Origin of the sequence: Pseudomonas sp. 51_B (genome assembly GCF_017491595.1) — a bacterium.
GTDB classification, from domain to species: Bacteria; Pseudomonadota; Gammaproteobacteria; order Pseudomonadales; family Pseudomonadaceae; genus Aquipseudomonas; species Aquipseudomonas promysalinigenes.
This window is the reverse complement of the sequence record NZ_JAFGYW010000003.1, coordinates 1-224147: the sequence shown is the minus strand read 5'-3', so window position 1 is coordinate 224147 and position 224147 is coordinate 1. Positions and strand designations below refer to the sequence as shown.

The following is a 224147-nucleotide window of genomic DNA, read 5'->3' as shown; positions in this document are numbered from 1 at the left end:
ATCAGACGGCGCAAAGGGGAACGGGTCATGGGTGAGTGCCCTGGGCATGAAATTCTGAGAATAGACAGCCAGTTAGTCTGCCGTATCGGCGTAAGTTCAGCAAAATTCGGTAAATAGCACGACAGTCATGAAATTTTTTTGTGCCGTGTCATATACTCGGCCTGCTGCTTGCAAGAGATTTCGGCAAGCGGCGTCGACATAGGGAGGACACCCTGTGTCTACAAGGCGATCTTCACAATAAAAATCCGGAGTAGTTCAGATGTCGTCTCGTGAGACTGGGAATGTTAAGTGGTTCAACGATGCCAAAGGTTATGGCTTCATTCAGCGTGAAGGTGGTGCGGATGTTTTCGTCCACTATCGGGCGATCCGCGGTGAGGGGCATCGTACCCTGGTCGAAGGGCAGCGGGTGGAATACGCCTGCGTGCAGGGCCAGAAAGGCCTGCAAGCCGAAGACGTAGTCGGGCTCTGAGCCTCTGTTCAAGCCTTGATCGGTAAGCTTCAAGCTGCAGGTGACCGTGTACTTGCAGCCTGATGCATACGCTTCTGACGCCCGTTGCTCAGGAGGTGCGCCAGGTGATTTCTTCTTCACCGTCGGCGCTGATGCGGATCCAGCGATCGGCGTCTTCTTCCCCGTCTTCCTCGACCCAGCCACCCGGCGCACAACGCACTTCGACATTCAGTGCCGCGAATGCCGCGCGTGCGCAGGCCACATCATCGGCCCAGGGTGTCTGATCGCTTTCCAGGTACAGGCTGTTCCATTTCCCCACAGCTTTGGGTAACCAGGTGACTGGAATGTTACCGGCCTGGCATTTGAAGGTCTGGCCTTTTTGCTTCCATTGGCTGCATGGGCCGATGGCTTCGCTGAGCCACTGAGCGATCTGCTGGTGGTCGACGTCGGCGTCCTTCAGGTAGATCTCGATATCAGGTTGGCGCATAGGGGCTCCGGGTGTGCTCAGTGCTGGCGCACGAAATAGTCATAACGCATGGAAACCGTGACCGCGAAAGGCTCGGGCTGGTCGATCACTCGCGCGCGCTTTTCGGCGCTGGCGCGCCAGCCGTGTGGGGTCATCGCCAGCAGGTCGGCACGTGCCTTGGGCAGGGCCAGGCTCAGGCGAAATTCGAGGATTTCGCTATGGGCGTGGGCCATGCCCTCGGGCACCAGTGCCAGGTGCTTGTCGTCGGCATAGTGGCGCACTTCATCGTAGAGTACTTCACGCAACTCCATCAGGTGGCCGCTGGTCGGGCCGACCCGCATCAGGCCGCCCCCTGGGCTGAGCAGGCGCTTGGCCTCGCCCCAGTCCAGGGGGCTGAACACGCTGGCGATGAACTGGCAGCTTTCATCGGCCAATGGCACACGTGCCATGCTGGCGACCATCCAGGTGACGTTCGGAGCACGGCGACAAGCGCGTTTGACTGCCTCGCGGGAGATATCCAGGGCATATCCAGCGCTAGCAGGCAACGCATCGGCGATTTGGGCGGTGTAATAGCCCTCCCCACAACCGATATCCAGCCAGGCGCCCGGTTGGCGCTCGGCGGCAAGCTGCGCCAGGCGCCGGGCCACTGGGGCGTAGTGGCCGGCATCGAGGAAATCGCGGCGGGCCTGCACCATGGCCTGGTTGTCGCCAGGGTCACGGCTGTTTTTGTGCTGCACCGGCAGCAGGTTCAGGTAACCCTGGCGCGCCCGATCGAAACGGTGGCCGGCAGGGCAGACTACCCCATTGTCGAGCTGCGAGAGGGGCGCCTGGCAGAGTGGGCAGGCGAGCATCAGGCGAGCAACCGGACCAGGGTCTGGTAGTAGATTTCGGTCAGCAGGTCGAGATCGCTGGCCAGGATCCGCTCATCCACCTGGTGGATGGTGGCGTTGACCGGGCCGATTTCGACCACCTGGGTGCCCATGGTGGCAATGAAGCGACCATCGGAGGTGCCGCCGCTGGTCGAGGGTTGGGTGTCGCGGCCGGTGACGCCCTTGATGCTGGCCGACACCGCATCGAGCAGTTCGCCAGGTTCGGTGAGGAACGGCAGGCCCGACAGTGCCCAATCGATCGACCAATCAAGCTGGTGTTTGTCGAGAATCGCCGACACCCGCGATTGCAGGCCTTCGACGGTCGACTCGGTGGAGAAGCGGAAGTTGAACAGCGCGGTCAATTCGCCCGGGACCACGTTAGTGGCGCCGGTGCCTGCGTTGAGGTTGGAGATCTGGAAACTGGTCGGCGGGAAAAACGCGTTGCCTTCGTCCCAGTGTTCTGTGGCCAGTTCCGCCAGGGCCGGTGCAGCCAAATGGATTGGGTTGCGGGCCAGGTGCGGGTAGGCCACGTGGCCTTGTTTGCCACGTACGGTCAGCTTGGCGCCCAGCGAGCCACGGCGGCCGTTCTTGACCACGTCACCGAGCACGGTGGTGCTCGATGGTTCGCCAACGATGCACCAGTCCAGGCGCTCGTTGCGCGCTTTCAAGCGTTCGACCACCGCTTTGGTGCCATGGTGGGCTGGGCCTTCCTCGTCGCTGGTGATCAGGAAGGCGACCTTGCCACGGTGGTCAGGGTAGTCCTGCACGAAACGCTCGCTGGCGATCACCATCGACGCCAGGCTGCCTTTCATATCGGCCGCACCCCGGCCACAGAGCATGCCGTCAGCGTCGATCAGCGCTTCGAACGGCTCATGCTGCCATTGTTGTACCGGGCCGGTGGGCACCACATCGGTGTGGCCGGCAAAGCACAGTACCGGGCCATCCTGGCTGCCGTGGGTAGCCCAGAAGTTGTCGACGTCTTCGATGCGCATCGGCTCGAGCTGGAAGCCCACGGCGCCCAGGCGGCTCATCATCTGGGCCTGGCAATCGGCATCGACGGGTGTGACCGAGGGGCGACGGATCAGGTCGCAGGCCAGTTGAAGGGTAGGCGAGAGCTCGGCAGGGGCCGTCATGGGGAACTCCGGGGCAGGCAAGGCGGGAATATCTGAGGGGCGTTATCTTATATCAAACAGACGATCCGGTGGGGCCGCGTTGCGGCCCATTCGCGGCACAAGCGTGCTTCTAACAAGGCCACGCGACTGGCTGCAGACGTGGCCTTGTGCTGCGAAGGGCTGCCAAGCAGCCCTGGTAGCCTCAGGCCTGCTGCGGCTCAGCGGCTTTTTCTGCAGGCTTGGGGAGCGACGAGAGAAAGGCCATCACCAATGCCGCCACGTAGGGCAGCGACTGCACCAGCAGCATCGCCACCCAGAATCGCATGTCCGAACTCGGCAGCCCCTGCACCAGGTAGATCCCGGCCGCCGCGCCCCACAACAGCAGCATGATGAACAACTCCTCGCGCGCTTCGGAAATCGCCACCAACAAGCCATGGCTGTCGGCATTCTTCGGCGTCCGGAAGAACGGCATGCTACTGGTGAAGAACCCGTACAGCACCGCTTTGGCGATGGTGTGCGACAGCGCCAGCCCCGCCAATGCCGCAGCGAACGCATCCTTCATGTTCACCCCCACCGCACGGCGGTAGAGGAAGATGATCTTGCCGACCTTGAAGAAGAACAGCGCCAGCGGTGGAATGGCGAAGATCATCAGTGGCGGGTCGACCCGGTGTGGCACGATGATCATCGCAGCCGACCACAGCAGCGCACCGACCGTGAAGAAGATATTCATGCCATCGGCGATCCACGGCAGCCAGCCGGCCAGGAAGTGGTAACGCTGACCGCGGGTGAGCTCGCTGCCCTTGCCGCGCAGCAGGGCTGCGGCGTGATGCTTGATGATCTGGATGGCACCGTAGGCCCAGCGGAAGCGCTGCTTCTTGAAGTCGATGAAGGTATCGGGCATCAGGCCTTTGCCATAGCTGTTGTGCGCATAGGCCGCCGACAGGCCCTTCTCGAACACACGCAGGCCCAGCTCGGCGTCCTCGCAGATGCACCATTCGGCCCAGCCCAGCTCTTGCAACACGCTGCGCCGGGTCATGGTCATGGTGCCATGCTGGATGATCGCGTCGCGGTCATTGCGGGTGACCATACCGATGTGGAAGAAGCCTTTGTATTCGCTGTAGCAAAGCTTCTTGAAAGCGCTCTCGTGCTGGTCTCGGTAGTCCTGAGGCGACTGGACAACGGCGATTTTCGGGTCAGCGAAGTGCGGCACCATGTGCTTGAGCCAGTTGCGGTCCACGCAGTAGTCCGAATCGATCACCGCGATGACTTCGGCGTCCTTGGCGGTGTGCGGGAGCAGATAGTTCAACGCACCGCCCTTGAAACCGGCCAAAGGTGCTACGTGGAAGAACTTGAAACGCTCGCCAAGCTTTTCGCAGTGGGCCTTGAGCGGCTCCCATACGGCGGGGTCTTTGGTGTTGTTGTCGATCACCAGCACTTCATAGTCCGGATAATCCAGCGCAGCGAGGGCATCGAGGGTTTGCTTGACCATCTCCGGCGGCTCGTTGTAACAGGGCACGTGCACCGACACTTTCGGCCGGTAAGCACTGTCGCCCTGTACCGGCAGGAATTCGCGCCGGCGTTTGAGGGTCCAGACCGCCTCGGCCAGCTCGTGTGCTTCGGTCATCAGCACGATGAACACGCCCAGCGCGCCGAGTGCCAGCAGCACCCCGACGGTTAGGCTGAACCAAGTGCTGTATTGCTGGCTGTAGTCATAGGCGATCCACACCAGCACCGACCCACACAGGAAGGTGATGAACGTCAGGAAGGTGCGGCCGCGCTGGCGCAGTGCCGAGCCGTCGATCAGCAGCACAGCCAAGGCGATCATGGCCAGCACCACTGAAGCCACCGCCAGGGCTCGCCACTGTGGAATGGCGACTACCGGCCCCTCGAAATTGAATTTCTGCTGGCGCTCGGCGTTGAACACCCCCCAATAAGCGCCCACCGAGCCTTCGTCGTTGGCTTTCCAGGGTTGGTCGTAGGCTTCGATGACGAAATAGTTGTAGCCACGCCGGTTGAGGGTGTTGACCAGTGTGCGCAGGTAGATGGCCTGGTCGGCCTGGGAGGCATCGGCGCCTCCACGCATCCGGCCATTGCTGGGCCAGCCGACTTCCGACAGCAGCAATGGCTTGTGCGAGAACTGCTGGCGCAGCTCGCGGGCACGGTCCAGCACGAACTGCACCGAGTCTTTCATCGGCACGAACTCCCAGTACGGCAGGATGTGTGCGGCGATCAGGTCGACGTGCTTGGCGAGTTCCGGGTGTTCCTTCCAGATGTGCCACTGTTCGCTGGTGGTGACTGGCACCTTGACGGCGGCCCGCACCCGATCGAGGTACTTGATCAGCTGCTCGGCGGTGACCTCTTCGCGAAACAGCGCTTCGTTGCCGACCACTACTCGCACTACGCTGCGCGAGTGGTTGGCCAGTTCGATGCCTTTTTCGATTTCGCGCTCGTTGCGCTCCTGGTCATTGCTGATCCAGATGCCCAAGGTGACCCGCAGGCCCAACTCTTCGGCAAGCCGCGGGACTTCGGCCTGGGTGCCCTGGACGGTGTAGATACGGATGTTGTCAGTGAGCTTGTTCAGCTGCTCCAGGTCCTGACGCATCTCGTCCTCGCTTGGGTACTGGCCCTTTTGCGGGCTTTCGCCCAAGCGGAACGGCGAATACGAAAAGCCAGAGATCTGTTCTGGCCAGGCAGGGGCCGACACCGGACGATTGATCAGTGCCCAGAAGCCGGTGAACAGCGCGGCGATGGCCAGGACCACCACAAGGTTGAGGCCGAATTTGCGTGATGACATTGTGGTCCGTTTCTGTCTGAGTGGTAGGACATTAAAGCAGTAATGGTAGGGTTTTTTCTAACATTGGAGGTGAGTGCGGCCACTGCCCTATAATGCGCGCCGTTTTTTGCGTCAGAGCCCAGGGGTATCGACATGAGCACAGAAGATCCACGCTTCGCCGGCGTTGCCCGCCTGTACGGCGATGCAGGCCTGCAGCGGTTGAGCCGCGCCCATGTGGCAGTGGTCGGAATTGGCGGGGTTGGCTCGTGGGCGGCGGAAGCGTTGGCGCGCAGTGGTGTGGGTGAAATAACCCTGTTCGACCTGGACGATGTGTGCGTGAGCAACACCAACCGCCAGGCGCACGCTCTGGAGGGCCAGGTAGGGCGCCCCAAGGTCGAGGTCATGGCTGAGCGCCTGCGCGCGATCAACCCGGCGATCAACGTGCATGCTGTGGCTGATTTCGTGACTCGCGAAACCATGGCTGAGTACATCACCGAGCACATGGATGCGGTGATCGACTGCATCGACAGTGTGATGGCCAAGGCCGCGCTGATTGCCTGGTGTCGGCGGCGCAAGATCGCGATCGTCACCACTGGCGGCGCGGGTGGGCAGATCGACCCAACACAGGTCCAGGTGGGCGACCTTAACAAGACTTTCAACGACCCGCTGGCTTCGCGGGTGCGCTCGACCCTGCGACGGGACTACAACTTCTCGCGCAACACCAGCCGCAACTATGGTGTGCCATGCGTATTTTCCAGTGAGCAGCTGCGCTATCCGAAGGGCGATGGCAGTGTCTGCCTGCAGAAGAGCTTCGTGGGCGAGGGTATGCGGTTGGACTGTGCAGGCGGCTTTGGGGCGGTGATGATGGTGACCGCGACGTTCGGCATGGTGGCGGCGAGCAAGGCGATTGAGAAGCTGGTGGCAGGCGCGCGGCGGCCCTCGGAACGGATCAAGCCTGAATAGACTCGGCGCTTGATTCGTGGGTAAATCCGCTCTCACGACAGCCCAACCTTTTGGGCGTAGTGCACGAGCCTGTGGGAGCCGATTCACCCGCGATGGCCACAGCGCCGATCTAGAGGCCCGACGTCAACTCCGCCATCCGCTGCAACACTGCATGTAAACCATTGCTGCGCGAGGGCGACAGTTGGCGCTCCAGGCCCAACTGAGTGAACCACTGCCGCAAATCGAGGCGAGCCAACGCTTCGCTGGGCAAGCCTTGCACCCTCACCAACAACAAGGCCAGCAGCCCTCGCAGCAGGCGAGCATCGCTTGACGCTTTGAACTGCCACACCTGATCAACCTGCTTGGCCACCAGCCAGACCAGGCTCTGGCAGCCATGTACGCGATTGGCCTCGACTTTTTCCGCCTCGGTCAGCGGTTCCAGGCGATCGCCCCATTGCATCAGCAAGCGTGCCCGCTGCTCCCAACCACGGGCCTGGTCGAAACTGGCCAGTGCTTCCAGGGCCTGTAGCGGCAAGCTCATCGCAACAGCTCCAAGCCCTGATCCAGCGCTTCGAAGAAGCGCTGCAAATCGCCACTGTCGTTGTACAGGCCCAGCGATACCCGTATCGCGCCCTCCAGCCCCAGCCCCTTGAGCAGGGGCATGGCGCAGTGATGGCCGGCGCGCACGGCGATACCTTGCTCGGTGAGCATATGGGCGATATCGGCGTTATGTACGCCCTCGATGACAAAGCTGGCCAGGGCGGCCTCGGGGGCGCCCAACACGCGCACACCTTCCCGGTCGGCAAGACCACGCAGCAGGTGCCGGTGCAGGCTGGCTTCGTGTTCGGCGACTGCCTGGCTATCGAGGTTTGCCAGGTAATCCAAGGTCGCCCCCAGGCCGACCACCCCGGCGATCGGTGGCGTGCCAGCTTCGAAACCCAGTGGCGCAGGGCGGAAACTGGCGCTCTGGTAATCGGCCAGCTGGACCATTTCACCGCCAAACTGCCAGTGACGCAGCAGCTCCAGTGCCCGGCTACGGCCGTACAGCACACCGACACCATCGGGCCCATACAACTTGTGGCTGGAGAATACGTAGAAGTCGCAGCCCAGCGCTTGAACATCATGGCGGCCATGGACTACACCCTGAGCGCCATCGACGACGGTCAACGCGCCCTGTGCCTGGGCGTGGGCCAACAACGCGGGCAGGGGCTGCCAGGTGCCTAGCACGTTGGAGAGTTGGCTGACCGCGAGCAGGCGGGTGCGAGGCCCGATGAGCTGCAGTGCCTGTTCCAGGTCTATACGCCCCTGTGTGTCCAGCGGCAGCACTACCAAGCGCACGCCTCGCCGCCTGGCCAGTTGCTGCCAGGGCAACAGGTTGGCATGGTGCTCCAGTGCGCTGATGGCAATCTCGTCGCCGGCTTCGAAGCGGTATTCCAGGCTGTAGGCCAGCAGGTTCAGGGCCGACGTGGCGCCATGGGTGAAAATCACCTGCCGCGAATCTGCGGCATTGATCCAAGCTGCGACCTTGTCGCGGCTTGCCTCGAAAGCCTGGGTCGCCAGGGCGCCGGGCAAATGCTGGGCGCGGTGCACATTGGCGGCGCCGTGGCCATAGTAATGGCTCAGGGCATCGAGCAGCGCTTGGGGCTTCTGAGTAGTGGCGGCGCTGTCCAGGTAGGTCTGGTGCTGGCGCTGCAGGGCGGCAATGGCGGGGAAATCGGCGCGCCAGGGGGAGGGCTGGAACATGTTCGCGGGGCCTGCAATGAAAATCGGGTCTGGCGCATCGACGCCAGACCCGATCTTAACACTTAAGCCCTGTGAGGTCCGCAGTTGCGGGCAGCCCGCGCTTGCAGTGGGCGAGGGGCGTTAGTTGTGCGCGTGCAGCGCCTCGTTCAGCTCGATCGCCGACTTGTGGGTTTTGCATTCCACGGCGCCGTTGAGCGAGTTGCGGCGGAACAGCAGGTCGGTCTGGCCGGCCAGGTCGCGAGCCTTGACGACTTTTACCAGCTCGTTGTTCTCATCGAGCAGGTTCACCTTGGTGCCTGCGGTGATGTACAGGCCGGCCTCGACGGTGTTGCGGTCACCCAGGGGGATGCCGATACCGGCGTTGGCGCCGATCAGGCAACCTTCGCCGACCTTGATGACAATGTTGCCGCCGCCGGACAAAGTACCCATGGTCGAGCAGCCGCCGCCCAGGTCGGAGCCCTTGCCGACGAACACGCCTGCAGAAACCCGGCCCTCGATCATGCCCGGGCCTTCGGTGCCAGCGTTAAAGTTGACGAAGCCTTCGTGCATGATGGTGGTGCCTTCGCCGATGTAAGCGCCCAGGCGCACACGGGCGGTGTCGGCGATGCGCACGCCGGCCGGAACCACGTAGTCGGTCATTTTCGGGAACTTGTCGACCGAGAACACTTCCAGCAGCTCGCCCTTGAGGCGGGCTTCAAGTTGCAGTTCTGCCAGCTCGTTCAGGTCGACCGCACCTTGGTTGGTCCAGGCGACATTGGGCAGCAGTGGGAAGATACCGGCCAGGCTCAGGCCATGGGGTTTGACCAGGCGGTGCGACAGCAGGTGCAACTTGAGGTAGGCCTCTGGGGTCGAGGTCAGTGCGGCGTCTTCGGCCAGCAGCGTGGCGACCAGTGGCTTGTGGCTTTCGGCCAGACGGGTCAGCAGTGCCGCTTGAGCCGCGTCGACGCCCTTGAGCGCTTCGGCCAGTTGTGCCGCCTGGGCGTTGCTGAAGGCGATCGCCTGGTTGCCACCGGTGTAGCCAAGGATTGGCGCGACTGCGGCCACAAGCTCGGCGCTGGGGTTGAGCATGGGTTGTGCGTAGAACACTTCCAGCCAGGTGCCCTGGCGGTTCTGGGAGCCGACACCGAAGGCCAGGCTGAACAGGGTATTGGACATGTGATTACCTCGTGCGAAATAGGGTGGGGGCTCAGGCCAGAGCGGCGGCGTAGAGGTCAGGCTTGAAGCCGACCAGGGTGCGCTCGCCAAGGGCTAGCACCGGGCGCTTGATCATCGACGGCTGGGCCAGCATCAACTCGACGGCCTTGGCCTGGTCGAGGTCGGCCTTGCTGGCGTCGTCGAGCTTGCGGAAGGTTGTACCGGCACGGTTGAGGATGGCTTCCCAACCGTGTTCGTCACACCAACGGTTCAGGCTGTCGCGGTCGATGCCTTGGCTTTTGTAGTCGTGGAATTCGTAGGCGATGGCATTTTCGTCGAGCCAGGTCCGCGCTTTTTTCATGGTGTCACAGGCTTTGATGCCGTAGAGCGTGTAGGTCATTGTGTGCATTGAGGCCACAGTCTGCCCCAATTTCTCCATTTCCGAATGTCAGTCGCGGGATTATGCGGGAACGATCCAGTGAGCGCCACGGGGTGTGTAGGTCTTGAGTTTTTAGACTCATATGAATCATCGTGTTACATATCCAGTGGCTGCTTGCGACCATCGTGCAAGGGCTTGGACCGACCTGGCCCCGCTAACATGTGTTGCAGTGACGGTCATTGCCCCGCTGTCGTTTCTGGTTGAAAAGGAAGCTTTAAAGGATGCAGTCCGCTTATACCGTCCTCATCCTGCTGACGCTGGTCAGCGTGTCGAAACTGGTCGGGCGCTTGATCCCGCTACCGCTGCCATTGTTGCAGATTGCCGCCGGAGCGCTGCTGGCCTGGCCCACGCTCGGGTTACACGTGGCACTGGACCCTGAGTTGTTCCTTTTTCTGTTTCTGCCGCCGCTGTTGTTCGCCGACGGTTGGCGCATCCCTAAACGCGAGTTGTGGCGCATCCGCGGGCCGGTCGTTGCGCTGGCCGTTGGCTTGGTGCTGTTCACGGTGGTAGGTGCTGGTTACTTCATCCACTGGCTGCTGCCGAGCATCCCGCTACCGGCTGCATTTGCACTGGCAGCGGTGTTGTCGCCTACCGACGCCGTGGCGGTATCGGCCATCAGCCAGGACCGCCTGCCGACGCCGCTGATGCACATGCTTCAAGGTGAAGCGTTGCTCAACGATGCTTCGGGCCTGGTCACCTTCAAGTTCGCCTTGGCGGCGGCCATTACCGGGGCCTTTTCGCTGGCCGATGCCAGCTTCAGCTTCGTTGTGGTCGCCCTTGGCGGCCTGGCGGTGGGGGTCGCGCTGAGCTGGTTGCTCGGCCGGCTGCGTGCCTGGATGATCGCCCGCGGTTGGGATGACCCCGCCACCCACGTGGTATTCATGCTGCTGTTGCCCTTCGCCGCTTATGTTCTGGCCGAGCGGCTGGGTGTGTCGGGCATTCTCTCGGCAGTGGCTGCCGGCATGATGCAAAGCTGGCTCGACCTGTTGCCACGTCAGACCAGTACACGCCTGCTCAATCGCAGCGTCTGGTCGCTGCTGGAGTTCGCTTTCAACGGCCTGATCTTCCTTCTGCTGGGCTTGCAGCTGCCGGATATCATCAAGGCTGTGGTCAGCCACGAGTCTACGCTCTGGCCGGCGCTGGCCTGGCGCTGCTTGGAGGTGCTGGCGATTTTTGCCGCGCTGGTCCTGCTGCGGTTTGTCTGGGTCCAAAGCATCTGGCGGTCGATCGGCGTGTTGCGTCGTTGGCGGGGCAAGCCTGCGCTGGTGCTGGTGCCTACAGCGCGGTCCTGCTGGCTGTTGACCCTGGGAGGGGTGCGTGGGGCGGTGACCTTGGCCGGTGTGATGTCGATACCGCTACTGATGGGGGCGGGTCAGGCGTTTCCCGAGCGTGACCTGCTGATCTTCATTGCTGCCGGGGTGATTCTTCTTTCGCTTATCAGTGCTGTGATCGCTCTGCCGCTGCTGTTGCGCGGGGTGGCCAAGAGCCCCGACGAGCGCTTGCATCAGGAGGTTCAGGAAGCCTGGCGGTTGACCGCAGAGGCGGCGATCCATGCGCTGGAAGCCGAGGAGCTGATAGACGCCAGTGCGCCGCAGGACGCCGCGCAGGCAACCCTGGCCGCCGAACTCAAGGCGCGGCTGATGGCTGAATACCGGGATACGCTGGACAAGTACAACGATACCGCCGAAGCCCGGGCGCTGGCCGAGCAGATGGATTTGCTCGAACGGCGCTTGCGCCTTCGCGCGCTCAGGGCGCAACGCCTGGCGTTGTACAGCCTGCACCGCCAGCATCGGGTTGGCGATGAGGTTGTGCGGCAGGTGCTGGGCGAGCTGGACTTGAGTGAGGCCAACCTCGGGCAGGTCAGGTGAACCGTAGGGGGCGTCAAGCGCCCCCTGATCGTTTCAGCGGGCCTGAAGGAACGCGCGAATCCGCTCGGCAGCTTCGATGCACTCGGCCAATGGCGCAACCAGCGCCATGCGCACCCGTCCGGCACCTGGGTTGACACCGTCAACCTCACGGGACAGGTACGACCCTGGAACGACGGTCACATGCTCGGCTTCGAACAGGTCGCGGGTGAACTGCGCATCGCAACCTGGGACTTTCGCCCAAAGGTAGAAGCTGCCATCCGGGCGCTGCACGTCCAGCACCGGTTGCAGGATGTCGAGCACGGCATCGTACTTGGCGCGGTACTGATCACGGTTCTCGCGCACATGCGCTTCATCCTGCCAGGCAGCGATGCTGGCCAACTGGGTTTGCACCGGCATGGCGCAGCCGTGGTAGGTGCGGTACAGCAGGAACGGTTTGATGATCGACGCGTCACCGGCGACGAAGCCCGAGCGCAGGCCCGGCAGGTTGGAGCGCTTGGACAGGCTGTGGAACACCACGCAGCGGGCGAAGTCGCTACGGCCAAGCTCGGCACAGGCGCTCAGCAGGCCCGGTGGTGGAGCGTCTTCGTCGAAATACAGCTCGCTGTAGCACTCGTCGGCAGCAATCACGAAATCGTGCTCGTCAGCCAAGGCAATCAGCTTTTTCAGGGTCGCCATCGGCACCAACGCCCCAGTGGGGTTGCCTGGCGAGCACAGGAAGAGGATCTGGCAGCGCCGCCAGACGTCGGCTGGTACCGCGTCGAAGTCGGGGTTGAAGCCGTTGTCTTCCAGGCACGGCAGGTAGTGTGGGGTCGCGCCGGCCAGCAACGCTGCGCCTTCGTAGATCTGGTAGAACGGATTGGGGCTGACCACCAGGCCGTCATCGGCGCGGTTGACCACGGCTTGGGTGAAGGCGAACAGCGCCTCACGGGTGCCGTTGACCGGCAGGATGTGGCGCTCGGCATCCAGCCAGCCCGCTGGCACGCCGAAGCGGCGCTCACACCATTGGCCAATGGCCTGGCGCAGCCCCGGCAAGCCCAGCGTGCTCGGGTACACGGCCAGCTTGTCGAGGTTGTCGGCCATAGCCTTGGCGACGAATGCCGGCGATTCGTGTTTCGGCTCACCGATCGACAGGGCAATGGCGCGTTTGTCTGCCGCAGGCTTCACGGTGCCCAGCAGGGCGCGCAGTTTCTCGAACGGGTAGGGCTGGAGCTGGGTCAAGGCATGGTTCATCGGCGCAAGGTCTCGTCAATCATCTAATCGTTAAAAAGTCACACGGCTCGGGCTGGCTTCACTGGCTTGGCCGGCCTGCAGTTGCTGCACGATCGCTTCTTGCAGGCGGCTGCACAGCTGCGGGTCGGATAGCGGCTGATTGTCGGCATCGGTAATGAAGAACACGTCCTCCACCCGCTCGCCGAGGGTGGCGATCTTGGCATTCTGCAGCGACAGGTCGAACTCCAGGAAAATCCGCCCCAGCCGCGCCAGCAGGCCAGGGCGGTCGGGGGCGGTGATCTCGAGTATGGTCACCGGGCGCTGGGCATCGTTGAGAATGGTTACCTGCGGCGGGAAATTGAAATGCTTGAGCTGGCGTGGCACCCGGCGCTGGATGATGGTTGGGTAATCCTCGGGGTTGCGCAGCGCTTCGGTCAGGCCGTCGCGGATCTGCTTGACCCGCTGCGGATTGTCGCCGATCGAGCCACCATCGTTGTCGAGCACGATGTAGGTATCGAGGGTGAACTGGCTGCTGGAGGTGATGATCCGCGCATCGTGGATGTTCAGGTTCAGCTGTGACATGGCGGCCACGGTCACGGCAAAGAAGTCGTGCTGGTCGGGCGCGTAGATGAAGATCTGCGTGCCGCCTTCGAATTCGCGTTGCGTGGTTTCCTTGATGAGTACTAGCGGGCCACCGTCGGCCGGTTGCTGGAGGATGGCATCGCTGTGCCAGGCCACATCCGCGGCGGTGTGCTTGAGGAAATAGTCATCGCCCAATTGCGACCATAGTTGCTCGACGTCGTCCGGGTCAGTGCCCTCGCGCACCAGAATATCGAGCGCCGCCGACTGGGTCTGTCGGATCTGTTCCTCGCGGTCCAGCGGATTTTCCAGGCCGCGGCGCAGGGCACGCTTGGTTTCGGTGTAGAGCTGGCGCAGCAGGCTGGCGCGCCATGAGTTCCACAGGCTAGGGTTGGTGGCGTTGATATCGGCCACGGTCAGCACGTAGAGATAGTCAAGACGCGTCTCGTCACCGACGTGCAGGGCAAAGTCATTGATCACCTGCGGGTCGGAAAGGTCCTTGCGCTGAGCGGTGGTCGACATCACCAGGTGGTTCTGCACCAACCAGACGATCAGCCGGCTGTCCCAGGCCGGAAGCTGGTGGCGTTCGCAGAACTTCTGCGCATCCACCGCGCCGATTTCGGAATGGTCGCCCTGGCGGCCCTTGCCGATGTCGTGATAAAGGCCTGCCAGGTAGATCAGCTCGGGCTTGGGCAAACGCCCCATGAGTTTGCTGGCCAGCGGGAATTTCTCGGACACCGGCGTGTACTGCAACTTGCGCAGGTGCTTGATGAGGTTGAGGGTATGCGCATCGACCGTATAAATGTGGAACAGGTCGTGCTGCATCTGCCCAACGATCAGCCCGAATTCCGGCAGATAGCGGCCGAGGATGCCGTATCGGTTCATCCGCCTGAGGTTGCGGTGGATGCCGATTTCGCACTTGAACAGCTCGATGAACAGGCTGGTGTTGCGGATATCGTTGCGGAAGGTTTCGTCGATCAGGTGCCGGTGCTCGCGCAGCAGGCGCACGGTGTCGGCACGCACCCCTTTGATCTCCGGGTGCTGGGCCATCAGCACGAAGATCTCCAGCATGGCGAATGGAGTACGCTTGAACACGTTTGGCTTGGTCGCTTCGATATAGCCGTCGTGCAAGCGAAAGCGTGCGTTCAGTGGTTGGGTGGTGCCGCTGTCGTCATCGGCGAGGATGACTTCCTCGAAGTGCTGGATGATCAAGTCGCACAACTGGCTGATGCTCATCACCACCCGGTAGTACTGCTGCATGAACTGCTCGATGGCGCGCTTGGGGTTGTCGTCGCTGTAACCGAGCAGCGCGGCGATGCTGCGCTGGTGGTCGAACAACAGGCGGTCCTCGGCGCGCCCAGCAAGCATGTGCAGGGCGTAACGCACCCTCCACAGGAAGTCCTGAGACGAGGCCAGCAGTTCGTTCTCGCTTTCCAACAAAAAACCTTCGCCGGCGAGGGCGTGCAGGTTCAGCGTGCCGTACTGGCGGCGGGCGACCCAGAGCACTGTCTGGATATCGCGCAAGCCACCCGGTGAGCCTTTGACGTTCGGTTCGAGGTTGTACTCGGTGTCGTTGTACTTGTGGTGGCGAGCCTTGAGTTCGGCGCGCTTGGCCAGGAAGAACTCCTTGCTCGGCCACATGTAAGCGGTGCTGGTGACATCCAGCATGCGCTGGCGCAGGCCTTCGGGGCCGGCAATGGTGCGGCTTTCCATCAGGTTGGTGATCACCGTCAGGTCGGCACGGGCCTGCTCGGCGCATTCGTCGACGGTGCGCACGCTCTGGCCGACTTCAAGGCCGATGTCCCAGAGCAGCGTGAGGAAGCGTTCGATGGCCTCGCGGTACTGCTCATGTTCGGCGGCGCCAAGCAGGATCAGCAGGTCGATGTCCGAGTGCGGGTGCAGCTCGCCGCGACCATAGCCGCCAACCGCTACCAGGGCGATGCCGCTGGTGTCGCCCCAGTCGAACTGGTTCCAGGCTTGTTGCAGGATATTGTCGACCAGCCAGGCGCGAGCCTCGATCAGGGGGCGGATTTCGCACCCTGCGCGAAAACGCCGATCGAGCACCTCGCCGGCCTGGCGGATGGCTTTCTTGAAGGCGGCGATGGGGCTCGCCTTGAGTGCCAGTTCCGCCTGGAACTGGCCGCGGTCGAACAGTTCGGGATCCACCTGGGGCATTGCGTCGCGTTCCTGTCTAAAGGTTGCCTTGAGTGCAATCAGGCCGAGGTGCGGGGGATGGTGTCGTCCTTGCGCAAGGTGAAGATCTCGTAACCGGTCGCGGTCACCACCAGGGTGTGTTCCCACTGGGCCGAGAGCTTGCGATCCTTGGTAATGGCGGTCCAGCCGTCGCCCAACACTTTGGTGTCAGCCTTGCCCTGGTTGATCATCGGCTCGATGGTGAAGGTCATGCCTTCCTTGAGCTCCATACCGGTGCCGGCGCGGCCGTAGTGGAGGATCTGCGGCTCTTCATGGAACACCTTGCCGATGCCGTGGCCACAGAATTCACGAACGACCGAGAAGCCATTCTTCTCGGCATGCTTCTGGATCACTTCGCCGATATCGCCCAGGCGGCAACCGGGCTTGACCAGTTCGATGGCCTTGTACATGCATTCCTGGGTGACCTTGGACAGGCGCTCGGCCCAGACTGGCACGTTGCCGACATGGAACATCCGGCTGGTATCGCCGTGATAGCCATCCTTGATCACGGTGACGTCGATGTTGAGCGTGTCACCGTCCTTGAGTGGCTTGTCGTTGGGGATCCCGTGGCAGACCACGTGGTTGATCGAGGTGCAGATCGATTTCGGGTAGCCCTTGTAGTTGAGGGGCGCCGGAATGGCCTGTTGGACGTTGACGATGTAGTCGTGGCACAGGCGGTCGAGCTCTTCGGTGGTGACGCCGGGCTTGACGTGTTCTTCGATCATTTCCAGCACCTCGGCGGCCAGGCGGCCGGCGATGCGCATCTTCTCGATGTCTTCAGCAGTCTTGATGGTGACGGTCATTACAGGCTCTCTACGGCGCCGCAGGCGGCGCGAAAAAACGGGAAAGGCCGGATTCTAGCAGAGCAGGGCGGCATTCTGCCGGATAAACGCGGGAACGCTGCGGTCTACAGGAGGCATTCTGGCCTGTTTGCCAGGGTGCTGCAAAAACGGCTGACGGACGCAACCTGATCTGGGTTTCGTTCGCTGGCAGTCTGTGGTATAAAGTGCGCCGCTTTCGGGGCCGACCCCGTCAGCTCAAACCCACACACGTGTCGACACGATGGCCTGGGTGCCCCGGATTCAAGGATTCGTGGGTTGGTCATTGGGATACGTGGAGGCCCAACCCGACTTATCAAGGAACTATCATGTCCCAAGTCAACATGCGCGATATGCTGAAGGCCGGTGTGCACTTCGGTCACCAGACCCGTTACTGGAACCCGAAAATGGGCAAGTACATTTTCGGTGCGCGCAACAAGATCCACATCATCAACCTGGAAAAAACCCTGCCGATGTTCAACGACGCTCTGTCGTTCGTAGAGCGCCTGGCCCAGGGCAAGAACAAGATCCTGTTCGTCGGCACCAAGCGTTCCGCTGGCAAGATCGTCGCCGAGCAAGCAGCTCGCGCAGGTTCGCCATACGTTGACCACCGTTGGTTGGGCGGCATGCTGACCAACTACAAGACCATCCGTGCTTCGATCAAGCGTCTGCGCGACCTGGAAACCCAGGCCGAAGATGGCACCTTCGCCAAGCTGACCAAGAAAGAAGCTCTGATGCGTTCGCGCGACCTGGAAAAACTGGATCGCAGCCTGGGCGGTATCAAGGACATGGGCGGCCTGCCTGATGCCCTGTTCGTGATCGACGTTGACCACGAGCGCATTGCTATCACCGAAGCCAACAAGCTGGGCATCCCGGTCATCGGCGTTGTCGATACCAACAGCAGCCCAGAAGGTGTTGACTTCGTTATCCCAGGTAACGATGACGCCATTCGCGCTATCGAGCTGTACATGACTTCGATGGCTGACGCCGTCATCCGCGGCCGCAACAACGTTGCCGGTGGCACTGAAGTCTACGCTGAAGAAGCGGCTGCACCTGCTGCTGAGTAATAGGCGCTAGCGTCTACTTGGCACGCAAAAAGGGGGCTTTGCCCCCTTTTTGCCACCTTGAAATCCTGCTGTCAGCTTCGGCCCTGCATGATGGGCGAGCTGATATAAAGGCAGCGATTTGCAGAATTTAACGCCCGTGACGAGCGGGTGGAATGGTTGAAAAACTTTCCAAGAGGATTTTGAAATGGCAGCAATTACTGCGGCGCTGGTCAAAGAACTGCGCGAGCGTACCGGCGAAGGCATGATGGATTGCAAGAAGGCCCTGGAAAAGGCCGGCGGCGACATCGAGAAAGCCATTGACGACATGCGTGCTTCGGGCGCCATCAAGGCCGCCAAAAAGGCTGGCAACGTGGCTGCTGAAGGCGCCATCGCCGTCAAGACCGACGGCAAAGCCGCCGTTCTGCTGGAAGTGAACTCGCAGACCGACTTCCTGGCCCTGCAAGACGACTTCAAGAACTTCGTGGCCGAAAGCCTGGAAGAAGCCTTCGCTCAGAAACTGACCGACGCTGCCCCGCTGATCGCCTCGCGCGAAGCTGCTCGTGAAGCCCTGGTCGCCAAGTGCGGCGAAAACGTCAACATCCGCCGCCTGGTGCGTGTTGAAGGCGACGTTGTCGGTGCCTACCTGCACGGCAACAAGATCGGTGCTGCCGTTGTTCTGAAGGGCGGCGACATCGAGCTGGCCAAGAACATCGCCATGCACGTTGCAGCTTCGAACCCAGAGTTCCTGGATTCGTCGGAAATCTCCGCCGAGGCCATCGAGCGCGAGAAGAACGTCTTCCTGCAGCTGAACGCTGACAAGATCGCTGGCAAGCCAGAAAACATCGTTGAGAACATGATCAACGGTCGTATCACCAAGTTCAAAGCCGAAGCTTCGCTCAAAGAGCAGGCCTTCGTCATGAACCCAGAAGTCAAAGTCGGCGAGCTGGCCAAGAAAGCTGGCGCTGAAATCGTTTCCTTCACCTACTTCAAAGTTGGCGAAGGCATCGAGAAGCCGGTCGACGACTTCGCTGCTGAAGTTGCCGCTCAGGTAGCTGCTGCCAAGCAGTAAGACAGCCCCGTCTGTCGCCCCAAAGAGGCTGCCCGCTCACGCGCGCAGCCTCTTTGTCAAACGGAGAAGGGGTTTATCGAGCCTCGTCTTCGCTGGCGCCACATCGGTGCCACGCTACAGTTAGCAGGCTGCAAACAGCCCGCACGAATTTTCTAAAAGTACGCCGCAGGAGAGACTCGCAATGGCTCAGCAGGTGAGTGGTCGCCAACCTCGCTATAAACGCATTTTGCTCAAACTTAGCGGCGAGGCCCTGATGGGCTCGGAAGACTTCGGGATCGACCCGAAGGTGCTGGACCGCATGGCCCTGGAAGTTGGCCAGTTGGTAGGGATCGGCGTTCAGGTCGGCTTGGTGATCGGTGGTGGCAACCTGTTCCGCGGCGCAGCGCTCAGCGCAGCCGGCATGGACCGTGTCACGGGCGATCACATGGGCATGCTCGCCACCGTGATGAACGCATTGGCCATGCGCGATGCGCTGGAGCGTTCGAACATCCCGGCCCTGGTCATGTCGGCTATTTCCATGGTCGGTGTGACCGATCATTACGACCGTCGCAAAGCTATTCGCCACCTCAACTCCGGGGATGTGGTAATTTTCTCTGCTGGTACCGGCAACCCGTTCTTCACCACCGACTCTGCAGCCTGCCTGCGCGCCATCGAAATCGATGCCGACGTGGTGCTGAAGGCGACCAAGGTCGATGGCGTGTACACTGCCGATCCATTCAAGGATCCGCATGCCGAGAAGTTCGATCACCTGACCTACGACGAGGTCCTGGATCGCAAGCTTGGCGTGATGGACCTGACCGCAATCTGCCTGTGCCGTGACCACAAGATGCCATTGCGGGTATTCAACATGAACAAGCCTGGCGCCCTGCTGAACATCGTAGTTGGTGGCGCCGAAGGTACTCTGATCGAGGAAGGCCAAGCATGATCAACGACATCAAGAAAGACGCGCAGGAGCGCATGGGCAAGTCCATCGAAGCCCTGGCTCGTAACCTGGCGGCGATCCGCACCGGTCGCGCCCACCCAAGCATCCTGGATAGCGTCAGGGTCACTGCCTGGGGTAGCGAGATGCCGCTGAACCAGGTGGCCGCGATTACCGTCGAAGACGCCCGCACCCTGAAGATTGTCGCCCACGACAAGAACCTCAGCGCTGCCATCGAAAAGGCCATCCTGACTTCCGACCTGGGCCTGAATCCGTCCAGCGCCGGTACCACCATCCGTGTGCCGATGCCGGCTCTGACCGAAGAAACCCGCAAGGGCTACACCAAGCAGGCCAGTAGCGTTGCCGAAGATGCCAAAGTGGCTGTGCGCAACGTGCGCCGCGATGCCCTTGCCGACCTGAAAAAGCTGACCAAGGACAAGGCCATCAGCGAAGACGAAGAACGTCGCGCCGCAGATGAAATCCAGAAGCTGACCGACAAATTCGTCGCCGAAGTCGATGCTGCTTTCAAAGCCAAGGAAAAGGACCTGATGGCCGTCTAAGGCCGAGGTTTTTTAATGGAAAAGTCCAAGTTGGCGGCACCACTTTCGGTGCCGCGTCACGTCGCGATCATCATGGATGGCAACAACCGCTGGGCGAAGAAGCGCCTGTTGCCCGGCGTCGCCGGGCACAAGGCTGGCGTCGACGCGGTGCGCGCAGTCATCGAAGTGTGCGCCGAGTCTGGGGTCGAAGTGCTGACCCTGTTCGCATTCTCCAGTGAAAACTGGCAACGTCCGGCCGACGAGGTCGGTGCGTTGATGGAGCTGTTTTTCACGGCTTTGCGCCGGGAGGCACGGCGCCTCAACGAGAACAACATCAGCCTGCGCATCATCGGCGATCGCTCACGCTTTCACCCCGAGTTGCAGGCCGCCATGCGCGAAGCCGAAGCGCTGACTGCTGGCAACAACCGCTTCATCCTGCAGATCGCCGCAAACTACGGTGGCCAGTGGGATATCGCGCAAGCTGCCCAGCGCCTGGCGCGTGAGGTTCAGGCAGGCCATTTGCGGCCTGACGACATCACCCCGGGGTTGCTGCAGACTTGCCTGGCCACCGGCGAGCTGCCTTTGCCTGACCTGTGCATCCGTACCGGTGGTGAGCACCGCATCAGCAACTTCCTGCTATGGCAGCTGGCGTATGCCGAGCTGTATTTCTCCGACCTGTACTGGCCGGATTTCAAACACGAGGCCATGCGCAAAGCACTGGCCGAATTCGCATCGCGCCAGCGCCGCTTCGGTAAGACCAGCGAGCAGGTCGAGGCTGGAGCTCGTGCTTAATGCTTAAACAACGCATCATTACAGCGCTGATCCTGCTGCCGGTCGCGCTGGGCGGTTTCTTTCTGCTCAACGGCGGGGATTTCGCCCTGTTCATCGGCTTCGTGGTGACCCTGGGTGCCTGGGAATGGGCGCGTCTGGCCGGGCTTGTGGCTCAGCCTCTGCGTATCGCCTATGCCGCGGTGGTCGCTGGCGCGCTGATGCTGCTGCACCTGATGCCGGACCTGGCCCCGTGGGTGCTCGGGGCTTCGGTCATCTGGTGGGGGTTGGCCACCTGGCTGGTACTGACCTACCCACGCAGCAGCGAACTATGGGCCAGCGCCGCTTGCAAGCTGTTGATCGGCCTGTTGATCCTGCTGCCTGCCTGGCAAGGCCTGATGCTGCTCAAGCACTGGCAGCTAGGTAATTGGCTGATTTTGTCGGTGATGGTGCTGGTCTGGGCTGCCGACATCGGCGCCTATTTCTCCGGTCGTGCCTTTGGCAAACGCAAGCTCGCCCCACAGGTAAGCCCCGGCAAGAGCTGGGAAGGGGTATATGGTGGCCTGGCGGTCAGCCTGGCGATCACCCTTGTGGTCGGTATCAACCGTGGCTGGGGCTTCGGCCAATTGCTGCTGGGGTTGCTGGGCGCGGCCCTGGTGGTCATGTCTTCGGTGATCGGTGATTTGACCGAGAGCATGTTCAAGCGCCGCGCCGGTATCAAGGACAGCAGCAACCTGCTGCCTGGACACGGCGGTGTGCTCGATCGCATCGATAGCCTGACCGCAGCCATCCCGGTCTTTGCCGTGCTGCTGTGGGCCGCTGAATGGGGTGTTATGTGAGCACCGTGCAGCGGATTACCGTGCTGGGCGCTACAGGCTCGATTGGCCTGAGCACCCTGGATGTGATTGCGCGCCACCCTGAGCGCTACCAGGTCTATGCGTTGAGCGGCTACACCCGTATCGATGACCTGCTGGCTCTGTGCGTTCAGCATCGCCCGGCTTATGCCGTGGTACCCAACCCTGAGGCTGCGGTGCGCCTGCGCCTGGGGCTGGCCGATGCTGGCTGCGCTACCCAAGTGCTGGAAGGGGAGGCCGGGCTGTGCGAGGTTGCAGCCGCACCGCAGGTGGATGCAGTAATGGCGGCCATCGTCGGTGCCGCCGGCCTGCGCCCGACCTTGGCTGCGGTCGAGGCGGGCAAGAAGGTGCTGCTGGCCAACAAGGAGGCGCTGGTGATGTCCGGCGCTTTGTTCATGGAGGCGGTGCGCCGCAGTGGTGCGGTACTGTTGCCGATCGACAGTGAACACAACGCCATTTTCCAGTGCCTGCCGGGCGATTACGCCCGTGGCCTGAGCCAGGTAGGTGTGCGCCGCATCTTGCTGACCGCCTCGGGTGGTCCGTTTCGCGAAACACCGCTGCCGGCCTTGGTCGACGTCACCCCTGAGCAAGCTTGCGCCCACCCCAACTGGTCAATGGGCCGGAAGATTTCGGTGGACTCGGCCAGCATGATGAACAAAGGCCTGGAACTGATCGAAGCCTGCTGGCTATTCGATGCAGCGCCGGCCAAGGTCGAAGTGGTGGTGCATCCTCAAAGCGTGATCCACTCGCTGGTCGACTACGTCGATGGCTCGGTGCTGGCTCAGTTGGGCAACCCGGATATGCGCACGCCCATCGCCAACGCACTGGCTTGGCCTGAGCGTATCGAGTCGGGTGTTGCCCCGCTGGATTTATTCGCCATCGCCCGCCTGGACTTCCAGGCGCCTGACGAGCTGCGCTTCCCGTGCCTGCGCCTGGCGCGACAGGCAGCTGAAGCGGGTGACAGTGCACCTGCGGTGCTCAACGCGGCCAATGAGGTCGCGGTCGAGGCATTTCTCCAGCGGCGTATCCGCTTCCCGGAGATCGCGAGTATGATCGAGCAGGTGCTTGAGCAAGAACCTGTCGTGCCTTTGCTGTCGCTGGAGGCTGTATTTGCCGCCGACCAACGTGCGCGCGAATTGGCGCGCGAGTGGCTGAGGCGACATGGCCGTTGAGGCCGGTGGCGCTGCCAGGGTTCTGCTGAACGTCATTCGGAGATAGATATGACTGCGCTCTACATGATTGTCGGCACCCTGGTGGCCCTGGGTGTATTGGTCACATTCCACGAGTTTGGCCACTTCTGGGTAGCCCGGCGCTGCGGTGTCAAAGTACTGCGGTTCTCCGTGGGCTTCGGTACACCACTGCTGCGCTGGCATGATCGCCAGGGCACCGAGTTCGTGGTGGCCGCCATCCCGCTGGGTGGCTACGTGAAGATGCTCGATGAGCGCGAAGGCGATGTGCCGACGGCACTGGCCGACCAGGCGTTCAATCGCAAGTCGGTGCGCCAGCGCATTGCGATCGTGGCCGCAGGCCCGATTGCCAACTTCCTGTTGGCCATCGTGTTCTTCTGGCTGCTGGCCATGCTCGGCACGCAGCAGATCCGTCCGGTGATCGGTGGCGTCGAGCCGGGAAGCTTGGCCGCTTCTGCTGGCCTGGCCGCCGGTCAGGAAATTGTCTCGGTCGATGGCAAGGCGACCAGCGGTTGGTCAGCCATCAATCTGCAGCTGGTCAGGCGCCTGGGCGAGAGCGGCACTTTGCAGCTCGGTGTGCGTGACGAGGGCAGCAGTGCCGAGCGCCAACTGCCAATCAAACTGGATCATTGGCTCAAAGGTGCCGACGAGCCTGACCCTATCCAGTCCCTGGGCCTGCGCCCGTGGCGGCCTATGGTGTCTCCGGTGCTTGCCGAGATCGACCCGAAGGGCCCAGCGGCATCTGCTGGCCTGAAGGTCGGCGACAAACTGCTTGCCCTCGACGGGGCGGCGTTGAACGATTGGCAGCAAGTGGTGGACAGCGTCCGCGCCCGGCCGGATGCCGCTGTGGTGTTGCGCGTCGAGCGCGATGGCGCGGCCCTGGATGTGCCGGTCACCCTGGCTCACAAAGGGGAAGGCAAGGCTGTCGGTGGCTACCTGGGGGCAGGCGTGAAGGGCGGCGAATGGCCGGCAAACATGCTACGAGAAGTCAGCTATGGGCCGCTGGATGCCGTTGGCGAAGGCCTATCGCGTACCTGGAACATGAGCGTGCTGACCCTCGAGTCGCTCAAGAAAATGCTGTTCGGGGAGCTCTCGGTAAAAAACTTGAGTGGACCGATAACCATTGCTAAAGTGGCGGGCGCTTCAGCCCAGTCCGGCGTGGGGGATTTCCTGAATTTCCTGGCCTACCTGAGCATAAGCCTGGGGGTTCTTAACCTGCTGCCCATTCCAGTACTGGATGGGGGGCATTTGCTGTTTTACCTGGTCGAGTGGGCGCGCGGTCGTCCGCTGTCGGAACGGGTGCAAGGTTGGGGGATTCAGATCGGTATCAGTTTGGTCGTAGGGGTGATGTTGCTCGCCCTGATCAACGATCTGGGTCGACTATAAAAGCTTCGCACAATTGCGAGCCTGCCGTTTCCATACGGCGGTTGTTTATTGCCAGTTGGAATAAAAGGACTTCATGAAACGTCTGCTGCTAACTGCGGTCATGTCCGCACTGATGATCGCTGAAGTTCACGCCGAGTCCTTCACCATCTCCGATATTCGTGTCACCGGCCTGCAGCGGGTATCCGCTGGCAGCGTGTTCGGCGCTTTGCCGCTGAACGTTGGCGACCAGGCCGACGACAAGCGTCTGGTGGACTCCACCCGCTCGCTGTTCAAGACTGGCTTCTTCCAGGACATTCAGCTCAACCGCGACGGTAATGTACTGATCATCAACGTGGTCGAGCGCCCGTCGGTGTCGAGCATCGAGATCGAAGGCAACAAGGCGATCAGCACCGACGACCTGATGAAGGGCCTGAAGCAGTCGGGCCTGGCTGAGGGCGAGATCTTCCAGCGTGCTACCCTTGAAGGCGTGCGCAACGAGCTGCAGCGCCAGTACGTTGCCCAGGGCCGCTACTCGGCCGAGGTAGACGCTGAAGTGGTGCCCCAGCCGCGCAACCGCGTAGCCCTGAAGATCAAGATCAACGAAGGCACCGTCGCTGCCATCCAGCACATCAACATTGTTGGCAACACGGTGTTCAGCGACGAAGAGTTGCAGCAGCTGTTCGAGCTCAAGACCACCAACTGGTTGTCGTTCTTCAAGAACGACGACAAGTACGCCCGCGAAAAACTGTCCGGTGACCTGGAGCGCCTGCGTTCCTACTACCTAGACCGCGGCTACATCAACATGGACATCGCCTCTACCCAGGTGTCGATCACCCCGGACAAGAAGCACGTCTACATCACCGTCAACGTCAACGAAGGCGAAAAGTACACCGTTCGCGACGTGAAGCTGTCGGGTGACCTCAAGGTGCCGGAAGACCAGGTCAAGTCGTTGCTGCTGGTGCAGCCTGGCCAGGTGTTCTCGCGCAAGGTGATGACCACCACCTCCGAGCTGATCACCCGTCGCCTGGGCAACGAAGGCTATACCTTCGCCAACGTCAACGGCGTGCCGCAGCCCAACGATCAGGACCATACCGTCGACATCATGTTCGTGGTGGACCCTGGCAAGCGCGCGTACGTCAACCGTATCAACTACCGCGGCAACACCAAGACCGAAGACGAAGTGCTGCGCCGCGAGATGCGCCAGATGGAAGGTGGCTGGGCGTCGACCTACCTGATCGACCAGTCCAAGACTCGTCTGGAGCGCCTGGGCTTCTTCAAGGAAGTCAACGTCGAAACCCCGGCCGTGCCAGGCACCGACGACCAGGTCGACGTCAACTACAGTGTCGAAGAGCAAGCTTCCGGCTCGATCACCGCCAGTGTCGGTTTCGCCCAGAGCGCTGGCCTGATCCTGGGTGGCTCGATCAGCCAGACCAACTTCCTCGGCACCGGTAACAAGGTATCCATCGGCCTGACCCGTTCGGAATACCAGACCCGCTACAACTTCGGCTTCGTTGACCCCTACTTCACTGCCGACGGCGTGAGCCTGGGCTACAACGCCTTCTACCGCAGCACCGACTACAGCGACCTCGACGTCGACGTGGCCAGCTATGCCGTGGATAGCCTGGGTGCCGGTGTGAGCCTCGGCTACCCGATCAGCGAAACCTCGCGCCTGACCTATGGCCTGAGCGTTCAGCAGGACAAGATCAAGACTGGTAAGTACACCGTCGACGAGATCTTCGACTTCCTCGAGAAGGAAGGTAAAAGCTTCACCAACTTCAAGGCCTCGATCGGCTGGTCCGAGTCGACCCTGAACAAAGGTGTCCTGGCAACCCGCGGTCACTCCCAGAGCCTGACCCTGGAGAGCACCATTCCGGGTAGTGATCTGTCGTTCTACAAGCTCGACTACCGCGGCCAGTTGTTCAAGCCGATTACCAGCGACTACACCCTGCGCCTGCACACGGAACTGGGCTATGGTGATGGTTTCGGTGGCACCTCGGGCTTGCCGTTCTACGAGAACTACTATGCTGGTGGCTTCAACTCTGTGCGTGGCTTCAAAGACAGCACTCTTGGTCCGCGCAGTACGCCAAGTCAGGGTACAAACCCAGGTACGATCAAGGATCCGGACCAAGACCCACTGCCGTTCGGTGGCAACGTGCTGGTCCAGGGTGGTGTGGAGCTGCTGTTCCCGCTTCCGTTCGTCAAGGATCAGCGCTCGCTGCGGACCTCGGTGTTCTGGGACGTAGGTAACGTGTTCGACACCAACTGCGGCAGCAAGCCTGATTGCGAGAAGGTCGGTTTCTCGGGCATGGCCAGCTCCGTCGGTTTGGGTGTGACCTGGATCACTGCACTGGGCCCGTTGAGCTTCAGCCTGGCGATGCCGGTCAAGAAGCCGGACGATGCTGACACCCAGGTGTTCCAATTCTCTCTGGGCCAGACCTTCTAAGGTCGGCCCTTGCTTAACGACAACGGTTTTTCCAGGAGTGCATCGTGCGTAAATTGGCTCAACTGGCCGTAGTGGCCGCGGCGCTGGTCGCCACCCCGGCTTTCGCCGAAATGAAAGTCGCTGTGCTGAACTATCAGATGGCCCTGCTCGAATCCGATGCCGCCAAGAAGTACGCGGTCGACGCCGAGAAAAAGTTCGGCCCGCAGCTGACCAAACTGAAAAGCCTGGAAAGCAGCGCCAAGGGCATTCAGGACCGTCTGATCAAGGGCGGCGACAAGATGCAACAGCAAGAGCGCGAGCGCCTGGAGCTGGAATTCAAGCAAAAAGCCCGTGACTTCCAGTTCCAGTCCAAGGAGCTGAACGAGGCCAAGGCCGTTGCTGACCGCGACATGCTCAAGCAGCTCAAGCCCAAGCTGGACGGTGCTGTCGAGGAAGTGATCAAGAAGGGCGGCTACGACCTGGTTCTCGAGCGCGGTGCGGTCATCGATGTCAAACCTCAGTACGACATCACCCGCCAAGTTATCGAGCGTATGAACCAAGCGCGTTGATATGACCGTGACCATGACGCTCGGCCAGCTGGCCGAGGCCCTCGGGGCCACACTGAAAGGCCCTGAGGCGCTGCAGATCACTGGGCTGGCCACCTTGCAGGAGGCTGGCCCGGGTCAGTTGAGCTTTCTGGCCAACCCGCAGTACCGCAAGTACCTGGACGACTGCCAGGCTGCGGCCGTCCTGCTCAAGGCGGCCGATGCCGAAGGTTTTGCCGGCCATGCGCTGATCGTGGCCGACCCGTACCTGGCCTATGCGCGTATTTCTCATCTGTTCGACCCCAAACCCAAGGCTGTGGCGGGTATTCATCCCAGCGCCGTGGTGGCTGAGGACGCGCAGGTGGACGCCAGTGCAAGTGTCGGGCCGTTCGCGGTCATCGAAAGCGGTGCGCGCATCGGTGCTGGTGTCTGCATCGGCGCTCACTGCTTCATTGGCGCACGCTGTGTGATCGGTGAGGGTGGCTGGCTGGCACCGCGGGTCACGCTGTATCACGACGTGACCATTGGCAAGCGCGTAGTCATTCAGTCGGGTGCCGTTATCGGCGGCGAAGGCTTCGGGTTTGCCAACGAGAAGGGTATCTGGCGCAAGATTGCCCAGATAGGCGGCGTCACCATCGGTGACGACGTGGAAATTGGCGTCAACACCGCCGTTGACCGTGGTGCACTGTCGGATACCCGGATCGGCGATGGGGTCAAGCTCGACAACCAGATCCAGATCGCTCACAACGTGCAGATCGGTGATCACACGGCCATGGCTGCCTGCGTGGGTATCTCGGGCAGTGCGCGCATCGGCAAGCATTGCATGCTGGCAGGTGGTGTAGGGCTGGTGGGCCACATCGATATCTGCGACAACGTATTCATTTCCGGAATGACCATGGTGACCCGTTCGATCACTGAACCAGGTTCCTATTCATCCGGTACCGCCATGCAGCCATTGGCTGACTGGCGCAAGAGCGCGGCGCGTATTCGTCAGCTCGATGACATGGCCAAGCGCCTCCAGCAGGTGGAAAAACGTGTCGATACCGTGACCTCAGGTGGCCAGCCGGCATCAGAAGGCTGATACCATTTCCTGAGCAAGAGTGAACAGTCGCTAGCTGGCTCCTCTTTGGATTGCAAAAGGAGCGTGTGGTCAGCACCTGCGCTCCCTATTCTTATTACAGGCTTCCCCCCGAAATGATGGACATCAACGAGATTCGCGAATACCTGCCTCACCGCTACCCGTTCCTGCTGGTAGATCGCGTGACGGATCTGGACTTCGAGGCCCAGAGCATTCGTGCCTACAAGAATGTCAGCATCAACGAGCCGTTCTTCAACGGCCATTTCCCAGCGCACCCGATCATGCCGGGTGTTCTGATCATCGAAGCCATGGCCCAGGCGGCCGGCATCCTGGGCTTCAAGATGCTCGATGCCAAGCCCGCCGACGGCACCCTGTACTACTTCGTTGGTTCCGACAAGCTGCGTTTCCGCCAGCCTGTGCTGCCAGGCGACCAGCTGGTACTGGAAGCCAAGTTCCTCAGCCGCAAAAGCATGATCTGGAAGTTCGAGTGCCGTGCTCTGGTTGACGGCAAGGCAGTATGCTCGGCCGAGATCACCTGTGCGGAACGCTCCCTATGACTTCGATTGATCCAAGGGCGATCATCGACCCGTCGGCCAGGCTGGCCGACGGCGTCGAGGTTGGCCCGTGGTCTATCGTTGGCCCCGATGTCGAAATCGGTGAAGGCACGATCATCGGCCCGCACGTGGTGCTCAAAGGCCCGACCCGGATTGGCAAGCACAACCGCATCTACCAGTTTTCATCGATTGGCGAAGACACCCCTGACCTCAAGTACAAGGGTGAGCCGACGCGGCTGGTCATCGGCGACCACAACGTGATCCGCGAAGGTGTGACCATTCACCGTGGTACGGTCCAGGACCGTTCGGAAACCACCCTGGGTGATCACAACCTGATCATGGCCTATGCCCACATAGGCCATGACAGTGTCATTGGCAACCACTGCATCCTGGTCAACAACACCGCGTTGGCCGGGCATGTGCATGTTGGTGACTGGGCGATCCTCTCCGGCTTCACCCTGGTGCATCAGTACTGCCACATCGGCGCCCATGCGTTCTCTGGCATGGGCACGGCGATCGGCAAGGATGTGCCGGCTTTCGTCACGGTGTTCGGCAGCCCTGCCGAAGCCCGCAGCATGAACTTCGAAGGCATGCGCCGGCGTGGCTTCAGCGATGAGGTCATCCATGCCTTGCGCCGCTCCTATAAGATCGTCTACCGCCAAGGCCTGACTGTCGAAGAGGCGGTCAAGGAGCTGGAAGAGCTCGCGGCCAAGCACGATCAGGTCGAACTGTTCCGCCAGTCGATCGTGAACTCCGCCCGCGGCATCACCCGCTGAAATGGGGCAGCTTTGCGTAGCCCTGGTCGCAGGTGAGGCCAGCGGCGATATTCTCGGGTCCGGGCTGATGCGCGCCCTCAAGGCGCGCCATCCCGATATCCGTTTCATCGGCGTGGGCGGCCCGCTGATGGAGGCCGAAGGCCTGCAGTCGTACTTCCCGATGGAGCGCCTGGCAGTCATGGGCCTGGTCGAGGTACTGGGGCGTCTGCGCGAGCTGCTAAAGCGCCGCAAAGCGCTGGTCCAGACCCTGATCGGCGAACGGCCCGATGTGTTCATCGGTATCGACGCGCCAGACTTCACCCTTAACATCGAACTGAAACTGCGCCAGGCCGGAATCAAGACAGTGCACTATGTCAGCCCGTCAGTCTGGGCGTGGCGGCAGAAACGTGTGCTGAAGATCCGCGAAGGTTGCGACCTGATGCTCACGCTGTTGCCGTTCGAGGCGCGTTTCTACGAAGAACAGGGCGTACCGGTGCGCTTCGTGGGCCACCCCTTGGCCGATACCATCCCGTTGACGGCAGACCGGCACGCCGCTCGCAGCGCGCTGGGGCTGGCCGACGGGCCAGTGGTGGCGTTGATGCCGGGAAGCCGGGGCGGTGAGGTGGGGCGCCTGGGCACGCTGTTCCTCGATGCCGCTCAGCGCCTGCGTGAGCTGGTGCCTGGGGTGCAGTTCGTGCTGCCCTGCGCAAACCTTGCGCGGCGTGCTCAGGTGGAGCAGATGCTGGCAGGTCGCGACCTGCCGTTGACCTTACTCGATGGTCAGTCGCACCAGGCGTTGGCCGCCTGCGACGCGGTGCTGATTGCCTCTGGTACCGCCACACTCGAGGCGCTTTTGTACAAGCGCCCGATGGTCGTTGCCTATCGCCTGGCACCCTTGACTTACTGGATACTCAAGCGCCTGGTGAAAAGCCCTTACGTCTCGTTGCCCAACCTGCTGGCCCAGCGTGAGCTGGTGCCGGAGCTGTTGCAGGATGCCGCGACCAGTGAAGCCTTGGCGCAGACCTTGGCGCCGCTGATCGCCGGGGGTGCCCAGCAGACCGAACGCTTCGATGAGATTCACCGCACCCTGCGCCGCGACGCCTCCAACCAGGCGGCCGATGCAGTGCTGGCCTTGCTCAAGGACCGCTGATATGCAGATTGGATTGGACTTCAACTTGGTCGAAGACCTGGTGGCCGGCGTTGACGAGGTCGGGCGCGGCCCGCTGTGTGGTGCAGTGGTCACGGCGGCGGTCATTCTCGATCCGGCTCGGCCGATCCTGGGCTTGAACGATTCGAAGAAACTCACCGAAGCCAGGCGTGAGGCATTGTTCGACGAAATATGTGAAAAAGCGTTGAGCTTTTGCATCGCCCGCGCTGAAGTCGATGAAATCGACCGGCTCAACATCCTGCATGCCACCATGCTGGCCATGCAGCGTGCGGTTGAAGGGCTGCACATCACACCGAAGCTGGCCTTGATCGACGGTAATCGTTGCCCGCAACTGGCCGTTCCGGCTGCACCGGTGGTCAAGGGCGACAGCCAGGTGCCGGCCATTGCCGCCGCATCGATTCTGGCCAAGGTGACCCGGGATCGGGAGATGAGCGCATTCGAGCTGATCTACCCTGGCTACGGCATCGGCGGGCACAAAGGCTACCCTACTGCAGTGCACCTGGAGGCCTTGGCGCGGCTGGGCCCCACTCCCATCCATCGGCGCTCATTCGGCCCGGTGCGCGCCGCGTGGGAAGCCCGAGCAAGCTTCACTCACGCACTGATCTGATCCAATGGGGCCGCTATGCGGCCCCAAATGCTTCGAGCATTTACGCTACAATCGCGCCCTTGTCGTTCAGCACTGCTACAGGACTTTCCATGTCGGTTCCCTTCGTTCACCTGCGCGTCCATTCCGAATTCTCGCTGGTAGACGGCCTGGTGCGGATCAAGCCGCTGGCCAAGGCGCTGGCGGGGATGAACATGCCTGCGGTGGCGATCACCGACCAGAGCAACATGTGCTCGCTGGTGAAGTTCTACAAAACCGCCATGGGCGCCGGGATCAAACCGATCTGTGGCGCCGACCTTTGGCTGGCCGGCGCCGACCCGGAAGCACCGCTGTCGCGCATCTGCTTCCTGGCCATGAACCCCCAAGGCTACCGCAACCTCACCGAGCTGATTTCCCGTGGCTGGACCGACGGTCAACGCAACGGGCTGGTGATTGTCCAACGCGAGTGGATTGCCCCTGCCAGTGATGGGCTGATTGCCCTGTCTGCGGGCAAGGAAGGCGACATCGGCATGGCGCTGGCGAGCGGCCGTCAGGCTGAAGCCCAGGCCCTGCTGCGCGACTGGATGGGCATGTTCCCAGACCGCTTCTACGTCGAGGTGCAGCGCACCAACCGTGCGGGTGACGAAGACTACGTACACGCCGCCGTGGCCCTGGCCGACCAGCTCGGCGCGCCGTTGGTGGCCACCAACGACGTACGTTTCATCAAGCAATCGGACTTCGATGCTCACGAAACCCGGGTTTGCATCGGCGAAGGCTGGACCCTCGACGACCCGCGCCGGCCGCGCAACTACAGCGACCAGCAGTACCTGAAGTCGGCCGAAGAAATGGCCGAGCTGTTCAGCGACCTGCCCGATGCAATCGCCAACACTGTGGAAATCGCCAAACGCTGCAACATCCAGGTGCAGCTCGGCAAGTACTTCCTGCCCGACTTCCCGACGCCCAATGGCATGGGTATCGACGATTATCTGCGCCATGTCTCGCACGAAGGCCTGGAGGAGCGCCTGGCGGTGCTCTGGCCGAAAGAGACCACGCCCAACTACGAAGAAAAACGCCAGGTCTACCTGGACCGGCTGAAGTTCGAACTGGACATCATCATCCAGATGGGTTTCCCCGGTTACTTCCTCATCGTTATGGACTTCATCAAGTGGGCCAAGAACAACGATGTGCCGGTAGGCCCGGGCCGGGGTTCGGGTGCCGGTTCCCTGGTGGCCTACGTGCTGAAGATCACCGACCTCGATCCGCTGGCCTACGACCTGCTGTTCGAGCGCTTCCTCAACCCTGAACGTATTTCCATGCCCGACTTCGACGTCGACTTCTGCATGGATGGCCGCGACCGGGTGATCGATTACGTGGCCGAAGCTTATGGCCGTAATGCCGTGAGCCAGATCATCACCTTCGGCACCATGGCCGCCAAGGCGGTGGTGCGCGATGTGGCGCGGGTGCAGGGCAAGTCCTACGGCCTGGCCGACCGGCTGTCGAAGATGATCCCGTTCGAAGTGGGCATGACCCTGGAGAAGGCCTACGAGCAGGAAGAGATCCTGCGCGACTTCCTCAAGGGCGACGAAGATGCCCGCGAAATCTGGGACATGGCGCTCAAGCTCGAAGGGGTGACCCGAGGCACCGGCAAGCATGCCGGTGGCGTGGTCATCGCGCCAACCAAACTCACCGACTTTTCGCCGATTGCCTGTGACGAGGAGGGCGGCGGCCTGGTGACCCAGTTCGACAAGGATGACGTCGAGGCGGCGGGCCTGGTGAAGTTCGACTTCCTTGGCCTGCGCACCTTGACCATCATCAAGTGGGCGATGGAAATCATCAACCGCGAGCAGGCCAAGCAGAACCTGCCTGACGTCAACATCGATTTCATCCCCCTGGATGACCGCAAGACCTACGAGTTGCTGCAGAAAGCCGAAACCACGGCGGTGTTCCAGCTCGAATCCCGCGGCATGAAAGAGCTGATCAAGAAGCTCAAGCCCGACTGCCTGGAAGACCTGATCGCACTGGTGGCGTTGTTCCGCCCCGGCCCGCTGCAATCGGGCATGGTGGACGACTTCATCAACCGTAAGCACGGCCGTGCCGAACTGGCCTACCCGCACTCCGACTACCAGTACGAAGGCCTCAAGCCGGTGCTGGCGCCCACCTACGGCATCATTCTGTACCAGGAACAGGTGATGCAGATTGCCCAGGTGATGGCAGGCTACACCCTGGGCGGTGCAGACATGCTGCGCCGGGCAATGGGTAAGAAAAAGCCTGAAGAAATGGCCAAGCAGCGGGGCGGCTTCATCGAAGGTTGCGTTGCCAACAACATCGATGCTGATCTGGCCGGTAACATCTTCGACCTGGTGGAAAAGTTCGCAGGTTACGGCTTCAACAAATCCCACTCGGCCGCCTATGGGTTGGTTTCTTATCAGACTGCATGGCTGAAAACCCACTATCCTGCGCCTTTCATGGCAGCGGTACTCTCAGCGGACATGCACAACACCGACAAGGTGGTGGTGCTGGTCGAGGAAGTGCGCAGCATGAAGCTGCGCCTCGATGCGCCGGATGTGAACTTCTCCGACTTCAAGTTCACCGTCAACAACGATGGCCGCATCGTCTATGGCCTGGGTGCGATCAAAGGCGTCGGTGAGGGCCCGGTGGAGGCCATCGTCGAAGCGCGTGCCCAAGGCGGGCCGTTCAAGGACCTGTTCGACTTCTGCGAGCGCATCGACCTCAAGCGGGTCAACAAGCGCACCCTCGATGCCTTGATCCGCAGTGGTGCCCTGGACCGGTTGGGCCCACATTTCCATGACGAGATCAAGGCGTATCACGCCAGTATCGACATCAACCGCGCCACCTTGCTGGCGGCGCTGGGCGAGGCCATCAAGGCCGCCGAACAGGCTGCGCATACCGCCGACAGTGGCCATGTCGACCTGTTCGGCGGCATGTTCGACGCCGCAGACGTGGACGTCTATGCCAACCACCGCAAGGTGCGTGAGCTGACCCTCAAGGAGCGCCTTAAAGGCGAGAAGGACACCTTGGGCTTGTACCTCACCGGCCATCCGATCGACGAATACGAAACCGAGATCCGCCGTTTCGCCCGCCAGCGCATCATCGATCTCAAGCCCTCGCGCGAGACTCAGACCATCGCCGGGATGATCATTGCCATGCGGGTGATGAAGAACAAGAAAGGCGACAAGATGGGCTTCGTCACCCTCGATGACCGCTCCGGGCGCATCGAGGCTTCGCTGTTCGCCGACGCCTACGTGGCGGCCCAGTCTTTGCTGCAGACCGATGCCATGGTGGTGGTCGAAGGCGAGGTCAGCAACGACGACTTCTCAGGCGGCCTGCGCCTGCGGGTCAAGCAGGTGATGACCATGGAGGATGCACGCACCAAGCTGGCCGAGAGCCTGCGCTTGAAGGTGGCCCATGAGGCACTCAAGGGCGACCGCCTGAAATGGCTGGGCGAGTTGATCACCCGGCATCGCGGCGCCTGCCCGATCACCCTCGAGTACACCGGCAGCGATGCCAAGGCCATGCTGCAGTTCGGTGACCAGTGGTCGATAGACCCGGCCGACGGCCTGATTCAGGCACTGCGTGACCAGTTCGGACGTGAGAACGTCTTCCTGCAATATCGTTGAATCGACGAAATTTAATCTCGACCTATATGCGCCTGATCCCTTAAGGTATGGCGCCAAACGGATCAACCGGCCGGCCGCCTGGCCGTAGACCCAAGACGGATGACTATGAACCCGAATTTTCTCGATTTCGAACAGCCGATTGCCGACCTGCAAGCCAAGATCGAAGGCCTGCGCCTGGTAGGCAACGACAACTCGCTGAACATCAGCGATGAAATTGCCCGTCTGCAAGACAAGAGCAACACCCTGACCGAAAGCATCTTCGGCAACCTGACCAGCTGGCAGATCGCCCGCCTGGCGCGCCACCCACGTCGTCCTTACACCCTGGACTATCTGGAGCACATCTTCACCGAGTTCGAAGAGCTGCACGGCGACCGCCACTTTTCCGATGACGCCGCCATTGTTGGTGGTACCGCGCGTCTGGATGGCAAGCCGGTGATGGTCATCGGGCACCAGAAGGGCCGTGAAGTGCGTGAAAAGGTACGCCGCAACTTCGGCATGCCGCGCCCTGAGGGCTATCGCAAGGCCTGCCGCCTGATGGAAATGGCCGAGCGCTTCAAGATGCCGATCCTGACCTTCATCGACACCCCGGGCGCCTACCCTGGCATCGACGCCGAAGAGCGTAACCAGAGCGAGGCCATCGCCTGGAACCTGCGGGTCATGGCTCGTCTGAAAACCCCAATCATCGCTACCGTGATCGGTGAGGGTGGTTCTGGCGGTGCACTGGCCATCGGCGTGTGCGATCAGCTGAACATGCTGCAGTACTCCACCTACTCGGTCATCTCGCCCGAAGGCTGCGCCTCGATCCTGTGGAAGACCGCCGACAAGGCTGCCGACGCCGCCGAAGCCATGGGCATCACTGCCGAGCGCCTGAAAAGCCTGAACATCGTCGACAAGGTCATTGAGGAGCCGCTGGGCGGCGCCCACCGTGATCCGGCCAAGATGTCCGAGAGCATTCGTGCCGACTTGGTACAGCAGCTGGACATGCTCGGCAAGCTCGACCACGACACCCTGCTGGCCCGTCGTTACGACCGCTTGATGAGCTACGGCCTCTGATTCATCCCAGGGCCGCGCTGCGGCCCATATGGGCGCGGCTTCACCCGCGAAACAGGCGATGCGGTGCACGGCACTGGCTTCGCGTGGGTTCGCGGGCAAGCTCGCATGGATCCGGTTATCAAGCCAAGTGAGGCGCACATGATCAACCTCACCCCTTGGCGCAACGCCCCCACCTGGTACATCGCTTTCTCTGGCGGCCTCGACTCAACCGTGCTTCTGCACCTGTTGGCCGAATACGCCCGCCAAACTTCAGCTCCTGCGCTGCGTGCCTTGCACATCCATCACGGCCTGCAATCGGCCGCCGACGCCTGGCCGGCCCACTGCCAAGCCATCTGCGACAAGCTCGGCATCGAGCTCCAGGTCATCTACGTCCAGGTTTCCTCCAGCGCCAGCCTCGAACAGGCCGCCCGCGACGCGCGATATGCAGCCTTCGAGCAGATCCTCGCGCCCGGTGAAATCCTGTTCACCGCTCATCACCGCGACGACCAGGCCGAAACCTTGCTCCTGCGCTTGCTGCGCGGCGCCGGGTTGCGTGGCCTGGCGGCAATGCCTGCGCAGCGACGATTAGGGCAGGGCAGCCTGGTTCGGCCATTGCTGGGAACCTCGCGTCAGCAGTTGCATGACTACGCCCACGCCAATGAGTTGGTGTGGATCGAAGACCCGACGAACGTGGATACCACCTTCGACCGCAACTACCTGCGCGCAGAGATGTTTGCGCCATTGCAGCAGCGTTGGCCCCAAGCCCGCCAGAACATCGCCCGCTGTGCAGAACACCTGGGGGAGGCTCTGGGCTTGCTCGATGAATTGGCTGCAGGCGACCTGGCGCAAGCCGTGCAGGGCGCAGCACCTGCCTGGGCAACGTTGCCCTCGCTCGACTTGGCGACGCTTGTCCGATTGTCGCCTGCGCGCCAGCGCAATGCCTTGCAATACTGGCTCAGCAAGCGAACCCGGTTACCCGACACGCGGCATTGGGCGGGCTGGGCAAATCTGCGGGACGCGGCGGCGGATGCGCAGCCGGTCTGGCGGCTCGCTGACGGGTGCCTGCTGCGTAGCCAGGGGCGCATCTGGTGGTTGAGCGGGGACTGGCTGCAAACACCCAAAGGTGAGTACCCATGGGCAGACCCCGGCGCCAGCCTGGCGCTGCCTGGCAACGGCTACGTGCGTCTTGATGTCGCTGGGCCGCAGAGCGATCTGCACATCGCCTACCGCCAGGGCGGTGAGATGCTGGATGTCGCCGGGCGCGGGCGACGCGACCTCAAGCGCCTGCTCAACGAGTTGCAGGTCCCGCACTTTGTGCGCCCGCGCCTGCCCTTGCTGTTTTGCGGCGAACGCTTGCTGGCGGTGGCCAATCTGCCATCCTTGGCCCAAGCCGATTGCCAGCTTCATTGGGCGCTGCCGACGAACGCGCAAGGTTTGAGCTGAAGGGTACATTCCGGTAGACTACCCTCCCTTCTTGATACAACTTCTGTGGCTTCCCCGGAAACACAGCAGTTGCCGATTACCAAGCAGTTTTTTGCTGGGCTGATTCTGAAAATGACGAGCGAGCTCCATGCCGGGAATACTCCTGGTCTGTACAGACGCGGCAGTTTTTCGAGATGCACTGTGATTGACGCAGGTGATCGGGGGCTTCGGCCTTCCTTCGCTTTCTCCGGCGGCGCTGGCCGCCTTAACGCAGACTTCTAGGGTTTTTCATGACGCGCTACATATTCGTCACGGGCGGTGTTGTTTCTTCATTGGGGAAAGGCATTGCCTCGGCTTCCCTGGCGGCCATCCTGGAAGCGCGGGGCCTGAAGGTCACCATGCTCAAGCTGGATCCGTACATCAACGTCGATCCGGGCACCATGAGCCCGTTCCAGCATGGTGAGGTGTTCGTCACCCACGATGGCGCCGAGACCGACCTGGACCTGGGCCACTACGAGCGGTTCATCCGCACCACCATGACCCAGAACAACAACTTCACCACCGGCCGCATCTACGAGCACGTGCTGCGTAAAGAGCGCCGTGGTGACTACTTGGGCGCGACCATCCAGGTCATTCCGCACATCACTGACGAAATCAAGCGCCGCATCATCAAGGGTGCAGGCGATGCCGACGTGGCCCTGGTGGAGATCGGCGGTACGGTGGGCGACATCGAATCGCAACCGTTCCTCGAGGCGATCCGCCAGCTGCGGGTGGAAGTAGGCTCCAAGCGCGCCATGCTGATGCACCTGACATTGGTACCCTACATCGCCACTGCTGGCGAGACCAAGACCAAGCCGACTCAGCACTCGGTCAAGGAACTGCGTTCCATCGGCCTGCAGCCTGACGTATTGATCTGCCGTTCCGACCACCCGGTCGATGCCTCGTCGCGCCGCAAGATCGCGCTGTTCACCAACGTCGAAGAGCGTGCGGTGATTTCGCTGGAAGACGTCGACACCATTTACAAGATCCCAGGTGTGCTGCACGCCCAGGGCCTGGACGACTTCGTCGTCGAGCGTTTCGGCCTGCAGTGCAACAGCGCCGACCTGTCCGAGTGGGACAAGGTCGTCGATGCCAAGCTCAACCCTGAGCAGGAAGTGACCATCGCCATGGTCGGCAAGTACATGGAGCTGCTGGATGCGTACAAGTCGCTGATCGAAGCGATGAGCCACGCCGGCATCACCAACCGAACCAAGGTCAACCTGCGTTACATCGACTCCGAAGACATCGAGAACCAGGGCACCAGCCTGCTCGAAGGCGCCGATGCCATTCTGGTGCCAGGCGGTTTCGGCCTGCGTGGCGTGGAAGGCAAGATCACGGCCGTGCAGTACGCCCGTGAGAACAAGGTGCCGTACCTGGGCATCTGCCTGGGTATGCAGGTGGCCGTGATCGAGTTCGCCCGCAACGTAATGGGCTGGAAAGACGCCAACTCCACCGAGTTCGACCGCAACAGCGGCCATCCGGTGGTCGGCCTGATCACTGAGTGGGCCGATGCCACAGGTGCCGTCGAAACCCGTACCGAAGCGTCCGATCTGGGCGGTACCATGCGCCTGGGCGCGCAGGACTGCCAACTGGCTGCCGGCTCCAAGGTCCACGACTGCTATGGCAAGGACGTGATTACCGAGCGTCACCGTCACCGCTACGAAGTCAACAATAACCTGCTGCCTCAGCTGGTTGATGCTGGCCTGGTGGTATCTGGTCGTTCCGAGGACGGCGCGCTGGTCGAAGTGGTCGAATCCAAAGATCACCCATGGTTCGTGGCTTGCCAGTTCCACCCGGAGTTCACCTCCACCCCGCGTGACGGCCACCCGCTGTTCAGCGGCTTCGTCAAAGCGGCCCTGGCCCAGAAGAACAAAGCCTGATTTTTTCAGGTCTTTGATGAGTTTTCCGACGGTTAAAGCCGCGCAAGGCTCATTTCTCGGGTAAAGTACGCCGCGATCTTCCCCTGACCGTTCGGTCAGGGGTCGCTTCTGCCAGGCCTGCCTGCTGCGTCCCCGCCTGGTGCAAGGCAAGAATTTCCTAAAGTTGCGTTGTTTTCGTCAATTCTGGAGTGCTTACAACAATGGCAAAAATCGTCGACATCAAAGGTCGTGAAGTTCTCGATTCGCGTGGCAACCCCACTGTGGAAGCCGATGTACTGCTCGACAACGGCATCATCGGCAGCGCTTGCGCGCCGTCCGGTGCTTCCACCGGCTCGCGCGAAGCGCTGGAGCTGCGTGATGGCGACAAGAGCCGTTACCTGGGCAAGGGCGTGTTGAAGGCCGTCGCCAACATCAACGGCCCGATTCGTGACCTGCTGCTGGGCAAGGATCCTTCCGACCAGAAGGCCCTGGACCGCGCCATGATCGAGCTGGACGGTACCGAGAACAAGGCCAAGCTGGGCGCCAACGCCATCCTGGCCGTGTCCCTGGCTGCCGCCAAGGCCGCTGCACAGGACCAGGATCTGCCACTGTACGCGCACATCGCCAACCTCAATGGCACCCCAGGCCAGTACTCCATGCCGGTTCCGATGATGAACATCATCAACGGCGGCGAGCACGCCGACAACAACGTCGACATCCAGGAGTTCATGGTTCAGCCCGTTGGCGCCAAGACCTTCTCCGACGGCCTGCGCATGGGCACCGAAATCTTCCACCACCTCAAAGCCGTGCTCAAGGCCCGTGGCCTGAACACTGCCGTGGGTGACGAGGGTGGTTTCGCCCCGAACCTGGCTTCCAACGAAGACGCCCTGGGCGCCATCGCCGAAGCTGTGGAAAAGGCCGGCTACAAGCTGGGCACCGACGTGACTCTGGCATTGGACTGCGCGGCTTCGGAGTTCTACGAAGACGGCAAGTACAACCTGTCCGGTGAAGGCAAGTCGTTCGACGCCGAAGGGTTTGCCGAGTACCTCAAAGGCCTGACCGAGCGCTTCCCGATCATCTCGATCGAAGACGGCCTGGACGAGTCCGACTGGGCTGGCTGGAAAATCCTCACCGACAAGATCGGTACCAAAGTACAGCTGGTGGGTGACGATCTGTTCGTGACCAACACCAAGATCCTCAAGGAAGGCATCGAGAAGGGTATCGGTAACTCGATCCTGATCAAGTTCAACCAGATCGGCTCGCTGACCGAAACCCTGGAAGCCATCCAGATGGCCAAGGCTGCCGGCTATACCGCGGTGATCTCGCACCGCTCCGGTGAAACCGAAGACTCGACCATCGCCGACCTGGCTGTGGGTACCGCTGCTGGCCAGATCAAGACTGGTTCGCTGTGCCGTTCCGACCGTGTCTCGAAGTACAACCAACTGCTGCGCATCGAAGAGCAACTGGGCGCCAAAGCGGTTTACCGTGGTCGTGCCGAGTTTCGCGGCTAAGCAAGAGATGGTAAAAAGACAGCAACCGAGGCTGTCGGGGCTTGGGTACTGAATTTCGGTACCCAGCCATCCGGCGCTTCATGCGGGTTTCTGTCCACGAAGCCTGGCCTCGGCCAGGCTTCGTGCTATATGACGTCCGTGTGCGGCGGTCTTTAATCTGGATACCTTGATGCGCAGTCCCTATTGGTTGTTCCTTGTCCTGCTTGTGCTGCTCGGTGGCCTGCAATACCGCCTTTGGGTGGGTAACGGCAGCCTGGCGCAAGTGGCCGAGCTCAAGCAGCAGATCGAAGAACAGCATGCCGAGAATGAACGGCTGCTGGAGCGTAACCGTGTGCTCTATGCCGAGGTGCTGGAGCTCAAAAAAGGTATGGAGACCGTTGAAGAACGGGCTCGTCATGAACTTGGAATGGTCAAAGAGGGCGAAACCCTCTACCAGCTGCCGCAAAAATGATTGAACCCTTACCGGCTTTCTGGGCCGTGATCCCTGCAGCGGGCGTGGGTGCCCGCATGGCTGCCGATCGCCCCAAGCAATACCTGGAGCTGGCTGGGCAGACGCTGCTCGAGCATAGCCTCGATTGTTTCCTTGGCCACCCCTCGCTCAAAGGCGTGGTGGTCAGCATCGCCGAAGACGACCCTTACTGGCCTCGGCTTGGCTGCGCCAGTGATCCGAGTATTCAGCGTGCACCGGGCGGTCGTGAACGTGCCGATTCGGTGCTCAATGCCTTGTTGTTGTTGCATGCCCAAGGGGCATCGGAGCACGACTGGGTGCTAGTGCACGATGCGGCGCGGCCGAACCTGGCCCGTAGTGACCTGGACAAGCTGCTGTCGGAGTTGGCCGGTGACGCCGTCGGTGGGCTGCTGGCGGTGCCGGCTCGGGATACGCTCAAGCGTGCCGATGCCAGTGGGCGGGTCGCCGCGACGGTGGACCGCAGCACCATCTGGCAAGCGTATACGCCGCAGATGTTTCGCTTGGGCATGTTGCATCGGGCATTGGCCGAGAGTCTGGTTTCCGATGTGGTAGTGACCGATGAGGCTTCTGCCATCGAGTGGTCTGGGCAGGCGCCGCGCCTGGTCGAGGGGCGCAGTGACAACATCAAAGTCACCCGACCGGAAGACCTGGAGTGGTTGCGTCAGCGCTGGGCGGGCAGGCGCTGATCAACCGTTACTGCTCCGGTCTGGTTGCGTGCGAACCCGCCCGTAAGGGTGGCGCTAATCTGAAAACCTGCGCAGCCCCGGCAGGTTTATCCGCGAAAACGCCGGCCTGGGCAGATGCGTCAATCCTCCCGCACCCTAGACATGCCGATACTCCGGCAGGCCGCCTAGGCCCTCTTTCAGATAATCAACCAGCCGCCTGACCTTCGGCGACAGATGCCGCTGCTGCGGATACAACGCCCATACCGCCGTATTCGGCGGCTGGTGCCCCTCAAGCAACGACACCAGTGCGCCAGAGTTCAGGTGTTCGAGCACGTAGTAGTCAGGTAACTGGCACAACCCCATGCCCAACAACGCGGCATCCAGCACCGCCTGGCCACTGTTGCAACGCCAGTTGCCCTGTACCCGCTGACTGATCTCACGGCCATCGTATTGCAGTGCCCACAGATCGGAGCTGCCGATCAGGCAGTTGTGCCTGGCCAGTTCGGAAAGACTGTGCGGCCGCCCGTAGCGCTCCAGGTACGCCGGCGACGCGCACAAGTACATGCGCCGCGGTGCAAGGCGCGTGGCGATCAGCCGCGAGTCGGCCAGCCGGCCGAGGCGAATGGCCAGGTCCATGCCTTCGTGCAGCAGGTCCAGGGTGCGGTTGCTCAGCTCCACTTCGACCCGCAATTGCGGGTACAGCGCCATGAAGCGGGTCACCAATGGCACGATGAAGCGCTCGCCGTAGGCCACCGCACAGGTCATGCGCAGCAGGCCCTTGGGCTCGCTGGCAAGGTCACCCATGGCGCGCAAGGCTTCTTCACGGCCGTCCTGCAGGCGCTGGCAGTGTTGCAAGAAAGTCTGCCCAGCTTCGCTCAACGCTACCCGGCGGGTACTGCGGTAGAGCAAGCGGGTTTGCAGGCGCTCCTCCAAGCGAGCGATCTGCCGGCTGATATGGGACGACGATACGCCCAAGCGCTCGGCGGCCGCCGTGAACTGACCGGACTCGGCCACGGCGACAAATTCGTCAATGCCTTCCCAACGGCTGCTCATGAATTATCCCTGTATGGCAATAATGTTTTGGCTTGGCTCGGATTATTTATCAAAAGTGGCTGGATTACACTGCTGGATTGAATCGATCCTCTGTCTGGAGACCCTGTGATGATCAAGTCCCGTGCTGCCGTAGCCTTCGAGGCCAAGAAACCCCTGGAAATCGTCGAAGTCGACGTGGCCATGCCCAAGGCCGGCGAGGTGCTGCTGCGCGTGGTCGCCAGTGGTGTTTGCCACACCGACGCCTACACCTTGTCCGGTGCCGACCCTGAAGGCATCTTCCCGTCGATCCTCGGCCACGAAGGTGGGGCGATCGTCGAAGCCGTGGGCGAAGGCGTGACTTCGCTGGCGGTGGGCGATCACGTGATCCCGCTCTACACCCCCGAATGCGGCAAGTGCAAATTCTGCCTCTCCGGTAAGACCAACCTATGCCAAGCCATCCGCGCCACCCAAGGCAAAGGCTTGATGCCCGACGGCACCACGCGCTTCTCGTACAAGGGCCAGCAGTTGTTCCATTACATGGGCACCTCGACCTTCTCCGAGTACACCGTACTGCCCGAAATCTCCGTGGCCAAAATTCAGAAAGAAGCGCCGCTGGAGAAGGTCTGCCTGCTCGGTTGCGGGGTCACCACCGGCATCGGCGCGGTGCTCAATACCGCCAAAGTGAAAGCCGGTGACACCGTGGCCATCTTCGGCCTGGGCGGTATCGGGCTGTCGGCGGTAATCGGTGCGGTCAAGGCCAAGGCTTCGCGCATCATCGCCATCGACATCAACCCAGCCAAGTTCGAAATCGCCCGTCAACTGGGCGCCACCGACTGCATCAACCCCAAAGACTACGACCGCCCGATCCAGGAAGTGATCGTGGACCTCACCGACGGTGGCGTGGACTTTTCGTTCGAGTGCATCGGCAATGTGCAACTGATGCGCGCGGCGCTGGAATGCTGCCACAAAGGCTGGGGCGAGTCGGTGATCATTGGTGTCGCCGGGGCCGGCCAGGAAATCGCTACCCGCCCGTTCCAGCTGGTGACTGGCCGCGTCTGGCGTGGTTCGGCATTCGGCGGGGTGCGTGGCCGCAGCGAGCTGCCAAGCTATGTGGAAATGTCCGAGAAGGGTGAGATTCCGCTCGATACCTTCATCACCCATACCATGGGCCTGGAGGACATCAACAAAGCCTTCGACCTGATGCATGAAGGCAAGAGCATCCGTAGCGTGATCCACTTCTGAGGTCAGCCATGAGCCTGGATAACATCTCCTGCCAGAAAAGCTTCGGCGGCTGGCACAAGCGTTACCGGCATCACTCCAAGGTGCTGGGCTGTGACATGGTGTTCGCTGTATATCTGCCACCACAGGCCGAGCAGGGCGAGAAACTGCCGGTTCTGTACTGGCTCAGCGGCCTCACCTGCACCGATGAGAACTTCATGCAGAAGGCGGGTGCCCAGCGCCTTGCCGCAGAACTGGGGCTGATCATCGTCGCACCCGACACCAGCCCGCGGGGCGAGCAGGTGCCGGGCGACCCTGAGGGTGCTTGGGATTTTGGCCATGGCGCCGGGTTCTATCTCAACGCCACCCAGCAACCTTGGGCGCAGCACTACCGCATGCATGACTACGTGGTGCAGGAACTGCCAGCACTGATCGAGGCGCACTTCCCAGCGTCCGACCAGCGCAGCATCAGCGGCCATTCCATGGGTGGGCACGGCGCGCTGGTCTGCGCATTGCGCAATCCAGGGCGCTATCGCTCGGTGTCGGCATTTTCGCCGATCAGCAATCCGATCGATTGCCCGTGGGGTGAAAAAGCCTTCAGCCGCTACCTGGGTGAAGACCGTGCGCGCTGGCGCGAATGGGACGCCAGCGTGTTGCTGGCCGAAACCCCGGCAGGCCAGTGCCCGCCGGTGCTGGTGGATCAGGGCGACCGCGACGATTTCCTCGAGAAGCAACTCAAGCCCGAGGCATTGGAGCTGGCCGCACGCAAAGGCGGGCATGAGCTCGTTCTGCGCCTGCAGCCTGGCTACGATCACAGTTACTACTTCATCGCCAGCTTCATCGATGAGCACTTGCGCCATCACGCGGTGGCCCTTGGGCGCGTGTAGGCGTCTTGGCGGGCCGCCCAGATGGCAACCCAATAGCGGCTAAAGCAGGTAGAATCACGCCCTGACTCAATCAGGGCGTTCTTCTATGCGTATTGGCCACGGCTACGATGTGCACCGTTTCTGCGACGGTGATTTCATTACCCTGGGTGGGGTGCGTATCCCTCACAAATACGGCCTCCTGGCCCATTCCGACGGTGACGTGCTGCTGCACGCACTGAGCGACGCTTTGCTCGGTGCCGCGGCGCTGGGCGACATCGGCAAGCATTTCCCCGATACCGACCCGCAATTCAAAGGCGCCGACAGCCGTGTGCTGCTGCGTCACGTGGTCGCGATCGTCAACGCCAAGGGCTGGCAGGTCGGTAATGTCGACGCCACCATCGTTGCTCAGGCTCCGAAAATGGCCCCGCACATCGAAACCATGCGTCAGCTGATCGCCCAAGACCTGCAGGTTGAACTCGACCAGGTCAATGTCAAGGCCACCACCACCGAGAAGCTTGGCTTCACCGGGCGTGAGGAGGGTATTGCCGTGCATGCGGTCGCCCTGTTGCTGCCAGCATGACCGAACTGGACTTGCTGGGCCCGCGGGCCACGGGCCAATCGTTGGGCAGCGCCGTGCTCAAGGCCGTGGCTGAAGACTTCCAGGTCGACGAGGTACTGGACATCCCGCTGTCAGGTCAGGGCGAGCACCTGTGGTTGTGGGTCGAGAAGCGTGATCTCAATACCGAAGAGGCTGCCCGCCGGCTGGCCCGCGCTGCCGGTGTGCCAGTGCGCTCTATCAGCTATGCCGGGCTCAAGGACCGCCAGGCCTTGACCCGGCAGTGGTTCAGCCTGCACCTGCCGGGCAAGGCCGACCCGGATCTGGCACGGGCTCAAGACGATACCCTGCGCATCCTCAAGCAGGTGCGCCACCAGCGCAAACTGCAGCGAGGTGCCCATTCGGCCAATGGCTTCACCCTGCGCCTGACCGCGCTGGCGGCTGATCGTCAGGCCCTCGATGCTCGGTTGGAACAACTCAAGCGACAAGGGGTGCCCAACTACTTTGGTACCCAGCGATTCGGCCATGGCGGTGGCAATGTCCACGATGCTCAGGGCTGGGCCGCCCGCCGGGCTTTGCCGGAGCAACGCAACGTGCGCTCGCGCCTGCTGTCGGCAGCGCGCAGCTATGTGTTCAACCAGGTACTGGCGGCACGTGTAGCCGATGGCAGCTGGCAGCGCGCACAAGTTGGAGACCTGCTGGCGTTTACCGATAGCCGTAGCTTTTTCCAAGCAGGCGAGCAGGAATGTTGCGATCCTCGTTTGAGCATTCTTGATCTGCACCCCACCGGCCCCTTGTGGGGGCAGGGGCCGTCGCCTGCGGCTGAGGCGACTTGCGCGCTGGAGACAGCGATAGGCGAGCGTCACGCGGCGCTGTGCCAATGGCTCGCCGATGCGGGCATGGATCACGAACGGCGAATACTGCGGCTCCCTATTGGCGGCCTGACGTGGCATTATCCCGAGCCTGATATCCTGCAACTGGAATTCGTCCTTCCGGCCGGATGCTTCGCCACCGTGGTGGTGCGCGAGCTTGTTGATCTGGTGCCGGCAGGGCAGACGGACAGCCCATGCGTATTCTGATTTCGAACGACGACGGTGTTACCGCACCGGGCCTCGCCGCGCTACATGATGCGCTCGCGGATTATGCCCAGTGCGTGGTGATCGCCCCGGACCAAGACAAAAGCGGCGCCGGCAGCTCGCTGACACTGGACCGGCCGCTGCATCCTCAGACGTTGGCCAATGGTTTCATCAGCCTCAATGGCACGCCGACCGATTGCGTGCACCTGGGCCTCAATGGCTTGTTGCCTGAGCCGGTGGACCTGGTCGTCTCGGGCATCAACCTGGGGGCGAACCTGGGGGATGATGTGATTTACTCCGGTACGGTCGCTGCCGCGCTGGAGGGCCGCTTCCTGGGCGGCACTTCGCTGGCCTTCTCGTTGTTGTCGCGACAGCCTGACAATCTGCCGACCGCCGCCCACTTCGCCCGCCGCCTGGTGGAGGCGCTGCCGCGCCTGCAACTACCACCGCGCACTGTGCTCAACGTGAACATTCCCAACCTGCCGTTGGAGCACATCCGCGGCATTCAGCTGACCCGCCTTGGTCACAGGGCACGGGCGGCGGCGCCGACCAAAGTGGTCAACCCGCGTGGCAAGGAAGGTTACTGGATCGCCGTGGCGGGCGACGCCGAGGACGGCGGGCCGGGCACCGATTTCCATGCGGTCATGCAAGGCTACATTTCGATCACTCCATTACAGCTGGATCGAACGTTCAACGATGCCTTCGAACAGCTCGACGGCTGGCTGGAGGGCCTGCTCTGATGCGTGATCAGGACGATCTGCAGCGCCGTGGCGGTATTGGCATGACCTCGCAGCGTACTCGCGAGCGGCTGATCCAGCGCCTCTACGAGGAAGGGGTGTCCAACGCCAAGGTGCTGGAGGTGATTCGCCGCACCCCGCGCCACCTATTCGTCGACGAGGCCCTGGCGCACCGGGCTTACGAAGACACGGCGCTGCCGATCGGGCACAACCAGACCATCTCTCAGCCCTTCATGGTGGCGCACATGAGCGAGCTGCTGCTGGAGGCGGGGCCGCTGGACAAGGTACTGGAGATCGGCACGGGTTCGGGCTACCAGACGGCGATCCTGGCGCAGTTGGTCGAACGGGTGTTCTCTGTGGAGCGCATCAAGGTGCTGCAAGACCGGGCTAAGGAACGCTTGGTAGAGCTCAATCTGCGCAATGTGGTGTTCCGTTGGGGCGATGGCTGTGATGGCTGGCAGGCGCTGGCCCCCTACAATGGCATCATCGTCACTGCTGTGGCTGCTCAGGTGCCGCAGGCGCTTCTCGACCAACTGGCGCCCGGTGGACGCATGGTCATCCCAGTCGGCCCGGCTGGCGAGGTGCAACAGCTGATGCTGATCGTTCGCGAAGAGCATGGGTTCACCCGTCGCGTGCTTGGCCAGGTGCGGTTCGTACCGCTGCTCAACGGCCCATTGGCCTGATCCGGCACGAATATTTGCACCCGCAACGAATTCCTGCGCTGCGGGCCTGTCTATCAGGCGGGGCCTAAGCCCTGCCATTGCGGCTTGGCTCGGTTATAATTGCAACAATATTGCATTTCACATCGTCTTATCGGTTTATCGGTTTTTGGCACCATGAGGGGAGCGCGGGTGGGGCACACAGGCATCGGGCAGCGCAAGGATGGGTCGGTTTTCAAGCTTCTGGCGATTGCACTGGCCGTGGGCGCCCTGCTCACGGGTTGCTCCAGCACAGGCTCCAGCGGTGCCCGCGTGGTCGACCGCAACGCAGCTGCGGCCAAGCGCCCCGCTGTGACGACGGGGCAATACATCGTCAAGCCTGGCGACACGTTGTTCTCCATCGCATTTCGTTATGGGTGGGACTACAAGGAGCTCGCTGCACGCAACGGCATCGGCGCCCCGTATACCATTCGTCCCGGCCAGGCGATCCGTTTCAGCAGTGGGTCCTCCAGTAGCACCACGGTGGTTTCCAACCCCTCATCCTCCAGCAAGACTACGGTCATTCGTCGCCCTGCCGGCGGGCCTATCAACCCTCCCCAAAGCGGCGGAAAGTCGACGCCAACAACGCCTGTTGCGCCTACGCCGGTGGTTGCCACGGTGCCCGCCGCAGAGCGCGCGGTGGGTAAATGGGCATGGCCGGCCAATGGCGTGCTGATTGGAAAATTCGCTTCAAACGGTAGTTTGAATAAAGGCATTGATATCGCCGGTGATTTGGGACAGCCTGTTTTTGCTGCGTCTGATGGTGCGGTGGTCTACGCCGGGAGTGGTTTGAGGGGCTACGGCGAGCTGATCATCATCAAGCACAGCGATACCTACGTCAGTGCCTACGGTCACAACCGCAGGCTGTTGGTTCGGGAGGGGCAGCAGGTCAAGGCGGGGCAGTCGATTGCTGAAATGGGGTCAACGGGCACTGATAGGGTGAAGCTGCATTTCGAGATTCGCCGTCAGGGCAAACCCGTCGATCCGCTCCAGTTCCTGCCACGTCGTTGATCGTTGTACCTGGCCTGTTCCTCTGAAGTAGAGGGGACGGGCTCCTGCGTTGCCAGGGAGACAGGCGTCGCATGAGTCTGAGTTCGAACTCAGCAAAGGACTATAACAATGGCTCTGAGTAAAGAAGTGCCGGAGTTTGACATCGACGATGACGTCCTCCTGATGGAGACGGGCATCGTTTTGGAAACGGATGTGGTGTCAGACGAACCTGCTGTACCTTCGGTTCGGACCAGAGCCAAAACAGGCTCTTCGCTCAAGCAGCACAAGTACATCGACTACACCCGAGCGCTCGATGCCACTCAGCTGTATCTCAACGAGATCGGCTTCTCGCCGCTGCTCTCGCCGGAAGAGGAAGTGCACTTTGCGCGCTTGTCGCAAAAGGGTGACCCCGCCGGCCGTAAACGCATGATCGAAAGCAATCTGCGCTTGGTGGTGAAAATCGCCCGGCGTTATGTCAACCGTGGCTTGTCTCTGCTCGATTTGATCGAAGAGGGCAACCTGGGCTTGATTCGGGCAGTGGAGAAGTTCGACCCGGAACGCGGCTTCCGCTTCTCGACCTACGCGACTTGGTGGATTCGCCAGACCATCGAGCGGGCGATCATGAATCAGACCCGCACCATCCGCTTGCCTATCCACGTGGTCAAAGAGCTCAATGTCTACCTACGTGCCGCGCGGGAGCTGACGCAAAAGCTCGACCACGAACCATCGCCGGAAGAAATCGCCACACTGCTGGAAAAACCGGTTGCAGAGGTCAAGCGCATGCTTGGCCTCAACGAGCGGGTATCCTCGGTGGATGTTTCGCTCGGACCGGACTCGGACAAGACGCTGCTCGACACCCTGACTGACGATCGCCCGACCGACCCGTGCGACCTGCTGCAGGATGACGATCTGTCGCAGAGTATCGACCAGTGGCTGGGTGAGTTGACCGACAAACAACGCGAAGTGGTGGTGCGTCGCTTTGGCCTGCGGGGGCACGAAAGCAGCACATTGGAAGATGTGGGCTTGGAGATTGGCCTTACCCGTGAGCGCGTGCGACAGATCCAAGTGGAAGGGCTCAAGCGCCTACGCGAAATACTTGAGAAAAACGGCCTGTCCAGCGAGTCACTGTTCCAATAAGCCTGGCATCACCGTCCGCAAAACGCCTCGATGACCTCGGGGCGTTTTTGTTTGTGTTGCCTGGCGCTGCAGGCGACACATGCATGGAGGGCTAGCTCGGTTTTTGAGGTGCAAACATGTGAATGGCGCTACCACTGATTCATCGCGTGTAAGCTTTTGCTTACTCTTTATGTAAGCCATCAGTGCAACTGCCAGTAAATCAAAGGCGTTTTCAGCTAGAGATTTTTCGTATCTATTTGATTTTCAGCGATTTTTTAGCTGTGTGGAAGTGTGTCCCCAGTAATATTCAGAGAGAAGCTGCAGTTGCCTGCTTTGGGGAACTCGCTAGTATTCGAACTGTGCACACGGACATGCACAGGTTCTCAGGGAGAGAGCCAAGGACATCGCAAGAAGCGATTTCATCAGGACGATGTTTGGGACAAGCAGGGACTACGGAAAAAATGTGGGCGGGTCAAACCGCCCCTTTTTTTTGCCCGTAATAAACGAAAAAAGGCCCTTTGCGGGCCTTTTTTGCTCTGGGCGTTTAGCGCTCCAGGTCGGCGATCTTGCCAGGCTTGCCATCCCACTCTTCGGCGTCCGGCAAGGCCTCTTTACGCTCGGTGATGTTCGGCCAGACCTCAGCCAGTTCGGCATTGAGCTCGATGAAATTCTCCATGCCAGCGGGGATCTCGTCTTCCGAGAAGATCGCCTGGGCCGGGCACTCAGGCTCGCACAGTGCACAGTCGATGCACTCGTCCGGGTGAATCACCAGGAAGTTCGGGCCTTCGTAGAAGCAGTCCACCGGACAGACTTCCACGCAGTCGGTGTATTTGCATTTGATGCAGTTGTCGGTGACGACGAAGGTCATTTCTAGTTCTCTCCTCAGGCGACGGCGGCGGCCCTTCCTCTCGGGGCCGCGCGGTGTGCGGGCATGTGGCTGCAGGCCAGGCTAATAACCTGCAGCACCAGCAAACCGCGGCGGATTCTACCAGCTTGTAGTGGGCGCCGTTATAACAGGTTCTTTAGTTGATATAGCGTTTCGATAGCTTGACGCGGGGTCATGTCATCCAAGTCCAGCTTGCCCAGCTTCTCGATGGCCGGGTGTGGCAGGCTGGCGAACAGGTCGCTCTGGTGCGGAACGTGCGGCTCGTCCTTGGCCTTTTTCGTGACCGGTGTTTCATGGGGCAGGCTGGTGGTTTCCAGCCGGCCCAGGTGCTCACGTGCGCGCAGGATCACTGGCGCAGGCACTCCAGCCAGCTGCGCCACGGCCAGGCCGTAGCTCTGGCTGGCCGGGCCAGGCAGCACATGGTGCAGGAAAACGATACGCTCGTTGTGCTCGGTAGCGTTCAGGTGCACGTTGGCCACCAGCGGTTCACTCTCCGGCAGCACGGTCAGCTCGAAGTAGTGGGTGGCGAACAAGGTATAAGCACGCAGTTGGGCCAGGCGCTCGGCGGCGGCCCAGGCCAACGATAGGCCGTCGAAGGTGCTGGTGCCGCGGCCGACTTCGTCCATCAGTACCAGGCTACGGTCGGTGGCGTTATGCAGGATGTTGGCGGTTTCGCTCATCTCGACCATGAAGGTTGAGCGCCCTCCGGCCAGGTCGTCGCTGGAGCCGATGCGGGTGAAGATGCGATCGACCAGCGACAGCTCGCAGCTGGCTGCTGGCACGAAGCTGCCGATGTGCGCCATCAGTACGATCAGTGCGGTCTGGCGCATGTAAGTGGACTTACCGCCCATGTTGGGGCCGGTGATGATCAGCATGCGCGTGCTGTCGTCCAGCCCCAGGTCGTTGGCCACGAACGGTGTGGTCAGCACCTGCTCGACCACCGGGTGGCGGCCCTGCTCGATGCGCAGGCAGGGCTCGTCGGTGAAGCGTGGGCAGTTCAGGTCGAGGTTCAGCGCACGTTCGGCAAGGTTGCTCAGCACGTCGATCTCGGCCAGCGCAGCGGCGCTGTCCTGCAGCGGCGCCAGGTGACTGATGAGGGTTTCCAGCAGCGCGTCATAGAGCATCTTCTCGCGCGCCAGGGCGCGGCTCTTTGCCGACAGCGCTTTATCCTCGAAGGCCTTGAGCTCGGGCGTGATGAACCGCTCGGCGCCTTTGAGGGTCTGGCGGCGGATGTAGTCGCCAGGTGCCTGCTCGGCTTGCTTGGTCGGCAGCTCGATGAAGTAGCCATGCACGCGGTTGTAGCCGACCTTGAGGTTGGCAAGGCCGGTGCGGGCCTTTTCACGGGCCTCGAGGTCGATCAGGAACTGGCCGGCGTTCTCGCTGATTGCCAGCAGCTCGTCCAGCTCGCTGTCGTAGCCGGCTTTGAGTACACCGCCATCGCGAATCACCGCTGGCGGGTTGTCGATGATCGCCCGCTCCAGCAGGCTGGCCAGTTCCGGATAGGTCCCGGTGATCGCGGCCAGGCGCGCCAGGTGCGGTGCCTCCAGCTCGCTCATGGCATTCTGCAATTCGGGCAGCGCGCCAAGTGCATCGCGCAGGCGCGCCAGGTCGCGCGGGCGGGCATTGCGTAGGCCGATACGAGCGAGGATCCGCTCGATATCGCCGATTTCCTTAAGCTGAGGTTGCAGCTTTTCGAAGCGGTAACCGTCGAGCAGGCAACGGATCGAATCCTGGCGTGCCTGCAGCACCTTGAGGTCACGCAGTGGGCGGTTCAACCAGCGGGTCAGCAGGCGGCTGGCCATGGCCGTCTGGCAACGGTCGATCACCGACTGCAGGGTGTTGTCCCGTCCACCTGCCAGGTTCACATCCAGCTCCAGGTTGCGGCGGCTGGCACCGTCCAGAATGACCGTATCGTCCAGGCGCTCGTGGCGCAGGCTGCGCAGGTGCGGCAGGGCGGTACGCTGGGTTTCTTTGGCGTAGGTCAGCAAACAGCCGGCAGCGCCAATGGCCAGGGTCAGCTTGTCACAGCCAAAACCTTTCAGGTCTTTGGTTGCGAATTGCTGGCACAGGGCCTTGCGTGCCGAATCCCGATCAAAGTCCCACGGCGCGCGACGACGGGCCCCGGGGCGCTTTTCGGCGGGCAGGTCGCGTGGCCAGTCGTCCGGGATCAGCAACTCGACCGGGTTCAGGCGTTCGAGTTCGGCCAGCAGGTTTTCCCAGCCCTTGATCTCCTGCACGCTGAAGTTGCCACTGGTGATGTCCAGCACCGCCAGGCCGAACAGGCGTTCGTCACCGAGCAGGGCGGCGATCAGGTTGTCGCGGCGCTCGTCGAGCAAGGCCTCGTCACTGACCGTGCCGGGGGTGATGATGCGCACCACCTGGCGTTCCACCGGGCCCTTGCTGGTGGCTGGGTCGCCGATCTGCTCGCAGATCACCACCGACTCGCCAAGCTTGACCAGCTTGGCCAGGTAGCCTTCCAGCGAGTGGAACGGGATGCCGCACATGGGGATGGACTGGCCGGCCGACTGGCCGCGCGCGGTCAGGGTGATGTCCAGCAGTTTCGCGGCTTTCTTTGCATCTTCGTAGAAGATTTCGTAGAAGTCGCCCATGCGGTAGAACATCAGCTGGTCCGGGTGCTGATTTTTCAGCTTCCAGTACTGCTGCATCATTGGGGTGTGTGCGGAAAGATCAGACATTCAGGGCCTTACAGCGGGTGATCTGGTTGGCGATTTTCAAACCGGCAATGGTACAGGCTTTTTCAAGCAGATGCAGGCGGGCCAGGTGCATTGCATTTATGCGCGCGCGGCTGCATTATGCACGCTATGCAAATACGCAATGTAGCCACTGTACTCAGACAATTGCTCGACCGCCACGGCCTGTCCCCTACAGAGCTGTACCGGCGCACGGGCGTCCCGCAATCGACCCTGTCGCGTATCCTGGCTGGCAAAATAGTCGATCCTTCAGACAAGCACGTGTCGAAAATTGCCGACTACTTCGGCGTGACCACCGAACAACTGCGCGGTCGAGCCGAGCTGGGCGAAACCCGCGAGGCGACCTTGCCCGCCCACGGCCATGCGGACCTCAGCGATATCAGCCTGTGGGATGATGAAACCCCCGTCGAGGACGACGAGGTGTCTGTACCTTTCCTACGTGAGGTCGAATTGGCAGCTGGATCAGGAAGATTCGTCATCGAAGAAAGCGAGCGAGCGCGGCTGCGGTTCGGTAAACGCAGCTTGCGCCACAACGGCGTGCAATTTGACCATGCCAAATGCGTGACGGTGCGGGGTAATAGCATGCTGCCGGTGTTGCGCGATGGCGCGACAGTTGGAGTCAATACAGGCAAATGCTCTATCGGCGATATCATCGATGGCGATCTTTATGCCATCAACCATAACGGCCAACTGCGAGTGAAACAGGTCTATCGGTTACCTACCGGCATCCGCCTGCGTAGTTTCAACCGCGACGAACACCCCGACGAGGACTACAGCTTCCAGCAAATGCAGGATGAGCAGATCAGCCTGCTCGGCCATGTGTTCTGGTGGGGCATGTACGCCCGCTAACAGCCTTTCTCCATAAAAACCCGCTACGGCGGGTTTTTTTTCGTCCGCAGAAAAGCCCTACAAGGCAGGCGGCGCATAGCCTGCATGCACATGAGCAAAATCTAATGCATAAAAATAGTGAGAAATGCATTGACTGCATATGCACTAATGCATAGCCTGTGTCTCAAGCCGGACAGAAACCGGTTGTTACACAGGCAGCGATGGACAGGCCTCAACTGTCCAGAGGGTTGGCAACTGGCCCGGGTGTGCAGCGTAAAGCACCACGAACAGTTATCCGGCGGGCAGGCGGCCGCGGTCGGAGACACCAATTTGAAGCGCAACCGCATGGCGTCACCAGTCGTGGCCTGCGGTTGAACCAACGCATTACTCAAAGGCCTGGCGAGCCGGGCCTTTTGGAATGCCGAGTGTTTGAACAATACCCAACAAACCCGCCTGCTGGCCCTGCCAGCGGGCATCCATACAGGAGACAGGACAGTGACGAACGAGCAACAAGCGTTGCTGGAGATGCCGCTCTGGCTGGTGATCGTCCTGGCATTGCTGGGCGGCCTGAGCGGTGAAATGTGGCGGGCAGACAAGGCCGGCGCCACCGGTTGGTCGCTGCTGCGACGCCTGGCGCTGCGCTCCGGGGCCTGCATGGTCTGCGGCGTATCGACGGTAATGCTGCTGTATGCCGGCGGCTTGTCGATCTGGGCGGCCAGTGCATTTGGCTGCATGACTGCGGTCGGCGGCGCCGATGTCGCCATGCGGCTGTATGAACGCTGGGCGATCCGGCGCCTGGGCTTGCGCGACAGCACGCAAGCCGACGAGCGATAAGGAGAATATGCATGAGTGAACTGACCACTTTGCACGCGGCAGTGACAACAACTATTCGTGAGGCGATGCCGGAGCTTGCGTCGGTAGATGCCTATACCGCTGTAGGAAATGCCCCGGAGAGACCGGCGCTGCGCCACGGCATCGTGCAAATGACGGCAGATGCAGCGCCGCGCGATGGCCGCTCGGTGCTGATCGCCACCTTCGAGGCGGACATCACCGCCGACAGCGCCAACCCCGAGGCGCGGCTTCAGGGCAGCCTGCTGGCCGCACAGTTGATGGATCTGCTGCGCCAGCAGCATTGGGCACTGGATTTCGTCGAAGCCAGCCGCAATGTCCAGGCGCAGTTCGAGGGCAGCGCCTGGACCGTGCGCTGGGACCAGCCGGTGCTGCTGGGTGAGCCTCGCTGGAGTTGGCCGGACCAGCCTCCGGGCAGCCTCGTGTTGGGTTTTGCGCCTGAGATCGGCCTGGGTAATGAAGCGCGTTACATTGCACCCGAGGACCTTTCATGAGCTACGTCAGCGCCATGCACGACCGCATGCTGGCATGCCTGATCATTCCCTGCCGGGTAGTGGCGGTAGACCTTGCCGCTGCCCGGGTGCGTGTGTCGGACGGCAGTGGCTGGACCAGCGCTTGGTTGCGCTGGCATGCCCAGGCGGCCGGCCAGGCGCGGCACTGGCGGGCGCCCAGCCTGGGGGAGCAGGGCGTGCTGCTCAGCCCCAGTGGTGAGCCTGCCCAAGGCACCTTTCTACCCGGCCTGTATGGCAATGCCGGCAATGCGCCGGACAACCGCGAACAGGTCGAGGTCTGGCGGTTCGCCGATGGCGCATCCCTCAGCTACGACTGGCAGGCGAGCCACTATGACATTCAGCTGCCTGGCGGCAGCGTGAGTATCAAGGTTGGCTCCAATAGCGTGCTGGTCACCGACGCGTCGATCAGCCTACAGGCCCCAGCGATCAATCTCACAGGCAAGGTCACGATCGACGGCCCGCTGCAGGTCAGCGGCGACATCAACGGCGGTGGGCGGATCATCGATACCGCCGGCAACACAGCCAACCACAAACATTGAATAGAGCCCGCCCATGCGGGCTTTCTTTCATCTCAGGAGAATGCCATGCATAGCCATGAACAGGGCGGTGCACCGTGATCGGCATGGACCGTCGCACCGGCCAGCCACTGAGCGGCATCGATCATCTGCGCCAGTCCATTGAGGACATCCTCAGCACACCGCAAGGCAGCCGGCGTATGCGTCCGGAGTACGGCAGCCAGTTGCGGCGTTTCGTCGACCTGCCGGTCAACGAGGGCTGGAAAAGCGCCGTGCAAGCGGAAGTGGCCCGCGCCTTGGGCCGGTGGGAGCCGCGCTTGCAGTTGCAGCGGGTCAAGGTGGTGGCGGTGCTCGATGGTCAGGTGAGTCTGGCCTTGAGCGGCCGCTATCTGGGTGATGAAGCTTTGGTAGAGGTGAGCGTATGAGTCAGGTGGATCTGTCCAAGCTGCCAGCGCCGCAGCTGCTTGAAGACCTTGATTACGAGGCACTGTACCAGGCTGACCTCGAGACCTTTCGCGATTACCTGGGCGAGGCCTGGAACGCCAATCTGGAGAGTGATCCAGTCACCAAGCTGCTGGAGGTGGGCGCCTATCGCAAGCTGCTCAACCGGGCCCGTATCAACGATGCTGCAAAGTCGCTGTTGTTGGCTTACGCCCAGGGTGGCGACCTAGACCAGCTGGCTGCGAACGTCAGCCTGCAGCGCCTGGTTATCCAAGCGCAGGACCTGACCAGCGTCCCGCCCGTGGAGGCGGTACTTGAGGCCGACGATGCCCTGCGTGAGCGGATCCAATTGGTCTATGAAGGCCTGACCACCGCCGGGCCACGTAACAGTTACATCCTGCATGCCCGCAACGCATCGGGGCAGGTGGCTGACGCCACCGCCGAAAGCCCGTCGCCGGCCGTGGTGGAGGTAACCGTACTGAGCCTGGAGGGCAACGGCCAGGCCAGCGCCGAGTTGCTGGCACAGGTGGCGGCCTACCTCAACGACGACGACATCCGCCCGGTTGCCGACCGGGTCAACGTGCGCAGCGCTCAAGTGCTGCCCTATCGCATAGACGCCGTGCTCTACCTGGCGGACAACGGCCCGGAGTACGAGGCGATTCTGGCCGAGTGCCAGCGGCGCCTGGCCGCCTGGATCAACCCGCGCCGGCGGCTGGGCGTACAAGTGGCACGCTCAGGTATCGATGCACAGCTGCATATCGACGGGGTGAGCCGGGTCGAGCTCAATGGCTGGGCCGACATACTGCCCAGCAAGGCCCAGGCAGCCTGGTGCAGCGGCTTTACGTTGAAGCGAGGTGGCTGACATGCAGAGCCTATTGCCGCTCAACCGCACAGCGTTGGAGGGTGCCATTGAGAGAGCAGGCGATGAAGACCTCAAGGTCAGCCTGCGCCAGCTCTATAACCCAGACACCTGCCCATCGGCCTTGCTGTATCAGCTGGCGTGGGCGTGGTCGGTAGATCGCTGGGATGAAGGATGGACTGATGACGTCAAGCGGTCAGTTATCAAATCGTCGTTCTATATCCATAAGCACAAAGGAACGATTGGCGCTCTGCGGCGCGTGGTTGAGCCGTTCGGCTATCTGATCGAGGTGGTCGAGTGGTGGCGGACGTCGCCTCAAGGTGCCGCCGGAACCTTCGCGCTCAAGGTCGGCGTATCGGACTCCGGCATCAGCGACGCCACCTACCGCGAGCTGACGGCATTGCTCGACGACGCACGGCCGGTAAGCCGGCATATGGTCGGCCTGGAAATCAGCCTGGAAACCATCGCAAAGGTGTACCTGGGTATGAACATCAGCGACGGCGACATCTGCGAGGTGTATCCGCCCATGCAGCGAGACATCGAGGTCATTGGCGTGATTGGGCGCGGTGGCCGTGAGACAACAATCGACACACTGGAAATTGCACATGGTTGACCAGAACTCCCAGTTCTACGCGATCCTCACGAATGTGGGCGCGGCCAAGCAAGCCAATGCTGATGCCTTAGGCATTGCTTGGAAAATCACACACATGGGCGTGGGTGACGCCAACGGCGCCGACCCTACCCCTGATGCCACACAAACCCGATTGATCAACGAGTGGCGCCGGGCGCCGCTCAATCAGCTCAAGGTCGATGATAAAGACGCTTCGATCATCATTGCCGAGCAGGTAATTCCAGCCGATATCGGCGGTAAATGGATTCGCGAGATCGGTCTGTACGACGAAGCTGGCGACCTGGTGGCGGTGGCCAACTGCGCGCCGACCTACAAGCCCGTGCTCTCGCAGGGTTCAGGGCGCACTCAAGTGCTGCGCATGAGCCTGGTGGTCAGCAGCGCCGCTAATGTGCAGTTGAAGATTGATCCCAGCGTGGTGCTGGCTACCCGCGAATGGGTTACCGAGGAATTGGCGCGCCAGGACTTCAAGCACTCAGTATTGGCGGCCACTACGGCCAACATCGCCCTTAGCGGCCTACAGACCATCGACGGCGTGCCGTTGACGGCCGGTGCTCGAGTGCTGGTGAAAAATCAGACCACAGCCAGGGATAACGGCCTTTATACGGTAGTGCCGGGCGCTGCCTGGAGCCGTTGCGACGATGCCAACAGCAGTGCCAAGGTTACCCCCGGCCTGCTGGTTTTGGTGGAGAAGGGCACGGTCAACAGCGACAGTGCATGGCAGTTGGTCACCGACGCGCCGATTACCCTGGGGGTTACGGCGCTGTCGTTTGAAATGGCGTTCGGTCGTAGTGGCGTGGCGGCCGGCACTTACCGCAGCGTGCAGGTCGACAAGTACGGCCGCGTGGTGGCGGCGACCAACCCGACTACGGTCGCGGGATATGGCATCACGGATGTTTACACCAAGTCCGAAACCTTCTCTCGCGCTGAAACTACTTCGGCGATTGCGACGGCGGTGGCCAGTGCTGTGGCCGGTCTGGTGGATTCTTCGCCTGCGGCTTTGGACACGCTGAAAGAGCTGGCGATGGCTATCGGCAATGATCCGAACTTTGCCACTACTATGGTCAACGAGTTGGCGAAGAAGGCGCCGCTGGTCAGTCCAGTTTTAACCGGGGACCCTAGAGCTCCGACGCCGAGCGTTGGCGACAATGACACCAGTATCGCCACCACCGCATTTGTTCAGGCTGCCATGGCGGCGTTTGGAGTCGGTACTCAAAGCCCGGCCCTAATCACTGATTTGAATTTAGCCACCTCTGGCGGGTTTTGGAGGGCGGCAGGCGGTGCGGCTAATAGCGTGGGTACGGGGGCAGTCACCGGTTTCACTGTTCCTTATAACGGCACCGGCTGTCTGCAAATACTCAGCCAATTGACTGCTGCCGGGAGTCCATTGCACTGGCGGTCGCAAGTGGCTGGAGTGTGGTCCGATTGGACTCCGTTCGCCGGGCTTTTATCTCCGGTTTTAACTGGGGACCCGAAAGCGCCCACGCCGCCTGTGGGAGACAGCGACACTAGCATTGCAACTACCGCTTTTGTGCAAGAGGCAATGAAGGCTTTCGGGCTTGGTCAGAACAAACTAGCCACCTCGGTTGCCGATATTGACGACCCCACGCTGGCAACGGGTTGGTATCAGGTGGGTTCGGTCACTACAGGAAACAAGCCGGAGACTTTCGGTATCCTTCTTGTAAGCAGCCGCAATAGCGTGAATGCAACGACCGGACGAATTAACCAGATTTTCTATCGGACGGATGGGGCTGTCTGGGCCGCATGGGGGCGAGTCTGGAAGGCAGGTTTTGGAGGTTGGTCGGATTGGTCGACTCAGGCAACATTGGAATCGCCAGTTTTCACGGGTGATCCGAAGGCGCCTACGCCCTCTACTGGGGACAATGACACTAGCGTCGCCACAACGGCGTTTGTTCACAACACCCTATCTTCGTTCGGCATGGGCACTGGGACTGCGGCTGGGGTTGGCGCCGGCACAACGCCGGAACAGTTCGCCGCTCTCCCTGCAGGTAACTATTACTACCAGGCATCGGTTAGCCCCTATCCCGACTTTGCCTTTGTGATGCGCTGCAAATATCAGACTACGCGCGGCTTCGAATTGGCGAACATCCCCTACCAAGATCGATTCTTTGGCCGCGCGAGTAACGCTGACGGCACATGGCGAGCGCCGATTGAGTTGGCAAAAGTTGCTAGCCCTGTTTTAACAGGCGATGTGGGTGTGCCAACTCGCATAACGACGGATCGGTCGGCGAACGCAGCGAGTACGCAATATGTCGCCAACCTGTTGGCATCGTTGGGATGGGGTACGCCTGATCTTTTAGACCTGGCAACAGGAATTGACCTAAACACCTTGAACGTGGGCGGATCCTATCAAGTCAATGGTGCAGCGAATGGGCCAGCTTTCCAAAGCGGCATCCTATTTGTGGTTGGCACTAATGCGCAGTACTACACACACCAATTGTTCTTCCCGCAGAACGTGAACAAAATTTTTCATCGTTGCTCCTACGGTGCAACAAATGGTGTAGCCAATTGGACGGCGTGGGAAGAGGTGCCGACTCTCGACAGTGTTTTGTCGGCGATCAGCAACACGTCACGTAGTTTCAGGCCGCAGGCCGCCGTCGGATTGGCGACCAGTCAGTCGTTGAACACAACGACTCATATGGGTGCGTTATTTCAGTTCAATGCCAACGCTTTAACTGTGACGTTGCCTTCCTCGGTAAACGTAACTGCCGGCACAGTTGTGACGCTCCGCAATCCCCGCGCTTCGACGCAAACCTTGACGGTGGCGGCTGGCAAGATATCTGAAGAAGACGGGACCAGTGACAAGCTAACGCTGCAGGCCTACGAGTGGATTGAGCTGACGTCCTCCGGAAGCAATTGGTTTGTCTCGGCGCGAGGCAAAGTTAAGGAAGTGGCGACGCTCGATCAGCTCAACTCGGCAATCGCTAGTGCGACTCCGCCCGGCATGGTAGGACATTTCGCGCTGACTGCACCACCGCCTGGCTGGCTCAAGCGAAATGGTGCCGCTGTATCGCGCACCACCTACGCGGCGCTGTTTGCCGTCATCGGCACTCAATTTGGTGCCGGCGACGGCTCGAGTACTTTCAATCTGCCGGATGACCGCGAGCTTATTGACCGTGCATGGACAGATGGCCTCAACTCGGCTGACGCGGGGCGGGCGCTGTTCTCGGCTCAGGCCGGCCAGAACGCTTCGCATACACATACAGGTGTGGCCACTAGTGCAGGTGCGCATTCGCATACGGCGAGCTTCGCGCGAGAGCGAATTGCGGCTGAGTTTTTAACCGAGGGCGGAAACGCCGTTGTTGGCGATCAGATGAGCGACGGCATTCAAACCGTCACCACGTCAACCTCAGTGAATCACACTCATGGGCTGACCATTAATTCAAGCGGCGGCAACGAAACCCGCATGGCCAACCGGGCTTACTTAGCCTGCATCAAATATTGAGGTAACCATGACAAGAGTTCTTGAGCTGATCGAACCTTCAGCACCGCAGGAGCCATCAGTGGCACTGCCTTGGTGGCAGCAGCCGGGCACAGAGCCGCCAAAGGTATGTAATGTGCACAGGGGTACCGGCGAGTATCTCTGCGCATCAGAGGCCGATCCCAGCCCGCTTGAACCTGGCATCTGGCTAATCCCCGCCCACAGCTACCAAATCGACCCACCCGAGCTTAAAGCTGGCGTTGCCGCCTTGATCAACCGTGACAGCAACGGCTGGGAAATCGTCCCTGACCACCGCGGCGCCACGGTTTACACCACCGACACCGGCGAGCCCCGACAGTGGCTTGCGCTGGGCGACTTGCCAGAGGGCTACACCCTCCAAGCCCCGTCGACAGAATTCGACACCTGGGAAGGCGAACAGTGGGTGCCAGACGAGGCCGCCATTGCCGAGGCGGCGCGGGTTGTGGCGTACCGCAAACAGGCGCTGGCCACCCAGTACTCAACAGAATGCATCGGCACGCTGCAAGATGCCGTCGACCTCGAAATGGCCAGCGAAGCAGAGGTGGCAGCGCTCACGGCCTGGAAGGTCTACCGCGTTGAGCTCAGCCGTATGGACATTACCGCCAAGGTTCCAACCGCTGATGACTGGCCAATCAGCCCCAACGACGAAGCGCTGGCCGCCTGGCTCACTTCGCAACTTACCTGAGCGCCCCGCACCCGCGGGGCGTTTTCTTTTCCGCTGTAACACAAGGCCCCGCATGCGGGGCTTTCTCATATCTGGAGCATGAATCTATGAGTGTCTTTTTTCACGGCGTGACCGTAACCAACGTCGACACCGGCGCGCGCAACATCGCGCTGCCTTCTTCCTCGATCATCGGTCTGGTCGATACCTTTACCGAAGGTGCCGATGCCAAAGCCAAGGCCAACGAACTGCAGCTGATCACCAGCGAGCGTGAAGCCGTCGCCGCCTTCGGCGAAAACGCCGCCATCACCAAGGCCTGCCGGGCCATCTACAACCGCGCCAAGGCAGTCATCGTCGCCTGTGGCGTAGCCAAGTTGGACGATGCTGCCGAGCAGACCGCAGCGATCATCGGCAGCGTACAGGCCGATGGCAAGCGCACCGGCCTGCAAGCGCTGCTCGACGGCAAGAGCCGTTTCAATGCCCAGCCGCGTCTGCTTACCGCACCCCGCCATAGCGCCACCCAAGCAGTTGGCACCGCACTGGTCGCGCTGGCTGACAAACTGCGCGGCATCGCCATCATCGACGGCCCGAACACCACCGACGAAGCGGTCATCGACTATGCCGAGAACTTCGGTGCCAAGCGCGCCTTCATGGTAGACCCCGGGGTGCAGTACTGGGACAACGGCGCGCAAGCCACCGTTGATGCCCCAGGCTCGGCCTGGGTCGCCGGGCTGTTCGCCTGGACCGACAGCGAGTACGGCTTCTGGGCCTCGCCATCGAACAAAGAGTTCGTTGGCATCACCGGTACCACCCGCCCGGTGGAGTTCCTCGATGGCGACGACAGCTGCCGCGCCAACCTGCTGAACAACGCCAACATCGCCACCATCATTCGCGATGATGGCTTCCGTCTGTGGGGCAACCGCACCTTGTCCAGCGACCCGAAATGGGCCTTCGTCACCCGCGTGCGGACCATGGACATCGTCATGGACGCGATTCTCTACGGCCATAAATGGGCGGTCGACCGCGCCATCACCGCCACCTACGTCAAGGACGTGACCGAAGGCCTGCAGGCCTTCATGCGCGACCTGAAGAACCAGGGCGCGATCATCAACTTCGAGGTCTTCGCCGACCCGGAGCTGAACACTGCCAGCCAGCTCGAACAGGGCAAGGTGTACTGGAACATCCGCTTCACCGACGTGCCACCTGCCGAAAACCCCAATTTCCGCGTTGAAGTCACTAACCAGTGGCTGACCGAAGTTCTCGATTCCGCCGCTTAAGGAGCGCATTTACATGGCAATGATTCCCGAAACCCTGGCCAACCTGAACCTGTTCGTCGATGGCGTCAGCTTCCAGGGCGATGTACCCAGCCTGACCCTGCCCAAACTCACCCTGAAAATGGAAGAACATCGCCCCGGCGGTATGGACATGCCGGTCGAGATGGACCTGGGCATGGAGAAGCAGGAAGCTGCCTTCACCACCACCGGCGTGCGCCGTGAGGCCTTGAAGTTCTTCGGCCTGGCCGACGGCAGCGGCTTCAATGGCACCTTCCGCGGTGCTTTCAAAGGTCTCAAGGGCAAGATCAACCCAGTGGTGGTCACCCTGCGTGGCACCTTGAAGGAAATCGACATGGGCGACTGGAAGTCCGGCGACAAAGCCGAGATCAAGCACAGCGTCGGCCTGACCTACTACAAGCTCGAAGTCGATGGGCGCCTGGTCTACGAGATCGACGCCCTGGGCATGAAACGCGTCATCGATGGCGTCGACCAACTGGCTAGCCAGCGCGCTGCGCTGGGCCTGTAAGGAGGCGACCATGGCACAAGCGAAACCGCAGCCGAAGTGGCTGACCCTCAGCCCCGACCGTGTCACCGTGCGCCTTTCGCGACCCAGTGAGGCCAATGGGATTCAGGTCGATAGCCTGTCCCTGCGCGCGCCCACCGTACGCGATATCCGCAACGCCCAGGCCGGCGGTGGGGGCGATGATGAACAGCGTGAACTGAACCTGTTCGCATCCCTGGCCGAGGTCGGTATCAAAGACCTCGAAAGCCTTGCCTTGAAAGATTATGGCCGCCTGCAAAGCGGCTATTTTCGCCTGGTGCAGGACGACGAACTTTGATCCGGCCCGGCAGAAGGCCGCTGCCAAGCGGCTGGCCAAGGAGCTGAACTTTTCCGCCAGCGAGCTCATGACCATGTCGTACAGCGACATGGTCTGGTGGCTCGCGCCCTGAACAGGAGGACTTCATGGCGAGCACACAGCTGTTCACCCTTGGGTTCGGTGTGACTGTCAGCAAACCATTGGGCCAGGTCATCGACCTGCGGCAGCAGGAAGTTGGACGTCTGCGCAGGCAGGTCGATGGCATCCGCCTGGGACGGTTTGTCGGCGAGGTTATCCGGCTGGGGCTGGAGCTTGAAAAGCTGCGCGAAATCGAGCAGCAAACGGCCCAGGCCCCGCAACACGTAAAACAAGGCCGAGCATCGCATCTGCAGGATGAAACCGTGGCAATCGCCAGGTTGCGCCAGCATTACCAGATGCTTGGCAATGTCATCGCAGGGCTGTCCCGATTGCGCCCGGCTTCGGGCTCGATGACCGTCAATGTCTTTCAGCAATGGCACACGATGGTGCAACACCCTCAGCGCGCGGTCGTGCCGCGCAACGAGGCACCCATTGCTGAGTCGAGCACCCTGCCCGAATTGGGCTCAGCCCCCGTATCCAGCCCACAGCCGATGCCGCCCCCGGCGCAGGCATCGAGTCAGCCTTTCATTCGGCCGCAGCCGCCAAACATGGCGCCACCAGCCCCCGCGCAGCCACGCGAGCCAGCGGCCAGGTCTGAAGCGGCGACAGCTTCCGCCACACTGGGGCGGGCCACGCTGGCGGCTGCCGGCCTGGGGGCGGTGGCCTATGGAGGTTACCGAGGCGGGCGTTGGTTGATAGGCCGCCAATCACCTCGCAACCAGCGGCAGGCGCGCAAGGCAGTTGGCGAGCAGTGGCAAGACAGCCGCGTCGATGCAGTGGGCAAGATCACCAAAGCGCTGGTTACCGCCGACGATGGTCGCCAGGCTGCGCGGGGTGCTGGCGCGGCAGTGGGGGAAGCCGCAGGGCGCTTGCTCGGAACGCTTGTGCCACTGCTTGGCAAGACGGGTGGCAAGCGCAAAGCAAGTAAGGCGCAGCGTGAGCAGTTAAGCAAACTGGGTGGTTATCTGGGCGAAGCATTGGGGGATGCAGGGGGCGGTATTCTGCATGATTGGGTCAGGGCTGAACCTGCGCAAGTAATAGCCGCCGAGCCTAGCTCTGGCCCTTCGTTTTCTGCACAAACCGCTGAACCCAGCGTTGAGCAACAACCGCCTTCAGCCCCAGGGCTTGGTCATGCGTTAGCCGGCGGCCTATCGGCCGTCGTCGCCGGGCATGTTGTTCGCAACCGCGTGCGCAAACTGCCGCGTGCTACCCGACGAAGCGCTGCCAATGCATCGCGTCAGCAGTGGCAAGCGACCCGCATCGATCTGCTCGGTGAGGTAGGCAAGGCGCTGATCACCTCTGACGACAATGAACAGCGGGCACGCGGAGTAGGCAGCGCGCTGGGCGGAATGGCCGGTCGGATGCTCGGGGCTGCCTTGCCGCGACTGGGCAAAGGCCGCTGGGGTAGAAAGTACGGCAGCAAGCTTGGTGGGTATGTGGGTGAGGCCATTGGTGATCTGGCCGGGGCAAGTGCGGTCAGAGGGTTCACCAAGGACGATGCGCAAACCCCACGCAGTGATGCGACGCTGCCAGCGCCAGGGCAGGCGGCAGAGCTGCCTGGCATGCCGCAGCCCGCTCAGCCGTTAACCAATAGCGAGCCTAGCGGTGTCTCGCCCATGTTCGAAATGCTCATGCCGGCTGCCCTTACGCGGCTTGCCCCAGCGGGCCCGCTGCTCAAACGGATCCCGGCGTTGGCAGTTTTGAACGCTGCCGGGCAGATCGCGCAGACCGCCAGCGGCGAGGGCAGCACTGCCCAGAAAATGGAAGGCTATGGCCGTGCGGTCGGTGGGCTTGGTGGCAGCTTGGCAAGTGTTGCGGCTGGCGCGGCACTTGGTTCGGTCATCCCGGGTGTAGGCACCGTGATAGGTGGCCTGGTGGGGTGGGCGGGCGGTGCGTTGTTGGCAAACGGCGGTGAGGCTGCTGGCGGCTGGCTGGGCAAAACCCTTGCAACGGTACTAGGCGCTGGCGATTCCCCTAATAGCCAGCAGGCCGAGCAACGCCCGGCTCAACCTCCGGCTGCCCAGCCGCTCACTGGCCCCCAGCCTGTGGCCACGCCACCGGAGGTGACCCAGCATTTTACCTTCACCGCCAACATGCCCGTGACCTTCAACAACAGCTTTGAAGACCCTAACACCCTGCAGCAACTGGAAGCCATTGCCCGTCGCGTGCTCGACGACCTGATGCGCCAGGCGCGCGCGGTGCAAATGGCCGATCAACCACAGCCCTGAGGAGCACCCATGACCTACCTGGATGAGTTGCAAGGTGGCTTGCATGCACTGGTCAAGGCCAGCGAGCAGGGGCGGCGGCGTGCCGATGCCATGCTCGACCCCATGAACCAGGCGGTTGGCCATGCCAAGGAGGCAGCCAGTCAACTCCAAGCCTTGCCATGGATCGGCCCGCAAATCGGCAAGCGTTTGCAACGCACGATGCGCGCCATCGATGCCGCCAAGCAGCGCGTGGACAAGGTGGTGGCCAAGTATGACCAAAGCCTCGAAGTGGTGCGCAAGGTGCGCGACCGCGTCGATGCCTTTGAAGAACACCTGGGCAAGGCCGGCGCGGCTATTGGGCAAGTGGTGGGGGACGTACGTTCGGCGGCCAACGGGGTACTTTCGACCTTCGGCTTCGCGCCGCAGGCAACCCCAGCAGCCGAAGCGATCAAACCGTTCCCGCACCTTTTGGTCTTGCAGCCGCTGCAGCCTAACACCGCACCGTACTACTTCAACCTCGATACCACCGCCTTCGATCAGCTGCGGCGTCAGACGCAATTTCGTTGGGCCGCTCAGGAGCGCTTGAGCCGTCAGAGTGCTCAGCAGGCGGTCAGCCTGGGCGATGAAAGCATCAGCATTCGTGGCGCGATTTTCCCTGGCTTCAAGGGCGGCCTGGGCCAGTTGCAGGCACTGCGCAGCATCGGCCGCCAACTGCTGCCCCTGTCGCTTACCACAGGCTACGGCGAAGTGCTCGGCACCTGGTGCCTGACCCGCATCGAAGAGGAACAAGGCGCTTTGCTGGCCGGTGGTATCCCCCGAAAACAAGGATTTTCACTGGAGTTCATCAGCTATGGACAAGATATGCAAAACCTCTGAGGGCGACCTGCTCGATACCCTTTGTCAGCACTTCTACGGGCATCTGGACGGCAGCGTCGAGGCTGTTCTACAAGCCAATCAGGGGTTGGCTGAACAGGCCCAGCCGTTTCGCAGTGGGGTCATGATCCGCTTGCCGCCGTTGACACCAGCGCCGGCCAAAGTCGTTCAGCTGTGGGACTGATGCCATGCAACCGATATTTCGTATTCAGGCCGACGGCAAGGACATCACCGCGCTGATCAACGACCGCCTATTGTTGCTGCGTACCTCCGACAAACCGGGCATGGAATCGGACGACTTCGAGCTGCGCATCGACGCCCGCGAAGGTGTCGTGGCGTTGCCAGCGCGTGGTGCGCTGCTCGAAGTGCACCTGGGTTACGCCGGCCAACCGCTGACCCGGCTGGGGCGTTACACCGTCGATGAGGTTGAGTTGTCCGGCCCTCCCGATACCCTGGTGATTCGCGGCAAGGCCAGTGACCTGCGTGGCACGGGCAGGACCATCCGCAGTGGGAGCTGGGAGGCGGTGCCACTGCAGCGCATCGTTGCCGACATTGGCGCGCGCAACGGCTGGCAGACGGTGTGCCCGGTTCTGGTGAAGGTGCCCAGGGTCGATCAGTACAACGAGTCGGATTTCAATTTCATCACGCGCCTGGCCCGCCAGTATGACTGCACGGCCAAACTCGGCGATGGCCAACTGCTGGTGCTGCCGCGTCAGGCTGGGCTAAGCGCCTCTGGTAAGCCTCTGGGGGTGGTTGGCATTGCCCGCAGCGAGGTCAGTCAGTGGCATTTTCGCTTGGACGACAAAGCCGCCCGCAAAGCGGTGCGCACCCGTTACCAGAACACCAGCACTGGGGCATCGCAGACTATCGAAATGGTCAACGAGCAGGCTACCGAAGGCGGCCGGCCGGAGCACACCGACCGGCACCTCTACCCCAATCGCGCGGCTGCCGAACAGGCTGGGCGTGCTCGCCTGGCCAGTTTCAACCGCGAAACCGCTCAGGTTCGCCTGGACCTACCGGGCCGTACCGACCTGTTCGCCGAGCGCAGTGTCGAGCTGCAGGGTTTTGCCGATGGCCTTGATGGGCCTTATCAACTCGATGCTGTGGAGCAGGTGTTCAGCGCTTCGGGTTGGCGCACCACAGTGCAGGGCAATGGCGGTAAGGCGGGCAAGGTCAACACCAAAGGACCTGCGCCCCGCCGTCAGGCCGCGCTCAAGGCTTGAACGATGATACAAGGAGTGTCAGACATGCTCACCGAAACGCAATTGTTGCAGATTCTGCCGAACGCCCGCCCTGTTGCGGGCGTTTTTCTTGCGGCACTCAATATCACCCTGCCACGCTGGGAGATCGACAATCCTATGCGCGTGGCGGCTTTCCTCGCCCAGGTTGGCCATGAGTCCGGCCAGTTCCGCTATGTGAAGGAACTGGGCAACGACCGCTACCTTGCGCGCTATGACACCGGCAGCCTGGCCTTGCGCCTGGGCAACACACCGCAGGCCGATGGCGACGGCCAGTTGTATTGCGGGCGCGGCCTGATCCAAGTGACCGGGCGTAACAACTACCAGGCTTGCAGCCGTGCGCTGTTCGGCGACGAGCGCCTGCTGGTGCAACCGCAGTTGCTCGAGCAGCCGCGCTGGGCCTGCGAATCGGCGGCATGGTTCTGGCACTCCAGAGGGCTCAATACCCTGGCCGATCGCGGCGAGTTCAACCGCATCACGCGGCACATCAACGGTGGGCTCAATGGGTTGCAGGCCCGGCTGAAGCTCTGGGCGCGTGCACGTGAGGTGCTGTGTTGAGCCGTGTGCAGTTGGCGCTTGGCACGCTGCTGCTGGCGCTGGCTGCCGTGCTGGCCTGGCAGGTGCAAGGCTGGCGCTACGGGCGGCAATTGGCACAGTTGGAGCAAGCACAGGCCAGCGGCGAAATTGCCCGGCTGCTGGCTGAGCGCGAGCGGCGTCAGGCACTGGAGCAGCGTCTGGCGGAAAGTGAAACCCGTCATTTCAAGGAGCTTGCCGATGCACAACATGCTCAGGCTCGCCTGCGTGACCGCCTTGCTACTGCCGATCTGCGGCTGTCGGTCCTCGTCGAGCGCGACACCCTCTGCAGCCCAGTGCCCGCCGCCGCCAGCGCCGGCGGGGTGGATCATGCAACCGTACGCGTCGGACTTGAGCCGGCGCATGCTCGACGAATTATCGCCATCACCGACGAAGGCGACAGAGGACTGATCGCGCTGCGGGCCTGTCAGGCGTATGTTCGTGGCTTGCGGCCCTGAGCCCTTGCCTGGCGCTATCAGGGTGGTAGGGTAGTGCGCAGCCTTGAAGGAGCTCGCCATGGACCCGATCACCGCCTTATCCACCCGCCTGGGCGAACATCTGCGCCTTTTGAATGCCCAAGTGACCACAGCCGAATCTTGCACTGGCGGCGGCATTGCCGAGGCCATAACCCGGGTGCCCGGCAGCTCGGGCTGGTTCGAAGCCGGCTACGTGACCTATTCCAATGCCCAGAAAACACGGCAGTTGGGCGTGCCCGAGGCGCTGTTCGCCCAGGTTGGTGCGGTCAGCCAGGAGGTAGTGGAAGCCATGGTTCGAGGTGCCCAGGCTGCCAGTGGTGCGCGGTTTGCGGTGGCGGTCAGCGGCGTGGCCGGGCCCGATGGCGGTTCGCCCGCTAAACCGGTGGGCACTGTCTGGATTGCCTGGGCCGATGGCAGCCAGGTCAATAGTGAGCGCCGGCACTTCAACGGTGACCGTGACGCCGTGCGTCGACAGACGGTGATCGCCGCGTTAGACGGCTTGTTACAGCTTGGTGCCGAGTAAATCGACGACAGGGGTTTGCTCGCGCGCTTGCCTGTGGAATAATACTGGCTACTTATACAGGTATTCCGGCCGTCAGGGCCAAGTCGAACACGTGAGGATTTCAATGGACGACAACAAGAAGCGCGCCTTGGCTGCGGCCCTGGGTCAAATCGAACGCCAATTCGGTAAGGGCGCAGTCATGCGCATGGGCGATCACGAACGTCAGGCCATCCCGGCGATCTCTACCGGCTCCCTGGGCCTGGATATCGCGCTCGGTATTGGCGGTCTGCCAAAAGGGCGTATCGTCGAAATCTATGGTCCGGAGTCTTCGGGTAAAACCACGCTGACCCTCTCGGTCATTGCCGAAGCCCAGAAAAACGGCGCTACCTGCGCATTCGTCGACGCCGAACACGCACTCGACCCCGAATACGCTGGCAAGCTGGGCGTCAACGTCGATGACCTTCTGGTTTCCCAGCCGGATACCGGCGAGCAGGCGCTGGAGATCACCGACATGCTGGTGCGCTCCAACGCGGTTGACGTGATCATCGTCGACTCCGTGGCTGCACTGGTGCCCAAGGCCGAGATCGAAGGCGAAATGGGTGATATGCACGTGGGTCTGCAGGCGCGCCTGATGTCCCAGGCGCTGCGCAAAATCACCGGTAACATCAAGAACGCCAACTGCCTGGTCATCTTCATCAACCAGATTCGTATGAAGATCGGTGTGATGTTCGGTAGCCCGGAAACCACCACCGGTGGTAACGCCCTTAAGTTCTACGCCTCCGTACGCTTGGACATCCGTCGTACCGGCGCGGTCAAGGAAGGCGACGAAGTGGTCGGCAGCGAAACCCGTGTCAAAATCGTCAAGAACAAGGTTTCGCCTCCGTTCCGTCAGGCCGAGTTCCAGATTCTGTACGGCAAAGGTATCTACCGTAACGGTGAGATTATCGACCTGGGTGTAGCTCAAGGCCTGGTCGAGAAGTCTGGCGCCTGGTACAGCTACCAAGGCAACAAAATTGGCCAGGGCAAAGCTAACGCCGCCAAGTACTTGCACGAAAACCCGGCTATTGGCACTGAAATCGAGCGTCAGATTCGCGAGAAGCTGCTGAACGCGGGCGCTGTTGCTGCTGCGGGCAAGGCTGCTGCCGTCGAAGCCGATGCCGACGACATGGCTGACGCCGACGCTGGTTACTGATAGCTGCTGGTATGTCCGCCGTGCTAGACACCCCCGTCGCCGTCAGGCGGACAGCCATGGACCTGCTCGCTCGTCGCGAGCATGGTCGCGTCGAGTTGACGCGCAAGCTGCGTCAACGCGGAGCGTCGGACGAGCTGATCGAGCCTGCGCTCGATCGGCTTGCCGAAGAAGGGCTGCTTAGCGAAGCCCGGTATCTAGAAAGTTTCATCCGTTACCGCTCCGGTGCTGGCTATGGCCCTGCGCGCATTCGCGAGGAGTTGGGCCAGCGCGGCCTGAGTCGTAGCGATATCGAACAGGCACTGCGTGAGAGCGAAGTGGACTGGGCGAGGCTGTTGCGCGATACCTGGCAGCGAAAGTTTGCAGGGCAGCGTCCCCATGACCCTCGAAGTCGTGCCCAGCAAACTCGGTTTCTTGCCTACCGCGGGTTTCCCATGGACTTGATCGGCCGACTGCTCAGCGGTCGGGATTTGGACGACTATTAGGTCAGGCTTGTAACCCCATAGGCGCTTCGCGCCGCCACTAGCTGACCTTCAATGCCTCCCGCGCCCGCTGGGTGGTATGCATCGGTTCTGGCTTGGCCCAGTTTTCTGGCAAGTTGATGAAATCCACCAGTTCCCTAAGGCGCCCTTGATCACGGCCATTGAACGCGAATGTCAGGCGTGTGAGGTGGCTGAAGTTGCCTACCTCGTTTTCGGCTCCGCTGTCGGCCTGTTGATGATACCGACCGCTCAGGCGCAAGTCGGCAAATCCCTCCTCGATGTCATGCAATGCGGCTTCGTTTAGCCGGTGATGCATGCGAATCACGAACTGATTTTTCAGCCAGCGGCTGGAGTGGTAGTTACTGTAGAACTGGTTGATTTCTTCAACGGCCTCGTCAGCGCTATGCACCAGGCGCACCAGCTTCAAGTCAGTGGGCAGGATATAGCGGTTCTCTTCGAGTTGATGGCTAATGAAGTTCAGGCAGTCACGCCAGAATGAGCCACCTGGGGAGTCCAGCAACACCACTGGCACCAGCGGGCTTTTGCCGGTTTGGATCAGAGTCAGTACCTCGAGTGCTTCATCCAGTGTGCCGAAGCCGCCGGGGCAGAGTACCAACGCGTCTGCTTCCTTGACGAAGAACAGTTTGCGGATGAAGAAAAAGTGGAACGGCAGCAGCTTATCGGTGCCATCAACCGTTGGGTTGGCATGCTGTTCGAAAGGTAGGGTGATGTTGAAGCCAAGACTGTGGTCACTGCCGGCGCCTTCGTGGGCCGCAGCCATGATGCCACCCCCTGCTCCGGTAATCACCATGAGGTTGGACCGGGCGAGGGTTGCTCCAAGCTCCCGGGCCAGTGCATACATGGGGTGTTCCACAGGCGTACGAGCAGAGCCGAACACGGTGACCTTGCGACGCCCGCGGTAGCGCTGAAGCATTCGGAACGAGTGGTCCAGTTCGCGCAAAGCCTGCAGGGTGATCTTCGCGTTCCAGCGGTCAGCGTCGTCATGGGCCATGCGCAAGACCGTTAGCATCATGTCGCGGTAGAGGGGCAGGTTAGGGCTATTGGGGGCGACCAGTTGCAGTTGTTGGTCGATCGTACTCAAGTCGATGCCGTGTTCTCTGAAGTGATTGAACAGCAGCTCATTGGATTGGTAAGGCATTCAACGTCTCCTTCTGCAGCAAAACCTCTGACCGGGCCGATGATCTGGCTCGGCCGCGACACTACGTGTGTCGCTGGCTGCCGTGACTCGAGTGTGCATCTCGAGCATTGCAGTGGGCCTTCAAGGCCGTGATGCAGGCTGTTTTGATTTTTCAGGGGCTTCGCTATCAATCTAGACCGTTGCGCTTCATCGCGCCGGGCCGAATGACTTGGCCGCTCGTCGGCCCGCAACCATGGGCACGGAGGGTTTGGTTAACTGGAGAAGCGAAAGGTGCCGATGCGGGAGGTGGCGGTATGCATCGCTTGGTCATCGAAGTAGACCGGCAGCTCTACCAGCAGCTGGAAAATGCCGCTCAGGCACACCATGTAAGCCTGGAAGTTGAATGCCGCCGTAGGTTGGCAGCGCTGGAGTGCCAGTCACGTTATGTGCAGGCCGTGCTGGCAGAGATGCGCGCCGAGGAAGAGCCGCAGCGCGCGGCAGGGGAGCAGGCGACCTAGCTACTTCTTTTTGTTGCCAGCGGTGCAACTGGCGGCATCGAAGGCCTGGTCCATGACCGGTTGATTGGTCTTGTACACGCTGAACCGGTAGACCATCACCGCACCTTTGGACATCAGGTTACGGAACCCACTATTGCGGCAAACGCTATCGCCCAGCTGGCTACGCACTTGCGCAGGGTTTTCCTGCATACGCGCGGCATGCTCGGGGCGCACGCTCAGGTGGTTGACCAGCGCCTTGCCTTCTACGGTGTAGCCCTGGTCGAGGATGTCTTCATTGATGGCGCGGGGAGTGCCGACACTGCTTTGAGTGGCCACCTTCTGCAGCAGCTTGTTGAGCTCGAACTCCTGCTTGGAGGCGGCCTGGGCTACCAGTGGCAGGGTCAGCAACAGGCTCAGGGCCGGGACGATAAAACGCAGCATGAATCTCTCCTGGTTCGATAACTGGCGCTTTGACATGCGCCGGCGGCGGGCGTTCCATGAAAGGCGCTGCATCGCAGGCACGTCCAGGTTGGCCAATGACGCCGATTATAGGGGCACGCCCCCCTCGCTGCACGGCCAAATGACGCGGGCTCTGCTAGACTAGCGCTTTGCTTTTGCCGAGTTACCCCCCGTGTTCAGTTACCATCCCGTCACCGGTTCGCGAGCATGAGCCATGCAGTAGCACGCTTGCGTGCCGAGCGCCTGGCGCGTAGCAACAAGCCTTTCATCGCCCGTGGATCGCGCGCCGAGCGTTGCCCTGCTTGCCGGGTGATCGCCACCCATTGCTTATGCGCCTGGAAGCCCAAGGTGCAGGCCGACTCAGGCGTGTGCTTGATCATGCATGACACCGAGCCATTGAAACCGACCAACACCGGCTGGTTGATCGCTGACCTGATCGAGGACACCTGCGCCTTCGGCTGGTCGCGCACGTCGGTGGATGACCGCCTCTTGGCGCTGCTCGACGACCCGCAATGGCAGCCTTTTATCGTCTTCCCCGGCGAGTTCGTTGCCCAGGAGCGGGTGGTGAGCGAGGTGGTAGGTGAACCGGGCAAGCGCCCGTTGTTCATCCTGCTCGATGCCACTTGGACCGAAGCTCGCAAGATGTTCCGCAAGAGCCCGTATCTTGATCGGTTTCCGGTTCTGAGCCTGCAAGCCGAGCAGATGTCACGCTATCGCCTGCGTCGGTCCAAACGCGATGACCATTTCTGCACTGCCGAGGTCGCTGCAATGTGCCTGGACCTGGCCGGGGACACTCAGGCTTCGCAGGCACTGGATGCTTATTTGGACGTATTCAGCCTGCATTACCTGAGCGGCAAGCGGCGGCTGCCGGTGGATGAACAGGACGACATCCACCAGCGTTTGCATACCTTCCTATAGTCCAAGGGGCATAGACCCTTATTTGGTACATAATGTTGGGGCTGGCAGCCGGGATGGGCAAGCAGGCAGGGGCGTGGGTATGCCCTCCGTGCTCGGTATCCCTGGCGCCGATTCCCCCCAGGCGCTTCCCTACTCTATGCGCCTGGAACAGAACAGGATCCATAGATAGATGGCCACTTACGAAATCCTGATAGCCGATGACCACCCGCTGTTTCGTAGCGCTCTGCGCCAGGCCGTTACCCTTGGCCTGGGTGCGGACGTGCGCCTGGTTGAGGTGGCGAGCATCGCCGAACTGGAGACCCGCCTGAGCGAAAAAGCCGATTGGGACTTGGTGCTGCTCGACCTGAACATGCCGGGAGCCTATGGCTTCTCGGGGCTGGTGCTGCTACGTGGTCAGTATCCGCAAATTCCGGTGGTGATGGTTTCGGCTCAGGAGGAAGCCGCGGTTGTGGTGAAGTCCCGCGAGTTCGGTGCCAGCGGCTTCATTCCCAAGTCCAGTGGCCTGGAAGTCATTCAGGACGCTGTGAGGAAGGTGCTCGATGGCGAGGTCTGGTGGCCAGCGCAGGCTTTCGAAAAGGTCGATGTCTCGGCCGAAGCCAAGGCTGCCAGCGAAGGGCTGGCCAGCCTCACGCCACAGCAGTTTCGAGTGCTGACCATGGTCTGTGAAGGCTTGCTGAACAAGCAGATCGCCTACGAGCTGAGTGTGTCCGAAGCGACCATCAAGGCCCACGTCACGGCGATCTTCCGCAAGCTTGGGGTGCGTACCCGAACCCAGGCCGCGCTGCTACTGCAACAACTTGAATCGGTTGCCAGCAGCTGAGCGCTTCAGTGTTCACGCTTTTTTGACCCCTGCCGCACTAGTCTGCGGCCTTTCTGCTGTGAAGTGACTCACATGACGCCATCGCCATTCAAAGGCCAGACCGGCCTGAAACGCATCTTCAACGCTGCCGGCTATTCGCTGGACGGCCTGCGCGCCGCCTTCAAGGGCGAGGCCGCGTTCCGCCAGTTGGTATTGCTCAATGTAGTGCTGATCCCGATCGCTTTCTGGCTGCCGGTCAGCCGTGCAGAGCGGGCGATCATGGTAGCCGTGTGCCTGCTTGGGCTGATTGTCGAGTTGTTCAACTCGGCAGTGGAGGCGGCCATTGATCGCATTTCGCTGGAGCGTCATCCCTTGTCGAAAAACGCCAAGGACATGGGTAGCGCAGCACAGTTGGTAGCCTTGACCATGGTTGCCCTGGTGTGGGGCGTGATTCTGCTTTAGGCAATCGCCGGTAGGACGATTTCGTCACTACGGGTGAAGCCGGCTGTGAAGTTGCGGCACAGATCCAGGAATTCACGCATCGCCGAAGTCTGATACTTCTGTTTGTGCCAGATGAAGTAGAACTGGCGCATCAGGTCCAGCTCCGGGGTTTCCACAGGTACCAGGCTGCCGCGGCGGAATGCATCCCGCAGCGCCAGGCGCGAGATGCAGCCAATCCCAAGGCCGGATTCCACGGCTCGCTTGATCGCCTCGGTGTGTTCCAGTTCCAAGCGGATGTTCAGGCTTGTGCGGTGATGTCGCATGGCCTGATCGAAGGTCAAGCGGGTGCCCGAGCCTTGCTCGCGCAATATCCAGGCCTCCTGCGAAAGGGTTTCGACATCGGCGTGCCCGGCTTTGGCAAGGGGGTGTTGCGGTGCGCAGAACACCACCAGTTCGTCCTCTACCCAGGGCTGCACTTCCAGGTCCGGGTGGTTGCAGTCGCCTTCGATAAGACCCAGGTCAATTTCGTATTGCGCCACTTGGTGCACGATGTGCGCGGTGTTCTGGACATGCAACTTCACCTGGCTTTCCGGGTGAACCTGCATAAAGCTGCCGATCAGCAGCGTGGCCAGGTAATTGCCGATAGTCAGCGTAGCGCCAACTGCCAGTGAGCCAAAGCCGGACTTACCATTTAGCAGGTCTTCGATCTCTTTGGCTTGGTCCAATAGGGCAACGGCTTGGGGCAGCAACTGGTGGCCAAGGGCATTGAGGGCCAGACGCTTGCCGGCGCGGTCGAACAGTTGGCAACTCGACTGACGTTCCAGCTCGGTGATGGATGTGCTGGCCGCAGACTGCGAAAGCGATAGCACGCTCGCCGCCCGTGACACGCTCTGGTGCTGGGCGACGGCGACGAATACCTGGAGCTGGCGTAGAGTAAATCGCATATCGATATAACCGATAACACATATCTTGATAATTCAGTTAACAGATATTGTGGCTGCCCCTAAACTATCGCGCAACTGCGCGTCTTACGCGCTGCGTTTTTCTTCAGGAGCCCTTTACATGAGCAACATGAACCACGAACGTGTCCTCAGTGTGCATCACTGGAACGACACCCTGTTCAGCTTCAAGTGCACCCGCGACCCGGGCCTGCGCTTCGAGAACGGTCAGTTCGTGATGATCGGCCTGCAACAAGACAACGGCCGTCCGCTCATGCGCGCCTACTCCATCGCTTCGCCGAACTGGGAAGAGCACCTGGAGTTCTTCAGCATCAAGGTCCCGGACGGCCCGCTGACCTCGCAGCTGCAGCACCTGAAGGAGGGCGATGAGATCATCATCAGCAAGAAGCCTACAGGTACCCTGGTACTCGACGACCTCAAGCCGGGCAAGCACCTGTACCTGTTGAGCACTGGCACTGGCCTTGCGCCGTTCATGAGTGTCATTCAGGACCCGGAAACCTACGAGCGCTTCGAAAAGGTGATCCTGGTTCACGGTGTTCGCTACGTCAACGAAGTGGCCTACCGCGAATTCATCACCGAACACCTGCCGCAGAACGAATTCTTCGGCGAGTCGGTGCGTGAAAAACTGATCTACTACCCCACCGTGACCCGCGAACCCTTCGAGAATCAGGGCCGTCTGACTGACCTGATGCGCAGTGGCAAGCTGTTCAGCGACATCGGACTGCCGCCGATCAACCCAGAAGACGACCGCGCCATGATCTGCGGCAGCCCGAGCATGCTCGACGAGACCAGCGAAGTGCTCGACAGCTTCGGTCTGAAGGTTTCGCCGCGTATGCGTGAGCCTGGCGACTACCTGATCGAGCGCGCCTTCGTCGAGAAATAAGACGTATGTCGGATCGAAAAAACGCAGACCCAGGTCTGCGTTTTTTTATTGGTGCAAGGCGGTGAGCTCAACCTTCCTTGACGACCTCCAGTACCTGTATGTGGCCTGGCTGGGGATAGTGCCAGCGCACCTGCACGTCCCAGAACTTCACCCCGTACACCCGCTCAGGCGGTGGCACCTGATAGGCGGGGCGGGGGTCCTGTGCCAGGCACTGCTCGATCAGCTCCATCAGCGGCTGGCCAAGGCGTAGCCCATGTGCATGGGCCTGGGGTAGGGCACCGTCGTTCCAGCTGACTTCGATGGCCGCAGGTGGCTCGCTGGCCATCAGGTTGCTCGCCCCGGCAACACTGTCGGCATAAGGTACATAGGGCTTGATATCCAGTACCGGAGTACCGTCCAGTAGGTCGATCCCGGATAACAGCAGCCGCCCTGGTTCCACGGCTTCCAAGCGCACCACCGATTGGCCGATACCATTGGGGCGGTGGGTGGCGCGGGTGGCGAATACGCCCATCGTCTTGTTACCGCCCAGGCGCGGTGGCCGAACCTTCAGGCGGGGCTTGTCTTCCAGTGCCTGGTGGAACAGGAACAGCAACCACACATGGCTGACCTGCTCCAGCCCAGCCACCGCATCGCCCTGATCGAACGGCGGCAGCAATTCCAGCACCCCGCGGGCGGCTGGCGCCAGCTGGGGCTGACGTGGGATGGCGAACTTCTCCTTGAAGCAGGAATGAACGATGCCGACCGGCTCAACGGTGTGCTGCATGGTCACTCAGCCGCGCACGCGAAGGGTCAGTCCCTTGAGGAAGTTACGCAGCAATTGGTCGCCACATGGGCGATAGTTGTCATGCCCGACCTTACGGAACAAGGCGCTCAGTTCCGGCTTGGACACCGGGAAGTTGACCGACTTGAGGATCGAGTGCAAGTCCTCTTCCTTGAGCTCGAAGGCCACCCGCAGCTTTTTCAGGATGGTGTTGTTGGTCACTGGAAGCTCGACCGGCTGCGGTGGGCGGCTATCGTCCTTGCCACGGCGGTGGATCACCAAACCGTCAAGAAAGTGTGCCATGACCCGCTCCGGGCAACGCACGAAGCCGGCTTCGTCTTCTTTCTTGAGGTAGGTTGCAAGCACGATCGGGTTAACTTCGAGGCCGGACAGCGCGATGATTTCGGCCATCTTGGCGTCATTCACCTTCAGCATGTAGCGCAGGCTGCGCAGGACATCGTTGTGGTTCATTGCTGATAAATCCTGTTCAGTAGCCACGCCGGGGCGTGGCGTATTGCTTAAAAACGTTCGGTGGCCGCCAGGTAGCGCCACTGCCCAACGGGCAGCTTGCCCATCGACACACCCCCCATGCGAATGCGGCGCATGCCTAGCACCTCCAGGCGCAGGTAAGCGCACAATTCGGCGATCTGCCCAGGTTGCGGGTTTTTCACGACCAGGCGCAGGTGGGTCTCGTTCTGCCAACTGGCCTTGGCCTTGGGCAGCTCGCGGTCATTGCGCGTGGCGCCGCGCGCCAGGCGCTCCAGGGCTTGAGCAGTGGTCTGGCCGCGAACTTCGATGATGTATTCCTGCTCCATGCGGCGCAGGTCGGCGTCGATCTTGCGAGTCACTCGCCAGTCTTGGGTGAACACCTGCAGGCCGCTGGCGCCACGTTCCAGCGGCGCCAGGCAGGACAGCCGAGCAAAGTGGCCGTGCAGGGGGCGTACACCCTCGCGGTGAGCCTCGCTGAGGTTGCCCATGTTGAGGTGGGTGCGGGTTGTCTCGCTGTCAGCACCGGCCGCCTGATGCGCCAGCAGGGTGACAGGGTCCAGTGCTTCGGCGCGTGCTCCGGGCAGCAGCTCGACCTGTTGAGTGTCGACTTTGAACTGAGGCTGCTCGACTACCACGCCATCGACCGCGACCCAGCCGCCTTCGATGTACAACTCGGCCTCGCGGCGTGAGCAACCGAGCTGCTCGATGAGGCGTTTGGACAGGCGGACGGGTTCGGACATGGGGGCATTCGCAAGGCAGGGAAAGGCCACCATTGTACCTGCCTGTACGCCCTTGATGATGGGAATCTCTGCCGAATCGGCCATATTGGGCGCACGGCACGACATTTTCAGACGCGACATCAACGCGTTGTAGGAATATGCCTCATGTGGAGTAGGGGATATGGCTGCCCCAGGCCATCCGTTTCCGAGCGACCGACCACTTCAAAGCCTTCGTGCAAATAAAAACCAAGGGCTTGGGTGTTCTGCTCGTTGACATCCAGGCGCTCGGCATTCAATTCGCCAACCGCATAGCGCAGTAGCCGCCTGCCAACACCCATGCCTCGACAATCGGGTGCCACGAACAGCATGTGTACGCAACCGTTGGCGACACCTGCAAAACCGTGGATGCGCTGGCGATCCCTGCAACAGACCAGCATTACCGCGTCCAGGTAGCGGCGCAGAACGTGCTCGCGCAATAGCAGAATGTAGGCGTCGGGCAGGAAGTCATGGGTGGCGCGTACCGAGTCCTCCCAAAGCTGCACCAGCTTCTCGTAGTCGCCGTAACCAGGCGTTTGCAGCGTCAGCATCGAAGCCATGGCGGTGATTCTCCCAAGGGGTGGAAGAACCATAGCAGGCGTGCTGCCGAACGGATTATGAAAGGCGCTGCGACGAGAACAAAAAAGCCCCCGCCGGTTGTTCCCGAAGCTGGGAAGCCGGCAGGGGCTTATCACGCAGCGCCGGGGTTAAACCGGCTCGGCCCACATGTCGTACTCATCGGCATCCACCACACGGCAACGGACTTTGTCGCCAGGCTTGAAGCCGTGGTCACCGTCGATGAACACACTGCCATCGATCTCCGGTGCGTCGAAGAAACTGCGGCCGACCGACCCCTGCTCTTCGACTTCGTCGATCAGCACTTCGATTTCCTTGCCGATGCGCAGTTGCAGGCGGGCAGCACTGATGGCCTGCTGATGGGCCATGAAACGGTCCCAACGCTCCTGCTTGACCTCATCCGGTACTTCTTCAAGGCCCAAGTCATTGGCCGGGGCGCCTTCGACGGGCGAGTACTGGAAGCAGCCCACACGATCGAGCTGCGCTTCGGTAAGCCAGTCCAGCAGGTACTGGAAGTCTTCTTCGGTCTCGCCCGGGAAGCCGACGATGAATGTCGAGCGGATCACCAGCTCAGGGCATTGCTCGCGCCAGTTCTTGATGCGGGCCAGGGTCCGGTCTTCGAAGGCCGGGCGCTTCATCGACTTGAGCACCTTGGGGCTGGCATGCTGGAACGGGATGTCCAGGTACGGCAGGATCTTGCCGGCGGCCATCAGTGGGATTACGTCGTCGACGTTCGGGTATGGGTACACATAGTGCAAACGCACCCAGGCGCCCAGGCTGCTCAGCGCTTCGCAAAGTTCGAGCATACGGGTCTTGACCGGCCGACCGTTCCAGAAGTCAGTCTTGTACTTGACGTCCACGCCGTAGGCGCTGGTGTCCTGGGAAATTACCAGGATCTCCTTGACGCCGGCCTTGACCAGGCGTTCCGCCTCGCTCAACACCTCGCCAACCGGACGGCTGACCAGCTTGCCACGCATCGACGGGATGATGCAGAAGCTGCAGCTGTGATTGCAGCCTTCGGAAATCTTCAGGTAGGCGTAGTGGCGCGGGGTCAGCTTGACACCTTGGGGCGGCACCAGGTCGATCAGCGGGTTGTGGTCCTGGCGTGGCGGCACGACTTCGTGCACGGCGCTGACCACCTGCTCGTACTGTTGCGGGCCAGTCACCGACAGCACGCTTGGGTGCACATCACGGATACTGCCCTCTTCGACACCCATGCAACCGGTGACGATGACCTTGCCGTTCTCCTTGATCGCTTCACCGATCACTTCAAGGGACTCGGCCTTGGCGCTGTCGATGAAGCCGCAAGTGTTGACCACCACTACATCGGCGTCCTCATAGGTAGGTACGACTTCATAGCCTTCCATGCGCAGCTGGGTCAGGATGCGCTCGGAATCGACCAGGGCCTTGGGGCAGCCCAGGCTGACGAAACCAACCTTGGGGGTGGCGGGAGTGGTGGACATGACTAACCTCGGTATTGAATGCCGTGCGCCCGGCCGTAGCCGGGTGCGAGCTTGACGGGCGCTTTTGGCGCCTCTGATCAAAAAGTGCGCAATTCTAGCGAGCGTACGGTCGCTTGACCAGCAGAAATACGACGAACGCTGCGCTATGCTTCGCGCCAGTGCGTCGTGGCAATTGCATGCCCCTGACGCACCTGTGAATTCTACCGGTCTAGATGGCCATGTGCGGGAGTGTTCGATGGTTCAGGCAAGCAGTCACGCCGAAGGCGGGCACGCGGGCGAGCAAGGCGCGACCAGGTCTTTGGGCCTGCTGGTAGCAGCCGTTGGGGTTGTCTATGGCGACATCGGTACCAGCCCGTTGTATACCCTGAAGGAGGTATTCACCGGCGGTTATGGGGTACCGGTCAACCATGATGGTGTACTTGGGATCCTCTCGCTGATCCTCTGGTCATTGCTGTGGGTGGTGTCGTTCAAATATGTGATGTTCATCCTGCGCGCCGACAACCAGGGCGAGGGCGGTACCATGGCGTTGACCGCGCTGGCACGCCGGGCAACGGCGGCCTACCCGCGCCTGCGCACGCTGATGGTGGTCTGCGGGCTGATCGGCGCTTCGTTGTTCTACGGTGACAGCATGATTACCCCGGCGGTGTCGGTGTTGTCGGCGGTGGAAGGTATGGGCCTGGCGTTCGACGGTATCGACCACTGGGTGGTGCCCATTTCGCTGGTAGTGCTGGTGGCGTTGTTTCTGGTGCAGAAACACGGCACGGACAAGATCGGCAAGCTGTTCGGGCCGATCATGGTGGTCTGGTTCCTGGCGCTGGCGGCATTGGGCGTGCTTGGCATCTCGCAGAGCCCCGAAGTGCTGAAGGCATTCAACCCTGCCTGGGCTGTGAACTTCTTCCTCGTCCACCCTGGCATGGGCGTGGCCATTCTCGGTGCCGTGGTGCTGGCGCTGACCGGAGCCGAAGCGCTGTATGCCGACATGGGCCATTTCGGCCGCAAGCCGATCGCTCGCGCCTGGTTCGCGCTGGTGCTGCCGGCGCTGGTGCTCAACTACTTCGGCCAAGGCGCGCTATTGCTGCAAAACCCCGAGGCTGCTCGCAACCCCTTCTATCTGCTTGCGCCCGGCTGGGCACTGCTGCCAATGGTCGGGCTGGCTACCCTGGCCACAGTGATCGCTTCGCAGGCAGTCATCTCCGGGGCCTTCTCCCTGACCCGCCAAGCCATTCAACTTGGTTATATCCCGCGCATGCAGATCCAGCACACCTCTAGCCAGGAGCAAGGGCAGATCTACATCGGCGCGGTGAACTGGACATTGATGGTCGGCGTAGTCCTGCTGGTGATCGGATTCGAGTCTTCCGGCGCTTTGGCGGCGGCTTACGGGGTGGCCGTGACCGGGACCATGCTGATGACCACCATTCTGGTGTCGGCGGTGATGCTGCTACTGTGGAAATGGCCACCGGTGCTAGCGGTACCGATCCTGGTGGGCTTCCTTTTGGTCGATGGGCTGTTCTTCGCCGCCAACGTGCCGAAGATCGTCCAGGGCGGCGCCTTCCCCGTGTTGGCAGGCGGTGTGCTGTTCCTGTTGATGAGCACCTGGAAGCGCGGCAAGCAGATCCTGGTAGAGCGTATCGATGAGGGCGGGCTGCCGCTGCCTATCTTCATCAGCAGTATCCGCGTGCAACCGCCACACCGGGTCGAAGGCACGGCAGTGTTCCTCACTGCGCGAGCTGATGCGGTGCCCCATGCGCTGCTGCACAACATGCTGCACAACCAGGTGCTGCACAGCCAAGTGGTATTGCTGACGGTGGTCAGCGAGGATCGACCGCGGGTGCCGGAGCAGGAGCGGTTCGAAGTCGATGCCTACGGCGATGGCTTCTTCCGCGTGCTGTTGCACTTCGGCTTCATGGACGAACCAGACGTACCGGCGGCCCTGAAGCTGTGCCACTTGGACGACCTGGACTTCAGCCCAATGCGTACCACGTACTTCCTTAGCCGGGAAACCGTGATCGCTTCACGCCTCGAAGGGATGTCACGCTGGCGGGGTAACCTGTTCGCGTTCCTGCTGAAGAATGCCAACGGTAACCTGCGCTTCTTCAACCTGCCGCTGAACCGGGTGATCGAGCTGGGCACCCAGGTAGAGATATGAGTGGGCGGGGCCGCCTGGCGGCCCCGCCTTTTTCAGTTCTGTGCAGCCACGCTGGACTTGCCTTGGCGGGTTTCGATTTCGTCGATCAGGCGCTTGGCGAGCGCGGGGTAGTTTTCGTCGAAGTGGTGGCCGCCTGGCAGCTTCATGCGCTCACCGACTGCAGTTTTGTCGGTGCAGCCACTTTCGTCGGTTTCTTCCACGCCGTACACGCAGACCACCTTGGCCGCGGGCAGTTTGGCCATTTCCGGCCCGGTAGGCGCTTCCTGGCCTTCCTTGCCCAGCCAGCCCTCAACTTCGATCTCGAAGCTGCCGCTGCGCGCGAAGGCCAGCAGCATCACTGCATCGATACGCTGCTGATCCTCTACCGGCAGGCGGTTGTAGATGGCCGGCAATACATCGGCGCCGAACGAGTAACCGGTCAGCACGAAACGCTTGGTGCCCCACTTCTGGCGATAGTGCTGCATCAGCTCCGACAGGTCGGCGGCGCTTTGCTCTGGAGTCTTGTGCTGCCAGTAATAGCGCAAGGTGTCGATGCCGACCACGGGATACCCGAGCTTGGCCATTTCGCCTGCCACGTCGCGGTCCAGGTCACGCCAGCCGCCGTCGCCAGACAGGAACAGGGTGACGGTATCGGTGGTCTGGCCGGCTGGGACTTCCACCACCGGAATGGCCAGGGCGTTGCCGTCGCGGCCCACCAAGGCTTGGGTCAGCTGGGCCTTGAGCACCTGGGGCAGGTGGATGTCGTAGTCGCTGATGCTGGTTTCGGCGTTGGCCTGATCGCGTACGAAGGCGGCGCTGGCGTCGTCCGGGTTGTCGTTCCAGGCCACGTTCCAGTGGCCGTGGGGGGCCGACTTCGGCAGCTCGACCTTGCAGCCAGGCTGCTCCAGGGTGAAGTCCACCGAAACCGCCCGCGCCTTGTCATCGGTTTGGCTGGCCAGCCAGCGCCATGCTTGGGCAGCCCCTGGGCCAATGCCGGCGACCAGCGTCGGTTTGTCAGCGAGCTGGGTCATTGCCTGATCCATCACCGCTTGTTGCTTGGCGCAGTCATTGGGCGGCAGAACCACCTGAACCAGCTGCGCCTCGGCCGCTTGGCTGAGGTCGAGCAACTGCTTGTCGGTCAGGGCCTGGTCCTGGGGCACGCCAATGGCGACCCGGGCCTTGGCGTGAACGCCTGGAGTGACCCGGGTGATGCGGGTGTCGTTGAGGGTCAGTTGCTCCAGCCTTGCCTCGGGCGCAGGGCGGGTCCACAACCAGAAGCCCGCTGCGCCGCCCAGTACGGCCAGCAAAAGAGGAATCAGTACGTAAAGCCAATAGCGTCGGATCATCAGCGTTTCACCAATCCAGTCAGGCCGCCAGCAATCAGGGCGGCAGTATCGGCCAGTGCTACCAGCGGGTCGAGCCCGGCCGGCACGGCCATGTAACGAGGTTCCCAGTCCGGCTGGAACTTGTCCTTGAAGCGCCGCAGGCCTTGGAAGTTGTAGAGCTGTTCACCACGGCGGAACACCATCGAGCCCAGACGCTGGGTCAAGGGCGCGCCACGCCGTGGCTGCAAGCCTGAAAGCGGGACCATACCCAGGCTGAAACGGCCGTAATCATGGCTTTTGTAATGCAGGATCAGGCCGATCATCATGAACTCCATGGTCAGCTTCGGCGCCTCGGGGTGAGCGCGCATCAGGTCGAGGCTGGCCAGTTCGTTGCTGTGGGTTTCCAGCAGGTTGGCAAATGCCACTGGCCGGCCTTGGAAACGAATCAGAGCGATACGGAAGTGCTGCAGATACTCGGGGCTGAAGCGCCCTAGCGAGAACCCTTTTTCGCGTACGTTCTTGCCATTTAGCCAGGCGTCGGAGATTTCCTTGAGCTCGGCCAGCGGCGCCTGGCCGGGTTCGTGGATTTCCAGGCTTAGGCCATCGCGCCCACCACGGTTCCAGGTGTAGCGCAGGTCCTTCATCTCTTTACCCTTGGCTTCGAGATCGAAGCGGCGCAAGTCGACCCGCGCTTCTTCGCCCAGCTTCAGGGCCGTCAGGCCGATATCCATGTAGAACGGCAGGTTTTCCGCGCGCACCTGGTAGAACACCGGGCGGGCATGGTGAAGGTCGCACAGGTCGCGGAACTGCCAGATCATCTCGGCGCGTTCCTGGGCCGGGCCGATCGGGTCGTAGAGTGCCACCAGGCTGCGGCCGCGACGGGCATACATCAGGAACGCATTGTCGTTGGGGTGGAAAAGCAACGCCTTGTCGCCGGTCAACGCCAGACCGCCGTCGGGTTGGTCGGACGCCTGCAGGATGCGGTTGGCACGCTGCAATTCGGTTTCATCTGGCAGGTGAATGACCGGGCGTGCAGTGCGCAGCAGCCAGGTGAGGGCGACGATCACCAGCAGTACTGCGCTACCCAGTGCAGCACGCAGACCCCGCGGGGCATCGGCGTCCAGGGTGAATTGCCACCAGAGCTTGTGGGTGTAGGGCACGTCCTGATAAGCGAACAGCAACAGCCACACCGACGCGCCGACCACGCAAGCGCTGGCCACCAGGTAAACCGGTGAGAACGGCAGCTCGAGCAGCCGGCTCGGTCGATAGAACGAGCGGCGGAAAACGGCCAGCAGCGCGGCGGTGAAGGTCAGCAGGCTGGCCTCTTCCCAGTCGAAGCCTTTGAGCAGCGAGAGTAGTGCGCCAACCAACAACAGCACGGTAGTCAGCAGCCAAGCCGCAGACAGCCTACGGCGCAGGCCTTGAGCCAGTAACAGGCAGAGCACGCCAATCAGGCTGGCGCCAAAGTGCGATGCATCGATCAGCCGGTGGGGTACCAGAAAACCCATGTGTTCGAGGCGCGTGTCGATCTCTGGCGTGGCGCCGGAGAACAGCAGCACCACGCCCGAGAGGAACACCAGGATCGCCAGAATCGGCGCACCCAGCCCCGAGGCCGCCTTGATGGCTTGCTGGGCGTAAAGCAGGCGGCGCGCCTCGTTGGCCAGCAGCAACACGCAGGCCAGCAACAAGGGCAGTACCACGTAGATCAACCGGTACAGAAGCAGGGCCGCCGCCAGCGGCGCGGCACCCAGTTGGTCGGCGAAAGCCGCCAGCAGGATCGCCTCGAATACACCCACGCCACCGGGTACATGGCTCAGCACCCCAGCGGCGAGGGCCAGCAGGTAAACCAGTACGAAGGCACCGAAGGGCGGGGCCTCAGGCAGCAGCAGGTAGAGCACGGTCGCGGCAGCGGCAACGTCGAGTGCGGTGATCAGCAACTGCAAGGCGGCCAAGCGGCCACCAGGCAGGCGCAGGGTGCGGCGGCCCAGCTGTACCAGCAGATTGTCAGCCAGCGGTTGCTCCGGCAGGCGTCGGCGGTAGAGCCCGATCACCAGTATGGCGCTCAGAGCCAATACAGCGATGGCGATGCCGGCCAGCACTGTTGTAGGCAAGCGCAGTGCAGCTGACGCTGCGGGAAGGTTGCTCAAGGTGGCCAGTGCAGCCAGAGGTGGCAGCGCCGTACCCAAGGAAAGGCTTGCAAACACGGTCATGCGGGCGACTTCGGCCGCACCCAGACCCTGGCGTGCATACAGGCGGTAGCGCACAGAGCCGCCCGATAGCATCGACAACCCGATCGCGTTACCGATGGCAAAGGCGCTGAAGCCGCCCATCACCAGCGTCCTGGCGGGTAACTTGACGGCCGCGTAACGGCTAGCCGACCACTCGTAACCCAGCAGGATCACGAAACCCGCCACCGTTGCCAGCAGCGCACCGGTCAGAGACTTTGCCGGGACCTCCAGCATGGCATCGTGCAAGGCATAGATATCCAGTTCACTCAGCAGGTGCCGGCATGCGATCAGCGCCATGGCAAACAGCAGCAAGGTCACGGCCAGGCCGATTGGCTGACGGTAACGGCTCACGCGTTCCAGCCAGGGCAAGCGCTGAGCAGCAGTGGGCAGTGCTGCGGCCAGAGGCACTTCAGGTTCAGGGGTGTGCGATGTCATGAGATGCCTCGGGCGTGGTGCGCGAGGACGGGGAGAGCTGCGGCCAAGTGAAAGTCCCTTTGGTAAACGTATCCGGATATTACTCCGGACAACGTTACTTTCAGTCGTCCGGCAGCGTTAAAGATAGTTCATCCACACGTCGTCATCTCAAACGCGCTGCTTTGACGGTGTTGGAAGTTTTTTCGGGTGACTGAACGCAACGAACCCCGCGCTGTTTTTACACAGGCGGGGTTCGTTCTGACGAATATGGTTGCGGGAGCCGGATTTGAACCGACGACCTTCGGGTTATGAGCCCGACGAGCTACCAGGCTGCTCCATCCCGCGTCAGAGGTGCGCATTGTATAGAGTAGGGCATGTAAGTCAAGCACTTACTTCCATCTGGTTCACTATGGTTGGTTTTGCTTTTCTTAGGCCAAAGAAAAAGGCCACTGCGTTAACAGTGGCCTTTTCTTGAATCTGGTTGCGGGAGCCGGATTTGAACCGACGACCTTCGGGTTATGAGCCCGACGAGCTACCAGGCTGCTCCATCCCGCGCCTGTGGAACCGAATTCTACAGTGATCGCCACGTGTGTCAAGCGCTAGTTGTTGATTTGCCTTATGTTTTTACGCTGGGTAAAACACGGGCCAAAGAAAAAGGCCACTGCGTGAACAGTGGCCTTTTCTCGAATCTGGTTGCGGGAGCCGGATTTGAACCGACGACCTTCGGGTTATGAGCCCGACGAGCTACCAGGCTGCTCCATCCCGCGCCTGTGAGATCGAATTCTACGCAATTCCTGCTCCATGTCAACATATATCGTAAAAAATCCTTTTTCGTTCAAACTCTTAGCAGCGCTCATGGGCGGCGCAGACGTGGCGGGGCCGCAAAGCCGATGCCTCGGGAGACTGTTTCACGGGTGTCGCTATGCGCTACTATCTGTATGAATTTACAGTGGTGGCTATCATCAATGTCCGTGCGCAAGATCATCCATATCGACTGCGATTGCTTTTACGCCGCGATCGAGATGCGTGACGACCCGCGCTTGGCCGGTCGGCCCATGGCGGTGGGTGGCTCGGCAGAGCGCCGTGGGGTGATTGCCACCTGCAATTATGAGGCCCGCGCCTACGGGGTGCGCTCTGCAATGTCGTCCCGGCATGCGCTGAAGCTTTGCCCTGACCTTGAAATCGTCAAGCCACGATTTGAGGCTTACCGGGAAGCCTCGCGGGAGATTCATGCCATTTTCCGTGACTACACCGAATTGATCGAGCCGCTGTCATTGGATGAGGCCTACCTGGACGTCAGTGAAAGTCAGTGGTACGCAGGCAGTGCCACACGAATCGCTGAGGATATTCGCCGACGGGTCGCCCGTACCCTACACATAACCGTCTCCGCGGGTGTCGCGCCTAACAAGTTTCTGGCCAAGATCGCCAGCGACTGGCGCAAGCCCAATGGGTTGTTCGTGATCACCCCCGACCAAGTCGAAGCCTTCGTAGCGGCCTTGCCGGTGGCCAAGCTACATGGTGTTGGCAAGGTCACCGCCGACAAGCTGAGCCGCCTGGGGATAGACACCTGCCTTGATTTGCGTGAGTGGTCACGGTTGGCACTGGCCCGTGAGTTCGGCAGTTTTGGCGAGCGGCTTTGGGGGTTGGCCCGAGGGATTGATGAACGAGCCGTGCAAAACGATAGCCGCAGGCAGTCGGTGAGTGTCGAAAATACTTATGACAACGACCTACCGGACCTGGCCAGCTGCCTGGAGCGCTTACCTGAACTGCTCGACAGCCTCAATGAGCGGATCGCCCGTATGGACAGCAGTTATCGGCCCGATAAACCCTTCGTCAAGGTCAAATTCCATGACTTCAGCCAGACGACGATGGAGCAGGCGGGGGCGGGCAGGGACTTGGAGAGTTACCGTAAATTGCTGGGGCAGGCTTTCGCCCGTGGTGGCAAGCCGGTGCGTTTACTGGGAGTAGGGGTCAGATTACGCGACCTGCGCGGTGCCCATGAACAATTGGAGCTGTTTCCCGGCAATTAAAAAGGGCCGCGTTGCGGCCCTTCATCTAACGTGCTGCTTACTGCGCACCTGGGTCAGCAACAAGGCGGCCGGTAGCCTTGGTCAGGGCTGACAGAAACTCCTGCTGCAGCTCTGGATCATTGCGCGTCAGCTCGATCAGGCTTTGCTCCATCTCGCTGGCTTCTTCCTCAAGGCCCAGTTCGGACAAGCGCTTCACCCGATGTACCCACTGCCCGACATCGTCATCTTCCAGGTCATCGAAGATCAGCTCATGGGCTTCGCGCAGCTTGTCGCGCAAAGTAGCGCTGACCAGCAGACTTGCATCGCCTCGTACGCCATTGTCCTCGTCCACCACCTGCAGGTGCAGGGTGCCGACGTGGTTCAGATGCTGTTCCGAGAACGGACTGTCCAACAGGTTCAAGCGCAGCACGCCGTTTTTGTCGGTAGTCAGCTCGTGGGTCATCTTGCCAGCCTTGACTTCGACCAGTCGCTCGCTCCAAGGGATGCTGGTGAACTCTTCGCGCTTGTCCTTCTGCACTTCGCTGATGCCTGCCAGATTCTGTTGCGCGCGGCCATTGGATGGTGCGTTCATGAACGGGTTAAGCCCATCGACGCCGTAGCTTAGCCAGTCATGGGTCATGCTTTGCGGAAGATTGCCCAGAGCGAACACGTTCACCACATTGGCGCCGATGCCTGCCACTACGGCCACCGCACCAAGCGGGATCTCATAGATTTCCCGCCAGGGTTGGTAAGGTGTGTAGCGATCGTAGCGCCGGGTCACTTCGTAGTCGGTGACCTCGAAACGCTTCTGTTCATGGATGCGCACCCGCCGTTGCGGAAGCTCCATCACCTTGGGCTCGCCGACATCTATCTGCAGGGTGTGTTCGAGCAGCTTGCGCTCGACGCGCTCCTCATGGTCGCTGCGCTGAGACATCTGGTTGGCGCAACCACTGACGAGCAGAGCACCGCACAATGCGGTGCCCCCCAGGGTAAAGGTACTTCGCTTGGACATGATCACTCGTGCATTGATTATCAGCGGCGAACGCGGGCCTGCAGGAAGCTCAGCACTTCGTTGAGCGGCAGCTGCTTAGCGTCCTGCTCGGTGCGGTGCTTGTACTCCAGATTACCGTCAGCAAGGCCCCGGTCGCTGACCACGATCCGGTGCGGGATGCCGATCAGCTCCATATCGGCGAACTTGATGCCGGGGCTGGTTTTCTTGTCGCGGTCGTCCAGCAGCACCTCGTAGCCGGCCGCGGTCAGTTCGGCGTACAGCTTGTCGGTGGCCTCGCGCACCACGTCGGTTTCATAGCGCAGCGGCACCAGGGCGATCTGGAAGGGCGCCAGGGCGTCGTTCCAGATGATGCCCTTGTCGTCGTAGCTCTGCTCGATCGCGGCGGCAACTACGCGGGACACGCCGATGCCGTAGCAGCCCATGGCCAGAGTGACCGGCTTGCCATTCTCGCCCAGTACCTGGCACTTGAGGGCCTCGCTGTACTTGGTACCCAGCTGGAAGATGTGACCCACTTCGATGCCGCGCTTGATTACCAAGGTGCCTTGGCCATCCGGGCTTGGGTCACCTTCGACGACATTGCGCAGGTCGGCGACCTGCGGAACTGGCAGGTCACGCTCCCAGTTCACGCCGAAGTAGTGCTTGTCGTCGATGTTGGCGCCAATGCCGAAGTCGCTCATCAGTGCGACCGAACGATCGATTACGATTTCCAATGGCAGGTTCAGCGGGCCAAGCGAACCTGCACCAGCGCCGATCGCCTCGCGCAGTTCGGCATCGGTGGCCATGACCAGTGGGTCGGCAACCTGTTCCAGCTTGGCGGCCTTGATTTCGTTGAGCTCGTGGTCGCCACGCACGATCAGGGCGACCAGCTTGCCTTCCTCGGCGCCACGCACGATCAGGGTCTTGACGGTCTTTTCGATCGCCAGGCCGTGGTTTTCCACCAATTGCGCGATGGTCTTGGCATTAGGGGTGTCCACTAGGCGCAGTTCTTCGGTTGGCGCAGGGCGCACGGTTTCACGCGGGATGGCTTCGGCCTTCTCGATGTTGGCAGCGTAATCGGAGCTGTCGCTGAAGATCACGTCGTCTTCGCCCGATTCGGCCAGCACGTGGAATTCGTGGGAGTAGCTGCCACCGATGGAGCCGGTGTCGGCCTGCACCGGACGGAAGTCCAGGCCCAGGCGGGTGAAGATGTTGCTGTACGCCTGGTGCATGCGGTCGTAGGTTTCCTGCAGGGAAGCCTGATCGGCATGGAAGGAGTAGGCATCCTTCATGATGAACTCGCGGCCGCGCATCAAGCCGAAGCGTGGGCGGATCTCATCACGGAATTTGGTCTGGATCTGGTACATGTTGAGTGGCAGCTGTTTATAGCTGGACAGCTCGTTGCGGGCCAGGTCGGTGATCACTTCTTCGTGGGTCGGGCCGACGCAGAACTCGCGCTGATGGCGGTCTTTGAGACGCAGCAGCTCGGGACCGTACTGCTCCCAGCGGCCCGATTCCTGCCAAAGCTCGGCAGGTTGGATGCTTGGCATCAGCACTTCCAGGGCACCGGCGGCGTTCATTTCCTCGCGCACCACGGCCTCGACCTTGCGCATTACCCGCAGGCCCATTGGCAGCCAGGTGTACAGGCCGGAGGCCAGTTTGCGGATCATGCCGGCACGCAGCATGAGCTGATGGCTGATGACCACTGCATCGGCAGGGGTTTCTTTCTGGGTGGCGAGCAAATATTGACTGGTGCGCATGGTTAGCCGTGTCGATTGCCTAAGACGTTGAAATAGCCCCGCATTGTACGGGGGTGAAACGAAGGCGTACAGGATGCCCCAGGGCGTGGCAGTTGTCAGCCAAGAAAAAGCCCGGCAACTGTGCCGGGCTTTTCAGGTGCGGTGCACTATAAGCCAGGCTTACAGGATGCTCAGCGGGTACTCGACGATCAGGCGCAGTTCGTCGATCGAGCTCGAACCATAGTAAACGCCATCGCTGGAGCGGTAGGTAGCCTGACGCACGCGGAAGCTCAGGTCCTTGGCTGGGCCTTCTTGCAGCACGTACTTGACGTCTACGTCACGTTCCCATTCCTTGCCATTGCTGGTGGAACCGGTGTTGGCATCGCTACCACGTACGTAACGGGTCATGAAGGTCAGGCCTGGCACGCCGTATTCGGCGAAGTTCAGGTCGTAGCGAGCCTGCCAGGATTTTTCGTCTTCAGCGTTGAAGTCGGAACGGGCCACGGAGTTGGCCAGGAAGATGGTGCCGCCGCCGTCCACGCCGTAGCCGTAGTCGCCGTCGCCGGTGACTTTCTGATAGGCCAGGGTGAAGGTGTGAGCGCCGATGTTATAGGCGCCGGACAGGCTGAAGGCGCGGTTGTCGAGCTTGGTCACGCCATCTTTCTCGGCGCGCTGCAGGCCCTGGCCATCGCTTTTGGTGTCATAGATGTTGAAGTCGAACACCAGGCCTTGCTTGTCCGAGAGTGGCAGAGCCCAGTTCACGTTGGCGTAGTACTTGCGCCAGTAGTCTTCGACCTTGGAGTAGTACAGGCTGGTGGAAACGTTGTCGGTGAAGGCATAGGTGCCACCAATGACGTCGGCTTCTTTGAGGTGCAGGCTGTCATGGAAGGTCTGGGACTGAGCGTTCAGCGCGGTGAAGCGGCCGGCGTTCAGGGTCAGGCCCTTGATTTCGCTGCTGGTGATCAGAGCGCCTTGGGCTACTTCTGGCAGCAAGCGGCTGTCATCGGTGGCGAACACCGGCATGGCAGTGAACTGATCGCCGACTTTCAGCACGGTATCGGAGATGCGCAGCTTGACTGCGCCGCCGCCTTCGGAGAATTCATCCTGGGCACGGCCATCGGCGTCAGTCGGGAACTGGCCGGTGCTGTGGCGGCCTTTGCCGCTGTCGAGTTTCAGGCCGAGCATGCCGATGGCATCGATACCCACACCGACGGTGCCTTGGGTAAAACCAGACTCGTAGGTGCCCAGGAAACCAAGGCCGGTTTCTTCCACGCGGCTTTGAGAGCCTGGCGCGTTGTTACGGAAATCGCGGCTGAAATACAGCATGCGAGTCTTGACGTTCAGCTTGCTGTCTTCGAGGAAGCCCTTGGATTCGTCCTGGGACGAGGCTACGGCCATCTGCGAGGTCCCTGCCGCAACGGCCAGGGCGATCATGCTCCACTTCATCACGCGCATCGTGACTTGCTCCTTTGGTTTTTAGGAAGAGTACCGCTGCGCCCAAGTTTTTTAGTTATATGGGGCAGCTCTTTCTTGTTATGTCGGCGGAAATGTATAGCACGCTGACTGTTGTTGGCGATATGGCAAAGATCATCTTTACGGAACTTTTTGGCCATGTCGCTTTTAAGTATTTCCCTGTCGCAAATCACGCTCCGTCTTAACGGTTCGTGAAACTCCAGCGCTGTCTCAATGCCTGGATTCTGCAGCTTTGCAGCCTCCTGACGAATGAAACTCCCTGGTGCACCCATTTCGCTGTGGTTGCCTGTCGCGTCACCTGACATTGCAGGTGTCGTGCCGACTTGGCGTGGAAGGAATGCAACAAGCGTGCACAAAATTAACAACGGCTAATGAAATTTTCACAAATGCGGTGAGGCTCAGCGCAAAACCGCCGAAAACACGGGCTAGGAGCTGTCAGATGGTGTGCCAGCTTAGAGGTCGGGCGCCAGGGAAAAAGCTGCCATAAAAGTCAATGTGTTACCGGCAACTGTTGATCCACAGTCACTCATGTGAGTAGAAGTGTGGTGCTACACCTATTTGCGGCATCATTTTGGTGCGAAAAGTAGCGCTGTGTTACCGCAATTGTGCGTGACCTGCAGGTTGGCTAGTTTCGGCCTGCATCGCGGGCGGTTTCATGCCGGTTCAAGCGAAGCACGGTATCCTTGGCGCATCCTGTTAAGAGTGGAGACTTTTTGTGTTTGATATGGATTCGCGTTTGCAACAAGATTCCCTGGTGCTGGGTGATTTGCCGTTATGCCGTTTGTTACTCAGCAAAGATGCCAATTATCCCTGGTTCATACTGGTGCCCAGGCGAGCGAATGTAAGCGAAGTGTTTGACCTTAGCGCGCAAGACCAAGCGCAGCTCTGGAAAGAAACGAGCAACCTTGCCCAGGCGCTTAAACAGGAATTCGCAGCGGACAAGATGAATGTCGCGACCCTTGGGAATGTGGTCGGCCAGCTGCATATGCATGTGATCGTTCGCTACGAGACTGACGTAGCGTGGCCTGCACCGGTCTGGGGCAAAGTGCCGGCAAGCGAGTATATTTCGGGGCAGGTCGACGCGATTCGTCAGCGCCTGCGCACAATTCTGACCCAAGATTATCAAGAGGCTCCCTATGTCGCCGGATGAGCGCATCATCGAGCTGGAGACCCGTCAGGCCTTCCAGGACGATACGATTCAGGCACTCAATGATGTGGTGATCGAGCAGGGGCGGGTGATCGAGCGCTTGCAACTGCAAATGGCCGAACTGATCAAGCGCTACGAGGAGATGGTGGGGCAATACGGTAGTGAAGGAGAAGAAGCGCCGCCGCCACATTATTGATAGGTCAGCCCTGGGTTGCTCCAGGGCTGGGCAGTTTCAGCGACGGTTGACCGCGACCACGTCTTCGGCCTGCAGGCCTTTGTCACGGTGCATCACCGAGAATTCGACGCGCTGGCCTTCGACCAGAATGCGGTGCCCTTCGCCACGGATGGCGCGGAAGTGAACGAAGATGTCGTCACCCGAATCGCGGGAGATGAAGCCAAAGCCCTTGGATGTGTTGAACCACTTTACGGTGCCAGTATCGCGGGTGCCGGCTTGTGCGGCTGTGCCTTGGCTGGTGCGACCCTTTTTGTTGCTGCGGGCAAATGCGGCTGTCAGGTGCAAGGCAACTGCCAGTGCGGCGCAGACCAGCGCCGCCAGGTTGCCCATTTCCGGGCGTGCCAGCAACGTCAGGGCCTGCAGTACAACAGCCACCGCGAGTAAGGCACACGCGAGGTATTGCAGCTGTTGTCTCGCGCCGCGGTAGTAAACCGGCACGACGGGGGCTAGCAGCAGGTTGAGCAGGCCCAGCAGCGCCAAGTAGACCGCGTCGGGTTGCTGCAGGAAAGGGGTTGCCTCGGTTCTAAGGCTGGGCACGAGCGCGAGCAGCAAAGCCGCAACGCCCGTCACCAGATGGACGATCTTGAACATGGTATGGCTCACAGTTGATTAGGCCGATCACAGGAAGAGCTGGGTGCATGGTGCGCATGAGGTATTGAGCGCGAACACATGGCGGGCCAGCCTATGCACCCGGGCAATAACTGTCCGCACGGGTGGCACCTTGCCTATTTAACAGCAAAGGCACGGGGTTCTCAAACCGAAGGCCGCTGCGCGGTCGTGCGTTGGTCTAGATGCATTTATTTGCGCGGGAAGGTTTTGCCGCTGCTTCCCGCGCCTCGCTCGGCGCTTCATTGAGCCCCAGTTGAGTGAGCTGAGGATGTGGCCAGATGCAAGCAGTCAAGCGTACGGTGAGGGCAGGGGGGTGGCCTGGAAAGCACTGCATAGACCCGTTCAAGGCCGATTTCGATATGTTGCAGACCCAGCCGGTTTCGCGCTCGGTACGGTTGAACGGTTTCTCCACCTGCCTGCGTCTGGAGGCGGTGTACTGGGGTATCCTGGAGCAGATCGCTGCTGTCAATCAGTGTTCGATCAGTGCCGTGCTGTCTTATGTCGATCGCGAGGTGCATCTGCGCCAGGGCGGGGTGCGCAACTTCAGCGGTTTGATCAGAGTGATCTGCGTCGCTTGGTTGCTCGACCCCCCGAGCGCACGCTGATCGCCCGGCGGGCTGCGCAGTGTCGGTTAACCATATATAATCCCGCTTTTTGCTGCCCCGGGCAGCCAGCGTTGTGGTTGACGAGAGACGTTCATGCCCCTTTATGACTATCAATGTGCTTCCTGCGATCACCGGATGGAGGTGCTGCAGAAAATCAGCGCTTCACCGCTGACCGACTGCCCCGCCTGCCAGGCGCCGGCCTTGAAGAAACTGCTGTCGGTCCCTGGCTTTCGCCTCAGTGGCAATGGCTGGTACGAAACCGACTTCAAGACCGGGGCAAAAAAGAACCTGGCCGGTGGCGATAAAGCCGACTGAGTTGAATTGAAGTAGCCGGGTCTTGCAGTATTAGCCCTCTGGGCGGCCAAGGCCTCCAACGAATACACGAATCACGAGAAGCGAAACCACCATCATGATGCGCAGCCATTATTGCGGCCAACTGAACGAGAGCCTGGACGGCCAGGAAGTCACCCTTTGCGGCTGGGTCCATCGTCGCCGCGACCACGGCGGGGTGATCTTCCTCGACATCCGTGACCGCGAAGGCATGGCCCAGGTCGTTTTCGACCCGGATCGCGCCGACACCTTCGCCGCTGCCGACCGCGTACGCAGCGAGTACGTCGTGCAGATCACCGGCAAAGTGCGCAAGCGCCCCGACGGCGCGGTGAACGCCAATATGGCGTCTGGCGCCATCGAGATCCTCGGCTACCAGCTGAACGTGCTCAACGAAGCGGAAACCCCACCGTTCCCGCTGAACGAGTACTCCGACGTCGGTGAGGAAACCCGCCTGCGTTACCGCTTCATCGACCTGCGTCGCCCGGAAATGGCCGACAAGCTGCGCCTGCGCTCGCGCATCACCAGCAGCATCCGCCGCTTCCTCGACGAAAACGGCTTCCTCGACGTCGAAACCCCGATCCTCACCCGCGCCACCCCTGAAGGTGCGCGTGACTATCTGGTGCCAAGCCGTACCCACGCGGGCAGCTTCTTCGCCCTGCCGCAGTCGCCTCAGTTGTTCAAACAATTGCTGATGGTTGCCGGTTTCGACCGCTACTACCAGATCGCCAAGTGCTTCCGCGATGAAGACCTGCGTGCAGACCGCCAGCCGGAATTCACCCAGATCGACATCGAGACCAGCTTCCTCGACGAAACCGAGATCATGGGCCTGACCGAGGGCATGATCCGCAAGCTGTTCAAGGAAGTGCTCGACCTGGAGTTTGGCGAGTTCCCACACATGACCTTCGAAGAGGCCATGCGTCGCTACGGTTCCGATAAGCCAGACCTGCGTAACCCGCTGGAATTGGTAGATGTTGCCGACCAGCTCAAGGACGTGGATTTCAAGGTCTTCGCAGGCCCTGCCAACGATCCGAAGTGCCGTGTCACCGCCCTGCGCCTGCCAGGCGGGGCCAGCATGCCGCGCAGCAAGATCGACGAATACACCAAGTTTGTCGGCATCTACGGTGCCAAGGGCCTGGCCTACATCAAGGTCAATGAGCGCGCCAAGGGCGTTGAAGGCCTGCAGTCGCCAATCGTCAAGAACATTCCTGAGGCCAACCTCAACACCATTCTCGACCGCGTTGGTGCAGTCGATGGTGACATCGTGTTCTTCGGTGCCGACAAGTTCAAGGTCGTCAGCGAAGCCCTGGGCGCGCTGCGTATCCGCCTGGGCCACGACTTCGAGCTGCTGACCTGCGAGTGGGCACCGATGTGGGTGGTCGACTTCCCGATGTTCGAAGAGAACGAAGACGGTAGCTTCACCGCGCTGCACCACCCGTTCACCGCCCCCAAATGCACCCCGCAAGAGCTTGAGGCCAACCCGGCCACTGCCTTGTCGCGGGCGTACGACATGGTGCTCAACGGTACTGAGCTCGGTGGTGGTTCGATTCGTATTCACCGCAAGGAAATGCAGCAAGCGGTATTCCGCCTGCTGGGGATCGAGGCAGAGGAGCAGGAAGAGAAGTTCGGCTTCCTGCTCGATGCACTGAAGTTCGGTGCACCGCCTCACGGTGGCCTGGCGTTTGGCCTGGACCGTCTGGTCATGCTGATGACCGGCGCTCAGTCGATTCGCGAAGTGATCGCCTTCCCGAAAACCCAGAGCGCCGCGTGCGTCATGACCCAGGCTCCTGGCATGGTCGACGCCAAAGCCCTGCGCGAGCTGCACATCCGTCTGCGCGAGCAGACCAAGGTCGAGTAATCGGCCCTGGGCGCATCCGGCGGGTGCGCCCTGGCGCTTCGGCGCAGTATTCCCACGTTCCGCCCTTCGGGGCGGAACCTGTTTCTGTTTCAAGGATTCGGAGTCGTTATGGCTGGTCATTCCAAGTGGGCGAACATCAAGCACCGCAAAGAGCGCCAGGATGCCAAGAGAGGCAAGATCTTCACCAAGTGGATCCGTGAGCTGACCGTTGCCGCCAAGCAGGGTGGTGGCGATCCGGCCTCCAACCCGCGTCTGCGTCTGGCGTTGGACAAGGCACTGGGTGCCAACATGAGCCGCGACATCATCGATCGCGCTATCGCCCGTGGCGCGGGTACCAACGAGAGCGACAACGTCGAAGAGCTCAGCTACGAAGGGTACGGGCCCGGTGGCGTGGCGATCATGGTCGAGGCCATGACCGACAACCGCAACCGCACCGCCGCCGCCGTACGCCATGCCTTCACCAAATGTGGCGGCAACCTTGGCACCGACGGCTCGGTGGCCTATCTGTTCGAGCGCAAGGGGCAGATCAGTTTCGCTCCGGGTATCGAGGAAGATGCCCTGATGGAAGCCGCCATGGAGGCCGACGCTGACGATGTAGTGGCCAACGACGACGGTTCGTTCGAGGTCTTCACCTCGTTCAACAGCTTCTACGCGGTACGTAACGCGCTGGAGGAAGCAGGCTTCAAGGCCGCTGACGCGGAAATCGTCATGCAGCCGACTACCAGTGCCGATCTCGACCAGGACGGCGCCGAGAAGGTGCTCAAGCTGATCGACATGCTCGAAGACCTGGACGACGTACAGAACGTCTATTCCAACGCGCAGATTTCCGACGAGATCATGGAAAAACTTGGCTAAGGTGATTTGGCATTCTGTGCCATCGCCGTGAGCTTCTCAGCGCCTGTGCCGGCCCCTTCGCGGGTATGTCTGTTACCACATTGTGTGTGGATGCAGGCATAACAGCGAAGGGGCCGGCAATCTTTTTACCAATGTAACCTCTGAATGACAGGCGCTATGACTCTGATTCTTGGTATCGACCCCGGCTCACGCATCACTGGTTACGGAGTGGTCCGCCAGACCGCCCGCGGCTGTGAATACGTCGCGTCGGGGTGCATTCGCACTGGCAGTGGTGAACTGCACGAGCGGCTGCAGATTGTTTTTCGCGGTGTCAGCGAGATCATCGCCCAGCACGGCCCTGTCACCATGGGCATCGAACGGGTATTCATGGCACGCAACGCCGACTCTGCGCTCAAGCTCGGCCAAGCCCGTGGCGCGGCCATCGTGGCGGCGGCCGAGGCGGGGCTGGAGATTGCCGAGTACAGTGCCAGCCAGGTCAAGCAAGCTGTTGCCGGTAGCGGTGGGGCCAATAAAGAGCAGGTGATGCTGATGGTTATGCATTTGCTCAAGTTGACTCAGAAGCCGCAGATCGATGCTTCCGACGCCTTGGCCATCGCCTTGTGTCATGCCCATACCCGCTCAAGCCTAGTGCCCCACGGCCTGGCAACCGCTAGGCGGCGTGGCGGGCGCTTGCGTCTGTAACCGCTTCATGCGCTGATACACATTTTGTTCGGGTGAAACGGTCACCCGACACTTTTGCTGATAGGGTTGAGCGGTCTTCGACCGGCTCCCCGAGAGGAAGGAACGGAACGTGATTGGACGTTTGCGCGGTACCCTGGCGGAAAAACAGCCTCCGCATCTGATTATCGACTGCAACGGTGTGGGTTACGAACTGGAAGTGCCCATGACGACCCTGTATCGCCTGCCCAAGGTTGGCGAGCAGGTGACCGTGCACACTCATCTGGTGGTGCGCGAAGATGCTCACTTGCTTTACGGCTTTGCCGAAAAACGTGAACGCGAGCTGTTCCGTGAGTTGATCCGCCTCAATGGAGTAGGCCCCAAGCTTGCTCTGGCGTTGATGTCAGGCCTCGAAGTGGACGACCTGGTCCGCTGCGTGCAGGCCCAGGACGCAGCGGTGCTTGTGCGCGTGCCAGGTGTCGGTAAAAAAACCGCCGAGCGCCTGCTGATCGAACTCAAGGATCGTTTCAAGGCCTGGGAAACCTCCCCGGCAATGTTCACCCTGGTTTCCGACGGCCCGCTGCCACTTGCCAGCGAGTCCAGTGCCGAAGCCGATGCCGTCAGCGCCCTGGTTTCTCTGGGTTACAAACCCCAGGAAGCCAGCAAAGCCATTGCCGCCATCAAAGACAAGGCCGGCCTTAGCAGTGAAGAACTCATCCGTCGCAGCCTTAAAGGGATGATTACCAAGTGATCGAAGCCGACCGCCTGATCGCTGCCAGTGGCCGCGACCGTGAAGAGGTACAGGACCGGGCGATCCGCCCCTTGCGCCTGGACGAGTACATCGGCCAGCCAGTGGTGCGTGAGCAGATGGCTTTGTTCATACAGGCAGCGCGCGGGCGTGGCGAGTCGCTTGACCACACACTGATATTCGGCCCACCAGGGTTGGGCAAAACCACCCTGGCCAACATCATCGCCCAGGAAATGGGTGTTTCGGTCAAAAGCACCTCGGGTCCGATACTTGAAAGGCCGGGTGACTTGGCGGCCATGCTCACCAACCTGGAACCGCACGATGTGCTGTTCATCGATGAAATTCACCGCCTGTCCCCAGTAGTCGAAGAGGTCCTTTATCCAGCGATGGAGGACTTCCAGCTGGACATCATGATCGGTGAAGGCCCCGCCGCCCGTTCGATCAAGCTCGACTTGCCGCCGTTCACGCTGGTGGGCGCTACCACGCGCGCGGGGATGCTCACCAACCCGTTGCGTGACCGTTTCGGTATCGTGCAGCGCCTGGAGTTCTATAGCGACAAGGACCTTGCCACCATCGTCAGTCGTTCGGCCAACATCCTGGGTCTGGCAATCGAGGATCACGGCGCCTACGAAATCGCCCGGCGCGCGCGCGGCACCCCGCGAATCGCCAACCGCCTGTTGCGCCGAGTGCGCGACTACGCCGAGGTGCGTGGCAAAGGCCAGATCACCAAGGCGGTAGCCGACATGGCGCTGAACCTGCTGGACGTCGATGAGCGCGGCTTCGATCACTCCGACCGGCGCTTGTTGCTGACCATGATCGAGAAGTTCGACGGTGGTCCGGTGGGCGTGGACAACCTGGCCGCAGCCATCAGCGAGGAACGTCATACCATCGAGGATGTACTCGAGCCCTACTTGATCCAGCAGGGGTACATCATGCGTACGCCCCGTGGGCGGGTGGTGACCCGGCATGCTTACCTGCACTTTGGCCTGAACGTGCCTGGCAGCTTGGGGGGTGCCGGTGATTTTTCCGATCCAGGCGATGAATGACAGATCGAAACGGGCTTTTCGTGGTCCTACCGCTGGCATGCCTACCGAGTGCTGGCACTACGACATTGATGATGAAAAAACAGTTGCCGAGGCGGATTGGCAAGCTGAGGAGTAAGCACTAGAGTATGCGCGCGCTAAATGGCCTGGAACCGTTCGCACACCGTTGTCGTGTCTATTACGAAGATACCGATGCCGGTGGCGTGGTGTATTACGTCAATTACCTGAAATTCATGGAGCGCGCGCGCACCGAGCGCCTGCGGCATCTGGGGTTCTCTCAGGCGCAGTTGGCCGAGGACAACCTGCTGTTCGTGGTCCATTCCAGCGAAGCCCGCTATCACGCGCCGGCACGCCTGGACGACGAGCTGAGGGTCACCGCGCAAGTACTTGAACTCAATCGCGCCAGCCTGCGCTTCGTGCAGCAGGTCTGGCGGGAAAAAGATGAAACGCTGCTCTGTGAAGGGCAGTTCCTGGTGGCCGCGGTGCGCGCCGACACTTTCAAACCCCGAGCCATACCGCCCCAGTTGCGCGACGCCTTTGCGGCGGACGGCTGGGGGAATCAATCGAACGCAGGAGAATAAGCGTGGAAGCTAACGTCGTCGACCATACCTCCATGTGGAGTCTGGTCAGCAATGCCAGCGTGGTGGTACAGCTGGTAATGCTGACCCTGGTGGCCGCCTCGGTCACTTCATGGATCATGATCTTCCAGCGCAGCGCCATGCTGCGCGCTGGTCGTCGTGCGCTGGATGCCTTTGAGGAACGCTTCTGGTCGGGTATCGACCTGTCCAAGCTGTATCGTCAGGCAGGCAGCAACCCAGACCCGGACTCGGGTGTGGAGCAGGTGTTCCGCGCCGGCTTCAAGGAATTTTCGCGTCTGCGCCAGCAGCCGGGCGTAGATCCTGACGCGGTAATGGAAGGCGTGGGTCGTGCCATGCGTGTGGCCATTTCCCGTGAAGAAGAAAAGCTCGAGCAGAGCCTCCCGTTCCTTGCCACGGTCGGTTCGACCAGCCCGTACATCGGCCTGTTCGGTACCGTTTGGGGCATCATGAACTCCTTCCGCGGCCTGGCCAGCGCCCAGCAGGCTACCCTGGCCACCGTGGCCCCGGGTATCGCCGAAGCACTGGTCGCCACGGCCATCGGCCTGTTCGCTGCCATTCCAGCGGTCATCGCCTATAACCGTTTTGCGGCGCGCAGCGAAGTGCTGATCGGCCGTTACTACACCTTCGCCGACGAGTTCCAGGCGATCCTGCACCGTAAAGTGCACACCAGCGAAGAGTAATCAGGTACAAGCCCATGGCCCGAGTTCGCCACAAACGCAAGCCCGTCGCCGAGATGAACGTGGTGCCCTACATCGACGTGATGCTGGTGCTGCTGGTCATCTTCATGGTGACGGCGCCCATGCTCAACCAGGGCGTGAAGGTCGACCTGCCCAAGGTTTCCAGCGAAGCCTTGCCGCAGGACAACAACGTCCAGATCCTCACCATTTCCATCAAGGCCGACAAGACCTACTACTGGAACCTTGGCAGTGAAGTCGACACCGACAAACAGATGGACAAGGCCATGACCTTGCCGGACATGACCAGCGCAGTGACCAAGATCATTGCCGCCGGGCGTGACCAAGGCAAGCAGACCCAGGTGTTCATTCGTGGCGACAAGGCTGTCGACTACGGCGCCGTCATGGGCGCCATGGGCGGGTTGCAGAAGGCCGGTGTCGGTAACGTTGGCCTGATTACCGAGGCGCCCTGATGCAACAGCGAGAGCCATCCGCCTCGGAAAGTTACTTCTGGCCCAGTATCTGGGCCATTGGCCTGCATGTACTGGTGTTCGCGCTGCTTTTCGTCAGCTTCGCCATGACGCCTGAATTGCCGCCTTCCAAGCCGATCGTTCAGGCTACGCTGTATCAGCTCAAGTCCAAGAGCCAGGCGACCACCCAGACCAATCAGAAGATTGCCGGGGAGGCGAAGAAAACTGCCTCGCGCCAGACTGAAGTCGAGCAGTTGGAACAGAAGAAAGTCGAGCAGGAGGCAATAAAGGCCGCGGAACAAAAGAAAGCAGACGCCGCTCAAAAGGCTGAGCAAGCCCGCGAGGCCGCCGAGGCCAAGAAGGCTGAGGAAGCAGCCAAAGCGGCCGAAGCCAAGAAAGCCGCCGAGTCCAAGAAGGCCGAGGAAGCCAAGAAAGCTGCCGAAAAGCAGCAGGCTGACATCGCCAAGAAAACGGCTGAGGAAGAGGCGAAGAAGCAGGCCGAGGAAGAAGCCAAGAAACAAGCCGCCGAGGAGGCCAAGAAGAAGGCCGCCGAAGACGCGAAGAAAAAAGCAGCCGAGGACGCCAAGAAGAAAGCGGCGGCCGAGGAAGCGAAGAAGAAGGCAGCTGAAGAGGCCAAGAAAAAAGCCGCTGCAGACGCCCAGAAGAAAAAGGCACAGGAAGCGGCACGCAAGTCGGCAGAGGACAAGAAAGCTCAGGCCTTGGCCGAGCTGTTGTCCGACACCACCGAGCGGCAGCAGGCCCTGGCCGACGAGCAGGGTGACCAGGTAGCCGGCGATTTCGACGACCTGATTCGCATGCGAGCGGCCGAAGGTTGGGCTCGTCCGCCTTCCGCGCGTAAGGGCATGACGGTGACTCTGCAGGTCAACATGTTGCCAGACGGCACCATTACCGGCGTCAGCGTGATCAAGTCCAGTGGTGATGGTCCGTTCGATAGTTCGGCGGTGGCAGCAGTGAAGAACATTGGTCGTTTGACCGAGATGCAGGGTATGAAGCCGAGCGATTTCAACCGTTATCGTTCGTTCAAGATGACATTTACACCTGAGGATCTAGCGTTGTGATTAAACTCCTTCGAGGAATGCTGGTCATGCTCTGCTGCGTGGCTGGCATGGCCATGGCAGAGGAAAAGAACATCCTGGTCACCAGCGGCAGCGATCGGGCCACGCCCATTGCGGTAGTGCCGTTCGGTCTACAGGGTGGCAGCGTGCTGCCAGAAGACATGGCCGATATCATTGGCAACGACCTGCGCAACTCCGGCTACTATTCGCCGATTCCGCGTCAGAACATGATCAGCCAGCCGACCCAGGCCAGCGAAGTCATCTTCCGTGACTGGAAAGCGTTGGGTGCCCAATACGTCATGGTCGGCAGCATCGTGCCGTCGGGCGGTCGACTGCAGGTGCAGTACGCGCTGTTCAACGTCGCCACCGAGCAGCAAGTGCTGACCGGTAGCGTGGCGGGCACCGCCGACCAACTGCGCGACATGGCGCACTACATTGCCGATCAGTCATTCGAAAAACTCACCGGTATCAAGGGCGCGTTCTCGACTCGCTTGCTGTACGTGACCGCCGAGCGTTTCTCCACCAACAATACCCGCTACACGCTGCAGCGTTCGGATTACGACGGGGCCCGCGCAGTCACCCTGTTGCAGTCCCGCGAGCCGATCCTGTCGCCACGCTTTGCGCCAGACGGCAAGCGTATCGCCTACGTGTCGTTCGAGCAAAAGCGCCCACGCATCTTCGTTCAGAACATCGATACGGGTCGTCGCGAGCAGGTGACCAACTTCGAAGGCCTCAATGGTGCGCCGGCCTGGTCGCCTGATGGTTCGCGTCTGGCGTTCGTCCTGTCCAAGGACGGCAACCCGGACATCTACGTGATGAACGTGGCCTCCCGTCAGATCAACCGTGTAACTGCAGGCCCAGGCATCAATACCGAGCCTTTCTGGGGCAAGGATGGCAACACGCTGTACTTCACCTCTGACCGCGGCGGCAAGCCACAGATCTACAAGCAGTCGGTCAGCGGCGGTGGGGCTGAGCGTGTAACTTTCGTAGGTAACTACAACGCCAACCCGAAACTCTCGGCCGATGAAAAAACGCTGGTAATGATTCATCGCCAGCAAGGTTTCACCAACTTCAAAGTGGCGGCACAGGACTTGCAGCGCGGAAGTGTAAAGATTCTCTCGGAAACGAGTCTTGATGAGTCGCCCACTGTTGCGCCAAACGGCACCATGCTAATCTACGCCACCCGCCAGCAGGGCCGGGGAGTCTTGATGCTCGTGTCGCTTAACGGCCGCGTGAGGCTCCCGCTTCCTACCGCTCAAGGCGAAGTCAGAGAACCGTCCTGGTCCCCTTACCTGAACTGATTGCGGCGTATAACGTTTTTGCTTAACACACTGGGGTTTCATTAGGAGTTTCACGATGGAAATGCTGAAGTTTGGTAAATTTGCTGCGCTGGCTCTGGCCATGGCCGTAGCTGTAGGTTGCTCCTCCAAAGGCGGTGACAACGCTGGTGAAGGCGCTGTTGACCCGAACGCTGGCTACGGTGCAAACACCGGCGCCGTTGACGGTTCCCTGAGCGAAGAAGCCGCCCTGCGCGCAATCACCACCTTCTACTTCGAATACGACAGCTCGGACCTGAAGCCAGAAGCCATGCGCGCTCTGGACGTTCACGCCAAGGACCTGAAAGCCAACGGCAACCGCGTTGTCCTGGAAGGTAACACCGACGAGCGCGGCACCCGCGAGTACAACATGGCTCTGGGTGAGCGTCGTGCGAAAGCCGTTCAGCGCTACCTGGTTCTGCAGGGCGTTTCCCCTGCTCAGCTGGAAGTGGTTTCCTACGGCGAAGAGCGTCCAGTTGCTACCGGCAACGACGAGCAGTCCTGGGCTCAGAACCGTCGCGTAGAACTGCGTAAGTAAGTTCTTATGCGTATGTGCCGTCGTGCTGTAACCGTCCTCGCACTCAGCCTACCGCTTTCGGCGTGGGCTGCGGTTCCTGTAGTTGATGACAACGGGGGTGCTTATCCACCTTCCGGTTATGGCACGAGCGGCGCCTATGCCGGCGCAGGGGCTTCGGCCCCTGCTTCGGCGCAGGGCCAGCTGTTCATGCAGTTGCAACAGATGCAGGATCAACTTTCCCGCCAGCAAGGCATCATCGAAGAGTTGCAGAACGATGTGTCGCGCATGAAGCAGGAAAACCTGGAGCGCTACCAGGACCTTGATCGTCGCATCAACAGTGGTGCCGCGCCTGCCGCGACTCCCGACAATTCTTCCACCGGTGGTGCATCCAATGCTGCCGTCGGTGCAGCAGCAGGCGCCGCTGGCGCTGCTGCGCAACAACCGGCCGCCAATAGCGAGCCCGGTGATCCGGCGAAAGAAAAGCTCTACTACGATGCGGCTTTCGACCTGATCAAGCAGAAAGACTTCGACAAGGCCACCCAGGCGTTCAACGCCTTCCTGCGCAAGTATCCCAACAGCCAGTACGCTGGTAATGCGCAGTACTGGTTAGGGGAAGTCAATCTTGCCAAGGGCGATCTGCCTGCGGCCAGCCAGGCTTTTGCCCAGGTGAGCCAGAAGTACCCCAAGCACAGCAAAGTGCCTGATTCGCTGTACAAACTGGCCGACGTCGAACGCCGCATGGGTCATACCGACAAGGTCAAAGGCATCCTGCAGCAGGTCATCAATCAGTACCCTGGCACGTCTGCCGCGCAACTGGCGCAGCGCGATCTGCAGAAGCTATAAGCTTCACCCATGAAATAAACCCGCGCTTGCCGCGGGTTTTTTCGTTAGAATCACGTCCCTTTTATAAACACGCTGTCACGGATAACGCCATGTCGAGTCCGAGGCAGTGCCTGACGGAGGCGGACAGCCTGTTTAGCTGTCACGCCCGTGGCGAGCATGCAAGACACCTTACGCATCACCGAAGTCTTTTACTCTTTGCAGGGTGAAACACGAACGGCTGGGCTGCCCACGGTATTCGTGCGCCTGACCGGTTGCCCCCTGCGCTGCCAATATTGCGACAGCGCCTACGCCTTCACTGGCGGTACGCTTCGTACTCTTGATTCGATCCTGGAGCAGGTTGCTGGCTTCAAGCCACGCTACGTCTGCGTCACCGGAGGCGAACCTTTGGCTCAGCCCAACGCGCTGGCGCTGTTACAGCGCTTGTGCGATGCCGGCTACGAGGTCTCACTGGAGACCAGTGGCGCTCTCGACATTTCTGGCACCGATGTGCGTGTCAGCCGGGTGGTCGACCTCAAGACCCCAGGCTCGGAAGAGTCGCATCGTAATCGCTACGAGAACATCGAACAGCTGACCCGCAACGACCAGGTCAAGTTCGTCATTTGTTCCCGCGAGGACTATGACTGGGCGGTGTCCAAGCTGATCCAGTACAACCTTGCCGAACGTGCCGGCGAAGTATTGTTCTCGCCCAGCCACCATCAGGTGAGCGCCACTGACCTGGCCGACTGGATCGTTGCCGACAACTTGCCCGTACGCTTGCAGTTGCAGTTGCACAAGCTGCTGTGGAACGACGAACCCGGCCGTTGATTGAGGAGTGAATGAGATGACGGAAAAACGCGCGGTAATCCTGCTGTCCGGCGGCCTCGACTCGGCCACGGTCGTCGCCATGGCCAAAGCCGAAGGCTATAGCTGCTACACCATGAGCTTCGATTATGGCCAACGCCACCGTGCCGAGCTCAACGCTGCGGCACGCGTGGCCCGGGACCTTGGCGTGGTCGAGCACAAGGTCATCGGCTTGAACCTGGATGGGATAGGCGGCTCTGCCCTGACAGACAGCAGCATCGACGTGCCAGAGGCGCCGGGTGAGGGTATTCCGGTGACCTACGTGCCTGCCCGTAATACGGTGTTTCTTTCACTGGCCCTGGGCTGGGCGGAAGTGTTGCAAGCCCGAGATATCTTCATCGGCGTCAACGCCGTGGACTATTCCGGTTACCCGGATTGCCGCCCCGAGTTCGTCGATGCGTTCGAACGCATGGCCAACCTGGCGACCAAGGCTGGCGTGCAAGGGCAGGGGTTCCGCATCCAGGCGCCGTTGCAGAACATGAGCAAGGCGCAGATCGTGCAAGCGGGTATCGCCCGTGGCGTAGACTACAGCCTGACGGTCTCCTGCTATCAGGCCAATGATGAAGGCCAGGCGTGCGGCAAATGCGACAGTTGCCGCCTGCGTGCCGAAGGTTTCAAAGCGGCGGGCGTCGACGACCCAACGCGCTACTTCTGACAAAAGGCTGCCGCAAGTATTGATTTCCCGTTAGAAATCAGTATTATACGCGCCATCCAACGGGTCGTTAGCTCAGTTGGTAGAGCAGTTGGCTTTTAACCAATTGGTCGTAGGTTCGAATCCTACACGACCCACCATATGCAGTAGCCAAAGCCCGCAGCCAGTAATGGTCGCGGGCTTTGTCGTTTCTGGCCCCGTGTTTTGTGTGGCCTGCGAGAGGGGCACAACACGCCACTGATGTTCACTCCGCCCACTCGGGGTCGCCGGTGAACACCACGGTAATCCAGCGATCGGGCCCTTCGCCGCCTACCGCCTCGCCAATTTCATTGCGCCATGCGTCCCATTCATCGATGGTTTTCGCGGCCATGGTCTTGGGCACGATGAAATACAACTCGATTTCCCGGGAGCGCCCGACCTTGGCCACATAGGCTCGGTATGACTCCAGCCCGTGGCGTGCAACGAAAGCCCGCGCGACTTCGTCGACATGCAATTTAAGGTCGCCCGGCGTCACCAAGAAAATCTCCGCCAGGGCCTGACGCACCACCGATAGTGGCAGCGGGATGATCACTAAGCACACCAGCGCCAATACTGCCGGGTCGATATAGGGCGATAACCATTGCCATTGCGTGCCCTGGACGGCATAGCCGAAGCAAAATGCGATCAGCAGCGCTGCGGTGATGCTGGCCGACATCACCCAACCCTTCACGTCCATGCGCACGAAGTCCGAGTTCAATACACGGTTGGCGCGCTGCTCGACCACCGCGATGGTGGCGCAGGCTATTACCGTCAGCGCCGCGTAGACCATGGCAATGCCAAACTCCAGGTGGCGACCGCCCTGCAGCAGGCTGCTGACTGCGTTGATCAGTGCGTAGATGGCAACGCTGCTCAGCAGCATACCGTTGAGCGCCAGTACCATCGGCTCCAGGTGCCAGAAACCCATGGTAAAGCGTTCGCGCAGCTTGCGTGAGAGTTGCAGGCTGGTGGCGTGGGAGGTGATGAGTTTGACCACCACCAGCGACAAGCCACTCATGCTGGCGTCGACCAGTGAATAGACACCGTCGAAGACGATCGAGAACGACCCGGAGGCCAGCCCGAAGCCGATGCCGATCGTGGCGATGAACAGGGTGACGGCAATGGAGGTGCGTAGCAGGCCCTGTTCGCTGTGTATATCGAAGAAGGGGGATCGGGTAGTGCTGTGCATGTGCTGTGCTCGGTAAATGACGCTCTTGCTGTATTGTCTACTCCGGCCTGCTTCGCGGGTGAAACCGCCACCGGTACCGTGCTGCCCGTCAGTGCAGCGATCCGCTTGTGGCAGCAGGTTCAACTTTGATGCAGGCGCCCTGGCCCTTACAGGCTAGACGCGAAACTGTTCCATCAATGCTTGTTGCTGGTTGGCCAGCCGGTTCAGGTCCTGGCTGATCCGCGCCGATTCATCGGCCTGGCCCGACAGCGACTCGGTCACATCACGGATGCCAGCTACGTTGCGGTTCACCTCTTCGGCCACGGCGCTTTGCTCTTCGGCTGCCGAAGCGATCTGCAGGTTCATGTCGCTGATCACCGCCACGGCCTCACCAATGCGCTGCAGTGCTGGCAACGCCTGTTCCATGCCCGTGGCGCTTGCCTGAGCCTGGCGTTGCCCTGCATGCATGGCGCCCACCACGTCCTGAGTCCCCTGCTGCAACCCTTCGATCACCTGACGTATTTCTTCCACCGACACCTGAGTGCGTTGGGCTAGGCTGCGCACTTCATCGGCAACTACGGCAAAGCCACGGCCGGCCTCGCCTGCACGGGCGGCTTCAATCGCGGCATTGAGTGCCAGCAGGTTGGTCTGTTCGGCAATGGCGCGGATCACCTCCAGTACCGTACCAATCTGCTCGCTGCGCTGCTCCAGCGCGCGCGCTTCGTCCATGGCCTGATCCATGCCGATGGCCAATTGATCGATGCTCTGGCGAGTGCTGGCGATCAACTGCAAGCCCTCCCGGCTGGCCTGATCGGCGCCCCGCGCGGCCTGCGCTGCTTGGGCCGCATTGTGGGCGACGTCCTGGGCGGTGGCACTCATTTCGTTGGCCGCGGTAGCGACCTGCTCGATTTCGCGCTGTTGCTGTTGCATGCCGTTGCTGGTCTGGCTCGCAATGGCGGCGGACTGGTCGGCGGTACCCCGAGCCTGGAGCACGGAGCCTTTGACTTGGGCGATCACTGGTTGCAGTTTGTCGAGGAAGCGGTTGAACCAGCCCGTCAATTGGCCGAGCTCGTCTTGGCGGGCATAGTCCAGGCGACGGGTGAGGTCGCCTTCACCGCTGGCGATGTCCTCTAGGCGCGCCGCCACCGCAAGAATCGGCCGTGTGACGCCCCGCGCCGTCAGCCACACCAACAACAGGCCGACGACCGCCGCGCTCAGGCCGATCAACAAGCTGGTCAGGTTGGCGCTCTGATTATGGCTGCTCAAGCGCTGATTGAGGGCCAGGGCGGGTGCTTGCAGCACGGCCTCGGGCAGTTCCACCTGCACCTGCCATGGGTTGGCGTCTGGGATGGGAGCGAACGGCTCAGAAACCCGCAGCAGGCCCTGTTGGACTTGCTTGTCGAGCGGCTGGCCCAGCTTGCCAGCGTCGCGACTGTTTCCTGCGAGCAGGCCGGTGGCGCTCACGATGCTGACTTGGCCCTGGCCTTCGAACAGTTCCTTGCGTCCCTCCAGGCTCAATTGCTGGAGGTTATCCAGGCCAATGTCCAGGCCTACCACGCCTACGACCTTGCCGTTTTCCAGCAGGGGCAGGGCGATACTGGTCATCAGTACCTGTTGGCCGTTGACCTCGTCGAGATAGGGTTCCAGCACGCAGGCCCTCGCGATTTCCTGCGGGCAGGTCAGCCAGCGATTCTTGGCCTGACCGTTGCTGCCGGCTGCGTTGTCGCCCAGCATCGATTCGGGCATCGCTTCGAGTTCCAGAGCGCCTGGGCGAGGTTGAGACCAGTACAACGAGAAGCGCCCTGTTTCGTTGCTTGCATCACTCTGCTGGCCGATGAACTGGCTATCCAGATGATCCAGCGCATTGGGCTGGAACACCAGATACAAGCCGATCACGTTCGAGTTGCCGGCAAGGCTGGTGCGTGCTTGACGGGTCAGTTCAGCGCGCAGGTCGCTGCCGCCCCTGGCCCTGAGCGCCTGGACCAGGCGAGCGAAGCCGTTGCCGTATTGGTAGGCATCCATGAAGTAGCGCTGGACCCGCAGTGCCTGGTTTTGCGCGTGGGCCTGCAAGCGCAGACGCGCACTGTGATCGAGCATTTCGCTGCTGGCCTGGTTGACCAGTGCTGCGCTGCGCCGAGACTGCGCCAGAGAGCTGGCTACCAGCAACACGACGATGGCCAGCAGGCAGAGGCCAGCGAGCAGGGTGATTTTCCATTGGATGGACAGGCGGCGCAGCAGCATCTGGGTGATTCCTTCTCGGGCAAGTACAACGCCCGCGTTCAGGCGCGGGCGTTGGCAGTGGCTCAGGTCATTCGGCAACGTAGTTCGGCGGTGCGACGCGGAACGCCTTGGTCAGCCAAGCTAGGTGCAGCAGCCCGGCGAGCGCCCAGAGGCCGCCGAAGATCAACGAGTGTTCGTTGAGATCGAGCCAGAGCTTGGCAATGATGCAGAAGCCGATGGTCGGCAGTACCAGGTACTTCATCTTGTTCGCCAGCCCCCGGCGGTTGCCTTCGCGCAGGTAGCAGTGGTTGATCACCGACAGGTTGACGAAGCTGAACGCCACCAATGCGCCGAAGTTGATGATCGAGGTAGCGGTGACGAGGTCGAAGAAGATCGCCGAAAGTGCAATCACACCGACCACTGCAATGTTCACAACCGGGGTCTTGTAGCGCGCATGCAGGCGGGCGAAGACAGTGCTTGGGATGACGTTGTCCCGGCCCATCACATACAGCAGGCGCGACACGCTGGTCTGCGAAGCCAGGCCCGAGGCGATGGTGTTGATCACCGTGCAGGCGATGAAGATCGACTGGAACAACTTGCCACCCACATACAGCGCAATTTCCGGCAGCGCCGCTTCCGGGTCGTGGAAGCGGGCATTGGTGGGGAAGTAGGCCTGCATGAAATAAGACACAGCGATGAACACCACACCACCGATCAGTGCAGTGAGGAAGATCGCCCGTGGGATGATCTTGCCAGGCTCTTTGGTTTCTTCAGACAGGCAGGTTACGGCGTCGAAGCCCAGGAACGAGAAGCACAGAATGGTCGCGCCGGCAGCCAGCGCACTGAACTGCGTCTGCGAGTCTGCGAAGGGGGTCAGGCTCCAGGTGGTGCCCAGCCCTTCGCCTTGGCCCAGGCCGCGCACGCACAGGTAGATGAACACTGACATGATCGCCAGCTGCACAACCACGAACAACAGGTTGAAATGCGCCACCAGGTTGATGCTACGCATGTTGATCAAGCTGATCAGGGTGACGAAGCCTGCCACCCACATCCACTCAGGCACCTCGGGAAACATGGCCGAAAGGTACAGTTTGGCCAGCAGCGCATTGACCATCGGCAGCAACAGGTAGTCGAGCAGCGAAGCCCAACCGACCATGAAGCCTGCATGCGGGCTGATGGCGCGTTGGGTATAGGTGTAGGCGGAGCCGGACTGCGGGAACCGCCGAACCAGCGTGCCATAGCTCACCGCAGTGAACAGCACACCGGCCAAGGCCAGCAGGTAGGCGCTCGGCACGTGGCCGGAGGTGACGCCGGAGACGATGCCGAACGTGTCGAACACGGTCATGGGCGTCAGGTAAGCCAGGCCGATGATGACTACGTGCCAGAGGCGCAGGGATTTACGGAACTGGCCATTGCCGGTGGCGTTTTGGTCATGCTGCATGCTGGTGTGGCCCCATGTTGTTCACCTTTTTGTTTGGAGCAGAGATAGGCGCGTGCTAGGCGCCGGCATCAGGCTGGCAGTGCCTTGGCGAGGAGGTTGAAGCGTGCGGGCAGGGGCATCCGAGCATCTTGACGGCGCGACTTTTTCTTCTTCGTGGATCGGGCGCTGAGCGAGGTGGTGAAAATAAAAAACGATTGATAGCAGGGCGTCAAGTTAAACATGACAAAATGTTGCTATCTCGAGATGTTTATCGATTAGATGGCTGAAATGTTCAATTTTTGCGCGTTTATTTGCGTTTTTGATCGTCTTTTGTGTCCGTAAAAATTAACAAATGGGCGCGGTGAAATGCCGATTCAGAACATTCTCAAATAATGGATGATGCCGCCTCGGCCGCCACTATGAGGGGGATAGAGTGATATTCTTTGGCCCCAGTGCGGCACAGACCGCGAATTCGCCCATATGGACATCGATTGGTTCTATTCATGAAGAAATCAGTAGGCATTCTCTGCGGCCTGGCCATTGCCATAGCCGGGATCACTACCGCTGGCGCCTGGTACACCGGCAAGCAGCTGCCTGAGCAGCTCGATGAGGCGGTCAGCCGCAGCAACGAGCAGCTCAAGCGAGCGCTGGTCAACTATGGCGGTAGCATGACCGTCGAACTGGTCGCGCTCGATCGGCACTGGTTCAGCAGCTCCGCGCAGTATCGCCTCAAGGCCAAGGACATCAACCTTGGTCATGGCGAGATCGTCAGTTTCGACCTGGGAGTGACCGATCAGATCGAGCACGGTCCCTTCCCCTGGTCCCGAGTCAAGGCATTTAAACTGCTGCCGGTAATGGCGGTGAGCAATAGCCGCCTGCAGAAGGACGAGCTCACCGCACCGTGGTTCGCTGCGGCGGGTGAGCAGTCGCCGGTCAGTGCCCATACCAGCTTGGGTTACATGGGGGATGTCGACAGCAGCATCACCTTTGCGCCGCTCCAACGCAACGAGGCCAATGGCAGCAGCCTGAACTTCTCGGGCATGACCCTGCAGGTCAGCGGTGATCAGCAAGGTAAGGCGTCAACCTTCCATGGCAGTGCAGATCGCCTGGAGATGAAGCTGGTCGGCGATGACCATCCGCCCGCCACTTTCGAGCTTTCGGGGCTCAAGGTCGGCGGCAACCTGGCGGCCAGCAAGCATGATGCCGTGTACGTCGGCAATGTCGACCTGCTGCTGGCCGAGGCCAAGGCAACCCTGGGCGCCAGGCAACAGCAACTGGTACTCAAGGGTATCGAACAGAATCTGCTGCAGACTGTGGATGGCCCTGACACAGTGGGTGGTCGTGCGGATTATCGGGTGGCTGACATCACCTGGGATGGCCGTGCGGTTGGCAACCTGCAGATGGGGGTGAGCGTCAAGTCGCTCAATGCCCCGGCTTTGCAATCGCTGTCGCAGTGGTATCAGGCCCACTTGCCGGAGTTCGAAGCGGCCCAGGCTGCCGGTCAGCCGGTGCCGGTGATTCCGATGGACGAAACGGAAAAGGCCAAATTCCAGGGCGACTTGCGGCAGTTGCTGGCGTCCAAGCCCAAACTGGCCATCGAAAACCTGGCGCTGCGCACCGCCAATGGTGAGAGCCGTTTCGACTTGTCGATGGATTTTGCCGACCCGGCATCGTTCGACTTGCCGCCTGATGAGTTGAGTAAGCAATTGATCACCGAGGTCAAGAGCAAGCTTTCCCTATCCAAACCGATGATCGGTGACCTGGCTACATTGCAAGCGCTGCTGGAAGGCCAAACCGATGCCCAGGCGATTGCCGCGCAATCTAGCCAGGCCGGTGAAATGGTCGGGTTGATGGCCTTGCAAAGTGGTCTGGCCACCGTACAGGGCAATGATGTAGTGGCAAGCCTTCACTACGCCGACGGCATGGTCGACTTCAATGGTAAAAAAATGACCGTCGAGCAGTTCGCCATGCTGCTGGCAGCGCATTTTGCCGCGATGCAACCGCAAGGCTGAGGCAATAAGGTGTGCAGGCCTGTTCGCGGTTGACGCCGTTACACAGGCAGGGCGCTCCCTCCAGGAGCTGCCCGAGCCGTGAACAGGCCGGCACAAACCCTGCAAAAACCACTTTTGAATTCCCCTGTTTGGCTGTAGCCTTCGGCGTCCGATAATAATCCGCGCCCGCAGAGGGCCGTGGCGGTGTGTCTGCCGCCCGGCACCCCTAGCCGATCTGCCAGGGCCGGGTGATACACTCGATTCGACGCGCACGCGCGCAGGCCCAGCGATCATGACCCAGATTTCCGAACGCCTTTTGGTTCAGGCTCACCTCGACGCCAAGCAGCCCAACCCGCTGACTGCAGAGCAGGAGGCCGAATACCGTGCGGCCATCGCTGCCGAGCTCAAAGCGCAGAATGCGGTATTGGTGGCCCATTATTACTGCGACCCGGTCATTCAGGCGCTGGCCGAAGAAACCGGCGGGTGCGTGTCCGACTCGTTGGAAATGGCCCGCTTCGGCAGAAATCACCCGGCCGAGACGGTGATCGTCGCCGGTGTGCGTTTCATGGGCGAAACCGCCAAGATCCTCACGCCGCAAAAACGTGTCCTGATGCCAACCCTCGAGGCGACCTGTTCCCTCGATCTGGGTTGCCCGGTAGAAGAGTTTTCTGCCTTCTGCGATCAGCACCCCGAGCGTACCGTGGTGGTGTATGCCAATACCTCCGCCGCGGTCAAGGCGCGGGCCGATTGGGTGGTGACATCCAGCTGCGCGTTGGAAATCGTCGAAAGCCTGATGGACAACGGTGAGACCATCATCTGGGGGCCGGACCAGCACTTGGGCCGCTATATCCAGAAGCAAACCGGTGCCGACATGCTGCTGTGGGACGGCGCCTGCATCGTCCACGAAGAGTTCAAATCACGCCAATTGGCCGATATGAAGGCGCTGTACCCGGATGCCGCCATTCTGGTGCACCCGGAGTCCCCAGAAGCGGTGATCGAGCTGGCCGATGCGGTGGGCTCCACCAGCCAACTGATCAAAGCGGCGCAGACGCTACCGAACAAGACCTTCATCGTCGCCACCGACCGGGGCATCTTCTACAAGATGCAGCAGTTGTGCCCCGACAAGGTGTTCGTCGAGGCGCCGACCGCCGGTAATGGCGCGGCGTGCCGCAGTTGTGCGCACTGCCCGTGGATGGCGATGAACACCTTGGAGCGCGTGCTCGATTGCCTGCGCAACGGGACCAATGAGATTTTCGTCGACCCGGCGCTGGTGCCCAAGGCGATCAAGCCGCTGAACCGCATGCTGGACTTCACCCAGGCTGCACGCCTGAAGTTGTCCGGTAACGCCTGATAGTGCAGGGGCGCGATGCGCCCCCTTTGCATCCTAGCGCCCCATCATTTCCTGAACCATGCGCCGTTGCTCCATGATCTCGCGCTGGCGCTGGTCGATCTGTGAAGCCAGCGGGAAATTGCTGCCGGCCCGACGCTTGGCATAATCGAGCTGCTGAATAGCCTGGTCGAAATCCCCCACCAATGTGAAATATTCCGCGCGCGCCCGGTGCAAGCCGATGGTATTGCCGGATAAGCCGCGTACTTCAGCCATGTCGTACCACACGTCCGGGTCATCTGGCCGGCTCTTGAGCAGGTCGTCCAGCACTTTTTCGGCGTCAGCCGGCTTGTTCTGTTTCACCAGCAGGTCGGCGCGCACCTGTTTGAGCGGGTAGTTGCCTGGGTACAGCCCCTGCATGCGGGTAGCGCGCTGTTGGGCGTCGGCCAAGCGATTGTTGGTGATGTCCAGATCAATTTGCGCCAGGTTGTAGGTAATGTCGTTCGGCGCTTTGGCTAGCAAAGGCTTGAGGTTTTCCCGTGCTTCGTTGAGTTGGCCACCTTTGATCTGAGCCAAGGCCAGGCCATAGCGGGCCGCGTCCAGTTTCGGGTCCTCGTCGAGCTGTGCGCGAAAGCGCTTGGCTGCCAGGCCAGGCGTTTCTTCATAGGTAAGGGCCACGCGGGCACGGATCAGTTGGTAACGCGCACTGTCCTCGATGCCCCCTTTGGGCGCCTGTTCGGCACGGTTGCGGGTGTCGGCGATACGCGATTCGGTCACCGGGTGAGTCAGCAGGAACTCCGGTGGCTTGGCACCGTAGCGATATTGCTGGGCCAGGCGCTCGAACATGGTTGGCATGTTACGGGGGTCGTAACCGGCCTTTTCCAGGTTCTGGATGCCGACGCGGTCTGCTTCCTGCTCGTTCTGGCGCGAAAAACGCCGTTGTTCCTGAATGGCAGCAGCCTGAGTGCCGGCAATCATACCGATGCCGGCATCGCCTGCACCACCGGCCGCCAGCACGATGCCAGCCAGCAGCGCAGCCATCATCGGCAATTGCATACGTTGCTGTGCTTCGACGCCGCGGGCGAAATGGCGTTGGGACAAGTGCGCCAGTTCGTGGGCCAATACCGAGGCATACTCGCCTTCGGTTCTGGCGTTTAGGAACAGGCCACCGTTGACGCCGACGATGCCGCCAGGCGCTGCGAAGGCGTTGAGTTCGCGGCTGTCGATGAGGATGAATTCAAGGCGCCGGTCCTGCAACTGGCTGGTTTCGGCCAGGCGGTAGACGGTGGATTCGACGTAGTCCTTGAGCTGCGGGTCGTTCAACTGCCGGACTTGCCCGCGCAGCAGGCTTAGCCAGGCGCGGCCGAGGTCGTGCTCCTGTTTCGGTGAAACGATCGCGGAGCTGGCGTCGCCCAGTGACGGCAAGTCATCGGCATGGCCGGGCAGGGCCATCAGGCAGGCCAGCGCCAGCAGGGTGGGGCGCAGTAGATTCATGCACAAGCTCGCGTCGATCAAAAAAGCCTTACTGTAGCCGGGTCGCGCGTGCCCGACCAGTGGCGGTATGCTACCGGCCATTTTCCGTAATCTACGCCCCCGCTCTGGAGATGCGCCCGATGAGTGATACCCTGACCTGCGACGCCGAACTCGATGCCAGCGGGCTCAATTGCCCGCTGCCACTGCTCAAGGCAAAGATGGAGCTTAACCGCCTGGCCAGCGGGGCGGTACTCAAGGTCACCGCCACCGATGCAGGTTCCCAGCGCGACTTCCGCACTTTCGCTCAACTGGCCGGTCATACGCTGCTGCACGAAACGGCCGAGGCCGGTACCTACACCTACTGGCTGCGCAAGGCCTGAGCCCACCCAAGGATCGTCAATGTTCAAAGTGCTTCGCGACTGGATAGAGCGCTACTTTTCCGATGAGGAAGCAGTGGTGCTGGCGGTCTTGCTGTGCCTGGCTTTCACGGCGGTACTCACCCTGGGCGGCATGTTGGCCCCGGTGCTGGCGGGCATGGTTCTGGCCTTTCTCATGCAGGGCCTGGTCAACGCGCTGGAGCGCCTGCGGGTGCCGACCCGGCTGGCCGTGATGCTGGTATTCGCGCTTTTCATGGGGGCGTTGGCGGTGTTCATGCTGGTGCTGGTGCCGCTGCTTTGGCATCAGCTGATTACGCTGTTCAACGAACTGCCTGGGATGCTGGGCAAATGGCAGTCGCTGTTGCTGTTGCTGCCTGAGCGCTATCCGCACCTGGTGTCTGACGAGCAGGTGTTGCATGCGATCGAATCGGTTCGCGGCGAAATTGGCAAGTTCGGCCAATGGGCGCTGACCTTTTCGCTGTCCAGCCTGCCGCTGCTGGTCAACGCGATGATCTACCTGGTGCTGGTGCCGATCCTGGTGTTCTTCTTCCTCAAGGACCGCGAGTTGATCGGGCGCTGGGTCAGTGGTTACCTGCCGCGCCAGCGCACTTTGCTCAATCGGGTGGGCAGCGAGATGAATCGGCAGATCGCCAATTACATTCGGGGCAAGGGCATCGAAATCCTGATCTGCGGCATCGCCACTTACATCGCCTTCATCACCCTCGGGTTGAACTATGCGGCTTTGCTGGCGTTGCTGGTGGGGTTGTCGGTGGTGGTGCCTTATGTCGGGGCAGTGGTGGTGACCGTGCCGGTCACGCTGATTGCGCTATTCCAGTGGGGATGGGGCGACCAGTTCATTTTGTTGATGACGGTGTATGCGATTATCCAGGCACTGGATGGCAATGTGCTGGTACCGCTGCTGTTCTCCGAGGCCGTGAGCCTGCACCCTGTGGCGATCATCTGCGCGGTACTGCTGTTTGGCGGGTTGTGGGGCTTCTGGGGAATCTTCTTCGCGATCCCGCTGGCGACCTTGATCAAGGCTGTACTGGATGCCTGGCCGCGGCACGAGCCGAGTGTGTCACCGATGCTTTGAAGTGTGCAGCGCTGGCCTCTTCGCAGGTGAACCCGCTCCCACGGTTTTGGTGTGGGCGTTCAGTCGCGAAGAGGCCGGCGCTTGTTTCAAGCCTTGTGCAGCGCTTGCGCAGCAGCCAGCACCGCATCCACATGCCCGGGCACTTTCACGCCGCGCCATTGCTGGCGCAGTACGCCGTCCTTGTCGATCAAAAACGTGCTGCGGTCCACGCCCAGGTATTCCTTGCCGTACAGCTTCTTGAGCTTGATCACGTCGAACAGCTGGCAAAGCGCCTCGTCCTTGTCGCTGATCAGCTCGAACGGGAAGGCTTGTTTGGCTTTGAAGTTCTCGTGCGACTTGATGCCATCGCGAGATACGCCGAAGACCAGGGTATTGGCGGCAGCAAAGGCTTCGTGCTGGTCGCGAAAGCCCTGGCCTTCGGTGGTGCAGCCTGGGGTGCTGTCCTTGGGATAGAAGTACAGCACCACCTGGCGGCCCTTGAGCTCGGCCAGGCTGATAGTCTGGCCGCTGGTGGCCTGAGCCTTGAAGTCGGCGACGGGATGGTCGATTTCTACAGCCATGGCGGGTTTCCTTACATGGGGTTTTGTGGACGCCATGGCTCGATCAGCGCGTCGAGGTTCAGGGCGTCGGCGAAGTCCAGGAACTGGTCGCGCAGCCAGCTGATCTGCGTGCCGGCCGGCAGGATCACGGTGAATTGCGCATTGAGCATGCTGCTGCCGGTCTGTGGCGCCAGGTAGGTGTCGCAGGTCATGGCTTCGAGCTCGACGCGGTGGTCGAGGAAGAACTGGCACAGCTCGTTGATGATATCCGGGCGGTAGGCGGCGCTGACGTAGGCCACATACGGCAGGGCCTGCGGACGCACCTCTTGGTCGGCGCTGCGCACCACATCGAGGGTCAAGCCGTGCTTCTTGCCCAGGCTCGGTAGCATGGCTTCAAGGCGTGCGAGGGCGTCCCAGCTGCCGCCTACCTGCAGCACCAAAGCGCTGGTCTCGCCGTGGCGGCTCAGGCGCGAGGTGACCACCGCGCAGCGGTTTTCGAAGGCGGCGCGGCTGAGAACGTTGGCCAGTTCCATGGGATTGGGGCCCAGGGCACTGATGACGAGGAATTGTTCACGGACGGTGGGGGTGGACATGCAGCATTCCTAAAGCGATGAGCGGTCGGTGCAGGACGGGCGAAAGCCTCCTGTCGGCAGAGCCCGGGGCTCGCATGCGAGGACGTGGACACTGGCCGGGGAGCATGGTCGACGGCCCGGCGGGCCGCGCTGCACCGATCAAAGGATCAAGGGTAGCGAAATAAGGCGCCGAGGGGAATGCTCCGCCCGCCTGCTTCGCTTGTGCAAGGTCGATGCCCCCAGTACCATTACCGCTCTCTTTTTCCGGCAGGAGCAGTTACATGATTGCGGGCAGTATGGTGGCGTTGGTCACACCCATGGATGCACAAGGGCGTCTGGACTGGGGCAGCCTCGACAAACTTGTAGACTTCCACCTGGAAAACGGCACCCACGCGATCGTCGCTGTCGGCACTACCGGTGAGTCGGCCACGCTCGACGTCGAAGAGCACATTCTGGTCATCAAGCATGTGGTCGAGCGCGTCAAACACAGCAAAAAGCCGATCCCGGTCATCGCCGGCACCGGTGCCAACTCCACCGCCGAAGCCGTGCACCTGACCCAGAACGCCAAGAACGCTGGCGCCGATGCCTGCCTGCTGGTGGTGCCGTACTACAACAAGCCGACTCAGGAAGGCCTGTATCAGCACTTCAAGCACATCGCCGAAGCCGTCGACATCCCGCAGATCCTCTACAACGTGCCTGGCCGCACCTCGTGCGACATGCAGGCCGAGACCGTGATCCGTCTGTCGAAGGTCAAGAACATCATTGGTATCAAGGAGGCCACCGGCGACCTGGTCCGCGCCAAAGCGATCCTCGAAGGTGTCGACAAGGACTTCATCGTCATGTCCGGTGACGACCCGACCGCCGTCGAGCTGATCCTGATGGGCGGCAAGGGCAACATCTCGGTCACCGCCAACGTCGCCCCGCGCGAAATGGCCGACCTGTGCGAGGCCGCCCTTGAGGGCAATGCCGAGAAGGCCCGCGCAATCAACGAAAAACTCATGCCGCTGCACAAAGACCTGTTCTGCGAAGCCAACCCGATCCCTGTGAAGTGGGCGCTGGTGGAAATGGGCCTGATGCAAAAAGGTATTCGCCTGCCACTGACCTGGCTGAGCGAAGGCTGCCACGAAAAAGTCCGTACTGCCTTGCGCCAGTCCGGCGTACTGGTTTAAGAGGAAGTACACCGCATGAAGCGACTGGCTGGTCTTTCCGCGCTTGCCCTGATTATCTCCAGCACCAGTGGGTGTGGCTGGCTGTGGGGCGAGGATGGCTATTTCCGTGACCGCGGCAGCGATTACCTGCAGGCGCACCCGACTGCACCGATGCAATTGCCACCGGATGCGGCTAACGTCAAACGCCTCGACCCGTTGCTGCCAATTCCGCGCAACGTCGCCGACGACAGCGTCACTGGCGAGTTCGAGGTGCCGCGTCCACAACCTTTGAGTGCCGGCGTCGAAGCCAGCGACTACACACTGCAGCGCAGTGGCAGCAGCCGCTGGGTACTGGCTCAGCACTCACCGGCCGAAGTGTGGCCGGTGGCGCACCAGTTCTTCGAGGACAACGGCTTCCGTATTGCTGAAGAGCGCCCGCAGACTGGTGAATTCAACACCACTTGGCAGCGTTTCGACGAGCTCTCGGCCTCGCTCGGCCAGCGTCTGGCGAGCACCGCCAGTAGCGGCGACAGCGAGGTGCGTGTGCGCGTGCGCATCGAGCCTGGCGTGCAGCGCAACACCTCCGAGGTGTACATCGTCAGCGTCGAGCGCCCGGCCGGTAGCACTGCCGACCCTGCGTTTCCGTCCACTTCCGCAAACACCGGCGCCGATGCGCTGCTGGTCGACGAAATGCTCGCCAGCATGAGCCGCAGCGCCGAGAAGGGCGGTTCGGTATCGTTGCTGGCAGCGCGTGATTTCGACGCCCCTAGCCGGGTCAGCCTGAGCGAAGACGGTAGCGGCAACCCTGTATTGTTCCTGGGCTCCGACCTGGACCGTGCCTGGTCCGGTGTGGGTCGTGCGCTTGAGCAGGGTGGCCAGTGGCGGGTTGAGGACATCAACCGCAGCCTGGGCCTGTACTACATCAACCTCTCGGAAAAGCCCGAGGACAAGCAGAACGAGCCAGGCTTCTTCAGCCGCCTGTTCGGCAGTGCCCCGACCAAGGAAGAGCGTGAAGCCCGCGCCGAGCGCTATCAGGTGCGCCTGAGCAAGGTTGGCGAGAGCGTGCAGGTCACCGTCGAGAAGAACATCAACACCGTGGCCCCGGCCGATGTCGCCCGCCGTGTGCTGAGCGCCATTCAGGACCACTTGGGTTAAGTGCGCTTCGCGGTACTTGGAAGCGGCAGCCAGGGAAATGGCACGCTGATCGCCAGTGGTGACACCTTCATCCTGGTCGATTGCGGTTTTTCCCTGCGTGAAACCGAGCGGCGCCTGGCGTTGCTCGGCGTTTCGGCGGCCCAGTTGAGTGCCGTGCTGGTGACCCACGAACATGCCGACCACGTGCATGGGGTGGGGTTGCTTTCGCGGCGCTACAATGTACCGGTCTACCTCAGCCAGGGCACATTGCGCGGCATGCGCAAGCCGGTGGAGGTGGCCGGTTTTCTCGCTTGTGGCGAGCGGTTGCAGGTTGGCGCGCTGCAAGTGAGCGCGGCTCGGGTCGAGCACGACGCTTACGAGCCCTTGCAGTACGTGATCAGTGATGGGCGTCGGCGGTTCGGCATGCTGACCGACCTTGGCTCGTACGATGCGCGGCTGCTCGAGCGTTATCAGGGCCTGGATGCACTGCTGATCGAAGCCAACCACTGCCGTGACCTGCTTGCACGTGGTCATTACCCTGCCTTTCTCAAGCAGCGGGTAGGTGGCATGCACGGGCATTTGAACAACCATCAGGCCGCGCGCCTGGTGCAGGAGTTGGGCTGGAGCACCCTGCAGCATCTGGTGCTGGCCCACCTCAGCAGCAAGAACAACCTGCCACATCTGGCCCGCCAATGCTTCGTCGACACCCTAGGGTGCGACCCGGCCTGGCTCCAGGTGGCTAATCAGGAACACGGGCTCGACTGGCGCGAAATCGCCTAGCCCAACACCTCAGCAAGCGGAGCCCAATCATGGAAAAACGCGACGAACTCTACCGCGGCAAGGCCAAATCGGTTTACAAGACCGACGACGCCGACCGCTTGATCCTGCTGTTCCGTAACGACACCTCGGCGTTCGACGGCAAGCGCATCGAACAGCTCGACCGCAAAGGCATGGTCAACAACAAGTTCAACGCCTTCATCATGCAAAAGCTCGAAGAGGCCGGCGTGCCGACTCAATTCGACAAGCTGCTGGGCGACAACGAATGCCTGGTCAAGAAGCTGGACATGATCCCGGTCGAGTGCGTGGTACGTAACTACGCTGCCGGTAGCCTGGTCAAGCGCCTGGGCGTGGAGGAGGGCATCAAGCTGGAGCCTTCCACTTTCGAACTGTTCCTCAAGAACGACGAGAAGGGTGATCCGTTCATCAACGAGTCCCACGTTGTTGCGTTCGGCTGGGGTACCGCCGAGCAACTGGTGGAGATGAAGAAGCTGTCGCTGAAGGTCAACGAAGTGCTGAGCAAGCTGTTCGATGACGCCGGCCTGCTGCTGGTCGACTTCAAGCTGGAGTTCGGGGTCTTCCATGGCCAGATCGTTCTGGGCGACGAGTTCAGCCCCGACGGCTGCCGCCTGTGGGACAAAGAAACCCGCAAGAAGATGGACAAGGACCGCTTCCGTCAGGGCCTGGGCGACGTGATCGAAGCCTACGAAGAAGTTGCCAAGCGTCTGGGCGTGCCGCTGTAAGCTGCGCGTTCACGCAAGCGCCTGATACCACGTGATTTTTTTTGAAAAAAGGTTTGCCTTTCAAGAATTCGCTGGTATGATGCGCGGCATTGGAGAGATGCCGGAGTGGTCGAACGGGACGGATTCGAAATCCGTTGTACTGGCAACAGTACCTAGGGTTCAAATCCCTATCTCTCCGCCATACATTGAGAAGCCCCATAAATCGTTGATTTATGGGCTTTTTCATTTCTGGATTGTCGCCATTGTACGTACCCGTTGTACGTAGAAAATTCTGCCTGACGTCGTGCGTTTGGAAACCCTAATTCCTAAACTCGCATTGTCGCGACTAGCTGTTTATTTGTACGGTATTGGAGCGATTTGCCGTACTGGATGATCAGCCCATTACATCTACGATGATGAGACAGGTTTCAGTCTGGGCGTGCCCACGCTGGATGAATGTGGCGGGTTCCCAGGCCGATTGGTGGCTGTGATGAATTCATTCGATTAACTCACAGTAGGGCTGTCATTTCTTATATCCAATGTGCGATGTCGTTGAATCGCCCCTGGTTTCGTAGATACCTCCAAGCCTCATAATGAGGCCCAAATAGGAGGTGCCATGAGTCGTCAGCGTTAACCCGAAGAATTCAAGATCGAAGCGGTCAAGCAAGTGACCGAAAAAGGCAAACCTGTCGCCGAGGTCGCCCATCGCCTGGGCATGTCCGTGCACAGCCTTTACGCCTGGATCAAGGTCTACAGCAAGCCCCAAGAGCAGCGTCAGCAAGACAATGATCAGCAGGCTGAACTGCGCAAGCTGCGCGCTGAACTCAAGCGGGTGACAGAAGAGCGAGACATATTAAAGAAGGCCGCCGCGTACTTTGCTAAGGAGTGCGGCTGAAGTACGCCTTCATCAACAAGCACTCGACGGATTATCGCCGTCATACTGGGTTTTATGGCGGAAAACCAAAAGCGGCATCGCCCAACCATCAGGCCAGGCAGTTCAAGGTCAGTGAGCCGAATAAGGTCTGGGTGACCGATATCACCTACATCCGCACCTACGAAGGGTGGCTGTATCTGGCGGTAGTGCTGGATCTGTTCTCTCACCAAGTCATTGGTTGGTCAATGAAGCCCAGGATGAGCAGCGACCTAGCCATCGACGCCATGCTGATGGCCATGTGGCGACGCAAGCCACAGCAGCAAGTGATGATTCACTCAGACCAAGGCAGTCAGTTCAGTAGCTCAGATTGGCAAAGCTTCCTGAAAGCCAACAATGTGATCAGTAGCATGAGCCGAAGGGGAAACTGCCACGACAATGCCGTAGCCGAGAGCTTTTTCCAGCTTTTGAAGCGGGAGCGAATCCGACGAAAGATCTACGCGACGCGTGACGAAGCCCGAAGTGATATTTTCGATTACATCGAGATGTTCTATAACCCCAAGCGTCGACACAGCAGTGCTAGGCAGCTGTCGCCAGTAGAGTATGAGAAACGCTATTTTCTGAGCTTGGAGAGTGTCTAGGAAACCAGGGGCGATTCATGTATCGCCCGCTCGCACCCCCGAGCCGTCACGATGCAACCTTTGGGTAGGCCTTTACGAGCTGGCTTCAGGCGCTGTGACAAGCTGTCACTGGGGCAAAGCGCCTAATTGACCGAAAGGGCACCAATTTGTTTGTGCTGGCGATTCGGTTACAATCAGCGAAACGATTCAGCCTTGCCAGTCAATTCGACAAAAGCCTGAAGCGTTTTCTGGTTCTTCAAGCCGCTGAACAATGATCATAAAAAGCCTGCGCGCAAGAACACGAAGCATCTGGGTCAGCCACAGGCCCACCCTCCGTTCTACTGACTGGAATTGATCAATGTTCAAGAAAGCTGGCAAGACCTTGCTGGGTCTGGCTGTTGCTGCGAGCTTCATGCAAGCGCACGCCGCAGAAACCAAGAAAGTCGATGTGCTGCTGGTCGGCGGCGGCATCATGAGCTCCACCCTGGCCGTGTGGCTGCACGAGCTGGAGCCTAGCTGGTCGATGGAAATGGTCGAGCGCCTCGATGGCGTGGCCGAAGAAAGCTCCAATGGCTGGAACAACGCAGGTACCGGCCACTCCGCGCTGGCCGAGCTGAACTACACCCCGGAAGACAAAGACGGCAACGTCAACATCTCCAAGGCCATCGAAATCAACGAAGCCTTCCAGATCTCCCGCCAGTTCTGGTCGTGGCAGGTTCGCCAAGGCGTGCTGAAGAACCCGCACTCGTTCATCAACACCACCCCGCACATGAGCTTCGTCTGGGGCGATGACAACATCAAGTTCCTCAAGAAGCGTTACGAGGCACTGCAGGCAAGCCCGCTGTTCCGCCCGATGCAGTACTCCGAGGACCACGCGCAGATCGCCAAGTGGGTCCCGCTGATGATGGAAGGCCGTGACCCGAACCAGAAGCTGGCGGTCACCTGGACGCCTATCGGCACCGATGTCAACTTCGGCGAAATCACTCGCCAGTTCGTGGGCCACCTGCAGACTCAGAACGGCTTCGACCTGAAGTTGTCCAGCGAAGTGCAGGACATCACCCGCAACGAAGACGGCTCCTGGCATGTCGAGTACAAGAACCTCAAGGACGGCAGCACCTCGGCTACCGACGCCAAGTTCCTGTTCATCGGCGCCGGCGGCGGCGCGCTGAAGCTGCTGCAGAAATCGGGTATTCCAGAAGCCAAGGAATACGCAGGCTTCCCAGTGGGTGGCTCGTTCCTGGTGACCGAGAACCCAACCGTGGCCATGCAACACATGGCCAAGGCCTATGGCATTGCCTCCACTGGCGCCCCGCCCATGTCGGTACCGCACCTGGACACCCGCGTGCTGGACGGCAAGCGCGTGATCCTGTTTGGTCCATTCGCCACTTTCTCGACCAAGTTCCTGAAGAACGGCTCGTACTTCGACCTGCTGAGCAGCACCACCACGCACAACGTGTGGCCAATGACCAAGGTCGGTATCGATCAGTACCCGCTGGTCGAGTACCTCGCCGGCCAGCTGATGCTGTCGGATGATGACCGTTTCGAAGCCCTGCGTACCTACTTCCCGAATGCCAAGAAGGAAGACTGGAAGCTGTGGCAGGCCGGTCAGCGTGTGCAGATCATCAAGCGTGACGAAGAGAAGGGCGGCGTGTTGAAGTTGGGCACCGAAGTGGTGGCTTCCCAAGACCGTACTATCGCGGGTCTGCTGGGCGCCTCGCCGGGTGCATCGACCGCAGCGCCGATCATGCTGAACGTACTGGAAACGGTGTTCAAGGAGAAGGTCGCTACCCCTGAGTGGCAGGCCAAGATCAAGCAGATCGTACCGAGCTACGGCACCAAGCTTAACGACTCTGCAGCCGCCACCCAGAAAGAGTGGAACTACACCGCAGAAGTGTTGCAACTGGCCAAGCCGCCGGTCATCGACGAAAGCGTCGGCACCAGCGTTGCGCCAAGCGCACCGGTCGAAAGCAAAGCCGAGAACGACATGGCCCTTTAATCAGGGAAGTCGGCGAAACAAAGCCACGGGTATCCCGTGGCTTTTTTCATTGCGCCAAAGGTGCGCCGTCGGGGCCAAGCTCCTGCAGCACTTCGGTGAGGTTCAGGCCCACGGCCAGGGCCAAGACGCTGACTTCGCCCTCGCAGCCGGCCGGAACCACCGTCGCTTCGCTTTCGGCGCTGAGCACCATTTGTTCACCTTGTGCTACATGCCGTTCAGAGCCATCGGCCATTTCCAGGACCAAGCTGCCGGAGGTGGCAAACAGCAGCAGATCGCTCTGCGGGCTCAGGCGGGCAGGGCTTTGCAGGTGGCGGTACTCGGCGATCCACCCATCGCGTAGAAAGGTCTTGCTCAGGGCATAAGCCAGCGAGCATTCCAGCGACAAGTCAGCCAGTTCACCCAGCACTTGGTCTTGAGGGACTTGGGGCATCAGGCGGGAAAACTCGCTCAGATTGGTCAAGATGATCTTCCGGCGAGCACGGCTCATAGAGGTTTCCTTTTCAAATCCGTACCTCAAGCCAGCAGCGTGATCGCCACGTGTGCGGCAACACCGGCACACACGCTGTAGATCAAGCTTCTCGTCCAGTAAGCGACGATGACCACCGGAATCGCCGCCAGCAGATCGGTCGTCAGGCCCAGCAGCGAGCCGTCCTTGGCCACCAGCAGAGCGGGTACGGTGATGCTGGCGATGATCGCGACCGGCAGGTATTCAATGACGTCATTGAACAGCTTGGGAGACTTCTCCATCTTCAGCAGAAATGGGGTCGCGCGGGTCAGGTAAGTGATGGCGGCCATGAGCATCACCGCTGCGATCAGGTAGTTCTTTTCAGGCATAACCCGGCTCCACAACCTACGGCAGTTGCGATGAATACGTTCAAGGGCGAGGGCGCGTACATGTTCAACAGGCAGGTGGTGACGACCACCACCAGGGCGATGACGGCTTTGGTGAATGTGCTGCACAGCGAGATCAGCACGAAGATCATCATGGCGGTCAGGGCATAGTCCAGCTTGAACTGGGAAAACCGGTTCAACGCATCCGAGGCCACCGCACCCAATACCGCGCCGGCGATCCAGCTGGCATGGCAATAGGTATTGAACTGCAGCAGGTAGGCCGCCGACGTGGGCCTGCCATTTTCCAGGCGTTGGCTATGGAAGGCGAACGACTCATCGGTCAGACCGAAGGCATACAGCAGCTTCTGCGGTTTGCTGATCGGCAGCTGCGCGCTGCGTTTGGACATGTACATCGCCATCAGCATGTGCCGCGAATTGATCAGCAGTGTCGACAGGGCGATGGTGATCAGAGGCGCATGGCTGGTCATCAGCGCCAGTGCGGCGAATTGCGCCGCCCCGGCGTAGACGAACAGGCACATCGCCGCTGGCAGCCACAAGGGCAGGCCGGCGTTGATGCACATCACACCAAACACGAAGCTGACGACGAAATACCCCGTCACGATCGGCAAGGCGTCGACCAGGCTCTCCTTGCGTGAAGCGCTAAGCAATACCGACGAAGTCACAGGTCGACCTCGCAGGTGATTTCACCACGGGTTTGCTCGAACCCCTGCTTCTGCCAGAAACTCAGCGCTTTGAGGTTGTCATCCTCGACGAACAGAAATACCCGGCGGATGCCATGCTGGCGAAAATCATTAAGGATGGAGCTTGCCAGTGAGGTGCCGATCCTGCTCTGGCGATAATCCGGCGCCACCGCCATGTGGTTGATCGTACCCCGCGTACCCATCAAGCCGCCGGTCACCGCGCCAACGATAGTGCCGGTCTGGTTTTCGGCCATGTAGCAGTAAGTGTGCTCGGAGCCCAGCAAGCCTTGAAGCAGACCCTCGTCCTGCCAGTCGCAGAACGAGGTTTCCTCGAAACGTCGGAAAAAGTCGACGATCTTACGGGCGTGAAACGGCGTGGCTTTTTTGATGCTCAGACCATTGATATGTTCGGCCGGTGAGAACTTCGGCGCCTGGCCGATATAACTAATCGATAATGTCATGCTCGCTGCCCGGTCGAGAGAAGGAAATCGCGATAATCTGCCGGTAGCCCATTTCAGAGGCGCTGGGGTTGATCGCCGGCGTTACGTAGTGCTGCAACTCCCGATCGAGGAAATACGTGGTGTCGAGAATATTCAAATAGGTACCGGAGTCGATCACGTTCGATTGCTTGTCGTAGATGTTGCTGGTGGCACCTTCAACATTGTGACGGCCCCAGAAGTGTACGCCACTGAATGGATAACCGTCGCAGTGAATGCCTTCTGGCGTGATTTCGATTTGTGCACCCGGTTTGATCTCGATGCGGATCTGGTGCACCTGGCATTGCCAATTGACCGCATGCAGCTCCTGCGGCAGCACGGCCTTGTAGACGTCGAAGTCCAGGCGAATCAGCGAGCGCAGGATCGGTGAGTTGAAGACCTCCGCGCTGATGTCGTCGAAGTGCCGCGACATGCCACCGACATAACTATTGTGGGCTTCAGATTGCTCATACGCACGGTGATTGAGTTGGTTCAATTCACCGGTAACAGGGTTGAAGTCAAAGTCACTGTAACGGCGGTATCGGGTGCCTTTGTCGGCTTGCCCATAATAACGGTCGACGCCCATGGTTTCCCAACTTTTGGAGAAATCCACAAACTCTTTGAATCCACCATTCAATGCGTAATCGCTGCCCAGTACATTGACCGTCTTCTTTTGACGCAGGGCAGTTTCAATGTTTCGGTTGAGTGTCAGCATGGCGATCTCTTCAAATTAAACGCTGACAAAAATTTATCAGTTGAATCCCATCTGGAAACTTCACTTTTTTTTGACGTGCCTCAACCATTGCTTGCTACCCGACCAGCGTGCACCGTTAGCGTGCAGACAGTGTTGGCGCTTGTGCGTTATCCTTTCCGCTTTCGTTGACGGCCTGCGTCAACGGGATGGGGAGGGAGATTGAATGGACATCAAGGTGCTCAAGAACATCGTGAAAGTCGCCCGAACAGGGTCTATCACCGATGCGGCCGAACAGGTACATGTCACGGTCCAGGCCTTGGCCGCTCAGTTGAAAAAGCTAGAAGATCATTGTGGCTTCAAGTTGTTCGACCGGACCAACAAAGGGGTTTCACTCACTCAGGAAGGGCTGAGCCTGCTGCCGCATGTTCTGGAAATCGTGCGATGTTCAGAGCGCATGCAACTGAAGATCAACCAGTTGCGCCAGAGCTGCAATCAGCGTCTGCCATTGCGCGTTGCCTTGAACAGTACGTTGTCGATGGAAATCAACCAGCAGATCATGGCGGCGGTGGTCAGCAAGCTATCTGGCTACAGCCCGATATTCAGTTGCTCTGAGTCCCCTGACAACCTTACCAAGCTGGGCAAGGATGAGGCAGACATGGTGGTGGTGCTGGGCGACAGCGTCCCTGACAACTACCATTCGGTGCCGCTGAAGGGGTTGAGCATCGAAGTGGTCGCCTCGTCGTCCAGCGATGAGCGTTCAGCGCCCAATGCGGTGATCAAGCCACTACCCGAATGCCCCTATCATGCGATCTTCAACCGCTTCGCCGAGCGCCGGCCCGGCATGCTGGACGCCGCAACCGTATTTCATTCTGGCAGCGAAATCGTGAGTGTTTCGATGATCAAGAGCTTTGGTGGCGTGGGCGTGCTGTCGCGTGCCGTCGCCGAGGCCAACGAGATGTTCATCTGGCCGGGGTTTTCCGATTTTCTCGACGTGTACCTGGTCATGAAGGAACCCTGGATCATCGAAGAGGAATTTCCGCTGCTGTCCGCGGTACCCACCCCCATCCGCAGCTTCGACGCCATCAGCGCCTGAGCCAGACGCCACGGCCCGCCGTGGCGTCCAGTCGTCTGAATACCTGCCGAGCACATCACTTCTGCCGCAAGATGCAGTCCAGCAAGCCTGGGAAGCGTTCGTCGAGCATGTCGGCGCGCAGTGAGTTCATGTGCGTGGTACCTACATTGCGGGTGTGCACCAACCCGGCGTCGCGCAAAACGCGAAAATGGTGCGACATGCTCGACTTGGGCCGCCCGCCATCAAGTTCGCCACAACTGGCCTCTGCCACACCGGCCAAATGGCGGACAATGCCCAAGCGCACGGGGTCGCTCAACGCATAAAGCACGCGTTCGAGAATCAGGTCTTCAGGGTTGGGGTGTGAGTAGGCTCGCATGAGCACATGATAACGGGGGTTTCGTTTATTGCCATAGTTCGATTATGATCGAACTATCGTATTCAGATGATCGGAGTTTTTCCATGTCCGCTTTGTTCCAGCCCTACAGCCTCAAAGACGTCACATTGCGCAACCGTATCGCCGTTCCGCCCATGTGCCAGTACCTGGCCGAGGAAGGCCTGATCAATGACTGGCACCAGGTGCACTACGCCGGCCTGGCCCGCGGCGGCGCCGGGCTGCTGGTGGTCGAAGCCACAGCGGTGGCACCTGAAGGGCGAATCACTCCCGGTTGCGCTGGCATATGGAGTGACGCCCATGCCCAGGCGTTCGTTCCAGTGGTGCAAGCCATCAAGGCCGCCGGCTCCGTACCAGGTATCCAGATTGCCCATGCTGGGCGCAAGGCCAGCGCCAACCGCCCTTGGGAAGGGGACGACCACATCGCGGCTGAAGATGCCCGTGGCTGGGACACCATCGCCCCGTCAGCCGTTGCCTTTGGCGCGAATTTGCCGAAGGTGCCGCGCGAGATGACCCTGGACGACATCGCCCGGGTCAAACAAGACTTCGTCGATGCCGCCCGCCGCGCACGTGATGCCGGTTTCCAGTGGATCGAACTGCACTTCGCCCATGGCTACCTCGGCCAAAGCTTCTTCTCCGAGCATTCCAACCAGCGTACCGATGCCTACGGCGGTAGCTTCGAGAACCGCAGCCGTTTCCTGCTGGAAACGCTGGCGGCGGTGCGCGAAGTCTGGCCAGAAAACCTGCCGCTGACCGCGCGCTTCGGTGTGCTGGAGTACGACGGCCGTGACCAGCAGACCCTGGAAGAGTCCATCGAGCTGGCACGCCTGTTCAAGGCAGGCGGCCTGGACCTGCTAAGCGTCAGCGTTGGCTTCACCGTGCCTGAAACCAATATCCCGTGGGGCCCGGCGTTCATGGGGCCGGTGGCTGAGCGCGTGCGCCGCGAAGCCGGGCTGCCGGTGACCTCGGCTTGGGGCTTTGGTACGCCGCAATTGGCCGAGCAGGCGCTGCAGGCCAACCAACTGGACTTGGTATCGGTGGGGCGGGCGCACCTGGCCGACCCGCACTGGGCCTACTTCGCTGCCAAAGAGCTAGGCGTGGACAAGGCGGCCTGGACCTTGCCGGCACCTTATGCCCATTGGCTCGAACGCTATCGCTGAAACTGGCAGGGGCCGCTTGGCGGCCCCACCGTGAAATCGTCCAGTCGGTACCGCCAGGTGGCGGTGAATCAGGCCGGCTGAAACAGGCGCCTGGCTTCGTTGAAGCACTGCTCGGCAATCGCCGAGCGCGGCTCGCTGCGGCGCAGCAGCAGGCCGACCGGGCTGTGGATACTGGCGTCGGCGATGGGGATGATGCGCAAGTGTTCGCTGAGGCCTTCCAGGCCGCACCCCAAGGGCATGATCGCGCAGCACACGCCGATGGTGATCGCCTGAACCAACTGGAAGGTCGAGTCGCTTTCCAGCACGGCGTTGGGCTCAAGGCCACGGCTGCGCAGGCTCAGGTCCAGCGACTGGCGGTAGTGCATGCTTTTGCTCAGCAAGCCCAGGGGAATGTCGCCGAGCTCTTCCCAACGCAGGCTGTCGGCTTCGAAATGGAAGTGCTGGGTATCGTAGAGCAGGCCCATGGTGGTGGTGCCAAGTTCGATCACTTCGAAGAAATTGGCGTTGACCTGGTCGAGGTAGCAAATGCCCAGGTCGAGCTGGTTGCGGCTCAGGCCATCCATGATCTGTTCGGTGCTGTGCGAGCTGAGCTGAAACTGCAGTTCGGGGTATTGCTCACGCAGCGGCAGCAGCAGGTGCATGGGGTTGAAGCTGGCCAGCGGCACCGTGCCCAGGCGCAGGCTACCGACCACCTGGCCACGGCAACTGGCCGCTTCTGCCTGCAGGCCGTCATGGGCGGCCAAGAGGGTGCGAGCCCAGGCCAGAATCCGCTCGCCGGCCTCGGTGAAGCCTTCGAAGCGCTGACCGCGCTTGACCAGTACCAGGTCCAGTTCATCTTCCAGGTTGCGCAGGCGCATGGACAGGGTTGGCTGGGTGATATGACACAACGCCGCCGCCTGGCCGAAGTGGCGAGTCTGGTCGAGGGCGATGAGGAACTTGAGCTGCTTGATGTCCATGTAGGTGCCTGGCGTCTGGTTGTGCAGACCTTAACCCACGTCTGCGATAGATGTCATTGATCGGACGGTACGGTATATCGATTGGACGCTGGCATGGCTTGCCTCTAGCGTGACGACACTGCCAGACAAGGAGCTTAAAGAGTGCGCGTTCAACTGGATGCGGCCTTCGTGCCGCTGAATATCGCCGTGCTGACCGTCAGCGATACCCGTACGTTCGATAACGACACCTCCGGCGAGCTACTGGCCAGTCGTTCGGTGCAGGTAGGCCATCGTTTAGTGGCGCGGGCACTGCTCAAGGACGACCTGTACAAGATCCGCGCCCAGGTCGCCACCTGGATCGCCGACGACGATGTGCAGGTGGTGCTGATCACCGGCGGCACCGGGTTTACCGGGCGTGACAGCACACCGGAGGCCGTGCAGTGCCTGCTCGAGCGTAGCGTCGATGGCTTTGGCGAGCTGTTTCGTGCCTTGTCCATTCTGGATATTGGCAGTTCGACGGTGCAAAGCAGAGCCCTTGCCGGAATTTCCAACGGCACCTTGGTGTGCTGCCTGCCTGGCTCGACTGGGGCTTGCCGTACCGCCTGGGAAGGCATCCTGGTGGAACAACTGGATGCGCGGCATCGGCCGTGCAATTTCGTCAAGCATCTGAAGCCTGTGGGCGCTTGTCAGAGCCGCGGTTGACCTGCACCTCCTCGCGGGTAAACCCGCTGCCCCAGGCTCGGTACAGCCGCGAATGCGTCAACTCAGCACATGATCCACTGGCCGCAAAACCGGCGGCAATGGTTCGACGCCCAAAGCCCCCAGCACATCCCGCTCCACGGTTCTGACCATGGCATCCATCGGCAAGTCGTTTTCGTCCCGCCCGAACGGGTCTTCCAGCTCGTTGCCGATCGCATCCAGGCCAAAGAAAGTGTAACCGACGATGGTGGTGAACAGCGGTGCCAGCCAGCCCAGCGGTTCAGCAAGGGCGAACGGCAGCAGCAGGCAGAAAATGTAGATGGTGCGGTGTAGCAGCAGGGTGTAGGGGAATGGCAGCGGCGTACCCTTGATTCGTTCGCAGGTTGCCTGCACCTCGGTCAACCCGGCCAGCCGCTGTTCCAGCAACATATAGCGCCATTCACTGAGCTGCCCTTGCTCGGCCAACTGCGAGCAGTGCTGGCCAATATTGCGCAGGATGCCATCGCACAGGTTATGCGCGGCCACCGGGGCGTTGGCGTTCAGCCAAGGGCCAGCGGCATCCCTTTCGCTTTCTTCGCGTAACCGTGCACTGAGCCCGTGGGCAAAGCCACACAGGCTGCGCAGCAGTTCGGCGCGCAGCGGTGCGTTGGCAATCACCGCGCTTTCGCGCACGAACGAGCGGGTCTCGATGATCAGTTTGCCCCAGGCTTTGCGCCCCTCCCACCAGCGGTCATAGCAGGCGTTGTTGCGAAAGCTCATGAAGATAGAAAGTGACAGGCCCAGCAGGGTGAAAGGGGTGGCGCTGACCGGGTAGAAAAACGCCGGGTAATGCCGCTCGACCAGCACGATCAGCGCAGCCAGCAAGGTGACCATCAGGCAGCGCAGAGCGATGCGCTTGATGATCGAGCCTTTGAGGGTGAACAGCACGCGAAGCACATCGGGGCGCGGGTGGACGATCATGGCGGTCCTGAGGCGGCCGTTCAGCCGCCGGTCATGTTCATGAAGCGCAGGATCTGTACCTCACCACCGACTTCGAAGTGGTGGCGATAGGGCTTGAGGTGCAGCGAGTCGCGGATGGCTTTCTCCAACCGCGCAGCATCACCTGGATGGGCACGTAGCACCTGCTTGAGGTCCATCGAGTGTTCATTGCCAAGGCACAGCAGTAACCGGCCCTCGACCGTCAGCCGCACCCGGTTGCAGGTGGCACAGAAGTTGTGGCTGTGCGGCGAGATGAAGCCGACACGGGTGGTCCCAGCCTCGGCCAAGCGCCAGTAGCGCGCTGGGCCTTGGGATGACTCTGTGGACTCGATGAGGGTGAAATGGTCACTCAGGCGGTCACGCACCTCATCGCTCGAGCAGAACGACTCGCCGCGCTCGTGCTCGCTGATGACTCCCAGCGGCATCTCTTCAATGAAGGTGATGTCCAGCTCACGGTCAATGGCAAAGCGCACCAGGTCGACCAGTTCATGCTCGTTGCGGCCCTTGAGCACCACGCAGTTGAGCTTGGTGCGCTGGAACCCGGCCTGGCGCGCAGCGTCGATGCCGGCGATGACCTGGTCGAGGTCACCAGTGCGGGTCAGCTGCTTGAAGCGCTCGGCATCGAGGCTGTCCAAGCTGATGTTCAGGCGTGTGACGCCTGCATCGAACAGCGGCTGGGCCAGGCGCCCGAGCTGCGAGCCATTGCTGGTCATGCACAGCTCGCGCAGGCCGGGCAAGGCGCCGATGCGCCTGCACAGGTCGACGATGCCCTGGCGCACCAACGGCTCGCCACCGGTCAGGCGAATCTTGCGGGTGCCGAGGGCTACGAATCGCTCGGCGACCAAAAACAGTTCTTCGAGGCTGAGGATCTGCTGACGTGGCAAGAACTGCATGTCTTCGGCCATGCAGTACACGCAGCGAAAGTCGCAGCGGTCTGTGACCGACATCCGCAGGTAGTCGATTTTCCGGTTGAAGCCGTCGATAAGGGCCGGACTGTTTTGTTCCACGTTGGCGCTCGAATGGGGGCTTTGCTCCAAGCTATAACCTGGCAGCTAAGGCGTCAAATTGCTTTCCCTGACTGGTCGATCAATGGGCTCTATCATTTGATCGCAGGTCAGCAATGCCCATGGGCTCTGGCGCCGCGTGGGCGGCGCTGGGTTGCAAGGGCACTGAGCATTCTCAACCTGCCGCCCGGTGATCGAGACCGCTTATCACCCCGTAAGATCTTTCGATTAGACGCGCTTTCTTACGCTCCATAGGCTGAAAAAAAGCATCGAAGCGTGAGGATCGAGTACATGAGCCAGGATCGACACATCAGGGACTACAACGGCCCCGCTGCGGGCTGGGGCGCGCTCAAGAGCGTGACCAAGAGTTGGCTGGGCAGTGACAACGCGTTCAAGAACCTGCGGGCCATGCTCAAAACCAACCAGAACGGTGGCTTCGATTGCCCAGGCTGCGCCTGGGGCGAGTCGTCGGAAAGCGACATGGTCAAGTTCTGCGAGAACGGCGCCAAGGCAGTCAACTGGGAGGCCACGGGTCGCTCGGTGGATCCGGCATTCTTCGCCCGATACAGCGTCAGTGCATTGCGTGAACAGACCGATTACTGGCTCGAATATCAAGGCCGCCTGACCCACCCGATGCGTTACGACGCGGCCACCGACCACTACGTTGAAACCACCTGGCAGGAAGCCTTCGAGCTGATCGCCAAGCATTTGCGCGCGCTTGAGTCCCCCGATCAGGCGGAGTTCTATACCTCCGGCCGAGCCAGCAACGAAGCGGCGTTCCTCTACCAGTTATTCGTCCGCGCCTACGGCACCAACAACTTCCCCGACTGCTCGAACATGTGCCACGAGGCCAGTGGCGTCGGCATGGCTGAAACCCTGGGCGTCGGCAAGGGCACGGTGGTGTATGACGACCTGGAACTAGCAGACGCGATCTTCGTCATCGGCCAGAATCCTGGCACCAATCACCCGCGCATGCTCGAACCGCTGCGTGAGGCGGTCAAGCGCGGTGCCCAGGTGGTGTGTTTCAACCCGCTCAAGGAGCGTGGCCTGGAACGCTTCCAGCACCCGCAGCACCCCTTTGAAATGCTCAGCAACGGTTCCGAGCCGACCAGCAGTGCCTACTTCCGTCCTGCGCTGGGTGGCGACATGGCGGCCATGCGTGGCATCGCCAAGTTCCTTTTGCAGTGGGAGCGCGAAGCCCAGGCACAGGGCGAGCCAGCGGTGTTCGACCATGCTTTCATTGCCGAGCACACCAGTGGCCTGGATGACTACCTGGCGGCACTGGACGCTACACCGTGGGAGCATATCGTCAAACAGTCGGGGCTGACCCTGGCCGAGATCGAGCTAGCGGCGCGCATGTACCGCAAGGCAGAACGGGTGATCATGTGTTGGGCCATGGGTATCACCCAACACCGCCATTCGGTGCCGACCGTGCAGGAAATCGTCAACCTGCAGCTGCTTCGTGGCAATGTCGGTAAACCCGGCGCTGGCCTGTCGCCGGTGCGCGGCCACAGCAACGTGCAGGGCGACCGCACCATGGGCATTGATGAGAAGCCCAAGGCGGCGCTGCTCGACGCCCTCGAAAAGCGTTTTCGCTTCCGAGTGCCACGTGCTCACGGGCACAATGCGGTGCTGGCCATCAAGGCGATGGAGCAGGAGCAGGCCAAGGTGTTCATCGCCCTGGGCGGTAACTTTGCCCAAGCCACGCCGGACACCCCGCGTACCCATGCTGCGCTGCGCAAGTGCGCGCTGACCGTGCAGATTTCCACCAAACTCAATCGCTCGCATCTGGTGACCGGCCGGGATGCACTGATTCTGCCGTGCCTTGGGCGAACCGAAATCGATCTGCAGGCCGAGGGCCCGCAGGGTGTGACCGTGGAAGATACTTTCAGCATGGTGCATATCTCCAACGGCCAATTGCACCCACGCTCGCCGCACATGCGTTCGGAACCCTGGATCATTGCCGGCATGGCCAAGGCGACGCTGGGCAACCAGCCGATCGACTGGGAGTACGCGGTAGCCGACTATGGCCGGATTCGCAGCATGATCGCCGACGTCATTCCGGGCTTCGCTAACTTCAATGAGCGTATCCAGCACCCTGGCGGCTTCCACTTGGGCAACCAAGCAGCCGACCGCAAATTCCGAACCATCACCGGCAAGGCGCGCTTCATGCCCGTTGCATTGCCTGAGGAACTGGTCAATGCCAAAGTGTTGGCGCGCGGCGACAAGCCCGACCTGATCCTGCAGACCATGCGTTCCCACGACCAGTACAACACCACGTTGTACGGGCTCGACGACCGCTATCGCGGCGTGTTCGGCCTGCGCGAGGTGGTGTTCGTGAGCGAGGCGGACATCCGCCGCCTGGGCTTTGAGCCCGGTGAGCATGTTGACCTGGTGTCGCTGTGGGAGGATGGCGTGGAGCGGCGAGTGTCGGGCTTTCGTCTGGTGCCTTATGACATCCCTGATGGCCAGGCAGCGGCGTACTACCCAGAGACCAACCCGCTGGTGCCGCTGGAGAGTTATGGGGAGGGTACCTACACGCCAACTTCCAAGTTCATCGCGATCAAGCTGGAGAAAGCCAGGGCCGGAAATCGGATCGAGGCCGTGCTCACCGCTGATTGATGGATACTTTTGCTGGCCCCTAAGCGGCTAACGTCGCACCCTAGCCTCAGTGGGTGCGGCTTCAGCCGCGATGGGGTCGGCGCCTTTCAGGCACGATGCACCGGGAAGGCCGTGGTGTACTTCATCTGTTCCATCGCAAAGCTGGAGGTGATATTCGACAGCCCCTCTGTGCGGGTGATCAGCTTTTTGTAGAAGCGGTCGTAGGCTGCGATATCACCCACCACGACCCGCAGCATGTAGTCCCAGTCCCCGGACATGCGATAAAACTCCATCACCTCCTCGAACCCTTTCACCGTATTGGCAAATTGCTCAAGCCACGCGCTGTCGTGGCGTTGAGTCTTGAGCTGGACGAAAACGGTCAGCCCCAGCCCCAAACGTTCGGGGTCGAGCAGGGCGACGCGACCTAGGATGTAGCCGTCTTCCTCCAGGCGCTTCACGCGCTTCCAGCAAGGGGTGGTCGATAGGTTTACCGCCTCGGCCAGATCCTTCAGCGAGATTGACGCATCGCGCTGCAGCAGGGTGAGGATGTGTTGGTCGAAACTGTCCATGGTAGGGAACCGGCGAGAAATATTTTCCCCAGACTACCCTACGCCTAGGAAAATTTCCTGCGCGCTTCAGCATTGCCGCCGTAACAGGTTATTGCCATAGTTGCAGGCTTGAATTCTGCCAAAAATGGGCCTGACCATGTCTGACAAGCCGCGTAATTTCGCCACCCGTACCATCCACGCCGGTGAGCAGGCCAGCGTTGCCGACAACGCCATCTTCCCGCCCATCTACACCGCCAGCTCCTATATCAAGCGCAGCCTTGATGACCACCCACAGTACGCTTACAGCCGGGTAGGCAACCCAACTCGGCATGCCTACGAAAGCTGTGTGGCCGCCTTGGAGGAAGGCGTCGGCGCGGTAGCCTGCGCGTCGGGGGTCAATGCTACCGCCACGGTGCTGGAGTTGTTACCCAAGGACGCCCATGTGGTGGTGATGAACGGTGTTTACGGCGGGACGTTTCGCATCCTCGAAGATTTCCGCGGGCGTACTTCGGGCCTGACTACCACCTATGTCGACCTGAACGATGTCGCGGCAGTGGCCGCGGCCATCAAGCCCGAAACCCAGTTGATCTGGATCGAGTCACCCACCAACCCGTTGCTGCACTTGGTGGACATCCAGGCGGTCTGCGACCTGGCCCGCGCCCGCGGGATCCTGACCTGCATCGACAACACCTTCTGCTCACCTTGGAACCAACGGCCGATCACTCTCGGCGTAGACCTGGTGATGCACTCGGCGAGCAAATACATCGGCGGTCATTCCGACCTGACTGGCGGTGTGGTGGTGGCAGCCAACGATGAACTGCTCAGGCGGCTGCGCAAAATCAGCATGGCGGTGGGGGCGATTCAGGGGCCATTCGACTGCTACCTGGCCCTGCGCGGGATCAAAACCCTGGACGTGCGCATGGAGCGCCAATGCGCCAATGCGCTACAAGTGGCGCGCTTTCTCGAAGGCCACCCGCAGGTCGAGCAGGTGTTCTACCCAGGGCTGCCTAGCCACCCGCAACATGCCCTGTGCCAGCGTCAGATGCGTAGCGGTGGGGCTGTGGTAGCCATGAAAGTCAAAGGTGGTGACAGAGCAGCGCTCAATAGGTTGATTGAGGCACTGCACATTTTCGTGCTTGCCGACTCCCTGGGAGGGGTGGAGAGCATGATCAACCATTCCTGGAGCATGTCGCACAACTCGTTGACCCCTGCACAGAAGGCCGAGATGGGTATCAGCGAGAACCTGTTGCGCTTGTCGGTGGGGATCGAAGACTACCGTGACCTGATCGAGGATCTGGACGGCGCACTGAAGGCCTCAGCGGCTGGATAGCAACGCTGCCCCTATCGCCGCGGTGCCGACGATAGGGGCAACCGAGAAGGTTCAGGCTTTAGGCGGATGAATGATTCGTTCGATCCTGTCCTTGAGCAGCAGCCGCTCCTTGCGCAGGCGGTTGACTGCGTCGTCGCTGGTGCCGTTGGCCTCTGCAGCGAGCACCTCTTTGTCTTTGGAGTTGTATTCCTTGTGCAGCTTGTGAAGGTCCTGGTCCTTGTCTATGAGCGCCTGGAATGCGTCAGCGGTAATGTGCAGGTCAGCGAGCAGGTCATGCGGAACTGGCATTTTTTCACCTCTGTCAGGGTTGTCGTTAAGATCCTGACCTTTGAGGATAGCTGCGTTTGGCCGCCTGCGTGGTTGGGTGGCCCAGCAACCGGGGTTTCGCCAGGCTGAACGGTTGCTGAACAAAATGTACGCAAAGTTTAAAAATGCATCGGCTCACGGATTTGTTACCGTCTTTTTCACAAAAAATTGATGGTGCGCTTTCTAGAGTTCCGCAACTTTCCCACGGTGCCGTCCGGCCCTGGGGTTGATAACAACTCTTGATTGCGAACGCCGATGCTCAACTTCAAATCCCTGCGGACTGAATGGGTCACGCTGTTGGCCAGTGTTTACCTGCTGGTCGGTCTGAACATGTTCCTCTGGGGGCACCTGCAAGAGGTGGTGCCTGCCGGGCCGACGGGGCTGTGGCTGTCCCTGGCGTTTGCCGTGCTTATGCTGTTCGCGTTCAATTTAGTGTTGACGTTGTTCGCTTTTCGCTATGTATTCAAACCGCTATTGATCGTGCTGTTCATCAGTGGCGCAAGTGCCGCTTACTTTATGAACCAGTATGGCGTGCTGATTGATTCGGGCATGTTCCGTAACATGGCCGAAACCAATATTGCGGAAGTACGCGACTTGATGTCGTTCAAGTTTGCCGCCTACATACTTTTGCTTGGCATACTGCCGTCGGTACTGTTGTACAAAGCGCAGATCGCCTACCGCCCGTGGCACCGTGAAATCTTGGGCAAACTGGTGGTCAGCGGCGCGTGCGTGGTCGTATTGGGCTCTGTGGCACTGGTCAATTATCAAGGCTTGTCGTCGCTGTTTCGCAATCATCACGAACTGCGCCTGATGCTTACCCCAAGCAATGTCGTGGGCGCGACTATCGGTTATGTCAACGAGCGCGTCGGCACCGCAGCGCGGCCGTTCCAGTCGTATGGCGAAGATGCCAGGCGCGATGGGGCCTGGCAGAAACACGCGCGCAAATCATTGACCGTGCTGGTGGTGGGTGAAAGTGCACGAGCCGATCATTTCGGTGTGCTGGGATACGGGCGCGACACCACTCCGAACCTTGCCAAGGAACAGGGCTTGCTGAGTTTCAGCGATGTGCATTCCTGCGGGACCGAAACGGCCGTCTCGGTCCCGTGCATGTTTTCTGGCATGAAGCGCAAAGACTACGATGCTCGCGTGGCCAAGAACCGTGAAGGGCTGCTGGACATCCTCCAGCGTGCCGGGTTGGCCGTGCAGTGGCGCGATAACCAGTCGGGGTGCAAAGGCACTTGCGACCGGGTGCAGTTCATCGATGTCAGCAACCTCAAAGACCCGCAATTGTGCGCCGGCGGCGAGTGCCATGACGAAATTTTGCTGCAGGGCCTGAGCGAGTTGCTCGACAACCTCGACAAGGACACCGTGCTGGTGCTGCACCAAATGGGCAGCCACGGCCCTGAGTACTTCAAACGTTATCCGGATGGGGGCGCACGCTTCACCCCCGTATGCCAGAGCAATGCCCTGAACCAATGCACTCAGCAGGAAATCATCAATGGCTACGACAATACCCTGGCCTACACGGACAAGGTTCTGGCTGCGCTGATCGATACCTTGCGCAGCAAGCAGGACCAGGTCGACACCGCCATGATCTATCTGTCCGACCACGGCGAGTCGCTGGGCGAGTACAACCTGTTCCTGCACGGTACGCCCTATGCCATCGCCCCGGAACAACAAAAGCACGTGCCTTTGCTGACTTGGTTCTCCGACAGCTACAAGGAGGACTTTGGCATCGACACCCAGTGCCTGGCCAAGCTCAGCGATGCACCGCTGTCCCAGGACAACCTGTTCCACTCGATGCTGGGGCTGCTGCAGGTGCGTACCGAGGTGTACCAGCAGTCGCTGGACATGTTTGCCAGCTGCCGGCCGTGGTTGGCCGCTCAGCGCTGAAGCCGTTCATCTAAACCAGGGATGGCGCAGGTTTCACCCCCAGGGCCCGCGCCGTATATACTGCGCGCCAATGTTTGTGGGAGAGCCTTGTGGCCATCGAAATTCACTGGATCCGTGACGACCAGACCCTGGCCGAACACTGCCGCACGTGGCGCGAACTGCCGTACGTGGCGCTCGACACCGAATTCATGCGGGTCGACACCTTCTACCCCAAAGCGGGCCTGATTCAGGTCGGGGACGGGCAGAGGGCTTTCCTGATCGATCCGCTGCTCATCGGCGACTGGCAGCCCTTGGCCGCACTGCTGGAGGACAGCAGCGTGGTCAAGGTGCTGCACGCCTGCAGCGAAGACCTCGAAGTGTTGCTGCGCCTGGCTGGCAAGCTGCCGCAACCCTTGTTCGACACGCAATTGGCGGCGGGTTACCTGAACCTGGGCTTCTCCATGGGCTATTCGCGCCTGGTGCAAGAGGTGCTGGGCATCGAACTGCCCAAGGGTGAAACCCGTTCAGACTGGTTGCAGCGGCCGCTCTCGGACACACAAGTCAGCTACGCCGCCGAAGATGCCGTGCACCTGGCCGAGCTCTTCGAGGCTTTGCAGCCGCGCCTGTCCGGTGACAAGTACGCCTGGGTCCTCGAGGACGGTGCCGAGCTGGTGGCGGCGTTGCGCCGTGAGGTCGATCCCCAGATGCTGTACCGCGATGTGAAGCTTGCCTGGAAGCTCGGGCGCCAGCAGTTGGCTGTGCTGCGTGAGCTTTGCGCTTGGCGCGAGCGTGAAGCGCGTAGCCGCGATGTGCCCCGTAACCGCATCCTCAAAGAGCACTCGCTGTGGCCCATCGCCAAGAGCCAGCCCGACAACTTGTCGGCGTTGGCCAAGATCGAAGAGATGCACCCGCGCACCATTCGCCAGGACGGCGCCCAGTTGCTGGAGTTGATCAAGCGCGCGGGCAGCCTGCCAGCGGAGCAATGGCCACAGCCGCTCCCTGAGCCCCTGCCGATCGAAGCCGCTGGTATTCTCAAGCGTCTGCGCGCCATCGGCCAGGCCGAAGGCGAGCGCCTAGGCATTGCGCCTGAGCTGATGCTGCGCAAGAAAGCCCTGGAAGCCCTGCTCAAGAGCGGCTATCCCAACGGCCCCTATCAATTGCCCGATTCGCTGCGCGGCTGGCGCCGTGAGCGGATGGGCCAGGCCCTGCTGGATGACCTTGCAGGCGCTGGAGAGTCACAATGAAACGTATCTGCTCGATTTACAAAAGCCCACGCAAGAACGAAATGTACCTTTATGTGCTCAAGGCCGACGGCCTGGAGCGCGTGCCTGAAGCCCTGCTGCCGTTCTTCGGCACGCCGCAGCATGCCTTCGACCTGGTGCTCGGCCCCGAGCGCAAGCTGGCACGTGAAGACATCACCAAGGTGCTGGAAAACCTCGACAACCAGGGTTACCACCTGCAGATGCCGCCGCCGGACGATGAGTACATCGAGCACCTGCCCGAAGAGCTGCTGCGCCGTAACGACCCGGCCTGACCATGCGGGTACTGATCGCCGAGCATGATCATGCTCGATATACCGCGCTGTTACGCCAAGTGATGCCCGAGCTGCAGGTCCTGACCAGTGGCGACTCGGCCGAGCTCGCCCGCCAGGCACCCGATTGCCCGGTATGGCTCGGCCAGCCAGACCTGCTGGCGAGCCTTTTACGCCAGGGCCACAAACCGCAATGGGTGCAGTCGACCTGGGCTGGCATCACCCCATTGCTGGCCGAGGGGTTGCCGCGGGACTACCGGCTGAGCCGCGCCGTGGGCATTTTTGGCCAGGTCATGGCTGAATACATGCTGACCTACATGCTCGGCCATGAGCGCGAAGTGCTGTCGCGCCTGGTCAGCCAGGTCGAGCGGCGCTGGGATGATCGACCAGGGCGCACGCTGGAGGGGCGCAAAGCGCTGATCGTCGGTACCGGCGATATCGGCCAGCGGGTGGCTGAATTTCTCGTGCCGTTCGGTGTGAGCCTGTACGGCATTGCCAGCAGCGCACGCGAGCAAGCGCCGTTCGTCGAAGTGGCGGGCCTGGCGGACTTGCCTCGTATGGTCGGGGAAGTGGACTACGTGCTCAACCTGCTGCCCGACACCCCGGCTACCCACGACCTGTATGACGCTGCATTGCTGCGCTGCTTCAAGCCAACAGCACTGTTCATCAATGCCGGGCGCGGCGCAGCGGTGGTCGATGCCGACCTGGTCGAGGCGCTCAAGCAGGGGCATCTGGCTGGGGCGGTGATCGACGTCTGCCGGCAGGAGCCCCTGCCGCAGCGCCATCCATTCTGGACGGCCTGGGGGTTGCTGCTGACCGGGCACAGCTCGGCACCGACTTCGCCTGCGGCCATGGTGCGATTGTTTGCGGACAATCTGCAGGCCTATGCCCAAGGGCAGGCGTTGCGCGGGGAAGTCGACTTCGCCCGGGGTTATTGATCTGGCCAGCACTTGCCACCTAGGGACAGGCCCGCTTGCACCAGCGGGCTCCTGGTACTGACAAGCGGTCTAGCGTTGCCGAAGGCCAGGCTCTAGACTGGCGCCGCCGCGCACCGCGGCCTGAAAGATGAGTGCAGGAAACCTGTGTGATGATCGCTGACAGCACGCCGTTCTGGCGGCGCAAGACCCTCGAACAACTCAGCCCGCAAGAGTGGGAGTCACTGTGTGACGGCTGCGGCCTGTGTTGCTTGCAAAAGCTTGAGGACGAAGACGACAACAGCGTCTATTACACCCGTATTGCCTGCAAACTGCTGGACCTTCAGAGCTGCCAGTGCAGCGATTATCCCAACCGCTTCGCCCACGTACCGGACTGCATCCAGCTCACGCCGGGCAAGGCAGACCAGTTCAAGTGGCTGCCAAGCACCTGTGGCTATCGCCTGGTCAGCGAAGGCAAGGACCTGCCTGATTGGCATCATTTGGTTTGCGGTGACCGCAAGCAAGTGCATGAACAGCGCATTTCACAAGCTGGGCGTATGCTCAGTGAGCATGAAGTGGACGAAGACGACTGGGAAGACCACCTGATTTTCCGCGCCAGCTGAGTGGCGCCCCCGTCGCCTCTGAGTAACAAGGAGTTTCGCTATGCGTTGCCAGTGGGTGTTGCTGCTAGGGCTTGTGGCCTGTTCGTCGGCCTGGGCGAAAAAAGTCGACCTCGATTATCAGGTGCGCTTGTTACCTGCCAATGGCCAGGCCGAAGTGCGCCTGACCTTGGCTGAAGGCAGTGCCGTGCGTAGCCTGGACTTCGACTTGGGAAACAGCGGAGCCTACAGCGGCTTTCAGGCTGATGGCCAGTGGCAGCAGCAGGGCGAGCGTGGTGTATGGCACCCAGCAGCGGGCAAGACCAGCCTCAGCTACCGTGTGAAGCTGGACCAGAAGCTGCGCAGCGGCGCCTTCTCGTCACGCATCACCCCCCACTGGGCGTTGTTCCTTGGTGATCAGCTGGTGCCTCCTGCACGGCTCGACCAGCAAGACGGCACCGAGTTGGTGGCGCGGCTGAGCGTTGACCTGCCCGAGGGTTGGAAAAGCATCGAGACCGCCTGGCCGCGCATTGGCAAGGACAAGTTCCGCGTCGATAACGTATCCCGGCTGTTCGATCGCCCGACTGGCTGGATGCTCGCAGGGGAGCTTGGTAGCCGCCGTGCGCGCCTTGGCCAGACGGATGTAACCGTGGCAGCGCCAGTGGGGCAGGGCATGCGACGGATGGACAGCCTGACCCTGATGACGTTCGTTTGGCCGCAACTGCAGGCAGTGTTCCCACGTAACCCGGCCAAGCTACTGGTGGTGGGCGCCCGCGACGGCATGTGGCGTGGGGCGGCAGCCGCCTCTGGCTCAATCTACCTGCACAGCAGCCGGCCAATGGTCAGCGAGAACGGTAGCAGCACACTGGTGCGCGAGCTGGTGCAGCTGTTTGCGCAAATCCGCGTGGGCGATAACAGCGACTGGTTGGGTGAGAGCCTGACCGAGTACTACGCCACCGAACTGCTGCGCCGTGCCGGAGGTATCAGTGATGATCGCTACGAAGTCTTGCAGGCGCGCTTGCAAAAGCATGGGAGCAAGGTCAGCCAATTGCGCGCAGCGCATGCCAGCCCGGCGCAAGTGGCACGCGGGGTGATGTTGTTGCAAGCGCTGGACAAGGAGATCCGCATCCATACCCAGGCCAAGCGCTCCCTGGATGATGTGACGCGTGCACTGATGCGCCTGCCCAGCGTGAGCACCGAAGAATTTATACAGATCAGCGAGAGCGTACTGGGGCGTCGTTCTGAAGTACTGCAGAGCAAAGCCCTGCAGTAGCCGTGTGGCAGCGGTATCACCGGCGAATGAGCCTGGCAGGCTGCAGGGCGATCAGCTGCCGGTCAAAGGGTCTTTTCCGGTAACCGTCACCCCGCTGGTGGCCGCCTCGGCGCTGGCCTTGAGCGCCTCGAGGTCCGCTGCGCTGCGCTGAATGTCTGAGCGCAAGCGCTGATATTCCTGGCGATGTTTCTGCCACCAGGCCTTGGTCGCGCAGTGCCCACTGATGCCGCGGGCGACCGCCAGGCCGCCGACTGCCATCTGCAAAAGCCCGATCAGCCCGCCGTGGCGCAGGCCTTTGGTAAACATCAGCGCGCCGCCGGCCAATGACCCCGCCCGCTCCAGGCCGTGAACATTGTGTGGCTCGCGTTTCTGGTTGGAATGGATATCAAGCATGACAAGCCCTCCGTGTGTAATGTTCACAGCTGACCTGCAGGTTCGGATCACCGTTCACTCGGTTTGCCCAAGGGTGTAGCGGCTTACTTGAATTTTGGCCCAGAGCGGGTATTCAGACCTTTGGCCATACGGTCATACAACACCACGTTGACCGTCGCCGCCAGGTTCATGCAACCCTGAGTGGGGATGTAGATGGTTTCTTCGCACCAGCCGCGCACTTCATCGCTCAACGAGCCATCCTCAGGCCCGAAGATATAGATCGCCCGATCCGGGTGAGTGTACTCGGGCAGCGGCCGTGCGCCGTCCACCAGCTCGACTGCCACCGGGGTGCAGCCCAGCGGAATGATGCGTTGCAGGTCGTCGATGCCGATCAGCGGGATGTCGTAGTGCACTCGCTTGGTGTCGGTGACGAAGTCGCGGGCGCGTTCATAGCGCTTGCCGGTGTAGAACACCGAGTTGACCCCGTAGCAACCCGCGGCGCGCATCACCGAACCAACGTTCTGCGCAGATTTGGGGTTGAACAGGCCAATGCAGCTGTACCGTTTGTTTGCCACGTGCCGGGGCCCTTCACGAAAAAAGAGCGCGATTATACGGGCTTGCCGGCAACTGCGGTGGGCAGGGTGACAGTCAGTCCTTTTTAAGCATGCTCGCCAGCCCGGCAAACGGGTTGTGGGTGGCTTTGGCGATGCTTGGGGTGCTGGTGGAGCCCTCGCTGAAATACTGCTGGTCGGTGTAGCGCGAGTGTTCGTTGTCGTGGCAGTACAGGCACAGCAGCTCCCAGTTGGAGCCGTCTTGCGGGTTGTTGTCGTGATTGTGGTCACGGTGATGCACGGTCAACTCGCTCAGGCGCTTGCCGGAGAATTCACGGGCACAGCGGCCACACACGTGCGGGTACATCTTCAGGGCTTTGTCGCGGTAGCCCATCTCCTTGTCGCGTTTGGCGTCGGCGAGGATGCGGTCGAGGCGGGCGGTGGCGGCGGAGGTAGAAGCCGAACTCATGGTGTTTCCTTTGTGCTGATCAGGCAGATGACGGTTATGCCATTGAGTCTAGCGCGCTTGCAGGGCAGGCGGACAGGCGAAAACCTGAATATAGGCGTAGCCTGTTCAAAGGTTCCCGACAGGAGGTTGCTGATGTACCACGCGCTCCTCGCCCTGCTGCTTGTCGCTGCCATGCCTGCGGCGCAAGCGACGGGTACGCCCACTCGGCTTAACACAACGGTACCCGGTGCGCCGGGTACGCCGACGCCTACGCCTTATCCGCAGATCACCCCCAGCACGCCACCGAAGGCCTACAACGGCGCACCGGGTGCGCCCTTGCTGCCGCCGATGCCGGTGCCAGGGCCGCCGAAGGACCAAGATTTGCCGGGTTTGCGTCAGGAGACAGGCAAACCACCAGTGCAGGATGATCGATAAGCGATTGCACAGGGCTGTGGGGCGCCATACCCTCACGCAACGCCCAGCTCGCCAAGCACGAACGCATACTCCAGTGCCACATCGCGCAGCCCTTGGTATCGCCCACTCATGCCGCCATGCCCGGCGCCCATCTCGGTCTTGAGCAGCAGCAGATTGTCGTCTGTCTTGAGCGTTCGCAGGCGCGCTACCCATTTGGCCGCCTCCCAATACTGCACGCGGCTGTCGTTGTAGCCGGCTATCACCAGCATGGCTGGGTAAGCCTGGGCACTGACATTTTCGTAAGGTGCATAGGCCTTGATCCGTGCATACACCTCAGGGTCCTGCGGGTTGCCCCATTCGTCATACTCCGTGACGGTGAGGGGGAGTTCAGGGTCGAGCATGGTATTGAGCACATCGACGAACGGCACCTCAGCGATGGCGCAACGGAACAATTCCGGGCGCAAATTCAGTACCGCGCCCATCAGCAAGCCACCGGCGCTGCCGCCGCTGATGGCCAGCCGCTCGGGCGCCGTGACGCCTTGGCTGATCAAGTGCTCGGCACAAGCGATGAAGTCGCTGAAGCTGTTGTGTTTGTGTTCCTGCTTGCCAGCGCGGTACCAGGCCTCGCCCAGTTCGCCGCCACCACGCACATGAGCGATGGCAAAGCCCACGCCACGCTGCAAAAGGCTCAAGCGAGCGTGGGAGAACCATGGGTCCAGGCTTTCGCCGTAGGCGCCATAGCCATACAGGTAAAGTGGCACCGCCTTACCCTGGTCTTCGCGGCGGCGCACCAGGCTGATCGGCACCTCAGTGCCATCGGCAGCGGTTGCCCACAGGCGCTCACTGACGTAAGCGTCGGCGTCGAACGGGCCAAGCACAGGGGTTTGCTTGAGCACTGCCTGGGCACCGGTGGCCAGCTCCAACTGGCGCACCTGGGCGGGGCGGTTGAGGGCTTCGTAGCGCAGGCGTATACGCTTGCTGTCGAATTCCAGGCTGTCTTGCACATACAGGCTGTAGGCAGCATCCGGCAGGTCCACGCGGTAGGCTGGAAGGCCTTGTGGCCGCACCTCGATGATGGGCAGGCCGCCCTCGCGCAGGCTCAAGGTCAGCGCCTGGGCGTTCAGGCTCAAGCCCTCGATCATGGTGTCATCGCGATGCGGCACCAGCACCTGCCATTGCTCCTGGGTCGGGACCGAGGTGGCTGGGGCATGATAGAGGGCGAAGTTGATGCCTTGCCGGTTGCTGCGGATGAACCAGTGCCACTGGCCATCGAGCTGGCCGTGATCAGGGAAGTACTCATGGCCCTCTACCCGTGGAGCCAGGCAGGTGAACGCCGCTTGAGGGGCACTGGCATCGAGCACCCAGGCTTCGCTGGTGGTCTTGCTGTTGAGCAGCAGTACCAATTGGCGCTCGGAGCTGGTGCGGTAGCAGTGCAGGAAAAACCGCCCGTCCGGTTCTTCGAACACCGTGCTGGCCTGAGCTTCGCCCAGCGTATGGCGGCGCAGGCGCCAAGGGCGATGGGTGTCGTCGAGCTGGGCGAAGAACAGGGTCTGACTGTCGTTGGCCCAAGTCATGCTGCCGTCGCAGTCGTCGAAGGGCAGGGTGGTCAGGTTGCCACTGGCCAGATCCTTGACATACAGGGTGTAGATTTCATCGCCACTGGTGTCCAGGCTGTAGGCCAGCAGGCGGTGGTCGGGGCTGACGTTGAACGTGCCCAGCGACAGGAAACCGCCGTTGGCCAGGGCGTTGGGGTCGAGCAGCAGTTGTTCCTGGCTTTGATCGACCGTATTGGAATCGTCCGCTGGGCGTGGGCAGCGGTAATGGCGTGGGTACTCGTCACCTGCGGTGGTACGGGTGTAGTAAAGGTACGGGCCCCAGGGCGAAGGCAGCGACAGGTCGGTTTCCAATATGCGGCTTTTGATCTCTTCGAACAACTGCTCGCGCAGCGGCGCCTGGTCGGCCAGGCAGGCTTGCTGGTAGGCATTTTCCGCTTGCAGATAATCGAGCACCTGCTGGGTGTCGCGATGTTGCAACCAGGCATAGGGGTCGCCGGTTTGGTCTTGGTGAGCAATGGGGGGCTGGGGCTTGGTTGGCATCGGGGATCTCTTGACCGGAGCATGGGACGCTGTCTGCGCCCTGAAATGTGTTTATCATAGGCATCTATTTGCCTGGCTTGCACCAACACCATGATCGAGAACGACTACACCTTTGCCTGGGGCCTCTACGTTGTCGCGGCGCTGGGCTGCCTGCTGGTGGGCTTCAAACTCACTGGCTGGATGTGGCGCTGGCTGCGCGAACCGCTGCGGGTGATCCTGGCGGTGCTGCTGTTCACGCCGACCATCGTTGACCCCGTCAAAGACAGTTTCGCTCCGGCCATCGCCATCACCGCTTTGGATCTGGCGTTCAAGGTCGGCAACAATGCCTGGCGAGCGATTTCTGATTTCGCCATGTATGGCATGTTCGCCTTTGCCCTCTACATCGTCTTCGTGCTGGTGCGCTGGCCGCTGGAAAAGCGCGCCCGCGAGCGCCGCGCCATGGCCCAGGCGGCTGCTGAGCGCCGCGCAGCCGAGGACAATGCCGTGGTACAAACGCCGCTGGCCGCCGAGCGCAACGACCGTTATCGCGACGATCCGTCACCTGCCGCGCCAGCCGCCGGTCGCGGCCGGGTCGAGCCACGGCTGTAAAATCAGGTACTGCTATGTGTGAATTGCTGGGCATGAGTGCCAACGTCCCAACCGACATCGTCTTCAGCTTCACCGGCTTGATGCAGCGTGGTGGGCGCACCGGGCCGCACCGTGACGGCTGGGGCATCGCCTTCTACGAGGGGCGCGGCCTGCGCCTGTTCCAGGACCCGGCAGCAAGCAGTGAATCGGAAGTCGCCAACCTGGTGCAGCGCTACCCGATCAAAAGCGAAGTGGTGATCGGCCATATTCGCCAGGCCAACGTAGGTCGTGTGTGCCTGTCGAACACTCACCCCTTCGTGCGCGAAATGTGGGGGCGCAACTGGTGCTTCGCGCACAATGGCCAGTTGGGTGAATTCAAAGGCCAGGCCACGTTCTATCGCCCGGTCGGCGATACCGACAGTGAGGCGGCCTTCTGCGACCTGCTCAACCGCGTCCGTGCGGCCTTCCCAGAGCCCGTGGAGGTCGAACAACTGCTGCCTGTGCTGGTGGAGGCGTGCGCGGAGTATCGCGGCAAAGGGGTGTTCAATTGCCTGCTCAGCGATGGCGACTGGCTTTTTTGCTTCTGCTCGACCAAGCTGGTGCACATCACCCGGCGCGCACCATTTGGCGCAGCCCGTTTGAAAGATGTCGACCTGATTGTCGATTTTCACACCCAAACGACCCCCAACGACGTAGTCACCGTCATCGCCACCGAGGCGTTGACCGAGAACGAAACCTGGAACCGCTACGAGCCCGGCCAGTGGGCCTTGTGGCGGCATGGAGAGTGCGTTTCGCAAGGCCAGAGCTAAGGACGCTGCATGTTCATAAGTTATCTGCGTTTGCTGTTGTTCACCTTCGGCCTGCTGGCCGGTATCCAGGTGCCTGGGCTGGTCAAGGACTATAGCCAGCGAACCGAGGCTCACCTGTTCGAGTCACGCCAGGCGCTGGACGGCTTCAAGCAGACTGCCGAGCGTTTTTTCAACGGGGATTTGCAGGCTTTGGTACGCCATTATCGCGCCAGTGACGACCCGGTGTTCCTCAGCGATGCCAACAGCATCGAGAGCCTGCTGATTCGCAATCAACGCCTGGAGGACGAGTGGCAGGCACTGCAGGGGTCGTGGCTGAGCCGCACCTGGCATGTGCTGGTACAGCCAGACCGGCAACTGCGCGAAGAGACGCTCAAAGGCTACAGCTACCAGATTTTGCTGGTACCCGAGGCGATTGGCTGGGGTATCGGAGTTGGCTTCTTGCTGGCCTTCGTGGTCGAGAGCCTGCTGCTGGGAATCGGCTGGGTAATCCTGGGTGGGCGCCGCCGAGGCACGGTGAAAGAGAGCTGGCGCTGATTGCTCTGTTGCCAAGCGCACTCACAGGAGTAGCCCTGCCTCTGGGGGGCCAGCTTGCTGTGAAGCGGGCTTGCCCGCGAAAGGGGCGGTGCAGGCAGAGCAGAACTGTCAGGCCAGCACTATCCTCTGTTCGCCTACATCCCGCGCATAACATTCGAGTACTTGCCGGCACACGCCGACCACCTCGTCCACCAATGCCACGCCGGTCTGCCAGGCCACCACCAGCTCAAGGCTAGGCGGTGACGGCAACCCATTGAGCAGCACCAGCTCACCGCGTGCCAGCTCAGTGGCCACCAGCGCCGGTGGCAAAGCACCAATGCCGAAACCATCGCGCAGCAGCCGCGTGATCGCCGCGACCGAGTTCACACAGTTCAACCGAGGCGCCTGGGCTCCGGCTGCTTGTAGCAGGGTGAGTACCTCCTGGTGCGGCCGGGAGTTTTTCGAGAAAGTGACGATCCGCTCGCGGCCAAGCTCGGCCAATGAGTCATAACCGCGCTGGTACACCGAGTTGGCCGCCACCACCCAGCCCATCGGGTAGCGCGCCAGGTCCTGGCTGCGGATCGACTGTTCGCGTAGCAGGTCGGTCTGCAGGATCAGGTCCAGAAAGCCCTTTTGCAACTGCTCGCGCAGATTCAACGCGGTGTCGGCAACCAGCTCGATTTCGACCTGCGGGTAGCGCTCGCTCAACTCCGCCACCAACCCGCTCATCCAGGTATGGATCACCGTGTCCATCACGCCTAGGCGAATTCGCCCGACCTTGGCCCGGTCGCTGTCCAGTGACTGCTTCATGGCCTTTGCCGTTTCCAGCATGCGCTCGGCGTGCTCCAGCACTTTGCTGCCCTCAGGTGTCAGGCTGACCCCGCGCGAGTCGCGCAGAAGCAGTTTTACCCCAAGGTCAGCTTCCAGTGCGGCAATCCGGCTGGATACCGACGCCTGTGTAGTGAACAGCCTATCGGCGGTGAGACGGAAGCTCTTGAGCCGGGCGACCCACACGAAAGTTTCAAGGAAGCGAAGGTTCATGATCAGTTTTTCTTGTTCCAGACCGGCGGTTTTTCTCGTTGGACTCAGGCGGCGGCGCCTCTGAACATTAAGCCAGGCCGCGACGCCTGACGTCGCCCATAAAACAATACCAACAAGCCGAGGCAAGCATGAACCCAAGTGGCGTGCAGCAGCAGGTGCAATCCCCTGCTTCGACCGGGCCGTTCGCCTGGTACCGTGACATCGACTCCCAGCAACGACGCACATTCTGGAGCTGCAAGATTGGCTACGGCCTGGACGGCATGGACACCCAGATGCTCAGCTTCGTGATCCCTACGCTGATCATGCTGTGGGGCATCAGCACCGCCGAGGCCGGGCTGATCCACACCAGCACATTGATCGCGTCGGCAATCGGGGGCTGGGTCGCGGGTATCCTCTCCGACCGCATCGGACGTGTGCGTACCTTGCAACTGACAGTGTTGTGGTTTGCCTTCTTCACCTTCCTCTGCGGCTTGGCTCAAAGCTACGAGCAACTGCTGATCGCCCGTACCTTGATGGGCTTTGGTTTTGGCGGCGAATGGACGGCAGGCGCGGTGTTGATAGGGGAGGTCATCCGCGCCCAGGACCGTGGCAAGGCGGTGGGTATGGTGCAGTCGGGCTGGGCCATTGGATGGGGCCTGACGGCGATACTCTATGCGCTGCTGTTCTCCTGGCTGCCGGCCGAGCAGGCCTGGCGTGCGTTGTTCCTGCTAGGCCTGGTGCCGGCGATTTTCGTGATCTTCGTGCGCCGCCTGGTGAAAGACCCTCAGGTGTACCGCCAGGCCAAAGCGGTGGAAAAAACCGAGGCACCTGCGCACTTCTATGAGATTTTTGGCCCCAGCATGCTCTGGACTACCGTGCGTGCGTCGTTGCTGACCACCGGTGCGCTGGGTGGCTACTACGCCATCACTTCATGGTTGCCCACCTTCCTCAAGAACGAACGTGGCCTGAGCGTATTGGGCACCGGCGGCTATCTGGCGATGGTGATCGTCGGCTCCTATGTCGGGTATGTGGTCAGTGCCTATCTTTGCGATCTGCTGGGGCGCAAGAAGAATTTCATTCTGTTCGCGGTGGGTTCGTTCATCATCGTGCTGCTGTACACCCAGCTGCCCGTCAGTGATGCAGTGATGCTGTGGCTGGGCTTGCCACTGGGTTTCTTCGCCTCGGGGATTTTCAGCGGTATGGGCGCCTTTCTCACCGAACTGTTTCCCACGCGTGTACGGGGTTCGGGGCAGGGCTTTTGCTACAACATCGGCAAGGTCATCGCTGCGCTGTTTCCGCTGATGATCGGCTTGCTTGGCCAGAAGATCCCCCTGGGCCTGGGCATTGGCGTGTTCGCTGCGGTGTCTTATGGCGTAGTGATCATCGCAGCGCTGAGCTTGCCGGAAACACGCGGCAAACAGTTGCAGGCGCGGTAAGGTAGGCCTATGAACACCGTCACGGGAGCACATCTGGTGAAACCCCTGCTACTCAATTGCGACATGGGCGAAAGTTTCGGCAGCTGGCGCATGGGCCTGGATGCCGAGGTCATGCCCCATATCGACTGCGCCAACATAGCCTGTGGTTACCACGCAGGCGATCCGAGCATCATGCGGCGTACCGTCGCCTTGGCGCTGGAGCATAACGTGACCATCGGGGCTCACCCGGCCTATCCGGACCTGGTCGGCTTCGGCCGCCGCTCGATGGCCTGCAGCGCTGAAGAAATCCGCGACCTGCTGCATTACCAGGTCGGCGCTCTGGATGGCATCTGCAAGGTGCTCGGCGGCCGCGTGGCGTATGTGAAGCCCCACGGCGCGCTGTACAACGACATGATGGCTGACCCGCGCACACTGCGCACAGTGTTGGAGGCCGTGGCAGCCTATCAGAGCGGCCTGCCGCTGGTGCTCATGGCCACTGCCGACAACCGTGCGGCCCAGGCGTTGGGCGATGAAGTGGGGGTGCCGCTGTGGTTCGAAGCCTTTGCCGACCGCGCCTACACCGCCAGCGGCCACCTTGTGTCGCGGCGCCTGCCTGGGGCGGTGCACCATGAGCCGGCTCGGGTGATTGAGCAGGCGCTGCGCCTGGCCAGGGGGCAAGCGCTGGTGGCGGACGATGGCAGTGCATTGAAACTTGCAGCCAGTACCCTGTGCGTGCACGGCGACAACGACAGTTCGGTGGCTGCGGTGCGGCAGATCCGTCAGGCACTGGAGGGGCTGGCGCTGTGATGACGCTGCGTATCGAGGTGGTGGCCATCGACAGCCTGATGGTGCGCCTGTTCGATCGGATAGACGAGGCCAATATGCCCTGGGTGCTTGCCGCCAGTCAGCGGCTGAGCGCAGTGTTCGGTAAGCATCTATTGGACCTGGTGCCTTCCTATACGACGCTGATGCTGCAATCGGACCTGCCACCGCGTCAGGCCAGGGCGCTGATCGGCCAGGCGTTGACTGGGCTGCAGGCTGACACCGGTAATACGGGCCAGCGTCATGAAATCCCGGTTTGGTACGACGCCAGCGTTGGCCCGGAATTACCCGTACTGGCCGCTCGCACGGGGCTGAGCGAAGCCGAGGTGATCCGCCTGCATAGCCAGCGCGAGTACCCGGTATTTGCCTTGGGCTTTGCCCCGGGTTTCGGGTTCATGGGGCTGGTCGACGAGCGTCTGGCCAGCCCGCGCCTGAGCACGCCGCGCAAGCGGGTAGCCGCCGGCAGCGTCGGTATCGCCGAACGCCAGACGGCCGCTTATCCGGCTGTGTCGCCAGGAGGCTGGAACCTGATCGGCCGCACTGCGGTGCGCCTGTTCGATCGTGAGCGCGAGGGTTATAGCCTGCTGCAACCGGGTGATCGCGTGCGTTTCGTGGCGGTGTCACGGGCCGAGTTTATGGCCCTGGGTGGGGATGTGGAGAGGCAGGCATGAAGCGCTTGAGGATCGAGGCCAGCAATGCGTTGTGTCAGTTGCAGGATGCTGGTCGCTTCGGTGTGCGCCACTTGGGGGTGACTCAGGGCGGGGCGTTGGACTGGGTAGCGATGCACTGGGCCAATTGGCTGCTCGGTAACCCACTAAGCGCGCCGGTGGTCGAGGTGGCGCTGGGCGGCCTGACTCTGTTGGCCGAGCAGGATTGTGTACTGGCGCTAGCAGGGGCGGACCTGGACGCACGGGTAGAGGATCAGCCACTGCTGCCCTGGCGGAGCTTTGCCCTGGCCCAAGGCCAGCGCCTGACCCTCAAACAGCCCAAGCACGGGGTACGCGCGTATCTGGCGGCGCCGGGCGGGTTTCTTGGTGAACAGGTGTTGGGTAGTTGTGCCACGGTCGTGCGCGAAGCACTGGGGGGGATCGATGGTGACGGCAGTGCACTGGCGCAAGGGCAGGCCCTGACCTACCTTGGCGCTTCACCCGCCCTGCGCGAGGTGCCGGCGCAGTTGCGTCCGGTTTATGCACAAAAGCCGTCGCTCGACCTGGTGATGGGCGCGCAGATCGGTGACTTCAGCGGTATCAGCCTGTTCGATGCTTTCAACCGTGATTGGACACTGGACAGCCGCGCCGATCGCATGGGCATCCGCCTGCTGGGGCCGCAGTTGGTTTACCAAGGCAAGCCGATGATTTCCGAAGGTATCCCGCTGGGGGCGGTGCAGGTGCCGCCGGACGGGCAGCCGATCGTATTGCTCAATGACCGACAAACCATCGGCGGTTACCCGCGGCTGGGGGCGCTGACGCCTTTGGCGTTGGCTGAGCTGGCGCAGTACATGCCGGGGACGCAGGTGCGGTTCAGGGCGGTGGTGCAGGACCAGGCCTGGCAGCAGCATCAGGCCTATGGTCAGCGTTGGGCGTGAGTGGCAAGGGCTGCCGGGCAGCCCTCTGGCTATTTGGACAGATACCGCATGCCTTCCTCCAACCCCTGCAAGGTCAGCGGATACATCTTGTCTTCGATCAGCTCACGCACAAGCTGCGTGGAAGCCGTGTAATCCCAGGCCTGCTTGGGGTAAGGGTTGATCCAGATGATCTTCTTGAATTTCTCCATGAAACGCTGGATCCACACATAACCGGCTTCTTCGTTCCAGTGCTCTACGCTGCCACCCGGTTGGGTGATTTCGTAGGGCGCCATGGCGGCGTCACCGACGAACACCACTTTGTAGTCATCCCCGTATTTGTGCAGCAGGTCGAACGTTGAGAAGCGCTCCGACGTACGCCGCAGGTTGTTCTTCCACACCGATTCATACACGCAGTTGTGGAAGTAGTAATACTCCAGGTGCTTGAATTCGGTCTTGCAGGCCGAGAACAACTCTTCGCACACTCTGACGTGCGCATCCATCGAGCCGCCAATATCGAACAGCAACAGCAGCTTTACCGTGTTGCGCCGCTCAGGACGCATCTGGATATTCAGAAGCCCAGCGTCACGCGCGGTATGGTCGATGGTGCCGTCGATATCCAGTTCTTCGGCGGCGCCTTGGCGGGCGAATTTGCGCAGCCGGCGCAGGGCCAGCTTGATGTTGCGGGTGCCCAGTTCCACCTGGTCGTCGAGGTTCTTGTATTCGCGCTGGTCCCACACCTTGACTGCCTTGCCCTGGCGCTTGCCGGCGTCGCCAACGCGAATGCCCTCAGGGTTGTAGCCGCCTGAGCCGAATGGGCTGGTGCCGCCGGTGCCTATCCACTTGTTGCCACCGGCATGGCGTTCTTTCTGTTCTTCAAGGCGTTGCTTGAAAGCCTCGATAAGCTTGTCCAGGCCGCCTAGCGACTGGATCTGCGCGCGCTCTTCATCGCTGAGCGAACGCTCGAATTCCTTGCGCAGCCACTCATCGGGGATCAGTGCCTCGATGTGCTGGTCGAGGTTTTCCAGGCCCTTGAAGTAGGCGGCGAATGCGCGATCGAATTTGTCGAAATGCCGCTCATCCTTCACCAGAATGGCGCGAGCCAAATAGTAGAAGGCGTCCATGTCGGCGAACACCACGCCCTTTTGCATGGCGTGGTGCAAGTCGAGCAGTTCGCGCACCGAGACCGGCACCTTCGCCGCACGCATCTCATTGAACAGGTTGAGCAACATGGCCCGGCTCCAATCAGCGGTTGCCGCGTCGGCTCATGAAAGCCAGGCGTTCGAGCAGTTGTACGTCCTGCTCGTTTTTCACCAAGGCACCGGCCAACGGCGGAATGGCCTTGGTTGGGTCGCGTTCGCGCAGCACGGCCTCACCGATGTTGTCGGCCATCAGCAGCTTGAGCCAGTCGACCAATTCGGAGGTGGACGGTTTTTTCTTCAGGCCCGGGACCTTGCGCACGTCGAAGAATACGTCCAGCGCCTCGCTGACCAGCGATTGGCTGATGTTGGGGTAGTGCACATCGACGATCTGCTGCAGGGTGGTACGGTCGGGGAAGGCGATGTAGTGGAAGAAGCAGCGGCGCAGGAATGCGTCGGGCAACTCCTTTTCGTTATTGGAGGTGATGATGATGATTGGGCGTTGCTTGGCCTTGATGGTCTCGTCGATCTCGTAGACGTAGAACTCCATCTTGTCGAGTTCTTGCAGCAGGTCGTTGGGGAACTCGATGTCGGCCTTGTCGATTTCATCGATCAGCAGAATCACCCGCTCATCGGCCTCGAAGGCCTCCCAGAGCTTGCCCTTTTTCAAGTAGTTGCGCACGTCGTGGACCTTGTCCACGCCCAGCTGCGAGTCGCGCAGGCGGCTCACCGCGTCATACTCGTACAGGCCCTGGTGAGCCTTGGTCGTCGATTTGATGTGCCAGGTGATCAGGCGTGCGCCGAACGAGGCGGCCAGTTGCTCGGCGAGCATCGTCTTACCAGTGCCCGGTTCGCCTTTGACCAGCAGCGGGCGTTCGAGGGTGATAGCCGCGTTGACCGCCAGTTTCAGGTCGTCTGTGGCGACGTAGTCGCGGGTGCCTTCGAACTTCATCAATCTGTCCTCTGCAGGGTGCCTTACGAACAACACAGGTTAACAATGGGTGAATGACTATAACGCGGGCCTTGGCAGGTGAAAATGCAGACCGGGTATTCAGTCTCTGAATGCCCCGTCACGCGCCCTCAGTCAGCCTGGGGAGGCGGGCGCTCGTAGCGGGCATTGAAGGCCTGAATGAAGCCGTTGCGTAGGATCTGCAGAAACGCTTCGAAACCGCTGATGTTCTGTTGGTGCACACTGCCGCTGAGTTCGACGCGGGTGGCGAATTGGTTCTTCGGCTGGTTCTTCAGCACGGTTTCGCTGGCGCCGACCACCGCCTCCCAGATCGAGCGAAAGATGTTCTTGTTCTTGTTTTCCACATCCTGCTGCCAATCGAACACGTCGACGTCCCGCAGCAAGGGCTTGATATAGCCGTGCAGCCTGCCGTTCTCGGCCTGGGCTTCGATGACCAGGTCACCGTGCCCTGCATTGAAATCGAATTTGCCGTAGGCGCTGGAGAAATCGTTGAGCCGCCGCAACTCGATACCAGTGGCACGCAGGCGGAATTCGAAATCGTCGAAATCACTGAACGGATCGAAGGTGGCCCGGCTCTGCACTTTGGCATCGCCCAGCAGCAGGGCGGTGGCCTGGAAACTGGCATCGCGCCGGCCTTTTTGATCGCGCACGTTGGTCAGGTTGCGGATAGTGGCAGCCAACTGCGTGGCTTTGAGCTGCACGGGTGGCTTGGAGTTGAAGTTGCGAAAGGTCAGTGTACCGTCGTCGATCTGCACGTCGTTGAGGGTGATTGGTAGCAGTTTTTCCAGTTGCTGACGCCAGTTGGTGCCCTGACCGGTCTGAGATGCCTGCTTGTTGCCACCGTCGACGAAGTTCAGCTCAGGCCGGGTGAAGATCACCTGTGCCACAACTGCCCGGTCGTGAATGAGCGCGTGCCAGCTCACCGAGAGGTCGATCAACGGCGCATCCAGCAAGGGCACGGGCACTTTGCCAGTGGTCTTGACGATTTTCAGGCCGCGGATCTGATAAGCGCCTCGCCACCAGGCGAGGTCCACGTCGGTCACCTGCCCGCGATAATCGCCCATATCGGCGAGCTTATCGTTCAGGTAATCGCGCACCAGGTAAGGTAGGGCCAGCTGCAAGGCCACCAGCAGCACGATCAGGCTGGCCAGGCCAAGCAGCGGCCAGCGATAGCGAGCTTTCATCGCAAGGCTCTCCGAGGCTGGGTGTTTGGTTGACCTCAGGCACTGCAAGGGAGTTCGAACAGGCTTTACGGGCCACCAGGGCAAGCTTACCCTTGAGGTCTTCCTGTTGTTTCTCATGTTCAAGGACCCTGCCATGAGCCGTATCTTCGCAGACAACGCCCATTCCATCGGCAACACGCCGCTGGTACAGATCAACCGCATCGCCCCCCGTGGGGTGACGATCCTGGCCAAGATCGAAGGGCGCAACCCAGGCTACTCGGTCAAGTGCCGGATCGGCGCGAACATGGTCTGGGACGCCGAGAGCAACGACAAACTCAAGCCGGGCATGACCATCGTAGAGCCCACCTCGGGTAATACCGGCATTGGCCTGGCATTCGTCGCCGCTGCTCGTGGTTACAAGTTGGTGCTGACCATGCCGGCCTCCATGAGCCTGGAGCGGCGCAAGGTGCTCAAGGCACTGGGGGCAGACCTGGTGCTCACCGAGCCTGCGCTGGGCATGAAGGGCGCCATCGAAAAGGCCAACGAAATCGTGGCCAGTGACCCGGCCCAGTACTTCATGCCTGCGCAGTTCGAGAATCCGGCCAACCCAGCGATCCACGAAAAGACCACTGGGCCTGAGATCTGGAACGATACCGACGGCGCGGTCGATGTACTGGTTGCCGGCGTCGGCACCGGCGGCACGATAACTGGGGTTTCGCGCTACATCAAACACACCCAGGGCAAGTCGATCCTGTCGGTGGCGGTGGAGCCGGTGGCCTCGCCACTGATCAGCCAGACCCTGGCCGGCGAGCCGTTACAACCCAGCCCGCACAAGATCCAAGGCATTGGCGCAGGCTTCGTGCCGAAAAACCTCGACCTGTCGATCGTCGACCAAGTCGAGACGGTGACCGACGATGAGGCCAAGGCCATGGCCATCCGCCTGATGCAAGAAGAAGGCATTCTGTGCGGCATTTCCTGCGGTGCCGCCATGGCGGCAGCGGTGCGCCTGGCCGAAAAACCGGAGATGCAGGGCAAGACCATCGTCGTGATCCTGCCGGACTCGGGCGAACGCTACCTGTCGAGCATGCTGTTCAGTGATCTGTTCAGCGAGCAGGAAAACCAGCAGTAATCAGCGCTGAGGCTGATTCGGCGCAATTATTGGCGGCTGGGTTCATTGCACAATCTTCATGAGTGAGATCCTGCCTTGGTGGTTTTTACCAGGACGGGATGGGTTTATGATGGCCGGATGATTTTCAGGGGCAGGCAGCGCTGGCCTGCGTCCCGTCCAAGGAGTGTTGCATGACCTTTTCCTTCCTCGCCAAGGCGGGTGTTCTGCTGGTGTTCGTCGGCAGTGTGCTGTATGTGCACCTGCGCGGTAAGGCGCGCCTGCCGGTGTTGCGCCAGTTCGTCAACCATTCGGCGTTGTTCGCACCTTACAACAGCCTGATGTATCTGTTCTCCGGTGTGCCGTCCAAGCCCTATCTGGACCGCCAACGTTTCCCCGAGCTGGATGTGCTCAAAGATAACTGGCAGGTGATCCGTGAAGAGGCCATGCGTTTGTTCGACGAAGGCTATATCCGCGCAGCGGAGAAGGACAATGACGCAGGCTTTGGCTCGTTCTTTAAAAAGGGCTGGAAGCGCTTTTACCTGAAGTGGTACGACAAACCGCTGCCGTCGGCTGAAGCCTTGTGCCCGAAAACCGTAGAACTGGTCAGCAGCATTCCCAATGTGAAAGGGGCGATGTTCGCCCTGCTGCCCGGTGGCAGCCACTTGAACCCGCACCGCGACCCGTTTGCTGGCTCGTTGCGTTACCACCTGGGGCTTTCGACACCTAACTCCGATGCCTGCCGCATCTACGTCGATGGCCAGGAATACGCCTGGCGTGACGGTGAAGACGTGATGTTCGACGAAACCTACGTGCACTGGGTCAAGAACGAAACCGACGTAACCCGGGTGATTCTGTTCTGCGACATCGAGCGCCCGCTGAGCAGCCCATTGATGACCCGCATCAACCGCAAGGTCAGCGCTTTCCTCGGCCGTGCTACCGCGCCGCAGAACACCGATGACGAGCGAGTTGGCGGAATCAACCAGGCCTATGCCTGGAGCAAGCGCTTCAGCAACAAGATCAGCACCCGCATGAAGCAGTTCAAGCGCGCCAACCCCAAGGCCTATCGCATTCTGCGCCCGGTGCTGGCGGTGGTGGTGGCTTACTTGCTGTACCGCTGGTTGTTCTGATTGCAGGACCGACCTGTTCTTGGGTAGACCCGCTCTCACCGCGCCAGGGCAAGCTTCGAGAAATCTTTAACCTGTGGGAGGTGCTTCAGGCGTGAAGGGAGCTGCACAGGTCAACAAGACAGTGTAAGCACAGGGTTGGACTGGCTTTAGCCTTAAAGAGCCAGTGCCGGCCTCTCGAACCATCACCCCATCGCAAAACTCACTCATCACTGAAGACCCGACCGTTACAGCTTGGACAAGCGTAATGGCTAGCGCAGGTCTTCGGGGATGGCGTGGCGCAATACGCCTTCTTCGAAGTCCAGTACCCCGGCCTCGCGCTGGGTCAGCAGGTAGTAAAGCAGGGTGTCGGCCGAATGGCTTGCTGGCAGCTCCACCGCCAGCATTCTGACCGCCTTCTCCATCTCGCAGTTGCAGCCGAACTCGCGCATGGCCGCAACCACCTGCTCCAGCGGTTCTGGTGGCTTGACCACCACACGAAATACCGACGCCCCGGCACTGTGTTGCAAGGCGTCGAACCAGGCCTGTTCGCCCTCCGAGCGGATGCGAATGATGTCGCCGGGTGCGATGCCGTAGACATGAAAGGGGATGCTGTCGACCCGGTAGCCGTGAGGGGTCGCCTGCGTCCACAAGCCCTCCACCGAAGCGGGGGGGTAGCCATTGGCGTCCTGCTCCAGGCGGAACAGCACCTTCCTGTAAATATCGCTCATGCTCTGCATCGTCTCAGGACCGCGCTGGGCGCAGCACCAGCCACAGCGCCAAGGCGATCAGCACGCCGCCATAAGCATGCGCCATCGAGACGGGCTCATCCAGCAGCCATGCCCCCCACACCACGCCGAACACCGGGATCAAAAAGGTCACGGTGCTGGCCTTGACCGGGCCGATTTCAGCCAGCAGGCGGAAGTACAGGATGTAGGCGAAGGCGGTACATACCAGGCCCAAGCCCAGCAGGGAAAGCCATACCTGCCAGCCGCCCCAGCTGGCAGGTGGTTGGGTTAGGGCACTCCACGCGAACAGCGGGCTCATCAGCAAGGTGGCCCCTAGCATGCTGCCCAAGGCTGACAGACGGCTGTCCAGGCCGCTGATCCAGCGCCGCGCAAGAAAGCCGGCAAAGCCGTAGCAGGTAGTGGCCGCCAGGCACGCCAATGCACCTTGCAAGAGTGCCATGTCCAGTGCCACCGGGCCGGCACCGCTGAGGATGCCTACACCGAACAGGCCGAGGAAAATGCCTGCCAGCTTGGGCAAAGTCATGGCCTCGTGGAAGAACAGCGCGCCTATCAGTACCCCCATCAGCGGGGTGGTGGCATTGAAAATCGCCGAATAACCGGCCGGTAGCACCTGCGCGGCCACTGAATAGAAGGTGGCCGGGATGCCCGAGTTGATCATGCCCAGCACCAGGCAAGCGCCAAGTTTACCGTTGAAATGCCAGGGTATGCGGCCCACGCTGAGAATACCGATCAGGCCCAGGCAGGCGATGGAAACCCGAAAGAATGCGGTAGGGATGGTGCCCAACTCCGGGGCGATGATACGCATGAACAGAAAGCTCGCCCCCCATACAGCGGCAAGGGTCAATAGGCGGGCTAGGGCGATGGGGCTCACAACGGTCTCCGGGGACAGGGCAGGGCGCGAGTGTACGCCAGGCGTCGCATGTGATCTTGTGCTTTCTTGCGTTATGAATCTCTGGTGCAGGTTCGCGGGCCAGCTCGCTCCCACGACGAGCTTTTTGCGCTGGGCATCGTGCACGCAGGCTGGCCCGCCAGGCGGCCAGTTCAGGCTAAGCTCTTTATCTCATCAAGCCCCGAGGTTGATTCCATGACCCAGCATTGGCCGGCCGGCGAGATCGCGCGGATGATCCTTGACGGTTTTGACGACTATCGCGAGCATTTTCGCCGTATCACCCTGGGTGCTCGGGAGCGCTTCGAGCAGGCACGCTGGCAGGACATTCAGCGTGCAGCGGCGCTGCGCATCAACCTTTATGAACAAAAAGTCGGCGAGGTCAACGCCTGGCTGCGTGACGGCTTCGACGAACAGGCGCTGTTGGATGTAGAGCAATGGCCACTGGTCAAAAGCGCCTATATCCGCCTGATCGACCCGCGTCTGGACGATGAGCTGGCGGAAACCTGGTACAACTCGCTGTTCTGCAGCCTGTTCAGCCATGACCAGATCAGTGACGGCTGCATGTTCATCCACACCACTCGGCCATCGCTACGCGCTCACCAGCGGGCTGCCCAGACCCGTACCTACACGCTCGGGGCGGGCCTCAAAAACCTGCTGCGCCGGATTTTCGCCGACTATCCGTTCGACACGCCCTACGGCGACTTGGAAAGCGACATCGCGCGTCTGGAAGGGCAATTGCGCGAAACCCTTCCGGACTGGGTGTGCAAGGACCCAACGCTGAGCCTTGAGCTTTTCGTGCCGGTGCTTTACCGCAACAAGGGTGCCTACCTGGTCGGGCGCCTGTACAACGCTGACGAGCAATGGCCGCTGGTGATCGCGCTGCTGCACCGAGAGGGCCATGGTATAGAGGCCGATAGCTTGATTACCGACGAGGCGCAGGTGTCGATCATCTTTTCGTTCACCCGTTCATATTTCATGGCCGACGTGCCGGTGCCAGCGGAGTTCGTCAACTTTCTCAAGCGCATTCTGCCGGGTAAGCATATTGCCGAGCTTTACACCTCAATTGGTTTTTACAAGCAGGGCAAGTCAGAGTTCTACCGGGCCTTGATCAACCACCTGGCAAGCAGTGACGACCGTTTCACCATGGCACCGGGCGTACGCGGTATGGTCATGAGCGTGTTCACCCTCCCAGGCTTCAATACGGTGTTCAAGATCATCAAAGACCGCTTTTCGCCATCCAAGACCGTCGACCGCGCCACGGTCATCGACAAGTACCGCCTGGTCAAACAAGTGGACCGGGTGGGGCGTATGGCCGATACCCAGGAGTTTGCCGATTTCCGATTCCCCCGCAGCAAGTTCGAACCCGAGTGCCTGGCCGAGCTGTTGGAAGTGGCGCCATCGACCGTAGCCATCGAGGACGATACGGTACTGGTCCGCCATTGTTGGACCGAGCGGCGGATGACCCCGCTCAACCTGTATCTGGAACAGGCCAGCGAAGCCCAGGTGCTCGAGGCTTTGGAGGACTATGGGCTGGCTATCAAGCAACTGGCGGCGGCGAATATATTCCCTGGGGACATGTTGCTGAAGAACTTCGGCGTGACCCGCCACGGGCGGGTCGTGTTCTACGACTATGACGAGATCAGTTTTCTAACCGAGGTGAACTTCAGGCATATTCCGCCGCCGCGCTACCCCGAAGATGAGATGTCGGGCGAGCCGTGGTATTCGATTGGACCCCACGATGTATTCCCCGAGGAATTTCCGCCGTTCCTGTTTGCCGATATGGGCCAGCGCCGACTGTTCAGCCGCCTGCATGGGGAATTGTATGACGCCGATTACTGGAAGAGCCTGCAGGCGGCGATTCGTGAAGGCAAGGTGATCGACGTGTTCCCGTATCGGCGCAAGGGGCGCTGACAACCCGCCAGGGGCCAGGGGCCAGGGCTTGTTGATGGGTTCAGCCTTTGAGGCACTTCAGTTCGCTGAAGTTGGTGCGTACTTTGGCCAGCCGCTCTTGCAGGTACTGGCGCTGTGTTGGCGTGCTCAGTTGCAGCAAGTCGACTAGCAGGCTGCGGGCCTGATGCTCGGTATTGTGGAAGGCCGCGCGGTACTCTGGCGTCCACAGGCTCTCTTTGTGTTGTAGCAATGTGGCAAGACGGGGCTCGAAGCTTTCGTCATTGCGCTGATTCATCGCCAGCAACAGTTGCTGCTGCCAGTGCTGGCGGTTGGCGATCCACTGGCGGTTCTGGTCACCCAACGCTTGTGACCATGCATACACCCGCTGGCGCTGGGCATCGTTGAGTTTGCCGAACCAGCCGCTCAGGCGTTTTTCCATGCGCTCGCTGCGGCTGGCGATCTGCTCGGTCAAGGGCGTGTCTACATATTCTTTTTGCCGCTCGCGGATGTCATCGGCAAAGGCGCTACGCATCTCGGCCACTTGCGCATCGGTCATTCCACGTAGCAGTTCGCTGGCCGATGGCGTGATCTCTTCTGCGACCCGGCCAATGGCCTGGCGCGCTTCAGCGGTGCGTTGCTGCAAGGCCAGGTCTGTCACCTGGTTTTTAGCGACCATGTCGCGCACCCGATCAAGCCAGTCGAGGTAGCCAGGCAACTGGGTTTGGCAGTGCCAGGCCAGGTGCGTTTGTAACCGTTCGTCGAGCAGCGTCTTTTGCTCGCGGTTCATGTCCAGGTAGTCGTTGAGTGACCAAGGTACCAGACGATCAAGGTTGCGGTAGGCGAGGTCCATGCGGCTGCAGGCGGCCAGGGCCAATGCACAGGCCGCGGCGACGAGCAGGGCTATGGGGAGGCGTACAGGCATGTGCAGGTCCTTGCAGTGGCTGACCTATGGGTAGACGCAGGGTGCCAGCTGCGGTTCCGCTCAATCAGTGGTCGGGCAGTGCGCTGGCTTGCGGTGTAGAATAGCTGCCTAGTCTTGAGGAACATCGGAAATGGCTCTGCTTGGGCGTTACAACAGTTTGCAAATCGTGAAGCACGTGGAATTCGGCCTGTACCTGGACGGCGGCGCCGATGGCGAGATCCTTCTGCCTGGGCGGTACATCCCGAAAGACGCCGAAACCGAGGTCGATGACTGGTTGAACGTGTTCATCTACCTGGACAGCGAAGACCAGCTGATCGCCACCACCGAAAAGCCCAAGGTGCAGGTGGGGGAGTTCGCCAGCCTCAAGGTCAAGGACATCAATGGGGCCGGTATCTTCCTCGATTGGGGCCTGTCCAAGGACCTACTGATGCCGTATTCGGAAGAATCCCGTCAGTTGAAGATCGGCGACTACTGCGTGGTGCATGCCTACCTCGACAAACGGACCCGGCGCATCACCGCCACCTCGCGGCTCGATCGCTACCTGGACCTTAGCCCCGCTGATTACCAGGTCGGCCAGCCCGTGCAGTTGCTGGTAGCTGGCGAGACGCCGATGGGCTTCAAGGCCATCATCAACAACCGTCATTGGGGCCTGATTCACAAGAACGAGGTCTTCAAGTTCTTGCGCTCAGGCATGCACGTGGACGGTTACATCAAAGAAGTGCGCCACGACGGCAAGATTGCACTGAGCCTGCAGCCGGTCGGCAAGGCGCTGGCTGACGACCTGCAGGAACGCATCATGGCGCAAGTCGAGGCCCAGGGCGGTGTGCTGGCAGTGAGCGACAAAAGCGCCCCTGAGGTGATCAGTCAGATGTTCAACGTCAGCAAAGGCAACTTCAAGAAGGCCATTGGTGGCTTGTTCAAGCAAGGCCGTATCGTCATCCATGACGATCGCATCGAAAAGGCCTGATCAGCCCTGCACGAAGGTACGGAAGTCCAGCTGCTCACCACCCGGGCGGGTGTCGCGCAGCAGCGAGTCGCGGTCGGCGCTCAAGGCCAGGCTAATGGTCGAACGGCGCTTGCCGGGGTTGCGCACCTCCATTTGCTCTTGGTGAGCACGCAGGAAGTTGGTCGGCACCTTGAGGTGTTGCAGCTCGTCGCTTTCCGGGGTGTGCAGCAACAGGTTCACCCAGTCGGGTTGGCCTTTGCGCAGTAGGGCCACCGGCACTTCGAACCACCACAGGTTGCGCTTGCGGTCGAGTATGGCGAACAGGGTGTTGGCGCTGGTCAGCACCGGGTTGGCCAAAGCCTGATTGCGGCGGGCGATGGCGGCGGGTTTGTCGAGTTTCATGCAGGTTCCTGCGGTGTGACGCTTGATTAGGGCTGCATTGTGAGGGGTGGCACCGGGCGCGGCAAGGTTTGACACCTCAAAGCCGCTGCCACAGTCATCACCCCAGGGTCACGAGCCAAGTCGGCCGGGCAGCGGCCGCCAAGGTCATCGACTGATAGGCCTGCTCAACTCGGAAGTGGCGCCCTCGGCCGTCGTCACGGTCGCGGTCAAACTCTTCAAACCGGCGGCATTCTCCAGCACCTGGGTGAATTGCGCCTGGCCGTTGGCATCGCTATTGACCAGCACCTCGCCCAGGTACTGCTCTGCTTCCGTCGCAGCCGCATCAGCGTTGCCGAACAGCTCGATGCGCAGCAGGCTCGATGCGGGCCCTTGCACCTCACCCTGCAGCGCGTTGCCGTTGAGCGCGAGCAACCGAGGCGCCTGCTGATTGTGGTTGGGCAACGGTTGGCAAGGCTCAGGCGCGCCCTTGGCGTCGCAGATGACCGCCTGTTCCTGCTTGGGCAGGTCGGCACCCACCCCGCGTGAACCCACATACAGCGCATGGGCCTGGGCCGGTACACCGAAGACGATGGCGCCGGTTCGTTGGTTCGGCACGCAGGAGCCTCCGGCCTCGCAGCGGCGAATGTCCTGGCTGTTGCCCCAGATACGGTTGCCGGTAAGGCGGTTGGCAGTGGTTTGCGGCTCCGGGCGCAGCGCCACACCTATGCGGTTGCCGTAAATCAGGTTGCCGTCGAGGATGTTGCCCTGGCCGGTTACGCTGACGCCGATCGAGTTGCCGCTGAAGGTGTTGGCGCCCAGGTAGTTGCGATTGCCCCAGTTGATCTGCAAACCGTCTGAGTAGTTCTCGAAGCGGTTACGCACCACACTGTTGTCGTTGCCCAACAGGATTTCGATGCCTTGGGAAGGTTCGGGGTTGGCCGGTGTAGAGCGGAACAGGTTATCGGCCACCAGGTTGAACGCCGCGCCGCGGGTCAGCTCCAGGCCATCGCCATTGTCTATCAACTGGTTGCGTAGCACTTTGTTGTTGACTGTGGTGGTGGCGGTCGGGTTACCGGCGCCATCGTCGCCGGTCAGCATGATGCCGGCGCCACCTTTGTTGGCGACGATGCGGTTGTCTTCGATGACATTGCCGCTGGCGCGATTGACCAGAATGCCAATACAGAAATTGCGCACCTCCAGCCCACTGATGTGCACCCCCTGCGTATCGCGCAGCACCAGGCCAGGGTTGGTAGTGGTGCGCACGTTCGTGCCGAATTGGCCGGGCAGGGCGCCGGGGCAGCTACGCACGCCCTGGTCCTTGATGTAACCCGAACCGTCGATAGCGATGAACTGGCCGTTTCGGGCCCAAGGCAACCCGGTGATCTGCACCGGGCCTTTGATGTCCGGCAAGGCTCGGCTGGGGCGTATCACATACGGGGGCTTGCCCACGGCGGCAATGGCGATACGGTACTGGCCGGGGCTCTGATTGCTGGTTTCGATGGCCCAGCGCAGAGTGCCGGGTTGACCATCGTCGGCATAGCGGGTGACTTCGAGGGTTTCGCGGGCCGGTGCGTCGGCCAAGGCAGGTATGGGTAGCAACGGCAACATGGCCGCGAACAGGGGTAGCAAACGCATAGGGCGAGGGTCCGAAAACTGTTGTTCTTGTGCGCAGGCAGCCGGCGTGGGTTGCCCTGACCTGTGATTCTAGGGCACTGCCCAGCTCTAGCGCAGTGCGCAGAGGCTGATTCGGTGCGGTATTCGCCCGCACTGTTTACCGTTTGGCTCGTTCGGGGAAAATTCTTTGAAACTCCTGACAACCCCGCCAGGTCCATCAAATGTCGACACGGTTTTTCGTGTCTCCATCTGCAGGAGATTTGCCATGAGCGGCACCAAAGACAAAGCAAAAGGCCTGGCCAACGAAGCGGTTGGTAACATCAAGCAGGGCGTTGGCAAGGTGACGGGCAACGACAAGATGCGCGCCGAGGGCAAAGCTCAGGAGCTCAAAGGCGAAGCGCAGCAGGTCAAGGGCGACGTGAAAGACGCAGTGAAGAAGCCTTGATCTGAGCCCGCCCGTTTTTGCCTCCTTGGGAGGCGAAAACGGGTGAGGGCGTTATTTCTTGCATGGCCGGGAGCAGTACATCCTGCGCGTGGTCTATTAGACTTACCTGCTGTACTCAAGAATCGAGCGGCGAAAGGAGACGCTATGATTTTCCCCGACCTGCGCGGGCTACCCATGCACCGAGTGCTGGTACGTACCGTCAAGGAATTCCTCGACGACGAAATGTCGACCTATGCGTCTGCGTTGGCCTACCAGATGCTGTTTTCTTTATTCCCATTCTTGCTGTTTCTGATCGCACTGATCGGTTTTTTACATTTGCCTGATTTCTTTTCCTGGCTGCGTTTGCAAACAGAACTGGTGCTGCCGCCCCAGGCACTGGAGCAGGTCAACCCTGTGATCGACCAGTTGCAGCAGTCCAAGGGCGGGCTGCTTTCGGTGGGTATCGTCATTGCGCTCTGGACCGCCTCGGCAGGCGTGCGGCTGATGATGAGCGCCATGAATGCCGCTTATGATGTGCCTGAGGGGCGCCCGGTGTGGAAGCGTATTCCACTGTCGATCATCTACACCATCGGCATCGCTGGGATGCTGTTGGTAGCCGCCGCGCTGATGGTGCTCGGGCCGCAGGTGATGGAGTGGATTGCCGCACAGGTCGGCCTGCAGGAAGTCATCGTCACGGTGTGGACAGTACTGCGCTTGCCAGCGATTGTCATTTTGATGATGGTTGCGGTCGCATTGATCTATTACGTGATGCCAGACGTGAAACAGAAGTTTCGCTTTATTACCCCAGGGTCTGTTCTGGCGGTGGTGGTCTGGATCATCGCCTCGTTGGGTTTCGCCTATTACGTCAAGACTTTTGCCGATTACAACGCCATGTACGGCAGCATTGGGGCGATCATCGTATTGCTGCTGTATTTCTACATTTCCGCCGCGGTGTTGCTGCTAGGGGCAGAGATGAACGCGGTGATCGAGCATATGTCGCAAGAGGGCAAGAACCCTGGTGAGAAAGAGTTCGAAGAGGATACCCCTCAGGACACTATCACCGTGCTTGGTCATGAACGCCCCGTCGAGCCGCAAACGTCCGAGACGAACACTCGATGATTCGTGACATTCTGAAAATGGGTGACGAGCGCCTGCTGCGCATCGCGCCCCCGGTGCCTGAACATCTGATTGGCAGTGTCGAACTGCAGCAACTGATCGATGACATGTTCGACACCATGCACCACGTTGGTGGTGTTGGCCTGGCGGCGCCGCAGATCGGCATCGACCTTCAGCTGGTGATCTTCGGCTTTGAGCGTAGCGAGCGCTATCCGGACGCTAAGCCAGTGCCACAAACCATTTTGCTGAACCCTGTCATTACTCCGATGGGCGCAGAACAGGAAGACGGTTGGGAGGGGTGCCTTTCGGTGCCGGGCTTGCGTGGCGTGGTGCCACGTTTCAAGCACATCAGCTATACGGGTATTGACCCCCAGGGTAACCCGATCAACCGCTTTGCCGATGGCTTCCATGCCCGTGTCGTGCAACATGAATGCGATCACCTCGTAGGGCGACTGTACCCATCACGTATCCAGGACTTTGCCAAGTTCGGCTACACCGATGTGCTATTTCCTGGGCTAGATGAGCGCGGCGACTGAGGCCGCACCATCGCCAGCAGGCGCTTGCTGCGCTGGTAGCGTTGCAAGCGCGAGGCCAGGGCCTGTGGCAGTTGCTCGGTAATGCTGAAGCCCAGACGCTGATAAAAAAGCGTGAGTTCTGGCTGGCAGAACAGCCAAGTTGAGCCGCAGGTGCCGGCCAGTGCTGCTTGTACCAAATGTGCAGCCACCCCCTGGCAGCGTGCCTGAGGTGCGACGAACAGCCCTGTTAGCCACCGGCCACCGGCCACGTCACTCAGGCACAGGCCTGCTACGATGCCATCGCTTCGGGCGACCCATGATTCGCCGTCATTGGCTGGGCGCATGCGCGAACCATGTTGTTTATAGAAATGCTCGAGCAATCTGCGCTCGGCGCCGCGCAATAGCGTGCAATGCAGGGTAGTCATGCAGACACCTTGAACGGTTGGCTTTGGCTGGGGATCTTAAGGTGAAGAGCCGTTGCGCTTTTTCTCAGATTATTGCAAATCCTGCAAGGGTGAATGTCCGAGTTCAGCGTTCAACTATTTCAGCACAAGCGTAGAATTCTAGGCATCCCCCCCGTATTAGATGAAGCGGGATCGGTACTTCGTGTCATCTTCGCCGAGGATGACAACTTCTCCGCGCCATTGACGGCATTAGAAGTCACGCGATCAGCTGGACTGTTATAAAGGTCAATTCCCATGAAAGCATTACTGATTCTTGCACTGGTCGGTATGTCGTCGCTCGCCCTCGCTGATGAGGCCCAACCGGTCTCCAGTTAGCCTGTAGCCCAACAGTACGACTACTCCATGAACCTCGACATCAAGCGAGTGATCAATCTCTCAACCATCCCTAATGTCTGTGAAGTGGTGCCAGCAACCATGACGTACGAAGACCATCAGGGCCAGGTACACACCATCCAGTATCGGGCGATGGGTGAAGGTTGCCAGCAAGGGTGATGGGCGCAATGCCCTGCCGCCTCGCCAAGGGGCGACAGGGCATCATTGACCTTACCAAACGCGCTCAGGGCGTTTAGGATCGGTGCCTTACGTACCGATAGGGATGATCGACATGTTCGACCTCCACGCCTTCGCAAAGCCGCCGATTTTCGTTCACCAGCACACCCCGCCGAGGCCTCAGCGCGTCTGGCCACTCTGGGCCGAACGTTGGGCTGCTGGGCCAATCACGCCCAGCGGTGCCGATGTAGATCGTAAACGCTACACCCAAGTGCTTGCCGGCCAGTCAAACACCGCGCGCTAGCAGGCTCGCCCCCGCCCGCATTACCTCCCAGATCGCCCCAGACTCCGAGTATTCAATGCCATTTTCCAACGGTTTTCTTCTTAGCCTTTCCTTGTGCCTAGACATTGGCGTCGCCAATATCGCCATGATCACCCTGGCGATGCAACGCGGCTTCATGCAGGGCTTCTGGCTCGGCTTGGGAACGTGCGTGGGCGACTTGATCTACGCCGTTGCGGCACTGGCGGGCATGACCGTGCTGTTGCAGTTCGAAAGCGTTCGTTGGACGCTGTGGATTGGCGGCTCGGCCTTGCTGGTGTGGTTCGCCGTCAGGATGTTGTGGGCGGCTTGGCGTGGCGGGCACATGGATGCCAGTGCACAAGTGGTGGTTGAGCCTGGCTGGCGCGAGTTTCTGCGGGGCATCTTTCTGGCCATGTCGTCGCCCAGCGCGATCCTCTGGTTCGCGGCCGTCGGGGGCGTGCTGATCTCCCGCTCCGGTGGCGGTAGTGCGCTGGATGCTGGGCTTTTTCTAGGGGGCTTCTTCGCCGCAGGGCTGGTCTGGTGCATGGGCCTGTGCGCTATGGCCAGCCATGGTGGGCGCTTGCTGGGTGACCGGCTGCTGACGTGGTCTTACCTGTTGTCAGCTGCAATTTTCTGCTACTTCGCGGTGTATGTGATCATTTCTGGCTATCGTGAATTCATCCTCGCCAGCCATTAGAGGGCGGCTATGGCGGTTTGAAAAAATGTTCTCAGCGCCTGTCGATTTGGCCTGCTGCCGTTCGACCAAGATCTGAAGGTACAGGGCAGCCCTGTACCGCTGATGATCGATCGGAGCGCCCTGTGATGAATACCTCAGCCGAAACAGAAATCCGTCAACTGATCGACCTTTGGATGCAGGCCGTGCGGGATCGCGACATACCCAGGATCACCGCGCCATATGCCGATGACATCGTGGCCTTCGACGCCATCGCTTCGTTGCAATTCAAGGGCAAAGCCGCCTACCAGGCGCATTGGGAAATGTGCATGGGTATGTGCACAGGCCCGATGGTCTTCGAACGCTCACAACTGACCGTGCATGCCGAGGCCGAGCTGGCGTTGGCCCATTGGCTCAACCGCTGCGGCCCTGAGGATGACCAGAGCCAGTGCGGGTATATCCGCGTGACCGTCGCCTACCGCAAGGCCGGCGGTCAGTGGCAGGTGATCCACGAACACTGGTCGGCGCCGTTCGATATGCAAACTCACAAAGCACTGTTCGATCTCAAGCCTTGATCGGCTATCGCCAAATGCAAGTTGCCAACGCCTGGAGACGCCCATGAAATACCTGTGCCTGGTCTATTGTGATGAGGGGCTGCTGCACAGCCTGCCTGACAGCCCTGAAGACGCCGAATGCCTGGCCTATGCGCAATCGCTGCATGCCGGCGGGCGCATCGTTGCGGCCGAGGCGCTCAAACCCGTGCAGACCGCTACCACCGTGCGCATGCGTGGCGGGCGAATGAGTATCACCGATGGGCCGTTCGCCGAAACCAAAGAGCAGCTCGCCGGTTTCTACCTGGTCGATGCCCAGGACCTGGACGAGGCGCTGAACATCGCCAAGGGCATTCCGGCTGCGCGGGTTGGCAGCGTGGAAGTCAGACCGATACGCGAACTGCAACCCTAACAGCAATGGAGAACAACAATGTCCCTTGCTCAACACGCACCGGCGCAGCATGAGCTGGTCATCACCCGCTTGATCGATGCGCCGCCTGCCAAAGTGTTCCGCGCCTGGACCGAGCCTCAATGGCTGATGCAGTGGTGGGGGCCACATGGCATGACCACTGCTGAATGTGAGATGCAGCTGTGGGTCGGCGGCCTGTTCCGTACCCTGATGCGTGCACCGGATGGCAGCGAATACCCAAGCCAAGGGGTGTTTCTGGAGATTGCCGCGCCGCGCCGTTTGGTTTTCACCGATGCCTTCGGGCCAGGCTGGGTACCTTCGCCCAAGGCGTTCATGACAGCGGTGATCAGCTTTGACGAAGAGCACGGCAAAACCCGCTATACCGCCCGTGCTTGGCATTGGAATGCGGCCGACAGCCGCGCCCATGAAGAAATGGGTTTCCATCAGGGTTGGGGTGAAAGCCTGGATCGCCTTGTCGAGGTCGTGACCCTGCGGATGCCGGACTGATGCCGGTGTTGGCGCAGGAGGAGGTGCGTGCCGAAGTCGAAAGCGTGTACCGGCGTGACTCGCGGCGTATCCTGGCGACGCTGATCCGGTTGCTGGGGGATTTCGATCTCGCCGAGGAGGCCTTGCATGAAGCGTTCTTTATCGCGGTGCAGCGCTGGCAGCATGATGGTATTCCTGACAATCCGCGGGCCTGGTTGGTTTCGGCTGGGCGTTTCAAAGCCATCGACGCGCTGCGCAGGCGGGCCCGTCTTGACCGCGCTCAAGCTGATCTGATCATGCTGATCGAAGGCCAGGCACAAGACCCTAGTGAGGAAGAACTGCTGGTCGATGACCGCCTGCGATTGATCTTCACCTGCTGCCACCCGGCCCTGGCGGCAGATGCCCAGGTGCCACTCACCCTGCGCGAAATCTGCGACTTGAGCACCGAGCAAATCGCCCGGGCTTTTTTGCAAAGCCCTGCGACCATCGCTCAGCGCATCGTCCGTGCCAAGGCGAAGATTCGCGATGCCGGTATTGCATATCAGGTCCCGGACCTGCACGCGCTGCCCGAGCGTCTGGAGAGCGTGCTGCGGGTGATCTATCTGGTTTTCAACGAAGGTTATTCGGCCTCCTCAGGCCAGGCATTGGTTCAGCAGGCGCTATGCGATGAAGCTATTCGCCTGGGCCGGCTGCTGGTGCAACTACTGCCGGACACCGAGGCCATAGGGTTGCTTGCGCTCATGCTGTTGCAGGCTTCGCGCCAGCGTGCCCGCAGCGATGCCGACGGTAATCTGGTGGTGCTCGATCAGCAGGACCGCGGCCTGTGGAACCGCCAACAGATCACCGAGGGGTGCGAGCTGGTGCACCTGGCTCTTGGCCGCCGGGACTTTGGAGCCTACAGCGTGCAGGCGGCGATCGCAGCGGTGCACGCTGAGGCGGCAACTGCGCAAGAGACGGACTGGGGGCAAATCTTGGCGCTGTACGATGTTCTGCTACAGCATTGGCCTTCAGCCGTCGTGGCGCTCAACCGTGCAGTGGCATTGGCCAAGCGTGACGGGCCGCAAGCCGGCCTGGACGCGGTGCAGGCGCTTCTGGCGGCCGGCGAGTTGCGCGACTATCACTTGGCGCATGCGGCGCAGGCCCAGTTGCATCAGGACTTGGGGCAGGTCGAGCAGGCGCGAGCGGCGTGGCAGAAGGCACTCGCGTTGGCCCGCCAGGCACCTGAGCGACGGCACATCGAAAAGCGCTTGAGCCAGCTAGTGTAGGTGCACGGTCGGTGTGGGAGCGGCTTTAGCGAAGAGGCAGACACAGGCCACCCAGACAGTTGCCTGAATGGGGCGCAAGGGAGCGCGTTCTCAGGCGAACACGCTCACAGCGGCGCTCAGCTGGCAATGAAATTCGGTGGCGATACAAGCTCCACTGTCTGTTGCTTGCGCGGTGCCAAGATTTCGGCCACCCCCTCGACAACCAGCTCATCGTTCTGGTTGTAGACGTTCGTGGCGATACGGACCTTGAACTTGGGCAGCTTCTCCAGAATTTCCAAACGCACGGTCAGCGTGTCGCCGATTTTCACCGGCTTCTGGAAGCTCATTTGCTGGCCCAGGTAAATGGTGCCAGGGCCCGGCAGCGTGCAGGCCACAGCGGCGCTGATCAGCGCACCACTGAACATACCGTGGGCAATGCGCTCTTTGAACATGCTTTTGGCGGCGAACTCGGCATCCAGGTGCACCGGGTTGTGGTCACCGGACATGGCGGCGAACAGCTGGATATCGCGTTCTTCGACAGACTTTTCGTAGGTGGCTTTCTGGCCGACTTCCAAAGCTTCGTAAGGCGTGTTGGTGACCTGGGTCATTGGCGTTTCCTTGATGAGCGGACAAGGCCGATATCATTCGCTGCGAGCAGGGCGGCCGAGTGCCAGGGCCTGCTCAAGCCATGCGAGGATGTCGGCGGTGACCTCGTCCCGATTGGTTTCGTTGAGCATCTCATGCCGCGCGTCAGCATAGACGCGCAACTGTACATGTCGATTGCCGGTCGCGCGCAAGGCATCGGCCAGGTGGGTGAGACGCTTGCCGGCACTCACCGGATCACATTCGCCGCCAATTATCAGCACCGGCAGGTTCGGGTCGATCTGCGCCAGGTTGGACGTCATGCTGATGTTCGCCAGCCCTTGCAGCAGGTCGAGCCATAGCTGGTTGGTGCAGCGAAAGCCACAGAGCGGGTCGTTGACGTACTTGTCCACTTCGACCGGGTCGCGGCTGAGCCAGTCGAAAGCCGTGCGGTTGGGCTTGAAGGCATTGTTGAATGAACCGAACGACAGCCACTCGATCAGGGCACTCTTGCCCGTTGGCCCCTGGCGCCAGGCCTCAATGCGCGCAATCAGGCGCGCTGCCCGGTAAAGCGCGACGGGTTGCAGGTTCGAGCCACTGAGTATGGCCCCGTACAAGCTGGCGCTGTGATGGATGAGGTAGGCCTGCGCGATGTAACTGCCCATGCTGTGGCCGAATAAAAAAACAGGGGTGCAGGGAAATTGCTGAGCGATGTGCTGGGCCAGCAAGCCGAGGTCGTTGACCACGGCATCCCAGCCATGTTCGCGGGCAAAAAGGCCTAGACTGCCATGCTCGGCGGTGCGCCCGTGGCCGCGCTGGTCTGGCGCCACCAATGCGTAGCCGGCGTCGGAGAGGGCTTGGCCCAGGCGCTGGTAGCGCCCGCCATGCTCAGCCATGCCGTGGGCCAGCAGCACCACGGCCTTGGCCGGCGTGGCTGGCCGCCATTGGTGCACGTACAGCCGGCAATGGTCGCTGGCTGGCAGCCAGTAGGCGTCATAGGGCATGGCCATTCCTTCGCTAAGATTACCGCACAGTGTATGCACAACCGGCCCAATTGCAGGTAGGGCACAAATAAGATTCACAATGTTAATGGCGGCACTTGGCGTATATGCCACCTCGGGCTTACCTGCTAACGTCGGCTCAACGCCCTTATGTCACCTGACACACAGGGCAAGGAATCGATGCGGTCTCAGGCAGAGGAACAATAATAAATGCAAGCCGACTTCTGGAACGACAAACGCCCCGAGGGCGTGCCTTCCTCCATCGACCTTGACGCCTATGGGTCGGTCGTCGAGGTGTTCGAGCGCTCTTGCGAGCGCTTCGCCGAGCGCCCGGCCTTCAGCAACCTCGGCGTGACCCTGAACTATGCAGAGCTCGAGCGCCATTCGGCCGCTTTCGCGGCCTGGTTGCAGCAGCACACTGACCTCAAGCCAGGGGACCGCATCGCGGTGCAGATGCCCAATGTGCTGCAGTATCCGATTGCCGTGTTCGGCGCCCTGCGCGCCGGGTTGATCGTGGTCAACACCAACCCGCTGTACACAGAGCGCGAAATGCGCCACCAGTTCAAGGACTCCGGCGCCCGCGCCCTGGTGTACCTGAACATGTTCGGCAAGCGCGTCCAGGAGGTGTTGCCCGACACCGCGATCGATTACCTGATCGAGGCGAAGATGGGGGATTTACTACCCACGGCCAAAGGCTGGCTGGTCAACACTGTGGTCGACAAGCTGAAGAAAATGGTCCCGGCCTACCACCTGCCCCAAGCCATTGCGTTCAAGCAGGTACTGCGTGAGGGCCGCAGCCTTGCGCACAAACCGGTGCCGCAGTCGCTGGACGACATCGCCGTGCTGCAGTACACCGGCGGCACCACGGGCCTGGCCAAAGGCGCGATGCTCACCCATGGCAACCTGGTAGCCAACATGCTGCAGGTACTGGCCTGCTTTTCCCAGCATGGCCCGGACGGCCAGCGGCTGATCAAAGACGGGCAGGAAGTGATGATTGCGCCATTGCCGCTGTATCACATCTATGCCTTCACCGCGAACTGCATGTGCATGATGGTGACCGGCAATCACAACGTGCTCATCACCAACCCACGGGACATCCCGGGGTTCATCAAGGAGCTGGGCAAGTGGCGTTTTTCTGCGCTGCTGGGGCTCAACACCTTGTTCGTCGCATTGATGGACCATCCGGGCTTCCGCCAGCTGGACTTTTCGGCACTGAAAGTCACCAACTCAGGGGGTACGGCGTTGGTCAAAGCCACTGCCGAGCGCTGGGAGGCACTCACGGGCTGCCGCATCGTCGAGGGTTATGGCCTGACCGAAACCTCTCCTGTAGCCAGCACCAACCCCTACGGCAAGCTGGCGCGCCTCGGCACCGTGGGTATACCGGTAGCGGGCACAGCCTTCAAGGTCATCGATGATGATGGCAACGAACAACCTCTGGGTGAGCGCGGCGAGTTGTGCATCAAGGGCCCACAAGTGATGAAGGGTTACTGGCAGCAGCCAGAGGCCACGGCGCAGGCACTGGATGCCGAGGGTTGGTTCAAAACCGGCGACATCGCCGTGATCGACCCGGACGGTTTCACCCGCATCGTCGATCGCAAGAAGGACATGATCATCGTCTCGGGCTTCAACGTTTACCCCAATGAAATCGAAGAGGTGGTCATGGGCCATCCGCAGGTCGCCAACTGCGCGGCCATCGGCGTACCTGACGAGCGCTCCGGGGAGGCGGTGAAGCTGTTCGTAGTGGCCCGTGAAGGGGGGGTGAACGTCGATGACTTGAAGGCCTACTGCAAGGCCAACTTCACCGGCTACAAAGTCCCTAAGCACATTGTGGTACGTGAATCGCTACCGATGACCCCGGTGGGCAAGATTCTACGCCGAGAGTTGCGTGATATCGCCTGACGCCCAACGAACCCAAGCAGCTCTAGCGGGCTGCTTTCAGGCTGATTTGCGACATTTTGGTCAATTACTCTAAAAATGACCCATATCGTTCATTGAGTCACTTTTGTGACTGCAAGGCCGGTTATGGCCTCTAGGCGACCCTATTTAAAGCTGTTACTCTCGGGCCGCTTTCAGATGATCCGGTTTGCAACGAACCCTCATCACATATCAATAATAAACGCATCGACGCGTGAATCGAACTTCGCTGTTGCTGAAGGAGTGGGCTTCCATGATCGAAAATTTTTGGAAGGATAAATACCCAGCCGGGATTACGGCGGAAATCAATCCTGACGAATTCCCCAATATCCAGGCGGTACTCAAGCAATCCTGCCAACGCTTTGCCAATAAACCGGCCTTTAGCAACCTGGGCAAGACCATCACCTACGGCGAACTGTATACGCTCTCAGGCGCTTTCGCGGCCTGGCTGCAGCAGCACACAGACCTCAAGCCAGGTGATCGCATTGCCGTTCAGCTGCCCAATGTCCTGCAATACCCGGTAGCCGTATTCGGCGCGATGCGCGCTGGCTTGATCGTGGTCAACACCAACCCGCTCTACACCGCACGCGAGATGGAGCATCAGTTCAACGACTCCGGCGCCAAGGCCCTGGTTTGCCTGGCCAATATGGCACATCTGGCCGAAAAGGTAGTACCCAAGACCCAGGTCAAGCACGTCATCGTCACCGAAGTGGCTGACTTGCTCCCCCCCCTCAAGCGCCTGCTGATCAACAGCGTGATCAAATACGTGAAGAAAATGGTGCCGGCCTATAACCTGCCGCGCGCCGTGCGCTTCAACGATGCTTTGGCGCTGGGCAATGGCCAACCGGTCACCGAAGCTAACCCGCAAGCCAATGACGTGGCCGTGCTGCAGTACACCGGCGGTACCACTGGCGTGGCAAAGGGGGCGATGCTGACCCACCGCAACCTGGTGGCAAACATGCTGCAGTGTCGTGCGCTGATGGGCGCTAACCTGCATGAAGGTTGCGAGATCCTCATCACACCGTTGCCGCTGTACCACATCTACGCTTTCACCTTCCACTGCATGGCGATGATGCTGATCGGCAACCACAACGTGCTGATCAGTAACCCACGTGACCTACCTGCCATGGTCAAGGAGCTGAGCAAATGGAAGTTCAGCGGTTTCGTTGGCCTGAACACGCTGTTCGTTGCGTTGTGCAATAACGATGCATTTCGTGCCTTGGACTTCTCGGCACTGAAAATCACCTTGTCCGGTGGCATGGCATTGCAGTTGAGCGTCGCCGAACGCTGGAAGAGCGTGACCGGCTGTGCCATCTGCGAAGGCTACGGCATGACCGAAACCAGCCCGGTGGCGGCGGTGAATCCGTCCGAAGCTAACCAGGTGGGTACCATCGGCATCCCAGTGCCCTCGACCCTGTGCAAGATCATCGACGATGCCGGCAACGAATTGCCACTGGGCGAAACCGGCGAGCTGTGCGTCAAGGGCCCGCAGGTCATGAAGGGCTACTGGCAGCGCGAGGATGCCACCCGTGAGATCCTCGACAGTGACGGTTGGCTCAAGACTGGCGATATCGCCTTGATCCAGCCCGATGGCTATATGCGTATCGTCGATCGCAAGAAAGACATGATCCTGGTCTCAGGCTTCAACGTGTACCCCAACGAGCTCGAAGATGTGCTCGCTGGCTTGCCGGGCGTGCTGCAGTGCGCTGCCATCGGTGTGCCGGACGAGAAGTCGGGTGAGGTAATCAAGGTATTCATCGTGGTCAAGCCTGGCATGACGGTCACCAAGGAGCAGGTGATGGAACACATGCGCGCCAACGTCACCGGATACAAGGTGCCGCGCTACATCGAGTTCCGCGATGTATTGCCGACCACCAACGTCGGCAAGATCCTGCGCCGTGAACTACGCGATGAAGAACTGAAAAAGCAGGGCTTGAAGAAGATCGCCTGATCCTCTGAATTTCGGGCGGCGTTACTGGCCTCCTCGCGGGTGAACCGGCGAAGAGGCCAGAGCGATCAGCGCAGTTTCTCCAGCATCTGGTAGTACCACATTCCCGCCGCCAGCAGTGGGTTGCCCAGCAAGTCTCCCATCGGCACGCGCACGTGCTTGCACTGGGCGAATGTGTCGAATTTCTCCAGCGTTCCGGTCAATGCTTCGGCCATGATCTCGCCCATGATGTGGCTGGTGGCGATGCCGTGCCCAGAGTAGCCCTGGCAGTACCACACATTGTCCGATAGCTTGCCCAGTTGCGGGATGCGATTGACCACGATGCCCATCGCGCAGCTCCACTGAAACTCGATCGGTATCCCCTTGAGCGCTGGGAAAGTGCGCTCGATGCAAGGGCGCAGTTCACCTTCGATATCCCGCGAGTCCTTGCCCGAGTAGTTGGCCCCGCCGCCGAACAACAGGCGCTTGTCGGCGGTCAGGCGATAATAGTCGAGCACGAAGCGGCAATCGTACACCGCCAGGTCCTGTGGGTTGATCTGTTGGGCCAGTTCACCCAGCGGCGCGGTGGTGACGATACCGCCCATGGCGGGGAAGATCTTGCCTTTGAGCTGGCGTTTCTCCAGCTTGTGGTAAACGTCACCCGCGAGCATCACCTGGCGTGCTTCGACCCGGCCGTGGGCGGTAACCACCGCCGGGCGTGGGCCGTGAACGATGTCCAGAACTTCGGAATTCTCGAAAATCAGCGCGCCCAAGCTGTGGGCCGCTCGGGCTTCGCCCAGGCACAGGTTGAGCGGGTGCAGATGCAGGTTGCGCATGTTCTTGAGTGCGCCGAGGTACAGCGGGCTCTGCAGATGCGCGGCCACCCCTTCGCGGTCGAGCAGTTGAATCTTGTCGCCCATGCCACGGCGTTCGGCCTCGGCCTGGAACTCGCGCAGTTCCTGCATGTGTGATGGTTTCATGGCAGCGTGCAGGTGCCCGCGCTTGAGGTCGCAATCGATGCCATAGCGCTCGACCCGCTGTTCGATGATCTGGTGCCCACGCCACCGCAGGTGCCAGATGAAATCATCGACCTCAGCGCCCAGGTGGTTGCGCATCTGCGTACGCATGGCCTCGTCACCTGACAAGCTGCCAGTAACCTGGCCGCCGTTGCGGCCACTGGCGCCCCAGCCTATACGGTTGGTTTCGATGATCGCCACCTTCAGGCCGCGCTCGGCCAATTCCACCGCAGTGGCGACGCCTGTGAAGCCACCGCCGATGATGGCCACATCGGCTTGCACCGTGCCCTTGAGCTGTGGGTATGCGCTGTGATCGTTCAGGGTGGCGCTGTAATAGGACGGCGCGCGCTGCGCCGGGCCTTTGTTCAATGCTGCGTTCATCGGTGTTCCTTGTTCTGAATGGGTAAGGCTCAGGCCTGGTGCAGGTACCAGCGCCAGTCCTGTTCGCTGACTTCGGCCATGAACTGTCGGTACTCGGCGCGCTTGACCTTCAGGTAGACGTCGAGAAAGCGCTCGCCCAGCGCTTCGCGTGCCCAGTGCGAGCGCTCCAGGGCGTCCAGCGCGGTCAGCCAGTCGGTAGGCAGGTGCTCGGTTGCCTGGGCATAACCGTTACCTTCGACCGGTGCACCTGGGTCCAGACGCTCGCGGATGCCGCGATGGCTGGCCGCCAGAATGGCGGCCGCGGCCAGGTATGGGTTGGCATCGGCGCCACAGATCCGGTGTTCGATGTGCCGGCTGCTGGCCGGGCCACCGGGCACGCGCAGGCTCACGGTGCGGTTGTCGACACCCCAGGTAGGTGCCAAAGGTGCGTAGCTATTGGCCTGGAAACGGCGAAACGAGTTGGCGTTGGGGCAGAACAGCAGCAGCGAGTCACGCAGGTGGCGGAGCATCCCGGCCACCGCTTGGCGCAGTAGGGGAGTGCCAGCTTTGTCTTGGCTGGCGAACAAGTTATTGCCAGCAGCGTCAGCCAGGCTCAGGTGCATGTGCATGCCAGTGCCTGCCAGGTGGGCGAACGGCTTGGCCATGAAGCAGGCCTGCATGCCGTGGGCATGGGCCACACCCTTGACCAGGCGCTTGTAGCGCACGGCCTGGTCCATCGCTTGCAGCGCATCGCCATGCTCCAGGGTGATCTCCACCTGGCCGGGTGCATATTCGGAAATTGCCGTGCGCGCAGGGATACCTTGGGCCTTGCATGCGGCATAGAGGTCGGCAAGAAACGGCTCGATCTGTTCCAGCTCGCGCAGGCCGTAAACCTGAGTATTGCGCGGGCGGCCGCCGTCGTTGTCCAGCGCCGGCTGCGGGTAGCCCTGGGCATCACGCTTCTGGTCGAGCAGGTAGAACTCCAGCTCGCAGGCCATCACTGGGTGATAACCGTCGGCCTTCAGCGCATCGATGGTGCGTAGCAGCACATGGCGAGGGTCGGCAACGCTGGCTGGCAGCCCTTCGCTGGGGTGCATGCTGACCTGTACCGCGGCGGTCGGCACCCGACGCCAGGGCAAGCGTACCAAGCTGCCAACCAGCGGGTAGGCGCGGCAGTCGATATCGCCCACATCCCAGACCAGCCCGGAATTTTCCACGTCGTCGCCATTTAGGGTCAGCCCCAGGATGGTGCTTGGCAGCGGCCGACCGCTCTGGTACACGGCGAGCAATTCGTCACGGTGCAACAGCTTGCCGCGGGGCACGCCGTTGGCGTCGAGGATGAACAGCTCGAACAGTTCGATATCGGGGTTTTCTGCCAGGAAACGGCTGGCGTGCTCTACAGGTGCAAAGTGCATGATGGTGTCGCTCACAGGCGCATGGGACCCGCGCAAGGGCGCGGTCCATTTGAGTCAAACGGCCAGGCTACGGCCGCATTGGGTCACAAAGGCGTGAGCGAGACATCTGGTGGGCGGGCGTGGCGGCAGTGCCACAAGGCCCAGAAGGCGAGAATCACATGGACCAGCGGATTTTCACCGGCGTGGGACCGGGCCTTCGTAAGCGAAGGGCGGGACGACGGTGGGGCGATGGTCTGGACGGGAATCATGCCCTTGATACTCACATGCGGCTCAAGGTTGATTAAAGCAGTGAATGGCAACCTTCACATCGGGCTTGGCTAAACATTCGCGCTGCCTGGGCGGGCTTTTTGTGGGGCCTTGTGCACGCAACTGCCAGGTTCACCTGTGCCGAACTCTTCGCCGCCAATACCTCTACCAGTGAGTGGACTCGATCAGAAAGCGCACAACCTTGTGCAAGGGGATTAGCGGCCAAAGGGCAGCTCCAGGCAGCAGAGCGCCGGTAAATCTGCCACAATCGCCGGACTTTCCGCATGCCGATCATGAAACAGCAGGCTCACCTGCATCACTAAAAAGCCCCATGACTGACCAAGCCATCGATAAACTGCTGCAAAACCTCGACCACGCCATGATCGCCGAGCGCCATCGCCTGCGCCGGCAATTGCATGAACTGCGCAAACGCCCCGACGAGGTCAAGCTGGCGCAGTGGGTGGAAAAGGTTCAGGCCTCCTGCGCCCAAGTCACCGCCCGCCAGCAAAGTGTGCCGACCATTCGCTACGACGACAGCCTGCCGATTGCCGCCAAGCGTGACGAGATCAAGAAGGCACTTTCGGAACATCAGGTCCTGGTGATCGCTGGCGAAACGGGTTCGGGCAAGACCACGCAGTTGCCCAAGATTTGCCTGGAACTGGGCCGCGGCAGCCATGGCCTGATCGCCCACACCCAACCCAGGCGCATCGCCGCGCGCAGTGTCGCTGCCCGGGTTGCCGAGGAGCTTGGTACGCCGCTGGGCGGGCTGGTCGGTTATCAGGTGCGATTCGAAGACCAGAGCGATGCCAACACCCTGGTCAAGCTGATGACCGACGGTATTCTGCTGGCCGAAACCCAGCACGACCGTTTTCTCGAGCGCTACGACACGATCATCGTCGACGAGGCCCACGAGCGCAGCCTGAACATCGATTTCCTGCTTGGCTACCTCAAGACCCTGCTGCACCGGCGCCCGGAGCTGAAGTTGATCATCACCTCGGCGACCATCGACCTGGAGCGCTTCTCCAAGCACTTCGACAATGCTCCGATCATCGAGGTGTCTGGGCGTACGTTCCCGGTGGACACCTGGTATCGGCCGTTGACCAGCGAGCAGGACGAGGAGGGCAACCAGGTCGAAGACGACCTCACAGTGGATCAGGCCATTCTTGCTTCGCTCGACGAGATCGCCCAGCACGAGCGCAGCGTCGGCAAGGGGCCTGGCGATGTGTTGGTATTCCTGCCGGGCGAGCGGGAAATCCGCGACGCGGCAGAAATTCTGCGTAAGGCGCAACTACGCCACACCGAGATTCTGCCGCTGTACGCGCGCTTGTCGCCAGCTGAACAGCAGCGGATCTTCCAGTCGCACAGCGGGCGCAGGGTGGTGCTGGCCACCAACGTGGCGGAAACTTCCTTGACCGTCCCCGGTATCCGTTACGTGATCGACAGCGGCACCGCCCGCATCAGCCGCTACAGTTACCGCGCCAAGGTCCAGCGCCTGCCCATCGAGGCGGTCTCGCAGGCCAGTGCCAACCAGCGCAAAGGCCGGTGCGGCCGAGTCGAGCCGGGGATCTGCATTCGCTTGTACAGCGAAGACGACTTCAACGGCCGGCCGGCTTTCACCGACCCCGAGATCCTGCGTACCAACCTGGCGGCGGTGATTTTGCAGATGCTGCACCTGCGCCTGGGCGCCATCGATGCCTTCCCATTCATCGAGCCGCCGGATGGCAAGGCGATCAGTGACGGTTTCAACCTGCTGCAGGAACTGTCGGCGGTCAATCGCGAGAACCAGCTGACGCCCATCGGCCGCCAGTTGGCGCGCCTGCCGATCGACCCACGGCTGGGCCGCATGCTGCTTGAAGGTGCGCGCCAGGGCAGCCTGCAGGAAGTGCTGATCGTGACCAGCGCACTGTCGGTGCAGGACCCTCGTGAGCGCCCGCCGGAGCGCCAGCAGGCGGCCGACCAGGCACATGCCCAGTGGAAGGACGCTGATACCGACTTCGCCGCGTTGGTCAACCTATGGCGCGGGTTCGAAGAGCAACGCCAGGCGCTGACCTCCAGCCCGCTGCGCAACTGGTGCCGCAAGCATTTCCTCAACTACCTGCGCCTGCGCGAGTGGCGCGATGCCCATCGGCAATTGTCGCTGATTTGCCGCGAGCTGCAGTTGCCGGTCAACAAGGAGCCTTCTGATTACCAGAAGGTACACAAGGCAATTCTTAGCGGGCTGCTCAGCCAGATCGGCCACAAGACCGAAGAGGGTGATTACCAGGGGGCTCGCCAGCGGCGCTTCTGGGTGCACCCCTCTTCTGGCATTGGCCGCAAGCGCCCGCAGTGGGTAATGGCCGCCGAGCTGGTGGAAACCACCAAGCTCTATGCGCGCATGGTGGCCAAGATCGAGCCTGACTGGATCGAGCCGTTGGCAACTCACTTGATCAAGAAGAACCACTTCGAGCCCCACTGGGAGAAAAAGCGCGGGCAGGTTGTGGCTTATGAGCAAATCACCCTGTATGGCCTGATCCTGGTGGGCCGCCGTCCGGTGCATTTTGGCCCGATCGACCCGGTCGCATCGCGTGAGATATTCATCCGTGAAGCCCTGGTTGGTGGTGAGATCCAATCGCGGGCCAAGTGCCTGGCTGCCAACAAGCGCTTGCTCGAAGAGCTCGACGAGCTGGAAGCCAAAGCCCGCCGGCGTGACATTCTGGCCGACGAAGAAACCCTGTACGCCTTCTACGAAGCCCGTCTGCCGGCTGAAATCCACCAGACCGCGACCTTCGATGCCTGGTACCGCATGAACAGCCAGAAGGACCCGAACCTGCTGATCATGCGCGAGGAAGACGTGCTGGCCCGCGAGGCCAGTGAAGTGACCGCCGCGCAGTACCCCGACAGCATGCAGGTCGGTGAGCTGCGCCTGCCGCTGAGCTATCACTTCGAGCCGGGTCACTCGCGTGATGGTGTGACCGTGCGGGTGCCGGCGCCACTGCTGCCAAGCCTGCCGGGCGAGCGCCTGGAATGGCTGGTGCCAGGGTTGCTGGAAGCCAAGTGCGTAGCGCTGGTGCGCAACCTGCCCAAGGCCCTGCGCAAGAACTTCGTGCCGGTGCCGGACTTCGTCAAAGCTTCGCTGGCGCGCATGAGCTTCGGCCAGGGGGCACTGCCACAGGCCTTGGGCCAGGAGCTGCTGCGCATGACCGGCGCACGTGTGCCCGATGAGGCCTGGGCCGAGTCGGTCAACCTGGTCGAAGGCCACCTGCGCATGAACATCGAGGTGGTCGATGGCCAGGGCAAATTCCTCGGCGAAGGCCGCGACCTTGCCGAGCTGACTGCGCGCTTTGCCGCAGCCAGCCAAGCTGCCTTGGCCGTGCCGCGCACCGAGAAGAGCGAGCAACCGGTGCAGGCCAAAGCCTTCAGTGAGGTCAAGCAGACCGCGCAGCAGAAGATCGCTGGCCTGTCGATGACGGTTTACCCAGCGTTGGTGGAAGAGAATGGCAGCGTACGTGAGGGGCGCTTCTCGACTCAGGCCGAAGCCGAGTTCCAGCACCGTCGTGCCCTGCAGCGCCTGTTGCTGCAACAGTTGGCCGAGCCTGCCAAGTTCCTGCGTGGCAAGCTGCCGGGGCTGACCGAGCTGGGGCTGCTGTACCGTGAGCTGGGCCGGGTCGAGGCGCTGGTCGAGGATATTCTGCTGGCGAGCCTGGACAGCTGCATCCTAGACGGTGAAGCGACGTTGCCGCGTGACGGCGCCGCCCTCGCCGGGCTGGCCGAGCGCAAGCGTGGCAGCTGGGCCGAGCACGCCGAGCGCCTGGCCCGGCAGACGCTGGAAGTGCTCAAACTGTGGCACGGCCTGCAGAAGCGCTTCAAGGGTAAGATCGACCTGAGCCAGGCGGTGGCGCTGAACGACATCAAACAACAGCTGGCCAATCTGGTCTACCCAGGCTTCGTGCGGGAAACCCCGGCTGCCTGGTTCAAGGAACTGCCGCGCTACCTCAAAGCTGTGGAGTTGCGCCTCGAGAAACTTGGCAGCCAAGTGCAGAAGGACCGGGTCTGGAGTGGTGAGTTGGCCAACCTGTGGGCGCAGTACAAGGCGCGGGCCGACAAGCATGCTCAGGAAGGCAAGCGCGATGAACAGTTGGCGTTGTACCGTTGGTTGCTCGAGGAGTACCGGGTATCGCTGTTTGCCCAGCAGTTGGGTACCAAGGTGCCGATTTCCGACAAAAGATTGAGCAAACAGTGGAGCCAGGTGGAAGGCTAACTTCCTTGATTTGTGGCACACTCCAGTGAATTTGGGGGCCGCTTTGCGGCCCATCGCGGACGAATCCGCTCCTGCAGTGAATAACAGCGTTCTGTAGGGGTGGCTCGATCGCGATCGAGGGCACAACTCTCGCCTCGAACCTGGTACTAAAGTGCCATTATTCTGTCATATTCCGAGCCAACGCCCCGTGGCGATGGCCTTTGAGCAGAGGATCGATCGTGCATAACGTCGTCATCAGCGGCACCGGCCTGTATACCCCGGCCCAGAGCATTTCCAACGAAGAACTGGTGGCCTCTTTCAATGCCTGGTCAGCGCAATACAACCAGGCCAACGCCGCCGCCATCGAGCGTGGCGAGGTGGAAGCAGCGCCGGTTTCCGACGCTGCCTTCATCGAGAAGGCCTCGGGCATCAAAAGCCGTTTCGTTATGGACAAGGCCGGTATCCTCGACCCGCAGCGCATGAAACCGCGCCTGCCTGAGCGCGCCAACGACGAGCAGTCGATCCTTTGTGAAATGGCTGTGGCCGCTGCGCGCCAGGCCCTGGAGCGCGCTGGCCGTACTGCGGCGGATGTCGATGGGGTAATCGTCGCCTGCTCCAACCTGCAGCGCCCTTACCCGGCCATCGCCATCGAAGTGCAGCAAGCGCTGGGCATCGAGGGTTTTGCCTTCGACATGAACGTGGCCTGCTCGTCGGCCACGTTCGGTATCCAGACCGCTGCCAACAGTGTGCAGTTGGGCCAGGCACGGGCGCTGCTGGTGGTCAGCCCGGAGATCTGCACCGGGCACCTGAACTTCCGCGACCGCGACAGCCACTTTATCTTCGGTGATGCCGCCACGGCGGTGCTGGTCGAGCGCGCCGACAAGGCCACATCCGCGCATCAATTCGACATTCTGGGCACCAAGCTGCAGACCGCCTTCTCGAACAACATCCGCAACAATTTCGGCTTCCTCAACCGTGCGGCTGAAGAGGGGGTGGGTGCGCCGGACAAATTATTCGTGCAGGAGGGGCGTAAGGTATTCCGGGAAGTCTGCCCGATGGTCGCTGAGCTGATCGGCAAGCACCTGAGTGAAAACGACCTGCAGCCTTCCGATGTCAAGCGCTTCTGGCTGCACCAGGCCAACCTGAGCATGAACCACCTGATCGTCAAGAAACTGCTGGGGCGCGAGGTGAGCGAAGACGAGGCACCGGTCATTCTCGATCGATATGCCAACACCAGCTCGGCAGGTTCGGTGATCGCCTTCCATCTGTACCAGGATGACTTGGCCGAAGGGTCATTGGGGGTACTGAGTTCGTTCGGCGCGGGTTATTCGATCGGTAGCGTGATTCTGCGCAAGCGCTGAGCTACCCAAGCAGGGGCCGCCAAAGCGGCCCCTTTTTTGTGGGCGAAAAAAAGCGGAAAACACCGGATGGGGTCGGTGTTTTCCGCTTGAGCGTGGAGCAAAGCGTATGCAGCTTAGAACTTGGCTTCCAGATCTACCTGCAGGGTGTCTACGTCAGCATTGCTGTTGGGCAGGTTGGAGTAGTCGGTCTTGGCCATCAGGTAGGCTGCGCCAAGGCTGAAGTTCTTGTCGATTTCGTAACCGACTTTGAACTTGTGACCACGTGAACCGGTGAAGCCGTTACCGAAGTCAGAGTCGGTGAACAGGCTGACCACGCCGTTGCGCTGCACGTCGCGGTAGTTGTAGTCCAGGCTCCAGGCGCCAATTTTCGATTTCAAACCGGCCAGCCAGGCGGTATCCATGCCGTCCGTGCTTTCGGTGTTCTTGACGTACTGGCCATAAGCCGACAGCGGAATGGCGAAGCCGGTGAAATCGATTTGGCCGAAGCCCTCGACCAGGTTGAATTCGTCGGTGGTGTTGCCCAGCGAGCGCAGCGCAGCCGAGGCCTTGTCATTGTCGTAGCCGTAGAGGCTGGCGCCGACGGTGACCTTGACGGTATCGGCGGCGTTGAATTTGGTGCCAAGTTGGGCAGCGTAAAGCTGGGCATCGTGCTTGAACTGCACGCCGTCGCCGTCGACATTGTCCTTGAGGTTGTAGTGGCCGATGCTGCCGAACACTTCAGCAGGGCCGGCATTGGTTTTGTAGGTGAGCGCAACGCCTTCTGGGTTGATGTCGCTGTCCCAGATAATGTCGCCCATGCTCACCCAGGGCTGGTTCATCTTGCCGCCGATCACGTGCAGGTTCGGCACAGCGGTCGGGTGCCAGTCGAGGTAGGCCAAATCGACCCACAGCGACTTCTTCTCGAAGTAGTTATCCAGGCTTTGGTTGGTCGATCGGGCATCGGCGCTGCTGCCGGTGGCCACACGCACGCCAGCGTCGACTTGCGGGTTGATCTCACTGTAGAAGCCAACGCGGGCACGAACACGCTCTCGGTCCTGGTTGCCACTGCGCGAAATAGGGTTGTCGACGTTGACGTCCTCGTAACGCAGGCGCACATCACCCTTGATCTGAGTCTTTGCGGCCCAGGCCACTTTTTGTTCGAAAGCGCTCATACGGTCGGATTGGGCTTTCTGGTCGGCCTTTTCCTTGGTCTCCTTTGCCAGGTCGCCTTGCAGCTCGTTGTACTGCGCCTGGTTGATCGAGCCATTGGCGCGGAGCATTTCGAGCAGCTTGGCGTCGACAGCTGCACTGGCCGAAGTACTCATAGCCAGCATCATGCCGGTGAGGCTCACTCCGGTAAGTGTGGAAACAAGACGCATAAGGTTCTCCCTACTGAAAATATTCGGGGAGGCTCAGCGCCCACCCCCGTGTTGGCATGTCTTCGGAAAGGGCCTGGCTAGACAGGTTCTAGGGTTCCGGAAAACAGGCGCAAGTATTGCGGGGGGGCATTACAGATTGATGTCTTATTAATGGCACTGCGGTTAAGTAAGCGAAAGCGTAGGGACAAAGGGCCGATCATCGTTTGAGCGATGGGCCCTTGTTCGTCGATACTGATGGCCTTCAATAGCGAGTCGAACACGTGACCAGTCTCTACAGCCTTGCCCATCTGCGTGACCTGCCAGCGGCGACCTGGGATGCCTTGGTTCCGCCGGGCCATCCATTTTTGCGTCATGGCTTTCTCAGTGCCCTGGAAGACAGCGCCAGTGTGGCGCCCAGCACTGGCTGGGCAGCCGAACACTTGGTGCTCGAGCGCGATGGGCAGGTGCGGGCGTTGCTACCGGCCTATCGCAAGTGGCACTCCTACGGCGAGTACGTGTTCGATCACGGCTGGGCCGACGCTTGCGAGCGCGCCGGCATCGCCTATTACCCCAAGCTGCTGGGGGCGGTACCGTTCAGCCCGGTCAGCGGCCCGCGCTTACTGGCGCCCGACCCTGCCGATGCACTACTGGTATTGCAGGCATTACCGCAGTACCTGGACAAGGCCGGGTTGTCGGGTGCGCACATCAATTTCACTGAGCCGCAGCTCGATGCACAGATGGCGGGCCAGCCGGGCTGGATGGAGCGCCTGGGCTGTCAGTTCCATTGGCGTAATCAGGGTTATCGCGACTTTCAGGATTTTCTCGACAACTTAAGCTCTCGCAAGCGCAAGCAGATGCGCAAGGAGCGTGAGCAGGTGGCGGGGCAGGGTATCGATTTTCGCTGGTACCGCGGCGATGAGCTGGCCGAGGCGCAATGGGATTTTGTCTTCCTCTGCTATGCCAATACGTACGCAGTACGCGGGCGCGCACCGTACCTGACCCGGGCGTTTTTCAGCCTGTTGGCCGAGCGCATGCCCGAAGCGGTGAGGGTGGTGATGGCGCGCCAAGGCGGACGCGATGTGGCGATGGCCTTGAGTCTGGTCGGTGGCGATAGCCTGTTCGGCCGTTATTGGGGTTGCCTGGATGAATTCGACCGCCTGCATTTTGAAACCTGCCTTTACCAGGGCATGGACTTCGCCATTGCCGAAGGCTTGCAACGTTTCGATGCCGGGGCGCAGGGTGAGCACAAGCTGATCCGTGGCTTCGAGCCGGTTTTGACGCGGTCTTGGCATTACCTGCTACATCCGGGGTTGAAGCGGGCGGTAGAGGATTTTCTGCGGCAGGAGCGAGCAGGGGTGAGGGGGTATGCCGAAGAAGCCAGGGAGATGTTGCCCTACCGCAAGGGTTGAGTTCCTTGGCGCTTGGGCTGGCGCCTTCGCGGGTGAACCCGCTCCTGCACAGGGTGAACATGCAGGCGCGAGTTCCCCCGCAAAAGGGCCAGCACCGGTTCAGTCGACCCCGACAAAGCCACCGGTCTGGTGATGCCACAAGCGGGCATACAACCCCCGCTGTTGCAGCAGCTCGCTGTGGCTGCCAATCTCGACGATCCGCCCTTTGTCCAGCACCACCAGGCGGTCCATGCGAGCGATGGTCGAAAGCCGGTGAGCGATGGCGATCACCGTCTTACCTTGCATCAGGGTTTCCAGGCTTTCCTGGATGGCCGCTTCGACCTCCGAGTCCAGCGCCGAGGTAGCTTCGTCCATGATCAGAAGCGGTGCATTTTTCAACAGTACCCGGGCAATCGCGATGCGTTGGCGTTGACCGCCTGAAAGTTTCACCCCCCGCTCGCCGACATGGGCATCGAACCCTGTGCGGCCTTGGGCGTCCGACAGCTGTGGGATGAATTCGTCGGCACGCGCCCGGCGCACGGCCTCCTGCAGCGCAGCTTCACTGGCGCCGGGCCGGCCATACAGCAGGTTGTCGCGGATCGAGCGGTGCAGCAGCGAAGTGTCCTGGGTAATCATGCCGATCTGTGCGCGCAGGCTGGCCTGGCTGACCTGGGCAATGTCCTGGCCGTCGATCAGGATGCGACCACCCTGCACGTCATACAGACGAAGCAGCAGGTTGACCAAAGTCGATTTGCCGGCCCCGGACGGGCCGATCAGGCCGATTTTCTCCCCTGGTCGGATGTCCAGGTTGAGCCCGTCGATCACATTGGCGGCCTTGCCGTAATGAAAGTCCACATCGTCGAAACGCACGGCGCCACGCGTGACTTTCAGGGGCGGTGCATTGGGCTTGTCGGTGACGGTGACAGGCTGGGCGATGGTCTGCAGACCGTCCTGGACCATACCGATGTTCTCGAAGATGCCGTTGACCACCCACATGATCCAGCCCGACATGTTGACGATGCGAATCACCAGCCCCGTCGCCAGGGCGATGGCACCGACGGTGATCAGCGACTGGCTCCACAGCCACAGCGCCAGGCCCGTTGTGCTCACCACCAGCAGGCCGTTGAGGCTGGTGATGACCACGTCCATGCTGGTCACCACGCGCGACGCCAGTTGAGTTTTTTCGGTCTGTTCTCGGATCGCTTCGCGGGCGTACTGCTGTTCGTAATCAGTGTGGGCAAACAGCTTGAGGGTAGCGATGTTGGTATAGCCATCGACGATGCGCCCCATCAGCTTGGAACGGGCATCGGAGGAAATCACCGAGCGCTCCTTGACCCGTGGCACGAAGTAATAAAGCGCGGCGATGTAGCCGAAGATCCACACCAGCAGCGGTAGCATCAAACGCCAGTCGGCCTCTGCGAACAGTACCAGCGAGGTGATCGCATAGATCAGCACATGCCAAAGTGCATCCACCGCCTGCACGGCAGAATCGCGCAGCGAGTTACCGGTCTGCATGATGCGCTGGGCGATGCGCCCGGCGAAGTCGCTCTGGAAGAAGTTAAGGCTCTGTTTGAGCACATAGGTATGGTTTTGCCAGCGAATCAGGCTGGTCATGCCGGGGTTGATGGTCTGGTGTACCAGAAGGTCATGCAGCCCGAAAAACACCGGTCGCAACACAAGGATCACCACCAGCATCCAGATCAGCTCGCCGCTGTGCTCGCTGAAGAAGTTTGCATTGGGTGTGCCCTGGGCCAGGTCGATGATGCGGCTCAGGTAGCTGAACATCGCCACCTCGATCAGCGAGGCGAAAAGGCCTACCACCAGCAGCGCGAGAAAGCTCGGCCACACTTGGCGCAGGTAGTACATGTAGAACGGCCAGACCTGGCCGGGTGGCGACTCGCTGGGCGCGTCGCGGAAAATATCGATCAGTTGCTCGAAGCGGCGGTACAGCATGGGTGACTAGACTCCTGTGCTACCCGACCCGGAAGGTTTCACGTCCCTGTGAAACCGGCAGTCAGTCGATGCGTTTGGCGGACTTGATGAACACCGGGTCGTTCGGCACATCACGCATGCCTTTCTTGACGGTGGTTGGCGAATTGACGATCTGGTCGACCACTTCCATGCCTTTGGTCACTTTGCCGAACACCGCGTAACCGGCGTCGCGGCCTGGGTTGAGGAAATCATTGTCGGCCACGTTGATGAAGAACTGGCTGGTGGCCGAATTCGGGTTGGAGGTGCGGGCCATGGCCAAGGTGCCGCGCGTGTTCTGCAGGCCGTTGCTAGCCTCGTTCTTGATGGGATCTTGGGTGTTCTTCTGCACCAATTGCTCGGTGAAACCGCCGCCCTGGACCATGAAGCCTGGGATCACGCGGTGGAAGATGGTGTTGTTGTAAAAGCCGCTATCGACATAGCTGAGGAAGTTCTTGGTGCTGACTGGCGCCTTTTCGGCGTTCAGCTCGATTTCGACCTGGCCGAAGCTGGTGTCCAGCAGTACGTGCGGTGTCTTGTCGGAGGCCATCACGCCGGTGGCGAAAGCGACGGAGCAGGCGGTGAGCAGAAGTTTTTTCAGCATGGGCTCAATGATCCTTGAGAGGTGGAAGCGGCTGCGAGAAATTGCAGCAGGGTCTGGTTGAAGACCTCGGGTTGGTCAAGGGGCGTAGCGTGCCGGGAATCGTCGATGACCACCAGCCTGGCGTGAGGCATCAAAGCGACGTAACGCTCCTTCAGTTGTATCGGGGTGTAATCGTGGTCGGCCGCAATCACCAGTGTCGGACAGCGGATTTCACCGATACGTTCCTGCACCCCCCAATCGACGATGGCGTCGAAACTCTTGAGGTAGGCGTATTTGTCGTTGCGCGCCCAGCGTTGCGCCATCTTGTGCCGAAGGTCCGCCTGGCCCGGTTTTGGAAATAGCCGGGCGGCCAGGCCTTGGCCGACGGTTTCGACACTGAGGATGCGCGCCAGGCTCCAGCGCTTGAGCCACCATAGCCAGTCGCTACGGGTGCGGCGTTTGACTTCGGGGGCGCTGTTGACGATACACAGGCTGCGCAGCCACTGTGGGTGATCGACCGCGAACTGGAACCCGACCATCCCGCCCATCGATAAACCCACAAAATGGACTGGGCCGGTGCCCAGGTGTTCGAGCAGCGCCAGCAGATCTGCGCTGAAAGTGGCTATTTGGTAACCGTCACGGGGCTTGTCAGACCGCCCGTGGCCGCGGATGTCCATCACTATCACCCGGTAGTGCGGGCTCAATGCCGGTATCTGCAGCTCCCAGTCCTGGCTGCTGGAGCCCAGGCCGTGCAGCAGCACCAGAGGTTCGCCCTGGCCATATTCCTGATAATGCAGCGAGCAGCCTTGATGTTCGAAATAGGCCATGGGCGCGGTCCTCTCAAGCTTGTGGGGGCGCTGCGAAGGGCACGTCCAGTGGCGCGGTATCGAAATTGCGCAGCAGGTCGATAAGAATCTGCGTAGCCGGGCCCAGGGTCTTTTCTTTGCTCGAATAAAGGTAGAACAGTGGGTGACGGCTGCCACCCTGATCCAGCGGCAGAGGCTTGAGCACGCCATCGCGCAGTTCGCGTTCGATCATGTGCCGTGGCAGCCAGGCAAAACCCAGGCCGCTGCTGACGAACGTGGTGGCGGTGCCCAGGCTGCCGACCGTCCAACGCTGCTCGGCGCCGAGCCAGCCGACGTCGCGCGGTTGGGCGCGGCCGGAGTCGCGGATCACCACCTGCAACTGGCTTTCCAGGTCCTGAAAGGTGATTTCCCTGCCTAGGCGGTGCAGGCTGTGTTCGGGGTGCGCGACGGCGACGAACTCCACCGAGCTCAGTTCGGTGCCCAGGTAGCCGCCGATGCTGTAGCTGCTGATGGCAAGGTCGGCGATGCCTTCATGCATCACTTCCTCCACACCCGACAGTACTTCTTCACGCAGGCGCACCCGGCAACCGCGGCTTTGCGGCATGAACGCGGCCAAGGCGCGCACCAGGCGAGCACTGGGGTAGGCCGCATCGACCACCAGGCGTACTTCGGCTTCCCAGCCTTGTTCCATATGATGCGCAAGGTCTTCCAGCTGGCTGGCTTGCTTGACCAGGTGCCGTGACCGGCGCAGGAGCACGTTGCCGGCTTCGGTCAAGACCGCTTTGCGGCCATCGATGCGTAGCAGCGGCACGCCCAGTTGCTCCTGCATGCGCGCCACGGTGTAGCTGACCGAAGACTGCGAGCGGTGCAAGGCTTCGGCGGCCTGGGCAAACCCGCCATGGTCGACCACTGCCTGCAGGGTTCGCCATTGATCCAGGGTCACGCGTGGCGCTTTCATGTTTCGCTCCTGTTGGCCTAAGCTGCGCTCAAACAAGGAGAGCGCCCATGAACAAATGTTGTGTGGCAATACTGATGTGCCTGCCCTTAACTGCCGTGGCTTACCCCATTGACGTGGAAAAGTCCGTGGACGGTGTCAAGCTGGATTACACCACTTACGACACCGCCTACGATATTGGCTCAATCACGCTGAACAACTATGGGCAAGTGCCGGCCGCCTGCAAGGTCACCTTCCGCAATGGGCCAGAAGCGCCCAGGGTGCGCAGGGTCAACGTGGCGGCGGGTAAAAGCGTCGATGTGACGGCCAATTTCAATCGGCAGATCATCAAGCTGCGCATCGCGCTGGACTGCAAAGCGCAATAAAACTGATTAATCGATAGATTAAACCCACTTTTTACGCTTTTTTATCGATAGGTCAACCCTTAATCTCACCTCCATCGAATCGCACCCCTTTCTGCCGATGGAGGCAACCCCATGTCCCGCGTACTGATCATCGAAAGCAGCGCCCGCCAGCAAGATTCCGTTTCCCGCCAGCTGACCCGTGATTTCATCCAGCAGTGGCAAGCGGCGCATCCGGCCGACACGATCAGCGTACGTGACCTTGCCGTGAACCCGGTGCCTCACCTGGATGCCGATCTGCTCGGTGGCTGGATGAAACCTGAAGACCAGCGCAGCGCTGGCGAACTTCAGGCCCTGGCCCGCTCCAACGAGCTGACCGATGAAGTGCTGGCGGCCGACGTACTGGTGTTGGCTGCACCGATGTACAACTTCACCATCCCCAGCACCCTGAAAGCCTGGCTAGACCATGTGCTGCGCGCAGGCATCACGTTCAAGTACACCCCCACCGGCCCGCAAGGCTTGCTCACCGGCAAGCGCGCCATCGTACTGACCGCCCGCGGCGGCATCCACGCCGGCGCCGCCAGTGACCATCAGGAACCTTACCTGCGCCAGGTCATGGGGTTCATTGGTATCCATGATGTCGATTTCGTACACGCCGAGGGGCTGAACATGAGCGGCGAGTTCCACGAAAAAGGTCTGAATCAGGCCAAGGCCAAGCTGGCCGCTGTGGCCTGAGGTTCACCGAATTCCCAACCCTGACACCTGTTTTTGCTCCTTTGGGTGTACCTGCCCGGCCTGATGGCCGGGCTTTTTTTGTCCGGGACTTTGCGGTTACCTGTACCGGCGGTTTCGCGGGTGAACGCGCCCCCACAATCCCCATGGTTGAACTCACTTGCCGCAACCCGCTAAGGTCGCCGCCTTGATTCACGAGAGAAAATCATGGGCTACCTGATAATCGTCGCGCTGATCCAGGCGTTTTCCTTCAGCCTGATCGGCGAGTACCTGGCCGGGCACGTCGATAGCTATTTCGCCGTGCTCGCGCGCGTGGTACTGGCAGGCTTGGTGTTCCTGCCTTTGACCCGCTGGCGCAAAGTCGAACCGCGTTTCCTGCGTTCAATGCTGCTTATCGGCGCGCTGCAATACGGCATCACTTATGTGTGCCTGTACTTGAGCTTCCGGGTGCTGAGCGTGCCTGAGGTACTGCTGTTCACCATTCTCACACCCTTGCACGTGACGCTGATCGAAGACGCACTTAACCGGCGCTTCAATCCGTGGGCGCTGCTGGCGGCCATGGTGGCCGTGGCAGGGGCCGGGATAATCCGCTTCGACAGCATCAGCGGTGATTTCTTCATTGGCTTCTTGTTGCTGCAACTGGCCAACTTCACCTATGCCGCAGGCCAGGTGCTGTACCGTCACTTGGTCGCTCGCAACCCTAGCGACCTGCCGCATTACAAGCGTTTCGGCTACTTCTACCTAGGCGCGCTGCTGGTGGCTTTGCCGGCGTTCGTGCTGTTCGGTAATGCCCAGCACCTGCCGAGCACCGATGTGCAATGGCTGGTACTGCTGTTCCTCGGCCTGTGCCCGACGGCCTTGGGCCTTTACTGGTGGAACAAGGGCGCGTGCCTGGTTTCCGGCGCTACGCTGGCGGTGATGAACAACCTGCATGTGCCAGTGGGGCTGCTCTTGAACCTGCTGATCTGGAACCGTGACGAGCCGCTAGGGCGCTTGTTCCTGGGGGGCGCGATCATTCTTGCCTCGGTATGGCTCAGCCGCCTGGGTAATCGCGCGCAGGCGCCGGTGACCGAAAAGGCCTGATATGCATACCATTTTGGTCATCGTCGCACCGATCTTTGCCCTGATCCTGGTCGGCTTCATTTGCCGCAAGGGCAACAAACTGGGCGAGAAGGCTGCGGCCGAGATCAACAAGATGGTGGTGTGGCTGTGCCTGCCTGCGTTGCTGTTCAAGGTTACAGCCACGGCGATCTGGAGCGAGATCTGGCAACCGGGGTTCATCGTCGCATTCGGCGGCGGTGCCGTGGCCATGTTCATCGTGACCCTGGCCTGGCGGCTTTACCGCGGCCATGGGCTCGTGGCCGCGAGTATCGACGGGCTCAGCGCCGGATACGCCAACACCGGCTACATCGGTATTCCTTTATGCCTGTTGCTGTTCGGCCAGCCAGGGCTGCAGCCCGCGCTGATTTCCTCGCTGATTGTGGTCTGTCTGGTGTTCGCGCTTTCCCTGATGTTGATCGAGATCGGTCTGCAACAAGAACGGCGGATTGGCCGTGCGATGCTGCTGGTGAGCAAGGCGCTGGCGAAGAACCCGTTAGTGATCGCACCGCTGGGGGGTGCGGTTTGGGCCATGAGCGGGCTGGGCTTGGCCGAGCCGGTACTGCATTTTCTCGACATGCTGGCATTGGCCACCACGCCTTGCGCGTTGATCTCGTTGGGGGCGTTTCTGGCAGAGAAACGCCCTGAGACCACAGCCAGCCCGTGGCCACTGGTGGGCCTGAAACTGATCGGCCAGCCGGCGCTGACCTGGGTGCTGGCGTTCAAAGTGTTCAGCCTGCCCACCATGTGGGCGGCTTCGGCGGTATTGCTCGCCGCGCTACCGACGGGCACAGGCCCGTTCATGCTGGCCGAGTACTACAACCGCGAGGCAGGGCTGATTTCGCGCACTATTCTGTGGTCGACCGTGGTGTCGTTGGCGAGCTTGACCGGCTTGTTGTACCTGTTGGGGTATGCGGGCTGAGGGGCTCTGGGCGGGTCGAACCCGCTCCTGCGGTCATCCATAGGTGCGGGTAAGCTTCGACTGACTGCCAAACAGCCCCGATGACCTCAAACCTCGCTCAGGTCTTCCAAGCGCTGGGAAATCGGCTCTTGCCCAACTCGCCCAGCCAAGCCTGTGCGCATGTCATTACCACTGGGCTGCTGATACAGACTCAACCCAAACTCCGGCAGCACCGCCAGCAGGTAATCGAAGATATCCCCCTGAATCCGCTCGTAATCGGCCCACACCGTGGTGGTGGTGAAGCAGTAGATCTCCAGCGGCACGCCTTCGGCGGTCGTCTGCATCTGGCGCACCATGCAGGTCATGTTCGGGTGTACGTCGGGGTGGTTACGCAAGTACGCCAGGGCAAATGCGCGGAAGGTGCCGATATTGGTCAGCTTGCGTCGGTTGGCCGAAAGCTCCGCCACGGGCCCCAGCGCCTCGTTCCAGGCCAGCAGTTCCTGGCGCTTGCCGGCCAGGTAGTCGCCGAGCAGGCTCACCTGGCTCAGGCGTTGTTCTTCTTCGCGGGTCAGAAAGCGTACCCCTGCGGCGTCGATGAACAGGCTGCGCTTGATGCGTCGCCCACCGGACTGTTGCATGCCGCGGTAGTTGCGAAACGACTCGCTCATCAGGCGCCAGGTAGGGATCGAGACGATGGTCTTGTCGAAGTTCTGCACCTTCACCGTATGCAAAGTGATATCCACCACATCGCCATCGGCGCCGACCTGGGGCATTTCGATCCAGTCGCCCACGTGCAGCATGTCGTTGCTGGTCAGCTGCACACTGGCGACGAACGAGAGCAGCGTGTCCTTGTAGACCAACAGCAGCACGGCCGACATTGCACCCAGGCCAGACAGCAGCAACAACGGCGAGCGGTCGATCAGGGTGGCGACGATGACGATGGAGGCGAAGATCCACAGCATCATCTTGGCCAGTTGCACATAACCCTTGATCGAGCGGGTGCGGGCATGTTCGGTGCGGGCGTAGATGTCCAGCAGGGCATCGAGCAAGCACGACAAAGCCATGGTCATGAACAGCAGGGTGAATGCCAGTGCCAGGTTGCCGAGAAAATGCTGGGCGGTATCGGAAAGCTCCGGTACCAGCTTGAGGCCGAACTGGATCACCAGCGAAGGCGTGATCTGGGCCAGGCGGTGAAATACCTTGTTATGGCGCAGATCGTCGAGCCATCGCAGCGCTACCTGGCGAGCCAGCAGGCGTGCGCCGTGCAGTACCAGAAAGCGTGCCAGGCGGCCAAGTACCAGAGAAATCACCAGCAGCACGGCCAGGCCAATGGCGGCGTGCAGCAAAGGATGTTGATCGAGCGTGCCCCACAGATCGAGGCTGTCACGCCAGATGCGTTGGATGTCCATAAACTTCTAAACCTGTCTATTGCAGTGAAACGAGGGGCCATTAGAGCGCGGAAGCCGACAAAGTTGCCAAAAGAAATTCGGCTAAGGCGGCAGAAAACGTTACCCTATGCAACTGAATTTCCCGCACTTGCCTGAGGTTACCTCCGTGTTCTCCCAATTCGCCCTGCACGAACGCCTGCTTAAAGCCGTGGCCGAGCTTAAATTTGTCGAGCCGACCCCGGTGCAGGCGGCGGCCATTCCTCTGGCCCTGCAAGGGCGCGACCTGCGCGTCACTGCGCAGACTGGCAGCGGCAAGACCGCAGCATTCGTACTGCCGCTGCTCAACCGCCTGGTGGACCTCAAAGGCGGGCGCGTCGAGATCCGCTCGCTGATTCTGCTGCCGACCCGCGAGCTGGCCCAGCAGACCCTCAAGCAGGTTCAGCTGTTCTCCCAGTTCACCTACATCAAGTCGGGCTTGGTTACCGGCGGTGAAGACTTCAAGGAACAGGCTGCCATGCTGCGCAAGGTGCCCGACGTGCTGATCGGCACCCCGGGCCGGCTGCTCGAGCACCTCAATGCCGGTAACCTTGACCTGTCCCATGTGCAGGTAATGATCCTCGACGAAGCCGACCGTATGCTCGACATGGGCTTCGCCGAAGACATGGAGCGCCTGTGCAAAGAGTGCGAGAACCGCGAGCAGACCCTGCTGTTCTCCGCGACCACCGGTGGTGCTGCGTTGCGCGACATCATCGGCAAGGTGCTCAAAGACCCTGAGCACCTGATGCTCAACAGTGTCTCGCAACTGGCTGAAGGTACTCGTCAGCAGATCATCACCGCCGACCATGACCAGCACAAAGAGCAGATCGTGCAGTGGCTGCTGGCCAACGAAACCTTCGACAAGGCGATCATCTTCACCAACACCCGGGCTTTGGCCGACCGCATCTATGGCCACTTGGTGGCCAAGGACGTCAAAGCTTTCGTGCTGCATGGCGAGAAGGATCAGAAGGATCGCAAGCTGGCCATCGAACGCTTCAAGCAGGGTAGCTCCAAGGTGCTGGTGGCCACCGACGTGGCGGCCCGTGGCCTGGATATCGACGGCCTGGACCTGGTGATCAACTTCGACATGCCGCGCAGCGGCGACGAGTACGTGCACCGTGTGGGCCGTACCGGCCGTGCCGGTGGCGAAGGCCTGGCCATCTCGCTGATCACCCACAATGATTGGAACTTGATGTCCAGCATCGAGCGCTACCTCAAGCAGCAGTTCGAGCGCCGGGTCATCAAGGAAGTGAAGGGCACCTATAACGGGCCTAAGAAGGTCAAGGCTTCGGGTAAGGCAGCCGGCACCAAGAAGAAAAAGGTCGAGAAGAAGTCTGGCGAGAAAAAAGCCGCTGCCAAGCGCAAGCCGACTGCCAAGCCTCGTGCTAACGCACCCTTGGCAAGCGCTGACGGCCTCGCGCCGCTGAAAAAGCGCAAGCCTGCGGCTGACTAAGGGTTCAGCATTGTCCGGCATCCTCGTAGCGCGGCACTGCGAGGATGCCAAAAGAGACAGTTACGCTTTTTTCTCTGCTTTTTTTAGCTCTTCGATGCGCTTGTCGATCAATTGGCATTTGTCGGGCAAGTCTTTGCTCGCCGTCCCAAGCTCCATCCCCTGGAGTTCGTCATTGATCTGCTTGGCTTTCTGCGGGTTCTGTTCGGTCAAGTGGCTGACCAACCCAGCGAGCTCTTCGCGTTTTTGTGTCGCCTGCTCGGGCGTGCAGGCCCAGGCGGGCAGTGCGCAGCACAAAGCGCTTGCACAGGCGATGTTCAGCAGCGGTTTCATGCCTATACCTCCGACGAGTGTGATGCCCGGTGGAGGCGCCTGGGTGAAATTAGGTTCAGTAGCAACGACCGACGGTTTCTTGGGAGGTGCTTTTCGACAGGCAGTCGTCCCTTTCACCATCGCCAGTGCCGAGTAGGCGCACAGTGCTCAAGAGCACTGCCATATCCGGCACCTGCGTAACCCCAAGCTTTTCTGAACACTCATGCCTGGCTACAGGTCCCAAGCTGTGCACCCTTTCGTCCACAGCAGGAGGCCATTTCCATGAGCAGCACCTATGACTGGGACCTGATCGAGCGGTTGTTGCACGAAGTGCAGAACGGCGCCGGTCAAAGCTTCACCCCGCGCCCTTATGCCGAGCAGCATGCCGCAGCGCTGGCTGCCAAGGGGCAGGCGGTGAGTGATCTGGATCACCTCAAAACGCGCGCTTGCCAATATGAGAAGTTGTTGTTCGAGCGTGGCTATATCGAAAGCCGGCCGCAGGAGGAGGGCGGCAATGGCGAGAATTTCGTGCTGACCGCACGGGGCTCGCGACTCTTGAGCCTGATCGACAGCAGTATCCCTGGCTTCGAGCACCCACGGCAGGTGTTGGACGATCAGGCCGATGCGCTCGAAGTCGCAACCTTCGACCATGTGGCGTCGAAGGCACAAATAGCCGGGGGCGCCATCTAGGGCTGGCCAGAAGGGCGGCGGTACCAGGATAATCGCCAGTTCTTACCGACATTGCCGAGCCGCCGCCCATGCCAGCATCTGACCTGAAGGCCCGCCCATGAGCGCGGCCCGTAAGAACCCTGACGCCTTTGCCTTCCAGGTAATGCTGGGCCTATGCCTGATTTGGGGTTGCCAACAAGTGCTGATCAAAACGGCGGCCGTCGATATCGCCCCGGTGATGCAGGCTGCCCTGCGCAACGGCATTGCGGGGGTTCTGGTTGGCCTGATGATGTGCTGGCGCGGCGGCTGGGAGCAGGTAGGCCGTACTTGGCGCGGTGGCCTGTTGGCCGGTGGCTTGTTCGGCTTGGAGTTTCTGTTCATCGCCGAGGGTCTGAAGCTGACATCGGCAGCACATATGTCGGTCTTCCTGTATACCGCACCCGTCTTCACGGCGTTGGGCTTGCACTTCATGTTGCCGAGCGAACGATTGCGCCTGTTGCAGTGGCTGGGCATCCTGCTGGCGTTTGCCGGCATCGCGATGGCCTTTGCCGGCGGCATGTCATTCACCCAGATGGATGGGCGCACGCTGCTTGGCGATGCTTTGGGAGTCCTTGCCGGGCTGGCCTGGGGCGCCACTACCGTGGTGGTACGGGGCTCACGGCTTTCAGAGGCCCCGGCAACCCTGACGTTGTTCTACCAATTGGCGGTGGGTTTTGCCGGGTTATTGCTGATCGCTTTGGTCAGTGGGCAGATTGAGGATGTGACACTGACCCCGCTGGCAGTGGGTAGCGTATTGTTCCAAGGTATTGTGGTTTCGTTCGTCAGCTACCTGACCTGGTTCTGGCTATTGCGCAAATACTTGGCCTCCAACCTGGCGGTATTTTCGTTCATTACCCCACTGTTCGGAGTGACATTCGGGGTAGTGCTGCTGGGTGAGCCTTTGAGTGTGAATTTTGTGTTGGGGGCGGTGATGGTATTGCTGGGCGTAGTGCTGGTGAGTGCGGAGCCTTGGGTGAAGCAGCAACTGCGCAAGCTTTTAGGTTGAGGTTCAAGTCGCGCTCAAGTAGCTCGCGGGTGCATTGAGCACAGCACCAATCGGTGGGAGCGGCTTCAGCCGCGAAGAGGCTGGCCAAGCCAGTTGCTCCCGCCGATTGGGGATCACCTCAATACCTGTCCAGCCCTTGTACTTTCACCCACGAAAGGGCCGACGCTGATCCTCAGGCTCGGGTTGCCACCTCGCAATGTATGGCGCTCGAGCCCTTGCTCAACACCAACACCCCGGCTAGCCCCAGCCCAGATGCAGCCAGTGCCAGTGCTGGCTGGAGGCTCCCGCTGTAGTGATTGCTCAGCGCGGCCAACAGCGGGCCACTCAATTGTCCGAGGGCGAAACATGCAGTCAACAGCCCCGCGTTGCGTTGGGTGGCATGGGGAGCCAATTCCCGCGAGCGCTGCATCACCAGCTGCATGCACGCAAGGAAGGGGCCGCCGCAGAGCACCACACCCAGTGCCAGGCCCGTAGCACCGCCCACAAGGCACGCCAAGACCCCCAACGCTTGCAGCCATAGCATGGCTGTCAGCCAAGATGATGTGCGGCCCCTCTTGCGCAGGCTTACCAACACCACGCCTAGGGCTGCAGCTATCCCGAACGCAGGCCAGAACAGGTCAGCCATCCAGTTGCCAGCAAACTGCTGATCAGCCATCTGTGAAAGGAAGGTAGCGGGCAAGATGTAACCGACGCCGTACAAGGCGTAGACCAATCCTAGCCGGCCTATGCCGACACGGCGGTTTGCGCTTGGGTACGAGGCGGTGGCTACTGCAGTAGCCTGCAGGGCGCGGGGCAGCCAAGGGCGCAAGAGCAGCAGCATGACCAGCGCCGCCACCGCATAGATCAGCCAGAGGGCTGCCGAACCCAATGCCAGCGAGTGCGCAACCAGTGCCAGTAAGCCGGTCAAGGCAATACCCAATCCGGGGCCTGCGAATACCAGTGCCCCGAGGCGCTGACGCTGATGAGCATTGGCCACTTGCTGGCTGAGACTGGTGATCATGACCAGCACCCATGCACTGGCCACGCCTGTGCCAAAGCGCAACAGGACATGGCCCCAGAAACCCTCTGCCGCCCACGAGGCGAAGGTCAGCAGCACGCACATCCACAGCCCACCATGAAGCCGCAATTGCACTTGGCGTGGGCCCCGCGCGCGCATGCCGTCCAAGGCTCCTAGCAGGTAGCCCAGGTAGTTGGCGGCAGCGATCAGCCCGGCGGCGGTGAGGTCGAACTGACCTTCAGCGATCAATTGCGGCAATTGCGGTGTGAGGGCGAAGCGACCGATCCCCATTGCCATCATCAGGGCCACGGCACTGGCCAGTAGTTGTACGAGCGGCGACATGAGCTCTCTCCGTGTGTGATGAATGCGATGAATGGGAGCTTAAAGTCGATTGCGGTTTCAATAAAATTGAATAATGATGATGAAGTTGTTCATTTTTGGAGAATGCTTTGGAGTTCAGTCAACTACGCATCTTCCAGGCCGTGGCCGAGGAGGGTTCGGTCACGCGTGCTGCCGAGCGTCTGCACCGCGTGCCGTCAAACCTGTCGACGCGCCTGCGGCAGTTGGAGGAGCAGCTGGGTGTGGAGCTGTTCGTGCGCGAGCGCCAGCGCTTGCAGCTATCCCCAGCGGGTAAGGTACTGCTGGATTTCACCCACCGCCTTTGGGCATTACGCGAGGAGGCCGTGGCAGCAGTGCAGGGCGGTCAACCGGCTGGCGATTTCGTCCTCGGCACTATGTACAGCACAGCTGCCATTCACTTGCCCCCCTTGTTGGCGCGTTACCACCAGCAATACCCTGCCGTGAATCTGCAGGTGCGGGCAGCGCCCAGTGGCGAATTGCTCGAAAGCCTACTCAGTAATCGCTTGGATGCGGCACTGGTGGACGGCCCACCTCGCTTGGCAGGGCTGGACGGCGTGCGTTTGTGCGATGAGGTGTTGGTGTTGATTACCTGTCCTCAGCATGCAGAGGTGCGCAGTGCCAAGGACGTGGCTGGCAAAGCGGTGTTCACGTTCCGCCAAGGCTGTTCCTACCGTATGCGTTTGGAAGCCTGGTATGCCCATGAGCACACGCCCATGGGGCGGGTAATGGAAATCGAGTCTTATCAGAGCATGCTGGCCTGCGTGATTGCTGGCGCTGGGGTGGCCCTGATGGCGCAGTCGATGTTAGATAGCCTGCCTGGGCGCGATCAGGTCACGGCGCACCGCTTGCAGGCGCCGTTCGATCATGCGCAAACCTGGTTGATGTGGCGCCAAGGCATGTGCGGGGCGAATTTGCAGGCTTGGATTGATTTGCAACAAAGGGAAACGATTAGCCAGTCGTCGGAATGCGCCGTTTCCGCTTGATCCGCGTCAAACTAGGCCATATCTGTAAGAATAAGGGCATGCGTAGTACAGAGCATCAGACTATGATCTGTATGAAACATCGCAGGATTGAATTGCCGTGAGGCTGACCCGTCAAGGGGGCATTATGAGAAACCAAATGTTCAACTGGCTCCACGACCTGGGCGTCGCCTTGGGGCTGATTCCACCACCCTTGCAGCCGGTGCCGATCCCGACTGATGAAGAGCAGCGCAAGCGCCAGCCGCGCCGTCGCTGAGATGCAAAAAAGGCCGCAGCACCTGGATAGGTGCTGCGGCCTTTTTGTTTCTGCTGCATCTGCTTGGGCATCATTGGCCCGTTCGCGGATAACCCTACACAGTAGGCTCACAGGCTTGCAAAGCCGTGATATCCGCGAGTGTGCGAGCTTGGCCGCGAAGAGGCCGCTGCAGGCTAGCCCATCAGGCCAGCTTTACTTCACCCACCGGTTTGCGCGACAGCACGCTCACCAGCACGAAGCTCACCAAGCCAACCACCAAGCTGTAGTAGATCGGCGTATTGGCATCCAGCCCGTCCTTGAACATGAACAACAGCGCGGTGGCAAAGCCCAGCGACATGCTGGCAATGGCGCCTGCGGTGGTCGCACGCTTCCAGAAAATCGCACCGATCAACGGGATCAGCATGCCGCCGACCAGCAGGTTGTAGGCCAAGGTCAGGGCGCTGATCACATCGTTCACCGCCATGGCGATGCCCAGCACCACCAGGCCTGTGAGCAGGGTGAACAGGCGGCTGACGCCCAGGCTGGACTGCTTGCCGCCTCGCAGCTTGGGCAACAGGTCTTCGGTCAGGGTGGTCGAGGCTGCCAACAGGCCGGCACTGGCGGTGGACATCATCGCTGCCAGGGCTGCCGCCATCAGCAGGCCACGGATGCCTTCGGGCAGTTGCCCTTTGATCATCTCAGCGAAGGCGTTGTTCGGGTTGGCAAGGTCAGGCATCAGTACGTGGGCGCACATGCCGATCAGGGCGCATGCCAGCCCGTACAGCACGCAGTACACACCGGCAGTGGTGCCGGCGCGCTGGCAGACCTTCGCGTCACGGGCAGTGAAAACCCGCTGCCAGATGTCCTGGCCGATCAGGATGCCGAAGAAGTAGATCAGGAAGTAGGTGATGATGGTGTCCCAGCCGATGGTGGTCCAGCTGAAGCTGGCCGCTGGGAGTTTGGCCACCAAGGTATCCCAGCCGCCGGCCTTGTACAGGCAGATGGGCAGCAGGATGAACATCAGGCCAACGGTCTTGATCACGAACTGGACGATGTCGGTGAGGGTGAGCGACCACATGCCGCCGATGGTCGAGTACACCACTACAACGCCGCCGCCGAGCAGTAGCGACACCCAGAACGGCACATCAAGCAGCACTTGCAGGACGGTGGCCATGGCCAGGGTCGAGGTCACCCCGATCATCAGCGCATAGGCCAACATGATTGCCGCACTGGCCTGGCGGGCCATAGGGTTGTAACGGCGTTCCAGCACCTGGGTGACGGTGAAGATCTTCAGGCGCAGCAGTGGTTTGGCCAGGAACAGGTTCAGGGCGATGATGCCCAGGCCCAGAGCCGCACACAGCCAGAAGCCAGAGATGCCATGCACGTAGCCCAGCCTAACGGTACCGACGGTGGATGCACCACCCAATACGGTTGTGGCCATGGTCCCCATGTACAAGGTAGGGCCGAGGTTGCGCCCGGCCACAAGGTAGTCTTCGTGGGTTTTCGCGCGCCGCATGCCGTACCAGCCCAGCCCGAGCATGCCGACGGTATAGATCATTACAACAATGATGTCCAAGGCCATTGGGGGTCTCCCGATTATCTTTATTATGGCGAGATCGACCACTCGGGCGCGTCGTGGCGCCCGGCGGTTTTGTCTTGTGTTGGCGGGCCTCTATGGCCCTCCCTCATGGCTCCTGCCGGGGTTCAGCGGTATCAGCGGCGCACTACGCCTGGCAGCACGCAGAGCATTTCGAACAGCAGGTTGGCGCCGAGCAGCGAGGTGTTGCCGGTGGTGTCGTAAGGTGGGGAGACTTCAACCAGGTCACAGCCGATCAGGTCCAGGCCGTGGCAGCCGCGAATGATCTCCATCGCCTGAATGGTGGTCAAGCCGCCGATTTCCGGGGTACCGGTGCCAGGCGCCCATGCCGGGTCGATGCCGTCGATGTCGAACGACAGGTACACCGGGCCACCACCGACTTTCTCGCGCACTTCGGCCATCAGCGGCTCAAGCGACTTGTGCCAGCACTCTTCGGCCTGCACGACACGAAAGCCCTGGCGGCGGCTCCAGTTGAAATCGTCGGCGGTGTAACCCTGGGCACGCAGGCCGATCTGCACGACGCGGTCGCAATCGAGCAGGCCTTCTTCCACGGCGCGGCGGAAGGTGGTGCCGTGGGCGATCTTCTCGCCGAACATATGGTCGTTGACGTCGGCATGGGCATCGATGTGTACCAGGCCAATCTTGCCGTGCTTCTTGTGCAGGGCACGCAGGATCGGCAGGGTGATGGTGTGGTCGCCACCCAAGGTCATCGGGATGATGTTGTGTTCGAGGATCTCGTCGTAGGCCTCTTCGATGATGCGCACGGCGTCGAGCAGATTGAACGTGTTGATAGCCACATCGCCGATGTCGGCCACCGACAGCGAGTCGAACGGGGCAGCGCCTGTAGCCATGTTGTAGGGGCGGATCATCACCGATTCGGCGCGGATCTGCCGCGGGCCGAAACGGGTGCCGGAGCGCAGCGAGGTGCCGATGTCCAATGGCACGCCGATGAACGCGGCGTCCAGGCCTTCGGCACTTTGCAGGTGGGGCAGACGCAGCATGGTGGCGATGCCGCCGAAACGCGGCATTTCGTTGCCGCCCAGTGGTTGATGCAAAACTTTGTCCACGGTGGGCCTCATCAGTCGGTCGATTGTTGTGTTTGTTCGAACCTGTTCCGCCGCGCGCCTTCAAGGGCTCAATGCTTGGCGGGCAGGGACGTTTCGGCCAAGTCTGCGCAAGGTAGTGCGTAGGAAAAATCGCTACCGGCAAATACTTACTTCAGGAATTTCTGAACTAACGCCGGTCGCAGCGGTTAGACTTCCCGCAAATACTGCTGCGGAACTGTTGCACCATGGCCTCGACCTTGCCCGACCTGAAACTGCTACGCATCTTCGTCAGCGTGGTGCGCCATCAGGGCTTCGCCAATGCCCAGCGCGAGCTGAATCTGTCCACCTCGGCCATCAGCACCTACATGAGCCAGCTCGAAGGGGCCTTGGGGCTTGTACTGTGTCACCGTGGCCGTGGCGGTTTCAGCCTGACCAGCAAAGGTGAACTGTTTCACCAGGAAACCTTGCGCCTGCTGGCTGAATTGGACGGCTTCGAGCAGTACGCCGCTGCGCTCAAGGGCGAGTTGCGAGGTACTCTGAACCTGGGGGTGATCGACTCGACCGTCGGTGATCGCGCGCTACCCTTGGCCGAGGTCATCGGTGCCTATAGCCAGGAACACCCCGCTGTGCATTTGCACCTGTCGGTTTCCAGCCCTTACGAGTTGCAGCTCGGGGTGCAGGACAACCGCTTGGATCTGGCCATTGGCGCATTCTCGTCGCGTATGAGCGGCCTGCTTTATCAACCGCTCTACCGCGAGCAGCACTGGCTGTATTGCAGCAGCCGCCACCCGTTGTTTGCCGAACGGCGCATCCCGGAGCAAGTGGTGACCCAGCAACGCATGGTCGGGCGCGGTTATTGGAGCCAGGCGGAGCTGGCTCGGCACGGTTTCAAACACAGTGCCGCGACCGTGGAAAGTATGGAGGCGCAGCTGATTCTGATCCTGTCCGGGGCTTACATTGGTTATCTGCCCGAACATTATGCGCAAGCATGGGCCGACAAGGGTGACCTTCGAGTGCTATCGCCTGCGACTTTCGGCTATCAGGCGCCATTCTCGTTGATCATCCGCCGAGGCCGTAGTCGCGAACCGCTGATTCAAACGTTCCGTGACCTGCTTAAAAGCCAGCTCTACGCAGGATGACGGGAACGTTCTGGATAAATTTTTTCGAGTGCTACTCATGTCCTTCAAAAGTTGACCGCTAACTTGCTAGCGCTCTGCTAAATAAATAAAAGCGCGTTGATTATCCACTCATCTTGAAAGGACCGTTTGAGATGCGGATGAATATGCCCGTCACCGAGCACGAAAGAACCTTCCCCAGCGAACAGCGCCTGATCTCGACCACGGACCTGGACAGCCGCATCACCTATTGCAACGACGCCTTTGTGGCGATCAGCGGCTTCACCTACGAAGAATTGGTTGGGCAGCCGCATAATCTGGTGCGTCATCCGGACATGCCCGCTGCCGTGTTCGCCCATATGTGGGAAACCATCAGGCAAGGCAAGCCGTGGATGGGGGTGGTCAAGAACCGGGCTAAAAATGGCGATTTCTACTGGGTAAGCGCCTACGTCACGGCGATTTATGAAAATGGCCGCATCAGCGGTTACGAGTCAGTCCGCTCCGTGCCAAGCCGCGAGCAGATCCGCCGCGCCCAAGCGCTCTATGCGCGCCTGCGCGGGGGCAAGTCGGCGGTTCCGGCGGCGGCTCGCCTGGGCTACGTACTGGGGCATGGTTGGCCTCTGCTCGGGGCTGGCCTGGTGTCGGCGGCGGCCTATCTGTGGCTGCCGCCCTACGGGGCTTTGGCGGTGCTGATGGCAAGCATGCTAGTGGCCTGGTGCGTACTCGAACAGCAACAGAACCGAGCGATCCGCCGCACCCTTGCCGAGCACCCCAAAGCCTTCACCAGCCCATTGGTGGCCCTGACCTACAGCGACAACAGCGGCCTGCGTGGCCAGCTGGACCTGGCGATCATCAGCGAGGAGGCGCGTTTGCAAACCGCGCTTACTCGCCTGGTGGATGCTGGCATTGGGGTCAAATCGCGGGCCGCTCAGTCGGCCGACTTGTCCGATGCCCAGGCTCAGATGCTCGACCGCCAACGCAGTGAAACCGACCAGTCGGCCACTGCCATTGCGCAAATGGCAGCGACCATTGCGCAAGTGACCGTGAATGTGCAGAGCACTGCCCATGCTGCCGGTGATGCCGATCAGCTGGCCCAGCATGGCAGCGAACTGGCCCAGCAGAGTCTCAAAGCCATGGGGAGCATGAGTGAAGCTGTCAGCGACATCGGCCAGGCGGTCAATGCCCTGGCTCAGCAGACCCAGTCGATCGGCAGCGTGGTCGATGTGATCACCTCGATTGCCGAACAGACCAACCTGCTGGCGCTCAATGCCGCCATCGAGGCGGCCCGAGCCGGGGAGCAGGGTAGGGGCTTCGCAGTAGTGGCAGACGAAGTGCGCTCATTGGCGCAGCGTACGCGCTCGTCCACCGACGAGATTCATCAGATCATCGCCTCGTTGCGCGCCGGGGCCGAGCGGGCGGTCAGCACGGCCAGCCGGGGCGAGCAGATTTCCCGAGATAGCGTGCACAGCGTTGAGGCCGTGCAGGCGGCGCTGGCCGGCATCGCCCAGGCGGTGAGCCGCATCACTGGCATGAGCCAGCAGATGGCTACCGCATCGGAGCAGCAGAGCCATGTAGCTGAGGACATCAACCAGCAAATCGTGCGTATAGCTCATCTGTGCGACCAGACGGCAGGGCAAGCCAAACAGGGAGCCGAAATCAGCCAGGAACTGGAGCGGATGGCCGAGTACCTGCATAGCCTGGCGGAGCGTTTCAACCGCTGAGGCCCTTGGCCCGCAAAGCGGGCCCAAAATCACGGCATATGGCAAAATACTCCGCCAACGGAGAACATCATGCCCAGACCCCGCTGCGATCGCTGCCAGCGCCCGCTCGACCATTGTCTTTGCCCACTGATCCCCAACCTTGGCAGCCGCACCCGTGTGCTCCTGCTGCAGCACCCCAGTGAAACCGCCCACGCATTGAATACCGCGCGCCTGGCCGCCTTGGGCCTGGTCAATGCCGAACTGCGGGTTGGGGAGGTGTTCGATGATCTGGCCGAGCTGCTGGCGACGCCGGGTTATCGCCCTGTGCTGCTGTTCCCTGGCGAGCAGGCCCAAGCGCTGGCTGCCTATTGCGAAACCGACGATAGGCCATACCTGTTGATCGTCCCCGACGGCACCTGGCGCAAGGCGCGCAAATTGCTGTATTTGAATCCGCTGCTTGATGCTCTGCCCCGAGTGACCCTGGCTGAGGTGACACCCTCGCGCTATCGCCTGCGCAAGGCCCCGGAGCCGGGGGCGGTGTCGACCATCGAGGCCGTGGTGCAGGCGTTGAACGTGCTGGAGCAGCCAGCCAGTTTCGATGAGCTGCTGCGGCCGTTCGAGGCGTTGATCGAAGGGCAGATCAAGGCGATGGGGGCTGAGGTGTTTGAGCGCAATCATGGTTGTTAAGGCCTCTGCGCGCGAACCCCACAGAAATAACTGGCCCGAAACAAACGTAGGATTGAGAGGGATTGCACCTGGCCGCCCTCACGAATTCCCTCTCAGTCACCGCTCGCGCAGCGCCTCGGTTCGTGCCTTGAGCACCGGCTTGAGCAGATAATCCAGCACACTTTTCTGCCCGGTGATGATATCCACCGTGGCCACCATCCCGGGGATGATCAGCAGCGGCTTGTTGTCCCCGCCCAAGTGGTTCTTATCGGTTCGCACCTGGATCAGATAAAACGCGTTGCCCTTTTCATCGGTTACGGTATCCGCGCTTATCAGCTCCAGCTTGCCCTTGAGCCCGCCATAAATGGTGTAGTCGTAGGCGCTGAACTTGACCATGGCCGGTTGCCCCGGGTGCAGGAAGGCTACGTCCTGCGGGCGCACCTTGGCCTCGATCAGCAGGTTGTCTTCGATCGGCACGATCTCCACCAGATCGCTGCCTGGCTGCACCACACCACCGATGGTGTTGACCTTGAGCAGCTTCACGATCCCGCGCACGGGTGACACCACGGTGGTGCGGTTGACCCGGTCGTCGATGGCGATACTGGTGGCGGTTATCTTGGACAACTCGGTGCGTTTGTCGTTGAGCTCTTTGGCTGCGTCCGAGCGGAAGCTTGCTTCGGACTCTTCGATCTTGCTCTTGATCTCGGCGATCGCCGCTTCGGCCCGTGGGATGGCCAGGCTGGTGGCGTTGAGTTGGCCACGTGCCTCCACGGTGCGCTGTTTGAGGCGAAGAATTTCCACTGGGGAAATGGCCCCTTTGCTGACCAAGGGCGCCGACATGTCCGTTTCCTGCTGCAGCAGCGCTACCGCCGAGCGGTATTGATCGACTTTGGAGCGAAATTCGGCAAGCTCCTGGTTCTTCTGCCGTAGTTGCTCGTTGAGGGTCTGTTTTTCGCTGGCCAGGCGTCGCTGACGCGAGCCATACAGGGCAATCTCGTCTTCAGCGACCTGAGGGGCTTTGGCGCGCACTTCGTCCGACAGCACGAAGGGCCGCCCCTCGGCCTCTGCCGCTAGGCGCTCGACCTGGGCTGTCAGGGCGTATCGGTCGGCTTCGCTTTCGCCTTTGTTTGACTTGAAGCGGGTGTCGTCCAGACGCAGCAGCGTGGCACCTTTCTCGACCATCTGGCCTTCGCGCACGAAGATTTCGGTGACGATACCGCCTTCAAGGTTTTGCACCACCTGCACTTTGCTTGATGGGATGGCCTTACCTTCACCTACCGTCACTTCGTCGAGCACCGCCAGGCTCGCCCAGACCAGCGCCGCCAGTAACAGCGCTGCAGCCAGCCATACGGTCAGGCGCGAAAAACGAGGCGAATCCTGTAAGGTGGCGCCGGCCAATTCCGGCATGTAGTCATGTTCGGCCCGTTTGTCGGTGCCATGGCCGCTGCGTACGTTGTGCGTGAGAGGCATGGTGAACTCCTACAAAGCAGAGCCAATACGACCTTTGCGCAGGGCGTCGACAACGGCATCTTTCGGCCCGTCTGCGACAACTTTGCCGTTGTCCAGCACCACCAGGCGGTCCACCAGGCTGAGCATGGAGGTGCGGTGGGTGACCAGCAGCAGGGTTTTACCGGGCACCCAGGCAAGCAGACGCTGGCGCAGTTGCTCTTCGCTGCTGTTATCCATGTGGCTAGTGGGTTCGTCCAAGATCAGGATCGGCGGCTCCAGCAGCAGTGCGCGGGCCAGCAGCACGGCCTGGCGCTGGCCGCCGGACAGCAGCTGCCCGCGTTCGCCCACTGGGCGATCGAAGCCGTTGGGGTGCTGCCTGGCCAGTTCGCTGACCCCGGTCAGTTCGGCTACTTCCAGCATGCGTGCATCGCTGATGTGGCGTGCGCCCAAGGTCAGGTTGTCACGCAGGCTGCCGGCCAGCAGTGATAGGTCATGGGCAACGTAGCCGATCTGGCTGCGCAAGTCGGCGATGTCCAGTTGGCGCAAGTCGAGGTTGTCCAGCAACACCTGGCCCTCATCGGGGTGGTGAAAACCCATCAGCATGCGGCCCAAGGTGCTTTTGCCCGAACCGCTGCGGCCGATGATGCCGATACGCTCGCCCGGAGTTACCACAAGGCTCACATCCTGCAGGGCTGGGTTTGTCTGCCCTGGGTAGCGGAAGCTGACGTGGCTCAGCGCCAACTCGCCTTTGAGCGTGGGGTGCTCCAACGCTTGCTGGTCGGGCTGACGTTCCTGGGGCAGGGCCATCAGGGCGTCGGTGCTGCGCATGGTCAGCTGTGCCTGCTGGTAGCGGGTGATCAAGCCGGCGATCTGCCCCAGCGGTGCCAGTACCCGGCTACCGAGCATATAGCTGGCGACCAGCGCGCCGACGCTGAGGTTACCGGCGATGATGCTGTACACGCCGGCAACGATGGTGGCCATGCCGCAGAACTGCTGGATGAATAACGTGCCATTGCTGGCCAGCGATGACAAGTTACGGGCATGGGCATCGAGCCGGGCGATGGCGGCGTTGGTGTGTTCCCATTGGTACTGACGCTCGCTTTCTGCACCGCAGGCTTTGAGGGTTTCCAGGCCGCCAAGGGTTTCGATCAGAAGCGCCTGGCGCACGGCGCCCAGGCTCAGGCTTTTTTGCACGGTGTCGCGCAGGCGGGCTTGGATCAGCAAGGCAAAGCCTACCGCCACCGGGAAGGCGATCAGTGGTATGGCTACCAGCCAGCCGCCGAGCAGGCCGATCACCAACAGCATCAGGGCGACGAAAGGCAAGTCGATGATGCTGGTCAGGGTGACCGCGGTGAGGAATTCACGCAGGCCCTGGAAGTCGTGGATACTTTGGGCGAAGCCACCGATGGTGGCGGGCTTGGCCTTCATCGCCATCCCGGTGATGCGTTCGAACAGCGTGGCGGAGAGAATCAGGTCAGTCTTCTTGCCGGCTTGGTCCAGCAGGTGGGCGCGGACCATGCGCAGCACCAGCTCGAAGGCGGTGCCGATGAACAACCCGGCCACCAGCATCCACAAGGTCGACAGTGCCTGGTTGGGCACTACCCGGTCATAGGTCTGCATGACGAACAGCGGCACCATCAGGCCCAGCAGGTTGATCAGCAGGCTGGCCAGCAAAGCGTCGCCGTACAGCCAGCGGGAATGGCGCAAGGTATCGCGGAACCAGGCGTTGACCCTAGGGAGCAAGGGGGCGCGCACGTCTTCCAACGTATGCCGCGGGCGGGCGAACAAGGCGTGGCCGTTGTAGGCTTGCTCCAGCGCCTGACGCTCTACCCATTGCTCACCACCGTCGGCCTCGCAGGGCAGAATCAGCGCGCGGCCGTCTTCCCCCCAGCGCTGCAAGACCGCGCTGCGGCCATTGCCTAGCAATAACAGCACAGGCAGGTTCAGCGCCGAGATGTCGTCCAGCGCCCGCTTGAGCACCCGTGCTTGCAAGCCTGCGCGTGCGGCCGCCCGTGGGAGCAGCGCTGGGCCCAGGCGCTGATGGGCCAGCGGCAGGCCGCTGCACAGGCCGGCCCGGCTGGCTGGCCGGCCGTGCAGCCGGCATAGAATCAGCAAGCCATCGAGCAGTGGGTCATCGACATCCGGGCGCGGCTGCGCACTTTGCATACTGGTCACGATGGCCTCCTCCCGTCAGGGTGGATGGGTAGCTGTGCGGGTGATGCAGGCCAGCGCGAACGAGGCTTAGCGCATATCGGGCAGCCTGGCCTCGGTGCGAACATCGTTAGTAGCGATGGCCTCTGGTGGCAGCGAGATGCGCTGCTTGCTCAGCAGTTCACCCATGGTCGCCAGCACACGGTACATCGAGAACTCTTCGGTGTAGCGCACTTCGGTGTAGCGACGGTTGGCGTTGTACAGCTCGTTTTCGCTGTCGAGCACATCCAGCAGAGTGCGCTGGCCAAGGCCGAACTGGTCTTGGTAAGCAGCACGGACGCGTTGGGTGGTTTCGGCGTACTCACGGGCAGTCGGTGTTTGTTTACGCGCGTTGTTCATCGCGTTCCAGGCCAGGCTGAGGTTTTCGGTCAGCTCGCGCAATGCATTGTTGCGGATGTCCAACGCCTGATTGATCTTGTGCGCATCCGATTGCAGGCGGGCCTTGTCACTGCCGCCGCGGAACAGGTTGTAGCTGAGCTCGACGCCCGCCTGCCAGTCGTTGTTGCTGTGGCCTTTCTCGCCACCCAGGTTGTTGTTGGCACCGGTGGCCAGCACTGCGTCTAGGCGTGGATAGAACGGCGATTTGGCGACTTCGTACTGCTTCTCGGCAGCGTTGACGTCAGCCTGGGCCGACTTGAGGTAAGGGTTGTTCTGGCGCAAGCCTTCACGTGCTTCATCGAGTGTGGTTGGCATCTCGATCTTTACCGACTGCGGCCCCTCCAGCTCGTCGGGCATACGGCCGACCACGCTGTAGAAGTTGGCTTCGGCATCGGCGAGGTCGACCTCGGCGGTGTCCAGGTTGTTTTCTGCCAGGGCGCGACGGGCACGGGACTGGTCGAGGTCGGCGGTGCTGCCGACGCCACGCTCACTGCGCAGGCCGATCTGATCGTTGACGCGCAAATGGGCTTGCAAGTTGTTCTTGGCCAGCGTCACCAGTTCACGGCGCTTGAGCACTTCCAGGTAGACCTCGATGGCGCGCAAGGCAACGTCTTGAGCGACCGCCTGGGTGTAGTAGGCGCGAGAGGTGGCTACCGCTTCGGTGCGGCCCACTTCATTGGCAGTGTTGAAACCGTCGAAAATCATCTGCCGCAGGCGCAGCTCGGACTGGGTGTAGTTCAGGGTTTCCTTGTTGTGGTTTCTGCTGCCGTCGGCATTTAGGCCGCGGGTGTTGAGGTTGTCCGAGCGCTGGCGCCCGTAGCCTGCAACCAGATCCACGCTCGGGTAGTAGCCGCCCCGGGCAAATTTCACATCTTCATCGGCGGAAAGCTTGTTGTTGCGGTTCGAGCTGATTTGCGGGTGGTAGTCAACGGCGCTCTGGATAGCTTCGTTGAGGGACATCGCCTCGACGTTGGTGCATGCGATAGCTAGCAGCATCGCGCTGGCGAGGGGGGTTAAAACACGCATGGGGTTACTTCTCCCTGGTCACAAAAAAAATCTTGGATTCGCCAATAAAATGGCGATTTTTATAGTTCGAATAGTTTCACGTTTGTAACAACAGAGCTAAGAACATTTGACGTCCGACCTAAGAAGATTTTGTCATAAGTCCTATGCGAAAAAAAACTTATGCGGTCTATCAAAAGCAAGACATTGTTTCCTTCATGAGAATTCGCGAGCCTTTGCAGCCCGCGACTTACGAGCATTTTATAAAGTTCCATAGATTTTTGGCCAAGAACGCGAGACGGATAGGTGAAAGCAGTATTTGGCGACAGAAATTTGGCGCTTAGTTACGCCGGCTCTAATAGTTTCTATCGCCGCAGTAGTGCCTGAGAGAACGATTCTCACCGTTGAGATTTTTCGAACTCCATGCCCACACCTGCCTGCGCTAAGTCATTGGCTGAAATAGCTGATCAGGAAGGGGAGGCGTGCGCTCATGGCTAAGTTAGTCGGTGTGGTCAGTAAGGTGGTAGGTCAGGTCTTCGCCGTCGACACCGATGGTAGCCGGCGCGCATTGATCGAGGGCGATCGTCTGTTCGCGGGCGAGCAATTGGAAACAGGCTCGGCCGGTGCCGTGGCTGTTCGTCTGCAGAGCGGCGCCGAGTTGACCTTAGGGCGCGACAGCAGTTTGCAGATGACCACGGACTTGCTCGCGGGCAGAGCGCCTGATGTGCAGCCTCACGATGTAACACCAAACGACGCGCAATTGAGTGATGTAGAGCGTATCCAACGGGCTATCGCAGCCGGCGACGATCCTACCCAGAGCGCCGAAGCTACCGCCGCAGGGGCAAGCAATGGCGGTGCGCCAGGTGCGCTGGGAGGCGGGCACAGTTTTGTGATGTTGAGTGAAGTCGCCGCGCGGGTGGACCCCGAGGTGGGTTTCCCAACGGCCGGCTTCAATGGTTTGCCCGAACTGGCAAACCGCGAAGTGGGGGGGCTTGACCCAAGCAATGGCAGTGCTCTGAGTGCCCCTCCATCAGTTGATGCAGGCCCGAACCCCGCAGTACCTTCGTCTCCTACAGTAGATCAAAACTACCCGGTCACTTTACTTGGGCTGGATATCGCCCCTGCGGAACTTAACCTTCTCGAGGCCAACCTGCCGCTGGGCTCTGCCAGCAATGCCGCTGCATTGACGCAACAGGGTAGTTTCACCGTGACGGCGCAAGATGGTGTGCTTAACCTGAGCGTGGGCGGCATCAATGTGGTGGCTGGCGGCGTGGTGACCGGCATCGGTCAGTCGATCACGACCGGGTTGGGTAACATCCTCACGGTTACCGGCTACAACCCGAGCACTGGCCAGGTGAGCTATAGCTATACGCTCACTGAATCCGGGCAGCACCTCGAGAGCGATGGCGCCAAGTCGTTGACCGAACAGTTTTCTGTGCAGGTCACTGACCGTGATGGCGATGTCGCTCAGGGTACGTTGAATGTCATCATTCACGACGACGCGCCGAAGGCTTTCGACGACAGCAATGCCGTGACCGCAACCGAACAGCAGATGGAGCTGACGGGCAATGTATTGACCAACGACGTGCAAGGCGCCGACCGTGTAGCAGGTGGGCCGGTGATTGCAGGCACCTTTAACGGTACCTACGGCACGCTGGTCCTGGCAGCCGATGGTTCCTACACCTACACACTTAACCCCAATGCAGCGGGCTTCAAAAATCTGGGCGGTGGCGGCAGTGGCGTAGAGAACTTCGCCTACACAATCAAGGATGCCGATGGCGATACCAGCACGGCGACCCTGACGCTGAACATTAACAACCTTGATGATCCTGT

215 protein-coding genes, 5 tRNA genes and 3 pseudogenes (1 of these 223 running past the window's edge) are annotated in these 224147 nt (G+C 61.0%); 142 read left to right on the top strand and 81 right to left on the bottom strand.

Going from position 1 to position 224147, the window contains the following annotated elements:
• Positions 1 to 29, bottom strand: partial view of a glycerol-3-phosphate 1-O-acyltransferase PlsB gene (gene plsB / locus J5M56_RS06270; RefSeq protein WP_207870330.1) — the start only. The gene continues 2458 nt to the left of window position 1, outside the view; the window shows 29 of its 2487 coding nt (coding positions 1–29); the start codon lies at positions 27 to 29; its stop codon lies off the left edge, out of view.
• Positions 30 to 259: 230 nt separating this feature from the next.
• Between plsB and J5M56_RS06265 the strand changes: the two genes are divergently transcribed.
• Positions 260 to 469, top strand: a complete 210-nt coding sequence (locus J5M56_RS06265; protein WP_003252255.1) for a cold-shock protein — start codon at positions 260 to 262, stop codon at positions 467 to 469.
• Between the two features lie 88 nt (positions 470 to 557).
• Here the strand turns inward: J5M56_RS06265 and J5M56_RS06260 are convergent, their stop codons facing one another.
• The 4 genes from J5M56_RS06260 to J5M56_RS06245 form a co-directional block, all read right to left on the bottom strand.
• A complete protein-coding gene (locus tag J5M56_RS06260) occupies positions 558 to 935 on the bottom strand; it encodes a hypothetical protein (RefSeq protein ID WP_060478362.1) in 378 nt (125 codons plus the stop codon).
• Positions 936 to 952: 17 nt separating this feature from the next.
• Positions 953 to 1765, bottom strand: a complete 813-nt coding sequence (locus J5M56_RS06255) for a putative RNA methyltransferase (protein ID WP_186477783.1) — start codon at positions 1763 to 1765, stop codon at positions 953 to 955.
• On the bottom strand, positions 1765 to 2916 hold the full coding sequence (gene dapE, locus J5M56_RS06250; RefSeq protein ID WP_207870328.1) for a succinyl-diaminopimelate desuccinylase: 1152 nt from the start codon (positions 2914 to 2916) through the stop codon (positions 1765 to 1767). Before dapE ends, J5M56_RS06255 begins: the two co-directional genes overlap by 1 nt.
• 181 nt (positions 2917 to 3097) lie before the next feature.
• A complete protein-coding gene (locus tag J5M56_RS06245; protein ID WP_060478359.1) occupies positions 3098 to 5689 on the bottom strand; it encodes a glycosyltransferase in 2592 nt (863 codons plus the stop codon).
• 132 nt (positions 5690 to 5821) lie between these two features.
• Here J5M56_RS06245 and tcdA point away from each other — a divergent pair, with 132 nt between their 5' ends.
• On the top strand, positions 5822 to 6631 hold the full coding sequence (tcdA, locus tag J5M56_RS06240) for a tRNA cyclic N6-threonylcarbamoyladenosine(37) synthase TcdA (protein ID WP_207870325.1): 810 nt from the start codon (positions 5822 to 5824) through the stop codon (positions 6629 to 6631).
• A gap of 109 nt (positions 6632 to 6740) precedes the next feature.
• On the opposite strand, the gene J5M56_RS06235 is transcribed toward tcdA, so the two are convergent.
• From J5M56_RS06235 to J5M56_RS06220, 4 genes are all read right to left on the bottom strand, one after another.
• A complete protein-coding gene (locus J5M56_RS06235; protein ID WP_207870323.1) occupies positions 6741 to 7151 on the bottom strand; it encodes a SufE family protein in 411 nt (136 codons plus the stop codon).
• Complete coding sequence (locus tag J5M56_RS06230; protein WP_207870321.1) at positions 7148 to 8353, bottom strand: cysteine desulfurase; 1206 nt, start codon at positions 8351 to 8353, stop codon at positions 7148 to 7150. Before J5M56_RS06230 ends, J5M56_RS06235 begins: the two co-directional genes overlap by 4 nt.
• A 120-nt stretch (positions 8354 to 8473) precedes the next feature.
• Positions 8474 to 9508: a 2,3,4,5-tetrahydropyridine-2,6-dicarboxylate N-succinyltransferase gene (gene dapD, locus J5M56_RS06225; RefSeq protein WP_060478355.1), complete on the bottom strand. Its 1035-nt coding sequence runs from the start codon at positions 9506 to 9508 to the stop codon at positions 8474 to 8476.
• 31 nt (positions 9509 to 9539) lie between these two features.
• Positions 9540 to 9887 carry an ArsC family reductase gene (locus J5M56_RS06220; protein ID WP_060478354.1) on the bottom strand — a complete coding sequence of 116 codons (348 nt, stop codon included), beginning with the start codon at positions 9885 to 9887 and terminating at the stop codon, positions 9540 to 9542.
• Between the two features lie 260 nt (positions 9888 to 10147).
• Here J5M56_RS06220 and J5M56_RS06215 point away from each other — a divergent pair, with 260 nt between their 5' ends.
• Complete coding sequence (locus J5M56_RS06215; protein ID WP_207870319.1) at positions 10148 to 11794, top strand: Na+/H+ antiporter; 1647 nt, start codon at positions 10148 to 10150, stop codon at positions 11792 to 11794.
• 33 nt (positions 11795 to 11827) lie between these two features.
• On the opposite strand, the gene dapC is transcribed toward J5M56_RS06215, so the two are convergent.
• Genes dapC through map form a run of 3 tightly spaced genes read right to left on the bottom strand, consistent with a single transcriptional unit; the run spans position 11828 to position 16578 of the window.
• Positions 11828 to 13024, bottom strand: a complete 1197-nt coding sequence (gene dapC / locus J5M56_RS06210) for a succinyldiaminopimelate transaminase (RefSeq protein ID WP_207870318.1) — start codon at positions 13022 to 13024, stop codon at positions 11828 to 11830.
• A 30-nt stretch (positions 13025 to 13054) separates the two neighbouring features.
• On the bottom strand, positions 13055 to 15757 hold the full coding sequence (locus J5M56_RS06205) for a [protein-PII] uridylyltransferase (RefSeq protein WP_186477789.1): 2703 nt from the start codon (positions 15755 to 15757) through the stop codon (positions 13055 to 13057).
• 38 nt (positions 15758 to 15795) lie between these two features.
• Positions 15796 to 16578, bottom strand: a complete 783-nt coding sequence (gene map, locus J5M56_RS06200; protein ID WP_003252286.1) for a type I methionyl aminopeptidase — start codon at positions 16576 to 16578, stop codon at positions 15796 to 15798.
• Between the two features lie 344 nt (positions 16579 to 16922).
• Between map and rpsB the strand changes: the two genes are divergently transcribed.
• From rpsB to ispD, 22 genes are all read left to right on the top strand, one after another.
• Positions 16923 to 17660, top strand: a complete 738-nt coding sequence (gene rpsB / locus J5M56_RS06195) for a 30S ribosomal protein S2 (RefSeq protein WP_027920037.1) — start codon at positions 16923 to 16925, stop codon at positions 17658 to 17660.
• Between the two features lie 184 nt (positions 17661 to 17844).
• Positions 17845 to 18708 carry a translation elongation factor Ts gene (gene tsf / locus J5M56_RS06190; protein WP_060478350.1) on the top strand — a complete coding sequence of 288 codons (864 nt, stop codon included), beginning with the start codon at positions 17845 to 17847 and terminating at the stop codon, positions 18706 to 18708.
• A gap of 181 nt (positions 18709 to 18889) precedes the next feature.
• The gene (pyrH, locus tag J5M56_RS06185) at positions 18890 to 19633 is read left to right on the top strand and encodes a UMP kinase (RefSeq protein ID WP_056796398.1); all 744 of its coding nucleotides are present in this window, start codon (positions 18890 to 18892) and stop codon (positions 19631 to 19633) included.
• Positions 19630 to 20187, top strand: coding sequence for a ribosome recycling factor (frr, locus tag J5M56_RS06180; protein WP_207870316.1), 558 nt, complete (start codon positions 19630 to 19632; stop codon positions 20185 to 20187). Before pyrH ends, frr begins: the two co-directional genes overlap by 4 nt.
• 15 nt (positions 20188 to 20202) lie before the next feature.
• Positions 20203 to 20958 (top strand): polyprenyl diphosphate synthase, encoded by a 756-nt coding sequence (gene uppS, locus J5M56_RS06175; RefSeq protein ID WP_060478347.1) that lies wholly within the window; start codon positions 20203 to 20205, stop codon positions 20956 to 20958.
• Positions 20958 to 21773: a phosphatidate cytidylyltransferase gene (locus tag J5M56_RS06170; protein WP_060478346.1), complete on the top strand. Its 816-nt coding sequence runs from the start codon at positions 20958 to 20960 to the stop codon at positions 21771 to 21773. Before uppS ends, J5M56_RS06170 begins: the two co-directional genes overlap by 1 nt.
• Entirely contained in the window at positions 21770 to 22960 is a 1191-nt protein-coding gene (gene ispC, locus J5M56_RS06165; RefSeq protein WP_207870314.1) for a 1-deoxy-D-xylulose-5-phosphate reductoisomerase, read from the top strand. Before J5M56_RS06170 ends, ispC begins: the two co-directional genes overlap by 4 nt.
• Positions 22961 to 23008: 48 nt before the next feature.
• On the top strand, positions 23009 to 24361 hold the full coding sequence (rseP, locus tag J5M56_RS06160; RefSeq protein ID WP_186477793.1) for a sigma E protease regulator RseP: 1353 nt from the start codon (positions 23009 to 23011) through the stop codon (positions 24359 to 24361).
• Positions 24362 to 24434: 73 nt separating this feature from the next.
• A complete protein-coding gene (gene bamA / locus J5M56_RS06155) occupies positions 24435 to 26783 on the top strand; it encodes an outer membrane protein assembly factor BamA (protein WP_207870312.1) in 2349 nt (782 codons plus the stop codon).
• Between the two features lie 44 nt (positions 26784 to 26827).
• Positions 26828 to 27331: an OmpH family outer membrane protein gene (locus tag J5M56_RS06150; RefSeq protein WP_003252311.1), complete on the top strand. Its 504-nt coding sequence runs from the start codon at positions 26828 to 26830 to the stop codon at positions 27329 to 27331.
• Between the two features lies 1 nt (position 27332).
• A complete protein-coding gene (gene lpxD, locus J5M56_RS06145) occupies positions 27333 to 28388 on the top strand; it encodes a UDP-3-O-(3-hydroxymyristoyl)glucosamine N-acyltransferase (RefSeq protein ID WP_207870310.1) in 1056 nt (351 codons plus the stop codon).
• A gap of 113 nt (positions 28389 to 28501) precedes the next feature.
• Entirely contained in the window at positions 28502 to 28942 is a 441-nt protein-coding gene (fabZ, locus tag J5M56_RS06140; RefSeq protein WP_060480150.1) for a 3-hydroxyacyl-ACP dehydratase FabZ, read from the top strand.
• Entirely contained in the window at positions 28939 to 29715 is a 777-nt protein-coding gene (gene lpxA / locus J5M56_RS06135; protein ID WP_207870308.1) for an acyl-ACP--UDP-N-acetylglucosamine O-acyltransferase, read from the top strand. The genes fabZ and lpxA overlap by 4 nt, the downstream gene beginning before the upstream one ends.
• Position 29716: 1 nt before the next feature.
• Positions 29717 to 30844, top strand: coding sequence for a lipid-A-disaccharide synthase (gene lpxB, locus J5M56_RS06130; protein WP_207870305.1), 1128 nt, complete (start codon positions 29717 to 29719; stop codon positions 30842 to 30844).
• A 1-nt stretch (position 30845) separates the two neighbouring features.
• The gene (rnhB, locus tag J5M56_RS06125) at positions 30846 to 31469 is read left to right on the top strand and encodes a ribonuclease HII (RefSeq protein WP_207870302.1); all 624 of its coding nucleotides are present in this window, start codon (positions 30846 to 30848) and stop codon (positions 31467 to 31469) included.
• Positions 31470 to 31558: 89 nt separating this feature from the next.
• Positions 31559 to 35083, top strand: coding sequence for a DNA polymerase III subunit alpha (gene dnaE / locus J5M56_RS06120; RefSeq protein WP_207870300.1), 3525 nt, complete (start codon positions 31559 to 31561; stop codon positions 35081 to 35083).
• A 105-nt stretch (positions 35084 to 35188) separates the two neighbouring features.
• Positions 35189 to 36136: an acetyl-CoA carboxylase carboxyl transferase subunit alpha gene (gene accA / locus J5M56_RS06115; protein WP_060480145.1), complete on the top strand. Its 948-nt coding sequence runs from the start codon at positions 35189 to 35191 to the stop codon at positions 36134 to 36136.
• Between the two features lie 138 nt (positions 36137 to 36274).
• A complete protein-coding gene (gene tilS, locus J5M56_RS06110; protein WP_207870298.1) occupies positions 36275 to 37558 on the top strand; it encodes a tRNA lysidine(34) synthetase TilS in 1284 nt (427 codons plus the stop codon).
• A gap of 269 nt (positions 37559 to 37827) precedes the next feature.
• Positions 37828 to 39456, top strand: a complete 1629-nt coding sequence (locus tag J5M56_RS06105; RefSeq protein WP_050704421.1) for a CTP synthase — start codon at positions 37828 to 37830, stop codon at positions 39454 to 39456.
• Positions 39457 to 39656: 200 nt separating this feature from the next.
• Positions 39657 to 40946, top strand: coding sequence for a phosphopyruvate hydratase (gene eno, locus J5M56_RS06100; RefSeq protein WP_060480143.1), 1290 nt, complete (start codon positions 39657 to 39659; stop codon positions 40944 to 40946).
• Between the two features lie 169 nt (positions 40947 to 41115).
• Positions 41116 to 41397: a cell division protein FtsB gene (gene ftsB, locus J5M56_RS06095; protein WP_060480142.1), complete on the top strand. Its 282-nt coding sequence runs from the start codon at positions 41116 to 41118 to the stop codon at positions 41395 to 41397.
• On the top strand, positions 41394 to 42101 hold the full coding sequence (gene ispD / locus J5M56_RS06090; RefSeq protein ID WP_186478712.1) for a 2-C-methyl-D-erythritol 4-phosphate cytidylyltransferase: 708 nt from the start codon (positions 41394 to 41396) through the stop codon (positions 42099 to 42101). The genes ftsB and ispD overlap by 4 nt, the downstream gene beginning before the upstream one ends.
• A 135-nt stretch (positions 42102 to 42236) precedes the next feature.
• On the opposite strand, the gene J5M56_RS06085 is transcribed toward ispD, so the two are convergent.
• Positions 42237 to 43133 (bottom strand): LysR substrate-binding domain-containing protein, encoded by an 897-nt coding sequence (locus J5M56_RS06085; RefSeq protein WP_186478711.1) that lies wholly within the window; start codon positions 43131 to 43133, stop codon positions 42237 to 42239.
• Positions 43134 to 43241: 108 nt separating this feature from the next.
• Here J5M56_RS06085 and J5M56_RS06080 point away from each other — a divergent pair, with 108 nt between their 5' ends.
• From J5M56_RS06080 to rpoS, 8 genes are all read left to right on the top strand, one after another.
• Positions 43242 to 44354 carry an S-(hydroxymethyl)glutathione dehydrogenase/class III alcohol dehydrogenase gene (locus J5M56_RS06080; RefSeq protein WP_060480139.1) on the top strand — a complete coding sequence of 371 codons (1113 nt, stop codon included), beginning with the start codon at positions 43242 to 43244 and terminating at the stop codon, positions 44352 to 44354.
• A gap of 8 nt (positions 44355 to 44362) precedes the next feature.
• Positions 44363 to 45217: an S-formylglutathione hydrolase gene (gene fghA / locus J5M56_RS06075; protein ID WP_186478710.1), complete on the top strand. Its 855-nt coding sequence runs from the start codon at positions 44363 to 44365 to the stop codon at positions 45215 to 45217.
• 85 nt (positions 45218 to 45302) lie between these two features.
• Positions 45303 to 45776, top strand: a complete 474-nt coding sequence (gene ispF, locus J5M56_RS06070; protein WP_060480137.1) for a 2-C-methyl-D-erythritol 2,4-cyclodiphosphate synthase — start codon at positions 45303 to 45305, stop codon at positions 45774 to 45776.
• Positions 45773 to 46831: a tRNA pseudouridine(13) synthase TruD gene (truD, locus tag J5M56_RS06065; protein ID WP_186478709.1), complete on the top strand. Its 1059-nt coding sequence runs from the start codon at positions 45773 to 45775 to the stop codon at positions 46829 to 46831. Before ispF ends, truD begins: the two co-directional genes overlap by 4 nt.
• Positions 46819 to 47568: a 5'/3'-nucleotidase SurE gene (gene surE, locus J5M56_RS06060; RefSeq protein ID WP_186478708.1), complete on the top strand. Its 750-nt coding sequence runs from the start codon at positions 46819 to 46821 to the stop codon at positions 47566 to 47568. The genes truD and surE overlap by 13 nt, the downstream gene beginning before the upstream one ends.
• 41 nt (positions 47569 to 47609) lie before the next feature.
• A complete protein-coding gene (locus tag J5M56_RS06055; protein ID WP_186478724.1) occupies positions 47610 to 48248 on the top strand; it encodes a protein-L-isoaspartate(D-aspartate) O-methyltransferase in 639 nt (212 codons plus the stop codon).
• A 168-nt stretch (positions 48249 to 48416) separates the two neighbouring features.
• Complete coding sequence (locus J5M56_RS06050) at positions 48417 to 49274, top strand: peptidoglycan DD-metalloendopeptidase family protein (RefSeq protein ID WP_186478723.1); 858 nt, start codon at positions 48417 to 48419, stop codon at positions 49272 to 49274.
• Between the two features lie 108 nt (positions 49275 to 49382).
• Entirely contained in the window at positions 49383 to 50390 is a 1008-nt protein-coding gene (rpoS, locus tag J5M56_RS06045) for an RNA polymerase sigma factor RpoS (RefSeq protein WP_060479506.1), read from the top strand.
• 523 nt (positions 50391 to 50913) lie between these two features.
• Here the strand turns inward: rpoS and fdxA are convergent.
• A complete protein-coding gene (gene fdxA, locus J5M56_RS06040) occupies positions 50914 to 51237 on the bottom strand; it encodes a ferredoxin FdxA (protein ID WP_060479505.1) in 324 nt (107 codons plus the stop codon).
• Between the two features lie 140 nt (positions 51238 to 51377).
• Complete coding sequence (mutS, locus tag J5M56_RS06035; RefSeq protein WP_060479504.1) at positions 51378 to 53951, bottom strand: DNA mismatch repair protein MutS; 2574 nt, start codon at positions 53949 to 53951, stop codon at positions 51378 to 51380.
• 126 nt (positions 53952 to 54077) lie between these two features.
• Here mutS and J5M56_RS06030 point away from each other — a divergent pair, with 126 nt between their 5' ends.
• The 22 genes and pseudogenes from J5M56_RS06030 to recX all read left to right on the top strand — a co-directional run bounded on the left by J5M56_RS06030 (position 54078) and on the right by recX (position 72513).
• Positions 54078 to 54815 carry a S24 family peptidase gene (locus tag J5M56_RS06030; RefSeq protein WP_060479509.1) on the top strand — a complete coding sequence of 246 codons (738 nt, stop codon included), beginning with the start codon at positions 54078 to 54080 and terminating at the stop codon, positions 54813 to 54815.
• Positions 54816 to 55289: 474 nt separating this feature from the next.
• Positions 55290 to 55628 carry a phage holin family protein gene (locus tag J5M56_RS06025; protein WP_060479503.1) on the top strand — a complete coding sequence of 113 codons (339 nt, stop codon included), beginning with the start codon at positions 55290 to 55292 and terminating at the stop codon, positions 55626 to 55628.
• 11 nt (positions 55629 to 55639) lie between these two features.
• On the top strand, positions 55640 to 56137 hold the full coding sequence (locus J5M56_RS06020) for a hypothetical protein (RefSeq protein WP_207870295.1): 498 nt from the start codon (positions 55640 to 55642) through the stop codon (positions 56135 to 56137).
• Positions 56134 to 56694, top strand: coding sequence for a phage baseplate assembly protein V (locus tag J5M56_RS06015; protein ID WP_207870292.1), 561 nt, complete (start codon positions 56134 to 56136; stop codon positions 56692 to 56694). The genes J5M56_RS06020 and J5M56_RS06015 overlap by 4 nt, the downstream gene beginning before the upstream one ends.
• Positions 56695 to 56768: 74 nt before the next feature.
• Positions 56769 to 57095: a GPW/gp25 family protein gene (locus J5M56_RS06010; RefSeq protein WP_060479500.1), complete on the top strand. Its 327-nt coding sequence runs from the start codon at positions 56769 to 56771 to the stop codon at positions 57093 to 57095.
• On the top strand, positions 57092 to 57973 hold the full coding sequence (locus J5M56_RS06005) for a baseplate J/gp47 family protein (protein ID WP_186478705.1): 882 nt from the start codon (positions 57092 to 57094) through the stop codon (positions 57971 to 57973). The genes J5M56_RS06010 and J5M56_RS06005 overlap by 4 nt, the downstream gene beginning before the upstream one ends.
• A gap of 1 nt (position 57974) precedes the next feature.
• The gene (locus J5M56_RS06000) at positions 57975 to 58583 is read left to right on the top strand and encodes a phage tail protein I (protein WP_060479498.1); all 609 of its coding nucleotides are present in this window, start codon (positions 57975 to 57977) and stop codon (positions 58581 to 58583) included.
• A pseudogene (locus J5M56_RS26720) lies at positions 58576 to 59373 on the top strand (phage tail protein); the annotation flags it as partial. The gene J5M56_RS06000 and the pseudogene J5M56_RS26720, both read left to right, overlap by 8 nt.
• Positions 59374 to 62064 carry a tail fiber protein gene (locus J5M56_RS27225; protein ID WP_347709418.1) on the top strand — a complete coding sequence of 897 codons (2691 nt, stop codon included), beginning with the start codon at positions 59374 to 59376 and terminating at the stop codon, positions 62062 to 62064.
• 7 nt (positions 62065 to 62071) lie between these two features.
• Positions 62072 to 62764, top strand: a complete 693-nt coding sequence (locus J5M56_RS05990; RefSeq protein ID WP_207870286.1) for a tail fiber assembly protein — start codon at positions 62072 to 62074, stop codon at positions 62762 to 62764.
• A gap of 86 nt (positions 62765 to 62850) precedes the next feature.
• Positions 62851 to 64017 (top strand): phage tail sheath family protein, encoded by a 1167-nt coding sequence (locus J5M56_RS05985; protein WP_207870283.1) that lies wholly within the window; start codon positions 62851 to 62853, stop codon positions 64015 to 64017.
• A gap of 13 nt (positions 64018 to 64030) precedes the next feature.
• A complete protein-coding gene (locus J5M56_RS05980) occupies positions 64031 to 64540 on the top strand; it encodes a phage major tail tube protein (RefSeq protein ID WP_186478702.1) in 510 nt (169 codons plus the stop codon).
• A 10-nt stretch (positions 64541 to 64550) separates the two neighbouring features.
• Positions 64551 to 64853, top strand: coding sequence for a phage tail assembly protein (locus tag J5M56_RS05975; RefSeq protein ID WP_060479493.1), 303 nt, complete (start codon positions 64551 to 64553; stop codon positions 64851 to 64853).
• A 125-nt stretch (positions 64854 to 64978) separates the two neighbouring features.
• Positions 64979 to 67198 (top strand): hypothetical protein, encoded by a 2220-nt coding sequence (locus J5M56_RS05970; RefSeq protein ID WP_207870281.1) that lies wholly within the window; start codon positions 64979 to 64981, stop codon positions 67196 to 67198.
• A 9-nt stretch (positions 67199 to 67207) separates the two neighbouring features.
• Positions 67208 to 68053 carry a phage tail protein gene (locus tag J5M56_RS05965; RefSeq protein ID WP_207870279.1) on the top strand — a complete coding sequence of 282 codons (846 nt, stop codon included), beginning with the start codon at positions 67208 to 67210 and terminating at the stop codon, positions 68051 to 68053.
• A complete protein-coding gene (locus J5M56_RS05960; RefSeq protein WP_186478698.1) occupies positions 68028 to 68234 on the top strand; it encodes a tail protein X in 207 nt (68 codons plus the stop codon). The genes J5M56_RS05965 and J5M56_RS05960 overlap by 26 nt, the downstream gene beginning before the upstream one ends.
• Positions 68235 to 68238: 4 nt before the next feature.
• On the top strand, positions 68239 to 69273 hold the full coding sequence (locus J5M56_RS05955; protein WP_207870277.1) for a contractile injection system protein, VgrG/Pvc8 family: 1035 nt from the start codon (positions 68239 to 68241) through the stop codon (positions 69271 to 69273).
• Positions 69274 to 69297: 24 nt separating this feature from the next.
• Positions 69298 to 69846 (top strand): glycoside hydrolase family 19 protein, encoded by a 549-nt coding sequence (locus tag J5M56_RS05950; RefSeq protein ID WP_186478696.1) that lies wholly within the window; start codon positions 69298 to 69300, stop codon positions 69844 to 69846.
• Positions 69843 to 70319 (top strand): lysis system i-spanin subunit Rz, encoded by a 477-nt coding sequence (locus J5M56_RS05945; protein ID WP_207870274.1) that lies wholly within the window; start codon positions 69843 to 69845, stop codon positions 70317 to 70319. Before J5M56_RS05950 ends, J5M56_RS05945 begins: the two co-directional genes overlap by 4 nt.
• A 58-nt stretch (positions 70320 to 70377) precedes the next feature.
• A complete protein-coding gene (locus tag J5M56_RS05940; RefSeq protein WP_186478694.1) occupies positions 70378 to 70860 on the top strand; it encodes a CinA family protein in 483 nt (160 codons plus the stop codon).
• Between the two features lie 103 nt (positions 70861 to 70963).
• A complete protein-coding gene (recA, locus tag J5M56_RS05935; RefSeq protein ID WP_060479486.1) occupies positions 70964 to 72031 on the top strand; it encodes a recombinase RecA in 1068 nt (355 codons plus the stop codon).
• Between the two features lie 11 nt (positions 72032 to 72042).
• The gene (gene recX, locus J5M56_RS05930; RefSeq protein WP_060479485.1) at positions 72043 to 72513 is read left to right on the top strand and encodes a recombination regulator RecX; all 471 of its coding nucleotides are present in this window, start codon (positions 72043 to 72045) and stop codon (positions 72511 to 72513) included.
• A 37-nt stretch (positions 72514 to 72550) separates the two neighbouring features.
• On the opposite strand, the gene J5M56_RS05925 is transcribed toward recX, so the two are convergent.
• The gene (locus J5M56_RS05925; protein WP_207870271.1) at positions 72551 to 73669 is read right to left on the bottom strand and encodes an LOG family protein; all 1119 of its coding nucleotides are present in this window, start codon (positions 73667 to 73669) and stop codon (positions 72551 to 72553) included.
• A 293-nt stretch (positions 73670 to 73962) separates the two neighbouring features.
• Here J5M56_RS05925 and J5M56_RS05920 point away from each other — a divergent pair, with 293 nt between their 5' ends.
• Positions 73963 to 74166 (top strand): hypothetical protein, encoded by a 204-nt coding sequence (locus J5M56_RS05920; protein WP_060479483.1) that lies wholly within the window; start codon positions 73963 to 73965, stop codon positions 74164 to 74166.
• On the opposite strand, the gene J5M56_RS05915 is transcribed toward J5M56_RS05920, so the two are convergent.
• Positions 74167 to 74586, bottom strand: coding sequence for a quorum-sensing-regulated virulence factor family protein (locus J5M56_RS05915; RefSeq protein ID WP_060479482.1), 420 nt, complete (start codon positions 74584 to 74586; stop codon positions 74167 to 74169).
• A 225-nt stretch (positions 74587 to 74811) separates the two neighbouring features.
• On the opposite strand from J5M56_RS05915, the gene J5M56_RS05910 reads away from it, so the two are divergent.
• The 3 genes from J5M56_RS05910 to J5M56_RS05900 all read left to right on the top strand — a co-directional run bounded on the left by J5M56_RS05910 (position 74812) and on the right by J5M56_RS05900 (position 76783).
• The gene (locus J5M56_RS05910) at positions 74812 to 75522 is read left to right on the top strand and encodes a tRNA-uridine aminocarboxypropyltransferase (protein WP_207870269.1); all 711 of its coding nucleotides are present in this window, start codon (positions 74812 to 74814) and stop codon (positions 75520 to 75522) included.
• A 169-nt stretch (positions 75523 to 75691) separates the two neighbouring features.
• A complete protein-coding gene (gene erdR / locus J5M56_RS05905; protein ID WP_060479480.1) occupies positions 75692 to 76342 on the top strand; it encodes a response regulator transcription factor ErdR in 651 nt (216 codons plus the stop codon).
• 72 nt (positions 76343 to 76414) lie between these two features.
• Positions 76415 to 76783 (top strand): diacylglycerol kinase, encoded by a 369-nt coding sequence (locus J5M56_RS05900; RefSeq protein ID WP_060479479.1) that lies wholly within the window; start codon positions 76415 to 76417, stop codon positions 76781 to 76783.
• Here the strand turns inward: J5M56_RS05900 and finR are convergent.
• The gene (gene finR / locus J5M56_RS05895; protein WP_060479478.1) at positions 76780 to 77706 is read right to left on the bottom strand and encodes a LysR family transcriptional regulator FinR; all 927 of its coding nucleotides are present in this window, start codon (positions 77704 to 77706) and stop codon (positions 76780 to 76782) included. The two genes, J5M56_RS05900 and finR, sit on opposite strands and share 4 nt — an antisense overlap.
• Before the next feature lie 118 nt (positions 77707 to 77824).
• Here finR and fpr point away from each other — a divergent pair, with 118 nt between their 5' ends.
• Positions 77825 to 78604: a ferredoxin-NADP reductase gene (fpr, locus tag J5M56_RS05890; RefSeq protein ID WP_060479477.1), complete on the top strand. Its 780-nt coding sequence runs from the start codon at positions 77825 to 77827 to the stop codon at positions 78602 to 78604.
• A 67-nt stretch (positions 78605 to 78671) separates the two neighbouring features.
• Here fpr and tsaA read toward each other — a convergent pair whose 3' ends face one another.
• The 5 genes from tsaA to rimO all read right to left on the bottom strand — a co-directional run bounded on the left by tsaA (position 78672) and on the right by rimO (position 82647).
• Positions 78672 to 79367: a tRNA (N6-threonylcarbamoyladenosine(37)-N6)-methyltransferase TrmO gene (tsaA, locus tag J5M56_RS05885; protein ID WP_186478690.1), complete on the bottom strand. Its 696-nt coding sequence runs from the start codon at positions 79365 to 79367 to the stop codon at positions 78672 to 78674.
• 6 nt (positions 79368 to 79373) lie between these two features.
• Positions 79374 to 79835 (bottom strand): DUF1456 family protein, encoded by a 462-nt coding sequence (locus J5M56_RS05880; protein ID WP_060479475.1) that lies wholly within the window; start codon positions 79833 to 79835, stop codon positions 79374 to 79376.
• Between the two features lie 47 nt (positions 79836 to 79882).
• A complete protein-coding gene (locus tag J5M56_RS05875) occupies positions 79883 to 80593 on the bottom strand; it encodes an rRNA pseudouridine synthase (protein ID WP_186478689.1) in 711 nt (236 codons plus the stop codon).
• A 119-nt stretch (positions 80594 to 80712) separates the two neighbouring features.
• Positions 80713 to 81168 (bottom strand): GNAT family N-acetyltransferase, encoded by a 456-nt coding sequence (locus tag J5M56_RS05870; protein WP_207870267.1) that lies wholly within the window; start codon positions 81166 to 81168, stop codon positions 80713 to 80715.
• Positions 81169 to 81315: 147 nt separating this feature from the next.
• Positions 81316 to 82647, bottom strand: coding sequence for a 30S ribosomal protein S12 methylthiotransferase RimO (gene rimO, locus J5M56_RS05865; protein WP_186478687.1), 1332 nt, complete (start codon positions 82645 to 82647; stop codon positions 81316 to 81318).
• A 235-nt stretch (positions 82648 to 82882) separates the two neighbouring features.
• On the opposite strand from rimO, the gene J5M56_RS05860 reads away from it, so the two are divergent.
• Positions 82883 to 84793 (top strand): potassium transporter Kup, encoded by a 1911-nt coding sequence (locus J5M56_RS05860; protein ID WP_207870265.1) that lies wholly within the window; start codon positions 82883 to 82885, stop codon positions 84791 to 84793.
• Between the two features lie 32 nt (positions 84794 to 84825).
• On the opposite strand, the gene J5M56_RS05855 is transcribed toward J5M56_RS05860, so the two are convergent.
• From J5M56_RS05855 to J5M56_RS05835, 5 genes are all read right to left on the bottom strand, one after another.
• On the bottom strand, positions 84826 to 86118 hold the full coding sequence (locus J5M56_RS05855; protein WP_060479471.1) for an AcvB/VirJ family lysyl-phosphatidylglycerol hydrolase: 1293 nt from the start codon (positions 86116 to 86118) through the stop codon (positions 84826 to 84828).
• Positions 86118 to 88760 (bottom strand): bifunctional lysylphosphatidylglycerol flippase/synthetase MprF, encoded by a 2643-nt coding sequence (mprF, locus tag J5M56_RS05850; RefSeq protein ID WP_207870263.1) that lies wholly within the window; start codon positions 88758 to 88760, stop codon positions 86118 to 86120. The genes J5M56_RS05855 and mprF overlap by 1 nt, the downstream gene beginning before the upstream one ends.
• Positions 88761 to 89007: 247 nt before the next feature.
• Positions 89008 to 89084, bottom strand: a tRNA-Met gene (locus J5M56_RS05845).
• Between the two features lie 133 nt (positions 89085 to 89217).
• Positions 89218 to 89294 (bottom strand) — tRNA-Met (locus tag J5M56_RS05840).
• Positions 89295 to 89429: 135 nt separating this feature from the next.
• Positions 89430 to 89506, bottom strand: a tRNA-Met gene (locus J5M56_RS05835).
• Between the two features lie 204 nt (positions 89507 to 89710).
• Between J5M56_RS05835 and dinB the strand changes: the two genes are divergently transcribed.
• The gene (dinB, locus tag J5M56_RS05830) at positions 89711 to 90769 is read left to right on the top strand and encodes a DNA polymerase IV (protein WP_186478721.1); all 1059 of its coding nucleotides are present in this window, start codon (positions 89711 to 89713) and stop codon (positions 90767 to 90769) included.
• Between the two features lie 37 nt (positions 90770 to 90806).
• Here dinB and J5M56_RS05825 read toward each other — a convergent pair whose 3' ends face one another.
• The 4 genes from J5M56_RS05825 to J5M56_RS05810 form a co-directional block, all read right to left on the bottom strand.
• Complete coding sequence (locus J5M56_RS05825; protein WP_186478683.1) at positions 90807 to 91760, bottom strand: hypothetical protein; 954 nt, start codon at positions 91758 to 91760, stop codon at positions 90807 to 90809.
• Between the two features lie 20 nt (positions 91761 to 91780).
• Positions 91781 to 93496 carry a proline--tRNA ligase gene (locus J5M56_RS05820; RefSeq protein WP_060478846.1) on the bottom strand — a complete coding sequence of 572 codons (1716 nt, stop codon included), beginning with the start codon at positions 93494 to 93496 and terminating at the stop codon, positions 91781 to 91783.
• 159 nt (positions 93497 to 93655) lie between these two features.
• Entirely contained in the window at positions 93656 to 94930 is a 1275-nt protein-coding gene (locus J5M56_RS05815; protein ID WP_186478682.1) for an OprD family porin, read from the bottom strand.
• A complete protein-coding gene (locus J5M56_RS05810; protein ID WP_207870261.1) occupies positions 94921 to 95253 on the bottom strand; it encodes a hypothetical protein in 333 nt (110 codons plus the stop codon). Before J5M56_RS05810 ends, J5M56_RS05815 begins: the two co-directional genes overlap by 10 nt.
• Positions 95254 to 95663: 410 nt before the next feature.
• Between J5M56_RS05810 and J5M56_RS05805 the strand changes: the two genes are divergently transcribed.
• Entirely contained in the window at positions 95664 to 96098 is a 435-nt protein-coding gene (locus J5M56_RS05805; RefSeq protein ID WP_186478680.1) for an HIT domain-containing protein, read from the top strand.
• Positions 96085 to 96291: a SlyX family protein gene (locus tag J5M56_RS05800; protein ID WP_060478849.1), complete on the top strand. Its 207-nt coding sequence runs from the start codon at positions 96085 to 96087 to the stop codon at positions 96289 to 96291. Before J5M56_RS05805 ends, J5M56_RS05800 begins: the two co-directional genes overlap by 14 nt.
• 36 nt (positions 96292 to 96327) lie before the next feature.
• Here the strand turns inward: J5M56_RS05800 and J5M56_RS27035 are convergent, their stop codons facing one another.
• Complete coding sequence (locus tag J5M56_RS27035; protein WP_186478679.1) at positions 96328 to 96921, bottom strand: cold-shock protein; 594 nt, start codon at positions 96919 to 96921, stop codon at positions 96328 to 96330.
• A 296-nt stretch (positions 96922 to 97217) separates the two neighbouring features.
• Here J5M56_RS27035 and J5M56_RS05790 point away from each other — a divergent pair, with 296 nt between their 5' ends.
• The 17 genes from J5M56_RS05790 (at position 97218) to J5M56_RS05710 (ending at position 110159) form a co-directional block, all read left to right on the top strand.
• Positions 97218 to 97544, top strand: coding sequence for a ribbon-helix-helix domain-containing protein (locus J5M56_RS05790; protein ID WP_186478678.1), 327 nt, complete (start codon positions 97218 to 97220; stop codon positions 97542 to 97544).
• A gap of 93 nt (positions 97545 to 97637) precedes the next feature.
• Positions 97638 to 97859 carry a zinc ribbon domain-containing protein gene (locus J5M56_RS05785; protein ID WP_060478852.1) on the top strand — a complete coding sequence of 74 codons (222 nt, stop codon included), beginning with the start codon at positions 97638 to 97640 and terminating at the stop codon, positions 97857 to 97859.
• A 94-nt stretch (positions 97860 to 97953) separates the two neighbouring features.
• Positions 97954 to 99729, top strand: coding sequence for an aspartate--tRNA ligase (gene aspS / locus J5M56_RS05780; protein WP_060478853.1), 1776 nt, complete (start codon positions 97954 to 97956; stop codon positions 99727 to 99729).
• A 108-nt stretch (positions 99730 to 99837) separates the two neighbouring features.
• The gene (locus tag J5M56_RS05775) at positions 99838 to 100584 is read left to right on the top strand and encodes a YebC/PmpR family DNA-binding transcriptional regulator (protein ID WP_186478677.1); all 747 of its coding nucleotides are present in this window, start codon (positions 99838 to 99840) and stop codon (positions 100582 to 100584) included.
• A 156-nt stretch (positions 100585 to 100740) separates the two neighbouring features.
• Positions 100741 to 101265 carry a crossover junction endodeoxyribonuclease RuvC gene (ruvC, locus tag J5M56_RS05770; RefSeq protein WP_167276208.1) on the top strand — a complete coding sequence of 175 codons (525 nt, stop codon included), beginning with the start codon at positions 100741 to 100743 and terminating at the stop codon, positions 101263 to 101265.
• 109 nt (positions 101266 to 101374) lie between these two features.
• Positions 101375 to 101992, top strand: coding sequence for a Holliday junction branch migration protein RuvA (gene ruvA / locus J5M56_RS05765; protein WP_060478856.1), 618 nt, complete (start codon positions 101375 to 101377; stop codon positions 101990 to 101992).
• Complete coding sequence (gene ruvB, locus J5M56_RS05760; protein ID WP_060478857.1) at positions 101989 to 103035, top strand: Holliday junction branch migration DNA helicase RuvB; 1047 nt, start codon at positions 101989 to 101991, stop codon at positions 103033 to 103035. The genes ruvA and ruvB overlap by 4 nt, the downstream gene beginning before the upstream one ends.
• Before the next feature lie 125 nt (positions 103036 to 103160).
• A complete protein-coding gene (gene ybgC / locus J5M56_RS05755; protein ID WP_060478858.1) occupies positions 103161 to 103613 on the top strand; it encodes a tol-pal system-associated acyl-CoA thioesterase in 453 nt (150 codons plus the stop codon).
• Between the two features lie 2 nt (positions 103614 to 103615).
• Positions 103616 to 104311, top strand: coding sequence for a protein TolQ (gene tolQ, locus J5M56_RS05750; protein ID WP_009684054.1), 696 nt, complete (start codon positions 103616 to 103618; stop codon positions 104309 to 104311).
• A gap of 14 nt (positions 104312 to 104325) precedes the next feature.
• The gene (gene tolR, locus J5M56_RS05745; protein ID WP_008090221.1) at positions 104326 to 104778 is read left to right on the top strand and encodes a protein TolR; all 453 of its coding nucleotides are present in this window, start codon (positions 104326 to 104328) and stop codon (positions 104776 to 104778) included.
• Positions 104778 to 105854 (top strand): cell envelope integrity protein TolA, encoded by a 1077-nt coding sequence (gene tolA / locus J5M56_RS05740; protein WP_207870259.1) that lies wholly within the window; start codon positions 104778 to 104780, stop codon positions 105852 to 105854. The genes tolR and tolA overlap by 1 nt, the downstream gene beginning before the upstream one ends.
• A 17-nt stretch (positions 105855 to 105871) precedes the next feature.
• Complete coding sequence (gene tolB, locus J5M56_RS05735) at positions 105872 to 107152, top strand: Tol-Pal system beta propeller repeat protein TolB (RefSeq protein WP_186478720.1); 1281 nt, start codon at positions 105872 to 105874, stop codon at positions 107150 to 107152.
• A gap of 55 nt (positions 107153 to 107207) precedes the next feature.
• Complete coding sequence (gene pal, locus J5M56_RS05730) at positions 107208 to 107705, top strand: peptidoglycan-associated lipoprotein Pal (protein WP_060478860.1); 498 nt, start codon at positions 107208 to 107210, stop codon at positions 107703 to 107705.
• Positions 107706 to 107711: 6 nt separating this feature from the next.
• A complete protein-coding gene (ybgF, locus tag J5M56_RS05725) occupies positions 107712 to 108527 on the top strand; it encodes a tol-pal system protein YbgF (protein WP_060478861.1) in 816 nt (271 codons plus the stop codon).
• A 156-nt stretch (positions 108528 to 108683) separates the two neighbouring features.
• Entirely contained in the window at positions 108684 to 109331 is a 648-nt protein-coding gene (gene queE / locus J5M56_RS05720) for a 7-carboxy-7-deazaguanine synthase QueE (protein WP_186478675.1), read from the top strand.
• 16 nt (positions 109332 to 109347) lie between these two features.
• A complete protein-coding gene (gene queC / locus J5M56_RS05715; protein ID WP_186478674.1) occupies positions 109348 to 110022 on the top strand; it encodes a 7-cyano-7-deazaguanine synthase QueC in 675 nt (224 codons plus the stop codon).
• A gap of 61 nt (positions 110023 to 110083) precedes the next feature.
• A tRNA-Lys gene (locus J5M56_RS05710) sits at positions 110084 to 110159 on the top strand.
• A gap of 104 nt (positions 110160 to 110263) precedes the next feature.
• Here J5M56_RS05710 and J5M56_RS05705 read toward each other — a convergent pair.
• The 3 genes from J5M56_RS05705 to J5M56_RS05695 all read right to left on the bottom strand — a co-directional run bounded on the left by J5M56_RS05705 (position 110264) and on the right by J5M56_RS05695 (position 114863).
• A complete protein-coding gene (locus J5M56_RS05705) occupies positions 110264 to 111223 on the bottom strand; it encodes a cation transporter (protein ID WP_207870257.1) in 960 nt (319 codons plus the stop codon).
• A 153-nt stretch (positions 111224 to 111376) separates the two neighbouring features.
• A complete protein-coding gene (locus J5M56_RS05700; protein ID WP_207870254.1) occupies positions 111377 to 113443 on the bottom strand; it encodes a methyl-accepting chemotaxis protein in 2067 nt (688 codons plus the stop codon).
• Between the two features lie 67 nt (positions 113444 to 113510).
• A complete protein-coding gene (locus J5M56_RS05695; protein ID WP_060478875.1) occupies positions 113511 to 114863 on the bottom strand; it encodes an APC family permease in 1353 nt (450 codons plus the stop codon).
• Between the two features lie 482 nt (positions 114864 to 115345).
• On the opposite strand from J5M56_RS05695, the gene J5M56_RS05690 reads away from it, so the two are divergent.
• Both J5M56_RS05690 and nadA read left to right on the top strand, forming a co-directional pair.
• Positions 115346 to 116854: a YdgA family protein gene (locus tag J5M56_RS05690; RefSeq protein WP_207870252.1), complete on the top strand. Its 1509-nt coding sequence runs from the start codon at positions 115346 to 115348 to the stop codon at positions 116852 to 116854.
• A gap of 271 nt (positions 116855 to 117125) precedes the next feature.
• Complete coding sequence (nadA, locus tag J5M56_RS05685; protein WP_207870250.1) at positions 117126 to 118184, top strand: quinolinate synthase NadA; 1059 nt, start codon at positions 117126 to 117128, stop codon at positions 118182 to 118184.
• A 33-nt stretch (positions 118185 to 118217) separates the two neighbouring features.
• Here nadA and J5M56_RS05680 read toward each other — a convergent pair whose 3' ends face one another.
• The gene (locus J5M56_RS05680) at positions 118218 to 119654 is read right to left on the bottom strand and encodes a M48 family metalloprotease (protein ID WP_186478669.1); all 1437 of its coding nucleotides are present in this window, start codon (positions 119652 to 119654) and stop codon (positions 118218 to 118220) included.
• Positions 119655 to 119773: 119 nt separating this feature from the next.
• Between J5M56_RS05680 and J5M56_RS05675 the strand changes: the two genes are divergently transcribed.
• Both J5M56_RS05675 and J5M56_RS05670 read left to right on the top strand, forming a co-directional pair.
• Entirely contained in the window at positions 119774 to 120013 is a 240-nt protein-coding gene (locus tag J5M56_RS05675; protein WP_060478878.1) for a sulfurtransferase TusA family protein, read from the top strand.
• A 19-nt stretch (positions 120014 to 120032) separates the two neighbouring features.
• The gene (locus J5M56_RS05670) at positions 120033 to 121103 is read left to right on the top strand and encodes an AI-2E family transporter (protein ID WP_207870248.1); all 1071 of its coding nucleotides are present in this window, start codon (positions 120033 to 120035) and stop codon (positions 121101 to 121103) included.
• Positions 121104 to 121189: 86 nt separating this feature from the next.
• On the opposite strand, the gene J5M56_RS05665 is transcribed toward J5M56_RS05670, so the two are convergent.
• Positions 121190 to 121663, bottom strand: coding sequence for a peroxiredoxin (locus J5M56_RS05665; protein WP_060478880.1), 474 nt, complete (start codon positions 121661 to 121663; stop codon positions 121190 to 121192).
• Between the two features lie 11 nt (positions 121664 to 121674).
• Positions 121675 to 122235 carry a glycine cleavage system protein R gene (locus tag J5M56_RS05660; RefSeq protein ID WP_009682012.1) on the bottom strand — a complete coding sequence of 187 codons (561 nt, stop codon included), beginning with the start codon at positions 122233 to 122235 and terminating at the stop codon, positions 121675 to 121677.
• Positions 122236 to 122495: 260 nt separating this feature from the next.
• On the opposite strand from J5M56_RS05660, the gene dapA reads away from it, so the two are divergent.
• From dapA to mqo, 7 genes and pseudogenes are all read left to right on the top strand, one after another.
• Complete coding sequence (gene dapA, locus J5M56_RS05655) at positions 122496 to 123383, top strand: 4-hydroxy-tetrahydrodipicolinate synthase (RefSeq protein ID WP_207870245.1); 888 nt, start codon at positions 122496 to 122498, stop codon at positions 123381 to 123383.
• 15 nt (positions 123384 to 123398) lie between these two features.
• Entirely contained in the window at positions 123399 to 124517 is a 1119-nt protein-coding gene (bamC, locus tag J5M56_RS05650; RefSeq protein ID WP_060478882.1) for an outer membrane protein assembly factor BamC, read from the top strand.
• Positions 124518 to 125276: an MBL fold metallo-hydrolase gene (locus J5M56_RS05645; RefSeq protein WP_060478883.1), complete on the top strand. Its 759-nt coding sequence runs from the start codon at positions 124518 to 124520 to the stop codon at positions 125274 to 125276. It begins immediately after the preceding gene.
• A gap of 29 nt (positions 125277 to 125305) precedes the next feature.
• Positions 125306 to 126016 (top strand): phosphoribosylaminoimidazolesuccinocarboxamide synthase, encoded by a 711-nt coding sequence (gene purC / locus J5M56_RS05640; RefSeq protein WP_011535129.1) that lies wholly within the window; start codon positions 125306 to 125308, stop codon positions 126014 to 126016.
• Positions 126017 to 126107: 91 nt separating this feature from the next.
• Positions 126108 to 126197, top strand: a tRNA-Ser gene (locus J5M56_RS05635).
• Between the two features lie 447 nt (positions 126198 to 126644).
• Positions 126645 to 127507, top strand: a pseudogene (locus J5M56_RS05630) (IS3 family transposase).
• A gap of 337 nt (positions 127508 to 127844) precedes the next feature.
• Complete coding sequence (gene mqo / locus J5M56_RS05625) at positions 127845 to 129482, top strand: malate dehydrogenase (quinone) (protein ID WP_186478880.1); 1638 nt, start codon at positions 127845 to 127847, stop codon at positions 129480 to 129482.
• Positions 129483 to 129528: 46 nt separating this feature from the next.
• Here mqo and J5M56_RS05620 read toward each other — a convergent pair whose 3' ends face one another.
• Genes J5M56_RS05620 through J5M56_RS05600 form a run of 5 tightly spaced genes read right to left on the bottom strand, consistent with a single transcriptional unit; the run spans position 129529 to position 132205 of the window.
• On the bottom strand, positions 129529 to 129969 hold the full coding sequence (locus J5M56_RS05620) for a hypothetical protein (protein WP_207870242.1): 441 nt from the start codon (positions 129967 to 129969) through the stop codon (positions 129529 to 129531).
• A 26-nt stretch (positions 129970 to 129995) separates the two neighbouring features.
• Complete coding sequence (locus tag J5M56_RS05615; RefSeq protein ID WP_060480400.1) at positions 129996 to 130316, bottom strand: AzlD domain-containing protein; 321 nt, start codon at positions 130314 to 130316, stop codon at positions 129996 to 129998.
• Positions 130295 to 130996 (bottom strand): AzlC family ABC transporter permease, encoded by a 702-nt coding sequence (locus tag J5M56_RS05610; RefSeq protein ID WP_060480399.1) that lies wholly within the window; start codon positions 130994 to 130996, stop codon positions 130295 to 130297. The genes J5M56_RS05615 and J5M56_RS05610 overlap by 22 nt, the downstream gene beginning before the upstream one ends.
• Positions 130993 to 131475 carry a GNAT family N-acetyltransferase gene (locus J5M56_RS05605; RefSeq protein ID WP_060480398.1) on the bottom strand — a complete coding sequence of 161 codons (483 nt, stop codon included), beginning with the start codon at positions 131473 to 131475 and terminating at the stop codon, positions 130993 to 130995. The genes J5M56_RS05610 and J5M56_RS05605 overlap by 4 nt, the downstream gene beginning before the upstream one ends.
• Positions 131459 to 132205, bottom strand: a complete 747-nt coding sequence (locus J5M56_RS05600; protein ID WP_186478882.1) for a 2OG-Fe dioxygenase family protein — start codon at positions 132203 to 132205, stop codon at positions 131459 to 131461. The genes J5M56_RS05605 and J5M56_RS05600 overlap by 17 nt, the downstream gene beginning before the upstream one ends.
• Before the next feature lie 202 nt (positions 132206 to 132407).
• Here J5M56_RS05600 and J5M56_RS05595 point away from each other — a divergent pair, with 202 nt between their 5' ends.
• Positions 132408 to 133277 carry a LysR family transcriptional regulator gene (locus tag J5M56_RS05595; protein ID WP_186478883.1) on the top strand — a complete coding sequence of 290 codons (870 nt, stop codon included), beginning with the start codon at positions 132408 to 132410 and terminating at the stop codon, positions 133275 to 133277.
• Positions 133278 to 133332: 55 nt separating this feature from the next.
• On the opposite strand, the gene J5M56_RS05590 is transcribed toward J5M56_RS05595, so the two are convergent.
• Complete coding sequence (locus tag J5M56_RS05590) at positions 133333 to 133632, bottom strand: helix-turn-helix domain-containing protein (RefSeq protein WP_186478884.1); 300 nt, start codon at positions 133630 to 133632, stop codon at positions 133333 to 133335.
• A gap of 83 nt (positions 133633 to 133715) precedes the next feature.
• Between J5M56_RS05590 and J5M56_RS05585 the strand changes: the two genes are divergently transcribed.
• Positions 133716 to 134807, top strand: a complete 1092-nt coding sequence (locus tag J5M56_RS05585) for an NADH:flavin oxidoreductase/NADH oxidase (RefSeq protein ID WP_186478885.1) — start codon at positions 133716 to 133718, stop codon at positions 134805 to 134807.
• A 68-nt stretch (positions 134808 to 134875) separates the two neighbouring features.
• On the opposite strand, the gene J5M56_RS05580 is transcribed toward J5M56_RS05585, so the two are convergent.
• Positions 134876 to 135763 (bottom strand): LysR family transcriptional regulator, encoded by an 888-nt coding sequence (locus J5M56_RS05580; RefSeq protein ID WP_207870240.1) that lies wholly within the window; start codon positions 135761 to 135763, stop codon positions 134876 to 134878.
• 141 nt (positions 135764 to 135904) lie between these two features.
• On the opposite strand from J5M56_RS05580, the gene moaB reads away from it, so the two are divergent.
• Positions 135905 to 136444, top strand: coding sequence for a molybdenum cofactor biosynthesis protein B (moaB, locus tag J5M56_RS05575; protein WP_060480392.1), 540 nt, complete (start codon positions 135905 to 135907; stop codon positions 136442 to 136444).
• Positions 136445 to 136501: 57 nt separating this feature from the next.
• Here moaB and J5M56_RS05570 read toward each other — a convergent pair whose 3' ends face one another.
• Both J5M56_RS05570 and moaA read right to left on the bottom strand, forming a co-directional pair.
• Positions 136502 to 137401, bottom strand: a complete 900-nt coding sequence (locus tag J5M56_RS05570) for a bestrophin family protein (RefSeq protein WP_060480391.1) — start codon at positions 137399 to 137401, stop codon at positions 136502 to 136504.
• 20 nt (positions 137402 to 137421) lie between these two features.
• The gene (gene moaA / locus J5M56_RS05565; RefSeq protein ID WP_207870238.1) at positions 137422 to 138426 is read right to left on the bottom strand and encodes a GTP 3',8-cyclase MoaA; all 1005 of its coding nucleotides are present in this window, start codon (positions 138424 to 138426) and stop codon (positions 137422 to 137424) included.
• 288 nt (positions 138427 to 138714) lie between these two features.
• Between moaA and J5M56_RS05560 the strand changes: the two genes are divergently transcribed.
• Positions 138715 to 141045, top strand: coding sequence for an FdhF/YdeP family oxidoreductase (locus J5M56_RS05560; RefSeq protein WP_207870236.1), 2331 nt, complete (start codon positions 138715 to 138717; stop codon positions 141043 to 141045).
• Between the two features lie 86 nt (positions 141046 to 141131).
• On the opposite strand, the gene J5M56_RS05555 is transcribed toward J5M56_RS05560, so the two are convergent.
• Positions 141132 to 141593, bottom strand: a complete 462-nt coding sequence (locus J5M56_RS05555) for an Lrp/AsnC family transcriptional regulator (protein ID WP_060480389.1) — start codon at positions 141591 to 141593, stop codon at positions 141132 to 141134.
• A gap of 124 nt (positions 141594 to 141717) precedes the next feature.
• Between J5M56_RS05555 and J5M56_RS05550 the strand changes: the two genes are divergently transcribed.
• Positions 141718 to 142902 carry an aminotransferase class I/II-fold pyridoxal phosphate-dependent enzyme gene (locus tag J5M56_RS05550; protein WP_060480388.1) on the top strand — a complete coding sequence of 395 codons (1185 nt, stop codon included), beginning with the start codon at positions 141718 to 141720 and terminating at the stop codon, positions 142900 to 142902.
• A 51-nt stretch (positions 142903 to 142953) separates the two neighbouring features.
• Here J5M56_RS05550 and J5M56_RS05545 read toward each other — a convergent pair whose 3' ends face one another.
• Positions 142954 to 143190, bottom strand: a complete 237-nt coding sequence (locus J5M56_RS05545; RefSeq protein WP_207870234.1) for a YdcH family protein — start codon at positions 143188 to 143190, stop codon at positions 142954 to 142956.
• 273 nt (positions 143191 to 143463) lie between these two features.
• Between J5M56_RS05545 and J5M56_RS05540 the strand changes: the two genes are divergently transcribed.
• The 6 genes from J5M56_RS05540 to J5M56_RS05515 all read left to right on the top strand — a co-directional run bounded on the left by J5M56_RS05540 (position 143464) and on the right by J5M56_RS05515 (position 149397).
• Complete coding sequence (locus J5M56_RS05540) at positions 143464 to 145101, top strand: phosphoethanolamine--lipid A transferase (protein WP_207870232.1); 1638 nt, start codon at positions 143464 to 143466, stop codon at positions 145099 to 145101.
• Positions 145102 to 145190: 89 nt separating this feature from the next.
• Positions 145191 to 146324: a ribonuclease D gene (gene rnd, locus J5M56_RS05535; RefSeq protein ID WP_060480568.1), complete on the top strand. Its 1134-nt coding sequence runs from the start codon at positions 145191 to 145193 to the stop codon at positions 146322 to 146324.
• Entirely contained in the window at positions 146321 to 146614 is a 294-nt protein-coding gene (locus J5M56_RS05530) for a YcgL domain-containing protein (RefSeq protein ID WP_060480567.1), read from the top strand. The genes rnd and J5M56_RS05530 overlap by 4 nt, the downstream gene beginning before the upstream one ends.
• Positions 146615 to 146616: 2 nt before the next feature.
• Entirely contained in the window at positions 146617 to 147549 is a 933-nt protein-coding gene (locus tag J5M56_RS05525; RefSeq protein WP_186478891.1) for a D-2-hydroxyacid dehydrogenase, read from the top strand.
• 149 nt (positions 147550 to 147698) lie between these two features.
• A complete protein-coding gene (locus tag J5M56_RS05520; RefSeq protein WP_060480565.1) occupies positions 147699 to 148148 on the top strand; it encodes a YcgN family cysteine cluster protein in 450 nt (149 codons plus the stop codon).
• Between the two features lie 40 nt (positions 148149 to 148188).
• Entirely contained in the window at positions 148189 to 149397 is a 1209-nt protein-coding gene (locus J5M56_RS05515; RefSeq protein ID WP_186478892.1) for a hypothetical protein, read from the top strand.
• A 51-nt stretch (positions 149398 to 149448) separates the two neighbouring features.
• Here J5M56_RS05515 and J5M56_RS05510 read toward each other — a convergent pair whose 3' ends face one another.
• The 3 genes from J5M56_RS05510 to J5M56_RS05500 form a co-directional block, all read right to left on the bottom strand.
• Positions 149449 to 149790: a DUF2892 domain-containing protein gene (locus J5M56_RS05510; RefSeq protein WP_207870230.1), complete on the bottom strand. Its 342-nt coding sequence runs from the start codon at positions 149788 to 149790 to the stop codon at positions 149449 to 149451.
• 83 nt (positions 149791 to 149873) lie between these two features.
• On the bottom strand, positions 149874 to 150344 hold the full coding sequence (locus tag J5M56_RS05505) for an RNA methyltransferase (protein ID WP_060480562.1): 471 nt from the start codon (positions 150342 to 150344) through the stop codon (positions 149874 to 149876).
• A gap of 73 nt (positions 150345 to 150417) precedes the next feature.
• On the bottom strand, positions 150418 to 150789 hold the full coding sequence (locus tag J5M56_RS05500; protein ID WP_207870228.1) for a YajD family HNH nuclease: 372 nt from the start codon (positions 150787 to 150789) through the stop codon (positions 150418 to 150420).
• Between the two features lie 132 nt (positions 150790 to 150921).
• Here J5M56_RS05500 and J5M56_RS05495 point away from each other — a divergent pair, with 132 nt between their 5' ends.
• The gene (locus J5M56_RS05495; RefSeq protein WP_060480561.1) at positions 150922 to 151203 is read left to right on the top strand and encodes a hypothetical protein; all 282 of its coding nucleotides are present in this window, start codon (positions 150922 to 150924) and stop codon (positions 151201 to 151203) included.
• Positions 151204 to 151235: 32 nt separating this feature from the next.
• On the opposite strand, the gene J5M56_RS05490 is transcribed toward J5M56_RS05495, so the two are convergent.
• Positions 151236 to 153278 carry a S9 family peptidase gene (locus J5M56_RS05490; protein WP_207870226.1) on the bottom strand — a complete coding sequence of 681 codons (2043 nt, stop codon included), beginning with the start codon at positions 153276 to 153278 and terminating at the stop codon, positions 151236 to 151238.
• Between the two features lie 90 nt (positions 153279 to 153368).
• On the opposite strand from J5M56_RS05490, the gene J5M56_RS05485 reads away from it, so the two are divergent.
• The 3 genes from J5M56_RS05485 to J5M56_RS05475 are packed head-to-tail and all read left to right on the top strand — an operon-like array spanning position 153369 to position 155188.
• Positions 153369 to 153866 carry an MFS transporter gene (locus J5M56_RS05485; RefSeq protein WP_207870224.1) on the top strand — a complete coding sequence of 166 codons (498 nt, stop codon included), beginning with the start codon at positions 153369 to 153371 and terminating at the stop codon, positions 153864 to 153866.
• A 14-nt stretch (positions 153867 to 153880) separates the two neighbouring features.
• Positions 153881 to 154654: a class II glutamine amidotransferase gene (locus J5M56_RS05480; RefSeq protein WP_186478895.1), complete on the top strand. Its 774-nt coding sequence runs from the start codon at positions 153881 to 153883 to the stop codon at positions 154652 to 154654.
• 9 nt (positions 154655 to 154663) lie between these two features.
• Positions 154664 to 155188 (top strand): DUF2937 family protein, encoded by a 525-nt coding sequence (locus J5M56_RS05475; RefSeq protein WP_060480557.1) that lies wholly within the window; start codon positions 154664 to 154666, stop codon positions 155186 to 155188.
• A 108-nt stretch (positions 155189 to 155296) separates the two neighbouring features.
• Here the strand turns inward: J5M56_RS05475 and J5M56_RS05470 are convergent, their stop codons facing one another.
• A complete protein-coding gene (locus J5M56_RS05470; RefSeq protein ID WP_207870222.1) occupies positions 155297 to 156208 on the bottom strand; it encodes a LysR family transcriptional regulator in 912 nt (303 codons plus the stop codon).
• A gap of 128 nt (positions 156209 to 156336) precedes the next feature.
• Here J5M56_RS05470 and J5M56_RS05465 point away from each other — a divergent pair, with 128 nt between their 5' ends.
• From J5M56_RS05465 to J5M56_RS05450, 4 genes are read left to right on the top strand one after another with little or no spacing between them, the layout of a single operon-like run.
• Positions 156337 to 157623 carry an MFS transporter gene (locus J5M56_RS05465; RefSeq protein WP_186478897.1) on the top strand — a complete coding sequence of 429 codons (1287 nt, stop codon included), beginning with the start codon at positions 156337 to 156339 and terminating at the stop codon, positions 157621 to 157623.
• Positions 157624 to 157632: 9 nt separating this feature from the next.
• Entirely contained in the window at positions 157633 to 158409 is a 777-nt protein-coding gene (locus J5M56_RS05460) for a 5-oxoprolinase subunit PxpA (RefSeq protein ID WP_186478898.1), read from the top strand.
• Complete coding sequence (pxpB, locus tag J5M56_RS05455; protein ID WP_207870220.1) at positions 158409 to 159095, top strand: 5-oxoprolinase subunit PxpB; 687 nt, start codon at positions 158409 to 158411, stop codon at positions 159093 to 159095. Before J5M56_RS05460 ends, pxpB begins: the two co-directional genes overlap by 1 nt.
• A complete protein-coding gene (locus J5M56_RS05450) occupies positions 159092 to 160009 on the top strand; it encodes a biotin-dependent carboxyltransferase family protein (RefSeq protein WP_207870212.1) in 918 nt (305 codons plus the stop codon). The genes pxpB and J5M56_RS05450 overlap by 4 nt, the downstream gene beginning before the upstream one ends.
• A 29-nt stretch (positions 160010 to 160038) precedes the next feature.
• Here the strand turns inward: J5M56_RS05450 and J5M56_RS05445 are convergent, their stop codons facing one another.
• The 3 genes from J5M56_RS05445 to J5M56_RS05435 all read right to left on the bottom strand — a co-directional run bounded on the left by J5M56_RS05445 (position 160039) and on the right by J5M56_RS05435 (position 163278).
• Positions 160039 to 161217, bottom strand: coding sequence for a VWA domain-containing protein (locus tag J5M56_RS05445; protein ID WP_207870210.1), 1179 nt, complete (start codon positions 161215 to 161217; stop codon positions 160039 to 160041).
• A gap of 13 nt (positions 161218 to 161230) precedes the next feature.
• Positions 161231 to 162076, bottom strand: a complete 846-nt coding sequence (locus tag J5M56_RS05440; protein ID WP_003254658.1) for a MoxR family ATPase — start codon at positions 162074 to 162076, stop codon at positions 161231 to 161233.
• 128 nt (positions 162077 to 162204) lie between these two features.
• A complete protein-coding gene (locus J5M56_RS05435) occupies positions 162205 to 163278 on the bottom strand; it encodes a DUF748 domain-containing protein (RefSeq protein WP_186478903.1) in 1074 nt (357 codons plus the stop codon).
• Positions 163279 to 163411: 133 nt separating this feature from the next.
• Here J5M56_RS05435 and cysK point away from each other — a divergent pair, with 133 nt between their 5' ends.
• Both cysK and J5M56_RS05425 read left to right on the top strand, forming a co-directional pair.
• Entirely contained in the window at positions 163412 to 164386 is a 975-nt protein-coding gene (cysK, locus tag J5M56_RS05430) for a cysteine synthase A (protein ID WP_060479866.1), read from the top strand.
• A 170-nt stretch (positions 164387 to 164556) separates the two neighbouring features.
• Positions 164557 to 165492 (top strand): aspartyl/asparaginyl beta-hydroxylase domain-containing protein, encoded by a 936-nt coding sequence (locus J5M56_RS05425; protein ID WP_060479843.1) that lies wholly within the window; start codon positions 164557 to 164559, stop codon positions 165490 to 165492.
• A gap of 248 nt (positions 165493 to 165740) precedes the next feature.
• On the opposite strand, the gene J5M56_RS05420 is transcribed toward J5M56_RS05425, so the two are convergent.
• Entirely contained in the window at positions 165741 to 166199 is a 459-nt protein-coding gene (locus J5M56_RS05420) for a DUF4265 domain-containing protein (protein ID WP_207870208.1), read from the bottom strand.
• Positions 166200 to 166212: 13 nt separating this feature from the next.
• Positions 166213 to 167088 carry a DMT family transporter gene (locus J5M56_RS05415; protein WP_186478905.1) on the bottom strand — a complete coding sequence of 292 codons (876 nt, stop codon included), beginning with the start codon at positions 167086 to 167088 and terminating at the stop codon, positions 166213 to 166215.
• Positions 167089 to 167301: 213 nt separating this feature from the next.
• Here J5M56_RS05415 and aceK point away from each other — a divergent pair, with 213 nt between their 5' ends.
• The gene (gene aceK, locus J5M56_RS05410) at positions 167302 to 169017 is read left to right on the top strand and encodes a bifunctional isocitrate dehydrogenase kinase/phosphatase (protein ID WP_207870206.1); all 1716 of its coding nucleotides are present in this window, start codon (positions 167302 to 167304) and stop codon (positions 169015 to 169017) included.
• Between the two features lie 40 nt (positions 169018 to 169057).
• Here aceK and J5M56_RS05405 read toward each other — a convergent pair whose 3' ends face one another.
• Positions 169058 to 169918 carry a DUF6279 family lipoprotein gene (locus J5M56_RS05405; RefSeq protein ID WP_207870204.1) on the bottom strand — a complete coding sequence of 287 codons (861 nt, stop codon included), beginning with the start codon at positions 169916 to 169918 and terminating at the stop codon, positions 169058 to 169060.
• A 130-nt stretch (positions 169919 to 170048) separates the two neighbouring features.
• Between J5M56_RS05405 and J5M56_RS05400 the strand changes: the two genes are divergently transcribed.
• The gene (locus J5M56_RS05400) at positions 170049 to 170885 is read left to right on the top strand and encodes a S1-like domain-containing RNA-binding protein (RefSeq protein WP_186478908.1); all 837 of its coding nucleotides are present in this window, start codon (positions 170049 to 170051) and stop codon (positions 170883 to 170885) included.
• On the opposite strand, the gene J5M56_RS05395 is transcribed toward J5M56_RS05400, so the two are convergent.
• Together J5M56_RS05395 and J5M56_RS05390 are read right to left on the bottom strand one after the other, a co-directional pair.
• Entirely contained in the window at positions 170886 to 171266 is a 381-nt protein-coding gene (locus J5M56_RS05395; protein ID WP_186478909.1) for a hypothetical protein, read from the bottom strand. It lies immediately after the preceding gene.
• A 144-nt stretch (positions 171267 to 171410) separates the two neighbouring features.
• Entirely contained in the window at positions 171411 to 172880 is a 1470-nt protein-coding gene (locus tag J5M56_RS05390) for a NosD domain-containing protein (protein WP_207870201.1), read from the bottom strand.
• Between the two features lie 244 nt (positions 172881 to 173124).
• Between J5M56_RS05390 and J5M56_RS05385 the strand changes: the two genes are divergently transcribed.
• From J5M56_RS05385 to def, 3 genes are all read left to right on the top strand, one after another.
• Positions 173125 to 173304: a CsbD family protein gene (locus J5M56_RS05385; protein WP_060479851.1), complete on the top strand. Its 180-nt coding sequence runs from the start codon at positions 173125 to 173127 to the stop codon at positions 173302 to 173304.
• A gap of 144 nt (positions 173305 to 173448) precedes the next feature.
• Positions 173449 to 174402, top strand: a complete 954-nt coding sequence (locus tag J5M56_RS05380; RefSeq protein ID WP_060479852.1) for a YihY/virulence factor BrkB family protein — start codon at positions 173449 to 173451, stop codon at positions 174400 to 174402.
• On the top strand, positions 174399 to 174935 hold the full coding sequence (def, locus tag J5M56_RS05375) for a peptide deformylase (protein ID WP_186478911.1): 537 nt from the start codon (positions 174399 to 174401) through the stop codon (positions 174933 to 174935). Before J5M56_RS05380 ends, def begins: the two co-directional genes overlap by 4 nt.
• Here def and J5M56_RS05370 read toward each other — a convergent pair.
• The gene (locus J5M56_RS05370; protein WP_225915495.1) at positions 174890 to 175339 is read right to left on the bottom strand and encodes a GNAT family N-acetyltransferase; all 450 of its coding nucleotides are present in this window, start codon (positions 175337 to 175339) and stop codon (positions 174890 to 174892) included. The two genes, def and J5M56_RS05370, sit on opposite strands and share 46 nt — an antisense overlap.
• 273 nt (positions 175340 to 175612) lie before the next feature.
• Here J5M56_RS05370 and J5M56_RS05365 point away from each other — a divergent pair.
• From J5M56_RS05365 to J5M56_RS05340, 6 genes and pseudogenes are all read left to right on the top strand, one after another.
• Positions 175613 to 175870, top strand: a pseudogene (locus tag J5M56_RS05365) (DUF2790 domain-containing protein).
• Positions 175871 to 176226: 356 nt separating this feature from the next.
• Positions 176227 to 176865, top strand: coding sequence for a LysE family translocator (locus J5M56_RS05360; protein ID WP_186478912.1), 639 nt, complete (start codon positions 176227 to 176229; stop codon positions 176863 to 176865).
• Between the two features lie 125 nt (positions 176866 to 176990).
• Positions 176991 to 177416: a nuclear transport factor 2 family protein gene (locus J5M56_RS05355; RefSeq protein ID WP_186478913.1), complete on the top strand. Its 426-nt coding sequence runs from the start codon at positions 176991 to 176993 to the stop codon at positions 177414 to 177416.
• Positions 177417 to 177459: 43 nt separating this feature from the next.
• Positions 177460 to 177804 carry a YciI family protein gene (locus J5M56_RS05350; RefSeq protein WP_060479857.1) on the top strand — a complete coding sequence of 115 codons (345 nt, stop codon included), beginning with the start codon at positions 177460 to 177462 and terminating at the stop codon, positions 177802 to 177804.
• Positions 177805 to 177822: 18 nt separating this feature from the next.
• On the top strand, positions 177823 to 178308 hold the full coding sequence (locus tag J5M56_RS05345; protein WP_207870199.1) for an SRPBCC family protein: 486 nt from the start codon (positions 177823 to 177825) through the stop codon (positions 178306 to 178308).
• Positions 178308 to 179552, top strand: coding sequence for an RNA polymerase sigma factor (locus tag J5M56_RS05340; protein ID WP_207870197.1), 1245 nt, complete (start codon positions 178308 to 178310; stop codon positions 179550 to 179552). The genes J5M56_RS05345 and J5M56_RS05340 overlap by 1 nt, the downstream gene beginning before the upstream one ends.
• A 116-nt stretch (positions 179553 to 179668) precedes the next feature.
• Here the strand turns inward: J5M56_RS05340 and J5M56_RS05335 are convergent, their stop codons facing one another.
• Positions 179669 to 180139 carry a MaoC family dehydratase gene (locus tag J5M56_RS05335; RefSeq protein ID WP_186478914.1) on the bottom strand — a complete coding sequence of 157 codons (471 nt, stop codon included), beginning with the start codon at positions 180137 to 180139 and terminating at the stop codon, positions 179669 to 179671.
• Between the two features lie 33 nt (positions 180140 to 180172).
• Positions 180173 to 181117: an alpha/beta hydrolase gene (locus J5M56_RS05330; protein WP_207870195.1), complete on the bottom strand. Its 945-nt coding sequence runs from the start codon at positions 181115 to 181117 to the stop codon at positions 180173 to 180175.
• 207 nt (positions 181118 to 181324) lie between these two features.
• Between J5M56_RS05330 and fadD2 the strand changes: the two genes are divergently transcribed.
• Both fadD2 and fadD1 read left to right on the top strand, forming a co-directional pair.
• Positions 181325 to 183013: a long-chain-fatty-acid--CoA ligase FadD2 gene (gene fadD2, locus J5M56_RS05325; RefSeq protein WP_186478916.1), complete on the top strand. Its 1689-nt coding sequence runs from the start codon at positions 181325 to 181327 to the stop codon at positions 183011 to 183013.
• A 268-nt stretch (positions 183014 to 183281) separates the two neighbouring features.
• Complete coding sequence (gene fadD1, locus J5M56_RS05320; RefSeq protein ID WP_186478917.1) at positions 183282 to 184979, top strand: long-chain-fatty-acid--CoA ligase FadD1; 1698 nt, start codon at positions 183282 to 183284, stop codon at positions 184977 to 184979.
• Between the two features lie 65 nt (positions 184980 to 185044).
• On the opposite strand, the gene J5M56_RS05315 is transcribed toward fadD1, so the two are convergent.
• Together J5M56_RS05315 and J5M56_RS05310 are read right to left on the bottom strand one after the other, a co-directional pair.
• Positions 185045 to 186352: an FAD-binding oxidoreductase gene (locus tag J5M56_RS05315; RefSeq protein ID WP_186478918.1), complete on the bottom strand. Its 1308-nt coding sequence runs from the start codon at positions 186350 to 186352 to the stop codon at positions 185045 to 185047.
• A 29-nt stretch (positions 186353 to 186381) separates the two neighbouring features.
• Positions 186382 to 187746 (bottom strand): glutamine synthetase family protein, encoded by a 1365-nt coding sequence (locus J5M56_RS05310; protein WP_186478919.1) that lies wholly within the window; start codon positions 187744 to 187746, stop codon positions 186382 to 186384.
• Between the two features lie 577 nt (positions 187747 to 188323).
• Here J5M56_RS05310 and hrpA point away from each other — a divergent pair.
• Positions 188324 to 192229 (top strand): ATP-dependent RNA helicase HrpA, encoded by a 3906-nt coding sequence (gene hrpA, locus J5M56_RS05305; RefSeq protein ID WP_207870193.1) that lies wholly within the window; start codon positions 188324 to 188326, stop codon positions 192227 to 192229.
• A gap of 218 nt (positions 192230 to 192447) precedes the next feature.
• Positions 192448 to 193569 (top strand): beta-ketoacyl-ACP synthase III, encoded by a 1122-nt coding sequence (locus J5M56_RS05300; RefSeq protein WP_207870191.1) that lies wholly within the window; start codon positions 192448 to 192450, stop codon positions 193567 to 193569.
• Positions 193570 to 193682: 113 nt separating this feature from the next.
• Here the strand turns inward: J5M56_RS05300 and J5M56_RS05295 are convergent, their stop codons facing one another.
• Positions 193683 to 194927: a putative porin gene (locus J5M56_RS05295; protein ID WP_060479808.1), complete on the bottom strand. Its 1245-nt coding sequence runs from the start codon at positions 194925 to 194927 to the stop codon at positions 193683 to 193685.
• Positions 194928 to 195187: 260 nt separating this feature from the next.
• Here J5M56_RS05295 and J5M56_RS05290 point away from each other — a divergent pair, with 260 nt between their 5' ends.
• Positions 195188 to 196315 (top strand): GNAT family N-acetyltransferase, encoded by a 1128-nt coding sequence (locus J5M56_RS05290; RefSeq protein ID WP_207870187.1) that lies wholly within the window; start codon positions 195188 to 195190, stop codon positions 196313 to 196315.
• Between the two features lie 99 nt (positions 196316 to 196414).
• Here J5M56_RS05290 and J5M56_RS05285 read toward each other — a convergent pair whose 3' ends face one another.
• From J5M56_RS05285 to J5M56_RS05270, 4 genes are all read right to left on the bottom strand, one after another.
• Entirely contained in the window at positions 196415 to 198247 is a 1833-nt protein-coding gene (locus J5M56_RS05285) for an ABC transporter ATP-binding protein (protein WP_207870185.1), read from the bottom strand.
• Positions 198248 to 198308: 61 nt separating this feature from the next.
• Positions 198309 to 198866: a peptidylprolyl isomerase gene (locus tag J5M56_RS05280; protein WP_186478948.1), complete on the bottom strand. Its 558-nt coding sequence runs from the start codon at positions 198864 to 198866 to the stop codon at positions 198309 to 198311.
• The gene (locus tag J5M56_RS05275) at positions 198860 to 199672 is read right to left on the bottom strand and encodes an alpha/beta hydrolase (RefSeq protein ID WP_207870183.1); all 813 of its coding nucleotides are present in this window, start codon (positions 199670 to 199672) and stop codon (positions 198860 to 198862) included. The genes J5M56_RS05280 and J5M56_RS05275 overlap by 7 nt, the downstream gene beginning before the upstream one ends.
• Positions 199673 to 199685: 13 nt before the next feature.
• The gene (locus J5M56_RS05270; protein WP_060479813.1) at positions 199686 to 200609 is read right to left on the bottom strand and encodes a LysR family transcriptional regulator; all 924 of its coding nucleotides are present in this window, start codon (positions 200607 to 200609) and stop codon (positions 199686 to 199688) included.
• Positions 200610 to 200656: 47 nt separating this feature from the next.
• On the opposite strand from J5M56_RS05270, the gene J5M56_RS05265 reads away from it, so the two are divergent.
• The 4 genes from J5M56_RS05265 to J5M56_RS05250 all read left to right on the top strand — a co-directional run bounded on the left by J5M56_RS05265 (position 200657) and on the right by J5M56_RS05250 (position 203699).
• Positions 200657 to 200971 carry a hypothetical protein gene (locus tag J5M56_RS05265; RefSeq protein WP_060479814.1) on the top strand — a complete coding sequence of 105 codons (315 nt, stop codon included), beginning with the start codon at positions 200657 to 200659 and terminating at the stop codon, positions 200969 to 200971.
• Between the two features lie 111 nt (positions 200972 to 201082).
• Complete coding sequence (locus J5M56_RS05260; RefSeq protein ID WP_060479815.1) at positions 201083 to 201682, top strand: FMN-dependent NADH-azoreductase; 600 nt, start codon at positions 201083 to 201085, stop codon at positions 201680 to 201682.
• A gap of 204 nt (positions 201683 to 201886) precedes the next feature.
• Positions 201887 to 202762 carry a carboxylate/amino acid/amine transporter gene (locus J5M56_RS05255; RefSeq protein ID WP_186478950.1) on the top strand — a complete coding sequence of 292 codons (876 nt, stop codon included), beginning with the start codon at positions 201887 to 201889 and terminating at the stop codon, positions 202760 to 202762.
• A 1-nt stretch (position 202763) separates the two neighbouring features.
• Positions 202764 to 203699 carry an AEC family transporter gene (locus tag J5M56_RS05250; RefSeq protein WP_186478951.1) on the top strand — a complete coding sequence of 312 codons (936 nt, stop codon included), beginning with the start codon at positions 202764 to 202766 and terminating at the stop codon, positions 203697 to 203699.
• A gap of 86 nt (positions 203700 to 203785) precedes the next feature.
• Here J5M56_RS05250 and J5M56_RS05245 read toward each other — a convergent pair whose 3' ends face one another.
• On the bottom strand, positions 203786 to 205087 hold the full coding sequence (locus tag J5M56_RS05245; protein ID WP_207870180.1) for a mechanosensitive ion channel family protein: 1302 nt from the start codon (positions 205085 to 205087) through the stop codon (positions 203786 to 203788).
• A 106-nt stretch (positions 205088 to 205193) separates the two neighbouring features.
• Here J5M56_RS05245 and J5M56_RS05240 point away from each other — a divergent pair, with 106 nt between their 5' ends.
• The gene (locus tag J5M56_RS05240) at positions 205194 to 206555 is read left to right on the top strand and encodes a DEAD/DEAH box helicase (protein ID WP_207870178.1); all 1362 of its coding nucleotides are present in this window, start codon (positions 205194 to 205196) and stop codon (positions 206553 to 206555) included.
• Positions 206556 to 206615: 60 nt separating this feature from the next.
• On the opposite strand, the gene J5M56_RS05235 is transcribed toward J5M56_RS05240, so the two are convergent.
• Entirely contained in the window at positions 206616 to 206885 is a 270-nt protein-coding gene (locus tag J5M56_RS05235) for a hypothetical protein (protein ID WP_060479822.1), read from the bottom strand.
• A gap of 261 nt (positions 206886 to 207146) precedes the next feature.
• Here J5M56_RS05235 and J5M56_RS05230 point away from each other — a divergent pair, with 261 nt between their 5' ends.
• Positions 207147 to 207554 (top strand): hypothetical protein, encoded by a 408-nt coding sequence (locus J5M56_RS05230; RefSeq protein WP_060479823.1) that lies wholly within the window; start codon positions 207147 to 207149, stop codon positions 207552 to 207554.
• A 97-nt stretch (positions 207555 to 207651) separates the two neighbouring features.
• Complete coding sequence (locus J5M56_RS05225; protein ID WP_207870176.1) at positions 207652 to 208578, top strand: DMT family transporter; 927 nt, start codon at positions 207652 to 207654, stop codon at positions 208576 to 208578.
• Positions 208579 to 208750: 172 nt separating this feature from the next.
• Here the strand turns inward: J5M56_RS05225 and J5M56_RS05220 are convergent, their stop codons facing one another.
• Complete coding sequence (locus J5M56_RS05220; protein WP_207870173.1) at positions 208751 to 209917, bottom strand: MFS transporter; 1167 nt, start codon at positions 209915 to 209917, stop codon at positions 208751 to 208753.
• A gap of 107 nt (positions 209918 to 210024) precedes the next feature.
• Between J5M56_RS05220 and J5M56_RS05215 the strand changes: the two genes are divergently transcribed.
• Positions 210025 to 210918: a LysR family transcriptional regulator gene (locus J5M56_RS05215; RefSeq protein WP_207870171.1), complete on the top strand. Its 894-nt coding sequence runs from the start codon at positions 210025 to 210027 to the stop codon at positions 210916 to 210918.
• 124 nt (positions 210919 to 211042) lie between these two features.
• On the top strand, positions 211043 to 211171 hold the full coding sequence (locus J5M56_RS27220; RefSeq protein WP_288442230.1) for a PA1414 family protein: 129 nt from the start codon (positions 211043 to 211045) through the stop codon (positions 211169 to 211171).
• Between the two features lie 181 nt (positions 211172 to 211352).
• On the opposite strand, the gene J5M56_RS05210 is transcribed toward J5M56_RS27220, so the two are convergent.
• Both J5M56_RS05210 and speB read right to left on the bottom strand, forming a co-directional pair.
• Entirely contained in the window at positions 211353 to 212732 is a 1380-nt protein-coding gene (locus tag J5M56_RS05210; RefSeq protein WP_186478957.1) for a sodium:solute symporter, read from the bottom strand.
• 131 nt (positions 212733 to 212863) lie between these two features.
• The gene (gene speB / locus J5M56_RS05205; RefSeq protein ID WP_060479828.1) at positions 212864 to 213814 is read right to left on the bottom strand and encodes an agmatinase; all 951 of its coding nucleotides are present in this window, start codon (positions 213812 to 213814) and stop codon (positions 212864 to 212866) included.
• 224 nt (positions 213815 to 214038) lie between these two features.
• On the opposite strand from speB, the gene J5M56_RS05200 reads away from it, so the two are divergent.
• The 3 genes from J5M56_RS05200 (at position 214039) to J5M56_RS05190 (ending at position 217295) form a co-directional block, all read left to right on the top strand.
• A complete protein-coding gene (locus J5M56_RS05200; RefSeq protein ID WP_060479829.1) occupies positions 214039 to 214932 on the top strand; it encodes a LysR family transcriptional regulator in 894 nt (297 codons plus the stop codon).
• Positions 214933 to 215063: 131 nt separating this feature from the next.
• On the top strand, positions 215064 to 216629 hold the full coding sequence (locus J5M56_RS05195) for a PAS domain-containing methyl-accepting chemotaxis protein (RefSeq protein ID WP_186478958.1): 1566 nt from the start codon (positions 215064 to 215066) through the stop codon (positions 216627 to 216629).
• A 69-nt stretch (positions 216630 to 216698) separates the two neighbouring features.
• Positions 216699 to 217295 carry a DTW domain-containing protein gene (locus tag J5M56_RS05190; protein ID WP_186478959.1) on the top strand — a complete coding sequence of 199 codons (597 nt, stop codon included), beginning with the start codon at positions 216699 to 216701 and terminating at the stop codon, positions 217293 to 217295.
• A gap of 96 nt (positions 217296 to 217391) precedes the next feature.
• On the opposite strand, the gene J5M56_RS05185 is transcribed toward J5M56_RS05190, so the two are convergent.
• From J5M56_RS05185 to J5M56_RS05175, 3 genes are all read right to left on the bottom strand, one after another.
• The gene (locus J5M56_RS05185) at positions 217392 to 218744 is read right to left on the bottom strand and encodes an HlyD family type I secretion periplasmic adaptor subunit (protein WP_186478960.1); all 1353 of its coding nucleotides are present in this window, start codon (positions 218742 to 218744) and stop codon (positions 217392 to 217394) included.
• A gap of 9 nt (positions 218745 to 218753) precedes the next feature.
• Positions 218754 to 220889, bottom strand: a complete 2136-nt coding sequence (locus tag J5M56_RS05180; RefSeq protein WP_207870387.1) for a type I secretion system permease/ATPase — start codon at positions 220887 to 220889, stop codon at positions 218754 to 218756.
• A gap of 75 nt (positions 220890 to 220964) precedes the next feature.
• Entirely contained in the window at positions 220965 to 222338 is a 1374-nt protein-coding gene (locus J5M56_RS05175; protein ID WP_207870169.1) for a TolC family outer membrane protein, read from the bottom strand.
• 466 nt (positions 222339 to 222804) lie between these two features.
• Between J5M56_RS05175 and J5M56_RS05170 the strand changes: the two genes are divergently transcribed.
• Positions 222805 to 224147 (top strand): retention module-containing protein (locus J5M56_RS05170; protein WP_207870167.1); only part of this gene is annotated, 1343 nt, incomplete at its 3' end.

Excerpts from the sequence above, each read along its gene's own strand:
- J5M56_RS05435 (WP_186478903.1), bottom strand. The coding sequence starts at position 163,278 with ATGAAAGCTCGCTATCGCTGGCCGCTGCTTGGCCTGGCCAGCCTGATC.
- J5M56_RS05585 (WP_186478885.1), top strand. The coding sequence starts at position 133,716 with ATGTCCGCTTTGTTCCAGCCCTACAGCCTCAAAGACGTCACATTGCGC.
- bamC (WP_060478882.1), top strand. The coding sequence starts at position 123,399 with ATGAAGCGACTGGCTGGTCTTTCCGCGCTTGCCCTGATTATCTCCAGC.
- erdR (WP_060479480.1), top strand. The coding sequence starts at position 75,692 with ATGGCCACTTACGAAATCCTGATAGCCGATGACCACCCGCTGTTTCGT.
- J5M56_RS05250 (WP_186478951.1), top strand. The coding sequence starts at position 202,764 with ATGCATACCATTTTGGTCATCGTCGCACCGATCTTTGCCCTGATCCTG.
- tsaA (WP_186478690.1), bottom strand. The coding sequence starts at position 79,367 with ATGCAGCACACCGTTGAGCCGGTCGGCATCGTTCATTCCTGCTTCAAG.
- J5M56_RS05490 (WP_207870226.1), bottom strand. The coding sequence starts at position 153,278 with ATGCCAACCAAGCCCCAGCCCCCCATTGCTCACCAAGACCAAACCGGC.
- tolA (WP_207870259.1), top strand. The coding sequence starts at position 104,778 with ATGCAACAGCGAGAGCCATCCGCCTCGGAAAGTTACTTCTGGCCCAGT.
- J5M56_RS05910 (WP_207870269.1), top strand. The coding sequence starts at position 74,812 with ATGAGCCATGCAGTAGCACGCTTGCGTGCCGAGCGCCTGGCGCGTAGC.
- J5M56_RS05900 (WP_060479479.1), top strand. The coding sequence starts at position 76,415 with ATGACGCCATCGCCATTCAAAGGCCAGACCGGCCTGAAACGCATCTTC.
- J5M56_RS05545 (WP_207870234.1), bottom strand. The coding sequence starts at position 143,190 with ATGCCAGTTCCGCATGACCTGCTCGCTGACCTGCACATTACCGCTGAC.
- J5M56_RS05355 (WP_186478913.1), top strand. The coding sequence starts at position 176,991 with ATGAATACCTCAGCCGAAACAGAAATCCGTCAACTGATCGACCTTTGG.
- J5M56_RS05595 (WP_186478883.1), top strand. The coding sequence starts at position 132,408 with ATGGACATCAAGGTGCTCAAGAACATCGTGAAAGTCGCCCGAACAGGG.
- J5M56_RS05510 (WP_207870230.1), bottom strand. The coding sequence starts at position 149,790 with ATGCTTGATATCCATTCCAACCAGAAACGCGAGCCACACAATGTTCAC.
- J5M56_RS05530 (WP_060480567.1), top strand. The coding sequence starts at position 146,321 with ATGAAACGTATCTGCTCGATTTACAAAAGCCCACGCAAGAACGAAATG.
- J5M56_RS27035 (WP_186478679.1), bottom strand. The coding sequence starts at position 96,921 with ATGTTCAAGATCGTCCATCTGGTGACGGGCGTTGCGGCTTTGCTGCTC.
- J5M56_RS05420 (WP_207870208.1), bottom strand. The coding sequence starts at position 166,199 with ATGAGCGATATTTACAGGAAGGTGCTGTTCCGCCTGGAGCAGGACGCC.
- J5M56_RS05550 (WP_060480388.1), top strand. The coding sequence starts at position 141,718 with ATGGGCCTGACCATGTCTGACAAGCCGCGTAATTTCGCCACCCGTACC.
- J5M56_RS05605 (WP_060480398.1), bottom strand. The coding sequence starts at position 131,475 with ATGACATTATCGATTAGTTATATCGGCCAGGCGCCGAAGTTCTCACCG.
- J5M56_RS05790 (WP_186478678.1), top strand. The coding sequence starts at position 97,218 with ATGCAAGCAGTCAAGCGTACGGTGAGGGCAGGGGGGTGGCCTGGAAAG.
- nadA (WP_207870250.1), top strand. The coding sequence starts at position 117,126 with ATGACCCAGATTTCCGAACGCCTTTTGGTTCAGGCTCACCTCGACGCC.
- J5M56_RS05500 (WP_207870228.1), bottom strand. The coding sequence starts at position 150,789 with ATGAGTTCGGCTTCTACCTCCGCCGCCACCGCCCGCCTCGACCGCATC.
- J5M56_RS05975 (WP_060479493.1), top strand. The coding sequence starts at position 64,551 with ATGGCACAAGCGAAACCGCAGCCGAAGTGGCTGACCCTCAGCCCCGAC.
- J5M56_RS05615 (WP_060480400.1), bottom strand. The coding sequence starts at position 130,316 with ATGCCTGAAAAGAACTACCTGATCGCAGCGGTGATGCTCATGGCCGCC.
- pxpB (WP_207870220.1), top strand. The coding sequence starts at position 158,409 with ATGACGCTGCGTATCGAGGTGGTGGCCATCGACAGCCTGATGGTGCGC.
- hrpA (WP_207870193.1), top strand. The coding sequence starts at position 188,324 with ATGACTGACCAAGCCATCGATAAACTGCTGCAAAACCTCGACCACGCC.
- J5M56_RS05955 (WP_207870277.1), top strand. The coding sequence starts at position 68,239 with ATGCAACCGATATTTCGTATTCAGGCCGACGGCAAGGACATCACCGCG.
- ybgC (WP_060478858.1), top strand. The coding sequence starts at position 103,161 with ATGCGCGCGCTAAATGGCCTGGAACCGTTCGCACACCGTTGTCGTGTC.
- J5M56_RS06000 (WP_060479498.1), top strand. The coding sequence starts at position 57,975 with ATGCAGAGCCTATTGCCGCTCAACCGCACAGCGTTGGAGGGTGCCATT.
- uppS (WP_060478347.1), top strand. The coding sequence starts at position 20,203 with ATGGAAAAGTCCAAGTTGGCGGCACCACTTTCGGTGCCGCGTCACGTC.
- J5M56_RS05360 (WP_186478912.1), top strand. The coding sequence starts at position 176,227 with ATGCCATTTTCCAACGGTTTTCTTCTTAGCCTTTCCTTGTGCCTAGAC.
- J5M56_RS05680 (WP_186478669.1), bottom strand. The coding sequence starts at position 119,654 with ATGAATCTACTGCGCCCCACCCTGCTGGCGCTGGCCTGCCTGATGGCC.
- J5M56_RS05990 (WP_207870286.1), top strand. The coding sequence starts at position 62,072 with ATGACAAGAGTTCTTGAGCTGATCGAACCTTCAGCACCGCAGGAGCCA.
- finR (WP_060479478.1), bottom strand. The coding sequence starts at position 77,706 with ATGCGATTTACTCTACGCCAGCTCCAGGTATTCGTCGCCGTCGCCCAG.
- J5M56_RS05350 (WP_060479857.1), top strand. The coding sequence starts at position 177,460 with ATGAAATACCTGTGCCTGGTCTATTGTGATGAGGGGCTGCTGCACAGC.
- J5M56_RS05660 (WP_009682012.1), bottom strand. The coding sequence starts at position 122,235 with ATGTCCACCCCCACCGTCCGTGAACAATTCCTCGTCATCAGTGCCCTG.
- accA (WP_060480145.1), top strand. The coding sequence starts at position 35,189 with ATGAACCCGAATTTTCTCGATTTCGAACAGCCGATTGCCGACCTGCAA.
- tcdA (WP_207870325.1), top strand. The coding sequence starts at position 5,822 with ATGAGCACAGAAGATCCACGCTTCGCCGGCGTTGCCCGCCTGTACGGC.
- queE (WP_186478675.1), top strand. The coding sequence starts at position 108,684 with ATGCAAGACACCTTACGCATCACCGAAGTCTTTTACTCTTTGCAGGGT.
- J5M56_RS06255 (WP_186477783.1), bottom strand. The coding sequence starts at position 1,765 with ATGCTCGCCTGCCCACTCTGCCAGGCGCCCCTCTCGCAGCTCGACAAT.
- J5M56_RS05210 (WP_186478957.1), bottom strand. The coding sequence starts at position 212,732 with ATGGCCTTGGACATCATTGTTGTAATGATCTATACCGTCGGCATGCTC.
- frr (WP_207870316.1), top strand. The coding sequence starts at position 19,630 with ATGATCAACGACATCAAGAAAGACGCGCAGGAGCGCATGGGCAAGTCC.
- J5M56_RS05920 (WP_060479483.1), top strand. The coding sequence starts at position 73,963 with ATGCATCGCTTGGTCATCGAAGTAGACCGGCAGCTCTACCAGCAGCTG.
- J5M56_RS06080 (WP_060480139.1), top strand. The coding sequence starts at position 43,242 with ATGATCAAGTCCCGTGCTGCCGTAGCCTTCGAGGCCAAGAAACCCCTG.
- fadD1 (WP_186478917.1), top strand. The coding sequence starts at position 183,282 with ATGATCGAAAATTTTTGGAAGGATAAATACCCAGCCGGGATTACGGCG.
- J5M56_RS05390 (WP_207870201.1), bottom strand. The coding sequence starts at position 172,880 with ATGCGTTTGCTACCCCTGTTCGCGGCCATGTTGCCGTTGCTACCCATA.
- J5M56_RS05520 (WP_060480565.1), top strand. The coding sequence starts at position 147,699 with ATGATCGCTGACAGCACGCCGTTCTGGCGGCGCAAGACCCTCGAACAA.
- J5M56_RS05245 (WP_207870180.1), bottom strand. The coding sequence starts at position 205,087 with ATGGACATCCAACGCATCTGGCGTGACAGCCTCGATCTGTGGGGCACG.
- tsf (WP_060478350.1), top strand. The coding sequence starts at position 17,845 with ATGGCAGCAATTACTGCGGCGCTGGTCAAAGAACTGCGCGAGCGTACC.
- J5M56_RS05700 (WP_207870254.1), bottom strand. The coding sequence starts at position 113,443 with ATGCTGCTGCGCCGCCTGTCCATCCAATGGAAAATCACCCTGCTCGCT.
- J5M56_RS06005 (WP_186478705.1), top strand. The coding sequence starts at position 57,092 with ATGAGTCAGGTGGATCTGTCCAAGCTGCCAGCGCCGCAGCTGCTTGAA.
- dapE (WP_207870328.1), bottom strand. The coding sequence starts at position 2,916 with ATGACGGCCCCTGCCGAGCTCTCGCCTACCCTTCAACTGGCCTGCGAC.
- J5M56_RS05860 (WP_207870265.1), top strand. The coding sequence starts at position 82,883 with ATGGTTCAGGCAAGCAGTCACGCCGAAGGCGGGCACGCGGGCGAGCAA.
- J5M56_RS05800 (WP_060478849.1), top strand. The coding sequence starts at position 96,085 with ATGTCGCCGGATGAGCGCATCATCGAGCTGGAGACCCGTCAGGCCTTC.
- J5M56_RS05315 (WP_186478918.1), bottom strand. The coding sequence starts at position 186,352 with ATGAACGCAGCATTGAACAAAGGCCCGGCGCAGCGCGCGCCGTCCTAT.
- J5M56_RS05495 (WP_060480561.1), top strand. The coding sequence starts at position 150,922 with ATGTACCACGCGCTCCTCGCCCTGCTGCTTGTCGCTGCCATGCCTGCG.
- J5M56_RS06245 (WP_060478359.1), bottom strand. The coding sequence starts at position 5,689 with ATGTCATCACGCAAATTCGGCCTCAACCTTGTGGTGGTCCTGGCCATC.
- J5M56_RS05950 (WP_186478696.1), top strand. The coding sequence starts at position 69,298 with ATGCTCACCGAAACGCAATTGTTGCAGATTCTGCCGAACGCCCGCCCT.
- J5M56_RS05465 (WP_186478897.1), top strand. The coding sequence starts at position 156,337 with ATGAACCCAAGTGGCGTGCAGCAGCAGGTGCAATCCCCTGCTTCGACC.
- J5M56_RS05330 (WP_207870195.1), bottom strand. The coding sequence starts at position 181,117 with ATGCCCTATGACGCCTACTGGCTGCCAGCCAGCGACCATTGCCGGCTG.
- J5M56_RS05540 (WP_207870232.1), top strand. The coding sequence starts at position 143,464 with ATGCTCAACTTCAAATCCCTGCGGACTGAATGGGTCACGCTGTTGGCC.
- J5M56_RS05485 (WP_207870224.1), top strand. The coding sequence starts at position 153,369 with ATGATCGAGAACGACTACACCTTTGCCTGGGGCCTCTACGTTGTCGCG.
- J5M56_RS05200 (WP_060479829.1), top strand. The coding sequence starts at position 214,039 with ATGGCCTCGACCTTGCCCGACCTGAAACTGCTACGCATCTTCGTCAGC.
- J5M56_RS05980 (WP_186478702.1), top strand. The coding sequence starts at position 64,031 with ATGGCAATGATTCCCGAAACCCTGGCCAACCTGAACCTGTTCGTCGAT.
- queC (WP_186478674.1), top strand. The coding sequence starts at position 109,348 with ATGACGGAAAAACGCGCGGTAATCCTGCTGTCCGGCGGCCTCGACTCG.
- fabZ (WP_060480150.1), top strand. The coding sequence starts at position 28,502 with ATGATGGACATCAACGAGATTCGCGAATACCTGCCTCACCGCTACCCG.
- mprF (WP_207870263.1), bottom strand. The coding sequence starts at position 88,760 with ATGACATCGCACACCCCTGAACCTGAAGTGCCTCTGGCCGCAGCACTG.
- J5M56_RS06235 (WP_207870323.1), bottom strand. The coding sequence starts at position 7,151 with ATGAGCTTGCCGCTACAGGCCCTGGAAGCACTGGCCAGTTTCGACCAG.
- surE (WP_186478708.1), top strand. The coding sequence starts at position 46,819 with ATGCGTATTCTGATTTCGAACGACGACGGTGTTACCGCACCGGGCCTC.
- J5M56_RS05220 (WP_207870173.1), bottom strand. The coding sequence starts at position 209,917 with ATGTCGCCGCTCGTACAACTACTGGCCAGTGCCGTGGCCCTGATGATG.
- J5M56_RS27220 (WP_288442230.1), top strand. The coding sequence starts at position 211,043 with ATGAGAAACCAAATGTTCAACTGGCTCCACGACCTGGGCGTCGCCTTG.
- def (WP_186478911.1), top strand. The coding sequence starts at position 174,399 with ATGATTCGTGACATTCTGAAAATGGGTGACGAGCGCCTGCTGCGCATC.
- rpoS (WP_060479506.1), top strand. The coding sequence starts at position 49,383 with ATGGCTCTGAGTAAAGAAGTGCCGGAGTTTGACATCGACGATGACGTC.
- J5M56_RS05460 (WP_186478898.1), top strand. The coding sequence starts at position 157,633 with ATGAACACCGTCACGGGAGCACATCTGGTGAAACCCCTGCTACTCAAT.
- J5M56_RS05960 (WP_186478698.1), top strand. The coding sequence starts at position 68,028 with ATGGACAAGATATGCAAAACCTCTGAGGGCGACCTGCTCGATACCCTT.
- J5M56_RS05260 (WP_060479815.1), top strand. The coding sequence starts at position 201,083 with ATGTCCCGCGTACTGATCATCGAAAGCAGCGCCCGCCAGCAAGATTCC.
- J5M56_RS05820 (WP_060478846.1), bottom strand. The coding sequence starts at position 93,496 with ATGCGCACCAGTCAATATTTGCTCGCCACCCAGAAAGAAACCCCTGCC.
- J5M56_RS05775 (WP_186478677.1), top strand. The coding sequence starts at position 99,838 with ATGGCTGGTCATTCCAAGTGGGCGAACATCAAGCACCGCAAAGAGCGC.
- J5M56_RS05175 (WP_207870169.1), bottom strand. The coding sequence starts at position 222,338 with ATGCGTGTTTTAACCCCCCTCGCCAGCGCGATGCTGCTAGCTATCGCA.
- J5M56_RS05340 (WP_207870197.1), top strand. The coding sequence starts at position 178,308 with ATGCCGGTGTTGGCGCAGGAGGAGGTGCGTGCCGAAGTCGAAAGCGTG.
- mqo (WP_186478880.1), top strand. The coding sequence starts at position 127,845 with ATGTTCAAGAAAGCTGGCAAGACCTTGCTGGGTCTGGCTGTTGCTGCG.
- J5M56_RS05280 (WP_186478948.1), bottom strand. The coding sequence starts at position 198,866 with ATGCTGAAAAAACTTCTGCTCACCGCCTGCTCCGTCGCTTTCGCCACC.
- J5M56_RS05240 (WP_207870178.1), top strand. The coding sequence starts at position 205,194 with ATGCAACTGAATTTCCCGCACTTGCCTGAGGTTACCTCCGTGTTCTCC.
- pal (WP_060478860.1), top strand. The coding sequence starts at position 107,208 with ATGGAAATGCTGAAGTTTGGTAAATTTGCTGCGCTGGCTCTGGCCATG.
- J5M56_RS05870 (WP_207870267.1), bottom strand. The coding sequence starts at position 81,168 with ATGGCTTCGATGCTGACGCTGCAAACGCCTGGTTACGGCGACTACGAG.
- J5M56_RS05345 (WP_207870199.1), top strand. The coding sequence starts at position 177,823 with ATGTCCCTTGCTCAACACGCACCGGCGCAGCATGAGCTGGTCATCACC.
- J5M56_RS05440 (WP_003254658.1), bottom strand. The coding sequence starts at position 162,076 with ATGAAGTTCGAAGGCACCCGCGACTACGTCGCCACAGACGACCTGAAA.
- rnhB (WP_207870302.1), top strand. The coding sequence starts at position 30,846 with ATGCAGATTGGATTGGACTTCAACTTGGTCGAAGACCTGGTGGCCGGC.
- J5M56_RS05195 (WP_186478958.1), top strand. The coding sequence starts at position 215,064 with ATGCGGATGAATATGCCCGTCACCGAGCACGAAAGAACCTTCCCCAGC.
- J5M56_RS05590 (WP_186478884.1), bottom strand. The coding sequence starts at position 133,632 with ATGCGAGCCTACTCACACCCCAACCCTGAAGACCTGATTCTCGAACGC.
- J5M56_RS05670 (WP_207870248.1), top strand. The coding sequence starts at position 120,033 with ATGTTCAAAGTGCTTCGCGACTGGATAGAGCGCTACTTTTCCGATGAG.
- purC (WP_011535129.1), top strand. The coding sequence starts at position 125,306 with ATGGAAAAACGCGACGAACTCTACCGCGGCAAGGCCAAATCGGTTTAC.
- J5M56_RS06105 (WP_050704421.1), top strand. The coding sequence starts at position 37,828 with ATGACGCGCTACATATTCGTCACGGGCGGTGTTGTTTCTTCATTGGGG.
- rimO (WP_186478687.1), bottom strand. The coding sequence starts at position 82,647 with ATGTCCACCACTCCCGCCACCCCCAAGGTTGGTTTCGTCAGCCTGGGC.
- J5M56_RS05600 (WP_186478882.1), bottom strand. The coding sequence starts at position 132,205 with ATGCTGACACTCAACCGAAACATTGAAACTGCCCTGCGTCAAAAGAAG.
- J5M56_RS05285 (WP_207870185.1), bottom strand. The coding sequence starts at position 198,247 with ATGCTGTACCGCCGCTTCGAGCAACTGATCGATATTTTCCGCGACGCG.
- dapA (WP_207870245.1), top strand. The coding sequence starts at position 122,496 with ATGATTGCGGGCAGTATGGTGGCGTTGGTCACACCCATGGATGCACAA.
- J5M56_RS05190 (WP_186478959.1), top strand. The coding sequence starts at position 216,699 with ATGCCCAGACCCCGCTGCGATCGCTGCCAGCGCCCGCTCGACCATTGT.
- ispD (WP_186478712.1), top strand. The coding sequence starts at position 41,394 with ATGATTGAACCCTTACCGGCTTTCTGGGCCGTGATCCCTGCAGCGGGC.
- map (WP_003252286.1), bottom strand. The coding sequence starts at position 16,578 with ATGACCGTCACCATCAAGACTGCTGAAGACATCGAGAAGATGCGCATC.
- J5M56_RS05555 (WP_060480389.1), bottom strand. The coding sequence starts at position 141,593 with ATGGACAGTTTCGACCAACACATCCTCACCCTGCTGCAGCGCGATGCG.
- J5M56_RS05475 (WP_060480557.1), top strand. The coding sequence starts at position 154,664 with ATGTTCATAAGTTATCTGCGTTTGCTGTTGTTCACCTTCGGCCTGCTG.
- J5M56_RS05695 (WP_060478875.1), bottom strand. The coding sequence starts at position 114,863 with ATGCAGCATGACCAAAACGCCACCGGCAATGGCCAGTTCCGTAAATCC.
- fadD2 (WP_186478916.1), top strand. The coding sequence starts at position 181,325 with ATGCAAGCCGACTTCTGGAACGACAAACGCCCCGAGGGCGTGCCTTCC.
- eno (WP_060480143.1), top strand. The coding sequence starts at position 39,657 with ATGGCAAAAATCGTCGACATCAAAGGTCGTGAAGTTCTCGATTCGCGT.
- dapD (WP_060478355.1), bottom strand. The coding sequence starts at position 9,508 with ATGTCCAATACCCTGTTCAGCCTGGCCTTCGGTGTCGGCTCCCAGAAC.
- mutS (WP_060479504.1), bottom strand. The coding sequence starts at position 53,951 with ATGTCTGATCTTTCCGCACACACCCCAATGATGCAGCAGTACTGGAAG.
- J5M56_RS06205 (WP_186477789.1), bottom strand. The coding sequence starts at position 15,757 with ATGCCCCAGGTGGATCCCGAACTGTTCGACCGCGGCCAGTTCCAGGCG.
- J5M56_RS05705 (WP_207870257.1), bottom strand. The coding sequence starts at position 111,223 with ATGCACAGCACTACCCGATCCCCCTTCTTCGATATACACAGCGAACAG.
- J5M56_RS05400 (WP_186478908.1), top strand. The coding sequence starts at position 170,049 with ATGGCTCTGCTTGGGCGTTACAACAGTTTGCAAATCGTGAAGCACGTG.
- ybgF (WP_060478861.1), top strand. The coding sequence starts at position 107,712 with ATGCGTATGTGCCGTCGTGCTGTAACCGTCCTCGCACTCAGCCTACCG.
- recA (WP_060479486.1), top strand. The coding sequence starts at position 70,964 with ATGGACGACAACAAGAAGCGCGCCTTGGCTGCGGCCCTGGGTCAAATC.
- J5M56_RS05380 (WP_060479852.1), top strand. The coding sequence starts at position 173,449 with ATGATTTTCCCCGACCTGCGCGGGCTACCCATGCACCGAGTGCTGGTA.
- J5M56_RS05470 (WP_207870222.1), bottom strand. The coding sequence starts at position 156,208 with ATGAACCTTCGCTTCCTTGAAACTTTCGTGTGGGTCGCCCGGCTCAAG.
- J5M56_RS05925 (WP_207870271.1), bottom strand. The coding sequence starts at position 73,669 with ATGCCTTACCAATCCAATGAGCTGCTGTTCAATCACTTCAGAGAACAC.
- J5M56_RS05385 (WP_060479851.1), top strand. The coding sequence starts at position 173,125 with ATGAGCGGCACCAAAGACAAAGCAAAAGGCCTGGCCAACGAAGCGGTT.
- J5M56_RS05310 (WP_186478919.1), bottom strand. The coding sequence starts at position 187,746 with ATGCACTTTGCACCTGTAGAGCACGCCAGCCGTTTCCTGGCAGAAAAC.
- J5M56_RS05855 (WP_060479471.1), bottom strand. The coding sequence starts at position 86,118 with ATGATCCGACGCTATTGGCTTTACGTACTGATTCCTCTTTTGCTGGCC.
- J5M56_RS05445 (WP_207870210.1), bottom strand. The coding sequence starts at position 161,217 with ATGTTGCTCAACCTGTTCAATGAGATGCGTGCGGCGAAGGTGCCGGTC.
- J5M56_RS05180 (WP_207870387.1), bottom strand. The coding sequence starts at position 220,889 with ATGCAAAGTGCGCAGCCGCGCCCGGATGTCGATGACCCACTGCTCGAT.
- tilS (WP_207870298.1), top strand. The coding sequence starts at position 36,275 with ATGATCAACCTCACCCCTTGGCGCAACGCCCCCACCTGGTACATCGCT.
- J5M56_RS05665 (WP_060478880.1), bottom strand. The coding sequence starts at position 121,663 with ATGGCTGTAGAAATCGACCATCCCGTCGCCGACTTCAAGGCTCAGGCC.
- J5M56_RS05580 (WP_207870240.1), bottom strand. The coding sequence starts at position 135,763 with ATGGACATCAAGCAGCTCAAGTTCCTCATCGCCCTCGACCAGACTCGC.
- J5M56_RS06215 (WP_207870319.1), top strand. The coding sequence starts at position 10,148 with ATGCAGTCCGCTTATACCGTCCTCATCCTGCTGACGCTGGTCAGCGTG.
- J5M56_RS05335 (WP_186478914.1), bottom strand. The coding sequence starts at position 180,139 with ATGACCCAGGTCACCAACACGCCTTACGAAGCTTTGGAAGTCGGCCAG.
- bamA (WP_207870312.1), top strand. The coding sequence starts at position 24,435 with ATGAAACGTCTGCTGCTAACTGCGGTCATGTCCGCACTGATGATCGCT.
- J5M56_RS05675 (WP_060478878.1), top strand. The coding sequence starts at position 119,774 with ATGAGTGATACCCTGACCTGCGACGCCGAACTCGATGCCAGCGGGCTC.
- J5M56_RS05690 (WP_207870252.1), top strand. The coding sequence starts at position 115,346 with ATGAAGAAATCAGTAGGCATTCTCTGCGGCCTGGCCATTGCCATAGCC.
- J5M56_RS05405 (WP_207870204.1), bottom strand. The coding sequence starts at position 169,918 with ATGCCTGTACGCCTCCCCATAGCCCTGCTCGTCGCCGCGGCCTGTGCA.
- recX (WP_060479485.1), top strand. The coding sequence starts at position 72,043 with ATGTCCGCCGTGCTAGACACCCCCGTCGCCGTCAGGCGGACAGCCATG.
- J5M56_RS05370 (WP_225915495.1), bottom strand. The coding sequence starts at position 175,339 with ATGACTACCCTGCATTGCACGCTATTGCGCGGCGCCGAGCGCAGATTG.
- J5M56_RS05825 (WP_186478683.1), bottom strand. The coding sequence starts at position 91,760 with ATGTCCAAGCGAAGTACCTTTACCCTGGGGGGCACCGCATTGTGCGGT.
- J5M56_RS05425 (WP_060479843.1), top strand. The coding sequence starts at position 164,557 with ATGACCTTTTCCTTCCTCGCCAAGGCGGGTGTTCTGCTGGTGTTCGTC.
- J5M56_RS05915 (WP_060479482.1), bottom strand. The coding sequence starts at position 74,586 with ATGCTGCGTTTTATCGTCCCGGCCCTGAGCCTGTTGCTGACCCTGCCA.
- J5M56_RS06230 (WP_207870321.1), bottom strand. The coding sequence starts at position 8,353 with ATGTTCCAGCCCTCCCCCTGGCGCGCCGATTTCCCCGCCATTGCCGCC.
- J5M56_RS05480 (WP_186478895.1), top strand. The coding sequence starts at position 153,881 with ATGTGTGAATTGCTGGGCATGAGTGCCAACGTCCCAACCGACATCGTC.
- J5M56_RS05270 (WP_060479813.1), bottom strand. The coding sequence starts at position 200,609 with ATGAAAGCGCCACGCGTGACCCTGGATCAATGGCGAACCCTGCAGGCA.
- J5M56_RS06015 (WP_207870292.1), top strand. The coding sequence starts at position 56,134 with ATGAGCTACGTCAGCGCCATGCACGACCGCATGCTGGCATGCCTGATC.
- tolB (WP_186478720.1), top strand. The coding sequence starts at position 105,872 with ATGCTGGTCATGCTCTGCTGCGTGGCTGGCATGGCCATGGCAGAGGAA.
- dapC (WP_207870318.1), bottom strand. The coding sequence starts at position 13,024 with ATGAACCATGCCTTGACCCAGCTCCAGCCCTACCCGTTCGAGAAACTG.
- J5M56_RS05525 (WP_186478891.1), top strand. The coding sequence starts at position 146,617 with ATGCGGGTACTGATCGCCGAGCATGATCATGCTCGATATACCGCGCTG.
- pyrH (WP_056796398.1), top strand. The coding sequence starts at position 18,890 with ATGGCTCAGCAGGTGAGTGGTCGCCAACCTCGCTATAAACGCATTTTG.
- aceK (WP_207870206.1), top strand. The coding sequence starts at position 167,302 with ATGACCCAGCATTGGCCGGCCGGCGAGATCGCGCGGATGATCCTTGAC.
- J5M56_RS06055 (WP_186478724.1), top strand. The coding sequence starts at position 47,610 with ATGACCTCGCAGCGTACTCGCGAGCGGCTGATCCAGCGCCTCTACGAG.
- J5M56_RS05255 (WP_186478950.1), top strand. The coding sequence starts at position 201,887 with ATGGGCTACCTGATAATCGTCGCGCTGATCCAGGCGTTTTCCTTCAGC.
- lpxB (WP_207870305.1), top strand. The coding sequence starts at position 29,717 with ATGGGGCAGCTTTGCGTAGCCCTGGTCGCAGGTGAGGCCAGCGGCGAT.
- cysK (WP_060479866.1), top strand. The coding sequence starts at position 163,412 with ATGAGCCGTATCTTCGCAGACAACGCCCATTCCATCGGCAACACGCCG.
- J5M56_RS05560 (WP_207870236.1), top strand. The coding sequence starts at position 138,715 with ATGAGCCAGGATCGACACATCAGGGACTACAACGGCCCCGCTGCGGGC.
- J5M56_RS05265 (WP_060479814.1), top strand. The coding sequence starts at position 200,657 with ATGAACAAATGTTGTGTGGCAATACTGATGTGCCTGCCCTTAACTGCC.
- J5M56_RS05235 (WP_060479822.1), bottom strand. The coding sequence starts at position 206,885 with ATGAAACCGCTGCTGAACATCGCCTGTGCAAGCGCTTTGTGCTGCGCA.
- ruvC (WP_167276208.1), top strand. The coding sequence starts at position 100,741 with ATGACTCTGATTCTTGGTATCGACCCCGGCTCACGCATCACTGGTTAC.
- J5M56_RS05395 (WP_186478909.1), bottom strand. The coding sequence starts at position 171,266 with ATGAAACTCGACAAACCCGCCGCCATCGCCCGCCGCAATCAGGCTTTG.
- J5M56_RS05965 (WP_207870279.1), top strand. The coding sequence starts at position 67,208 with ATGACCTACCTGGATGAGTTGCAAGGTGGCTTGCATGCACTGGTCAAG.
- J5M56_RS05880 (WP_060479475.1), bottom strand. The coding sequence starts at position 79,835 with ATGAACCACAACGATGTCCTGCGCAGCCTGCGCTACATGCTGAAGGTG.
- J5M56_RS05295 (WP_060479808.1), bottom strand. The coding sequence starts at position 194,927 with ATGCGTCTTGTTTCCACACTTACCGGAGTGAGCCTCACCGGCATGATG.
- J5M56_RS06220 (WP_060478354.1), bottom strand. The coding sequence starts at position 9,887 with ATGACCTACACGCTCTACGGCATCAAAGCCTGTGACACCATGAAAAAA.
- J5M56_RS05570 (WP_060480391.1), bottom strand. The coding sequence starts at position 137,401 with ATGATCGTCCACCCGCGCCCCGATGTGCTTCGCGTGCTGTTCACCCTC.
- J5M56_RS05225 (WP_207870176.1), top strand. The coding sequence starts at position 207,652 with ATGAGCGCGGCCCGTAAGAACCCTGACGCCTTTGCCTTCCAGGTAATG.
- J5M56_RS05785 (WP_060478852.1), top strand. The coding sequence starts at position 97,638 with ATGCCCCTTTATGACTATCAATGTGCTTCCTGCGATCACCGGATGGAG.
- fdxA (WP_060479505.1), bottom strand. The coding sequence starts at position 51,237 with ATGACCTTCGTCGTCACCGACAACTGCATCAAATGCAAATACACCGAC.
- J5M56_RS05620 (WP_207870242.1), bottom strand. The coding sequence starts at position 129,969 with ATGAGCCGTGCTCGCCGGAAGATCATCTTGACCAATCTGAGCGAGTTT.
- fpr (WP_060479477.1), top strand. The coding sequence starts at position 77,825 with ATGAGCAACATGAACCACGAACGTGTCCTCAGTGTGCATCACTGGAAC.
- J5M56_RS05275 (WP_207870183.1), bottom strand. The coding sequence starts at position 199,672 with ATGGCCTATTTCGAACATCAAGGCTGCTCGCTGCATTATCAGGAATAT.
- J5M56_RS05185 (WP_186478960.1), bottom strand. The coding sequence starts at position 218,744 with ATGCCTCTCACGCACAACGTACGCAGCGGCCATGGCACCGACAAACGG.
- J5M56_RS05515 (WP_186478892.1), top strand. The coding sequence starts at position 148,189 with ATGCGTTGCCAGTGGGTGTTGCTGCTAGGGCTTGTGGCCTGTTCGTCG.
- J5M56_RS05810 (WP_207870261.1), bottom strand. The coding sequence starts at position 95,253 with ATGTCAGGTGACGCGACAGGCAACCACAGCGAAATGGGTGCACCAGGG.
- fghA (WP_186478710.1), top strand. The coding sequence starts at position 44,363 with ATGAGCCTGGATAACATCTCCTGCCAGAAAAGCTTCGGCGGCTGGCAC.
- ftsB (WP_060480142.1), top strand. The coding sequence starts at position 41,116 with ATGCGCAGTCCCTATTGGTTGTTCCTTGTCCTGCTTGTGCTGCTCGGT.
- J5M56_RS27225 (WP_347709418.1), top strand. The coding sequence starts at position 59,374 with ATGGCGTTCGGTCGTAGTGGCGTGGCGGCCGGCACTTACCGCAGCGTG.
- J5M56_RS05450 (WP_207870212.1), top strand. The coding sequence starts at position 159,092 with ATGAAGCGCTTGAGGATCGAGGCCAGCAATGCGTTGTGTCAGTTGCAG.
- J5M56_RS05875 (WP_186478689.1), bottom strand. The coding sequence starts at position 80,593 with ATGTCCGAACCCGTCCGCCTGTCCAAACGCCTCATCGAGCAGCTCGGT.
- lpxD (WP_207870310.1), top strand. The coding sequence starts at position 27,333 with ATGACCGTGACCATGACGCTCGGCCAGCTGGCCGAGGCCCTCGGGGCC.
- tolR (WP_008090221.1), top strand. The coding sequence starts at position 104,326 with ATGGCCCGAGTTCGCCACAAACGCAAGCCCGTCGCCGAGATGAACGTG.
- dnaE (WP_207870300.1), top strand. The coding sequence starts at position 31,559 with ATGTCGGTTCCCTTCGTTCACCTGCGCGTCCATTCCGAATTCTCGCTG.
- J5M56_RS05230 (WP_060479823.1), top strand. The coding sequence starts at position 207,147 with ATGAGCAGCACCTATGACTGGGACCTGATCGAGCGGTTGTTGCACGAA.
- rseP (WP_186477793.1), top strand. The coding sequence starts at position 23,009 with ATGACTGCGCTCTACATGATTGTCGGCACCCTGGTGGCCCTGGGTGTA.
- J5M56_RS06265 (WP_003252255.1), top strand. The coding sequence starts at position 260 with ATGTCGTCTCGTGAGACTGGGAATGTTAAGTGGTTCAACGATGCCAAA.
- rpsB (WP_027920037.1), top strand. The coding sequence starts at position 16,923 with ATGTCCCAAGTCAACATGCGCGATATGCTGAAGGCCGGTGTGCACTTC.
- J5M56_RS05940 (WP_186478694.1), top strand. The coding sequence starts at position 70,378 with ATGGACCCGATCACCGCCTTATCCACCCGCCTGGGCGAACATCTGCGC.
- ispF (WP_060480137.1), top strand. The coding sequence starts at position 45,303 with ATGCGTATTGGCCACGGCTACGATGTGCACCGTTTCTGCGACGGTGAT.
- J5M56_RS05985 (WP_207870283.1), top strand. The coding sequence starts at position 62,851 with ATGAGTGTCTTTTTTCACGGCGTGACCGTAACCAACGTCGACACCGGC.
- J5M56_RS06170 (WP_060478346.1), top strand. The coding sequence starts at position 20,958 with ATGCTTAAACAACGCATCATTACAGCGCTGATCCTGCTGCCGGTCGCG.
- truD (WP_186478709.1), top strand. The coding sequence starts at position 45,773 with ATGACCGAACTGGACTTGCTGGGCCCGCGGGCCACGGGCCAATCGTTG.
- J5M56_RS05970 (WP_207870281.1), top strand. The coding sequence starts at position 64,979 with ATGGCGAGCACACAGCTGTTCACCCTTGGGTTCGGTGTGACTGTCAGC.
- J5M56_RS05815 (WP_186478682.1), bottom strand. The coding sequence starts at position 94,930 with ATGCGCGTGATGAAGTGGAGCATGATCGCCCTGGCCGTTGCGGCAGGG.
- J5M56_RS06085 (WP_186478711.1), bottom strand. The coding sequence starts at position 43,133 with ATGAGCAGCCGTTGGGAAGGCATTGACGAATTTGTCGCCGTGGCCGAG.
- lpxA (WP_207870308.1), top strand. The coding sequence starts at position 28,939 with ATGACTTCGATTGATCCAAGGGCGATCATCGACCCGTCGGCCAGGCTG.
- aspS (WP_060478853.1), top strand. The coding sequence starts at position 97,954 with ATGATGCGCAGCCATTATTGCGGCCAACTGAACGAGAGCCTGGACGGC.
- J5M56_RS06260 (WP_060478362.1), bottom strand. The coding sequence starts at position 935 with ATGCGCCAACCTGATATCGAGATCTACCTGAAGGACGCCGACGTCGAC.
- J5M56_RS06020 (WP_207870295.1), top strand. The coding sequence starts at position 55,640 with ATGAGTGAACTGACCACTTTGCACGCGGCAGTGACAACAACTATTCGT.
- J5M56_RS06030 (WP_060479509.1), top strand. The coding sequence starts at position 54,078 with ATGCAAATACGCAATGTAGCCACTGTACTCAGACAATTGCTCGACCGC.